At 71.5% G+C, this 223,247-nt stretch carries 227 protein-coding genes, 6 tRNA genes, 1 other RNA gene, 5 pseudogenes and 2 other annotated features (2 of these 241 only partly in view); of the genes and pseudogenes, 128 read left to right on the forward strand and 111 right to left on the reverse strand.

Annotated elements, in window-relative coordinates:
* The 13 genes from BRM3_RS08950 to BRM3_RS09010 all read right to left on the reverse strand — a co-directional run.
* Positions 1–972: the 5' portion of a head maturation protease, ClpP-related gene (locus BRM3_RS08950; RefSeq protein ID WP_263592986.1), read on the reverse strand. It extends 249 nt beyond the left edge of the window; 972 of the gene's 1,221 nt are visible here — the first part of the coding sequence; it begins with the start codon at positions 970–972; the stop codon falls past the left edge of the window.
* Positions 969–2,282 carry a DUF935 domain-containing protein gene (locus BRM3_RS08955; RefSeq protein WP_263592987.1) on the reverse strand — a complete coding sequence of 438 codons (1,314 nt, stop codon included), beginning with the start codon at positions 2,280–2,282 and terminating at the stop codon, positions 969–971. The genes BRM3_RS08950 and BRM3_RS08955 overlap by 4 nt, the downstream gene beginning before the upstream one ends.
* A gap of 26 nt (positions 2,283–2,308) precedes the next feature.
* On the reverse strand, positions 2,309–4,087 hold the full coding sequence (locus tag BRM3_RS08960) for a hypothetical protein (protein ID WP_263592988.1): 1,779 nt from the start codon (positions 4,085–4,087) through the stop codon (positions 2,309–2,311).
* Positions 4,084–4,686: a P27 family phage terminase small subunit gene (locus BRM3_RS08965; RefSeq protein WP_263592989.1), complete on the reverse strand. Its 603-nt coding sequence runs from the start codon at positions 4,684–4,686 to the stop codon at positions 4,084–4,086. Before BRM3_RS08965 ends, BRM3_RS08960 begins: the two co-directional genes overlap by 4 nt.
* A complete protein-coding gene (locus tag BRM3_RS08970; RefSeq protein ID WP_263592990.1) occupies positions 4,634–4,975 on the reverse strand; it encodes a helix-turn-helix domain-containing protein in 342 nt (113 codons plus the stop codon). Before BRM3_RS08970 ends, BRM3_RS08965 begins: the two co-directional genes overlap by 53 nt.
* A gap of 209 nt (positions 4,976–5,184) precedes the next feature.
* Positions 5,185–5,610 (reverse strand): ATP-binding protein, encoded by a 426-nt coding sequence (locus tag BRM3_RS08975; RefSeq protein ID WP_263592991.1) that lies wholly within the window; start codon positions 5,608–5,610, stop codon positions 5,185–5,187.
* 170 nt (positions 5,611–5,780) lie between these two features.
* Positions 5,781–6,074 (reverse strand): hypothetical protein, encoded by a 294-nt coding sequence (locus BRM3_RS08980; RefSeq protein WP_263592992.1) that lies wholly within the window; start codon positions 6,072–6,074, stop codon positions 5,781–5,783.
* 186 nt (positions 6,075–6,260) lie between these two features.
* Positions 6,261–7,073: a hypothetical protein gene (locus BRM3_RS08985; protein WP_263592993.1), complete on the reverse strand. Its 813-nt coding sequence runs from the start codon at positions 7,071–7,073 to the stop codon at positions 6,261–6,263.
* The gene (locus tag BRM3_RS08990; protein ID WP_263592994.1) at positions 7,070–8,290 is read right to left on the reverse strand and encodes a hypothetical protein; all 1,221 of its coding nucleotides are present in this window, start codon (positions 8,288–8,290) and stop codon (positions 7,070–7,072) included. The genes BRM3_RS08985 and BRM3_RS08990 overlap by 4 nt, the downstream gene beginning before the upstream one ends.
* 126 nt (positions 8,291–8,416) lie before the next feature.
* Positions 8,417–8,719 carry a DUF3263 domain-containing protein gene (locus BRM3_RS08995; RefSeq protein ID WP_263592995.1) on the reverse strand — a complete coding sequence of 101 codons (303 nt, stop codon included), beginning with the start codon at positions 8,717–8,719 and terminating at the stop codon, positions 8,417–8,419.
* A complete protein-coding gene (locus BRM3_RS09000) occupies positions 8,716–9,024 on the reverse strand; it encodes a hypothetical protein (RefSeq protein WP_263592996.1) in 309 nt (102 codons plus the stop codon). Before BRM3_RS09000 ends, BRM3_RS08995 begins: the two co-directional genes overlap by 4 nt.
* Positions 9,021–9,320, reverse strand: coding sequence for a hypothetical protein (locus tag BRM3_RS09005; protein ID WP_263592997.1), 300 nt, complete (start codon positions 9,318–9,320; stop codon positions 9,021–9,023). The genes BRM3_RS09000 and BRM3_RS09005 overlap by 4 nt, the downstream gene beginning before the upstream one ends.
* A complete protein-coding gene (locus BRM3_RS09010; RefSeq protein WP_263592998.1) occupies positions 9,317–9,592 on the reverse strand; it encodes a hypothetical protein in 276 nt (91 codons plus the stop codon). The genes BRM3_RS09005 and BRM3_RS09010 overlap by 4 nt, the downstream gene beginning before the upstream one ends.
* A gap of 83 nt (positions 9,593–9,675) precedes the next feature.
* Between BRM3_RS09010 and BRM3_RS09015 the strand changes: the two genes are divergently transcribed.
* Positions 9,676–10,278: a hypothetical protein gene (locus BRM3_RS09015; protein WP_263592999.1), complete on the forward strand. Its 603-nt coding sequence runs from the start codon at positions 9,676–9,678 to the stop codon at positions 10,276–10,278.
* A gap of 176 nt (positions 10,279–10,454) precedes the next feature.
* Here the strand turns inward: BRM3_RS09015 and BRM3_RS09020 are convergent, their stop codons facing one another.
* From BRM3_RS09020 to BRM3_RS09090, 15 genes are all read right to left on the reverse strand, one after another.
* Complete coding sequence (locus tag BRM3_RS09020) at positions 10,455–10,763, reverse strand: hypothetical protein (protein WP_263593000.1); 309 nt, start codon at positions 10,761–10,763, stop codon at positions 10,455–10,457.
* Complete coding sequence (locus BRM3_RS09025) at positions 10,760–11,104, reverse strand: hypothetical protein (RefSeq protein WP_263593001.1); 345 nt, start codon at positions 11,102–11,104, stop codon at positions 10,760–10,762. The genes BRM3_RS09020 and BRM3_RS09025 overlap by 4 nt, the downstream gene beginning before the upstream one ends.
* Before the next feature lie 2 nt (positions 11,105–11,106).
* Positions 11,107–11,391, reverse strand: a complete 285-nt coding sequence (locus tag BRM3_RS09030; RefSeq protein WP_263593002.1) for a hypothetical protein — start codon at positions 11,389–11,391, stop codon at positions 11,107–11,109.
* Positions 11,392–11,590: 199 nt separating this feature from the next.
* Positions 11,591–12,028 (reverse strand): hypothetical protein, encoded by a 438-nt coding sequence (locus tag BRM3_RS09035; RefSeq protein WP_263593003.1) that lies wholly within the window; start codon positions 12,026–12,028, stop codon positions 11,591–11,593.
* Positions 12,025–12,207 carry a hypothetical protein gene (locus tag BRM3_RS09040; RefSeq protein WP_263593004.1) on the reverse strand — a complete coding sequence of 61 codons (183 nt, stop codon included), beginning with the start codon at positions 12,205–12,207 and terminating at the stop codon, positions 12,025–12,027. The genes BRM3_RS09035 and BRM3_RS09040 overlap by 4 nt, the downstream gene beginning before the upstream one ends.
* A 673-nt stretch (positions 12,208–12,880) precedes the next feature.
* Complete coding sequence (locus tag BRM3_RS09045; RefSeq protein WP_263593005.1) at positions 12,881–13,123, reverse strand: hypothetical protein; 243 nt, start codon at positions 13,121–13,123, stop codon at positions 12,881–12,883.
* Complete coding sequence (locus BRM3_RS09050) at positions 13,120–13,725, reverse strand: hypothetical protein (protein ID WP_263593006.1); 606 nt, start codon at positions 13,723–13,725, stop codon at positions 13,120–13,122. The genes BRM3_RS09045 and BRM3_RS09050 overlap by 4 nt, the downstream gene beginning before the upstream one ends.
* On the reverse strand, positions 13,725–14,462 hold the full coding sequence (locus tag BRM3_RS09055; RefSeq protein ID WP_263593007.1) for a hypothetical protein: 738 nt from the start codon (positions 14,460–14,462) through the stop codon (positions 13,725–13,727). Before BRM3_RS09055 ends, BRM3_RS09050 begins: the two co-directional genes overlap by 1 nt.
* Positions 14,462–15,871: a ParB/RepB/Spo0J family partition protein gene (locus BRM3_RS09060; protein ID WP_263593008.1), complete on the reverse strand. Its 1,410-nt coding sequence runs from the start codon at positions 15,869–15,871 to the stop codon at positions 14,462–14,464. The genes BRM3_RS09055 and BRM3_RS09060 overlap by 1 nt, the downstream gene beginning before the upstream one ends.
* Before the next feature lie 49 nt (positions 15,872–15,920).
* Positions 15,921–16,355: a hypothetical protein gene (locus BRM3_RS09065; RefSeq protein WP_263593009.1), complete on the reverse strand. Its 435-nt coding sequence runs from the start codon at positions 16,353–16,355 to the stop codon at positions 15,921–15,923.
* On the reverse strand, positions 16,355–16,513 hold the full coding sequence (locus BRM3_RS09070) for a hypothetical protein (RefSeq protein ID WP_263593010.1): 159 nt from the start codon (positions 16,511–16,513) through the stop codon (positions 16,355–16,357). Before BRM3_RS09070 ends, BRM3_RS09065 begins: the two co-directional genes overlap by 1 nt.
* Positions 16,510–16,767, reverse strand: a complete 258-nt coding sequence (locus BRM3_RS09075) for a hypothetical protein (protein ID WP_263593011.1) — start codon at positions 16,765–16,767, stop codon at positions 16,510–16,512. The genes BRM3_RS09070 and BRM3_RS09075 overlap by 4 nt, the downstream gene beginning before the upstream one ends.
* A complete protein-coding gene (locus BRM3_RS09080; protein WP_263593012.1) occupies positions 16,764–17,534 on the reverse strand; it encodes a BRO family protein in 771 nt (256 codons plus the stop codon). Before BRM3_RS09080 ends, BRM3_RS09075 begins: the two co-directional genes overlap by 4 nt.
* A gap of 11 nt (positions 17,535–17,545) precedes the next feature.
* Positions 17,546–17,905: a hypothetical protein gene (locus BRM3_RS09085; protein WP_263593013.1), complete on the reverse strand. Its 360-nt coding sequence runs from the start codon at positions 17,903–17,905 to the stop codon at positions 17,546–17,548.
* Positions 17,906–17,933: 28 nt separating this feature from the next.
* Entirely contained in the window at positions 17,934–18,236 is a 303-nt protein-coding gene (locus BRM3_RS09090) for a helix-turn-helix domain-containing protein (RefSeq protein ID WP_263593014.1), read from the reverse strand.
* A gap of 222 nt (positions 18,237–18,458) precedes the next feature.
* Here BRM3_RS09090 and BRM3_RS09095 point away from each other — a divergent pair, with 222 nt between their 5' ends.
* The 17 genes from BRM3_RS09095 (at position 18,459) to smpB (ending at position 32,380) form a co-directional block, all read left to right on the forward strand.
* Positions 18,459–19,043 (forward strand): hypothetical protein, encoded by a 585-nt coding sequence (locus BRM3_RS09095; protein WP_263593015.1) that lies wholly within the window; start codon positions 18,459–18,461, stop codon positions 19,041–19,043.
* Positions 19,040–19,483, forward strand: coding sequence for a hypothetical protein (locus tag BRM3_RS09100; protein ID WP_263593016.1), 444 nt, complete (start codon positions 19,040–19,042; stop codon positions 19,481–19,483). Before BRM3_RS09095 ends, BRM3_RS09100 begins: the two co-directional genes overlap by 4 nt.
* 213 nt (positions 19,484–19,696) lie before the next feature.
* Entirely contained in the window at positions 19,697–21,151 is a 1,455-nt protein-coding gene (locus BRM3_RS09105; protein WP_263593017.1) for a DUF4041 domain-containing protein, read from the forward strand.
* Between the two features lie 199 nt (positions 21,152–21,350).
* Complete coding sequence (locus BRM3_RS09110; protein WP_263593018.1) at positions 21,351–22,352, forward strand: hypothetical protein; 1,002 nt, start codon at positions 21,351–21,353, stop codon at positions 22,350–22,352.
* Positions 22,349–22,873: a hypothetical protein gene (locus BRM3_RS09115; protein WP_263593019.1), complete on the forward strand. Its 525-nt coding sequence runs from the start codon at positions 22,349–22,351 to the stop codon at positions 22,871–22,873. Before BRM3_RS09110 ends, BRM3_RS09115 begins: the two co-directional genes overlap by 4 nt.
* Positions 22,874–22,913: 40 nt before the next feature.
* Positions 22,914–23,294, forward strand: a complete 381-nt coding sequence (locus BRM3_RS09120) for a hypothetical protein (RefSeq protein ID WP_263593020.1) — start codon at positions 22,914–22,916, stop codon at positions 23,292–23,294.
* Positions 23,291–23,449, forward strand: a complete 159-nt coding sequence (locus BRM3_RS09125) for a hypothetical protein (RefSeq protein WP_263593021.1) — start codon at positions 23,291–23,293, stop codon at positions 23,447–23,449. The genes BRM3_RS09120 and BRM3_RS09125 overlap by 4 nt, the downstream gene beginning before the upstream one ends.
* Positions 23,450–23,480: 31 nt before the next feature.
* On the forward strand, positions 23,481–24,923 hold the full coding sequence (locus BRM3_RS09130; RefSeq protein ID WP_263593022.1) for a recombinase family protein: 1,443 nt from the start codon (positions 23,481–23,483) through the stop codon (positions 24,921–24,923).
* A gap of 106 nt (positions 24,924–25,029) precedes the next feature.
* Positions 25,030–25,413 carry a TadE/TadG family type IV pilus assembly protein gene (locus BRM3_RS09135; protein ID WP_263593023.1) on the forward strand — a complete coding sequence of 128 codons (384 nt, stop codon included), beginning with the start codon at positions 25,030–25,032 and terminating at the stop codon, positions 25,411–25,413.
* Between the two features lie 52 nt (positions 25,414–25,465).
* Entirely contained in the window at positions 25,466–25,984 is a 519-nt protein-coding gene (locus BRM3_RS09140; RefSeq protein ID WP_263593024.1) for a hypothetical protein, read from the forward strand.
* Between the two features lie 200 nt (positions 25,985–26,184).
* Positions 26,185–26,598, forward strand: coding sequence for a Tad domain-containing protein (locus BRM3_RS09145; protein ID WP_263593025.1), 414 nt, complete (start codon positions 26,185–26,187; stop codon positions 26,596–26,598).
* Between the two features lie 60 nt (positions 26,599–26,658).
* On the forward strand, positions 26,659–27,780 hold the full coding sequence (prfB, locus tag BRM3_RS09150; protein WP_263593026.1) for a peptide chain release factor 2: 1,122 nt from the start codon (positions 26,659–26,661) through the stop codon (positions 27,778–27,780).
* 190 nt (positions 27,781–27,970) lie between these two features.
* Entirely contained in the window at positions 27,971–28,297 is a 327-nt protein-coding gene (locus BRM3_RS09155) for a hypothetical protein (RefSeq protein WP_263593027.1), read from the forward strand.
* Positions 28,298–28,471: 174 nt separating this feature from the next.
* Positions 28,472–29,449 carry a cell division ATP-binding protein FtsE gene (ftsE, locus tag BRM3_RS09160; RefSeq protein ID WP_263593028.1) on the forward strand — a complete coding sequence of 326 codons (978 nt, stop codon included), beginning with the start codon at positions 28,472–28,474 and terminating at the stop codon, positions 29,447–29,449.
* Positions 29,446–30,363, forward strand: a complete 918-nt coding sequence (ftsX, locus tag BRM3_RS09165) for a permease-like cell division protein FtsX (RefSeq protein ID WP_263593029.1) — start codon at positions 29,446–29,448, stop codon at positions 30,361–30,363. Before ftsE ends, ftsX begins: the two co-directional genes overlap by 4 nt.
* Before the next feature lie 3 nt (positions 30,364–30,366).
* Positions 30,367–31,695 (forward strand): murein hydrolase activator EnvC family protein, encoded by a 1,329-nt coding sequence (locus BRM3_RS09170; protein WP_263593030.1) that lies wholly within the window; start codon positions 30,367–30,369, stop codon positions 31,693–31,695.
* Between the two features lie 175 nt (positions 31,696–31,870).
* Positions 31,871–32,380: an SsrA-binding protein SmpB gene (gene smpB, locus BRM3_RS09175; protein WP_263593031.1), complete on the forward strand. Its 510-nt coding sequence runs from the start codon at positions 31,871–31,873 to the stop codon at positions 32,378–32,380.
* A 76-nt stretch (positions 32,381–32,456) separates the two neighbouring features.
* Here smpB and BRM3_RS09180 read toward each other — a convergent pair whose 3' ends face one another.
* Complete coding sequence (locus BRM3_RS09180) at positions 32,457–33,029, reverse strand: hypothetical protein (RefSeq protein WP_263593032.1); 573 nt, start codon at positions 33,027–33,029, stop codon at positions 32,457–32,459.
* 248 nt (positions 33,030–33,277) lie between these two features.
* On the opposite strand from BRM3_RS09180, the gene ssrA reads away from it, so the two are divergent.
* Positions 33,278–33,650: a transfer-messenger RNA gene (gene ssrA / locus BRM3_RS09185) on the forward strand.
* A 132-nt stretch (positions 33,651–33,782) separates the two neighbouring features.
* On the opposite strand, the gene idi is transcribed toward ssrA, so the two are convergent.
* From idi to BRM3_RS09215, 6 genes are read right to left on the reverse strand one after another with little or no spacing between them, the layout of a single operon-like run.
* Positions 33,783–34,376 carry an isopentenyl-diphosphate Delta-isomerase gene (idi, locus tag BRM3_RS09190; RefSeq protein ID WP_263593033.1) on the reverse strand — a complete coding sequence of 198 codons (594 nt, stop codon included), beginning with the start codon at positions 34,374–34,376 and terminating at the stop codon, positions 33,783–33,785.
* A 37-nt stretch (positions 34,377–34,413) separates the two neighbouring features.
* A complete protein-coding gene (locus BRM3_RS09195) occupies positions 34,414–35,973 on the reverse strand; it encodes an FAD-dependent oxidoreductase (RefSeq protein ID WP_263593034.1) in 1,560 nt (519 codons plus the stop codon).
* Positions 35,970–36,677, reverse strand: coding sequence for a class I SAM-dependent methyltransferase (locus BRM3_RS09200; protein ID WP_263593035.1), 708 nt, complete (start codon positions 36,675–36,677; stop codon positions 35,970–35,972). The genes BRM3_RS09195 and BRM3_RS09200 overlap by 4 nt, the downstream gene beginning before the upstream one ends.
* Entirely contained in the window at positions 36,674–37,006 is a 333-nt protein-coding gene (locus BRM3_RS09205; protein WP_263593036.1) for a lycopene cyclase domain-containing protein, read from the reverse strand. The genes BRM3_RS09200 and BRM3_RS09205 overlap by 4 nt, the downstream gene beginning before the upstream one ends.
* On the reverse strand, positions 36,999–37,370 hold the full coding sequence (locus BRM3_RS09210) for a lycopene cyclase domain-containing protein (RefSeq protein ID WP_263593037.1): 372 nt from the start codon (positions 37,368–37,370) through the stop codon (positions 36,999–37,001). Before BRM3_RS09210 ends, BRM3_RS09205 begins: the two co-directional genes overlap by 8 nt.
* A complete protein-coding gene (locus tag BRM3_RS09215) occupies positions 37,360–37,986 on the reverse strand; it encodes a MarR family winged helix-turn-helix transcriptional regulator (protein WP_263593038.1) in 627 nt (208 codons plus the stop codon). Before BRM3_RS09215 ends, BRM3_RS09210 begins: the two co-directional genes overlap by 11 nt.
* 116 nt (positions 37,987–38,102) lie before the next feature.
* Between BRM3_RS09215 and BRM3_RS09220 the strand changes: the two genes are divergently transcribed.
* The 3 genes from BRM3_RS09220 to BRM3_RS09230 all read left to right on the forward strand — a co-directional run bounded on the left by BRM3_RS09220 (position 38,103) and on the right by BRM3_RS09230 (position 41,578).
* Positions 38,103–39,188: a polyprenyl synthetase family protein gene (locus BRM3_RS09220; protein WP_263593039.1), complete on the forward strand. Its 1,086-nt coding sequence runs from the start codon at positions 38,103–38,105 to the stop codon at positions 39,186–39,188.
* Positions 39,189–39,269: 81 nt separating this feature from the next.
* Complete coding sequence (locus BRM3_RS09225; RefSeq protein WP_263593040.1) at positions 39,270–40,499, forward strand: cytochrome P450; 1,230 nt, start codon at positions 39,270–39,272, stop codon at positions 40,497–40,499.
* Positions 40,500–40,612: 113 nt separating this feature from the next.
* Positions 40,613–41,578 (forward strand): phosphotransferase, encoded by a 966-nt coding sequence (locus BRM3_RS09230; RefSeq protein ID WP_263593041.1) that lies wholly within the window; start codon positions 40,613–40,615, stop codon positions 41,576–41,578.
* Between the two features lie 22 nt (positions 41,579–41,600).
* Here the strand turns inward: BRM3_RS09230 and BRM3_RS09235 are convergent, their stop codons facing one another.
* Together BRM3_RS09235 and tdh are read right to left on the reverse strand one after the other, a co-directional pair.
* Positions 41,601–42,821: a glycine C-acetyltransferase gene (locus BRM3_RS09235; RefSeq protein ID WP_263593042.1), complete on the reverse strand. Its 1,221-nt coding sequence runs from the start codon at positions 42,819–42,821 to the stop codon at positions 41,601–41,603.
* 68 nt (positions 42,822–42,889) lie between these two features.
* Positions 42,890–43,954, reverse strand: a complete 1,065-nt coding sequence (gene tdh / locus BRM3_RS09240; protein WP_263593043.1) for an L-threonine 3-dehydrogenase — start codon at positions 43,952–43,954, stop codon at positions 42,890–42,892.
* A gap of 152 nt (positions 43,955–44,106) precedes the next feature.
* Here tdh and hrpA point away from each other — a divergent pair, with 152 nt between their 5' ends.
* Both hrpA and BRM3_RS09250 read left to right on the forward strand, forming a co-directional pair.
* On the forward strand, positions 44,107–48,054 hold the full coding sequence (gene hrpA, locus BRM3_RS09245) for an ATP-dependent RNA helicase HrpA (protein WP_263593044.1): 3,948 nt from the start codon (positions 44,107–44,109) through the stop codon (positions 48,052–48,054).
* A gap of 147 nt (positions 48,055–48,201) precedes the next feature.
* Complete coding sequence (locus BRM3_RS09250; protein WP_263593045.1) at positions 48,202–48,771, forward strand: hypothetical protein; 570 nt, start codon at positions 48,202–48,204, stop codon at positions 48,769–48,771.
* 18 nt (positions 48,772–48,789) lie between these two features.
* On the opposite strand, the gene BRM3_RS09255 is transcribed toward BRM3_RS09250, so the two are convergent.
* Positions 48,790–49,758 (reverse strand): DNA topoisomerase IB, encoded by a 969-nt coding sequence (locus tag BRM3_RS09255; protein ID WP_263593046.1) that lies wholly within the window; start codon positions 49,756–49,758, stop codon positions 48,790–48,792.
* 122 nt (positions 49,759–49,880) lie between these two features.
* Here BRM3_RS09255 and BRM3_RS09260 point away from each other — a divergent pair, with 122 nt between their 5' ends.
* Positions 49,881–51,341, forward strand: coding sequence for an NAD-dependent malic enzyme (locus tag BRM3_RS09260; protein WP_263593047.1), 1,461 nt, complete (start codon positions 49,881–49,883; stop codon positions 51,339–51,341).
* On the opposite strand, the gene BRM3_RS09265 is transcribed toward BRM3_RS09260, so the two are convergent.
* Both BRM3_RS09265 and BRM3_RS09270 read right to left on the reverse strand, forming a co-directional pair.
* Positions 51,286–51,711, reverse strand: a complete 426-nt coding sequence (locus BRM3_RS09265; protein ID WP_263593048.1) for a VanZ family protein — start codon at positions 51,709–51,711, stop codon at positions 51,286–51,288. The genes BRM3_RS09260 and BRM3_RS09265 overlap by 56 nt on opposite strands.
* On the reverse strand, positions 51,708–52,853 hold the full coding sequence (locus BRM3_RS09270; protein ID WP_263593049.1) for a serine hydrolase domain-containing protein: 1,146 nt from the start codon (positions 52,851–52,853) through the stop codon (positions 51,708–51,710). Before BRM3_RS09270 ends, BRM3_RS09265 begins: the two co-directional genes overlap by 4 nt.
* A gap of 106 nt (positions 52,854–52,959) precedes the next feature.
* Here BRM3_RS09270 and BRM3_RS09275 point away from each other — a divergent pair, with 106 nt between their 5' ends.
* The 8 genes from BRM3_RS09275 (at position 52,960) to rdgB (ending at position 59,736) form a co-directional block, all read left to right on the forward strand.
* Positions 52,960–53,343 (forward strand): DUF3039 domain-containing protein, encoded by a 384-nt coding sequence (locus tag BRM3_RS09275; RefSeq protein WP_263595434.1) that lies wholly within the window; start codon positions 52,960–52,962, stop codon positions 53,341–53,343.
* A 61-nt stretch (positions 53,344–53,404) separates the two neighbouring features.
* Positions 53,405–55,222: a DEAD/DEAH box helicase gene (locus BRM3_RS09280; protein ID WP_396126894.1), complete on the forward strand. Its 1,818-nt coding sequence runs from the start codon at positions 53,405–53,407 to the stop codon at positions 55,220–55,222.
* Positions 55,223–55,314: 92 nt separating this feature from the next.
* On the forward strand, positions 55,315–55,626 hold the full coding sequence (gene clpS / locus BRM3_RS09285; protein WP_263593051.1) for an ATP-dependent Clp protease adapter ClpS: 312 nt from the start codon (positions 55,315–55,317) through the stop codon (positions 55,624–55,626).
* A complete protein-coding gene (locus BRM3_RS09290) occupies positions 55,626–56,324 on the forward strand; it encodes a DUF2017 domain-containing protein (RefSeq protein WP_263593052.1) in 699 nt (232 codons plus the stop codon). The genes clpS and BRM3_RS09290 overlap by 1 nt, the downstream gene beginning before the upstream one ends.
* Before the next feature lie 152 nt (positions 56,325–56,476).
* Positions 56,477–57,343, forward strand: coding sequence for a glutamate racemase (gene murI, locus BRM3_RS09295; RefSeq protein WP_263593053.1), 867 nt, complete (start codon positions 56,477–56,479; stop codon positions 57,341–57,343).
* Positions 57,340–58,188 carry an MBL fold metallo-hydrolase gene (locus BRM3_RS09300; protein WP_263593054.1) on the forward strand — a complete coding sequence of 283 codons (849 nt, stop codon included), beginning with the start codon at positions 57,340–57,342 and terminating at the stop codon, positions 58,186–58,188. The genes murI and BRM3_RS09300 overlap by 4 nt, the downstream gene beginning before the upstream one ends.
* A 145-nt stretch (positions 58,189–58,333) precedes the next feature.
* Positions 58,334–59,107 carry a ribonuclease PH gene (gene rph / locus BRM3_RS09305; protein WP_263593055.1) on the forward strand — a complete coding sequence of 258 codons (774 nt, stop codon included), beginning with the start codon at positions 58,334–58,336 and terminating at the stop codon, positions 59,105–59,107.
* The gene (rdgB, locus tag BRM3_RS09310; RefSeq protein ID WP_263593056.1) at positions 59,104–59,736 is read left to right on the forward strand and encodes an RdgB/HAM1 family non-canonical purine NTP pyrophosphatase; all 633 of its coding nucleotides are present in this window, start codon (positions 59,104–59,106) and stop codon (positions 59,734–59,736) included. Before rph ends, rdgB begins: the two co-directional genes overlap by 4 nt.
* 309 nt (positions 59,737–60,045) lie before the next feature.
* On the opposite strand, the gene BRM3_RS09315 is transcribed toward rdgB, so the two are convergent.
* The 4 genes from BRM3_RS09315 to BRM3_RS09330 form a co-directional block, all read right to left on the reverse strand.
* Entirely contained in the window at positions 60,046–61,092 is a 1,047-nt protein-coding gene (locus BRM3_RS09315) for an aminoglycoside phosphotransferase family protein (protein ID WP_263593057.1), read from the reverse strand.
* A gap of 117 nt (positions 61,093–61,209) precedes the next feature.
* Positions 61,210–61,746, reverse strand: a complete 537-nt coding sequence (locus BRM3_RS09320; protein ID WP_263593058.1) for an NUDIX hydrolase family protein — start codon at positions 61,744–61,746, stop codon at positions 61,210–61,212.
* A complete protein-coding gene (locus tag BRM3_RS09325; RefSeq protein WP_263593059.1) occupies positions 61,743–62,429 on the reverse strand; it encodes a histidine phosphatase family protein in 687 nt (228 codons plus the stop codon). The genes BRM3_RS09320 and BRM3_RS09325 overlap by 4 nt, the downstream gene beginning before the upstream one ends.
* 46 nt (positions 62,430–62,475) lie before the next feature.
* A tRNA-Leu gene (locus tag BRM3_RS09330) sits at positions 62,476–62,557 on the reverse strand.
* A gap of 112 nt (positions 62,558–62,669) precedes the next feature.
* On the opposite strand from BRM3_RS09330, the gene BRM3_RS09335 reads away from it, so the two are divergent.
* Positions 62,670–62,948, forward strand: a complete 279-nt coding sequence (locus BRM3_RS09335) for a hypothetical protein (protein WP_263593060.1) — start codon at positions 62,670–62,672, stop codon at positions 62,946–62,948.
* Between the two features lie 84 nt (positions 62,949–63,032).
* Here BRM3_RS09335 and BRM3_RS09340 read toward each other — a convergent pair whose 3' ends face one another.
* The gene (locus BRM3_RS09340; protein WP_263593061.1) at positions 63,033–63,461 is read right to left on the reverse strand and encodes a YchJ family protein; all 429 of its coding nucleotides are present in this window, start codon (positions 63,459–63,461) and stop codon (positions 63,033–63,035) included.
* Positions 63,462–63,539: 78 nt separating this feature from the next.
* Here BRM3_RS09340 and BRM3_RS09345 point away from each other — a divergent pair, with 78 nt between their 5' ends.
* A complete protein-coding gene (locus BRM3_RS09345; RefSeq protein WP_263593062.1) occupies positions 63,540–64,124 on the forward strand; it encodes a sugar O-acetyltransferase in 585 nt (194 codons plus the stop codon).
* 130 nt (positions 64,125–64,254) lie between these two features.
* A complete protein-coding gene (locus BRM3_RS09350) occupies positions 64,255–65,028 on the forward strand; it encodes an SDR family oxidoreductase (RefSeq protein ID WP_263593063.1) in 774 nt (257 codons plus the stop codon).
* 21 nt (positions 65,029–65,049) lie between these two features.
* Here BRM3_RS09350 and BRM3_RS09355 read toward each other — a convergent pair whose 3' ends face one another.
* The 3 genes from BRM3_RS09355 to BRM3_RS09365 all read right to left on the reverse strand — a co-directional run bounded on the left by BRM3_RS09355 (position 65,050) and on the right by BRM3_RS09365 (position 67,719).
* On the reverse strand, positions 65,050–65,625 hold the full coding sequence (locus BRM3_RS09355) for a DUF421 domain-containing protein (RefSeq protein WP_263595435.1): 576 nt from the start codon (positions 65,623–65,625) through the stop codon (positions 65,050–65,052).
* Positions 65,626–65,703: 78 nt separating this feature from the next.
* Entirely contained in the window at positions 65,704–66,504 is an 801-nt protein-coding gene (locus BRM3_RS09360) for an SDR family NAD(P)-dependent oxidoreductase (protein ID WP_263593064.1), read from the reverse strand.
* 30 nt (positions 66,505–66,534) lie between these two features.
* Positions 66,535–67,719 (reverse strand): NAD(P)/FAD-dependent oxidoreductase, encoded by a 1,185-nt coding sequence (locus BRM3_RS09365; RefSeq protein WP_263593065.1) that lies wholly within the window; start codon positions 67,717–67,719, stop codon positions 66,535–66,537.
* Between the two features lie 142 nt (positions 67,720–67,861).
* On the opposite strand from BRM3_RS09365, the gene BRM3_RS09370 reads away from it, so the two are divergent.
* Complete coding sequence (locus BRM3_RS09370; protein WP_263593066.1) at positions 67,862–68,554, forward strand: phosphatase PAP2 family protein; 693 nt, start codon at positions 67,862–67,864, stop codon at positions 68,552–68,554.
* On the opposite strand, the gene BRM3_RS09375 is transcribed toward BRM3_RS09370, so the two are convergent.
* Together BRM3_RS09375 and BRM3_RS09380 are read right to left on the reverse strand one after the other, a co-directional pair.
* Positions 68,502–69,221: an ABC transporter ATP-binding protein gene (locus tag BRM3_RS09375; protein ID WP_263593067.1), complete on the reverse strand. Its 720-nt coding sequence runs from the start codon at positions 69,219–69,221 to the stop codon at positions 68,502–68,504. The genes BRM3_RS09370 and BRM3_RS09375 overlap by 53 nt on opposite strands.
* Positions 69,218–70,285 (reverse strand): ABC transporter permease, encoded by a 1,068-nt coding sequence (locus BRM3_RS09380; RefSeq protein ID WP_263593068.1) that lies wholly within the window; start codon positions 70,283–70,285, stop codon positions 69,218–69,220. Before BRM3_RS09380 ends, BRM3_RS09375 begins: the two co-directional genes overlap by 4 nt.
* A 234-nt stretch (positions 70,286–70,519) precedes the next feature.
* On the opposite strand from BRM3_RS09380, the gene BRM3_RS09385 reads away from it, so the two are divergent.
* From BRM3_RS09385 to BRM3_RS09395, 3 genes are all read left to right on the forward strand, one after another.
* Entirely contained in the window at positions 70,520–71,695 is a 1,176-nt protein-coding gene (locus BRM3_RS09385; protein ID WP_263595436.1) for a sensor histidine kinase, read from the forward strand.
* On the forward strand, positions 71,692–72,318 hold the full coding sequence (locus BRM3_RS09390) for a response regulator (RefSeq protein ID WP_263593069.1): 627 nt from the start codon (positions 71,692–71,694) through the stop codon (positions 72,316–72,318). The genes BRM3_RS09385 and BRM3_RS09390 overlap by 4 nt, the downstream gene beginning before the upstream one ends.
* Before the next feature lie 78 nt (positions 72,319–72,396).
* Positions 72,397–73,389 carry an acrylyl-CoA reductase family protein gene (locus tag BRM3_RS09395; RefSeq protein WP_263593070.1) on the forward strand — a complete coding sequence of 331 codons (993 nt, stop codon included), beginning with the start codon at positions 72,397–72,399 and terminating at the stop codon, positions 73,387–73,389.
* An 18-nt stretch (positions 73,390–73,407) separates the two neighbouring features.
* Here BRM3_RS09395 and BRM3_RS09400 read toward each other — a convergent pair whose 3' ends face one another.
* From BRM3_RS09400 to BRM3_RS09430, 8 genes are all read right to left on the reverse strand, one after another.
* The gene (locus BRM3_RS09400) at positions 73,408–74,961 is read right to left on the reverse strand and encodes a long-chain-fatty-acid--CoA ligase (RefSeq protein WP_263593071.1); all 1,554 of its coding nucleotides are present in this window, start codon (positions 74,959–74,961) and stop codon (positions 73,408–73,410) included.
* 36 nt (positions 74,962–74,997) lie between these two features.
* Positions 74,998–76,701: a VTT domain-containing protein gene (locus BRM3_RS15190; RefSeq protein ID WP_263593072.1), complete on the reverse strand. Its 1,704-nt coding sequence runs from the start codon at positions 76,699–76,701 to the stop codon at positions 74,998–75,000.
* Positions 76,698–76,910, reverse strand: coding sequence for a winged helix-turn-helix domain-containing protein (locus BRM3_RS15060; RefSeq protein ID WP_318152399.1), 213 nt, complete (start codon positions 76,908–76,910; stop codon positions 76,698–76,700). The genes BRM3_RS15190 and BRM3_RS15060 overlap by 4 nt, the downstream gene beginning before the upstream one ends.
* 81 nt (positions 76,911–76,991) lie before the next feature.
* Positions 76,992–77,369 carry a response regulator gene (locus BRM3_RS15065; RefSeq protein WP_318152400.1) on the reverse strand — a complete coding sequence of 126 codons (378 nt, stop codon included), beginning with the start codon at positions 77,367–77,369 and terminating at the stop codon, positions 76,992–76,994.
* Positions 77,362–78,081, reverse strand: a complete 720-nt coding sequence (locus BRM3_RS09415) for a phosphatase PAP2 family protein (protein WP_263593073.1) — start codon at positions 78,079–78,081, stop codon at positions 77,362–77,364. The genes BRM3_RS15065 and BRM3_RS09415 overlap by 8 nt, the downstream gene beginning before the upstream one ends.
* A gap of 85 nt (positions 78,082–78,166) precedes the next feature.
* Positions 78,167–78,829, reverse strand: coding sequence for an aminoglycoside phosphotransferase family protein (locus tag BRM3_RS09420; RefSeq protein WP_263593074.1), 663 nt, complete (start codon positions 78,827–78,829; stop codon positions 78,167–78,169).
* Positions 78,830–78,943: 114 nt separating this feature from the next.
* Complete coding sequence (locus tag BRM3_RS09425; RefSeq protein ID WP_263593075.1) at positions 78,944–79,165, reverse strand: hypothetical protein; 222 nt, start codon at positions 79,163–79,165, stop codon at positions 78,944–78,946.
* Between the two features lie 176 nt (positions 79,166–79,341).
* A complete protein-coding gene (locus BRM3_RS09430; RefSeq protein ID WP_263593076.1) occupies positions 79,342–79,956 on the reverse strand; it encodes a 2'-5' RNA ligase family protein in 615 nt (204 codons plus the stop codon).
* 157 nt (positions 79,957–80,113) lie between these two features.
* Here BRM3_RS09430 and BRM3_RS09435 point away from each other — a divergent pair, with 157 nt between their 5' ends.
* The 4 genes from BRM3_RS09435 to BRM3_RS09450 all read left to right on the forward strand — a co-directional run bounded on the left by BRM3_RS09435 (position 80,114) and on the right by BRM3_RS09450 (position 83,472).
* A complete protein-coding gene (locus BRM3_RS09435; protein WP_263593077.1) occupies positions 80,114–80,824 on the forward strand; it encodes a DUF4232 domain-containing protein in 711 nt (236 codons plus the stop codon).
* Between the two features lie 174 nt (positions 80,825–80,998).
* Positions 80,999–81,484, forward strand: a complete 486-nt coding sequence (locus BRM3_RS09440; RefSeq protein WP_263593078.1) for a MarR family winged helix-turn-helix transcriptional regulator — start codon at positions 80,999–81,001, stop codon at positions 81,482–81,484.
* Between the two features lie 140 nt (positions 81,485–81,624).
* Positions 81,625–82,836, forward strand: coding sequence for an FUSC family protein (locus tag BRM3_RS09445; protein WP_263593079.1), 1,212 nt, complete (start codon positions 81,625–81,627; stop codon positions 82,834–82,836).
* On the forward strand, positions 82,837–83,472 hold the full coding sequence (locus tag BRM3_RS09450; protein WP_263593080.1) for an FUSC family protein: 636 nt from the start codon (positions 82,837–82,839) through the stop codon (positions 83,470–83,472).
* Positions 83,473–83,512: 40 nt separating this feature from the next.
* On the opposite strand, the gene BRM3_RS09455 is transcribed toward BRM3_RS09450, so the two are convergent.
* Together BRM3_RS09455 and BRM3_RS09460 are read right to left on the reverse strand one after the other, a co-directional pair.
* A complete protein-coding gene (locus BRM3_RS09455) occupies positions 83,513–83,920 on the reverse strand; it encodes a MerR family transcriptional regulator (RefSeq protein WP_263593081.1) in 408 nt (135 codons plus the stop codon).
* Entirely contained in the window at positions 83,901–84,299 is a 399-nt protein-coding gene (locus BRM3_RS09460; protein ID WP_263593082.1) for a hypothetical protein, read from the reverse strand. The genes BRM3_RS09455 and BRM3_RS09460 overlap by 20 nt, the downstream gene beginning before the upstream one ends.
* Before the next feature lie 108 nt (positions 84,300–84,407).
* On the opposite strand from BRM3_RS09460, the gene BRM3_RS09465 reads away from it, so the two are divergent.
* Together BRM3_RS09465 and BRM3_RS09470 are read left to right on the forward strand one after the other, a co-directional pair.
* Positions 84,408–85,259, forward strand: coding sequence for an endo alpha-1,4 polygalactosaminidase (locus tag BRM3_RS09465; protein WP_263593083.1), 852 nt, complete (start codon positions 84,408–84,410; stop codon positions 85,257–85,259).
* A 196-nt stretch (positions 85,260–85,455) separates the two neighbouring features.
* Complete coding sequence (locus tag BRM3_RS09470) at positions 85,456–86,070, forward strand: alpha/beta fold hydrolase (protein WP_396126895.1); 615 nt, start codon at positions 85,456–85,458, stop codon at positions 86,068–86,070.
* Here the strand turns inward: BRM3_RS09470 and BRM3_RS15145 are convergent.
* Positions 86,034–86,159, reverse strand: a pseudogene (locus BRM3_RS15145) (IS3 family transposase); the annotation flags it as partial. The gene BRM3_RS09470 and the pseudogene BRM3_RS15145 overlap by 37 nt on opposite strands.
* A gap of 520 nt (positions 86,160–86,679) precedes the next feature.
* Complete coding sequence (locus tag BRM3_RS09480) at positions 86,680–87,873, reverse strand: alcohol dehydrogenase catalytic domain-containing protein (protein WP_263593086.1); 1,194 nt, start codon at positions 87,871–87,873, stop codon at positions 86,680–86,682.
* A gap of 225 nt (positions 87,874–88,098) precedes the next feature.
* Between BRM3_RS09480 and BRM3_RS09485 the strand changes: the two genes are divergently transcribed.
* The 6 genes and pseudogenes from BRM3_RS09485 (at position 88,099) to BRM3_RS09510 (ending at position 94,226) form a co-directional block, all read left to right on the forward strand.
* Entirely contained in the window at positions 88,099–90,780 is a 2,682-nt protein-coding gene (locus tag BRM3_RS09485; RefSeq protein WP_263593087.1) for an excinuclease ABC subunit UvrA, read from the forward strand.
* A gap of 483 nt (positions 90,781–91,263) precedes the next feature.
* Positions 91,264–91,812 carry a type 1 glutamine amidotransferase domain-containing protein gene (locus tag BRM3_RS09490; protein WP_263593088.1) on the forward strand — a complete coding sequence of 183 codons (549 nt, stop codon included), beginning with the start codon at positions 91,264–91,266 and terminating at the stop codon, positions 91,810–91,812.
* 7 nt (positions 91,813–91,819) lie between these two features.
* Complete coding sequence (locus tag BRM3_RS09495; RefSeq protein ID WP_263593089.1) at positions 91,820–92,131, forward strand: putative quinol monooxygenase; 312 nt, start codon at positions 91,820–91,822, stop codon at positions 92,129–92,131.
* Positions 92,132–92,623: 492 nt separating this feature from the next.
* A pseudogene (locus BRM3_RS09500) lies at positions 92,624–93,775 on the forward strand (IS3 family transposase).
* 36 nt (positions 93,776–93,811) lie between these two features.
* Entirely contained in the window at positions 93,812–94,003 is a 192-nt protein-coding gene (locus BRM3_RS09505) for a pyridoxamine 5'-phosphate oxidase family protein (protein WP_263595437.1), read from the forward strand.
* Between the two features lie 61 nt (positions 94,004–94,064).
* Positions 94,065–94,226, forward strand: coding sequence for a pyridoxamine 5'-phosphate oxidase family protein (locus tag BRM3_RS09510; protein WP_263593090.1), 162 nt, complete (start codon positions 94,065–94,067; stop codon positions 94,224–94,226).
* A gap of 228 nt (positions 94,227–94,454) precedes the next feature.
* Here BRM3_RS09510 and BRM3_RS09515 read toward each other — a convergent pair whose 3' ends face one another.
* Entirely contained in the window at positions 94,455–94,982 is a 528-nt protein-coding gene (locus tag BRM3_RS09515) for a hypothetical protein (RefSeq protein ID WP_263593091.1), read from the reverse strand.
* A gap of 301 nt (positions 94,983–95,283) precedes the next feature.
* On the opposite strand from BRM3_RS09515, the pseudogene BRM3_RS09520 reads away from it, so the two are divergent.
* Positions 95,284–95,502 (forward strand): annotated as a pseudogene (locus tag BRM3_RS09520) (IS3 family transposase); the annotation flags it as partial.
* Here the strand turns inward: BRM3_RS09520 and BRM3_RS09525 are convergent.
* A complete protein-coding gene (locus BRM3_RS09525; RefSeq protein ID WP_263593092.1) occupies positions 95,486–95,968 on the reverse strand; it encodes a hypothetical protein in 483 nt (160 codons plus the stop codon). The pseudogene BRM3_RS09520 and the gene BRM3_RS09525 overlap by 17 nt on opposite strands.
* Before the next feature lie 382 nt (positions 95,969–96,350).
* Between BRM3_RS09525 and BRM3_RS15150 the strand changes: the two are divergent.
* A pseudogene (locus tag BRM3_RS15150) lies at positions 96,351–96,512 on the forward strand (hypothetical protein); the annotation flags it as partial.
* Between the two features lie 128 nt (positions 96,513–96,640).
* Here BRM3_RS15150 and BRM3_RS09530 read toward each other — a convergent pair.
* Positions 96,641–96,714, reverse strand: a tRNA-Lys gene (locus BRM3_RS09530).
* 165 nt (positions 96,715–96,879) lie between these two features.
* Between BRM3_RS09530 and BRM3_RS09535 the strand changes: the two genes are divergently transcribed.
* Positions 96,880–97,779 (forward strand): NAD-dependent epimerase/dehydratase family protein, encoded by a 900-nt coding sequence (locus BRM3_RS09535; protein WP_263593093.1) that lies wholly within the window; start codon positions 96,880–96,882, stop codon positions 97,777–97,779.
* Between the two features lie 95 nt (positions 97,780–97,874).
* Positions 97,875–98,159: an antibiotic biosynthesis monooxygenase family protein gene (locus tag BRM3_RS09540; protein ID WP_263593094.1), complete on the forward strand. Its 285-nt coding sequence runs from the start codon at positions 97,875–97,877 to the stop codon at positions 98,157–98,159.
* Positions 98,160–98,207: 48 nt separating this feature from the next.
* Here BRM3_RS09540 and BRM3_RS09545 read toward each other — a convergent pair whose 3' ends face one another.
* Together BRM3_RS09545 and BRM3_RS09550 are read right to left on the reverse strand one after the other, a co-directional pair.
* The gene (locus tag BRM3_RS09545) at positions 98,208–98,990 is read right to left on the reverse strand and encodes an NAD-dependent epimerase/dehydratase family protein (RefSeq protein WP_263593095.1); all 783 of its coding nucleotides are present in this window, start codon (positions 98,988–98,990) and stop codon (positions 98,208–98,210) included.
* Positions 98,991–99,097: 107 nt separating this feature from the next.
* A complete protein-coding gene (locus BRM3_RS09550; RefSeq protein ID WP_263593096.1) occupies positions 99,098–100,603 on the reverse strand; it encodes a SulP family inorganic anion transporter in 1,506 nt (501 codons plus the stop codon).
* 249 nt (positions 100,604–100,852) lie between these two features.
* Here BRM3_RS09550 and BRM3_RS09555 point away from each other — a divergent pair, with 249 nt between their 5' ends.
* Positions 100,853–101,524 carry a histidine phosphatase family protein gene (locus BRM3_RS09555; protein ID WP_263593097.1) on the forward strand — a complete coding sequence of 224 codons (672 nt, stop codon included), beginning with the start codon at positions 100,853–100,855 and terminating at the stop codon, positions 101,522–101,524.
* 19 nt (positions 101,525–101,543) lie between these two features.
* On the opposite strand, the gene BRM3_RS09560 is transcribed toward BRM3_RS09555, so the two are convergent.
* Entirely contained in the window at positions 101,544–103,664 is a 2,121-nt protein-coding gene (locus BRM3_RS09560; RefSeq protein WP_263593098.1) for an ABC transporter permease, read from the reverse strand.
* Between the two features lie 158 nt (positions 103,665–103,822).
* Between BRM3_RS09560 and BRM3_RS09565 the strand changes: the two genes are divergently transcribed.
* Positions 103,823–104,488, forward strand: coding sequence for a TetR/AcrR family transcriptional regulator (locus BRM3_RS09565; RefSeq protein WP_263593099.1), 666 nt, complete (start codon positions 103,823–103,825; stop codon positions 104,486–104,488).
* Here BRM3_RS09565 and BRM3_RS09570 read toward each other — a convergent pair.
* Positions 104,454–105,443, reverse strand: a complete 990-nt coding sequence (locus BRM3_RS09570) for a bile acid:sodium symporter (protein WP_263593100.1) — start codon at positions 105,441–105,443, stop codon at positions 104,454–104,456. The two genes, BRM3_RS09565 and BRM3_RS09570, sit on opposite strands and share 35 nt — an antisense overlap.
* Positions 105,444–105,479: 36 nt before the next feature.
* Positions 105,480–106,628, reverse strand: a complete 1,149-nt coding sequence (locus BRM3_RS09575) for an FAD-dependent monooxygenase (protein ID WP_263593101.1) — start codon at positions 106,626–106,628, stop codon at positions 105,480–105,482.
* Positions 106,629–106,739: 111 nt separating this feature from the next.
* Here BRM3_RS09575 and BRM3_RS09580 point away from each other — a divergent pair, with 111 nt between their 5' ends.
* Complete coding sequence (locus tag BRM3_RS09580) at positions 106,740–107,234, forward strand: RNA polymerase sigma factor (protein ID WP_263593102.1); 495 nt, start codon at positions 106,740–106,742, stop codon at positions 107,232–107,234.
* A complete protein-coding gene (locus BRM3_RS09585) occupies positions 107,231–107,899 on the forward strand; it encodes a methylated-DNA--[protein]-cysteine S-methyltransferase (RefSeq protein WP_263593103.1) in 669 nt (222 codons plus the stop codon). The genes BRM3_RS09580 and BRM3_RS09585 overlap by 4 nt, the downstream gene beginning before the upstream one ends.
* Here BRM3_RS09585 and BRM3_RS09590 read toward each other — a convergent pair.
* The 4 genes from BRM3_RS09590 to BRM3_RS09605 all read right to left on the reverse strand — a co-directional run bounded on the left by BRM3_RS09590 (position 107,877) and on the right by BRM3_RS09605 (position 111,420).
* Positions 107,877–108,467 carry a DUF4269 domain-containing protein gene (locus BRM3_RS09590; protein WP_263593104.1) on the reverse strand — a complete coding sequence of 197 codons (591 nt, stop codon included), beginning with the start codon at positions 108,465–108,467 and terminating at the stop codon, positions 107,877–107,879. The genes BRM3_RS09585 and BRM3_RS09590 overlap by 23 nt on opposite strands.
* A gap of 53 nt (positions 108,468–108,520) precedes the next feature.
* Positions 108,521–109,423 (reverse strand): HD domain-containing protein, encoded by a 903-nt coding sequence (locus BRM3_RS09595; RefSeq protein ID WP_263593105.1) that lies wholly within the window; start codon positions 109,421–109,423, stop codon positions 108,521–108,523.
* Between the two features lie 63 nt (positions 109,424–109,486).
* Entirely contained in the window at positions 109,487–110,920 is a 1,434-nt protein-coding gene (locus tag BRM3_RS09600) for an MFS transporter (protein WP_263593106.1), read from the reverse strand.
* Complete coding sequence (locus BRM3_RS09605) at positions 110,920–111,420, reverse strand: MarR family winged helix-turn-helix transcriptional regulator (protein WP_263593107.1); 501 nt, start codon at positions 111,418–111,420, stop codon at positions 110,920–110,922. Before BRM3_RS09605 ends, BRM3_RS09600 begins: the two co-directional genes overlap by 1 nt.
* Before the next feature lie 93 nt (positions 111,421–111,513).
* Here BRM3_RS09605 and BRM3_RS09610 point away from each other — a divergent pair, with 93 nt between their 5' ends.
* The 3 genes from BRM3_RS09610 to BRM3_RS09620 all read left to right on the forward strand — a co-directional run bounded on the left by BRM3_RS09610 (position 111,514) and on the right by BRM3_RS09620 (position 115,524).
* Complete coding sequence (locus BRM3_RS09610; protein WP_263593108.1) at positions 111,514–112,065, forward strand: cysteine hydrolase family protein; 552 nt, start codon at positions 111,514–111,516, stop codon at positions 112,063–112,065.
* Between the two features lie 86 nt (positions 112,066–112,151).
* On the forward strand, positions 112,152–112,694 hold the full coding sequence (locus BRM3_RS09615; RefSeq protein ID WP_263593109.1) for a DUF488 domain-containing protein: 543 nt from the start codon (positions 112,152–112,154) through the stop codon (positions 112,692–112,694).
* A gap of 1,078 nt (positions 112,695–113,772) precedes the next feature.
* Positions 113,773–115,524 (forward strand): HNH endonuclease, encoded by a 1,752-nt coding sequence (locus BRM3_RS09620; protein WP_263593110.1) that lies wholly within the window; start codon positions 113,773–113,775, stop codon positions 115,522–115,524.
* Positions 115,525–115,688: 164 nt separating this feature from the next.
* Here the strand turns inward: BRM3_RS09620 and BRM3_RS09625 are convergent, their stop codons facing one another.
* Positions 115,689–116,360 carry a maleylpyruvate isomerase family mycothiol-dependent enzyme gene (locus BRM3_RS09625; protein ID WP_263593111.1) on the reverse strand — a complete coding sequence of 224 codons (672 nt, stop codon included), beginning with the start codon at positions 116,358–116,360 and terminating at the stop codon, positions 115,689–115,691.
* Positions 116,361–116,592: 232 nt separating this feature from the next.
* Between BRM3_RS09625 and BRM3_RS09630 the strand changes: the two genes are divergently transcribed.
* From BRM3_RS09630 to BRM3_RS09640, 3 genes are read left to right on the forward strand one after another with little or no spacing between them, the layout of a single operon-like run.
* On the forward strand, positions 116,593–117,492 hold the full coding sequence (locus BRM3_RS09630; RefSeq protein ID WP_263593112.1) for an ABC transporter ATP-binding protein: 900 nt from the start codon (positions 116,593–116,595) through the stop codon (positions 117,490–117,492).
* Positions 117,489–118,547: an iron-siderophore ABC transporter substrate-binding protein gene (locus tag BRM3_RS09635; protein WP_263593113.1), complete on the forward strand. Its 1,059-nt coding sequence runs from the start codon at positions 117,489–117,491 to the stop codon at positions 118,545–118,547. The genes BRM3_RS09630 and BRM3_RS09635 overlap by 4 nt, the downstream gene beginning before the upstream one ends.
* On the forward strand, positions 118,544–120,643 hold the full coding sequence (locus tag BRM3_RS09640; protein WP_263593114.1) for an iron ABC transporter permease: 2,100 nt from the start codon (positions 118,544–118,546) through the stop codon (positions 120,641–120,643). The genes BRM3_RS09635 and BRM3_RS09640 overlap by 4 nt, the downstream gene beginning before the upstream one ends.
* Here BRM3_RS09640 and BRM3_RS09645 read toward each other — a convergent pair.
* Entirely contained in the window at positions 120,632–121,402 is a 771-nt protein-coding gene (locus BRM3_RS09645; RefSeq protein WP_263593115.1) for an alpha/beta fold hydrolase, read from the reverse strand. The two genes, BRM3_RS09640 and BRM3_RS09645, sit on opposite strands and share 12 nt — an antisense overlap.
* Before the next feature lie 94 nt (positions 121,403–121,496).
* Positions 121,497–121,793: a hypothetical protein gene (locus tag BRM3_RS09650; RefSeq protein WP_263593116.1), complete on the reverse strand. Its 297-nt coding sequence runs from the start codon at positions 121,791–121,793 to the stop codon at positions 121,497–121,499.
* Between the two features lie 180 nt (positions 121,794–121,973).
* On the opposite strand from BRM3_RS09650, the gene BRM3_RS09655 reads away from it, so the two are divergent.
* The gene (locus BRM3_RS09655) at positions 121,974–122,165 is read left to right on the forward strand and encodes a hypothetical protein (RefSeq protein ID WP_263593117.1); all 192 of its coding nucleotides are present in this window, start codon (positions 121,974–121,976) and stop codon (positions 122,163–122,165) included.
* Positions 122,166–122,286: 121 nt separating this feature from the next.
* Positions 122,287–122,676, forward strand: a complete 390-nt coding sequence (locus BRM3_RS09660) for a YrdB family protein (protein WP_263593118.1) — start codon at positions 122,287–122,289, stop codon at positions 122,674–122,676.
* A 56-nt stretch (positions 122,677–122,732) separates the two neighbouring features.
* Here BRM3_RS09660 and BRM3_RS09665 read toward each other — a convergent pair whose 3' ends face one another.
* A complete protein-coding gene (locus tag BRM3_RS09665) occupies positions 122,733–122,894 on the reverse strand; it encodes a hypothetical protein (RefSeq protein WP_263593119.1) in 162 nt (53 codons plus the stop codon).
* Positions 122,895–123,437: 543 nt separating this feature from the next.
* Between BRM3_RS09665 and BRM3_RS09670 the strand changes: the two genes are divergently transcribed.
* The 10 genes and pseudogenes from BRM3_RS09670 to BRM3_RS09715 all read left to right on the forward strand — a co-directional run bounded on the left by BRM3_RS09670 (position 123,438) and on the right by BRM3_RS09715 (position 133,699).
* On the forward strand, positions 123,438–123,722 hold the full coding sequence (locus BRM3_RS09670) for a hypothetical protein (protein ID WP_263593120.1): 285 nt from the start codon (positions 123,438–123,440) through the stop codon (positions 123,720–123,722).
* A 478-nt stretch (positions 123,723–124,200) separates the two neighbouring features.
* Positions 124,201–126,066 carry a molecular chaperone DnaK gene (gene dnaK, locus BRM3_RS09675; RefSeq protein ID WP_263593121.1) on the forward strand — a complete coding sequence of 622 codons (1,866 nt, stop codon included), beginning with the start codon at positions 124,201–124,203 and terminating at the stop codon, positions 126,064–126,066.
* Positions 126,067–126,084: 18 nt separating this feature from the next.
* Positions 126,085–126,636: a nucleotide exchange factor GrpE gene (locus BRM3_RS09680; RefSeq protein ID WP_263593122.1), complete on the forward strand. Its 552-nt coding sequence runs from the start codon at positions 126,085–126,087 to the stop codon at positions 126,634–126,636.
* A 3-nt stretch (positions 126,637–126,639) separates the two neighbouring features.
* Complete coding sequence (locus BRM3_RS09685; RefSeq protein ID WP_263593123.1) at positions 126,640–127,512, forward strand: DnaJ C-terminal domain-containing protein; 873 nt, start codon at positions 126,640–126,642, stop codon at positions 127,510–127,512.
* On the forward strand, positions 127,509–127,820 hold the full coding sequence (locus tag BRM3_RS09690; RefSeq protein ID WP_263593124.1) for a chaperone modulator CbpM: 312 nt from the start codon (positions 127,509–127,511) through the stop codon (positions 127,818–127,820). The genes BRM3_RS09685 and BRM3_RS09690 overlap by 4 nt, the downstream gene beginning before the upstream one ends.
* Positions 127,811–130,438, forward strand: coding sequence for an ATP-dependent chaperone ClpB (clpB, locus tag BRM3_RS09695; RefSeq protein ID WP_263593125.1), 2,628 nt, complete (start codon positions 127,811–127,813; stop codon positions 130,436–130,438). The genes BRM3_RS09690 and clpB overlap by 10 nt, the downstream gene beginning before the upstream one ends.
* Positions 130,435–130,887 (forward strand): annotated as a pseudogene (trxA, locus tag BRM3_RS09700) (thioredoxin). Before clpB ends, trxA begins: the two are co-directional and overlap by 4 nt.
* A 104-nt stretch (positions 130,888–130,991) precedes the next feature.
* A complete protein-coding gene (locus BRM3_RS09705; protein ID WP_229778846.1) occupies positions 130,992–131,144 on the forward strand; it encodes a UBP-type zinc finger domain-containing protein in 153 nt (50 codons plus the stop codon).
* The gene (locus BRM3_RS09710; protein ID WP_263593126.1) at positions 131,141–132,403 is read left to right on the forward strand and encodes an FAD-dependent oxidoreductase; all 1,263 of its coding nucleotides are present in this window, start codon (positions 131,141–131,143) and stop codon (positions 132,401–132,403) included. Before BRM3_RS09705 ends, BRM3_RS09710 begins: the two co-directional genes overlap by 4 nt.
* 49 nt (positions 132,404–132,452) lie before the next feature.
* A protein-coding gene (locus BRM3_RS09715) for an IS3 family transposase (RefSeq protein WP_263593127.1) occupies positions 132,453–133,699 on the forward strand; the annotation gives its coding sequence in 2 pieces (ribosomal slippage) (positions 132,453–132,738 and positions 132,738–133,699; 1,248 coding nt in all).
* Positions 132,731–132,859 (forward strand) — a sequence feature (AL1L pseudoknot). It overlaps the preceding gene by 129 nt.
* Before the next feature lie 162 nt (positions 133,700–133,861).
* Here BRM3_RS09715 and BRM3_RS09720 read toward each other — a convergent pair.
* On the reverse strand, positions 133,862–134,341 hold the full coding sequence (locus BRM3_RS09720) for a general stress protein (RefSeq protein ID WP_094393349.1): 480 nt from the start codon (positions 134,339–134,341) through the stop codon (positions 133,862–133,864).
* A 755-nt stretch (positions 134,342–135,096) separates the two neighbouring features.
* Between BRM3_RS09720 and BRM3_RS09725 the strand changes: the two genes are divergently transcribed.
* Positions 135,097–136,167, forward strand: coding sequence for a hypothetical protein (locus BRM3_RS09725; RefSeq protein WP_263593128.1), 1,071 nt, complete (start codon positions 135,097–135,099; stop codon positions 136,165–136,167).
* Between the two features lie 50 nt (positions 136,168–136,217).
* Here BRM3_RS09725 and BRM3_RS15155 read toward each other — a convergent pair whose 3' ends face one another.
* Positions 136,218–136,559, reverse strand: coding sequence for an integrase core domain-containing protein (locus BRM3_RS15155; RefSeq protein ID WP_161971385.1), 342 nt, complete (start codon positions 136,557–136,559; stop codon positions 136,218–136,220).
* 143 nt (positions 136,560–136,702) lie between these two features.
* Positions 136,703–137,928, reverse strand: a protein-coding gene (locus BRM3_RS09730) for an IS3 family transposase (RefSeq protein WP_263593129.1) whose coding sequence is annotated in 2 segments (ribosomal slippage) — positions 136,703–137,655 and positions 137,655–137,928 — 1,227 coding nt in all. Because the reading frame shifts where the segments join, the coding sequence is not laid out codon by codon here.
* Positions 137,560–137,656 (reverse strand) — a sequence feature (AL1L pseudoknot). It overlaps the preceding gene by 97 nt.
* Before the next feature lie 145 nt (positions 137,929–138,073).
* On the opposite strand from BRM3_RS09730, the gene BRM3_RS09735 reads away from it, so the two are divergent.
* Positions 138,074–138,874 carry a zinc ribbon domain-containing protein gene (locus tag BRM3_RS09735; protein ID WP_263593130.1) on the forward strand — a complete coding sequence of 267 codons (801 nt, stop codon included), beginning with the start codon at positions 138,074–138,076 and terminating at the stop codon, positions 138,872–138,874.
* Here the strand turns inward: BRM3_RS09735 and BRM3_RS09740 are convergent.
* A tRNA-His gene (locus BRM3_RS09740) sits at positions 138,867–138,942 on the reverse strand. The two genes, BRM3_RS09735 and BRM3_RS09740, sit on opposite strands and share 8 nt — an antisense overlap.
* A 173-nt stretch (positions 138,943–139,115) precedes the next feature.
* On the opposite strand from BRM3_RS09740, the gene BRM3_RS09745 reads away from it, so the two are divergent.
* Entirely contained in the window at positions 139,116–139,289 is a 174-nt protein-coding gene (locus BRM3_RS09745) for a hypothetical protein (RefSeq protein ID WP_263593131.1), read from the forward strand.
* Positions 139,290–139,351: 62 nt separating this feature from the next.
* The gene (locus tag BRM3_RS09750; RefSeq protein WP_263593132.1) at positions 139,352–139,690 is read left to right on the forward strand and encodes a thiamine-binding protein; all 339 of its coding nucleotides are present in this window, start codon (positions 139,352–139,354) and stop codon (positions 139,688–139,690) included.
* Positions 139,691–139,795: 105 nt separating this feature from the next.
* On the opposite strand, the gene orn is transcribed toward BRM3_RS09750, so the two are convergent.
* On the reverse strand, positions 139,796–141,703 hold the full coding sequence (orn, locus tag BRM3_RS09755; protein ID WP_263593133.1) for an oligoribonuclease: 1,908 nt from the start codon (positions 141,701–141,703) through the stop codon (positions 139,796–139,798).
* A 114-nt stretch (positions 141,704–141,817) separates the two neighbouring features.
* Here orn and BRM3_RS09760 point away from each other — a divergent pair, with 114 nt between their 5' ends.
* From BRM3_RS09760 to BRM3_RS09770, 3 genes are read left to right on the forward strand one after another with little or no spacing between them, the layout of a single operon-like run.
* Positions 141,818–143,095, forward strand: coding sequence for a nicotinate phosphoribosyltransferase (locus tag BRM3_RS09760; RefSeq protein WP_263593134.1), 1,278 nt, complete (start codon positions 141,818–141,820; stop codon positions 143,093–143,095).
* Entirely contained in the window at positions 143,092–143,745 is a 654-nt protein-coding gene (locus BRM3_RS09765) for an isochorismatase family protein (protein WP_263593135.1), read from the forward strand. Before BRM3_RS09760 ends, BRM3_RS09765 begins: the two co-directional genes overlap by 4 nt.
* 2 nt (positions 143,746–143,747) lie before the next feature.
* Positions 143,748–144,524, forward strand: coding sequence for an NUDIX hydrolase (locus BRM3_RS09770; RefSeq protein ID WP_263593136.1), 777 nt, complete (start codon positions 143,748–143,750; stop codon positions 144,522–144,524).
* Between the two features lie 45 nt (positions 144,525–144,569).
* Here the strand turns inward: BRM3_RS09770 and BRM3_RS09775 are convergent, their stop codons facing one another.
* On the reverse strand, positions 144,570–145,016 hold the full coding sequence (locus BRM3_RS09775; protein ID WP_263593137.1) for an MmyB family transcriptional regulator: 447 nt from the start codon (positions 145,014–145,016) through the stop codon (positions 144,570–144,572).
* A 116-nt stretch (positions 145,017–145,132) separates the two neighbouring features.
* Between BRM3_RS09775 and BRM3_RS09780 the strand changes: the two genes are divergently transcribed.
* On the forward strand, positions 145,133–146,176 hold the full coding sequence (locus tag BRM3_RS09780) for an SDR family oxidoreductase (RefSeq protein ID WP_263593138.1): 1,044 nt from the start codon (positions 145,133–145,135) through the stop codon (positions 146,174–146,176).
* Between the two features lie 63 nt (positions 146,177–146,239).
* Here the strand turns inward: BRM3_RS09780 and BRM3_RS09785 are convergent, their stop codons facing one another.
* Positions 146,240–147,940 carry a glycoside hydrolase family 13 protein gene (locus tag BRM3_RS09785; protein ID WP_263593139.1) on the reverse strand — a complete coding sequence of 567 codons (1,701 nt, stop codon included), beginning with the start codon at positions 147,938–147,940 and terminating at the stop codon, positions 146,240–146,242.
* A 140-nt stretch (positions 147,941–148,080) separates the two neighbouring features.
* Between BRM3_RS09785 and BRM3_RS09790 the strand changes: the two genes are divergently transcribed.
* Complete coding sequence (locus tag BRM3_RS09790; protein WP_263593140.1) at positions 148,081–148,665, forward strand: dihydrofolate reductase family protein; 585 nt, start codon at positions 148,081–148,083, stop codon at positions 148,663–148,665.
* Between the two features lie 11 nt (positions 148,666–148,676).
* Here the strand turns inward: BRM3_RS09790 and BRM3_RS09795 are convergent, their stop codons facing one another.
* Positions 148,677–148,946, reverse strand: a complete 270-nt coding sequence (locus BRM3_RS09795) for a hypothetical protein (protein ID WP_263593141.1) — start codon at positions 148,944–148,946, stop codon at positions 148,677–148,679.
* Positions 148,947–149,264: 318 nt separating this feature from the next.
* Between BRM3_RS09795 and BRM3_RS09800 the strand changes: the two genes are divergently transcribed.
* Complete coding sequence (locus BRM3_RS09800) at positions 149,265–151,112, forward strand: hypothetical protein (RefSeq protein WP_263593142.1); 1,848 nt, start codon at positions 149,265–149,267, stop codon at positions 151,110–151,112.
* Positions 151,113–151,173: 61 nt separating this feature from the next.
* Here BRM3_RS09800 and BRM3_RS09805 read toward each other — a convergent pair whose 3' ends face one another.
* On the reverse strand, positions 151,174–151,572 hold the full coding sequence (locus BRM3_RS09805) for a winged helix-turn-helix transcriptional regulator (RefSeq protein ID WP_263593143.1): 399 nt from the start codon (positions 151,570–151,572) through the stop codon (positions 151,174–151,176).
* Between the two features lie 80 nt (positions 151,573–151,652).
* On the opposite strand from BRM3_RS09805, the gene BRM3_RS09810 reads away from it, so the two are divergent.
* Positions 151,653–152,063 (forward strand): RidA family protein, encoded by a 411-nt coding sequence (locus BRM3_RS09810; protein WP_263593144.1) that lies wholly within the window; start codon positions 151,653–151,655, stop codon positions 152,061–152,063.
* 113 nt (positions 152,064–152,176) lie between these two features.
* Here BRM3_RS09810 and BRM3_RS09815 read toward each other — a convergent pair.
* The 3 genes from BRM3_RS09815 to BRM3_RS09825 form a co-directional block, all read right to left on the reverse strand.
* Positions 152,177–152,249 (reverse strand) — tRNA-Arg (locus BRM3_RS09815).
* Between the two features lie 40 nt (positions 152,250–152,289).
* A complete protein-coding gene (locus tag BRM3_RS09820; protein ID WP_263593145.1) occupies positions 152,290–153,150 on the reverse strand; it encodes a DNA-formamidopyrimidine glycosylase family protein in 861 nt (286 codons plus the stop codon).
* A complete protein-coding gene (locus BRM3_RS09825) occupies positions 153,150–157,850 on the reverse strand; it encodes an ATP-dependent helicase (RefSeq protein ID WP_263593146.1) in 4,701 nt (1,566 codons plus the stop codon). The genes BRM3_RS09820 and BRM3_RS09825 overlap by 1 nt, the downstream gene beginning before the upstream one ends.
* A gap of 251 nt (positions 157,851–158,101) precedes the next feature.
* On the opposite strand from BRM3_RS09825, the gene BRM3_RS09830 reads away from it, so the two are divergent.
* Both BRM3_RS09830 and BRM3_RS09835 read left to right on the forward strand, forming a co-directional pair.
* On the forward strand, positions 158,102–158,740 hold the full coding sequence (locus BRM3_RS09830) for a superoxide dismutase (RefSeq protein ID WP_263593147.1): 639 nt from the start codon (positions 158,102–158,104) through the stop codon (positions 158,738–158,740).
* A gap of 312 nt (positions 158,741–159,052) precedes the next feature.
* Positions 159,053–159,574 carry a single-stranded DNA-binding protein gene (locus BRM3_RS09835; protein ID WP_263593148.1) on the forward strand — a complete coding sequence of 174 codons (522 nt, stop codon included), beginning with the start codon at positions 159,053–159,055 and terminating at the stop codon, positions 159,572–159,574.
* A 16-nt stretch (positions 159,575–159,590) separates the two neighbouring features.
* Here BRM3_RS09835 and BRM3_RS09840 read toward each other — a convergent pair whose 3' ends face one another.
* Positions 159,591–160,151 carry a PPA1309 family protein gene (locus BRM3_RS09840; RefSeq protein ID WP_263593149.1) on the reverse strand — a complete coding sequence of 187 codons (561 nt, stop codon included), beginning with the start codon at positions 160,149–160,151 and terminating at the stop codon, positions 159,591–159,593.
* Positions 160,152–160,386: 235 nt separating this feature from the next.
* On the opposite strand from BRM3_RS09840, the gene BRM3_RS09845 reads away from it, so the two are divergent.
* The 3 genes from BRM3_RS09845 (at position 160,387) to BRM3_RS09855 (ending at position 164,294) form a co-directional block, all read left to right on the forward strand.
* Entirely contained in the window at positions 160,387–163,356 is a 2,970-nt protein-coding gene (locus tag BRM3_RS09845) for a UPF0182 family membrane protein (protein WP_263593150.1), read from the forward strand.
* Positions 163,357–163,490: 134 nt separating this feature from the next.
* A tRNA-Met gene (locus BRM3_RS09850) sits at positions 163,491–163,564 on the forward strand.
* Between the two features lie 73 nt (positions 163,565–163,637).
* Complete coding sequence (locus BRM3_RS09855; protein ID WP_263593151.1) at positions 163,638–164,294, forward strand: SGNH/GDSL hydrolase family protein; 657 nt, start codon at positions 163,638–163,640, stop codon at positions 164,292–164,294.
* Positions 164,295–164,319: 25 nt separating this feature from the next.
* On the opposite strand, the gene BRM3_RS09860 is transcribed toward BRM3_RS09855, so the two are convergent.
* The 6 genes from BRM3_RS09860 to BRM3_RS09885 form a co-directional block, all read right to left on the reverse strand.
* Positions 164,320–165,045: a C2 family cysteine protease gene (locus BRM3_RS09860; protein ID WP_263593152.1), complete on the reverse strand. Its 726-nt coding sequence runs from the start codon at positions 165,043–165,045 to the stop codon at positions 164,320–164,322.
* A 56-nt stretch (positions 165,046–165,101) separates the two neighbouring features.
* Positions 165,102–166,322, reverse strand: coding sequence for a pyrophosphate--fructose-6-phosphate 1-phosphotransferase (locus BRM3_RS09865; protein ID WP_263593153.1), 1,221 nt, complete (start codon positions 166,320–166,322; stop codon positions 165,102–165,104).
* A gap of 181 nt (positions 166,323–166,503) precedes the next feature.
* A complete protein-coding gene (gene hisN, locus BRM3_RS09870) occupies positions 166,504–167,298 on the reverse strand; it encodes a histidinol-phosphatase (RefSeq protein ID WP_263593154.1) in 795 nt (264 codons plus the stop codon).
* Between the two features lie 65 nt (positions 167,299–167,363).
* Positions 167,364–168,407 (reverse strand): ribosome small subunit-dependent GTPase A, encoded by a 1,044-nt coding sequence (gene rsgA / locus BRM3_RS09875; RefSeq protein ID WP_263593155.1) that lies wholly within the window; start codon positions 168,405–168,407, stop codon positions 167,364–167,366.
* 7 nt (positions 168,408–168,414) lie between these two features.
* Positions 168,415–169,737: a 3-phosphoshikimate 1-carboxyvinyltransferase gene (gene aroA / locus BRM3_RS09880; RefSeq protein ID WP_263593156.1), complete on the reverse strand. Its 1,323-nt coding sequence runs from the start codon at positions 169,735–169,737 to the stop codon at positions 168,415–168,417.
* A 4-nt stretch (positions 169,738–169,741) separates the two neighbouring features.
* Positions 169,742–170,422: a hypothetical protein gene (locus BRM3_RS09885; protein ID WP_263593157.1), complete on the reverse strand. Its 681-nt coding sequence runs from the start codon at positions 170,420–170,422 to the stop codon at positions 169,742–169,744.
* A gap of 327 nt (positions 170,423–170,749) precedes the next feature.
* Between BRM3_RS09885 and BRM3_RS09890 the strand changes: the two genes are divergently transcribed.
* Both BRM3_RS09890 and rsrA read left to right on the forward strand, forming a co-directional pair.
* The gene (locus BRM3_RS09890; RefSeq protein WP_263593158.1) at positions 170,750–171,448 is read left to right on the forward strand and encodes a sigma-70 family RNA polymerase sigma factor; all 699 of its coding nucleotides are present in this window, start codon (positions 170,750–170,752) and stop codon (positions 171,446–171,448) included.
* A complete protein-coding gene (gene rsrA / locus BRM3_RS09895; protein WP_263593159.1) occupies positions 171,445–171,753 on the forward strand; it encodes a mycothiol system anti-sigma-R factor in 309 nt (102 codons plus the stop codon). The genes BRM3_RS09890 and rsrA overlap by 4 nt, the downstream gene beginning before the upstream one ends.
* 82 nt (positions 171,754–171,835) lie before the next feature.
* On the opposite strand, the gene BRM3_RS15160 is transcribed toward rsrA, so the two are convergent.
* The 5 genes from BRM3_RS15160 to BRM3_RS09915 all read right to left on the reverse strand — a co-directional run bounded on the left by BRM3_RS15160 (position 171,836) and on the right by BRM3_RS09915 (position 178,848).
* Complete coding sequence (locus tag BRM3_RS15160; protein ID WP_396121923.1) at positions 171,836–171,910, reverse strand: 50S ribosomal protein bL37; 75 nt, start codon at positions 171,908–171,910, stop codon at positions 171,836–171,838.
* 292 nt (positions 171,911–172,202) lie between these two features.
* Complete coding sequence (locus BRM3_RS09900; RefSeq protein ID WP_263595438.1) at positions 172,203–172,820, reverse strand: GDSL-type esterase/lipase family protein; 618 nt, start codon at positions 172,818–172,820, stop codon at positions 172,203–172,205.
* Positions 172,821–172,910: 90 nt separating this feature from the next.
* On the reverse strand, positions 172,911–176,888 hold the full coding sequence (locus BRM3_RS09905) for a multifunctional oxoglutarate decarboxylase/oxoglutarate dehydrogenase thiamine pyrophosphate-binding subunit/dihydrolipoyllysine-residue succinyltransferase subunit (RefSeq protein WP_263593160.1): 3,978 nt from the start codon (positions 176,886–176,888) through the stop codon (positions 172,911–172,913).
* A gap of 95 nt (positions 176,889–176,983) precedes the next feature.
* Positions 176,984–178,069, reverse strand: a complete 1,086-nt coding sequence (locus BRM3_RS09910; protein ID WP_263593161.1) for a sensor histidine kinase — start codon at positions 178,067–178,069, stop codon at positions 176,984–176,986.
* Complete coding sequence (locus tag BRM3_RS09915) at positions 178,066–178,848, reverse strand: response regulator transcription factor (protein WP_263593162.1); 783 nt, start codon at positions 178,846–178,848, stop codon at positions 178,066–178,068. The genes BRM3_RS09910 and BRM3_RS09915 overlap by 4 nt, the downstream gene beginning before the upstream one ends.
* Before the next feature lie 260 nt (positions 178,849–179,108).
* Here BRM3_RS09915 and BRM3_RS09920 point away from each other — a divergent pair, with 260 nt between their 5' ends.
* The 7 genes from BRM3_RS09920 to BRM3_RS09950 all read left to right on the forward strand — a co-directional run bounded on the left by BRM3_RS09920 (position 179,109) and on the right by BRM3_RS09950 (position 186,495).
* Positions 179,109–180,446, forward strand: coding sequence for a hemolysin family protein (locus tag BRM3_RS09920; protein ID WP_263593163.1), 1,338 nt, complete (start codon positions 179,109–179,111; stop codon positions 180,444–180,446).
* Entirely contained in the window at positions 180,439–181,491 is a 1,053-nt protein-coding gene (locus BRM3_RS09925; protein ID WP_263593164.1) for a hemolysin family protein, read from the forward strand. The genes BRM3_RS09920 and BRM3_RS09925 overlap by 8 nt, the downstream gene beginning before the upstream one ends.
* A 284-nt stretch (positions 181,492–181,775) precedes the next feature.
* On the forward strand, positions 181,776–182,561 hold the full coding sequence (locus BRM3_RS09930; RefSeq protein ID WP_263593165.1) for a M23 family metallopeptidase: 786 nt from the start codon (positions 181,776–181,778) through the stop codon (positions 182,559–182,561).
* The gene (tsaD, locus tag BRM3_RS09935) at positions 182,558–183,637 is read left to right on the forward strand and encodes a tRNA (adenosine(37)-N6)-threonylcarbamoyltransferase complex transferase subunit TsaD (protein WP_263593166.1); all 1,080 of its coding nucleotides are present in this window, start codon (positions 182,558–182,560) and stop codon (positions 183,635–183,637) included. The genes BRM3_RS09930 and tsaD overlap by 4 nt, the downstream gene beginning before the upstream one ends.
* 128 nt (positions 183,638–183,765) lie before the next feature.
* Positions 183,766–183,841, forward strand: a tRNA-Arg gene (locus BRM3_RS09940).
* 293 nt (positions 183,842–184,134) lie between these two features.
* Complete coding sequence (locus BRM3_RS09945) at positions 184,135–185,145, forward strand: TerC family protein (RefSeq protein ID WP_263593167.1); 1,011 nt, start codon at positions 184,135–184,137, stop codon at positions 185,143–185,145.
* A gap of 63 nt (positions 185,146–185,208) precedes the next feature.
* Complete coding sequence (locus tag BRM3_RS09950) at positions 185,209–186,495, forward strand: hemolysin family protein (RefSeq protein WP_263593168.1); 1,287 nt, start codon at positions 185,209–185,211, stop codon at positions 186,493–186,495.
* Between the two features lie 27 nt (positions 186,496–186,522).
* Here BRM3_RS09950 and BRM3_RS09955 read toward each other — a convergent pair whose 3' ends face one another.
* Together BRM3_RS09955 and BRM3_RS09960 are read right to left on the reverse strand one after the other, a co-directional pair.
* Positions 186,523–187,146 (reverse strand): hypothetical protein, encoded by a 624-nt coding sequence (locus tag BRM3_RS09955; RefSeq protein ID WP_263593169.1) that lies wholly within the window; start codon positions 187,144–187,146, stop codon positions 186,523–186,525.
* Between the two features lie 15 nt (positions 187,147–187,161).
* Positions 187,162–187,461, reverse strand: a complete 300-nt coding sequence (locus BRM3_RS09960; RefSeq protein ID WP_263593170.1) for a hypothetical protein — start codon at positions 187,459–187,461, stop codon at positions 187,162–187,164.
* A 123-nt stretch (positions 187,462–187,584) separates the two neighbouring features.
* On the opposite strand from BRM3_RS09960, the gene BRM3_RS09965 reads away from it, so the two are divergent.
* Positions 187,585–188,910, forward strand: a complete 1,326-nt coding sequence (locus BRM3_RS09965; RefSeq protein ID WP_263595400.1) for an ISL3 family transposase — start codon at positions 187,585–187,587, stop codon at positions 188,908–188,910.
* On the opposite strand, the gene BRM3_RS09970 is transcribed toward BRM3_RS09965, so the two are convergent.
* Positions 188,901–189,386, reverse strand: a complete 486-nt coding sequence (locus BRM3_RS09970; protein WP_263593171.1) for a glycosyltransferase — start codon at positions 189,384–189,386, stop codon at positions 188,901–188,903. The two genes, BRM3_RS09965 and BRM3_RS09970, sit on opposite strands and share 10 nt — an antisense overlap.
* A 186-nt stretch (positions 189,387–189,572) precedes the next feature.
* Positions 189,573–191,822: a bifunctional alpha,alpha-trehalose-phosphate synthase (UDP-forming)/trehalose-phosphatase gene (locus tag BRM3_RS09975; protein WP_263593172.1), complete on the reverse strand. Its 2,250-nt coding sequence runs from the start codon at positions 191,820–191,822 to the stop codon at positions 189,573–189,575.
* 216 nt (positions 191,823–192,038) lie between these two features.
* On the opposite strand from BRM3_RS09975, the gene lysA reads away from it, so the two are divergent.
* The 21 genes from lysA (at position 192,039) to BRM3_RS10080 (ending at position 212,004) form a co-directional block, all read left to right on the forward strand.
* Positions 192,039–193,454: a diaminopimelate decarboxylase gene (gene lysA / locus BRM3_RS09980; RefSeq protein ID WP_263593173.1), complete on the forward strand. Its 1,416-nt coding sequence runs from the start codon at positions 192,039–192,041 to the stop codon at positions 193,452–193,454.
* A 127-nt stretch (positions 193,455–193,581) separates the two neighbouring features.
* A complete protein-coding gene (locus tag BRM3_RS09985; protein ID WP_263593174.1) occupies positions 193,582–194,931 on the forward strand; it encodes a homoserine dehydrogenase in 1,350 nt (449 codons plus the stop codon).
* A gap of 4 nt (positions 194,932–194,935) precedes the next feature.
* Entirely contained in the window at positions 194,936–195,997 is a 1,062-nt protein-coding gene (gene thrC / locus BRM3_RS09990; RefSeq protein WP_263593175.1) for a threonine synthase, read from the forward strand.
* A gap of 2 nt (positions 195,998–195,999) precedes the next feature.
* Positions 196,000–196,911: a homoserine kinase gene (thrB, locus tag BRM3_RS09995; RefSeq protein WP_263593176.1), complete on the forward strand. Its 912-nt coding sequence runs from the start codon at positions 196,000–196,002 to the stop codon at positions 196,909–196,911.
* Between the two features lies 1 nt (position 196,912).
* Complete coding sequence (locus tag BRM3_RS10000; RefSeq protein ID WP_263593177.1) at positions 196,913–197,083, forward strand: hypothetical protein; 171 nt, start codon at positions 196,913–196,915, stop codon at positions 197,081–197,083.
* Positions 197,084–197,379: 296 nt separating this feature from the next.
* On the forward strand, positions 197,380–199,236 hold the full coding sequence (rho, locus tag BRM3_RS10005) for a transcription termination factor Rho (RefSeq protein WP_449495109.1): 1,857 nt from the start codon (positions 197,380–197,382) through the stop codon (positions 199,234–199,236).
* A gap of 149 nt (positions 199,237–199,385) precedes the next feature.
* Complete coding sequence (rpmE, locus tag BRM3_RS10010; RefSeq protein ID WP_263593179.1) at positions 199,386–199,604, forward strand: 50S ribosomal protein L31; 219 nt, start codon at positions 199,386–199,388, stop codon at positions 199,602–199,604.
* 84 nt (positions 199,605–199,688) lie between these two features.
* Positions 199,689–200,783, forward strand: a complete 1,095-nt coding sequence (gene prfA, locus BRM3_RS10015) for a peptide chain release factor 1 (RefSeq protein WP_263593180.1) — start codon at positions 199,689–199,691, stop codon at positions 200,781–200,783.
* A complete protein-coding gene (gene prmC / locus BRM3_RS10020; protein WP_263593181.1) occupies positions 200,780–201,703 on the forward strand; it encodes a peptide chain release factor N(5)-glutamine methyltransferase in 924 nt (307 codons plus the stop codon). The genes prfA and prmC overlap by 4 nt, the downstream gene beginning before the upstream one ends.
* 4 nt (positions 201,704–201,707) lie before the next feature.
* Positions 201,708–202,589 (forward strand): L-threonylcarbamoyladenylate synthase, encoded by an 882-nt coding sequence (locus BRM3_RS10025; RefSeq protein ID WP_263593182.1) that lies wholly within the window; start codon positions 201,708–201,710, stop codon positions 202,587–202,589.
* Positions 202,586–203,719 (forward strand): MraY family glycosyltransferase, encoded by a 1,134-nt coding sequence (locus BRM3_RS10030; RefSeq protein ID WP_263593183.1) that lies wholly within the window; start codon positions 202,586–202,588, stop codon positions 203,717–203,719. The genes BRM3_RS10025 and BRM3_RS10030 overlap by 4 nt, the downstream gene beginning before the upstream one ends.
* Positions 203,700–204,209, forward strand: coding sequence for a hypothetical protein (locus BRM3_RS10035; RefSeq protein WP_263593184.1), 510 nt, complete (start codon positions 203,700–203,702; stop codon positions 204,207–204,209). Before BRM3_RS10030 ends, BRM3_RS10035 begins: the two co-directional genes overlap by 20 nt.
* Positions 204,210–204,674: 465 nt before the next feature.
* Positions 204,675–205,358: a F0F1 ATP synthase subunit A gene (atpB, locus tag BRM3_RS10040; protein WP_263593185.1), complete on the forward strand. Its 684-nt coding sequence runs from the start codon at positions 204,675–204,677 to the stop codon at positions 205,356–205,358.
* A gap of 63 nt (positions 205,359–205,421) precedes the next feature.
* Complete coding sequence (gene atpE, locus BRM3_RS10045; protein WP_263593186.1) at positions 205,422–205,649, forward strand: F0F1 ATP synthase subunit C; 228 nt, start codon at positions 205,422–205,424, stop codon at positions 205,647–205,649.
* A 10-nt stretch (positions 205,650–205,659) separates the two neighbouring features.
* Complete coding sequence (locus tag BRM3_RS10050; RefSeq protein ID WP_263593187.1) at positions 205,660–206,199, forward strand: F0F1 ATP synthase subunit B; 540 nt, start codon at positions 205,660–205,662, stop codon at positions 206,197–206,199.
* Positions 206,200–206,228: 29 nt separating this feature from the next.
* The gene (locus BRM3_RS10055) at positions 206,229–207,044 is read left to right on the forward strand and encodes a F0F1 ATP synthase subunit delta (protein ID WP_263593188.1); all 816 of its coding nucleotides are present in this window, start codon (positions 206,229–206,231) and stop codon (positions 207,042–207,044) included.
* 81 nt (positions 207,045–207,125) lie between these two features.
* A complete protein-coding gene (gene atpA / locus BRM3_RS10060; RefSeq protein ID WP_263593189.1) occupies positions 207,126–208,751 on the forward strand; it encodes a F0F1 ATP synthase subunit alpha in 1,626 nt (541 codons plus the stop codon).
* A 63-nt stretch (positions 208,752–208,814) separates the two neighbouring features.
* Entirely contained in the window at positions 208,815–209,726 is a 912-nt protein-coding gene (locus tag BRM3_RS10065) for a F0F1 ATP synthase subunit gamma (RefSeq protein WP_263593190.1), read from the forward strand.
* Between the two features lie 62 nt (positions 209,727–209,788).
* Positions 209,789–211,270 carry a F0F1 ATP synthase subunit beta gene (gene atpD / locus BRM3_RS10070; RefSeq protein WP_263593191.1) on the forward strand — a complete coding sequence of 494 codons (1,482 nt, stop codon included), beginning with the start codon at positions 209,789–209,791 and terminating at the stop codon, positions 211,268–211,270.
* Positions 211,267–211,542 (forward strand): F0F1 ATP synthase subunit epsilon, encoded by a 276-nt coding sequence (locus tag BRM3_RS10075; RefSeq protein ID WP_263593192.1) that lies wholly within the window; start codon positions 211,267–211,269, stop codon positions 211,540–211,542. Before atpD ends, BRM3_RS10075 begins: the two co-directional genes overlap by 4 nt.
* Positions 211,543–211,566: 24 nt before the next feature.
* Positions 211,567–212,004, forward strand: a complete 438-nt coding sequence (locus BRM3_RS10080) for a DUF2550 domain-containing protein (RefSeq protein ID WP_263593193.1) — start codon at positions 211,567–211,569, stop codon at positions 212,002–212,004.
* Between the two features lie 16 nt (positions 212,005–212,020).
* Here BRM3_RS10080 and BRM3_RS10085 read toward each other — a convergent pair whose 3' ends face one another.
* Positions 212,021–213,214 carry an N-acetylglucosamine-6-phosphate deacetylase gene (locus tag BRM3_RS10085; protein ID WP_263593194.1) on the reverse strand — a complete coding sequence of 398 codons (1,194 nt, stop codon included), beginning with the start codon at positions 213,212–213,214 and terminating at the stop codon, positions 212,021–212,023.
* A 52-nt stretch (positions 213,215–213,266) separates the two neighbouring features.
* Positions 213,267–213,974, reverse strand: coding sequence for an endonuclease NucS (gene nucS / locus BRM3_RS10090; RefSeq protein WP_263593195.1), 708 nt, complete (start codon positions 213,972–213,974; stop codon positions 213,267–213,269).
* Positions 213,975–214,082: 108 nt separating this feature from the next.
* On the opposite strand from nucS, the gene BRM3_RS10095 reads away from it, so the two are divergent.
* Genes BRM3_RS10095 through BRM3_RS10105 form a run of 3 tightly spaced genes read left to right on the forward strand, consistent with a single transcriptional unit; the run spans position 214,083 to position 217,114 of the window.
* Positions 214,083–215,147, forward strand: coding sequence for a hypothetical protein (locus tag BRM3_RS10095; RefSeq protein ID WP_263593196.1), 1,065 nt, complete (start codon positions 214,083–214,085; stop codon positions 215,145–215,147).
* Entirely contained in the window at positions 215,144–216,199 is a 1,056-nt protein-coding gene (locus BRM3_RS10100) for a hypothetical protein (RefSeq protein WP_263593197.1), read from the forward strand. The genes BRM3_RS10095 and BRM3_RS10100 overlap by 4 nt, the downstream gene beginning before the upstream one ends.
* Before the next feature lie 30 nt (positions 216,200–216,229).
* Positions 216,230–217,114, forward strand: coding sequence for a co-chaperone YbbN (locus BRM3_RS10105; RefSeq protein WP_263593198.1), 885 nt, complete (start codon positions 216,230–216,232; stop codon positions 217,112–217,114).
* 69 nt (positions 217,115–217,183) lie between these two features.
* Here the strand turns inward: BRM3_RS10105 and glgB are convergent, their stop codons facing one another.
* The 3 genes in view from glgB to glgX are tightly spaced (at most 35 nt apart) and all read right to left on the reverse strand, a layout consistent with a single transcriptional unit that may run on beyond the window.
* A complete protein-coding gene (gene glgB, locus BRM3_RS10110; RefSeq protein WP_263593199.1) occupies positions 217,184–219,862 on the reverse strand; it encodes a 1,4-alpha-glucan branching protein GlgB in 2,679 nt (892 codons plus the stop codon).
* Positions 219,855–221,936 (reverse strand): alpha-1,4-glucan--maltose-1-phosphate maltosyltransferase, encoded by a 2,082-nt coding sequence (locus BRM3_RS10115; RefSeq protein WP_396126901.1) that lies wholly within the window; start codon positions 221,934–221,936, stop codon positions 219,855–219,857. Before BRM3_RS10115 ends, glgB begins: the two co-directional genes overlap by 8 nt.
* A 35-nt stretch (positions 221,937–221,971) precedes the next feature.
* Positions 221,972–223,247: the 3' portion of a glycogen debranching protein GlgX gene (gene glgX, locus BRM3_RS10120; protein ID WP_263593200.1), read on the reverse strand. 974 nt of this gene lie beyond the right edge of the window; the window shows 1,276 of its 2,250 coding nt (coding positions 975–2,250); the start codon falls outside the window, past its right edge — the gene reads right to left on this strand; it ends in the stop codon at positions 221,972–221,974.

Genomic DNA, 223,247 nt, shown 5'->3' on the forward strand with positions numbered 1-223,247 from the left:
GTTCCGCGCCTCGACGCCCTGCGCGGCCTGCGAGCGGAGCTCGTCGAGCTGGTCGGCGTCCATGAGCACGGTGCCCGCGGGCGGTGCGAACTCGGCGTTGGTGGGCTGGGCCTCGGCACGCTCGGCGAGCGCCTCGTCGACGGCCGCGAGGATGTCCTCGTCGGTCACCTCGGCGTCGCTGATGCCGAGCCGGTCGATCAGCCCCTTCTTGATGTCCGGCATGATGTCCGGTCCTTCCTTCTGGGTGTGGGTGGGGTCCGCCGGCTCGGCCGGAGGTCTGTGGGCGCCGACGGCGAGCACTGCCGCGGCGCGGTGGTGCTCGTGGAGGGCGGGTGCGGGGGCGTCGGCGCGGCCGGCATGGTTGAAGATCGAGAGGTCGATGCGGTTCTTCACCTCGGCCTCGTCCCGGTCGCGGTCGACACGGTCGGCGAGGCCGGCGGTGACCGCTTCGTCGGCGGAGTACCAGGTCTCGGCGAGCATCGCGGTCCGCCACTCGTCGACCGTGCCGCCGGTCTTCTCCGCGTAGATCGAGGCGATGTTGCCGCTGATCCGCCCGAGGTCGTCGGCCATCTTCTGCATGTCCTCGGCGCGGCCCCAGCAGAGACCAGAGGCGTCGTGGATCATGAGCTCAGAGTTGCGGCCCATCACGACCTCGTCGGCGCCCATCGCGATGAAGGACGCGGCGGACGCGGCGATCCCGTCGACGTGCGCCACGACCTTCGCGTCGGACCGGCGGATCACGTTGAGGATCGCGAGGGCGTCGAAGACGTCACCGCCGGGGGAGTTGATGAACAGGTCGACGTGGTCGACGTCGAGCTCGTTCCAGGCGCGCGCGAAGTCCTTGGCGGACACGCCCCACCAGGGGTCGATCGCGTCGTAGAGGTAGACCTGTGCGACGCGCTGGTCCTCGTCAGCGTCCATGCGGAACCACTCGCGCGAGCGGGCCCGGGGCGGCATACGGGTGTCGGTCATGAGCCCTCCTCGGGATCTGGTGCTGTGGTGGCCCCGCCGGCGGCCGTGGGCGGTGTGCGCGCGGTGCCCTGGTCGGCGGCCGGCAGGGAGTACATGGTCCGGAGGTGCTGCTCTAGCGGATCGTCCGGCGTGAGCGCCCCGCACTCGACGAGCGCGCGGATCCCCTCGGCCGTCGCGGGGTGTCGGGACCCGATCTCGTCGAACACGAGCCGCGGTGCCGGCTCGGCCTGGCCCCAGTTCAGGTCGACCAGGTCCTCGATCACGTGCTGCGTGGTCGTCGAGGCGATGTCCTCGGCGACGGTCTGCAGCGACAGCGTGAAGAAGTCCGCGAAGGTCTCACCGAGCGCGTACGAGCCCTTGGAGTTGTCACCGCCGAGGTTCAGGAAGTTCGCGAGGACCGCGCGGGCGATCTGCTCGTCGTAGTAACGGATGGGCACGTCAGCGTCGGGCAACTCGCCCTGGACGCCCTGCATCGTGAGCTTCGCGCCATGGGGGATCGAGGCGCCCGCGTTGTTGCCCGAGCGCATGCTCCGGGCAATCTCGAGGCCCCGCTTGATGTCCTCCTGAGCGCGCTTCTCTCGCTCCTCGGCCTGGCCGTACTCGGGCTGCTCGGCGCCCTCGTACACGGGGACGCCCATGCCGTTGCGATCGACCGTCTGTGCCTGGACCCGCAGGAGACGGTCCTTGAGCACCCAGAACTTGTATGCGGGGCGGAGCAGAGACTGGCCGAGCCAGTTCCCACCCTCCCGCTCGTTCACGTACACGACGAGGCGGTCCACGTCGATCTTCACGGCCCGGCTGGCGCCGATCGGCCCCGCCTGTTCGATGGACTGCAAGCCGCCGTCGGACGCGACGTTGACCGCCGAGATCGTCCGCGGGGGCCGCCAACCGAGCTTCCTGAGCCGCGCGTGGCCGTGCTCGTCGATCCGGTACACCTGCTCGAACGGGGAGTGGCCGAAGATCAAGGACAGCAGAGCGAGGTGCAGGTGGCTGTTCCACGAGAAGCGGTCGCGAGTGCGGATGACTGGCCGCTCGGGCTGACCTGCGATCGACAGGCCGAGGTCGTCGGCGACGAGCTGCACGACCTCATCCCGGGCGCCGTTGGGGTCGATACGCCATCCCGTGCGGCGGATCGGGAGGGTCACCGCGCGGAGCACCGAGATCACCTGAGCGTCCTGCCGGCGCATCTGGTCGTAGATCTCGATGTTCTTCGGCCAGATCAGCTCCGGTGTCGACTCGATGTCTTCCGTGCCGCCCCACCAGGAGCTCGGCCCGGACGCGTAGCCCTTCTCCGACTCGGGGACCGCCATGCACGCACCCCCCTAGCTCGTGATCGTCAGAATCCGATGTCGCCCAGGTCGGCGGTCAGGGACTCGGTGGGCATGGACTCGGACGACTGGCCCGGCTCGTCTTCGAGGACGGCCGGGATCGGCGGTGGGAGCTTCACGACTGGGCGCTGCCGCATCAGCCACAGCGCGGCGATCCAGGCGATCAGCGGTGCGACGTCCGACGGCGAGCGCTTGCGGTCGATCGCCCAGCCGTCACCGATGTCCTTGCGCTCGGCGGTGCCGGCGGCGGTGTCGAGAGGTGGCTGCTTGTGGTGGCGGACCTTGTGGTCGCGGACGGCCTCGAAGGCCTGGCCGAAGGCGCCGAGGAAGTCACCGCCCGACCAGGGAGTGATTGGGATGTCGAACTCGGGGTCCTCGTCGAGGTCCTTGAGGAGCGACGAAATGGGCGCGCCCTTCGACTGGCCCGCGAGCGCCTGGAACTCGGAGCGGTACTTGTGCTCGAGCAGCCACTGCTTGACCCACTCGTCACCGTGGCGGACCATCTGGACCTCGACCTGTGGGACACCGTCGGCACGGTGCCCGGCAAACGTGATCCATGTGCGCGACCGGTCAGCCGACTTGTCGATGCCGACCCATCGTGGGCCGACGATGCGGTCCGCCTCGGCGACGCGCTCGGTGCCATCGGCGAGGATCTCGGGCTCGTTGGTCGTCTCCTCCCACGAGCCGGGCGGGAAGACCCCGTCGATCGACCCATCGGGCCACTGGCACAGCACCTCGGTCCGGAATACCCACTCGGGGTCGGTCCGGCAGTCCGAGGCGAGCTTCTTCTCGCGGATCAGGTAGCCCAGCAGCGGATTCGCCTGAGCCCAGCCGTCCCGGTCGCGCCGGTCGATGCCGGGGGCCGCCGAGTACTCGGCTATGAACAGCGTGTCCTCGTCCTGCTCCCAGTCCTCGGGCACGTCGTCTTCGTAGAGCTCGTCGTCCTCCTCGAGGGAGGCTTCGATGTCAAGCTCGGTGGGGCCGGCAGCAGGCAGGTCCTTGTTGATGCCGTCCGGGTCCCCCACCGCGGCGTGCGCCATCTTCCGCAGATACGAGAGGACGACCGACAGCGCGTCACCGGCGTTCGACAGGCCGAGCACCAGCGAGAAATCCTGCGCCTGCGTGGTCTTCGTGATCGCGCCCCACGCGCCCCAGTTCTTCTGCTCGCGCAGCTCGTCCAGCATGATCAGGTTGCCGGAGAGACCACGGCCGGCCGCACGGTTCGCGGCCTTCACCTTGTACCGGGTGCCGTTGGTCAGGTGGAGGGTCTTCTTGCCGTTGACCCGGACGACCTTCTCGATGAAGTCCGCGAGGTCGTCCTCGTCATCTGTCTCCTCCTCGAGGAGGGACACGACGTCGTCCCAGATCTCCTCGGCGGTCTCGAGGTCCTGGGCGGTCCCGAGGACGAGCGGCCAGCCCGCCTCGAGCATGAACCACAGCGCCAGGACCTTCGAGATCGTCGACTTGCCGTTCTGACGACCGACGAGCAGCAACGCGGTCTGGAAGCGGAGCGTGCCGTCCGGATTCATCTCGAGCAGGCGGATCACGAACGACCGCTGCCACGGGTACAGCCGGACCCGCAGCACCTCGGTGGCGAACTCGATGACCCGGAAGCCGTACGACGTCTCCGGCGTCAGCAGCCGCAGCGGCGGCGTGACGATCCTCGGCTCGGTGCACCCGAACCGCTTCCCGTCATTCGGTGGGCCGCCGACCGCGCGCCGGTACTCCTCGCCGACGTTGACCTCGTGGAGCGCCACCGGCCGGTCGGCGAGCGCTACGGCGCTCACGCTCCGACCTTGACCACGCGCATCTGCGAGGCCCGGCCACTGCGCTTGCCACGGTCACCCTTCGTCGACTTCTCTGCCACCGGGGCGTCCGCCGGGGTGATCTGCAGCGCCGAGCAGGCCTTGAGGTAGGACGGGATCGTGCCGTACGCCGCGGCCTGCAGAGCGTGCAGACCGGACCTCTGCGCCTCGTCGATCAGCCAGGCGAGCGTCTTCACGGCCTCGATCGCGCCCGCGTACTCGTCGTGGCCCTTGAGGTGCTCGGCGGCGGCGACAGCCTTCGCCGTCGCGTCGTACATGGTGCCGCGGCGCCGCTTCGGCATGGACGACGGCGGCGCGAACTCCCCGCCCCAGGTGTTGAGCTGCTTCGTCATGTCACTGAGGGTGGTCACCGAGGGGTTGCGGACCGTCCGCCCTGTGGCGTCCTCGATGCGGACGCCGTTCGCGGCAACGTCCTCGGCGGCACGCCGGAACGCGCTGATCTGCTGGCAGTAGACCTCGAGGCGGTGCGGGTCGATCTTCTTGTCCGACGGCAGCCGATCGACTACCTCAACCCAGATCGTCGCCTGCTCCTCGGTGAACGACTCGGGAGGCGTCAGCATCGAGCACCTCCCGGCGGATCTGGTTCACGAACGGCGTGAAGTGGGAGTGGGCGCCGCGGTAGTGCAGGCGCCGAGCGACGCCGGCGGCCGACATATACGGGTAGGCGGCGAGCACGGTGCGCACATCAGCGCCGAGCGCGTCGAGGCGGGACGCGCGCACGTAGTGGTCGGGGCGCTCGGGGTCGAGCGCGCGTCGCACCGTGTTCCGAGAGATCCCGAGATCCCGAGCGATCGCCCGGATCGGCACGCCACGGGCGGCGAGCGCGCGGATCGGGGCGCGGTCGTGCACCGCTACACCCCCTCGGTGGGTCCACTTTCAGTGCATAAATGCAGATCAGAGGGCATACCCCCTCGGTTCGCCCGGGGGAGGGAGGTCGGAGACGGCCGGGCCAGACCGGGGAAGGGGGCGATGGATTTTCTGGCACCCCCACCCTGGCGTGCCGCATACCTATGCAGGTTCTGGCCGGGCAGATGATCAGCGAGCAGCGGCCTCGACGGTCAGTCGGTCATGAGGCCGAGCGAGGTGTCGAACGCCGATGTCCACGAGACGAACGGTCGTACGTCGTCCCGGTCATCGAAGGTGGACCACCAGCGCTTGATGCCAGCGAGCGTCCGCACCATGTCGTCCCTGCCTCGAGCGCGGACACGAGCGGCGCTCACGTCAGGCGGTTCGGTCACGAGGAAGGTGTGCGTCGCGCGGATGCGGTCAGCCCATCGCGCTCGAGCGCTCGACGTCGCACCAGAGCGGATGACCACGGCTCGCGCATCGAGCTGGTCGCCGAGCACGTCGAGGGCCGCGAGGAACTGCGCCTCGGTGACCCACTCGGGATCGTCCCTGTCGTAGACGTCCATGCCCGACGCCCGGGCGATGGTGGTCTTGCCCGCACCGGGCGGGCCGCACAGCAGCACGACTGTCCGCACCATGCACCTCCAACACCAGACCTGGCGACGAGCACGGTGGGCTCGGCGGCGGCAGCGGATGGAGGGTCGCCGCGCCGCCGAGCCCTCCGGCCAGAGGAGCACAGTCCGAGGAAGTTCGCCCCGCCCCGACGTGCTCAACCCTGGACCCGAGGCCATCGGCGGCCCCGGGGGTCTCACTCGGTCATCAGCCCGAGGGCTTCACCCCCGCCGACCCCGGCCGACTGGTTGCACTCCAGGTGCGCCGGCTGCCATAGCGAGCTCTCCCACGTGAGGTGAGGGAACAGCTTCCGCGACTTCGTGTGCTGCACCGAGCACGACGCAGGATCCGGGTAGGACAGCGAGTAGTCGATCCGCTGATGGCAGATGCAGCACGGCGTTCCCGCCGCGCGCCCCTTGGCCTTCACGTACCGCAGGGCATCGGCACGACGCCGACCCTCCCACGGCGGGATCGACAGACCCTCGGACATCGCGCTCACCTCACAACGGCACGCGATGGACGGGGCCGCCGGCGGCTCGGGTCCGAGCAGGGGGTCCACAGGGGGTGATGTGGCTGGCCCGGCCGCCGGCAGACATGCGAGAACCCCGGGAGCCGGGAGGCTCGACCGGGGTTCTCGAACTGGATCAGGGCATGCTGAGCACGCGGTTGCAGGTTACTACACCTCGGACCCGTCCGCCACGCGCGTCGATCCCACGCGGCGTGTCCTCACGTGCCCCCGCTCCCGATCGAACCGAGCGAGGTCGTCTGCCCCATACCGGCCGGCCGCATCCGGCACCGCGAAGAAGGCCGGCTCGACATCGACACGCTGCCCTGCCTCCTCGCTCGCCATCCTCGAGTCCGCTCGAGCGCGAGCCCTCGCCCTCGACCGGTGCGCCTTGATGCGATCCGCGATGCCGGGCCAGAAAATCTCCGCCTCGCTCGGCGTCATCCGGTACGCGGCAGGGTCCTCCCGGAGCCTCGACTCCATGTGCCCGCGGATCTCCTCCGGCTCGATAGTCCTCGGCTCCGGCCGGTCGACGTCCCCGACCAGCGACCGCAACAGACCGAGCACCTCGCCGACGCGGTGCTCGACCCAGGACGCCAGCTCCTCGTGCGCCACGACCCATCGAGCCGACTCCCGCAGGAACGCCAACTCCGACTCCAACGACGCGCCCGGCACCGACGGACGACCCATCCACACACGCACGCCGTCGGCCACCTCCCTCACCACCGTCACCGGGTGCGGCAGGTCATCCAGCTCGCTCGCATGCTCCGACACAGGCCCGAGCACCACGAGCGCACGACCACCAGGTAACGCCGCCGATCGAGATCTGCCTCGCGGAGTCATGCTCATCGCGGAACAGCCAGGGGTCAGCATCGCCTCCGACACCTCTCCCAACAGACGCGGCACCTCGTCGAGCTCCACCCGAAGGCGCACCACCCGGTTCTCGAACTCCCAGCTCTCATGCCCTGAATCCATGCCCGTCACCGCTTGCCCCTCCTGCGTCCACGCTTCCTCCTACGACTCGATCCACCAGGGCCAGGGGGCGCCGCGCCCTGCGGGCGGCCCCCGTCCTGGCCCTGCCCGTCCCGTGCAGGCCCTGCCCGTCCCGACCCGTCCCGACCAGGAATATCCAGCTCCTGGAGCCTGGTGATCTGCCGGGATCTGCATGTCGCGTTTTCCCTGGTCAGAGGGGGTGAGTCGGGCGGCGGGCTTGCAGGTCGAAACTCGGGGTGACGCTGATCCGCGGTCACCGATGGCGCGCTGGTCCGCTCGGGCCGCGGCCCCTGGCTGGCGTGCCAGGTCGCTGATCCCGGGTCCTCATGCGCACCCTCGGGTCGCTGTAACTCTGCGTCCCTGGGAGCCGAGGCGGGCATGCGCTCCTCGCGCGATGCGGCGTCCACGTCCCCGAGGGGACCGGGCTCGGGTCGCTGGCTTGCGCTGGTGTGCGCAGCCGCGGTCCCCGACACCTGAGACGTGCCCGTCTTCCTCAACTGCTCGAGCTCGACCTTCCTGAGTTCTGTCCCCGCACGGCGATCCCTCACGCTGGCCGCGATCGCGGCCGGCGGCCGCATCCCCAGGTCCTCGAGCACACGCTTGTGCTCGGGCTCGCGAAGCCATGACACAGTCGACTTGTGCCAGTACGGCTTCTCCGGGGGCGGCAGCAGGGGGAACAGCTCGTCGCGACGCCCCTCGGCGTCACGGCGGCCACCGTTGCAGCCACGGCACAGCACGACCATGTCCTCGGGTGAGCGGCAGGGCTCACCAGGGATCCGGTGGTCGTAGGTTCCCGCGAGCTTCGACCGGTGGTCCCGGTTGCCGAAGCGCACGATCCTCGAGCAGCTCCTACACGCATCACCGTCACGTAACCGGACCGGCAGGACGAGATGCACGTTCGAGTTGTCGGCCTTGCGCTGCTTCTCCCACTGGAGCTCAGCGGCCGTGCGGATGTGGATGAACTCGGGGTCGTCGAGCAGGCGCAGCACTGACCGCCCCTGCTCGTCCTCCCCACGATGGAGGTACCCCGCACGCTCGGCCATATCGATCAGCTCGGTGGTGCGGGCACCTCCCATCAGCGACGCGACTCCGAGGCTGACCACGTACTCGGCCTGCTGCTGGGCCGCCTGCAGGTACAGGCGGCCGACGAACCCGAACACCTCGTTGACCGACCGCTCATCAGCAGCCGGATCGGATACCACGGCCATGACGACGTCGCTCGTCGCCGCCGTGTCGGTGAACCTTGCCCAGGCCATCTACGCCCTCATCCTCATCGTCGTGTCGCCCATCAGTCGCTGCACCGGCACTCACCGGTCGTCGGATTGATCAGCCCGTCACAGGACGGGCACCGCTCGGCTTCCATCGCCACCACCTCCCTCCTCGTGCTCGTCGCCGCGCGCCGACGTCCGGCGCGCTCGAAGACGGTTCACCACGGCCGGCGCATGACGGAGCGCTGCCGGTTGGTCGATCAGACCGTTGAGGTGCACGAAGTAGGCGAATGGCGAGAGGCCGGTCCGCTCGCGGATCACGCGCTCCTTGAAGCCACGGTGGCGGAACGTTCGGCCCTCTATCGCGAGCACCTCGCGGTTTAGGTCGCTCAGCTCGTCCGCGAGCGCGGCGCGGTCGGCGGTGGTCATGCGACGGGCTCCCAGGGGGTGACGAGGCGGCGCATGCCGCCGAGCCCTTCGGCATGTCGCCCGTGCTCCTCGTCGGTTTCGATGGGCACGAGGGCGGTCCAGCCGATCATGTCCGCGTTCGAGCCGGTGCTCATGGCGTTGATCAGCCACGGGATGCCGTCGGCGACGTCGGGCGCGACCTTTACCGCGGCGCCGTTTTCGAACGCCTCCGGCTCGTCCGGTCCGTCGAGGGCGATGGTCCCGACAGGCAGCGCTTCGGCCTGCGCCGCGCTCTCGATCAGGGTCGGGATGTACATGGTGGTCACAGTCGGCTCCAGTCGATCTCGCGAGTGTGGATGAGGATGGGTACGCCGAGGAGGCGGCCGTGGAGGATGTTGTCGTCGGTGATGGGGAGGCCGAGCTGCGTTGCGCGATGGGCGTACACGGTCACCGCGATCGACTTCTGGAGCCGCCACGGCTTGCCGTAGACCCGGTCGGCCCAGTCGGTCACGCGGAACATCGCGGCAGGGCCGGTGTCCCCGACACGCGAGTCCTTCGAGAGCAGGGGCACGGTTTCGCCGGCGTACGGGTGAGGCTCGGCGTGGACGATGCCGCGGTTCATCGGTGGCGCCTGGTGAGGACGGGCCGCGGGTGGCGGTACGTCGGGGGTGACGGGGGAGTGGTCTCCCAGGTGATGACCCGGCGGCGCGGGCTGATCACGCTGCGGACGGCCGTGCGTGCCGTGTTGCGGATGCGGCCCCAGGCGTCGCGGACGGCCTGCACGACGCGGGCCCATTCGAGGGCCGCGAGGGTGGCCCGCTTCGTCATCCCGGCGCGGCGCGCACGGCGGATGGCGCGGCCACGACGGCGGCGCTCGGTCTGGCGAGTCGTCACGCGCACCCACCCCGCTTCGTGCGAGACGGGGCCTGGCTCGGGGGCTCGGGACGGCTGACTCGGAGCAGGGATAATCTGCCCCGATGGAAAGCACCTTGTCTCTTTGGATCGCTGTGGGTTCGTTCGCCCTGGCGTTCGCGGCCTTGTTGGCGGTTCTCTGGCAGATCGCTCGGGAGAACGCGACACGCCCCACGGACGGCATGATCGTCGCTCGATACGAGATCGCGTCGACCGAGACGCACACTGACATGGGGGTCGCGATCAGCCTCTTGGGTCCCGCGATTGCTTACGAAGCACAGCTGGTCGTCTGGGGCGGTGCAACGCTCGGTGACGTGCCCGCCGCGGTTCGTCGGTTCACGGCGGACTCCGAACCTCTCACGGCTATCGTTCGCGTCCCGCATGGGGTCACGGTGCGTGTCGGACTGGCCTACTTGGACAACGGGCTGCTTTCGCGCCGTGGGGTGGTGCGTTGTTCTCGGCGTGACGTCATGGGTGGGCCTGACAGCTATCAGGTGTGGCATTGGTCTTGGTGGCAGGGCCTCCCGAGGAAGGGGGCAGTTGCCACTCGCGGACGCTGGAAAGGGATAGACGGAAGTTACGTCCCGAGCAGGATGGCCTTGCCTACGACTGAGAGGCCGGCAACGACTGTCGTGGCGCTGCCTCCCGAGTACGAGGCAGGTGAGTGACGCGAGCGGATTCGCGGGCGCGCCGGCGTACTTCTCCCGCACGTGGGGTTCGATGACAGCCAGCACTGCGTTGGCGTAGTCCATGAACATCGCGCCCGTGACGGGATACCGGTCAGGATTGAAGTTCTCGTCCAGCGCCCGCACGATCTGCTCGCGCAGGTTGCTCGTGTCGACGCTCATCGGGACCTCACCTCCCGGGCAGCATGCAGGGCGTCCATGACGGCCCGCTCCACCTCGATCAGTGGCGCGTCCACTGTCGCGACAGGATCACCCTCGGGATCGACAGACGATCGGACGAGCCCCGCGTCGTAGAGACGGTCCTCGACGGCGTCCTCGATAGCCACGTCGGTCGGCTCCTGCGATGCCGCCCACGCGGCACCGGCCACGAACTCGCCCCGTTGCATCGCGGATCCCCCCGTCGTGAGAAAGTCCGACGGGTAGCGCCGCTCAGCCTCGGCCCGGGCACGGTCGATGAAGTCGCTCATCGGGCACCCCACAGGGTCGTCACGGGGACTGCGCCCTCATCGGTAGGGGCGGCCCGGACGTACATCCATTGCCCGTGCTCGTCCTCGGTCATGAAGACCCAGCGGTAGCCGACCTGCTCGGCGCGGTGGGCGTAGAGGTTGGGGTCACCGGCGTTGTCCCGGTCGTAGGCGGTGACGAGCGCGGCGAACGCGGCACGGTCCTGGTGACCGGGACCAGTGATGTCGCAGTCATCCGTCTCGATGAACGGGAGCCACAGCGTGTCGGTCCACCACATCGTGAGGGCGTGCGCCGCCTCGTCTCGGCTCATGATCCGGCCTGTCGGGTTGGTCTTGGTGGTCATGGTCAGTTCTCCTCGTTCGCGTCGTCGGCGTCGACCTCGATGGGGCCACGCAGCGCCAGGGACTCCGGCACCGTGACCACCGCGGTCGGTGTCACAGGGTTGAAGGACGAGGCGGGGATGGCGAGCTGGATCTTCACGGCGATCTGGTCGCGCTCGAGCTTGGCCGGGCGGCCGGCGCGGGAACCCACGACCCGGACGGAGGAGACCGGGCGCAGGCCCGTCTCCGGGTCGCGGGCGCCGTAGTCGCGCTTGGCTTCGACGATCAGGTAGGTGGCGGTGGTGCTCATCGTGTGCTCCTTGGTGTGTGGTGGCGGGTGTACGGGGAGTGAAAAGGCGCGTCGTAACGGCGGTGACCGCAACCGTCGAAGGTCATGCGGACACCACTGGGGGAAGCCTCGACCTGCGCGGGACGGTGGATGCCGCAGGTGCGGCACAGCTCCCGGGCCACGAACGACTCGACCGGCGCGGAGGGAGCGGGCATAGCGGTCACCGGTCATCACCACCCGGGACAGCGGTCATCCGGTACGCCGTGTGCGCGACTCCGTCCCGCTCGTACACCGAGCCGCCGACCACGATCCGGTCCGGCACGCCAGGAAGGCCGCCACCACAACCACACGGGCACGACAGCGGGATCTCCGCGCCGTCCAGCGGGCCACCGACCATTACCAGCGACGTCTCGCCGGGGTCCACGGGTGCCGCGGCCGCGCGGAGCCGGCTGACCTCGATCTCGCAGAGGAGGGCGAGGCCGGCGTACAGGGCGGCCAGGCCGTAACCGGTGGCGGCCGCGGTGTTGCCCCGGACGACGCTCACGACCATCAGGGTGACCATGGTGGGGATCGCGGCCACCACGGCCACGATCACCAGGCGATCCGGAGTCGCGCCCGCGGCGAGGCGACGGCGGACGGCGCGGACCCGGGCGATCACAGGACCGGCCCATCAGTGATGTTCGCCCCGGACGCGACGATCGTGCGGCCCAACCGCTCGAAGCTGTCGAGGGCGCCGGAGAGCACGACGACAGCGACGTCGGTGTTCAGCTCGACGCCCTCAGCAGTGCAGGCGAGGTCGGCGTCGTCGAGATTGATGTAGACAGTGCGGCGGTCCATCGGTGGGGTGTCCTCTCGGGATCAGGGGCAGGGAACTCCAGTGAGCTGGCACGGACAGTGCCGACGAGCTCGACGGGGCGACCACGAGGACCGGGGACCACGCGCCACGACCAGTCGCCGCGGAAACGCAGACCCTCGACCTCAGGCAGCCGAGCGACCTGCTCGACCACCCGGCGGCGCTGCCGCGCCTCCGACATGCCCCGCTCCCACGGGGCGGTCACCACGAACAGATCCGGCTGCGGCGGAGGCGAGGGAGGTGGTGGTGGCGGGTTCAGCAGCTCACGCTCGGCACGAGCACGGGCACGCTCCACACGGCGAGCAGCGTTCAACGCCGCCCGGTAGTGGCCCTGGCACAAACCCTTCGCGTAGAAAGCCCGATCGCAGCCCTCGACCTCGCACGGCGGGTGCGCGGCCTTGGACCCGATCGCCCTGACCTCGATGTCACCGTGACGGACCGCCGACACGTAGTGCCGGTGGCACAGCCCGCGTGACCTCGCGTCCTGCTCACAACCCTCCACCGAGCACTCCGGAGCAGGCGTCCCCGTCAGCCGCCTCGACCGCGGCATCACCTCGCCCCGCCGGCGCGCTCCCTCGTAGTGCGTGCGGCAGAAGCCGCGTGCACTACGCGGCCGGGCGCAGCCCTCCACCGAGCACGTCGCCGCCGGCGCCGCGCTCACAGCGCACACCCCCGCAGGGCACGCAGCTGAGCCGCCAGGGGCTTGAGGCCCGCGCGGTGTGCCGCACGCTCCGCGGCCACGACGGAGGTGAAGCCCGTGCGCTCGACCGCCACTTCCGCGGGCGTCCGCCACGACAGCAGCCACGCCAGATCCTCGAGCTGCCCGGCACGCCGCGCGCGACGCTCCTCACGCATCCGCTCATAGCCGGCCCGGCACTGCTCCGACATCGCGGCGGTCACTGGACGACCCCCGTCATCAGCTGGTCCCACCACGACCGCACCCACAGGGCATCCCCAAGCGCCGTGTGCCGAACCGACTCGGACGGCGGCGCCGCGTTGACCATCTCCGACAGCTCGTAGGAGGACATCGGCATCTGCGCGCGCTCGAGGATCGACGACGCGAACGTCGCGTACGTCCAGGTGACCAGGTCGTGCGTGTGGTAATCCCACTGCGGCTCCCGGCCATGACGCCGCAGCAACGCCGCGAGCACCTGCGCGTCGTAGGCCGGGTTCGAGCCCACGAGCGCGACCTTCCGGCCGTCGACGGGCCGCGTCAGCGAGGTGATAACCGCGGCCGCCTGCTCCTCCGTCACCCACGTCGCCGTCGACGACGGCCCATACCGCTCATGGAACCCGCCCTTGTCGAGCGACTCGGGATCCGCGGCGGCGAGCGCGTCGGCGCCGAACCCGGCGACCATGAGATGGGTCGTCTCGTCGCGGGAGTCGTCGACCGCGTCGAAGGGGCGGCAGATCAGTGCGATCTCCCACGCGCGGGCGATCGCCACGTCCAGGTGCGTGGTCTCCGTGTCCACGAAGACCAGGGGCTGTTCGACGGTGAGCATCAGAGCACCGCCTGGTCCACGAGCTCGTCGAGACGGCCGCGCCAGGAGCGCAGGGCCTGCTCGTCGATGAAGATCCGGGGCTTCTCGGGGTCCCGGTCGTGGCGTTGCGCGACGGTCATGGCCACGAAGTCGTCGGCGAGCGCGGCGACGAGGAAGCGGCCTGCGGGTCGGAGGTGCAGTTCGAGGGTGAGGAGCTTCGCGGCTCGGGCCATGCGGGCGATCTCGTCGTGGGAGAAGTAGACGCCGTCGGCGAGGTCGAACGGGTCGGTGGCGCGTAACGCGCTCATGGCGGTCGCGGCGGCGCCCATGGCGCGCTCGGCGTCGGACTGCTCGCGGGCCTCGAGGTCCTCGGTGGCTGTGATGGCCATGAGGTACTCGTCGCGTTCGAACAGATCGGAGACGTCGTGGATCCTCACCTGCCGGTCGGTGACCGTGACCTCGAGGACGTACTCCATCGACGACGCGTCCTTCGGGAGGTGCCGGTTGAAGATCGCGAGGATCGCCTTGACCTGGGCGGCTGGGATCGAGAACACGGCGGGCTCGTCGATGTCTTCGGCCTCCACGTGGCCCACGGCGATCGACGCGCCGTTGATCGCGATCAGGGACAGGCCGTCGTAGCGGGCGAAGCATCGGACCGCGGCGAGCGACTCGAACGCTCGAGGCGATGCCTGGAACAGGGCGATGGCGCCGAGGACGCGGCAGAACTCGGTGCCGTAGACGCGGAACGTGGTGGTCATCACTCGTCACCGCCCTCGGCATGCTCGTCGGTGTCGGTGGTTCCGTCCCAGGCCCAGGGGTGCCCGGTGGCGAGTTCGCACGCCCGTTCCTCGACTGGCGACGGCACGTAGTCGGTGAGTGTGAGGAGGGCGCGCAGGGGCGATTTGGGCAGCCAGTACGTGGAGCCGTTGCGGCCTTCGGTCTGGAACCGCTGATGCGACTTGATGTCGTACCGGTGGTAGCTCAGGTACACGAGGACGGGGAGGGGCCACGTCGCGAGGACCTTCTTCACCCCGGCCCTGCTCTGCGCACCGGTGATCCCCTTCAGGAACGCGATGCCGTGCTCGTCCTCGCTGTAGACGCCCCACCCCATCTCGAGGACGGCGGCGACCGCGATCGCCTGCGCAGTGGCTGCGACGTCGAGACGGGGGAGCGCGCGGGCAAGGTGGTCGAGGCGGTTGATCGCTGCCGCCGCGAAGTCCTCGGCCGAAAGCTCGTCCCATGGGTCCGCGGGGCGCGCGGCAGCCGGTTCGCCCTGACCGTCCTCGCGGTCCGCGGCCTCCGGGTGGCGTTCGTCGGACTGGTCGCAGCAGGGCATCGGTCCATCGGTCGTCGCGGCCCAGCAGTGGCCCGGGCAGTCGGCGTGCGCGGCCGCGAGAGCGGCCTGGGTCTCGTCGCTGTACTCCGCATCGTCGGTGACGTTGTCGGGCACGAAACGGTCTTCGCCCCAGAGGTCCAGAAGCGACTCCGCGGTGTCGCTGTCGGCGAGGCGCAGGCCGCGCTTCTTGATCTCCCGCTTGGCGGCCTCGATGTCCTTGCGGATCTCGCGGCGCGCCTTCGCCCTGGACGTGGCCCAGTCGAAGCTGTACGTGCCCGCGTGCTGCTCGAGCTCGGCGACCGTGTCGGGATCGTCGGAGAACTCGGCGATCACGAGGGCCTGGTCGATGCTGATCTGGCCCCGGTGGACCTTCTCGCCCGTGGCCTCGGCGAGCTTGCCGAGGCTCACGCGGTCACGCACGTCGGCCCGCTTGACCGCGGTGGCCTTGGCGATCTGTGCCTGCGACCAGCCGAGGTCCAGCATGTCCTGGAACAGCCGCGACTCCTCGATCGCGGACAGCTGGTCGCGGTGGATGTTCTCCGTGGCCATGAACGCCAGCTGATCGCGCGCGTCGACCAGGTCGGGGCGGACGTCGACGGGCACCGTGGCCAGGCCCAGCTCGTGGCAGGCCGTCAGGCGCCGGTGCCCCGCGAGGACCACCAAGGTGTCCCTGCCCATCTGCGGAGCCGCGACGAGGGGGACCTCGACGCCGTGCTCCCGGATCGACTCGACGAGGTCCGCGACCTGCGCCGCGTCGATCCGCGGATTCTTCTCGTGAGGGACGAGGTCACCGATCGGGACCTCGGCCACCTCGTGCTTGACGTGCTCCATCTCCATCTCCATCTCTCAGGGGTCCAGCAGGTACAGGGGGACGCGGGTACTACGCGTCCGTGTGGGGGAGGGCGCGGCCGCGGATCTCCGCGGAGATCCGGGCGCCGAGGTCTCGAAGGGCACCGCCGAGCGCCAGCAGCTCGTCCTCGGTCAGCACGGGCAGCACCGCCCGGGCCTCCGCGACGAGCGCGGCCGCGGTGTCGCGCGCCCAGGTGCCGCACGAGGCGTTGTGGTGGACGCCGCGCCACGACCCCTCCTGGTCGCCTCGGGCGCCATGCTCGAGGTAGGCGGCGAGGAGCCCGCCGTGGGCGTCGCGCCACACCTCGTACGTGCCGTACTGGCCCTCGAGCGGGTAGCGCCGCGGGGCGAGAGCGATCCAGCACTTGCCGTACAGGGACCACGCCTGCCAGACCTCGGCGCCGCAGTCGGGGCACTCCGGGGCCGGCCTCGCGGGCCGCACCGCCGCGCCGCGCCGCGCCATCATCACGAGCCCCCCGCTCGGCGCCGAGCAGCCGCCACCTGCGCAGACTCCCCGACCCAGCAGTCCTCGATCAGCAGAACCAGGAGCCGGAGCGCGGGCCAGCAGGCGAGGACGATCGCCACGTGCGCGAGGAACGCGAGCGCGGCGAGCAGCGCGGTCATGCCGCACGCCCCTCGGCGCCGGCGACGCCGTCACGCCCGGCCGGCAGTCCGCGACGGAACGCGATCCGCGCCCGGATGACCTCCCGCGACGGGCCCGTCGGCGTGTACGCCCGCTCCACGGCGTCATCGAGGGACGTCCCGTCGAGGCCGAGCATCGTCGCGTAGCCGATCGACAGGGCCGCCGCCGCGTTCAGGATCGGCTCCGAGGTCCGGGCGTCGATCCCGCCCTGGACCTTCTTGGTGATCGCGCTCATGACAGGGCTCCTTCGGTGAGTTGGACAGCCAGCTCGGGTTGGTGGGGGCCGTGGTCGCGCATCAGCTGCGCGAGACCCTTCGGGGTGACACGGACCTGCGGGGGATCGAGGACCAGCTCGCCCGTCCGCGGGTGGTAGTGCGACGACGGCAGGACCGACAGGCGGCCCGCCTCGATGTGATGGGCGTACGGGCGCCACGCCCCATCCGGGCCGCGGAACGTCCAGCCGATGTCGCGCAGGAGGCTGAACAGCCGGGTCCGGCCGATCCGGAACCCCGCGCGAGTGAGCGCGTTCGCGGCGTCCTGCACCGACAGGTCAGTGGTCGCATCGAGCAGACGCTCGGCGACCTCGACCTTCGGACGTGCCGCCTCGAGCTCCGCCGCCTGCTGCTTGATCGTCACGTCCGCCTCGATCAGCGCCCGCGCCATCAGCTCCGGACCAGTCAGCTCGCGCGCGGCGCCGTACTGGCCGGTGCGGCGGATCGCCGGGATCACCTCGTGGGCAATCCACCGGCGGAACGGCTTCGCCTCCGGCTTCCGGGAACGCATCACCAGCTGGTACAAGCCGGGTTCGGACACGATCGTCGTCAGCTGCTCGCCGCCGGGGGTACGGATACTCTCCGCACCCTTCTCGTCATCATCGAGACCACGTACCGCGTCATGCGTGCGGCCCAGGTCGAGGACCCGCGCGACGTCGCTCGCGACGAACCACACCTCGCCGTCGACATCGACCGTGCGGACCGGCATCCCCTCGTACGTGAAGGGCATGACGCTCGTGCTCACGACGCCACCGACTTCCCGGCCGCCGCCGTCGTCTCGTCGATGAGGGCGGGTAGGCACAGGCAGTCCTCGGTCTCGTCATGGTGATGACCGGTGCACCGTTCGTCAGTGCATCCGCACGCGTCTCCTCGCCACACGCCGTCAGGCCAGGCCGACCTGACGTAGTCGGCGATGGTGAGCCCGCTCCACCGGATCGCGTCTCGAGCGGACACGCTGAGGCGGTGGTAGTTGACGCGTGCAGGTCGCCCGGCGCGGCGCGTGAGCACGCCATTCGCGCCGGGGTGGCGCGGGACGTCGTAGTCGTAGGCGTGCGCGCCGGTGTCGGCGCCGGCGCCGGTGCTGCTCGTCTTGGTCGTCATGGTCTCCATCTCCATCTCGGTGGTGCGGTCAGGCCGCTTTCGTTGCGCCACGGCGAGCGCTGGCGGCTTGGGCAGTGCCGGGTCCGACTCGTTCCATGTGTGTGGTGCCTGCCTGGGTAGTAGTCACCTCGGGCACGAAAAGAGACTCCGGGAGCACCTGCAGCGCGAAGGCGATCTTGCGTGCGGTTGCGGGGCGGCAGCTGTTTCGTGCTCCGGAGCGAAGGTGTCCCACGGTCGCCTGGGAGATCCCGGCCTTCTTGGCGAGTGAACGGTTCGTCTCGCCGCGGAACTCCATGTACTGGTCCAGGACCTGGTAACTGATCAGACGCATCCAGAGCCTCCCTGTGGTTGTTGCCGCCTTCCGGATGGGGCGGTGTGTAGAGCGTAGCTGAGTGGTAGTCATGGCGTCAATGTATCCGCCCCTGACTACATCCGCAAGGGGCGCAACCTTCCCGCCACCTCGGCTTTCGCGAACTACACCGATGTGGTTTGCAGTCACCCTGCCTACACTGGGCACTGTCCTACCGATCCGTCATGCCCGAAGGTGGCCTTCATGACCGCGCTCTCCGAACTGCTCGCCCGGGCGAATGTGCAGGGGTGGAGCTCCCGCGAGATCGCGCGTCGTGCAGAGAAGAACGGGCACAAGCTCAGCTACGCCTCGGCATCCGTCTACATGGGCGGCCGCCACGGCGCTCCTACCGAGGCTGTGCTCACCGCCTTCTCGGACGTGCTCAATGTCCCGATCGATCAGCTCCGTAAAGCCGCGGGCGTACCAACCGGCACAGGCACCCCCTGGGCGCCACCAGTTGAGGCGAACCGGCTAGATCTCCGTCAGCGCCGGGCGCTCGAAGAGCTGATCCGCTCGATGGTCATGTCCGAGGACAACGGACAGGACGACGACCATGATCGACACCACTCGACTCCACAGGACCGCGACGACGCCGGCAGCGTGCCGGTGGCGGGTGATGCTCAGCCAGATGGCGTTACCCCTGAGAGCCGCGACCACGCGGCCGCCGGCGAGCGCGAGCTGTACCCGTGGGAGACGGGGGAGTTCACCCTCGCGGCCAAGCGGGGCCGGAACCGTGGCCGGGAGATGCGCGAGCGGCAGGACCGTGACGCCGAGGACGGTGGCGCATGACGCGCAGGGTCGCTTTCGAGGGGCCGGCATGGCAGCTCGTTCTGGTCGGCGTCGTCGCGGTCGGCTGCGCGGCACTGGTCGGGCTTGGCGCCGCGTGGGGCGGATACGAGTACGGGCGGCAGGCATCGAGCCAAGATGTGGAGGCCTCGCCCACGAGTCGCTCGTATTCGGCGGAAGATCTTCGGCACGCACTCGATGACTGCACCCTGAACGACGTGGTGATCGACAACAGTTCGGCGACGATCTTGGCCGCGAAGTCTGGGGGTGTGCGTGGGTGCGTAGTGACGTGGTTCGATCCGCCAGGACCAGTGCGGGCGCGAATGCAAGCCGACTCACTGGAAGTTGGCGAGTCGAAGACAGAGAAGTGGGACAACGTGACGGTGGAGTGGCTTCAACATGGGGAGGGTCCCGACCTCACGATCACGATCGAGCCGACGTGACGCGCCGGCTGACGCTCGAGGGACCTGCGTCGCAGCTCGATTTGGCGTTGCCACCGACAGCCGGGACGACGCGGCTGACGGCGAGCGCGAGACGTACCCGTGGGAGAAGGGCGACTTCGACCTCGCTGCGAAGCGCGGCAGGAACCGCGGGCGCGAAGTCCGTGATCAGCAAGACCGTGACGCAGAAGCAACTCAAATCCCCCCAGAGGACTCATGATGGCCGAACAGCCAATTAACAGTGGCCCGAAGCTTGGTATTTTCGAGCGACTTAGCAAGGGGCAGAAGCTGATCGATCAGCAACACGCCGAGCTGCTCAATCGTCAGGCCGAGGCACACCGACTCAACATGTTGATCGATGAGTTGCGCGGTGAAGTTCAGGAGCTGCGGTCACGTAATGAAGCGGGTAGCGCCGCTTGGCGTGAGCTTCGATCGTTCGTGGACAGCCACGGCGGCGACGAGATTTTGGCGAATGAGACCGCCTTGAAGAAAAGCGAGGATGATCTGGCAATAGCCCGGAATGCGGCCATTGTCACAATTCAAAGTCTAGCTGAGAAGCGTTCCGAGATTAGTTCTGAACTCGCGCACCTCCAGCGGGATCTCAGAGTTGAGGAGATAGGGGGCCTCCGGGATGAACACCCGGCCGGTGATTCTGTCGTTCTCCAGGGCGAGCTCCGTTCTCTGAAGGCGAGTATTAGCGAGGCGGTGAAAGGCGGGCAAGCCGTTAAGTCTGTCGACGCGATCAGTATCGAAGGTCGCACGGTCACGCAGCGAAGGAAGATTGCCAAGGATATTCGCTCCCTTATGCTCCGCTCATTCAATGCGGAGGCCGACGCCGTCATCTCCGCTGCAACCGCACGCAATGAGGACGCCAGTACCGAGAAGCTCTACCGAGTCGCGGACCAGCTGCAGCGTCTCGCTGGCGCCGTCGACGGCAAGGTCGCCGAGGACTACATCGGGCTCAAGGTGCGCGAGCTCCGGCTAGCTGTGGCACATGAGAAGGCCAAGGCCCTCGAGCGCGAGCTCGAGAAGGAACGACGCGCCGAGCTTCGCGAGCAGGCCAAGGCGGAGCGTGAGCTCGAGGCCGAGCGGGGCCGCCTCGCGAAGGAGATGAGTCACTACGAAAATGTGCGAGGGGCACTCGAGGCGAAGGGGGATGTCGAAGCCGTCGCTCGGATGGATGAGAAGATAGCGGAGATTCAGCACGGCATTGAGGATGTCGAGCAGCGGGCCGCGAACATCCGCGCCGGCTATGTCTACGTCATTTCCAACCTAGGCGCCTTCGGTCCGGACGTGGTCAAGATCGGCCTCACCCGACGCTTGGACCCTATGGACCGTGTTCGCGAACTAGGCGACGCCTCAGTGCCGTTCGGTTTCGATGTGCACGCGTTGTTCTTCTCCGACGACGCGGTCGCCGTCGAAGCCGAGCTCCACCGTCGCTTCGCCGCGGCACGTGTGAACCGCGTGAACCTTCGTCGGGAGTTCTTCAGAGCCACCCCGGCCCAGGTTCGCGAGCAGTTGCGCGATATCACTGGTGCGCTCATCGAGTTCCGCGAGAACCCAGATGCGGCTCAGTTCTTCGAAAGCCAGCGCCTCGCATCTGTGGGGACTACGAGCGCGGCCCGTCTCGACTACGAGCCAGTCGGCGACGGGCTCGGAGATGACGAATGACACTCGTCGCGCGAACGACCCGGCCCGCCTCAAGCTCCGATAGTGGCATCGGCACCATCATCGATCAGTACCAGCAGAACCTATCTGGTGGGGCCGCCCGTGCCCGACAAGTTCTTTGCGATGTAAGTCCCTCCGAACGGTGCCTTCGGGACAACCGAAGCCGTCCCTGTAACGAAGCCTTGACATGCGGAGGCAACCGATGAAGAGCATTATTCGCGAGCTGAGCTTCCATCGCATCGCCACGGTCGACACCTCCGCCAAGAAGTCTGGCCGTAGGCGCCTGCGGGAGCTCGCGCACGACTACGGAGTTGAGTGGTTCGAGCTGCTCTCGCGCGTGGAGCCACCCAATGGTTTCCTTCAGGCAAGTGAAGGCGAAGTTCGGTGGGAACTCGCGTATCTCGTTCGCCTCGATCTCCCTGTGCCTGCTCTGACAATCTTCCGAAGGGTCAATCCGGGATTCGCGGTCCACATGGAAGAGGACGAAGCGCAAGGCAACATCACCGTCAAGGACGTCGATGACTGGGAGGGCTTCGACCTCGCCAACGCTACGGCCTATTTCTTCCTGCCACAGCCTGCAGGGATCGTTGTGATGATGCAGGGCGACCCATCTGGGGCTTCCCCTCCTGCTAGCGCACTGCTGAAGGTACTGTCTCGCGTTGCACCGCAAGATGCGCCGCGAGAGTGGGAGGTCAAGGCGCTCAGTGCCCCTAGCCAGCTCGATGCACTCCGGGCAGCCGACGGCGCCCGAGGCGCGCGATGGAGCCCATCTCGCGGAGACGACCTCTTCAGCAGTCAAGACCTTCCAGAGCTCGGGGCACTTGGTGACGCCGGTGCGGCAACGCTGGGCCGCGCGCTCCAGGGGCGGCTCGGGTTCCCCGTCGAGCTGAAGGTGGATCTGAAGATTCCCCAGGAGTACAGGACTCCTGCCAATGAGAGGCAACTGCGCAACCTGTTCGTCGAAGAGGCCGACGGTCACATGTTCAGTGGAGAGGCGCCGAGGATCACTGTCGTGAGGGCCACCTCTTCCGATCTCGCGGACGACGTACTTACACTTGGTGAGCACAAGCTGACCACCCGAGTCGTCTTTGAGCAGGCTGAGTCCGAAGGGCTGCGCTTCTCACGGCTCGTAGCGGAGGCCGCGGCTACCCTCTCCCAGGGGGCTGAAGGCTTCATCCGGAGGTCGATGGGAGATGCGCTGTGAAGAAGCGCCTGGTCGAAGACTTCTACGCGGCTTCGCCATGGCTTGACTGGGGCACCGCGCTGGTACTTGCGGTCAGTCTCACTGCCACGCTCCCTGACGCCGCGGTAGGCGCAGCTGCGAAGAACGGCTTCGAAGCGAGTGCGGCGGTTGCCGGTCTGGCGGGATTGTTGCTCACGGCCGCCACGTTCGCGTGCACCATGGCCTACTCCGCCCGATCCACCACCATGATCTTCCTCCGCGCTCTTCGCCCGCGTGAGCAGGCGCGCAACTGGATGTCAGTCATCGCAGCGCTTCTCTTCGCCGCTGTAGTGGCGATCGTGGCCATCCCTCTGTGGGGAAGCTCGAATCGAGTTGCGCTCGGACTCACTGCTGGTGGCCTGTTGCTAGGCGTCGCGGTGGCGGGCCGCGTCTTGTGGTGGCTGGCGTACATGATGTCGAGCGAAGCAGCCGATGCAGAGGTCCGCGCTTCTGGCCGGACGAAGCTCCCAACTGGTCAAGGAACCGGTCAACGACCTCAGTAGTCCAATCTCGATCGTCGGTGCGGCCCCTTACTCTCGAGGCATGTCCGAACCCGAGATCATCGATGAGTCATTACCTAAGGGCGTACTGGGGTACACGGACGGCGTCTCGACCATCTGGCTCGACGACCAGATGCTCGAAGTGGATCGCGCGATTGTTCTCGAGCATGAGCTCATCCACTACCACCGCGGCCACACCGGGCACTGCCTGACCGTCGTCGAGTACGGCATCGACCGCGAGATCGCATGCCGTCGCGTCGACGCCGAAGCGCTCGGCGAGGCCGCAGCATGGTCGCCGCACCCGTGGGTCATCGCCGACGAGCTCGACGTCATGCCCGAGACCGTCGAGACGCGGCTGCACATGCTCACGCCGGCCGAGCGGCAGGCCCTCGACGAGCGTCTCGTCGACGCCCACTGGGCATGACCGGCGGCGAATGCGGCACCGGCGGTGCGGGGGAGCAGCTTCACCTCGACCTCGGCGTGACCGGGCGCGCGCCGACGCCGGCCGAAGCATGGTGGGTCGCCGCGATCGAGCACGAGACCGAGGGCAACCAGGACACAGGCTGGTGGGACGCGTAGACGCTGCCCGCGATGGAGATGGAGCAGGGAGATGGGAAGCAGGAAGCCGGCGCGGCAGCGCGACCGCGCGGTGATCTACATGCGTCAGTCGACCTACCGCGAGGAGTCGATCAGCCTCGAGCTGCAGGAGACCGCGTGCCGCGCCTACGCCAAGCAGCAGGGCTATCAGGTCGTCGCCGTCGAGGCGGACCCCGGAATCTCGGGGCGCACGTTCGACCGGCCCGCAGTGAAACGCGTCATGGGGATGATCGACCGGGGCGAGGCGTCCACGATCCTGCTATGGAAGTGGTCGCGACTCTCCCGCTCGAGGAAAGACTGGGCCGTCGCAGCCGACACCGTGGAGACCCTCGGCGGGCGCATCGAGTCCGCGACCGAGGCCATCGACACCAGCACCTCCACCGGCCGGCTCGCGCGCGGCGTCATGGTCGAGTTCGCGGCCTTCGAGTCCGAGCGCATCGGAGACGTATGGCGCGAAGCCCACGCCCGACGCGTCGCCGCCGGCCGCCCCGCCAACGGCAAGGCCCGCTTCGGCTACCAGTACGACCGCGAGCAGAAGCTCCACGTCCCCGACACCATCACCGGCCCCGTCCTCGCCCAGGCCTACCGCCGGTACCTCGCTGGCGAGTCCTTCTACCGCCTCACGATCTGGCTCCGCGACAGCGGCACCGAGCCCGTCGCCGGCTACGGCGGGCACACGGGGGAGTGGTCCACCCGCACCGTCCAGCGCGTCCTCGACTCCGGCTTCGCCGCCGGCATGATCCGATCCGGCGGCGAGCTTCTACCCGGCGCCCACGAGCCCCTCATCAGCGAGCACGAGTGGGCTAGATACCAGCGGCGCCGCGGCGAGCGCTCCACGCGTCGTCGCGGCGAGGTCTCCCAGTACCTGCTGTCGGGGATGACCCGGTGCGGTGTCTGCGGTGGCGCCATGCAGATCGGCAACCACCGAGCCACGGGGCCCCGGCTCCGCTGCCGGCAGGCGATCGAGTACCACACCCACCGTGGCGGGTACATCCAGCTCCACTACGTCGAGGGCGCTGTGCGGACCTGGCTCGCGGACGCCGCGGCCGAGATCGCCGAGCACACGGACCTGCGTCCCCAGCGGCCCGCCGGGCAGAGCGCGACTCGGAAGCTCGAGCAGGAGCGCGAGCGCATCACCGGCGCGCTCACGCGTCTGGCGATGCAGCTGGCCGAGGAGACCATCACGCCCGAGGTCCACGCCCGCGCCGCGGCCGCGTACGACCAGCGGCTCACGGCCATCTCCGTGGAGCTCGAGCGCACCCGCGTCGAGCTCGCCGAGCCCCAGCCCACCGAGCGCGACATCGCCGACCTCGACCGCGACTGGGACATCCTGCCCGTCGAGCAGCGACGCGAGGCCCTCCGGTCCCTGATCGCGAGTATCGTCGTCACCCCAGGCCAGGCCAGAGAAATCCGCATCCAGCCGCGCAACGGAGACGCACGGGTCTTTCGGCCCTAGTCACGCTCATGACCGCGGCGATCGTCGTCGCCCTGTGGGCCGTCGCCTCCGATCAGATCGTCCAGATCTTCGAGAGCGCGATGGAGCCGTTCCTGCAGGGCATCTGATGGCCGCGCGGCGCCTGCGCTCCGAGCGGGGCTCCGCTGTCGTTGAGTTCCCTCTCATCGCCGTCCTGATCCTGCTGATCGCGCTCGCGATCATCCAGGCCGCCCTCATCATGTATGCGCGCAACGCGCTGACCGACGCGGCCGTCCAGGGCGCCCACCACGCCTCGCTCGTGGGCAACTCGCCTGCCGACGGCGCGGCCCGGACGCGACAGCTCGTCGACGAACGCTTCGGCTCGGCGTACGACGTCACGGCGACCGCGCGGGAGGACGAGACAGGGCGGATCACCGTCGAGGTGACCGCCGCGATCCCGCTGGTCGGGCTGCTCGGTCCCTCGGGCACGCTCGTGGTCGACGGCCACGCGGTCGACGAGGAGGCCACCTGACATGGCAGAGCCTTCTGTGCCTTCTGTGCCTTCTGTGCCGCCTGTGTCGCCCGTGCCCTCCGTGCCGTCCGTCGAGCCGGAGATGCCCCGCTCGACGCCGCCGGGACCGCGCTGGGCCGACGAGCGCGGCAACGCGGTCGTCGAGTTCGTCGTGCTCGCGGTCGTCCTGCTCATCCCGTGCCTGTACCTCGTGCTGACCCTCGGCGCCGTGCAGAGCGCGGTGTTCGCGGCCGACGTGCTCGCCCGCGACACCGCCCGCATCCATGCGACCGAGCCGGACCCCGACGTCGCCGCCCAGCGCTCCCGCCAGCTCGCCGTCGACGTCCTGGCCGACTACGGCATCGACGCGGACCCCGACGCCGTCGTCACCCTCCGCTGCAGCGCGAACCCCTGCGCCACGCCCGGCCAGGACGTCCAGGCCGAGGCCAGCATCCCCGTGCAGATCCCGGGCCTCGGCCCGATGCTCGGCGGCGCGGGGCCCGTGCGGGTCGGCGCTTCCCACCTCGCCCAGGTCGACCAGTACCGCGACGTGAGCGCCGGGAGTGCGACCGTCACCGGTGACCGCCCATGAGGCCGGCCACGGCCGGCCGACTCCCGGCACGCCGGCCTCGAGGCGTCGGCCATGCCCGCCCCGCGGAGACCGGAACCGCCTCGGACCCGGCGACCGCGGCATCCGACGTCCCCGAGCACCCCGGCACGAGGACCGAGCTCCCAGGCACGAGGACCGAGCACGCCGGTCCATCTCGGCGGCTGCGCGACGACGCCGGCACCATGACGATCCTGACCACGGGGATCCTCGTGGTGATCCTCATGGTGATCGGAGTGGGCGTCGCGATCACCGGCGTGCAGCTCGAGCGCAACGAGCTGCAGTCCATGGCCGACGGCGCGGCGCTCGCCGCCTCCCAGGGCTTCTCCGAGGCCGACCTCTACACCGGCGCCTCGGACCAGGCGCCCGTCGTGCGGCGAGCCGACGCCGAGCGCATCGCCCGCGACTATCTGCGCGCCTATCCGACGAGCTCGACCCGCACGCACGACGTCGCGCTCGCCGACCTCGTCGTGGGCGAGGACGGGACCGTGCGCGTCGTGCTCGCCGCCCGCACCGACCCGCCGCTCCTCGGCTGGGTGACCCGCCACGGGGACCTGTCCATCACCCTGCACGCGGCCGGCGACGCCCGCGCGCGATGACGGGGAGGTCACCCCGAGCCCACCGCGGGCCCGAGCACCGCTCCCGTAGACTCACCTCTCGTGGCTGCCATCGACTTCTCCGAAGAGATCCCTCACCTCCGTGCGACGCTCACGTCGATCGAGAAGGTGACGGACCTCGACGCGCTCACCCGCACGATCGCCGATCTGGAGCAGCAGGCCAGCGCCCCGGACCTGTGGGACGACGTCGAGAACGCCCAGAAGGTGTCCTCGGCCCTCTCCCACGCCCAGGCCGAGCGCCGCCGTGTGGACGACCTCTCCTCCCGCATCGACGACCTCGAGGTCATGGTCCAGCTCGCCGCCGAGGAGGACGACGCCGACACCCGCGCCGAGGCCGAGAAGGAGTTCGCCTCGATCCGCAAGGCCCTCGACGAGCTCGAGGTGCGCACCCTGCTCTCGGGCGAGTACGACGAGCGCAGCGCCGTCGTCACGATCCGCTCCGGAGCGGGCGGCGTCGACGCCGCCGACTTCGCCGAGATGCTCCTGCGCATGTACCTGCGCTGGGCCGAGCGCCACGGCTACACGACCAAGGTCATGGACACCTCCTACGCCGAGGAGGCCGGGCTCAAGTCCGTCACCTTCGAGGTCGACGCCCCGTACGCCTACGGCACCCTCTCGGTCGAGGGCGGCACCCATCGCCTCGTGCGCATCAGCCCCTTCGACAACCAGGGCCGCCGCCAGACCTCGTTCGCCGCGGTCGAGGTGATCCCGCTCATCGAGTCCACCGACTCCATCGAGATCCCCGAGTCCGACCTCAAGATCGACGTGTTCCGCTCCTCGGGCCCCGGCGGCCAGAGCGTCAACACGACCGACTCCGCGGTGCGCATGACCCACCTGCCCACCGGCGTGGTCGTCTCGATGCAGGATGAGAAGTCCCAGATCCAGAACCGCGCCGCGGCGCTGCGCGTCCTGCAGTCCCGCCTGCTGCTGCTCAAGAAGCAGGAGGAGGACGCCAAGCGCAAGGAGCTCGCGGGCGACATCAAGGCCTCGTGGGGCGATCAGATGCGTTCCTACGTGCTCAACCCGTACCAGATGGTCAAGGACCTGCGCACCGAGCACACCGAGGGCAACCCCCAGGCCGTGTTCGACGGCGAGATCGACGATCTGATCGAGGCGGGCATCCGCTGGCGCGTGGGTCAGCAGCGCCAGAACGCCGAGGACTGAGGCCTCACCGCGACGGGCCGGGCGGGCCAAGGCCGATCTGCTGACACGCGGCCCTGGGCGGTCGGCCGAGCTCCCCTGACGGCCCGTGCGGCCACACGGCGCCGCGTCCTCGCGGCCCGCGCCCGGCTCAGCCCTCCTCGACTACGCTGGCCTCACTCCCTGGCGGGGAGGCCGACGACGGGAGGCCCTCATGCGCGCAGTCCCCGAACCCCGCTCCGCACCGTCGGGCCCCGAGGCCGCGGACGCGAGCCGACCGGTCCCGCGGTGTCGCGCCGCCGCGCGTGCCCTGGGACGGAACGTCAACCTGGGGCTCTTCGCGGTCTCCGTCGCCCTGTGCGCCCTGTCGGTGTTCGCGAGCTCCACCGACTATCTGGTCGTGCCGTTGATCGGTCTCGCGACGATCGTCATCGCGATCGTCCACCGCTCCTGGTGGACGATCCTGCTCGGCCTCGTCGAGATCATCTCCCCGGCCCTGCTCATCTACCTCGTCTACGCGCTGCTCGCCGCCGGGTTCTGACGGCCGGCCCTGCTCACCCCGGCGCCGGATCACCGGCCCGTGGCCGTCTTCGGGCCGAGGGGCGTGCCCCTTGACCAAGGCTTGACCGGACGCGCCCGAGCGCCTCCCGCCCTCGCCTCGGCGCGCGTGCCACGCTGGCCCCGCATCTCTTCCCGCACCACCGGCAGGACCTCCGTGATCCGATTCGACGACGTCACCAAGACGTACCTGCGAGGCACCCGCCCCGCGCTCACGAACCTCGACATCGAGTTCGAGCGCGGGGATTTCGTGTTCCTCGTGGGCGCCTCCGGCAGTGGCAAGTCCACGCTCATGCGCCTCGTGCTCAAGGAGACCGCGCCCACCTCGGGCAGCGTGTACGTGGCCGGCAAGGACCTCTCGCGCGTCCCCTCGTGGAAGGTGCCCTCGCTGCGCCGCGAGATCGGCATGGTCTTCCAGGACTTCCGCCTCCTGCCCACCAAGACCGCCTACCAGAACATCGAGTTCGCGCTCGCCGTGATCGGCACGCCCCGCAAGCAGGTGCGCCGCCTCGTGCCCGAGATGCTCGAGATGGTCGGCCTCGCCGACAAGGGCCGTCGCCTGCCCCACGAGCTCTCCGGCGGCGAGCAGCAGCGCGTCGCGATCGCGCGCGCCTACGTCAACCGCCCCACGATCCTGCTGGCCGACGAGCCCACGGGCAACCTCGACCCCGCGACCTCCGAGGGCATCCTCGAGCTGCTCGCCGAGATCAACGGGCAGGGCGCCACGGTCGTCATGGCCACCCACGACCAGGGCGCCGTGGACCGCATGTCCCGCCGGGTCGTCGAGCTCGTCGACGGGCACGTGGTCCGCGACGAGGAGCACGGCACCTACGAGTCGACCGCCCCCGACTCCGAGATCTCCGGCGCCGCCGAGACGGCCGATGGCGAGACGGACACCTCCGTGCACCCGGAGGAGCGGGAGACCGCGACCGTCGCGCGCGCCCACGGCTCGCGGGCCGCCGCCGCGGTCGACGACGTCGAGGACGAGGAGCTGGTCGACGAGGCCGAGGACGCCCCGAACGATCTGGACGACGCCTTCGACGAGGAGCTCGACGACACCTTCGGCGACGAGGCGCCCGGCGCCGAGGCGCCGGAGGGTCCCGAGGCCGCCGCGCACGAGGAGGAGGCACGATGAGGATCCGGTACATCCGCGGCGAGATCCTCGCCGGCCTGTGGCGCAACGTCACCATGGTGATCTCGGTCGTCATCGTGACCGCCGTCTCCCTCACCTTCGTGGGCGCGGGACTGCTCATGCAGAAGGAGATCGTCGAGCTCAAGCGCACCCTGGTCGAGCAGTCCCAGGTGACCGTGTTCCTGTGCTCGCCGCACTCGACGACGGCCTCGTGCGCCGGGGGAGCGGCGACCGACGCCCAGATCCAATCGGTGCGCGACGCCCTCGACGGCGACACCCTGGCGCCGTACATCGCCTCGTACACCGAGCGCGACCAGGACGAAGCGCTCGCGATCTACCAGCAGCAGTTCGAGGGCGAGGGGTTCTCCTCCGACATGACCGCCGAGGACATGCCCGTCTCCTTCCACATCACGGTCAAGGACGCCGACCGCTCCGACGCCGTCGTCCAGTTCTTCCAGGGGCGCGACGGCGTGGACGAGGTCACCGACCTGCTCAGCGTCTACGCCCCGTTCATCCGCGTGCTCAACCAGTCCACCGTGTTCGCGGTCTCCCTGGCCGTGCTGATGCTGATCGCGGCCGTGCTCCTCGTGTTCACCACGATCCGCATGTCCGTGACGGGGCGCCGCCGCGAGATCGCCATCATGCGCCTCGTGGGCGCCTCGAACCTCTTCATCCGCGCACCCTTCCTGCTCGAGGGCGCGGTCGCCGCGATCCTCGGCGCCCTCGTGGCCTCGGGGCTGCTATGGGTCGCCGTGCGATACGTCGTCCAGGGATGGCTCGCACCGACCCTGGGCGCGCAGGTCGTGCGGGTCTCCGGCGCCGACCTGCTGTGGGCCGGCCCGATCCTCGTCGCCCTGGGCGCGATCCTCGCGATCGCCGCGAGCGTCGTCTCCCTGAACCGCTACCTGAGGGTCTGAGCCATGGCACCCGTCGCCTTCCCGTCCCCCCGCATCCCCCTGGCCCGCCGCGCCCTCGCCGTCCTCGGCACGCTCGTGCTCGTCGCCTCCTCCGGCGTCGTGCTGGGCCCCGCGCCTGCGGCCCACGCCGAGGACAAGGACGACAAGATCAAGCGCAAGCAGGAGATCGATCAGCAGATCGAGGACCTGCGCGGTCAGCTCGCCGACGTCGACCAGGACCTCTCGGACACCTACCTCGCGCTCGCCCGGACGGAGCTCGAGATCCCCGACGCGCAGCAGTCCCTCGACGACGCCCAGACCGAGCTCGACGACGCCCGACTGGCCGACCAGCAGACCGGTGACCGCCTGACCGCCGCCCAGCAGGAGGAGCAGCGGCTCCAGGGCGAGAGCGACGACGGCCAGCAGGAGGTCGACCGCTCCGACGAGGAGATGCGGGAGGTCTCCCTCGACGCCTACAAGGGCGGCGGCGTGCCCAATCCCGCCACGGTCTTCCTCGGCTCGGCCGATCCGCAGGACGCGGTCGACCGCTCCATGAACTACCGCCTCACCCTCGAGTCCCAGGGCACCCGGCTCGACACCCTCCGCACCGATCAGTCGGTCACCGACAACGCGACCGACCGCCTGGGCGCCGTGCGCACCGAGATCGCCGATCTCAAGGTGCAGGCGGAGCAGGCCGTCGAGCGCAAGGAGGAGGCGGAGGAGGCCGCGCGCACCGCCAAGCAGACGCTCGACGACCTCTATTCCCAGCAGACCCAGCAGAAGACGGACCTCGAGGACAAGAAGACCCAGTACGAGGGCCAGGAGACCGACCTGCAGGGCCAGTCCACGACGCTCGACTCCGAGATCCAGGAGCTCACCCGCACCGAGCGCGAGGCCGCCCAGGCAGGCACGCCCACCCGGACCGTGCCGGACAACGGCGGGACCGGTGGGGCGAGCGCCTCGGGCTTCATCCGCCCGGTGCCCGGCACGATGAACTCCACCTTCGGCTGGCGGTACCACCCGATCTACCACACCCGGAAGTTCCACGCGGGCGACGACTTCCCCGTCGCGTGCGGCACCCCCGTGCACGCCGCCCAGGACGGGCAGGTGATCAAGGAGACCACCGGCACGGCCGCCGGCAACAAGGTGATCGTCAGCCACGGCGTCATGAACGGCAAGGTCATGACCACCTCGTACCACCACCTGCAGAAATTCGCGGTGCCCGAGGGCACGAGCGTCAAGCGCGGCGACGTGGTCGGCTACGTCGGCACCACCGGCTCCTCGACCGGGTGCCATCTGCACTTCGAGGTCCACGAGGACGGCACCCCGGTCGACCCCGCCGGCTACGTCTGATCGCACCCGATCGTGCGGTCCGCGTCGTGCGCCCTGAGCGGAGCGGCCCGAAAACCGGTTCCCCGTTCCCGAGGTGCACCGTAGAGTGGAGCGTCCCCGGAACGTCGGGCGCTCCCGCGATGCTCGCGGAGCGCGCCGAGCCGGGGGTCGGCCGGTCGGAGCGAGAGGAGAGACGATGTCCGCGGCGAACAAGGGTGCCAAGAAGTCGTCCAGTGCGAGCGACGGCCCCGACAAGAAGCTCATCGCGTCCAACAAGAAGGCGCGCCACGACTACCACATCGACGACACCTACGAGGCCGGCATCGTCCTGACCGGCACCGAGGTGAAGTCCCTGCGCGACCGCGGGGCCTCCCTCGTCGACGGGTTCTGCTACATCGACGGCGGCGAGGTGTGGATGGAGGCCGTGCACATCGCCCCGTACGTCAAGGGCACCTGGACCAACCATGCGGCCCGTCGCAAGCGCAAGCTGCTGCTGCACAAGACGGAGATCGCCAAGCTCGCGGGCAAGTCCCGCGAGAAGGGCTACACGCTCGTGCCGCTCGAGATGTACTTCCTCGGCTCGCACGCCAAGGTCGTGGTCGGCCTGGCCCGCGGCAAGAAGGAGTACGACAAGCGCCAGACGCTGCGCGAGCAGCAGGACATGCGCGAGGCCCAGCGGGCCATGCGCCGCCGCGAGCTCGTCTGACCCCGGCTCGTCCGACTCGTCCGGCCCTGGCTCGTTCGACGGACGGCCGGGCCCGCAGGCCGGGCGGAGGTCGCTCTCAGGCCGGCTGGGCCACGGCCTGCAGCCGGGAGACGACCTGGCGGGCCGCGGCGAGCTGATCGGCGGACGCGTCGAGCCCCTCCCGGATCGCGAGCGCCCGTCGCGCGTCCTCGAGGGCGGCGTCGGCGAGGCGCTGGGCCCTCACGGGGCGCTCGGCCGCCGCGGCCACCATCGCGTGCTCCGACCTGCTCGTGGCCCGGTGCAGCAGCACGGTCGCGAGCGCCAGGAACGAGCTCGTGGCCATCGGGTCCTCGCCCAGGCCGGTCTCCTCGGCCGCCCGTGCGAACTCCTCGTCGGCCTGCTCGAAGCGCCCCTGCCACTGCAGCACCTGGGCGTAGCGCGCCCGGCGCACGGCCCGGGTGACCGGGTGCAGGCCGGGCTCGGCGAGGCTCTCGTGGCCCGCGCGCTCGGCGTCGTCGAGCCGGTCGACCATGCGCAGGTAGGCGACCGCACGCGGATCCCCGCGGTGCTCATCGCACCAGCGCGAGAGAGCGGCCGGATCGGCCACGCGCTCGCGGAGCGTCACCGGATCGATCTCGATCCGGATCCCCTCGACCTCGAACGCGCTCATGCCCCCCATTGTGGGCGCAGGCGGCACGCTGCGGCGCGTCATGGCGTCGCTGATCACGCCGACCCCTCCGCCAGGGGCGAACGGATAACCCCTTGGGCGTGCCCGCCCCGGGCGCTAGACTGGACGCACGTGGCCGGGGCGTCCACCTCCTCTCGCGAGGAGCGACGGCGATCCGGATTGACAACAGAACATCGAGTGCAGAGGCAGCGTCCGCGCTGCCGCAGTAGTGCCACTGTTTTTCCACGCTCGGGGACGATCGGTTTCGACGGTAGTTGTCCAGCAAGGGGAAGCGGGCCGAGGATCCCAGGTCATCTCGTCAACGCTCCTGGGAAACCAATAAGTGCCGAACCCAAGCGCACTGACTTCGCTCTCGCCGCCTGATAGCCGCGACAGCAGTCTGGAACCCCGGGATTGCTCCTGACCCGGATCGTTCCATCATCTAAGGAGCCACTGCTTCCATCCTTCGTCATCGAGGATGGGTGAACACCTCAGAGTGACTGAGTCCGTCGGCGACGCGTCAGCACGAGCGCCGGGACTGAGAAGACGTCATTGCTGACTGCGCCCGGAGAAGCCCTGGCTTCGCACTATCGGACGCGGGTTCGATTCCCGCCGTCTCCACGATGCACTCGATACGGAAAGGCCCCCTCACCTGCGCTGATGCGCGGGGGAGGGGGCCTTTTCCCGTTCCCGGCGCCCACCGGGTGCGCGCACGGCTCCCGATCCTCATGCGCGGCTCCGGGGCCGCGGCCCCGCTCATCCCGCCCGCAGGTGCTCGACCAGCTCGGGATGCGCGAGTTGGTCCAGCAGCCACGGGCTCAGCAGGAACGGCAGGTCCCGCGCGGTGCGGGCGAGCTCCTCGACCCCGCACCAGGCCGCGTCCGCGACCTCGTCGGGATCGGGCCGCGGCAGACGGTCGGGGTCCCCCGCGTAGTCGACCACGTAGACGGGGCAGACCTCGTTCTCGACGATCCCGCTCGTGTCCACGGCTCGGTACCGGAAGCGCGGCAGCACGAGCCGCGGTGCGGAGACGAGGGCCGGGTCGAGCTGGAGCTCCGCATGCGAGCGCCGTGCGATCGCGGCCGGGAACGACTCCCCGGGCCCGGGGTGCCCGCAGAACGCGTTGGTCCACACGCCGGGCCAGGTGGCCTTGGCCAGAGAGCGGCGGGTCAGCAGCACCCGGCCGTCGCGCGAACGCAGGTGCACGGAGAAGGCCAGGTGCAGCGGGGTGTGCGCGGAGTGCACGGTCGCTTTGGGTGCGGTGCCGATCACCTCGTCCTTCGCGCCCAGCAGGAGCACGACCTCCGATGCGCCGTGCGCACGAGAGGCCCGGGAGTCGGTGCTGGTCATGTCGTCGATCGGGGGTCTCCTCGTCATCGCTGTCGTCTCATCGCTGTCGTCGTCCTCGCCGTGCTCCGTGCGTGCCGCCGCGCCCGCGCAGGACGCCCCGTAGCGGCACGCTCCAGTAGTCCTGGCCCGCGACGCCCCAGCGGGAGAGCAGGGTGTTGGCGGCCTGCACCCCGGTCAGGGCGGCCCGTTCCATGAGGGCGACCGGCTCATCGGTGCGCAGCCAGTCACCGGCGAGCACGACGCGCTCGTCGGGGGACCGCACGGTGGGGCGCTCGGCCCAGGGCGAGGTGCCGATGAGCGGGCAGTCGTCGTGCACGATCCACTCCTCGTGCACGGCCGAGGCGCGGGCGAGCTCGGGGTGCAGGCGCAGCAGCTGGTGCCACAGCTCGCGCCGCAGCGCGGTCGGGTCCTGCGCCTCGGCCTCGTGCAGGGCGTAGGCGTGCAGCTCGAGCACGCTGCCGCCGTGGGCGGCGCTCCAGCGCGCCGCGGTCGCCTCGAACCGTTCGAGCACCGACACGTTGTCGAGGGGGCCGTATCCGCTCGTCCCCAGGAAGGCGGGAGCGGCCGCGGCGACGGGCAGGTCCAGCCACAGCCGCCAGACCGCGAACGGCGGGGCGTTGCGCTGCGACCGGATCCGGCGGCGCCACGCGTCGGAGTCGCGCGTCGGGCCGGGCATGGTGTCCAGCAGGGCGCGGGCGCCGCGCGGATCGGCCGCGATCACGACCGCGTCGACCTCGAAATCGTCCGTCTCGCCGGTCACGTGGACGGCGTCGGCCGCAGGGCGCACCGCGACGACGCGCGTTCCCGTGCGCGCCCGGGCGCCGTGACCGCACAGCGCCGCGATCAGCGGGTCCCACAGCGCCGGGGAGTACGCGTCGACGGGCACGTCGAAGACGAGGCCCTCGGCCGAGCCCATGAAGTACGTGTGGAACATGCCCACCAGCTCGCCCGCGGAGAACTCGGCGGGGTCGGCGAAGAAGGAGCGCGCGAAGACCTCGAGGGCGAGGTGGCGCGCATCGTGCGGGAAGCGCAGCTCGTCGAGCAGCGTCTGGGCGCTCACGCCGTCGTACCGGGAGAAGGTGGCGGGGAAGTCGGCGCGCAGGAGCGCGAGCGCGGCGGGCACGTCGACCCGGGCGAGCTGGCGCACGGGGAAGCTGCGGCTGCGCAGCGCGAACGCTGCGACGCTCAGCGGCGGGGTGCGGGGGATGCCGCGGAATGAGTCGCGGGGCCCTCCGGCGAGCTGGAGCGGATAGTCGCCGATGCCGGTGAGTGCGGACCCCGAGGGATCGCCGCGCCGCAGCAGCGCGCGCAGCGTGTAGTACTGGCGGAAGAAGGCGTGGAAGCCGCGGCTCATGGAGCGGCCGTCGCCGAGGTCCCATGAGCGGGCCCGGCCGCCCCACGTGTGCTCGCGTTCGACGAGGTCGACGTCGACGCCGCGCTCGGCGAGCACGGTCGCCGCGGCGATCCCGGCGATGCCGCCGCCGATCACGACGACCCGTCGCCCCTCGGCCCGCTCCGCGCCCGCCGGGGCGCGGTGCAGGACGGCGCGCCGGTCGCGGCCGGGGCGCGGCACGCTCGTCATGGTCCTGCGGCTCATGTCTGCTCCGGTCGTCGCGCGATCACGGTGTGCAGGATCCCGCGCTGCCACGAGGATCCGTGGTGCACCTCGAGCACCTCGAGACCGGCCGCGTCCATCCGCGCGCACCAGACCTCGACGCCCTCCATGTCCCGCACGCTGCGCCACAGGTAGCGGAACAGCCGGGTGTCGCGCAGCACGAGCGCGGCGAGCGGCACGATCACGAGCCAGCACACGGCGTCCCAGACGCGCGCGCTCCGCCAGGAGCCGGCGACGGTGTAGTCCTGGACGGCGAGCACACCGCCGGGGACCAGCTGATCCCGGATCGAGCGGAGCACGCGGTCGCGCTCGGCGGCGGGCACGTTGCGCAGCAGGTAGGCGGCCAGGCACACGTCGAACGGCGCCGACGGCGCGGTGACGGTCTCGTCGCCGGCCAGGCCGACGGCGAACTCGACGCGCCCGGCGGGCCACTGCTTGGCCCGCGCCTGCTCGATCATGCCGTGAGCTGCGTCGACGCCGAGGATCCGGGCCTCCGGGGCCGCCCCGAGCAGGGCACGGGTCGACGCGCCCGTGCCGCAGCCGAGGTCCAGCGCACGACGCGGCCGGCGGTGGCGCACCAGGCGCTCGGCCGCGAGGCGGAGGTGACGGTGGTACCCGGGGTCGGCGCCCACGAGCAGGTCGTAGCGTCGCGCGCCCGCGGTGAACAGGTCGCTGAGCGTCGTCATCGCCCCTCCTCCGTGCGGCGGCCGCGCGGGGTGCGCGTCACCCGCAGCCACAGCGCGATCGTCAGCGTGACCATCGCGAAGCCGAAGCCGAAGTCCTCCACGGGGATGTCCCACGGGAAGCGCACGCCGAGCGTCATCGCGGGGTCGTACAGCACGATCGGGGCGTCGAGCTTGGTCAGCCAGCCGTCCACGAGCACCTGGAAGCCGAGCACGATGACCATGCTCACCCAGTACGCGAGCATCCGGAACAGGCCCGTGCGCAGCACGAACAGCTCGAGCGCGACGACGGCGACCAGGGCGACCGCCGTGAGGACCGTGTACTCAGGCATCGCCGCGTCCCCCGTCCCGCGCCCTGTCGTCGGCGCGCGCCGTGCGCAGGGCGGACCATCGCGCGAGCAGGGTCCGCACCGCCTCGAAGGTGAGCAGACCGCACAACGGGATCACGACGAAGAAGGCGAGCTCCTCGAGCGGCAGGGAGCCGGGCAGCTCGATCCCGCTGATCCGAGCCGGCTCGTACCACCAGTGCCCGCGATGGATGCCCAGCAGGTCCCACGCGCCGAACACGAGCACGACGGGTCCGATCGCCAGGAGCGCGGCGAGCGGGCGGCGATAGACGCGGGCTCCGAGCACGAACTCGAGCGGCAGCGTGATCAGCACGCAAGCCCCGAGCAACAGCAGGTACTCACCGTGCATCCGCGGCGCCCCCGTCCGACCCGGGCTCGGGGCTCGCGATCTGCTCGGGCTCGCGCGCCCCGTGCTCGTCGCCGAGCGACATCTCGTGCGCGGTGTCCTCGAGGAAGCGGATCACCGTCTCGCGCTCGGCGGCGCTCAGACGCCGCGCGGCCCGGAAGCGTCCGGCGTGCCGACGCCCCACCGTCTCCATGGCGACCTCGCGCGTGGCCGGGGTGCAGCGGATCGCGAGCGCGCGCCGATCGGTGGGGTGGCGGTGGCGGGTGATGTGCCCCGCGCGCTCGAGACGGTCCAGCAGCTTGGTCGTCGAGGCGGTCGAGATGCCGAGGTGGGACGCCATCGCGCCCGCGGTGACGATCTCCCCCCGGTGCTCGGCGGCGATCAGGTAGTGCAGGGCGCGCATGTCGGTGCGCTTGAGCTTCATGTACCGCTCGGAGGCGCGCGCCACCTCGTCCTCCACGCGGCGCAGCGCGGCGAAGGCGGCCATCAGGTCCTCGATCCTGCGCGTGTCCGCCTCGGAGAGACCCGACCGGTCGGTCAGCACCGAGTCCGGATCCGTCGAGGCCAGGTCATAGAGGCGCCACGACGGGGATGCGCTCCGTGCCGCCTGTGCGTCCATGCCGCAACCCTACTGAACAACTGCGCCATTCCGTATAGAATATAGCCAAGCTAAGTAATTTGGTCCCGGATCGCGCTCGCGCCGGCCGGGACGCCGACGGACGAGGAGGCACGGGCATGCAGGCCGTCCCCGATCTCGCCGAGACCACGGCGCCGGCCCTCGACGAGAGCCTCTCGGCCGAGATCGCCCAGCTCATGCAGCCCGGTGCCGCGCGCATGCGGACCCACGGCCCCGAGGCCGCCGAGCTGTGGGACGAGGCCGTCGCCGCGCTCGCCGGCGGCAAGCGGATCCGCCCGCGCCTGCTCGTGGAGACCTACGACGCGCTCGCCCCCGAGGGTGCGGCGCCCGCCCCCCGAGCACTCGCGCTCCGCGTCGCGGCGACCCTCGAGATCCTGCACGTCGCCCTCCTGCTCCACGACGACGTGATCGACGGGGACCTCACCCGGCGCGGCCGGGACAACCTGATCGGCTCCCTCCACCGTCGCACCGCGGCCCGCGACGACGAGCACAGCCTGCACCGTGCCCGCAGCGCGGCGATCCTGGTGGGCGACCTCCTGCTCGCCCTGACCCATCAGAGCCTCGCGCGCCTCCCGCTCGCGACCGCGCGTCGCACGAGCCTGCTCGACCTGCTCGACGACGCCCTGTGCGAGACCGTGGCCGGGGAGTTCCTCGACGTGTCCCTCGCCGACGGGGCGCTCGACCCCGACGTCTCGACCGTCCTGGAGATGACGCGCTCGAAGACCGCCGCCTACTCCGTCGAGCTGCCGCTGCGCTGGGCCGCGGTCCTCGCGGACGCCGATCCCGCGACCGGGTGGGCGCTCGCGCGCGTGGGCCGCCATGTCGGCCTGGCCTACCAGCTCCAGGACGACGCCCTCTCGGTCTTCGGCGACGCGGCGTGCCACGGCAAGGACCCCTTCTCCGACCTGCGCGAGGGCAAGGAGACCGCGATCATCGCCTATGCCCGCACGACCGGGGCATGGGAGGGGATCCGTCGGCACCTGGGCGCCCCCGACCTCACCGAGGAGCAGGCGCTGACCCTGCAGCGACTGCTCGTCGACTGCGGGGCCCGGCGCCATGTCGAGGCGCTCACGGCGATCGAGATGCGGGCCGCCCGAGCACTCCTGGCCGACGGCGCGCTCCCCGTCCGCGCCCGTCCCGTGCTCGACCGCCTCCTGGACCGCCTCGAGGACCGAGCGGCCTGAGCATGCGGCGCGTACCGTGAGAAGACGTCCGCGCACCGTGGGCCCCGACGGCCGCGCACCCCGTCGTCCCCAGGAGGCCGTATGAGCGGCGTCGACCGTCGTCGGTCGCATCGGCCCGGCGAGGCGACCGGGCCCCGTCTCGAGCACGACGGACGGCGCTGGCGGATCCGCTCGCTCGCCGCGGCCCGCCAGGTGCTGCGGGCCCGCGGCGCCACCACCCAGGCGGGCTTCACCGCCGAGGCGATCCCCACCGCCTTCCTGCGCCACCATCCGATCCTGCTGTCCGACGGCCCCGGGCACGACGACCAGCGTCGCGCCGTGGGCCGCTTCCTCGCGCCCGCCGTGGTCGAGGAGCGGTGGGCGCCGGTCATGGCCGCGAGCGCGGACGAGCTCGTCGGCGCGACCCTCGAGGCAGGGACCTGCCGCCTGGACCAGCTCGCCCTGCACTTCAGCGTCGACGTCGCCCGCCGCATCGTCGGGCTCACCGAGGCGCCGCTCGAGGCGATGTCGGCCCGCCTCGTCACCTTCATGCGCCAGCCGCCCTTCGACCTCGCCGCGCCGCACTGGGGCCGCACCCGGCGGCAATGGGCCTCGGCCGGGCTCAACGCCCTCGTCCCCCTCGTCCGCTTCCACGTGCGCGACGTGCGGCCCGCCCTGCGGGCCCGACGCCGCGCCCGGCGCGACGACATCATCAGCCATCTTCTCGACAGCGGCTACGGCGAGGCCGACATCCTCGTCGAGTGCGTGACCTATGCCACCGCCGGCATGATCACGACCCGCGAGTTCATCGCCATGGCGTGCTGGCACCTGCTGGCCGACGACGCCCTGCGCGAGCGCTACCGCACCGCCGGGAGGACCGAGCGCCTCGCGATCCTCGCCGAGATCATCCGGCTCGAGCCCGTCGTCGGCCATCTCCACCGTCGCGTGCGCGAGGACCTCGAGGTCGACGACAGGGAGGCGAGGGCCGCGATGCGCCCCGGGGAGCTGGCCGACCTGTGCATCCGCGACGCTAACGCCGACCCCGAGGCCGTCGGCCCGGACCCCCTCGACCTGTGCCCCGGGCGGCCGATGCCGCCCGGCGTCGGCGCGACCGGGCTCAGCTTCGGCGCGGGCGCCCACCGCTGCCCGGGCGAGCACCTCGCCCTCGCCGAGACCGACGTGCTGCTCACGCGGCTGCTCGCGTGCGACGTGCGCCTCGACGGCGAGCCGCGCCTGGGCTGGGTGGACCTCGTGGAGGGGTACACGGTGCGCGACATGCGTCTCGTGCTCGGCCCCCGTCCGACCCGCGACGGCGCCGTCGAGCGGCCCTGAACCGCGCCCGCGCCGGCGACACGCATCGATCGATGCGTCGGGGCGCCCGATGAGACGCAGTCGACGCGGTCGAGCCGTCGCGATCGGCGCGCGGTCGTCGCTAGCGTGGACGCGTGCCTCTCCCCGTCTTCCCGGACCCTCCCCGCCTGTTCGCGCCGACCCTCCCCGGTGCGGACCGCATCGTCGGCGCCGACGACATCGAGACCCTGCTCGCGAGGCTCGACCCCGAGCCCGGCGTGCACCTCTCGAGCATCGCCTGGACCCCGGCGCCGCTGCGCATCGGCGAGGGGTGGGACAACACGATCTGGGACGTCGGCTCGCTGTACGACGGCACCCCGCTGGCCCTGCGCGTCGCCCGCCGCGCGAGCGCGGTCGCGCTGCTGTCCCGCGAGATCGTCGTGCTGCGCCTGCTCGCGCCGCGGGCCGCGCAGCTGCCCATGGCGATCCCCGCGATCCTCGCGACCGGCCACGCCGCCGCCCTGCACCCCTGGTTCCCCGGCCGCGATGCCTCCCTCGGCACCGCCGCCGAGCTCACCTGGGCGGGCGAGCTGCTCGCGCGCACCCTCGCCGGACTGCACACCCCCGCCCCCGGCGGCCTCGACCGCAACCCCGTGCGCGGGGTGCCGCTGCGCGAGCGGGACGAGGCCTTCCACCTCGACCTCGTGCGCGTGGGCCTGCCCGCGGAGCTCGCCGCCCGCGCCCGCGAGGCGTGGCGGGCGGGCGTGGCCGCCCCGGACTGGACGGGAGGCGACCTCCTGCTGCACGGCGATCCGCATCCGGCCAACGTCGTGCTGCCCGACGGCGCCGGGCCGGCCGCCCTGATCGACTTCGGCGACACCACGCCCGGCGACCCCGCGGGCGACCTCGGCGGCCTGCTCGAGTTCGGCCAGGCCGAGCCGCTGCTCGCGGCCTACCGTGCCGCCGCCACCTGGACGGGCGTCGACGACGACGCCGTCTGGGGCGCCGCCGTCGCGCGGGCCCGCGGCTGGGCCGCGCGCTACGCCGTCGCGAAGCTCACCGCGTACCCCGCCGACAGCCCCCTGGGGCGCGTCGCCCTCGGCACCCTCGCCCGGCTCTGAGACGCGCCGCGCCGGCGCGGGGTCACGCGCCCGCGCCGACCTCCTCGCGGGCCGCCACGAAGGCGCGCACCGCCGTCTCGACGTCCTCGGCCGAGTGCGCGGCCGACAGCTGGACCCGGATCCGGGCCCGGCCCTGCGGCACCACCGGGTAGGAGAACGCCGTCACGTACACGCCGTGCTCGAGCATCGCGTCGGCCATGCGCCCGGCGAGCGCCGCGTCGCCGAGCATGACCGGGACGATCGCGTGCTCGCCCTCGAGCAGCTCGAAGCCCTCCTCGCCCATGCGGCGCCGGAACAGCGCGGCGTTGTCGAACAGCCGGGCGCGCAGCTCGCCGCTCGTGGCCACGAGCTCGAGCGCCGTGAGGGTCGCCGCGACGATCGAGGGGGCCAGCGAGTTGGAGAACAGGTAGGGCCGTGCCTTCTGCCGCAGCATGTCCACGATCTCCTGGCGTCCCGAGACGTAGCCGCCGCTCGCCCCGCCGAGGGCCTTGCCGAACGTGCCCGTGTAGATGTCCACGCGGTCGGACACCCCGAAGTGCTCGGGGGTGCCCGCACCGGTCCGGCCCATGAAGCCGACCGCGTGGGAGTCGTCGACGAGCACGAGCGCGCCGTACTCGTCGGCGAGGTCGCAGATCCCCGGCAGGGGCGCGAGATACCCGTCCATCGAGAACACGCCGTCGGTCACGATGATCGTGCGGCGCGGACCGGCGCCGTCGCGCATCGCCCCGGCGGCCTCGAGCTGGGTGCGCAGGTCCTCGAGGTCGGCGTTGCGGTAGCGCAGCCGCGCCGCCTTGCACAGGCGGATCCCGTCGATCAGCGAGGCGTGGTTGAGCTCGTCCGAGATGATCGCGTCCTCGGGGCCGAAGAGCGACTCGAACACGCCGCCGTTGGCGTCGAAGCACGAGGAGAACAGGATGGTCGCCTCGGTGCCCAGGAAGGCGCTCACGGCCTGCTCGAGCCGGAGGTGCAGGTCCTGGGTGCCACAGATGAAGCGCACCGAGGCCATGCCGAAGCCGCGGTCGTCGAGGGCCCGCTTCGCGGCGGCCACGATCTCGGGGTGGTCGGCCAGCCCCAGATAGTTGTTCGCGCAGAAGTTCAGCACCTCGACGCCCGCGCGCCCGGCGGCGGCCGCCTCGATGTGGGCCGACTGCGGGCTCGAGATCGTGCGCTCGTGCTTGTACGTGCCGGCGTCGCGGATCGCGTCGAGCTCGGATGCCAGCTGGTCCTTCAGATCGGAGTACATGGGGTCCTTCCGGGTCGGGGGCGCCGCAGGGGCGAGGTGGGGAGGGCGGTCGCGCGCGGGCGGCCGGGTCAGTCGAGCCGTTCGAGGTCGAGCAGCACCTTGCCGCCGCTGCCCGAGCGGGCGATCTCGTAGCCCTCCTCCCAGCGCCGCAGCGGCAGCACGTCGGTCACGGTCGCGAGCACCCGGTCGCGCAGGACGGGGCTCGTGGTGGTCATGGCGCTCATCGCGAACCAGGTCTCGAACATCTCGCGGCCGTAGACGCCCTGGAGCGTGAGCATGTGGGTGATGACGGTGGTCCAGTCGATCTCGAACTCGCGCGAGGGCAGCCCCAGCAGCGCGATCTTGCCGCCGTGGTTCATGTTGGTGATCATCTCCTGCAGCGCCGAGGCCTGACCGGAGATCTCGAGCCCGACGTCGAAGCCCTCGCGCATGTCGAGCTCGCGCTGGGTCTGGCGGATCGAGGTCGCCGAGACGTCGACGGCGACGTCGACCCCGGCCGCGCGCGCCATCTGGAGCCGGTGCGCGGCGACGTCGGTCACCGCGACGTGGCGTGCGCCGGCGAAGCGCGCGACGGCCGCGCACATGAGCCCGATCGGGCCGGCACCTGTGATGAGCACGTCCTCGCCCACGACCGGGAAGGTCAGCGTCGTGTGCACGGCGTTGCCGAGCGGGTCGAACAGGGCACCCAGCTCCGGGGAGATGACGTCGGTGCGGCCGTCGTGCTCGTGGACCCACACGTTCGAGCGCGGGATCACGAGGTACTCGGCGAACGCGCCGTCGCGCTGCACGCCCACGCTGCGCACGTGGATGCACATCTGGCGCCGCCCGGCCCGGCAGTTGCGGCAGATCCCGCACACGACGTGGCCCTCGCCCGAGACCCGGTCGCCGCACCGCACGTCGGGCACCTCGTCGCCGACCTCGACCACCTCGCCGTAGAACTCGTGGCCCGGGGTGAAGGGCACCGTGTCGCACATCGAACGGCCCGAGGCGTCCCAGGCCAGGATGTGCAGGTCCGTGCCGCAGATGCCCGCGCGCATCACCCGGATCTTCACGTCATGGGGCCCGCACGTCGGCTCGGGCAGGTCGACCAGCTCGAGGCCGGGTCCGGCATGGGTCTTGCGCAATGCACGCATCGGCGTCTCCTCGTGGGGCGTCCTCGGCGAAGGGGAGAGGGGCTGACCGGATCGCGGTGCAGGCCCCAGGCCGCCAGCCTAGATCCTGCGCGTGTTCGCGGACGACGAATCGACGAGGCGCCGCCGCGCCGCGCGCCCTAGAGTGGAGCCCCATGAGCCGACGTCAGCGGGGGGCACCCGGCACCGATGCGCCGGGCCCCGACCAGGCGGCCCCGCTCGCGATCACCTTCCCTCCCGATCTGCCCGTGTCCCAGGCGCGCGAGGAGATCGAGGGCGCGATCCGGGACCACCAGGTCGTCGTCATCGCCGGCGAGACCGGTTCCGGCAAGACCACCCAGCTGCCCAAGATGCTGCTCGAGATGGGCTACGGCGCCCGGGGCGCCCTGATCGGCCACACCCAGCCGCGCCGCATCGCCGCCCGCAGCGTCGCCCAGCGCATCGCCGCCGAGCTCGGCCAGCGCCTCGGCGAGGGCGTCGTCGGCTACCAGGTGCGCTTCACGCGCGAGACGGGGCGCGGCACCCGCCTCAAGCTCATGACCGACGGCATCCTGCTCGCCGAGATCCAGCACGATCGGCTCCTGCGACGCTACGACGCGATCATCATCGACGAGGCCCACGAGCGCTCCCTGACCATCGACGTGCTGCTCGGCTATCTCAGGCAGATCCTGCCCGAACGGCCCGACCTCAAGGTCATCATCACCTCGGCCACGATCGACCCCGAGCGCTTCGCCGAGCACTTCGCGACGCGCGACGCCGACGGCACCGTGCACCCCGCGCCGGTGCTCGAGGTCTCCGGCCGCACCTATCCCGTCGAGATCCGCTACCGGCCCCTCGTGCTCGAGCCCGAGGTCGACGAGGACGACGAGCTCGAGGACATCCACTCGGTCGAGCGGGACCTCACGGGCGCCATCACCGACGCCGTCGACGAGCTCGCCGCCGAGGGCCCCGGCGACATCCTCGTGTTCCTCCCCGGCGAGCGGGAGATCCGCGAGATCTCCGACGCCCTCACGGCACACCTGAACACGGGGCGCGGCGGCAGCCTGCCCACCGAGGTGCTGCCGCTGTTCGGACGGCTCTCGGCCGCCGACCAGCAGAAGATCTTCTCCCCGCGGACCCAGGGCACGGTGCGCCGCATCATCCTGGCCACCAACGTCGCCGAGACCTCCCTGACGGTGCCGGGCATCTCCTTCGTGATCGACTCGGGCCTCGCCCGCATCTCGCGCTACTCCCAGCGCACCCGCGTGCAGCGCCTCCCGATCGAGCCCATCAGCCAGGCGAGCGCGAACCAGCGCTCCGGCCGCTCCGGGCGCACCCACCCCGGCGTCGCGATCCGCCTGTACTCCGAGGAGGACTTCGCCTCCCGCCCCGAGTTCACCGAGCCCGAGATCCTGCGCACCTCGCTCGCCGCGGTGGTCCTGCAGATGACCGCGCTCGGGCTCGGCGACGTCGAGTCCTTCCCCTTCGTCGAGCCGCCCGCGACCCGCGCCATCACCGACGGCGTGCGCCTGCTCGAGGAGCTGCGCGCGATCACCGCGGACCCCGCCGCCCCCGGCGGCCGCCGCCTCACCGAGATCGGGCGCACCCTCGCCCGCTTCCCGCTCGACCCCCGCATGGCCCGCATGCTCATCGAGGCCGACCGGCTCGGCGCGCTGCGCGAGGTGCTCGTGATCGTCGCGGGCATGTCGATCCAGGACCCGCGCGAGCGCCCGCTGGGCCAGGAGCAGCAGGCCAAGGAGAAGCACCGCCGCTTCGAGGACCCGACGAGCGACTTCCTGGCCTACCTGAACCTGTGGAACCACCTGCGCGAGCGCCGCGACGCGCTGTCCTCCTCCGCCTTCCGCCGCGAGGTGCGCTCGGAGTTCCTGCACTACCTGCGGATCCGCGAATGGCAGGACCTCCACTCCCAGCTCAAGGACATGGCCAAGGACGCCGGGCTGCACGCCTCGGACACCCCCGCCTCCCCGGTCGCGATCCACCAGTCGCTGCTCGCCGGGCTGCTCAGCCACGTCGGCCTCTACGAGGACCGCACGCGCGAGTACTCCGGGGCCCGCGGCGCCCGCTTCGCGCTGTGGCCGGGATCGGCGCTCGCCCGCAAGCGCCCCGACTACGTGATGGTCGCCGAGCTCGTCGAGACCTCCCGGCTGTGGGGCCGCACCGCGGCCCGCATCGACCCCGCCTGGGTCGAGGAGGTCGGCGCGCACGTCCTGCGACACTCCTACTCCGAGCCGTTCTGGTCCTCCAAGCGCGCGAGCGCCATGGCCCACGAGAAGGTGACGCTGTACGGCGTGCCGATCGTCGCCGACCGCGTCACCGGGTACGGTCGCATCGACCCCGCGACGAGCCGCGAGATCTTCCTCCAGAAGGCCCTCATCGAAGGGGACTGGCGCACCCGCCACCACTTCTTCCGCGACAACGCCGCGCTCATCGAGGAGCTCTCCGAGCTCGAGGCCAAGTCCCGTCGCCGCGACCTGCTCGTGGGCGACGAGGCCCTGTTCCGCTTCTACGACGAGCGGATCCCCGCGACCGTCGTCTCCGGGCGCCACTTCGACTCGTGGTGGAAGAAGCAGCGGCACGTGACCCCCGACCTGCTCACCCTCACCGAGGCGGACCTGCTGTCCGAGGAGGCCGCCGACGAGGACCTGCAGGCCGCCATGGCCCGCGACTTCCCCGACACCTGGGTCCAGGGCGACCTCACGCTGCCGCTGACCTACGCCTTCGCCCCCGGCGACGCCCGCGCGCAGGCCGCCGGCCCGGCGCGCGGCGCCGCCCTCGACGGCGTCACCGCGACCATCCCGCTGGCCGTGCTCAACCGCGTGCGGCCCCGCGGCTTCGACTGGCTCGTGCCCGGCCTGCGCACCGAGCTCATCACCGAGCTGATCCGCTCGCTGCCCAAACCGGTGCGCCGCCACCTGGTGCCCGCCCCCGAGCGGGCCAAGGCCGTCGCGCTGGCCCTGCACGACGACGACCCCGACGCGGGCGAGCCGTTCCTCGAGGCCGTCGCCGACGAGCTCGTGGCCCTGCCCGGGGTGCCCGACGACCTCCCGCTGTACGGCGAGGAGTTCGACGTCTCCAAGCTGCCCGCCCACCTGCGCATGCACTTCTCGGTCGTCGACCCGCACGGCAAGGAGGTCGGTCGCGGCGACGACCTCGCCGCGCTCGCCGCCCGCCTGGCCCAGCGGGTGCGGACCACGGTCCAGACCCAGGGCGACGACCTCGCCCGCACCGACGTCCGCGAGTTCCCGCGCGACGGCGTGCCCGCCGTCCACGAGTCCCGCGCCCACGGGCTCACGGTCACCGGGTACCCCGCGCTCGTGGCCCGCCGACGTGCCGACGGCACCGACGAGCGCGTGGACCTGCGGGTCCTCCCGAGCGCGGACGAGGCGCGCCTGGCCCATCACGGCGGGGTGATCGCCCTGATCGACCGGACGCTCGGCACCGCCGAGCCCTCGGCGCTCGCCGCCGTGCTGAACTCCCTGCCCAACCCCACCAAGCTCGCCGTCGCCTCCTCGCCCTACGCGAGCACCCCGGCGCTCCTGGCCGACGCCTCCCGCGCCGCGACCGAGCACCTCGTCGGCACCGCCGAGCCGCGCACCCGGGAGGCCTTCGACGCCCTGGTCGCGAGCGTCCGCGAGGGCCACCGCGAGCTCGCCGCACGGGCCGTGCGCGAGGCCGCCGGGGCGCTCGCGGTGCACGCCCGGCTGTCGAAGTCCGTGTCCCGCGTGACGTCGCTCGCCGTGCTCGGCCAGCTCACCCAGATCCGCGACCACGCCGCGTCGCTCGTCGGCGACGGCTTCATCTCCCGGGTCGGCGTCGAGCACCTCGGCGACCTCGAGCGCTATCTCAAGGCCGACGAGGTGCGGCTCGACAAGCTCCAGGACAACCCCGCCCGGGACGCGAGGCTCGCGTGGCAGGTCGCGGACGTCGAGCAGCTGTGGGAGCGCGCCCGCTCCCGGCTGGCCCCCGCCCGCCTCGTCGACCCCGACGTGCGGGCGATCCCCTGGATGATCGAGGAGTACCGGGTGAGCCTGTTCGCGCAGACCCTCGGCACCCGCCAGAGCGTGTCGGACACGAGGATCCGCAAGGCCGTCGCCGAGCTGTGACCCCGTGCACCCGGGGGGTTCACAGGAAGAGCGCAGGCCGGTAACGTCGCCGACCCACACGGTGCCTCGCGCACGAACCGATCCGTGACCCTGCGGTCCCTTCCCCCTTCGCAGCCCGTGGGAGGTCACCTCTGGAGTGATTCCCCGATGTCCCTCACCCGCCGCCACCTCCTGCTCGCGGGAGCCCTCGGCTCCCTCTCCCTCGGCGTGGCCGCGCCCGCCATGGCCGACGAGGCCTTCTCCCGGGCGTTCCTGACCGCCCCCGAGGACCGCTCCGGCTGGGACCCCGGCGCCCCCACCGACACCCAGCGGGAGAACGCCCGCCTCATCATCGCCGTCGGCAAGGGCTACGGCGTCCCCGCCTACGGGGCGATGATCGCCCTGTCCACCGCGATCGTCGAGTCCTGGCTCTACAACCGCGACACCGTCACCGACGGCACGTCCGGCGGCATGTTCCAGCAGCAGACCAGCCAGGGCTGGGGGAGCGCGGCGCAGGTCCGCGACAAGCTGGCCGCGACCCGGGCCTTCTACGGGGTCGCCGACCACACGCCCAACCCCGGCCTGCTCGACGTCTCCGGCTGGGAGGACCTCGCGATCGGCGACGCCGCCCAGCGGGTGCAGCGCTCGGCCTACCCCGAGCGCTACGAGGACCATGCGGCCGAGGCGATCGACCTGTACGACGCGCTCGCCGCGGACGTCGCCCCCTTCACGGGCTGACCGGCGCCTGGCCTGCGCTCAGCGCAGCAGGCGCAGGATCGCCTTCTCGCGCGAGCCGCGCAGATCGATCGTCTCGCCCTCCTCGAAGCGCGAGAACACCTCGGGATCGATGTAGCTCGAGCGCGCGACCGCGACCGTGTTGCCGAGCGCCTCGGCGACCTCGGCCACGGCAGCCCGCTCCGCCGCCGCCCGCTCGCGGGCCGAGCCCACGTCCCGCGCCCGCGCGAGGGACGTGGCCGCCAGGATCGTGCCGTGCAGGGTGCGGAAGTCCTTGGCGGTGAACTCGCCGCCCGTCGCGCCGCGCACGGCGTCGTTGAGATCGCGATCGTGCAGGGGATGCACGCCTTTGCCGTCGCGGAACGCGAGCAGTCGCGACGCCCCCGAGCGGTGCGAGCGCAGCTCGGCGAGGCAGCGCGCGAGGTCCCGGTCCTCGAGGGTCACGTCGAAGCGCTGCCCCGACTTCGCGGGGAAGCGCAGACGGATGGCGCCGGAGTCCCCGTCGACCGTCGCATGACGCACGAGCAGCGTCATCAGCCCCCGCGTGCCGCGCTCGTCGGCGTAGGTGTCCCCGCCGGCTCGGATCGCGACGAGGTCGAGCATGCGCAGCGCCGCCGCGAGCACCCGCTCGCGGCCCAGCCCGGGCTCGCCCAGGTCGCGCGTCACCTGGCGGCGCAGGGAGGGCAGCGTCTCGGCCAGGTCGAGGGCGCGCTCGTGCTTGAGGCGCTCGCGGCGCTCGCCCCACTCGTCGTGATAGCGGTACTGCGTGCGCCCCGCGTCGTCGATCCCCGTCGCCTGGATGTGCGCGAGGGGATCGGCGGCGATCCACACGTCGGTCCAGGCGGGCGGCAGGACGAGCGCGAGCGCCCGCTCCCGGTCCTCGGCCGACACCGCGCGGCCGTTGTCGTGCACGAAGGACCAGCCGCGGCCGCGGCGTCGCCGCCGGATGCCGGGATCGGTGCCGGGGTGGGCGGTGCGCAGGCGTGCCATGGCCGGACGCTACACGGCCCCGGCCCGAGCCCGGCGTGCACTGTCCAGGCGGTAGGGAGCGGCGGCGCGCGGGTGGCCCGCGGTCATGTCGCGACGCGATCCCCCTCGTTACGATGTGCAGCATGTCACCTGCGCCATCGGTCAGCTATTCCATCACCGTCCGCCTCGAGTTCGACGCCCACTCCGCCGCGGTCAGCGAGATCACGAGCTGCATCGAGGAGCACGGCGGCTCGGTCACCGCGCTCGACGTCTCGGCCTCGGGCCCCCAGCGCATGCGCGCCGACGTGACCGTCATGACCGCGGGCAACGAGCACGCGATGGAGGTCGTCGAAGCCCTCCGCGACCTCTCGGGCGTCGAGCTCGGCAAGGTCTCCGACCGCACCTTCCTGGCCCACCTGGGCGGCAAGCTCACGGTCGAGTCGAAGGTGCCGATCCGCCACCGCGACGACCTCTCGATGGTCTACACGCCCGGCGTGGCGCGTGTGGTCAAGGCGATCGCGGAGAACCCCGACGACGCCCGCCGCCTGACCATCAAGCGCAACACCGTCGCGGTCGTCTCCGACGGCTCCGCGATCCTGGGCCTGGGCGACCTCGGCCCGCTCGCCGCGATGCCCGTCATGGAGGGCAAGGCCGCGCTGTTCAAGCGCTTCGCCAACATCGACGCGTTCCCCATCTGCCTCGACGCCCACTCGGTCGACGACATCGTCTCGCACGTCAAGGCCATCGCTCCCGTGTTCGCGGGCATCAACCTCGAGGACATCTCCGCCCCCCGCTGCTTCGAGATCGAGGACCGGCTGCGCAAGGAGCTCGACATCCCCGTCTTCCACGACGACCAGCACGGCACCGCCATCGTGGTGGTGGCCGCGCTGCGCAACGCGCTGCGGGTCGTCGGCAAGGAGCTCGAGACCTCGCGCATCGTGCTCTCGGGGGCGGGGGCCGCCGGCACGGCGATCCTGCGCCTGCTCCGCGCCGCGGGGGCGCGCGACATCGTGGTCACCGACATCCACGGGATCGTGCACGAGGACCGCGAGCAGCTCGACGGCCGCCTGCCGTGGATCGCGGAGGTCACCAACCCGCGCGGCCTCACCGGCACGCTGCAGGACGCGATCCGCGGCGCCGACGTGTTCATCGGCGTGTCCGCGGGCAACATCCTGACCGCCGACGACGTCGCCACCATGGCCGACCGCTCCATCGTGTTCGCGATGGCCAACCCGACGCCCGAGATCGACCCGGCCGAGGCCGCGAAGCACGCCGAGGTCGTCGCGACCGGCCGCAGCGACTTCGCCAACCAGATCAACAACGTGCTCGCGTTCCCGGGGGTGTTCCGCGGGCTCCTGGACGCCCACGCGCGAGACGTCAACGACCGGATGCTGCTCGCGGCGGCCGAGGCGCTCGCGGACGTCGTCTCCCCGGACGAGCTGAACCCGACCTACATCGTGCCGAGCGTGTTCAACGAGCGCGTCACCAAGTCCGTCGCGTCCGCGGTCGAGCGTGTGGCGCGCGAGGACGCGGGCACCGTCGACGCGATCACGGGCGCGATGCGGGTCGTGTACGCCGACGAGATCGTGATGCCGACCGACTGACACGACGCTCGACCCACCACACGAGCACGCCGAGGACCACGCCGATCGAGTCGGCGAGCACGTCGGTGCCGTCCATGCTGCGATGCGGGAGCAGGGCGCCCTGGACGACCTCGATGAGCACGGCGTGCACGACACCGGCGATCGCGACCCATCCCATCGGGAAGCGCCGCTCGGGCGCGAGCACCCGGCCGACCGCCCACACCGTGAGGGCGAACACGCCGAGATGGAACACCTTGTCGATGCCCGGGAAGCTCACCCCGCCCACGCCCGATGGCGCCTCGGGCAGGTAGAAGCCGATGTTGAGCACGAGGGCGACCACGAGGACGACGACGCGGTCCGGCCGCAGGTCGAGACCGCGCAGGGCGCTCATGCCCCCGCCCCCGCGATCGCGAGGCGGGCGATCTCCCGGCGCGCCCCGACCACGGTGAAGCGGTCCCGGCGCGGATGCACGCGGTTGGTCGCGAGCACCGCCACGGTCCCGCCGACCGGATCGGCGGCGATCGAGGTGCCCGTGAAGCCGGTGTGGCCGACCACGCGGGGCAGCACCTGCCCGTCCGGCAGCTCCTGGCCGACGCGGAGCCCGAGACCCTGGCGCCAGGGCGCCCCGGTGGGCACGGCGTCGCCGAGCTGATCGGTGCTCAGGAGGCGACGGGTCGCCGCGGTCAGCCGCAGCCGCTCGGCGGTCCCGGCGAGCACGCGCCCCAGCGCGAGCAGATCGTCCACGGTCGCGAACAGCCCGGCGTTCGCGGCCCCCGAGCCCGGCTCGCGCGAGAGGCTCCACGCGGTCTCGTCGTGCACCTCGCCGCGCACGAGCCCGCGCGGCGGGTCGTCCTCGTACTCGGTCGCCGCGCACCGCCCGACGTCGGGCGGCGCCACGTGCCACGTCGCGTCGCGCGCGCCGGCCGGATCGAGCACGCGGCGGCGGGCCAGGGCCGGCAGCTCCTCGCCCCCGAGCGTCTCGAGGACCATGCCCAGCAGCAGGAAGCCGATGCACGAGTACTCATGGGCACGGCCGGGTTCGGACCGCGGCACGGCGTGACGGATCGCCGTGCGGCGTGCCTCGCGCCCGCCGGGGACGCGCCACAGCGGAAGCGTCGCGGGCAGCCCCGCGGTGTGGGTCAGCAGGTGCCGCGCGGTCAGGCGGACGTCGGGCACGGGCGCGCCGAGCACCTCGACGACGGGCGCGTCCGGGTCGAGCAGGCCGTCGTCGACCAGGGTGGCCGCGACGAGCGTGGTGACCACCTTGGTCACCGAGGCGAGGTCGAACAGGGTGTCGCGCGTGACCGGGGCCGCCACGGGATCCTCCGGCGGCAGGAGCTCGCCGTCGGCGGTGAACAGGGCGGTGGTGCCGCGTGCGACCACGTGCGGCGGGCCGTCGGGACGGGCGATGGCCGCGACGACCGCCGAGGCCCCCTCCGCCCGGCCGTCGCGGGCGCCCGCGACGAGGCCGTCGGCGAGGGCCTCGAGGCCGGGGACCGGATCGTCGACGGTAGAGGGAGCGGCGGAGGTCATGGGCTCATCGTCCCAGACCCGGGCCGCCCAGGGCCCAGCGGCTAGGATCGACGCGACCGTACGCCGACCAGAGGGAGGCACGATGGCACACCTCGCCAGGGGCGTCATGTCCTCGACATCAGACCCGTCGCACACCGATCCGTACCGCGAGCAGCCCGGCGCCGCCCCGGGATCGACCGCCGTGCTCGACCGGGAGACCAAGGAGCGCGAGCAGACCGCCGACCCCGGCGACCACGACCGCTTCGCCCACTACGTGCGGCGTGACCGCATCACCCAGGCCACGCTCGACGGCACCCCCGTGATCGCCCTGTGCGGCAAGGTGTGGGTGCCCGGGCGCGACCCGAGCAAGTACCCCGTGTGCCCGGAGTGCAAGGAGATCTACGAGGGCCTGCGCGATCCTCAGGACGGCGGGCCCGGATCCGGCGGCGGCTCGGGCGACGGCAAGAGCGGCCGCGGCGGCTTCCGCGGCTTCTTCGGAGGACGTCGCTGACGGAGTTCTCACATCCGCGCGACCGCGCCCCGGTGCCTCGGCACCGGGGCGCGGCGCTATCGTGGTCGGCGCTGTGAATCCACTCCCTCTGCATCCCGGAAGCGACCCCCAGCGCCCCTCCGAGGCGGCTGCGCAGTCGCTGCCTCCCGCCTACCCCGAGCGCGCCGCGTGGGGCACGGCCCCCAAGCTGCGCGCCTGGCAGGCCGAGGCTCTCGAGCTCTACCGCGATCGCTCCCCGAAGGACTTCCTCGCGGTCGCGACCCCCGGCGCCGGCAAGACCACCTTCGCGCTCCAGGTCGCCGCACGCCTGCTCGCCGAGGGCGTCGTGCGGCGCATCACCGTGGTCGCCCCCACCGAGCACCTCAAGGCGCAGTGGGCGGACTCCGCGGCGCGCGTCGGCATCGCCCTCGACCCGAACTTCACCAACGCCCAGGGCACCCACGGCTCCCACTACCAGGGCGTCGCGATCACCTACGCCCAGGTCGGGGCCAACCCGGCACTGCACCAGGCGCGCACCGAGGCCGAACGGACCCTCGTGATCCTCGACGAGATCCACCACGCCGGCGACGCGCTCACCTGGGGCGACGGCGTGCGCGAGGCCTTCGACCTGGCGACCCGCCGGCTCGCCCTGACGGGCACGCCGTTCCGCTCGGACTCCTCGCAGATCCCCTTCGTCACCTACGAGGAGGACGGCGAGGGCTTCCTGCGCTCGAAGGCCGACTACACCTACGGCTATCGCGAGGCGCTGCGCGACCACGTGGTGCGCCCCGTCCTGTTCATGACGTACTCCGGGCGCATGCACTGGCGCACCAAGACCGGCGACGAGGTCTCCGCGCAGCTCGGCGCCGCCGAGACCAAGGACGTCACCCAGCAGGCGTGGCGCACCGCGCTCGACCCCCGGGGCGAGTGGATCCAGGCCGTGCTCACGGCCGCCGACCGCCGCCTGACCGAGGTGCGGCGCCACGTGCCCGACGCGGGCGGCCTCGTGATCGCGACCGACCAGACCACCGCGCGCGCCTACGCCGCGACGCTCGAGAGCATCACCGGCCGCCCGACCACCGTCGTGCTGTCCGACGACGCCGGCGCCGGGCGCCGGATCGAGGCGTTCTCCGTCTCCCAGGACCGCTGGATGGTCGCCGTGCGCATGGTCTCCGAGGGCGTCGACGTCCCGCGCCTCGCCGTGGGCGTGTACGCGACGTCGACGGCCACCCCCATGTTCTTCGCCCAGGCCGTGGGGCGCTTCGTGCGCTCGCGGACCCGGGGCGAGACGGCGACGGTGTTCCTGCCCTCGGTGCCGATCCTGATGGCCCACGCGGCCGCGATGGAGGCCGAGCGCGACCACGTCCTGGACCGCCGCCCGGAGGCGGGCGACGAGCTGACGGGCCTCGACGAGTCCCTGATCGCCCAGGCCAATCGGGAGGAGAAGGCCTCCGACCAGATGGAGCTGTCCTTCGAGGCCCTCGAGTCCGAGGCCTCGTTCGACCGCGTCATGTTCGACGGCGGCGAGTACGGGGCCGGCGGGGTCGTGGGCAGCGAGGACGAGCAGGAGTTCCTCGGCATCCCGGGGCTGCTCGACGCGGACCAGATGACCACCCTGCTGAAGTCCCGCCAGGCCGACCAGCAGGCGCGGCGGGCCCGCGGCGGCGCCGCCGACGCCGACCGCGAGGTGCCCGTCATGGACCACCGGCGCCTCATGGACCTGCGCAAGGAGCTGTCCTCCCTCGTGTCGGCGTGGGCCAAGAAGTCGGGCGTGCCGCACGGGCAGGTCCACTCGACGCTGCGGTCGCGCTGCGGCGGCCCCGCGGTCCCGCAGGCGAGCGCCGACCAGATCCAGGCACGGATCGACACCGTGCGCGGCTGGTTCGTGGGACGCCGCTGACGCCGCCCCGTTCGTCAGGGGCGCTTCGTAGAATCGAGAGGGACGGCCGGGCCACGGTCGCGCCGACGACAGGATCGAGGAGGAGGCCGACGATGCAGCAGAGCACCCCGCGGCGCTCCACCGCCGAGCGCCCGTCCGTCGACGTGCTCGAGAGCACGGGCGCCGAGGGCCCCTGGGCGACCGTCGTCTGGAACGACCCCGTGAACCTCATGAGCTACGTGGTCCACGTGTTCCGCACTCATTTCGGCTACACGCGCGCCCGCGCCGAGCACCTCATGCTCCAGGTCCACCAGGAGGGCCGTGCGATCGTCTCCGAGGGCTCCCGCGAGGCCGTCGAGGCCGACGTGATGGCGATGCACGGTTACGGCCTGCGGGCCACGATGGAACGGACGTCGGAGAGCTGATGGCCTACGAGTTCGTGCGTCGCGCCGACGGCCTGGTCATGTGCCGCCTCGACCCGCAGGAGAAGGCGGTCGTCGCCCAGGTCGCGCAAGAGGTCTCCGATCTGATCCGGGCGGATCTCGGCATCGGCGCGCAGCCGCCGCGGGTGCAGCAGGCCGCCGCCTCCGACGATCCGCTCGAGCGCCTCGAGGCGGAGTTCGCGGCGAGCGGCCCGCGCGCGCCCTCGGACACGGCCGTGCAGCGCCTGTTCCCCGCGGCCTCGGAGGAGGCCGAGCTCGCCGCCGAGTTCCGTCGTCTCGGCCAGCAGGACCTCGCCGAGTCCAAGCTCCGCGCGCTCGGCATCGTGCAGCGGTCGATCGACGGCGCCGGCCCGATCCGCGCCGAGATCGTGCTGGACCCGGAGTCCTCGGCCGCGTGGCTCACGGCCCTCAACGACATGCGCCTGGTCCTCGCCGATCGTCTGTCGCTGCGCCGCGACGACGACATCGAGACCCTCCGCATGCTCCGGCAGATCGAGAACGACGCCGACCTCTCCGACGTCCCGGGCGCGCCCGGCACGTCCCTCGCCGAGGAGCACGAGGGCGAGGACGAGGAGTCCACCGTGGCCGGCCCGGACCTCGTGCTCGCCGTGTACGACCTGCTGACCTGGCTCCAGGAGTCGCTCGTCGGGGTCCAGGCCCACGACGATCCGGAGCGCTGAGCGCCCGGCGCCCCGGCCGCCGGTCCCGGGGAGCGTCGACGGAGCCGGGCGCGTGAACAGATGTGACGGCTGCGACGCCGTTCCTGTGATTCCGCTTGCAAAGCGCCGTGCATCTCCCGACAACGCCGCCGGCTGTCCGTAGCCTGACCGGGATGAACAACGCTCCCATCGGCATCTTCGACTCTGGCGTCGGAGGCCTCACGGTCGCCCGCGCGATCCTCGATCAGCTGCCCCAGGAGGAGCTGCTCTACATCGGGGACACCGCGCACACGCCGTACGGCCCCCGCCCCATCGCCGAGGTGCGCGCCATCGCCCTCGAGATCATGGACACCCTCGTCGACCGGGGCGTGAAGATGCTGGTCATCGCGTGCAACACGGCGTCGGCCGCGGTGCTCCGCGACGCCCGCGAGCGCTACGACGTGCCCGTCGTCGAGGTCATCCAGCCCGCCGTGCGCCGCGCCGTCGCCGCGACCCGCAACCGCCGCATCGGCGTGATCGGCACCGCCGCGACCGTCGCCTCGCGCGCCTACGAGGACGCGTTCGCCGCGGCCCCCGACCTCGCGATCACGACCGCCGCGTGCCCCCGCTTCGTCGAGTTCGTCGAACGCGGCGAGGTGACCGGCGACGAGGTGGTCGCCGTCGCCGAGCAGTACCTCGCCCCCGTCAAGGAGGCCGGCGTCGACACCCTCGTGCTCGGCTGCACGCACTACCCGATGCTCGCGGGCCCCATCTCCTACGTGATGGGCCCCGAGGTCACCCTCGTCGCGTCCTCCGAGGAGACCGCGCTCGAGGTCTACCGCCTGCTGCGCAGCCACGACATGCTGCGCGCCGAGGCCGCCGCCCCGCGCCACGTGTTCTCCGAGACCGCCGCACGGCCGGGCGAGCCCTCCACCTTCGCGCGGCTGTCGCGCCGCTTCCTCGGGCCCGCGGTCACCATGACCGCGACGCTGCCCGTCATCACCGCCGATGCCGTCGAGGACGCCGGCATCCGCATCCCGGCCGAGGGAGGCCCCCGATGAGAGTCCACGTGATCGGCTGCAACGGCAGCTTCGCCGGCCGCGAGTCGGCTGCCTCCTCCTACCTCGTCGAGCACACCGACGACGACGGCCGCACCTGGCGCGTCCTGTTCGACCTCGGCAGCGGCGCCTTCGGCACCCTGCAGCGCGTGATCGACCCGACCGAGCTCGACGCGGTCGTCATCTCCCACCTGCACCCCGACCACTACCTCGACCTGACCGGTCTCGAGGTGTTCTGGGCCTACAACGAGCGCCAGGACCTGCCCCAGCTGCCGCTGTACGGTCCGGCCGCGCTGCCCGGGCGGATCCGGGCGGTCATGGACCGCGACGACGACGTGCCCGACGGTCTGACCACGGTCCCCTTCGACTACCGGTCGATCACCGATCGCGCCACGATCGAGATCGGCCCGCTCGTGATCGAGGCCCGCGAGGTCCTCCACCCGGTCGAGAGCTACGGCTTCCGCATCATGGCGGGCGACGCACTGCTGGTGTACTCGGGCGACTCCGACGCATGCGAGGCCCTCGACGAGCTCGCCGCCGGTGCGGACCTGTTCCTGTGCGAGGCGGGGTACATCGAGGGTCGCGACGACCGCTTCACGGGCGTGCACCTGACCGGCCGCCGCGCAGGCGAGACCGCCATGCGCGCCGGCGTGCGCCGGGTGGCGCTCACCCACATCCCGTGCTGGACCGACCCCGCGATCCCCGAGCGGGAGGCTCGCGCGGTGTGCGACCTGCCGCTCCAGGTGGTCCAGGCGCTCGACGTGTTCGAGGTCGAGCCGCGCGCCGTCGCCGCCGCCCCGTTCTCCGGGCGCGCCGTCGGCACGACCCCGATCGCCGCCCGCCGCTGAGCCGGGCCGCCCCCGCCGGGCGGCGCACCACGACGTATCGTGGGGAGCCGTGCCCGCCGCAGGCCGCGACGCCTCGCCGTGCACGGCCGAGCCGGCGCGCACGGCGCGAGACCAGGCCGCCCAGACCCCCGTCGGAAGGACCCTCATGACCACCACGCCCTCGACCCCTCAGCCGGAGGCCGCCCGCGGCGACCGCGTCGACGGTCGCACCCCCGACCAGCTGCGCGAGGTGACGATCGAGCGGGGCTGGTCCGCGCACGCCGAGGGCAGCGCCCTCATCTCCTTCGGCCGCACCCGCGTGCTGTGCACCGCGTCGTTCACCCCGGGCGTGCCCCGCTGGAAGAAGGGCTCGGGCAGCGGCTGGGTCACCGCCGAGTACGCGATGCTGCCGCGCGCGACCTCGACGCGTTCCGACCGGGAGAGCGTCAAGGGCAAGATCGGCGGCCGCACCCACGAGATCTCGCGCCTCATCGGCCGCTCGCTGCGCGCGATCATCGATCTCGACGCGCTCGGCGAGAACACGATCCAGATCGACTGCGACGTGCTCCAGGCCGACGGCGGCACCCGGACCGCTGCGATCACGGGCGCCTACGTGGCCCTCGCGGACGCCGTCTCGTGGGGCAAGCGGCACACGGCGATCCCGGCCGCACGGACCGTGCTGACCGACTCCGTCTCGGCCGTCAGCGTCGGCATCATCGACGGTAGGCCGCTGCTGGACCTCGAGTACCGCGAGGACGTGCACGCCGGGACCGACATGAACGTCGTGGTCACGGGCGCCGGCCAGTTCGTCGAGGTGCAGGGCACCGCCGAGGGCGCGCCGTTCGACCGCGCCGAGCTCGACGCCCTGCTCGACCTCGCCGTCGACGGCTGCGGGCGCCTCGCCGCGATCCAGCGCGAGACCCTCGGGACGAGCCGATGAGCGTCGACGCACCCGCCGGCGCGCGCGTCGTGCTCGCGACGCACAACGCCAAGAAGCTGCGCGAGCTGCGGCGCATCCTCGCCGAGGAGATCCCCGGCTTCGACGAGCGCACCGTGGTCTCGGCCGCGCAGATCGAGCTGCCGGACGTCGTCGAGGACGGCACCTCCTTCGCCGCCAACGCTCTGCTCAAGGCGCGCGCCGCCGCGAGCGCGACGGGACTGCTCGCGGTCGCCGACGACTCCGGGCTCGCCGTGGACATCCTCGGCGGCAGCCCCGGCATCTTCTCGGCCCGCTGGTCGGGCCGCCACGGCGACGACGAGGCCAACAACGACCTGCTGCTCGCCCAGCTCTCCGACATCGCCGCCGAGCACCGCGGCGCGCAGTTCGTGTGCGCCGCGGCGCTCGTCGCGCCCGCGGCGGGCGTCGAGGTGGTCGAGGAGGGCATCATGCGCGGTCGCCTCCTCGGCGAGCGCCGCGGCGAGGGCGGATTCGGCTACGACCCGCTGTTCCTGCCCGACGGCGAGGAGCTCACCTCGGCCGAGCTCACCCCCGAGGCCAAGGACGCGATCTCGCACCGGGGCACGGCGTTCCGGGCGCTCGCACCCGCGATCGCGCAGCTGCTGGACTGATCGACCGCGAGGTCGAGGGCCAGCTGGGGGTGCGGAGCCGCCCCGCAGGTCCTGACGCCGGGCGGGCAGGACGCGGGGCATCTGCGCCGGCGTGAGCGCCCCGCCCCGGCATCGACGGCGTGCCTCGGGGTGCTGCGGGTCGGTGCGCTCGTGGTCGGCCTGGTGTCCGCGGGGCATCGAGCTCTGCACAGTGGTCGCCATCCGACGCGATGGCGGCCATGACGCAGAACTCGATGTGCGGTGGCTGTCGTCGTGCATGGCGCAGACGGCAGCGCGGCGGAGAGCGTCACGGCGCCAGTCCGGTCAATGTCAGCTGCTGTTCGCCACCGACATTGCGAATTCTGTCAGCAGGTTTGCGACCGGAATGAGCGGCATGAGAATTGATGTGTCGTCCCCGCATGTTCCATCGAGTAGAAAATCGAGCAGCCATCCCATGCGAACTGCGGATGAGACTTCCGCGGACCTCTCGATGACCTCTTGGTCGATGTCTATGCCAGACATTCGTAACTCGTTGCCGTACTCACCGAGCAACGTCGACCAGAGCTCACGAGGATCGACGTCACCATCGGCGGACCGGTCGACCACGAGATTGCCGACGTCATGCCCAACCGGGCCCCATCCAACAGTCGCCCAGTCGAGGATTGTGATATGAGATCCGCTGGAGCCGATGTTCATCCCGTGAAAATCATGATGCGTCGGCAACTCTGGGAAGCCCCGAATCGCTGCCGCGACGTGCGCGGCATCGACCACTCGGCCCTGAGCCCATATTCGAGCGTCTTTGCTGAGTCCCGCCGCCAACAGGGCAGCCCATCCAGGGTGGGCCAACGTCACCGCGTTGTCGAGCTTCCGGCGGGATACGTGCTGGGCTAGCCAGCCGTGCGAAAGCACCGGGCCGTCATAGTCGAGCTGAGCCGCCTGCCAACGCGCGAGACCCTTTACTGCGGAGCCGTACTCCCCGCTGGTGAGCGGCACTCTTTCGACCCACTCGAGCCAGAGGTCGATCTCATCCTCGCGGGCATCTAGTCCGAAACATTCTGGAGGCGAGCAATCGTCACTCCATCCGCGTCGTGCGAGTCCCGAATCATAGAACGCGGCCTCACGACCCCACCACTGCGGGTCGCGTTGGTCCACACTCAGCATCCAGACGGGATCATCGCCGAGGTATGCGGCGCCGATTCGCTTCACGAACATCACTGCCGGCCCGGACGAGAACTGCCACAGACCGCCATTTGGAAAAGAGCCGGTATTGCCGATCCTGGAGACTTGCCAATCGAGTCTGTGAAAATCGCGACGACAGAAATCACTGGGTGGGCTGGACCGTACAGGTCCAAATCGCTCGCCTTCCTTAGCAATCACCACTGCAGGCTACACGTGGGCACGATCGACGTCGTCGCCCCCAAACTCCGCGCCGGCGCCTGCGGCGTCGCTGATCCGTATGGCGACGACTCCTAGTAGGCCCCGCGCCCGCCTGACTCAGACGACGCCCGCGTGGGCGAGAGCCCGGCGCACGATCACGTCGTGGCCGCCCTCCATCTCGTCGAGGACCTCGGAGCCGAGCAGCTCGTCCACCTCGAACCAGGTGAGCTCGAGCGCGTCCTCCTGCGGGGCGCACTCGCCGTCGACCGGGACGATGTAGGCGAGCGAGATCGCATGCTGGCGGGCATCGGTGAACGGCGACTGGCCGGGCGTCGGGAAGTACTCGGCGACCGTGAAGGGGACCGGCGAGACCGGGACGCGCGGCAGCGCCATCGTGCCCAGGTCCTTCTCGACGTGGCGGGTGATGGCCTCGCGGATCGACTCGTGGATGAGCACCCGCCCCGAGACGATGGCCCGCACGATCCGGCCCGCGCCGGAGGCGCGCAGCAGCAGACCGACCGCGACGATCGAGCCGTCGACGTCGGTGCGCACCGGCACGATGTCGACGTAGGGGATCGGCAGGCGGCGGCGCAGCTGCGCCATCTCGTCGGGCTCGAACCAGGAGCCCTCGGCGTCGACGGCGGTGCGGTTCACGGCTTCTCCTCAGGCTGTTCGTCGGGGGTGTGCGGGTCGACCACGGGGCGGTCGGCTCCGGGGACGAGATGGCGGTGCTCCACGACGAAGCGCGGATTCTGCTCGCGCGAGGCGACGCGCAGGATGTTCTGCTCGCGCCGGCCGGCGACCATCTCGACGCCCCACGTGGTGCCCTCGAGCGTCAGGATCGACAGGGTGCCGTTGGGGATCGAGTCGAGAGCCCGCTGGGCGATGCCCGAGACGAGGAACCGGATGATCGTGCCGTGCGCGACGACCAGCACGTTCTTCCCGGAGAACTGCTCCTCGAGCGACTCCAGGGCGTTGTAGCCGCGGTCGGCCACGTCCTGCGGCTCCTCGGCGCCGGGGAAGTCGCGCTCGGGGTACCGGGCCTCCATCTCCTCGACGTCGCGGCCCTCGGCCTCGCCCCAGTCGATCTCCGAGAGCCGCGGGTCGGTCGGGCCGAGCGGGATGTCGTGGTCCTCGGCGATGATCTGAGCGGTCTGTCGGGCCCGCAGCAGCGGCGAGGAGACGACGACGTCCCAGGCGACGTCGGGCACGTGGTCGAGCGCGTGGTGGGCCTGCTCACGGCCCGTCGCGTTGAGCGGGATGTCCGACGACCCCTGGAAGAGATTCTTCAGGTTGTAGTCGGTCTGCCCATGGCGGACCAGTCCGAACAGCGTCACGCGCCACCTCCTGCGGGCCGCGGCCCGCGTCGTGCTCGTACAGGGGTGCGCGAGAAGGGACTCGAACCCTCACGCCCTCGGGCACTGGAACCTAAATCCAGCGCGTCTGCCAGTTCCGCCACTCGCGCGCGGGGACCAGGGTATCGCGCAGACGGGCAGGTCCCGTCCCGTCACCCGAGCGTGCTCGGGTGGGCCTGTACCATCGGTCCCGTACACGCACCTGAAGGACGGAGACGTTTCGTGGCCAAGAAGAAGGACGACAGTCTCGACGGGCTGAGGGACGAGGCCGTCCGTCGCCAGGACAACCTCGCCTCGGACATCGACGAGCTCGTGGACCGGCTGAACCCCAAGAACGCCGTCGTGCGCTGGAAGAACGAGGCCACCCAGGTGGTCAAGGGTTTTTTCGTCGCCGATGACGGGAGCTACGACCTGCCCCACGTGGCCGCGGTGGCAGGCGGCGTCATCGGCACGGTCGGCGTGATCGTCGGACTCGGGGTGCTCGCCTCTCGCCGTCGCTGAGAGCGCGCCCCGCACGAGGGCCCCGCTCCGGGCATCGCCCGGAGCGGGGCCCTCGCCATGCCGGTCGTGCCCGGGGCCGGTCGCTCAGTCGGCGACGTCCCCGTCGACGTAGAGCCAGCGCCCGTGCTCGCGCACGAACCGGCTCGTCTCGTGCAGCCGGACCGCGCTCCCGTCGGTCGCGCGGGCGAGTGCGGTGAACTCGACGATCCCGTCGTCGTCGAAGGGGCCGCCGCGCTCGGTGCGATGCACGACGAGACGCCGCCAGGCGAGCCCCTCGGCGAGGGAGGCCTCGAGCTCCTCCGCGCCCGGGCGGGTCGTCGGATGCCAGGAGCGCAGCAGGTGCGCGGCGTCCCGCACGGCGAAGGCGACGTACCGCGAGCGCATGAGCTGGAGGGCGGCGGGAGCAGGTCGCGCGTCCGCGAGCACGGGGCCGCAGCAGGCGCCGACGGCGTCGCCGCTCCCGCACGGGCACGGCGCGGACGGGTCGGGCAGCAGGGGAGTCGAGGGGGACACGTGCCCCAGTATCGGCGCTGGACGTTCCGGCCGCGGACCGGCACGGGGCGGCAGGGCCCGGCACCGTAGGCTCGGAGCATGAAGAGCTTCGCTGACTACGCCGAGGACGGCCGCACCCCGCACGAGCGCATGGTCGCCGGCGACTGGTACATCGCCCATGACCCCGAGATCCACGAGGCCTCCCGTCGCGCGCTGCAGGAGACCACCCGGTTCAACGACATGTACGGCACGGACCCCGACGGCGCCCAGGACGTCCTGCGCGGCCTGCTCGGCACCTTCGGCGACGGCGTGCACGTGCGGGCGCCGCTGCGCGTGGACTACGGCACGCGCCTGCACATCGGCGAGGGCACGTTCGTCAACTTCGGCCTCGTCGCGCTCGACGTCTGCGACATCCGCATCGGCCGTCACTGCCAGCTGGCCACCAACATCCAGCTGCTCACGCCCATCCACCCGCTCGAGCCGCAGCCGCGCCAGGACAAGTACGAGGCCGCCGTGCCGATCACGATCGGCGACAACGTGTGGATCGGCGGCGGCGTGATCGTGTGCCCGGGCGTGACGATCGGCGACGACTCCGTGATCGGCGCAGGCTCCGTCGTCACCCGCGACATCCCGCCGCGCTCGCTCGCGGTCGGCAACCCGGCCCGCGTCATCCGCGAGCTGTGACCTGCCGGGCGCGCACCCGTCGCCCGTCACGGCGGGACGACCCGCCCGTCGCCGACGTACCCTCGTAGGCACGATCCCGGTGCGTGAGCGCCGGCCGCCCGACCACCACCGATCATCACCGAGGAGCACCATGACCGCGACCACCCCCGACCAGCCCCTCGCCGGGAAGACCGCCGTCGTCACCGGCTCGAGCCGCGGTGTCGGCGCCGACACCGCCAAGCTCCTGGCCGCCCAGGGCGCGAACGTCGTGGTCAACTACCGGCAGAAGGCGCCGCGCGCCAACAAGGTGGTGGCCGAGATCGAGGCAGTCGGCGGCCACGCCGTCGCCGTCGGCGCCGACCTCACCGACCCCGAGGACGTGCGCGCGATGATGCGCACCGCCGTCGACACCTTCGGCTCGCTCGACGTGCTCGTCCTCAACGCCTCCGGCGGCATGGAGACCACCCTGGGCGAGGACTACGCCCTGCGCCTGAACCGCGACGCGCAGCTCGACGCCCTCACGGCCGGCACCGAGCTGATGGGCGAGGGCGGCCGCGTCGTGTTCGTGACGAGCCACCAGGCGCACTTCATCCACGAGGTCGAGACCATGCCCGAGTACGAGCAGGTCGCCCTGTCCAAGCGTGCGGGCGAGGACGCCCTGACCGCGCAGATCCCCGCCCTGAGCGCCAAGGGCATCACGTTCGTCGTGGTCTCGGGCGACATGATCGAGGGCACCGTCACCGCGACGCTGCTCAACCGCGCCCGCCCGGGTGCGCTCGAGGAGCGTCGCGAGTCCGCCGGCCGCTTGTACTCGGTGGCCGAGTTCGCCGCCGAGGTCGCCGCGATGGCGACGGCCGACGTCGAGACCGGCCACGTCGAGCTCGTGGGCGGCGCCGAGGACTTCCTGGCGCAGTCCGGCCGCTGAGCGGGCCGTCCCGGCGCTCGCTCAGCGCCGGGACGTCTCGACCGCGTCGAGCCGGGCGTCGAGGTGCTCGCGCAGCGCCGTGACCGCCGCCGCCAGATCGTCGCGGGACACGCTGCGGTCGCCGTCGTTGAGCTCGATGAGCACCGCCCCGCCGGGGCCGATCGTCGCGCGCTGGACCTCGGCGACCGCGTCGGCGCCCTGCTCGTGCAGGGTCACGTCGAGCTCGTGGGACGTGATCGAGAGCCGTCGCAGCGCCTCGGTGTCCGGCGCGCCGTCCGTGATGAGCGCGGTGGGCGTGCCGTTGACGAGACGGTCGAACCAGCCCACCCTGCCCGACACCTCGTCCAGCGCCCAGTTCGCCGCGACCAGCACGACGGCGCCGATCACGCCGCCGAGCAGCGAGTTGTCGTTGCCGATGATCGCGTTCTGCACGACGTTGGACAGCAGCAGCACGACCACGAGGTCCTGGCTGTTCATCTGCGCCATGAGGCGCTTGCCGAACACGCGGATCAGGATCAGCAGCGCGAGATAGACGCCCACGGTGCGCAGGGCCTTCTCCCACACGCTCATGTCGAGCGCGAACATGTCGGTGAGCATCTGATGCACGGCGGACCTCCGGGGCGCGGCAGCGGGATGCCCTGAGTATCCCGCGCCGGCCCCGGTCGCCGGGCACCGTCAGAGGGTCGCGACGGACCCCGAGTCGACCCGGTAGTTCGCGCCGTTGACGAACGAGGCGCGGTCCGAGCACAGGAACGCGATCACCGAGGCGACCTCCTCGGGCTCGCCGCGGCGCCCCAGCTCCATGAACGGCCGCTTGTCGCTCAGGAACGAGGCGATGGCCTCGTCCTTCGAGACGCCCAGCTCCGTGGAGCGCTTGTCCATCATGGCGTCCGTCATGGGGGTGTGGATGAAGGCGGGGGAGACCGCGTTGACGAGCAGGCCCTCGCTCGCATAGGTGCGGGACAGGCCCTTGGCGAGCGCGAGGATGCCGGCCTTGGCCGCGCAGTAGGGCAGCTCGTCGTCGTAGGGCTGGACCGCGTCCTCCGAGGCCAGCAGCACCAGACGGCCCCAGCCGCCGGCCCGCAGGTCGTCGAGGAACTGGCGGATCACGCGCACGGCGCCGAAGAGGTCGACCTCGATCGTGCTCGTCCAGCCCTCGTCGTCGATCTCGTGGAAAAGCCCCTGCGCGCCCGTGATGCCGGCGCAGTGGACGAGGATGTCGATGCGACCGACCTCGTCGGCGACGGCGGCGGCGAGCTCGGCGAGCGAGTCCCGGCTCGTGACGTCGGCCGCGCGGCGGTGGATGCGGGAGGACGGGCCGTCGAGCGCGGTCGCGGCCTGCTCGAGCTTCTCGGGGTCCTGATCGGTGAGGAACACGGTCGCGCCCTCGTCCAGGAGCTGCTGCGCGGTGTGCCAGCCGATCCCGGAGTCCGCTCCGGTGATGAGTGCGGTCCTGCCGGTGATGCCCAGGTCCATGGGGATCCTTCCTTCGGTGGTGGGGGAGTGTCAGCGGATGCGGGAGCGCAGCTCGTCGTGATCCGTGGGGGCGTCCTTGAGCACCTGGCGGGCGGCGTCGCGGGCCTCCTCGACGTTCCACAGCAGCACCCCGACGGGGGCGCCGTCCTGGAGGTAGTAGACGACGGTGCGGTCCTCGTCGAGGTCCACCTCGAGCGTCTCGAGCGACGGGTCGAGCGTGCCGACGGCCTCCCAGCGGTTGCCGAACACCTGCGAGTAGAAGTACGGCGTGTGGTCGTAGGGGTCCTCGGAGCCGGCCATCGAGGCGCCCGCCGCGGCGCCCATCTCCTGGGCGTTGTCGACGTGCTCGACGCGGGTGCGCCCCAGGATCGCGTCGGGATACTCGGCGATGTCGCCGGCGGCCCAGATCGCGGGGTCCGAGGTGACGAGGCGCTCGTCGACGATCACGCCCTCGGAGACCGAGAGCCCGGCGTCGCGGGCGAGGTCGAGGGCCGGGGCGGCGCCGAGGCCCTCGACGACGACGCTCGCCTCGACCTCGGTGCCGTCGTCGAGCAGCACGGCGAAGGCCCCGCCGGAGTACGTCACGGACTCGGCGTGATGGCCGCCGAGGAGCTCGACGCCCCCGTCGGCGAAGAGCTTCTGGTAGCGCTCGGCGAGGGCGGGCGGGAACTTCGAGCCGAGCAGCACGTCGTCGGGCGAGATGAGGGTGGTGCGGACGCCGTTGGTGGCGAGCGCCGCGGCGATCTCGTTGCCGATGTAGCCGCCGCCGATGACGACGAAGCGGGCGTCCTCCCCCTCGGAGCGGGACAGGTCGCGCAGGCGGCGGTAGTCGGCGAAGGAGCGGAACGGGATCACGCGGTCGTCGTCGGGGCCGTCGAGCTCGCCGGGCGTCGAGCCGGTCGCGAGCAGGAGCTTGCCGTAGCCGTAGGTGGCGCCGTCGGCGGTGGTCACGGTCCGCGCCTCGCGGTCGATCGAGGTGACCTCGGTGTGCAGGTGGAGCTCCGCGCCCGTGTCCTCGACGGTGTTCAGCGGCACCTGGCCCTCGTCGAAGTCGGGATCGGTCCACAGCTTCTTGGACAGGGCGGGGCGCGTGTAGGGGGCGTCCTGGTCGGCGCTCAGGATCCCGATGGAGCCGTCGGCGTCGGCGTCGCGGATCGCACGCGAGGCGTCGTCGGCGACCTGCCCGCCGCCGATGATGAGGTAGTCGTACGTCATGATCGATCACTCCTGGTCAGAGGGTTGTCCCAGCCACCGTAGGCACGAGCCGTGCACGGTGCACCTGGCCTGGACCGGACGGTAGGCGCGAACGGCGCGCCGCCCGGCAGCGTGCGACGGCGGCATCGGCGATGATGGGCCGATGCCCGCCCCGTCCGCCCGGCGCCTCCGGGCGGCACCGCCGCTCGTGGCGCTCGCCGTGCTCGTCGCCGTCGTCGTGGTGGGTCTCGTGCTCGCGGCGCACCCCCGGATCGGCATCTCCGAGCAGGAGGGCATGCGCGCGCTCGCCCGGGTGCACGCGCCCGCGCTCGATGCCCTCGCCCGTGGGGCCGACCGCGTGTTCGACACGATCGGCTCGGCGATCCTGATGCTCGCGCTCGCCGCCGTCGCCGGGCTGCGCGGCCGCTCGGTCGCCGAGGCCGTGCGGATGCTCAGGTGCCTGGGGGCGCCGTGGCTGGTCTACCAGGGCGTCAAGCTGCTCGTGGCACGGCCCCGCCCCGCCGCCGTGGCGGCCGAGCGCGGGCTCGTCGAGCTGCCGGGCACGTTCAGCTTCCCGAGCGGGCACACGATGTGCGCGGCGCTCGTCATGGCCGGCCTGGTGCTGCTCACGGGCCGCGGCGCGCGGCGCATCGTGCTCGTGGTGCTCGGGGCGGCCGTCGTGCTCACGGTGGCGTGGTCACGCGTGTACCTCGGCGTGCACCACCCGAGCGACGTGCTCGCCTCGATGGCGCTCGCGCCCGCCCTGGTCGCGGCCTCGACGGCCCTGGTCGGGCGGCCCCGGGTCAGTGCGAGTCGGCGTGCGCGAGGGGCGCCGCAGGCGTCGCGCCCTCGGTGAGGCGCCCGTCGATCATCGTCACCGTGCGGTGCAGACGCGGCAGATGCACGAGGTCGTGGGTGACGAGCAGCGTCGAGGCGCGGCGCTCGGCGCTCAGGCGCACGATGAGGTCGACGACCGCGGCTCCGCGCTCCTGGTCCAAGGCGCTCGTCGGCTCGTCCACGAGCAGCACCGAGGGCTCGTTCATGAGCGCGCGGGCGATGTTGACCCGCTGGCGCTGTCCGCCCGAGAGCTGGGCGGGCCGCTTGTCGGCGTGGTCGGCGAGGCCGACCTCGGCGAGCAGCTCGCGGGCGTGCTCCGTGACCCGTCCGCGGCGCCCACGGCTGCCGGACGCGCCGAGCTCGTTCATCACCTCGAGCTGCTCGAGCGCCGTGAGCGAGGCGAGCAGGTTGGCCTGCTGGAAGACGATGCCGATGCGCTCGCGGCGCAGCGCGGCCGCCTCGGACGCATCGAGGCGGGTGGCGTCGACGTCGTCGATCAGGACCTGGCCGGCATCGGGCCGGATGAGGGTCGCGGCGACCGCGAGCAGGCTCGACTTGCCGGAGCCGGAGGGCCCCGTGATCGCGGTGACGGTGCCGGGCTGCGCCGTCAGTGAGACCGCGTCCACGGCCGTGAGGCGGCTCGCGCCATCGGGGTAGGTCAGGGTGATGTTCTGCAGGTGGATCATCGGGCGCTCCCGAGGGCGGTGAGGGGGTCGGCGGCGGTCACGGTGCGCAGCGCGACGGCCGCGCCCGCGAGTCCGAGGGCGATCATGATGGCGCCCGGCACGAGGGTGGTCAGCGGGGACAGCAGGAACGGCAGGGCGGTCCCGGCGATGGCTCCGAGGGCGGCGACGAGCCCGATGCCGACGCCGATACCGATCGCGAGCACGAGGAGAGCCTGGCCCAGCGCGTCGCGCACGAGGGAGCGGGTCGAGGCCCCGAGGGCCTTCAGCACTGCGATGTCGCCCGTGCGCTGCATGGTCCAGACGGTGAAGAACGCCCCGATGACGAGAGCCGAGATGCCGAACAGCATCGCGACCATCATCAGCAGGGAGCCGACCTCGGAGCGGAACGCCTCGAGGGCGCCGAGCGCGGCCAGGTGGGTGTCGGCGACCGTGCCGGTGGCCGCGGCGGCGGCATCCCAGTCGACGTCCTTCCCGGTCACGGCGAAGGCGGTCGCGTGGGTGTCCGGGGATCCCGTCGAGGCGGCGAGGTGCTGGAAGTCCGCGAGCGTCATGAGCACGACCGGGGTGTGGCTGTACCAGGACGCGGCGCCGACCGCGCCGACCGTGTAGGAGGTCCCGGCGATCGTGACGGCCGATCCCGCCCGGGCGCCGAGCTGGTCGGCGGCGTCCGCCGAGAGGGTGAGCGTGCCGTCGAGCCGAGGGGCGTCGCCCGCATAGGTCGGCTCGACGCCGAAGGCGGCGATGCCGACCCGGGTCCCCCCGATCTCGGCGCGGGTCTGGGCGATCCCGACGGGCTCGACCGCCGTGACGCCCGCCGTGCGCTCCCATGCTCGCTGCTGGTCGGTCGACAGCGCCGAGTCGGAGAACGAGGCCCCGGAGGCTCCGGAGCTCCCGAGCACGATCCGGTCGCCCGGCATCGCGAGCACGGCCGAGATGTTCTGGTTCGCGAGCCCGCCCGTGAGACCGGCGAGGAACCCGACGAGGACGGTGATGAGCGCGACGACCGCGCCGATCAGCAGGAAGCGACCCTTGGCGTACGCCAGGTCGCGCAGGGCGACGAACATGGGGGACCTTTCATCCGAGGCGTGGTGATGCCTCGATCCTCCGTGCAGGCAGGTCCGCGCCACATCGTCGGGCGGGACGGTTCGCACGGGCCGCGAGGACGAGCCACGGGTCCTCCTTTCGAAGGAGGCGGGAGGGGCCGGACGCCGGTAGCCTCGGGGAGCGTGAGAGCGCCCCTGCCTGTCCCCGGTCCTGTCGCGACCGCCCACGGGTCCGGAGACCTGCCGCCCTCACGGATGCGGCGCCCCCTGTTCGCGGCGCTCCGGATCGCCCTGCACGTGCTGGTCGTGGCGCTCAGCGCCCTGGTGCTCGTGCGTGCCGTGCTCGATCCCGCCGGACCCCGGTGGGGCCAGGTCCTGCTCGTGGCCCTGCTGGTCGGGACCTATCTCGCCGGAGGTGCGACCGTGGCCCCGGCTCGGCGCGGCCGCCGTGCCCCGCTGCTCCTCTGGCTGGCTGCGATCACGCTCCTCTGGGCCGTCCTCGTCCTGCTGCGCCCCGAGGCGGCCTACCTCGTCTTCCCGCTGTTCTTCCTCTACCTGCACCTGCTGCGGCCCGTCGCCGGGGTCCTCGCGGTCCTCGTCACCACGGCTGTCGCGATCCTGGCCCTCGGCCTCGCCGGCACCTGGAGCATCGGCGGCGTCGTGGGCCCGCTCATCGGCGCGGCGGTCGCGCTGCTCATCGGGCTCGGCTATCGCGCCTTCGCGATCGAGTCCGCCGAACGAGACCGCCTGCTCGGCGAGCTGGTGGACACCCGGGACCAGCTCGCCGCGACGGAGCACGAGGCCGGTGTGCTCGCCGAGCGGGCGCGGCTGGCCCGCGAGATCCACGACACCGTGGCCCAGGGGCTCTCGAGCATCCAGATGCTGCTGCACGCCGCCGAGCGGGCCGACCCCGACGGCGCGGGCGTCGAGCACGTGCGACTGGCCCGGGAGACCGCGGCGTCGAGCCTGGCCGACACCCGTCGTTTCATCCGCGAGCTCACCCCGCCCCAGCTCGACGACCAGGGGCTCGGCGGAGCCCTGCGCCGCCTCGCCGCCGAGGACTGGTCCCGGCGCGGTCTCGACGTCACGGTGCGGGTCGCCGACGGCCTCGACCTCCCGATGCACCAGCAGACGGCTCTGCTCCGGATCGCCCAGGGCGCCGTGGCCAACGTGCTCCAGCATGCCCAGGCCGGACGCGCGGGCATCGACCTCCGGGCCGACGGCTCCGCCCTGCACCTCGAGATCTCCGACGACGGCCGGGGCTTCGAGACCGCGGAGACGGCGGTCACGGGGGCCGCGCGCAGCGACTCCTTCGGACTGCGGGCGATCCGTGAGCGCGTCGCCCAGCTGGGAGGGACCATGGACGTGCGCTCCGCCCCCGGAGAGGGCACCGTGCTCACCGTCGACCTGGCCCGGGAGGACCGCCCATGACCCGCCTCGTGATCGCCGACGACCATCCCATCGTGCGCGCAGGCCTGCGCGCCCTGCTCGCCGCCGAGGCGGACCTCGAGATCGTCGGCGAGGCCGCGAGCCCGTCGGAGGCGCTTGCGCTCGCCGCCTCGGCGGTCCCCGACGTGGTGCTCATGGACCTGCAGTTCGGGTCGGACAGCGCACAGACCGGGGCCGATGCCACGCGAGAGATCCGCGCGCTCGAGGCACCCCCGTACGTGCTCGTGCTGACCAACTACGACTCCGACGCCGACATCCTCGGGGCGGTCGAGGCGGGGGCGAGCGGCTACCTGCTCAAGGACGCGCCGCCCGAGGAGCTGATCGCCGCGATCCGCGCAGCCGCCGCCGGCGAGAGCGCGCTCGCGCCCGGGATCGCCTCACGTCTGCTCGAGCGGATGCGCTCACCGCAGGCGAGCCTGTCCTCGCGCGAGCTCGACGTGCTCGAGGCGGTCGCGGCGGGACTCTCGAACCAGCAGGTGGCCGAGCGTCTTTTCGTCTCGGAGACCACGGTCAAGTCGCACCTCGCACACGTCTTCTCCAAGCTCGACGTGTCCTCGCGCACCGCTGCGGTCTCTGCGGCGCGGTCACGCGGACTGCTCCGGTAGGACCCGTGCCCGACGTCCCGGCCGCGGATGCGGCGGCGGTGACACGATGGAGTCCCGATCCGACGACCAGGAGACGCCATGACCACCTTTCCCGCCTGGGTGATCCGTGAGGGCGAGCGCACGAACGTCGCGGCCCTCGAGGACATCGAGCTCAGCGCCCTCGACGACCTGCCCGTCACGCTCCGCGTCGGCTACTCGGGCCTGAACTACAAGGACGCCCTCGCCCTCGGCGGCCGCCCCGGCGTGATCCGCCGCTTCCCGCTCATCGCGGGCATCGACCTCGTCGGCGAGGTCGTCGAGTCCCGCGACGAGCGGTGGCAGGCGGGCGACGTCGTGACCCTCGACGGTGCCGGGCTGGGGGAGGACCGCCACGGCGGCCTCGCCGGCATGGCGCGCGTCGGCGGCGACGACCTGATCGCCGTGCCCGACGCCTTCACCCCGGCCCAGGCCGCGGCGATCGGCACCGCCGGGTTCACAGCGGCGCTCTCGGCGCTCGCCCTCGAACGCCACGGCCTGCGTCCCGGCGACGGCCCGGTGCTCGTGACGGGCGCGAGCGGCGGGGTGGGCTCGATCGCGATCTCCCTGCTGTCGCGCGCCGGCCACGAGGTGGTCGCCGCCACCGGACGGGTCGAGCAGATGCGGGAGCGGCTCACCGAGCTGGGCGCGAGCGACCTCGTCGACCGCGCCGACCTCGAGGACAAGGGACGCCCGCTGGGCCGGCAGCGCTGGGCGGCGGTCGTCGACGGCGCGGGCGGGCAGATCCTCGCGAGCGCCCTGTCCACCCTGCGGGCCGACGGCGCCGCCGCGGCCTACGGGCTCGCGGCGAGCACCGACCTGCCCACGAGCGTGCTGCCCTTCATCCTCCGCGGCGTCTCCCTGCTCGGCATCAACTCGGTGCACGTGACGCCCGAGCGGCGACGCCAGGCCTGGGAGCTGCTCGCGCGTGACCTCGACCCGGCCGTGCTCGACTCCCTCACCCGCACGGTCGACCTGGCCGATGCGCGCGACGCGGCCGCCGAGCTGCTCGCGGGCCGGGGCACAGGCCGCACCGTCGTGCGGATCCCGAGCTGAGCCGATCGGCCGTGCCCGTCAGGACAGCTCCCGCTTGAGGATCTTGCCCGTCGAGGTCATCGGCAGCTCGTCGACGAGGACGATCTCGCGCGGGTACTTGTACGCCGCCATCTGCTCCTTCGCCCACTCCCGGAGCTCCTGGGCGGTCACGGCCGCGCCGTCGCGCAGGATCACGTGCGCCTTGACGTCCTCGCCGATGCCCTCGGCGGGCACGCCGATCACGGCGGCGAGCGACACGTCGGGATGCGTCATGAGCACCTCCTCGACCTCGCGCGGATACACGTTGTAGCCGCCGCGCACGATCATGTCCTTGCTGCGGTCGACGATGAAGTAGAAGCCCTCCTCGTCCCGGCGGGCCAGATCCCCGGTGCGGAACCAGCCGTCGTGCACGACGGCCGCCGTCTCCTCGGGACGGTTCAGATACCCGGTCATGATGTTGTGCCCGCGCACCGCGAGCTCGCCCACCTCGCCGACCTCGCGCACCGCCTCCCAGTCGGGGGAGGCGGGGTCGACGAGCATGCACTCGATGCCCCACACGGGCAGCCCGATCGAGCCGGGCCGGGGCCGTTCGCGCAGGGAGAAGCACGCCACCGGAGACGTCTCGGACAGGCCGTAGCCCTCCATGATCGTGACCCCGAGCTTCTCCTGGACCGCTCGCAGGATCTCGACGGGCATCGCCGCACCGCCCGAGACGCCCATCCGCAGGTTCTCGGCGATCGGGGCCACGTCGACCCCGTCGTGCAGGGCCCCGAGCAGCCCCCACCACATCGTCGGCACCCCCGCGAAGAACGTGACGTGCTCACGGACCAGGAGGTCGAGCGCGGCCGCGGGGTCGAAGCGCGGCATGAGCACGAGCGTCGAGGCCATCGAGAAGCTCGCGTTGAGGTCGACCGTGGCGCCGAAGGTGTGGAACAGCGGCAGCGCCACGAGGTGCACGTCCTCGCCCGGACGCGACGCGAACAGGCGATTGCACACGAGGGCGTTCATGAGCTGGTTGGAGTGGCTGAGCTCGGCGCCCTTGGGCCGGCCCGTCGTGCCCGAGGTGTAGAGGACGACGGCGGTGTCGGTCTCGGCGCGCTGGACCGTCGCGAAGGTCGGGGGCCGGGAGCCGATCGCCTGGGAGAGCGTCGTGACGCCGTCGATCGGGCTCGGCGCGGCGGGGTCGGCGGTGATGAGCACGAACGTCGGGCTCGACGCCGCGCCCCGAGCGCCCTCATAGCCCTCGCGCCCCATCGGCAGCTCCGCGGTCCCCTCGAAGCAGAAGTAGGCGCTGACCTGGGCGTCGTCGAGGTAGTAGGTGACCTCCCGGGCCTTGTTCAGCACGTTGAGCGGCACCACCACCGCACCGGTCTTGAGGATCCCGTAGTACACGATCGGGAAGAAGGGCAAGTTCGGGCACGTCAGGGCGACCCGGTCGCCGGGCTCGATGCCGATCGAGACGAGGTAGCCGGCCACCTGGTTCGCGCTCGCCTCGACCTGCGCGTAGGTGAGGCGCCGATCGCCCAGCACGAGGGCCGGATGGTCCGGGTGGGTGCGGGCGCTGTCCTCCAGGACGACGGACAGGTTGTACATGCGGGACTCCTCACGACGGCGTTGTCGGGTGCCCGCTCAATCTACGCGGCCGGCCCTGCGCGCGGACCGGCGTCGACGCAGGGCGGCGAGCAGCATCGGGAGCACCGAGACCAGGACGAGCAGGAGCACCGCCGCCTCGAGGTTGTCGCGGATGACCGGGACCCCGCCGAGGGCGTAGCCGAGCCCCGTGATCAGCAGCACCCACAGGCAGGCGCCGACCGCCGACCAGGTCAGGAACGTGCGACGCGGCATCCGCCCCACCCCGGCGACGACCGTCACGAAGGTCCGCACGATCGGCACGAAGCGACCGAGCACGAGCGCCCGCCGCCCGTAGCGGTCGAAGAACTCGATCGTGCGGTCGAAGTGCCGGCGTCGCAGCAGGCGGCCGTCGCGCTCGTACGGGCGCGCCCCGATCGCGCGCCCGATCTCGTAGCCGATCACGTTGCCCGCGAACGCGGCGACGGTCAGCGTGACGAGCGAGAGCCGGAGGGGAACGGCCAGGGCCCCTTCGTGGCTGAACATCCCGATCGCGAACAGCAGGGAGTCGCCCGGCAGGATCGGGAAGAACAGGCCGCACTCCACGAGCACGATCAGATGGGCGAGCCACCGGAACGCGTCGCCGAACTGCGCGAGCAGGCTCGCCGGGTCCATGAGCAGGTGCAGAAGGGTCATCGGGGGCCTTGTCCGGTCGGGGTCGGGTGGGCGGACGCCTGCGGGAGGGCGATCTCGAAGGTCGTGCCGTCGGGCCCGGTCGAGGCGACGCGCACGCGTCCTCCCGCCCGGACGACGGCCTCTCGGACCAGCGACAGACCGATGCCGAAGCCGCTCCGGGCGTCGCCGCCGCCGTCGACCGCGTCCGAGGAGCGGGCGAACCGGTCGAAGACCCGTCGACGTCGATGCCGCGGATGCCGGGCCCGCGATCGCGCACGGCGATGAGGACCTCGCGCGGCGCCTGCCGGACGTCGACCTCGATCGCGGTGCCGGGGCCGACTGCTTGATCGCGTTGTCGACGAGCGCGGTCAGGACGCGGGCCAGGCGCACGGTCCCCATCGGGACCGGGACGGGAGCCGGGGGTGCCTCGCACCGGATGTCGACGCCGCGGTCCTCGGCGACCGAGCGCAGGTCCCCGCACACGCCGCGCACGGTCGCGACCGCATCGGCATCCTCCTCGTCGCGGCCTCGCAGCTCCTCGTCGACGGAGGCGAGCATGTCGGAGATGACGTCGCCGAGGCGCCGGGAGCCCCGCCGCAGCGCATCGACCACCTCGCGCCGCGGATCTTCGGGCGGGATCGAGCGCTGCAGCAGCTGGACGCGCACGTCGAGCACGGTCGCAGGCGTGCGCAGCTCGTGGGAGGCGTCGGCGACGAAGCGCCGCTGGCGTGCGAGCGCAGCCGCCATCGGCGCCAGGGCGCGGCGCGCGGCGAGGAGCCCGATCACGCCCGAGACGACGATCGCGAGCACGCCCAGGAGCACCCCGGCCTGGATCAGGCCGCCCGCCCCGAGCGCGATGTGCGCCTCACGGTCGCCCGCGAGCAGGTCGGTCAGCGGCACCCGGTGCAGGACCACGGCCACGACCGCGCCGACCAGGAGGACTACGGCGACCGCGCACGCGAGCGCGATCCGGACCCCGACCTGCAGCGCCTCGCGCCGCACCAGCATCGAGTCGGGGTCCGCGGGGTCGCCGAGCACGAGGGCGCGCACGCGTGCGAGCGCAGCGGGCCGACGGCCGGGCGCGCTCACGGCTGCCCCAGCCGGTAGCCGCGGCCGCGCACCGTCTGCACGATCGCGGGCTCTGCCTTGCGGCGCAGGTAGTGGACGTAGGTGTCGACCGTGCCCGGCGCGTCCTGGGCGTCCAACACCTCCGCGAGGATGTCACGGCGGCTGAACGTGCGCCGCGGATGGGTCGCGAGCAGGCGCAGCAGGGCGCACTCGCGGTCGGAGAGGATCACCCGGTCGCCGTAGGGGGAGTAGAGCGCGCGCGACTCGGGGTAGAGATCCCACGTGCCGATCGCGACGCGGTGGCCCTCGTCCTAGGCCATGGCTGCGGTGCGGCGCAGGGCGCGCAGGCGGGCCAGCAGCTCGTGGGCGTCGAAGGGCTTGGGAAGGTAGTCGTCGGCCCCCGCGTCGAGCCCTTCGACGTGATCGCGCACCGAGCCGAGCGCTGTCAGCAGCAGCACCGGGATCCGGTCGCCCTCGGACCGCAGGGCGCGCAGGACGGACAGCCCGTCGCGGGTGGGCAGGCGGCGGTCGAGCACGATCAGGTCGTACAGACCGGAGCGCGCGGCATGAAGGCCGTCCGCGCCGTCGGTCACCAGATCGACCGTGTACGCCTCCTCGAGGATCGCGCCGAGCAGCGGTCCCAGCTCCGGGTCGTCCTCGACCAGCAGCAGTCGCGGGGTCTCAGCCATGACGGGCCACCTCCTCTCGGTTCCGGAGGCGGTCGCCTCCGGCGCCATCGTGTCGCACCGGCAGCACCAGATCGAGCGGACCGGACAGCAGCACGCACACGAACGGCACCAGCACGGCCGAGGCCAGCACGTCGGTCGGATGGTGCACCCCGAGCGCCACCCGGGACCATGCGGTCACCGCGACCACGATCACCGCCGGCACGGTGCCGAGGCGGCGCGCGGCCCCCGGGCGCAGGGTCAGCAGCACGGCGCAGCAGATCGCCGCGGCGAACGCCGTGTGCCCGCTGGGGAAGCTGAACGACGAGGGGATGGGCACCAGCTGGTGCACGAGCAGGCCGGGCTCCGGGCGAGGACGCTGCACCATGAGCTTGAGCACTGCGACGAGCCCCCAGGGCACGGCGATCAGGAGGCCGGCACGCAGCCCGGCCCACGCGCCGCCGCCGAGCACGACGCACACGAGCACCACGAGCAGTGCGACGGCGGCGGCCATGGGCGGCCCGAACACGGTGTCGATGCGCAGTGCGAGCTCCGAGGTGAACGGCCCGAGCGCCCGGTTCGCCGCGGCGACGAGCCGCAGGTCGAGGTGTTCGATCCACGGCACGGCCGGGATCACGCGGCCGAGGACGGCGACGACGAGCAGCGCGAGCACGGTGCCGCGCAGGCAGCGGCGTATCGCGCGGCGCATGGTCTCCGAGGTCGGCGGGGTCTGCATGCCGATCAGCCTGCACGGGCCCCTCCAAGAAACCTCTAAGAGGAGTGCGCGCAGGTCACCGGGGAGTCCCGCGCAAGGGCGACCGTCACCTCGGGAAGGTGCGCCGGCCGGCCGAGCGCATGGCCGCGAGACGCGAGCGCCAGCGCTCCGGCCAGCCCTCGTCGACCCAGGCCGCATGCGGTTCGTGCCCCCGCTCACCGAGCCACTGGACCTCGTCGACCGCAAGGGCGTGGCGGGCGACCGCCGCCTCGACGACGTCGAGCGGGGAGGACCAGCCGTATCCGTCGAGAAGCGCGGCGGCCCGGGCCCGGCGCAGCGCGGTCTCCCGAGCGGTCAGGGGAGCTCCGCTCGGGTCGGTCTCGATCGGGACGGTCCAGAGCAGCGCGTAGGCGATGTCGTCGGAAGCGGGCCCGGGCCGCGCCGCGTCCCAGTCGAAGAGCCCGACGACCATCCCGTCCCTCCAGGTCATGTTGGCGGGCTTGGGGTCGCCGTGGCAGATCGTGGCTGCCGGCTCCCACGGGACGGACCAGTGTGCGTCCGCCGGGAGAACGACGTCCCGGGTCGCGTCCTGGACCCTCCGCAGCAGCGCCCCCATGGAGCGGGCGCCCTCGACCGAGACGCCGTCGGGCCACGCCGTGTCGCCGTCATCGCCGGCGACCAGGCCCACGTATTCGTACCGGTCGTCGAGCCCGAGCGGTCTGGGCACGGGGAGGTCGTGCTCCCCGAGGTGGTGGAGCAGGTGATGCACGGTCTCGCTCCACGGCTTGCGGGGGCGCCGGACCACATCGCCCTGGATCGTGATGCGTCGTGCGTCGGTCAGGAGGGCCTCCAGATGGTACGGGCGCGATCGGACGGAGCCGCGTCATCGTCCCCGGTTGCGGGGGTGCTGCCGGGCCAGGCGCTCGTTGCCGTGACGGTAGGCGCCCGTCACGCGGGCCATGAGCTGCTGCGGATCCTCGGTCTCGACGTCCTCGAGGAACGCGGCCGCGCGGGGTCCGCGGAGCGTGGCCGCGGTACGCCCGTGATGGGTGATGATCACCTCGGCGCCGCGCACGAGGTAGGCGAAACCGTGAGGAGGTGGCATGCGGTCGACCGTAACGGCCGCATCCCGGGCGCGCACGGACTTTTCGGCAGGTCGTCGTCGTGCGGCACGGCACGAGGGGCCGGGCGGCTGGGACTCCCCGCACATGCCTGACTCCCAGAGCCGCAGCCCTCCGTTCTCGCAGGGCCACGGCCCTCACAGACAGGGAAGTGCGGGGGTCACCGGCCGTCGAGCGGCTTCTGGGCGAGGGCGCGCCACGTGTAGACCCGATCGTCGCGCCCCAGCTCGATCAGGGAATGCCTCGGGGCCGCGACCTCGACCTCCCGGGCGTCGCGCACCGCCTCGCGGACCGCCGCGACATCGACCTCGCCGCTGAAGTACGCGAGACTCACGTGCGGATAAAACCGCTGCCCCGACGGGGGACCGTCGATGCGCCCCACGGCCGCCTCCTGCCGCGCCTTGAGCGCGTCGATCCACGGGCTGCGGCGGGCGGACAGGAAGAGCGCCTCCGGGGACAGCACGAGCTCGTCGAACACGAGGGGGCGCACGGCGAGGTCCTCGTCGAGCGCCCGCACGAGCTCGGCGACCTGCTCCTCACCGAGATCCGTGCTGAATCCGGCGCCCGTCATGGTCAGGTGCAGCCAGGAGACCGGGACCACGTCGACGTGGTCGAGGGCGCCTAGGCGAGGAGCCAGCCGCTCCGCCTCGGCATGCAGGGCGGGGGCGTCCTCGAACGTCAGGTGATACGTGAGGTAGCGCGTGCCGGGACCCCAGCCGGGGCGCCACCACCAGTGGTCCTGCGTCCTGTCGAACTCCAGCTCCCGAAGATCCATGCCTGCGACCCTACGACCCGACCCGACACGTGGACCGGTATGCCCGGTTTCGCCTCGGCAGGCCTCTCACCAGCCCTGTCACGCGCGCCGGACAGGAGTAAGGTCGCTGGCCGAGCGGAACCGATCGAATCGAGGTATCGAGATGAACGTCCGCACGATGGCACGCAGCACCGCCGCGCTCTGCGCGGTGGGAGTCCTCGGCCTGGGGGCCGCCGCATGCGGCTCCAGCACTGACACCGGCGAGACCGCCGCGACCACGACCGCGGCCGCCTCCGACAGCGGAGGCGCCGCGCTCCCGAGCGACGGAGGAGGCGGCTCCGTCGCGAGCGACAGCGGGGGAGGGGCGACCGGCGCCTCGTCCGCCTCGAGCAATCCGAGCTCCTCGCCGTCCGCCACCGCGTCGAGCTCCTCGAGCGGCGGCTCGTCGGACGACGAGGTCGCGACGTGCGACGTCGGCGACCTGCAGGCCGCCGCGACCCAGGGCGACTCGAGTGCCGGACACGTGCACTACGACCTGACGTTCACGAACACCTCCGACGACCCCTGCCGCCTGAGCGGCTTCCCGGGCGTGTCCGTCGTCGCCGGCGGCGACGGCAAGCAGGTCGGCGCCGCGGCCGAGCATGCCGACGACAAGGGCGAGCCGACCGTGCTGATCCCCCACGCCACCGCGCACGCGACGATCGAGGCCGTCAACATCGGCGACGACGGCGGACCGCTCGGCGACTCGTGCAAGCCCGTGGACGCCGACGGCTGGCGCATCTACCCGCCCGACTCCACGAAGGCGCTGTTCATCCGCGCCGAGGGCATGAAGGCCTGCTCGGCCGATGCCGACTGGCTCACGGTCACCGGGGTGCACCCCGCGAGCTGACCGCGCCGCCGCCCGCGGCACCCGCACGGCCTGCCGGTCCTCCTGCGCGGAGAGCCGGCAGGCCGTCCTCCTGCCGCCGCACCTCTCAGCCGCCTGCTGCGGCGCCCTTCTGCGTGACCGACCGCACGGGGCTCACGCCGGCCATGTAGTTAGCCGCCTGATAGTATGTCGGCTATGGAAACGGTCATCGGCACCCAGCAGGGCCTCTTGCTGCAGCGTCTCGACGACGAGCCTGAGGCGACGTTCATCCTGGGCCTGCTCGCGACGGGACGGCGCATCGACCGGGCCTACAACGCCCTCCTCGCCGAGCACGAGCTGTCCGGGGGGCGCTTCGCGACCCTGCTGGCCGTGAACGAGACGCCGGGCATCACCCCGGCGCGCCTCGCCGAGCAGCTCGACGTCACGCGCGCGACCGTCACCGGACTGGTCGAGCGCCTCGTCGCCCGCGACCTGCTCGTGCGCGGGACGGACCCGACCGACCGCCGTCTGCAGACGCTGACGGTCACGGAGGCCGGGGCCCAGCTGATCGAGGAGGTCGTGCCCCTGCTGAGCCGCCAGCTCAGCAGGCTCGCCGCGGGCGTCCCCCAGGACGGCCGTGACGCGACCCTGCACCTGCTCGCCCTCGTGCGACGCAACCTGGACGACGGCCCCGCCGCCTGAGCGGCCCCCTTCCACCCAGACCGACAAGGAGAGTTCTGCGACGATGGATTCACGTGCACTGCGCGAGGCGGCACGACGCGGGCTGAAGCCCGGAAGACCCCTGCAGTCCGCGCCCGCGCTCCTGCGCGTGGGCCGTCGGCATGCTCGTCGCCTCCGTCGTGGGATACCTCCTGCACGACCCCGTGGACCAGATGCTGGTCACCGTGGGCGCCTTCCTCGGCACCATTTCCGCGATCATGCCGCACAACCGGTCGCGCCTGCTCGCGACCGCCGTGACGAGCCTCGCGCAGATCGTCGCCGCCGCCCTCGGCGCGCTGTGCTCCGGGCACTGGGCGATCGTCTTCCCTGTCATCTTCGTGATGTTCCTGATCTCGGGCCTGCTGCGGGCCGCCGCGATGGGCATCAGCATCCGCACCACCGTCGTGACGATCGTCTTCCTGGCCTTCGCCGAGATCTCCTCGACCCTGAGAGTGAGCACGCTGCGGATGATCGGGTTCTTCACCCTCGGCTTCGTGATCCTCAACCTCGCCCAGCCGCTGCCGCCGTACGGATCGCGGCACTCGGCGCAGCGCCGCGCGGTCTCGGCCCTCTACCGGACGATCGCCGCCGGCGCTCCCGCCGACCCCGCCCTGCTGGCCGCCGATCGCAGCGTCGCCCTGCTGCGGCGCCATCGTCACCGCGAGCTCGACCGTCTGGCCCAGCTCGTCTCGCACGGCGAGGAGATCGCCCAGCTGCTCACCGCCTTCGACGAGGACGACCACGAGCAGCGCATATGGCGCGACGTGACGCTGCACCAGCTCCAGGCGATCGCCCCGGAGATCGCACGCGCCCGGCCGAGCGGCCACCTCGCCCCGGCCGCGTGGCCGACCGAGCCCGGCAACGATCTCGAGCGCGCCCTGGTGCGGGCCGTCGACGACACGACCCGCCTCGCCGCGGGCGGCGACGTCCCGCCCGTCTCGGACGAGCGGAGCACCCCGACCTCGTTCGAGCTCGTCCGCGACGAGCTGCGGTGGGGCTCCCCGGTCCTGCACCACGCGCTGCGCCTGGCCATCGCGTCCGTCCTCGGCCAGGTGATCGGCATGGGGGTCGGCGCCCTGCTGGGGGCCGACGCGTTCCTCGCCGGCCACGGCTTCTGGGTCGTCGTGGCGGCGGCCCTCATCGTCTTCCCCGACTACGGGATGACCTTCTCCCGCGGCATCGGCCGCAGCGCCGGCACCATCGCAGGGGCGATCCTCGGCGTGCTGATCGCCCTGCTGCCGCTGTCGCCGCTCCTGCACACGATCGTGCTGTTCGTGCTGTTCTGCGGCTACCTCGTGTTCCGCAGCAGCGGCCAGCCGTGCACGATGTTCTGAGTGGTGGCGTGGATCGGCTCCCTCACGGCGGGGCCGCTCGGTGCGACCACGCGCGGCCTGGACACGATCATCGGCTGCGTGCTCGCCTTCGCCGCCTATCTCATCGCCCCCACCTGGCAGCGGCGCCTGCTCACCGAGCGCCTGACCGAGTGGGCGCGGGCCGCCGCCGAGCACCTCGACGCCCTCGTGCTGCTGTGGAACGACGATGACGAGGAGCACCGGCTGGCCGTCTCCCATTCCGTGCTGCGCGCCCGCGTGACGCGCGTCGAGTTCGCGACCTCGGCCCAGAGCGCACGCGTCGAGCCGCGGGACCGCCACGGCCGATGGGAGGACGACGCCCTGGAGGCCGCGAACGCCGGCGTCACCGCCGTCACGCGGCACATCGCGGCCCTGTCCGCTCTGGTCCCGCTCACCTCGGCCGAGGATCGCGCCCTGATCGGGGTCGAGGTCGAGCGGGCCTCGCACGAGCTGCGCGCGATCGCGGGCGCCGAGGCGCTGCCCGCCGCCGAGGAGGGGAGCCGGGCGATCGCCTCGCGCCGTGCCGTCCGGGTGCTCGAACGTCTGCGCGGCGAGGTCGACGCCCTGGTCGACGCCGCGGCGACGGCCGAGAGCCCGCACGAGCAGGTCTCCGCCTGAGCACGGCGCCCGGTCGGCCGACCGGGCCGCGTCGTGCGCCTCAGCTGTGCGCCTCCGCGGATCCCACCGGCGCGTCCAGCGGTCCCCGGTACGAGTCGAGCTCCTCCCGCCAGGCGCGCAGCTGCGCGCGAGCATCGCGCAGGGCGTCCTCCTTGGCGTCCAGCGCCTCTTCGAGCTCGTCCATCGCCGAGCGCATCGCGTCGATGCGCTCCCCGGCGGTGACGGTCCCCTCCTTCACCCGGAGCACGCTGCGCACCTGGGCGATGGAGAAGCCGGTCGACCTCAGCGCGGTGACCACCGCGAGCTGGTCCAGCGCGGCCTCGTCGTAGAGCCGGTGGCCCGACGCGGTGCGACCCGACGGCGTGACCAGACCCCTGCGCCCGTAGTAGCGCAGCGCGTCGTGGCTGAGCCCGGAGCGCCGGGCGATCTCACCGATGGACAGCGACATAGCGCCAGTAGAGCACGAGCACGACGATCAGGAGCAGGCCCCGCACGAGGTGGTGGACCAGGTGGAACTCGCCGACGGCGCGCCCCCAGGCGAGCGGACCGGCGACCACGGCGGCAACGGTCACCAGCGACAGGCCGAGGAGCACGGGCGGGGCGGTGACGTCGAGGTGCAGCGCGCGGTCCGCGGAGGGGCGGGGCACGAGGGCGAGCGCGACGCATGCGGCAGCGCCCACCGCCCCGATCGCGGAGAGCGCCCACGGCAGCGCCCACCGGGCCAGGGCGAGGTCTCGGAGATGAGCCTCGCCGGGCATAACGACCAGGGCGAGGATCTGCGTGATCACCACGGTCACGAGGGGCACGAGCAGCAGGAGTGCGGTCATGACAGCGACTCTGGGACCTGGTGCGCGCACCAGGTCAAGGATCCCGCTGCGCATCGGCTCGCTGTCCCCGGCCCCGGGGGTGCGCGAGGGCACGATTATGCTGACCGGATGCGCAGAGTCCGGCGATGGAGGGCCTCCCTCGCTGTCGCGGTCCCTCTCGCCGTCGTCTCGATGACGGGCTGCGGCACCGATGCCGCGCCGACGGCCCGTCCGGAAGGCACGCAGACCGCCGGCCGGGCGTCCTTCGGGCCGGTGACGGCGTTCGACTATCAGCTCGGCGGCCCTTACACGCCTCCGGCGGGGACGGAGCTGGTGGTGCGGGACCGGACCGAGCCCCCGGTCGAGGGCGTGTTCTCGGTCTGCTACGTCAACGGCTTCCAGACCCAGCCCGGCGAGCACGACGTGTGGCCCGAGGACGCTCTGCTCAGCGCGGACGGACAGCCCGTCGTCGATCCTGACTGGCCCGACGAAGTCCTCCTGGACACCTCGACGAGCGGCAGGCGCGACGCGATCGTGAAGGTCGTCTCGCCCTGGATCCAGGGATGCGCGGACGCCGGCTTCCAGGCCGTCGAAGTGGACAACCTCGACAGCTTCACCCGCTCGCACGGCGCCCTCACCCTCGAGGACAATCTCGCTCTCGCCGCGTCCTTGGCCGACGTGGCGCACGGGGCCGGCCTCGCGGTGGGCCAGAAGAACGCCGCCGAGTACACGCCGCGCCTGAGGGACGAGGCCGGGTTCGACTTCGCCGTCGGCGAGGAGTGCGCGGCCTACGACGAATGCTCGGCGTACACGGACGTCTACGGCGAGGCGGTCATCGACGTCGAGTACTCGGACGACCTGCCTCGGAGCTTCGACGAGATGTGCGAGGATCCTGCGTCGCCGCGCTCGATGATCCTCCGCGACCGCGACCTCGTCACCCCCGAGGATGACGGCTACGTCTTCGAGGACTGCACGCCCTGAGATGTGGGGGCGAGGCTGGACGGGGCGTGGCGGTCGAGGCAGTGGGTCGAGCAGCTCGGACACGAACCGCCCCGCGATAGGCTTCCCGTCGTATGTCATGGAGCGAACCGAATGCCTCCCTCTGCGACGAACACGACTGGTCGAGAGCGACGGGGACGATGGACGAGATGTCGGTCCGACATGGCCGCAGCCGCCGATGCCGCGAGGTCGAGGCGCCGTGAGGGGCGCCCGACGCCCTGAGGATCTCCTCGCGGGGGCCGACGTGAGCCCGCCCCTGCACGGTCGCCGTGATGAGGTCGCCGGAGTGAGCACCTTCGCCGTGGAGGGCGGGACCTCCGCCGGTTCGAGAGCACCGGTCGTCGTCGTGCATGGGCTGGCGCTGTCGAGCCGGTACCTGCGCCCCACTCTCGCCCGTCTCGGCGCCATGCGACGCGTCTTCGCCCCCGACCTCCCCGGCGTGGGCCGCAGCCAGGATGCCAAGGAGCCGGCGACCATGGCCGATCTCGCTGACGGACTCGCACAGTGGATGAGGCAGGTCGGCCTCCACCGGGCCGACGTCGTCGGTCATTCGTTGGGATGCCACGTGGTCGGCGAACTCGCGGTACGGCATCCGGGCCTCGTCCGTCGGGTCGTCCTCGCGTCTCCGTCGCGTGACCCCGCTCATCCTGCGGTCTGGCAGAGCGCATGGCGGCTGGCCGTCGACGCGCCGCGGGAGCGGCTCGGCATCCTGCCTCTTGCGGTCGTCGACTACGTGCGTGCAGGGCCGATCACGATGCTCAAGGTGCTGGCCTCGGCACGCCGTACCCCCTGAAGGCCAGCTCCTCGCATGAGCCGGGCGACCTGGTCACGGCCCACATCCCAGCCAGCGCGCCGCATCGCGTGATGCATCTTCCGCACCCCGCGGCGCAAGCGCCGGTTCTCCTCCTCGAGTGACTCGCCGCTGCCGGTGACTGGTTCGGTGGGGCCGTAGCGGTTGCACCAGATCCGCAGGGTCTCCAGGCCGACACCGAGTTGGGGTGCGATGGCCCGGATCGACTCTGCGCGCGGGCCTCCCTCGCGGGCCTGGCGCTCGTAGACCATCCGCACAGCGCGGTCACGCAGCTCGGGACTGAACTTCTTGGGCATACTCCGATTCTCCTTGCTGAGACTCGGAACGAAACCCAGGGCGCTTCAACCTCGTCGCCCCGTGGGGCGTTCCGAGTCGAGAAGGACGTTAGGCGCGGCAGCGAGGTGCTCTCCTGTCCCATGATCACGCCCCTGCTCGCTGGTCCGTGCTGGTGTGCTCTTGCATACCGGTCTGGACTACCGGAGTACGACGCCGGCCCTCGCCCGGATCGGCATCGAGAACCGATCCGTGCAGAGAGCCGGCCCGCGACCGCCGCTGAGGCGATGGTCGGGGGCCGGGGACGACGGCGCGAAATCAGGCGGGGATCATGCCATGCGGGTCGATGATGAACTTCTCCGAGGCACCGGTGTCGAACGTCGCGTAGGCGTCGGGGGCCTCGTCGAGGCTGATGACCTTGGTGTTGAGCATGTCGCTGAGGTAGGGCATGCGGTCCCACAGGATCGACATCATCAGCTCACGGTTGTAGTGCATGATCGGGGCCTGGCCGCCGGAGATCCGAGGCGACTTGATCCACGCCTTGCCGAAGTCGAGCGAGAAGGTTCCCTCCTGCTCGGCCTTGGAGGAGGCCAGCGGGTCGGGGCCGTAGACGCCGACGATGCCGGTGGCACCGCCTGCGCGGGTGGCGTCCATGACCTGGTTGATGGCGTGGGCCGGGTTCATGTCCTCGGCCTCGCGGCCGATCCCGTGGGCTTCGCTGCCGACGTAGTCGACGGCGCAGTCCACCATGGGTTCGCCGAGGATGGCCTCGATCTGATCGGTCAGCGGCACGTCCTGGTTGAGATCGATGGTCTCGCAGCCGTTGTTCTTCACCAGGTCCAGCCGGTCCTGATGGTAGTCACCGACGATGATGCAGGAAGCGCCCAGGAGACGGGCCGCCGCGGCGCCGCAGCGTCCCACAGGTCCGGCGCCGGCGATGTAGACGGTCGAGCCGGGCTTCGCCCCGGCCTCCATGAGGCCGTGGAACGCGGTGGGCAGGATGTCCGAGAGAAGGGCGAGGTCACGGATCTTCTCCATGGCCTGGTCCTTGTCCGGGAAGCGGAGCAGCTGGAAGTCGGCGTAGGGGACGAACAGGTACTCCGCCTGCCCGCCCTGGAAATCACCCAGGTTGAACCCGTAGGCGCCGCAGGACGCGTCGGGGTTCACGGTCTCGCACACCTCGGTGTGGCGGGCGCGGCAGTTGCGGCATCGGCCGCAGGCGACGTTGAAGGGGACCGAGACCAGGTCGCCTTCGGAGAGGAACTCGACGTCGGAGCCGACCTCGACGACCTCGCCGGTCATCTCGTGCCCCATCACCATGCCCTGGGGCACGGGGAAGGAACCGCGGTAGATGTGCAGGTCGGAGCCGCAGATATTGGTGGCGACGATCTTGAGGATGACGCCGTGCGGGGCGCTCTTGCCGTTCGGCATCTCGAGCTTCGGGAAGTCGAGGGTTTCGACGCGCATGTCCTTGACGTTCTGGAACACGACGGCGCGGTTGCTGCTTGCCATGACGATCTCCTCCAGTTGTGGATGGCCCGGTCGCGGAAGTGCCACGGTCATTTGGATGCCCGTCGCCCGCGACCTCGGCTCTCGTCGAGCTTAGGCGAGGAGGAATTTCGCCGTCCACCGAGGTGCCCGCCCTGGCTGCGGCGATAGGCACCACGGGCAGGTGGACCGTGGAGGACCGGGCCATGCTCCGACCGATCGGTGGAACGTATTGCTAGTCTCGCCGGCATGGTCGAAGCACGCAGGCCCTCATCGTCGGACTCCTCACCCGTCCAGCCTGACGTGCGTGTTCTCGGCGCTCGCGAGCACAACCTCCAGGACATCGACCTGGCGGTCCCCCGCGACGCTCTGGTGGTGTTCACCGGCGTCTCTGGCTCGGGAAAGTCCTCCCTGGCCTTCGGAACCCTGTTCGCGGAGTCCCAGCGCCGTTACCTCGAGTCCGTCGCTCCCTACGCTCGTCGCCTGATCGACCAGGCAGGCGTCCCGGACGTCGACTCCATCACGGGTATGCCGCCGGCCGTCGCTCTTCAGCAGCAGCGCGGGGGCCGCAGCGCGCGGTCCTCGGTGGGCAGCATCACCACGCTCTCCTCGCTGGTGCGCATGCTCTACTCCCGGGCCGGACACTACCCCGATGATCAGCCGATGCTCTACGCCGAGGACTTCTCCGCCAACACCGTGCAGGGCGCATGCCCGGAGTGCCACGGCATCGGCCGGGTGTACGAGGTCACCGAGGACATGATGGTGCCGGACCCTTCATTGACGATCCGCGAGCGGGCCATCGCCTCCTGGCCGACGGCCTGGCACGGTCATCAGCTGCGCGATGTCCTCGTCGCGCTCGGCTACGACGTCGATGTGCCCTGGAAGGATCTGCCGAAGGAGGATCGGGACTGGATCCTCTACACGGACGAGACGCCGTACGTCCCGGTCCACTCGCGCCTGACGCTCGCCGAGGCCAGGGCCGCGATCGCGGCTGGCGTCGAGCCGAGCTACTCGGGCACCTTCGTCGGTGCGCGCCGGTACGTGCTCGACACGTTCGCGAACACCAAGAGCGGGTCGATGAAGCGGCGCGTGGCACAGTTCCTCACGGCCGCGCCCTGCCCTGCCTGCCACGGCAAGCGGCTGAAGCCGGAGGCTCTGTCGGTGACCTTCGAGGGCCTCGATGTCGCTGATCTCTCCGATCTGCCCCTCGCGGAGCTCTCGACGTTGATCGAGGAGGCAGTCGCGCGGGCCAGCGGCGATCTCGACGGGACCGAGACTGCCGGTCAGGCACTGGACGAGGCAGCCCGACGCGACGCTGTGCAGCAGCGCGTCGACGCTGGCGGATCAGCCCATGAGGCAGCCCCCGACGTGCGCAGGACGCCGAACCACTCGGTGGAGAAGCTGGCCGCGACAGCGCGCCTGGGCGCAGAACTCGTCAACAGGCTGCGGCCCATCATCGACCTCGGTCTGGGGTATCTCTCCCTGGGCCGCACCACACCCACCCTCTCCGGCGGCGAGCTGCAGCGGCTGAGGCTCGCGACCCAGCTGACCTCCGAACTGTTCGGTGTGGTCTACGTGCTCGATGAGCCTTCCGCAGGGCTTCATCCGCAGGACGTCAGCGCGCTGCTCGGCATCCTCGACGGGCTCAAGCGCCGAGGCAACAGCCTGTTCGTCGTAGAGCATTCGGTGGACGTGATGCGGCACGCGGACTGGCTGGTCGACATCGGTCCCGGCGCGGGCGAGCGCGGCGGCCGCGTCGTCTACAGCGGTCCCACCGAGGGACTCGCCGCGGTGGAGGAGTCCGTGACTCGCGGGTATGTCTTCGGGGGCAGTGGCCTGCCTCACCGACCCCCGCGGGAGCCAGAGGGATGGCTGCAGCTCGAGCACGTCACGCGCAACAACCTGCGCGACGTGTCGATCCCCCTTCCGCTCGGGGCATTCACCGCCGTTACCGGAGTCTCCGGATCGGGCAAGTCGAGCCTGGTCAGCCAGGCACTGCCTGCGCTGCTCGGGGAGCGATTGGGGCGGGCTGTCCAGGCGGACGACGCTGCGGCCGCCGAGGGGGACGAGCTGTTGCTGTCGGACGAGCCCGAGGAGCTCGAGGGAACGGTCCAGGGAGACCTCTCTGGGGTGCGCCGCGTCGTGAGCATTGATCAGAAGCCCATCGGCCGCACCCCGCGCTCGAACGTCGCCACCTACACCGGCCTGTTCGACCACGTGAGGCGGAGGTTCGCCGAGACGCCCGAGGCTCGCGCGCGAGGTTATAAGCCGGGCCGATTCTCCTTCAACGTCACCGGCGGCCGCTGCCCCACCTGCGAGGGCGAGGGGTCGGTCATGGTGGAACTGCTCTTCCTCCCCTCGGTCTACACCGAGTGCCCCGACTGCCACGGAACCCGCTACCAGTCCAGCACTTTGGAGATCCTCTGGCGTGGCCGGAACATCGCGGAGATCCTCGCCATGAGCGTCGAGGAGGCGCACGAGTTCTTCGACGGCGAGTTCGACATCATGCGCTCGCTCACGGCACTGATCGACGTGGGCCTGGGCTACTTGCGTCTCGGGCAGCCGGCGACCGAGCTCTCTGGTGGTGAGGCGCAGCGCGTCAAGCTCGCAACCGAGCTCCAGCGATCCCAGCGCGGGGACACTCTCTACGTACTCGACGAGCCGACCTCGGGACTGCACTGCGCCGACTCCGACCGGCTCGTGGCTCATCTACAGACCCTCGTAGAAGCAGGCAACACCGTCGTCGCGGTCGAGCTCGACATGCGCGTGGTCGCCGCAGCCGACCACGTCGTCGACCTCGGACCCGGCGCGGGAGACGACGGCGGCACTGTGGTCGCCTCAGGCACCCCCGCGCAGGTCGCCTCGTCCGGAGCCGGTGCATCGGCACCGTACCTTGAGGCCGCGCTCCGGGAGGCCGCCTCGCGGACGTGAGCGTCGGACGGCTGCGACGGGGTCGATGACCTCGTCGCAGGGAGCGCATCGGACGAACAGGCTGCGTCGCCTGATCGGCGACCCTCGAACGACGCTGACCGGACGTCCTGCGGCGTCGTCGACGTCTTCGTGCTCCGGCGTCCCGGCGTCCCGGCGTCCCGGATGAGGTGGCCACGGGCGCCCCGTCGCTGACGTACGAGGTCTACACTGGCTGACGGGCCAGACGCCCACATTCGGCCAGGCCCCGGTGAAGAAGCCCCACCGTCGATGGCGGAACCTCAGCGACGACCTCGGGGCCGAAGCTTCTTCTCCGCCCCCCACCACCCGGCCCGAGAATCGGCAGCCACCACCTGCCGGTACCTCGATGAGCGCAACGACGACTGCACCCGAGTCGTCCTGCACCCGAACCACGCCGCCCGGTACGGACGGCGTGCGGCTCGCCCCCACGGGCGAGCCGTCATCTCTCGCAGAACGGAGCAGAACATGGCAGACGAATTGCATGGCAAGCGGATCGCGATCCTGGCCGCGGACGGCGTCGAGCGCGTGGAGCTCGAGCAGCCGCGACAGGCGCTTCAGGACGCCGGGGCCACGACCGTGCTGCTCTCGCTGCACGATGGCGAGATCAAGGCCCGCGAGAACGACCTGGACGAGGCCGGAACGTTCTCGGTCGACGCCCTGGTGAAGTCCGCCTCGACCGACGAGTACGACGCCCTGCTGCTTCCCGGCGGCACGGTCAACCCCGATCAGCTGCGCATGGACGCCGACGCCGTCGGATTCGTGCGCGACATCATGGTCGCCGACAAGCCGGTCGCCGCGATCTGCCACGGACCGTGGACGCTGGTCGAGGCCGGTGTCGCGAAGGGTCGGACGCTGACCTCGTACCCGAGCATCCGCACCGACCTGCGCAATGCCGGAGCGAACGTCGTCGACGAAGAGGTGGCGCGCGACGGGAACCTGATCACCAGCCGCTCGCCCGAGGATCTCCCGGCCTTCAACGCCGCGATGGTCGAGCTGTTCAGCCAGGAGAAGTGAGGAAAACATGGTCAACGTTGCATTGTTGGTCGTCGTTCACGCCAAGCCGGGGAAGGAGCAGGACGTCGCGGACTTCCTCCGCAGCGCCCGTCCCATCGTCGAGCAGGAGGAGGGGACGCAGGCCTGGTTCGCCCTGCAGTTCGACGCATCGACCTTCGGGATCTTCGACGTGTTCCCCGACGACGAGGCCCGCCAGACCCACCTCTCGGGTGGTGTCGGTCAGGCACTTGCTGCGCATGGAGCAGATCTGTTCAGCACCGAACCGAGCATCCAGAACGTCGACGTGATCGCGTATAAGCTGCCCGGCGAGACCTCCTAGAGCATCAGCGTCGATTGACATCGGGGTGCGGCCCCGATCGGCTCCACAGCCGTGGCCGCGGCTGTGGAGCCGATTCACCGCACGTGCCAATCCAGAACGGAGCTGCTGATCCCGTCCTGAACGAGGCTCGGCGTCGTCCTCTAGGACATGTCTCTTGAGTCGCTTTCATCGACAAGCACAAGGATCGGCACGGCATCAAGCCGATCTGCACGGTGCTGAAGGGCACCGACGCGCAGATCGCCCCGTCCACCTACTACGCGACGACCGATGACGCCGCACGTATTCCTGAGCTGGAGAAAGAGATTTCGTAGCGGGTGGCCAGTCCTCGCCACTGCTCCACGAGGGCGAAGGAGCACTCGCGATCGCGTCTGGCGTCGAGCCGACCTACTCGGGCACCTTCGTCGGTGCGCGCCGGTACGTGCTCGACATGTTCGCGAATGAACCGGCCCAGGTTTGATGCCGCTGCTGTTTGAGTCCGGAAGGATGGACAGCATGCCGAAGAAGATCGATCCCCAGCTGCGCGCGAGGTGCGTGCGGCTCGTGCGAGAGCACCAGCAGGAGTACCCCTCCCAGTTCGCCGCAGTGGTCGCGGTCGCCCGACAAGAAGGCGTCTCGAAGGAGTCCGTGCGACGTTGGCTGGCGCAGGCCGATGTCGACGACGGGACTCGTCCGGGTGTCACGAGCGAAGAGTCTGCCGAGGGCTACGCAGTCGAGCCGATCCTTCGCGTCCTGCGCCAGCAGGGCTTGAGGATCGCTGCGCGGACCTATCGGGCCTGGAAGCGTCCAGCCCACATCGCTGAGCGCACCCTCACAGATGACCTGGTAGAGGACAAAATCCGCGACTTCGCCTGGACGGTCAATCAGGTCACCGGGCAGATCCAGATGACGCCGGAGGGCCTGTATGGGCGGCGGAAGTGGGTCGCCCTGCTCCGACGTCAGGAAGGCCTCGCCGGCACCTCTCGCGGGGCGGTGGACCGGGCCATGCGGAGCTTAGGCCTGGAGGGTGTGCGGCGGGCGAAGAAGCTGCGCACCACCGTCCCTGATCCCGACGGGAAACGCGCTGACGATCTGCTGAACCGCGACTTCACCGCCCCCGCGCCGAACCGGGTGTGGGTCACCGACTTCACCTACGTCCGCACCTGGGCGGGGTTCGTCTACGTCGCGTTCGTCGTGGACGTCTTCGCCCAGCGTATCGTGGGCTGGCACGCCTCAACGTCGAAGAAGGTCGACCTGGTCATGACGCCGCTGCGGATCGCGCTCTGGCAACGAGAACGCGACGGCAACCCCGTCTCATGAGGGGATTTGATCCACCACAGCGACGCCGGATCTCAATACACAGCGATTCGGCCGACCGAGCATCTCGCGCTCGAGGGCATCGTGCCCTCGATCGGCACCGTCGGCGACGCCCACGATAACGCGCTCATGGAGACGGTGGACGGCCTGTTCAAGACCGAATGCATCCGCACGACCGTCTTCAATCCTGGAGCGTTCCGGACCCTCTCGGACGTCGAGTTCGCGACGGCCGGCTGGGTCGACTGGTATAACAACAGGCGCCTCCACGGGACGCTGGGGATGCTCACCCCGATAGAGTTCGAGACGCTCCACTACGAGGCCCTCACCCGCGAGCCCGAACCCGCAAAGTAGCGGCAGCGAACCTGGACCGATTCAGTCGTGGAGATCATGCGTTCCGGGCGCATCGTCATGCTCACCACGAACACGGCCGCCGGCAAGCTCGTTGCCCACCCAATGACGATCCAGGAGGTCTCCGATGACGCTGACGTGTGGTTGTTCGTTGACCTCGAGAGCGACCATGCCGACGCATTGAGGGCGAACCCCGCGGTGAACTTGGCCTTCTCCGGATCGGGGTCGTGACTCTCTGTCTCCGGGACAATCGAGTTCATCAATGACCGCGCGAAGACGGAGGAGTTGTGGGATGGCACCGTCGACGCCTAGGCTGGGTCTAATCCGGGTCAACAGTGACTCCGCGCAATTCTTGGGCGTGCCGGGAGGCACGCCTGCGGTGCTAGCCGCGATGGTCAAGGCGAAGGTTACCGAGAACAAGCCGGGCGGCGAGAGCGGCACCACCGAGCTGTGATCTCCGTGTAAGGCGGGGGCCCGCAAGCAACCGGATGACAAGGGCGTTCTTGATATCCGAGTAAGCCAGCGAATACGAAATAACCGCAAGCCGAGGGCGCGGAACCTTCTCCATCGCGTTAACTCGCCAAGACGCTGACCGATTTCTGATGGTGGTGGGACGATTCAGCGATGGCCTCTGCCGCCAGCCTTCACCGGTGAGGATCGCTCGCAGGGATGAATAGATCGTTCACGGTCTGGCGCCGTCGCGTCGGCGCCACAGCAGCGCCGCCGCGACAGTGCCGGCCAAAGCCGCTACGAGGTCGAGGGCGGTGTCCGACGGTGCAACGTCCACCGAGGAGTCGACCCACCGCCCGCCGGCCAGTTCCATGAGCTCCCAGACAACTGCCAGCACGATCCCGGTGACGACCACCTCTGCCCCCGAGGGCGAGGTCGAGCAGGCCACGCGAGTTACCAGCACGGCCAACAGGCCGGTGAGGGCGAAGTGCATCGGGACGTCCCACCAGGGGATCCGCTCGTAGAGCAACAGAAACGAACTGATCGCGGCGATCATGCAGACCGTTGAAGTGGCTACCTCCCACGGCTGCGGCAACCGCCAGCGCCAGCCCACCACCTGAGCTAGCGCCACCAGCATCGCCACCGCAGACTCCACCCACATCCCGTGCGCCGCGAGACCTGCGGCGAGGGCCAGCCCCGACCAGCGCACCGGTATCAGAACTAGCTCCCGGGCCCGGTGGGAGCCGTCACGACCGCTCATCACTCCCCCTTCGGTGCGGTATCAACTGGCGGTGGCACGCGCGGGAACGTCAGTCGCGACGCCCATCGCTCCCAAGGTTTCTGTGGACGCCAGTTGCGGCGCAGTGTGCGCACTGCACGGGCCCAGCGCAGCAGTCCGCCACGACCGGGTCGTATCGCCCGTGGCGACATCGCCACCCCCACCGACCACTCCAGGCGCACATATTCACCTGGGCGCACCTGGAACGACAGATCCATGTCGTCGTGCACTCCGTCGCTTCGCGAGACCTGGTCACGAACTTCGTGCCACCAGTGCGTGCTGGGCCGCGGGTGATAACGCAGCGATGGAGTCCTTCTTCGCGCTGCTGCAGAAGAACGTCCTGGACCGCCGCCGCTGGCGAACCCGCGATGAGCTGCGCATCGCGGTCATCACCTGGATCGAACGGACCTACCACCGGCGCCGGCGGCAGGCCCGCCTGGGCCGGTTGACCCCCATCGAATACGAGACCATCATGAACCCGACCGTCACCCTGGCGGCCTAACCGCAACTGACACCTCTCCGTGCAGCAGTCCACCCTCAGCCTCGGCCGATGCCCACGGGGAGCGGAGGTCCGATCGTGCAGCCATGCTCTCGCCGTCGGGTTTCAGCTCTCCGAAACGCTTGACCGGCCGCGACCCGGAGGAGATCTGGCGCGAGTCCACGCCCATCCGCTCCGACAGCACCGAGCGCGACAGGTTCAAGGAGACGGCACTGATGACGTACCCGAGAGGGTTGTCCATGTCGAGGATCCGCGCGATGTTCTGCGCCAGCGGCACGTCCGGCGGTCCATCGACCACCAGCACCGCCTCCGAGGTCACGTCCTCGGGAGCGACCATGACCGCGCACGTTCCGACCTCGGTACCGAGCCACTGCGCCTTGCGTTCTAAGACCCTGCTCATGAGATCCACGAACGCGCTACCGGCTTCGCTGTCCCAGCCCTCCGGTGATGTGCCTAGACCCTCGAGCACCTCATGGAATCGGATGCGATCGGCCGAGCGTGAGTTGCCGGATCCGGCCGTCATTGGTCTGCCCGTGCGGTGCGCTCCAGCTCAGCAGAGATCAGCCACTTCCGGAGCATGTCGCCCTTGACGCGCACGGCTCCATCAGTCACTTCACCGAGGCGGGAGGCGAGTTCGTCCCAGTTGGGAGGCCCGACTGAACGTCGCTGGTCCATCGCCCAGTGCCATAGGCCTGCGTGGCCGTGGGCGCGCAATCATGCCTCGGCGTCGGGTCGCTTGGATCTCATGCGGCAGACTCTAGTCCAGAAAGCTGGACGTTACAAGGCCTGAAGCGATTTGGGTCTGGCACTCTGAGTCTCGGTGTAAGTAGACTTGACCCATGACCGAGAACATGGACTATGCAGTCGAGCAGGGTGTGTCGGCGGACGAACGTATTTCCGCTGCGGTTCGGGCGTTGGCGGCCGGCAGGGGAGTGCGAAACGCTGACTTGGCGCCAGTCGTCGGCACAAGTCGCGCGACGATCTTCGCCAAGATCAAGGGCGACGCCGCGTGGAAGGCCAGCGAGGTGGAGGCCGTAGCGGACTACTTCGAGGTGTCGGTTGGCGACCTGTTCTGCGGTCTCGGGTTGTTCGGTGACGCGAAGAAGCCCCACCGGAGCACCGGTGGGGCTTCTGCATCGGGTGCGCCATCAGGGACTCGAACCCCGGACCCGCTGATTAAGAGTCAGCTGCTCTAACCAACTGAGCTAATGGCGCCAACGGGTAAGGACTATACACCTGACCTGGACCAGCGTGAAATCCGTCCGGCCACCTGTGAGACACCTGACAGCCAGGCCGGATCGCCTAGACTCGGACACCGGACATCCGCCGCGCGATCATCCCGGTTCCTGGCGCGTCGGAGCCGCTGCGGACAGGAGGACGATGGTGAGGATCGCGGTCACGGGCGCCACCGGTGTGCTGGGACAGGAGGCTGTCGCCGCTCTCGTGGGCGCCGGCCATGAGGTCACGGGAGTCACGCGCCGAGACCGCGGGATTCCGATCATCGAGGGACGCGGGGCCCGCGCCGTCGTGGCCGACGTGTTCGACGCCGACGACCTCGCCCGCACCTTCCGCGCCCACGACGTCGTGATCAACACCCTCGCCCACGTCCCGGTCGACATGACGGCCATGCGCCCGCTCGCCTGGCGCGAGGACGACAAGTTGCACCTCGAGGCCTCCGCCGCGATCGCGCAGGCCGCCGCCCGGGCCGGCGTGCGCCGCCTGATCCAGGAGTCCACCGTCTTCCTCTACCCGGACAACGGCTCGGAGTGGATCGGCGAGGACGAGCCGCTCGCCGTGCGCGACCGCGCCTTCCGCCCGCGTGTGCGGGAGATGCGCGCGGCCGTCGACTTCGCGACCGAGGGGCGCAGCGCGGTGATCCTGCGGCTCGGCCAGCTCTTCGGCCGCGACCCGCAGACGACCCACACGCTCCAGGCCACCCGCGACCGCAAGGCCGTCCTGCTCGGCAAGCCGGAGAACTACATCACCCTGCTCCACCACCGCGACGCCGGGCGCGCCTTCGTGTCGGCGCTGCGCGCGGGCTCGGGGTTCTACAACGTCGGCGGCGAGCCCATCACCCGCGAGCGCTGGGCCAAGGACCTCGGCCGCGAGGCCAAGGCCAAGGGGCCCGCCAAGTTCATCCCCGAGATCACCCAGGCGATCGTCGGGACCCGCCTCGAGGTGCAGCGGCGTAGCCTGCGCGTCTCCTCGGTGCGCTTCATGTCCGAGACCGGCTGGCGGCCCACGATCGGCCCGTCCACGCCGGGCTGGTCGCGCATGTGACCTGACGGCCAGGACTTCCGGCCCCGGAGCGGTGCGGACGCCCGCCTAGGGTGGTCGCGTCCGCACCGTCCGCCGCGTCGCAGGAGGGGCCGTCGATGGCCGTCGTCAAGATCAACCGTCTCGCCATCAAGGGCGACAACGCCGCCGAGCTCGAGCGGCGCTTCGCCGAGCGCCGGCACTCGGTGGACTCCGAACCGGGGTTCGAGGGCTTCGAGCTGCTGCGCCCGGTGGCGGGGGCGGACCACTACTTCGTCATCACCCGCTGGGCCGACGAGGCGAGCTTCGAGGCGTGGCGCGCCAAGCGCCGGCCGCGCGACCCTGAGCAGACGGTCTCGCGCGCCGAGGGCATGCTCGAGTTCGAGGTCGTCCCGCTCGAATGAGCCCTGTTCGAGTGAGCGCTGTTGTTCCGAGCCCTGTCGGGCCCGGCCTCAGGACCCCTCGGGCCACGTGTCCGGGACGTCCTCGCCGCCCTCGACGACGTGCTCGGTCGCGCCGGGCTCGTCCGTCCACGCGTCCTGCGGGCGGTATCCGAGCTCGAGCATCGTGTTGGTGAGGTCCCAGCGCCGGTTGGGGTTGTCCGAGATCGCGTAGTACAGGCCGAACGTCACCTCGGCCTCGATCGCGGCCCGCACCACCCGCACGGTGTCGCCCTTCGACAGCCACATCGCATGGAGCAGCTCGGCGTCCGCTTCCAGGGGATCGCCGGACATCCACCCGATGCGCAGCGCGATGAAGTCGATCCCGTACTGCTCGTGGTAGTAGCGTCCGAGCGCCTCCCCGAAGATCTTCGAGACCCCGTACAGCGAGTCCCCGCTGGGGATCTGATGCGGGTAGACGGGCCACTGCTCATGGCGGTCGTACATGCCCATCGCGTGGTTCGAGGACGCGTAGACGAAGCGCCGGACCCCGGCCTCGCGCGCCGCCTCGAGCACGTTGCGCAGCCCGATGATGTTGGCGCTCAGCACCGAGTCCCACTCTGATTCGGGCGAGGCGGCGCCGGCCAGATGCACGACGGTGTCCACGCCGTCCATGAGCGGCAGGATCGAGTCGTACTCGGTCAGGTCCGCCTTGCGCAGCACCTTCTCCTGCTCGGGCGTCCTGGCCGTGCGCCCATGCTGGATGATCTCGTACTCGTCCTGGAGGCCCTCGACGAGCGTGGCGCCCACGCCGCCCGTGGCACCGGTGATGAGGATGCGCCGTGTGGAGTTCATGGCCCCAGTCTCACGCGCGCACACCGGGGTGCGTCAACGGCGCGGACCGGGCAGTCGGTGGCGGGACCGCCGATCGCACGATCCCGGGATACCGTGAGGCCCGGTGCCTACTGCGCCGCGGTCGACAGCCGCGCGTGCAGCGACGTGGTGGGCTCGTTCATGCCGACCAGCTCGACGACGGTGCCGTGCCGCTCGTACCGGGTGACGATCGCGTCGAGCGCGGCCACCGTCGAGGCGTCCCAGACGTGCGCCGCCGCCATGTCGATCACGACCCGATCGGGGTCCGTCGCGTACTCGAACTGCGTGGTCAGGTCGTTGCTCGAGGCGAAGAACAGCTCGCCGGTGACCGTGTACCGGGCCACGCGGCGCGCGTCGTCGACCGTGCGCTCGACCCGGACCACGTGGGCGACGCGGCGCACGAACAGGACGCACGCGACGAGCACGCCCACGACCACGCCGATCGCGAGGTTGTGGGTCGCGACGACCACGACCACGGTCGCGACCATCACGGTGGTCTCGCTCCGGGGCATGCGCCGCAGGGTCGAGGGGCGGATCGAGTGCCAGTCGAAGGTGCCGACGCACACCATCACCATCACGGCGACCAGGACCGCCATCGGGATCGTGCCGACGACATCGCCCAGGACCACCACGAGCACGAGCAGGAAGAGGCCCGCGAGGAACGTGGAGATGCGGGTCCGGGCGCCGGAGACGCGCACGTTGATCATGGTCTGACCGATCATCGCGCAGCCGCCCATGCCGCCGAACAGGCCCGAGACCAGGTTGGCGATCCCCTGTCCCCAGGACTCGCGGGTCTTGTCCGAGCGGGTGTCGGTGACCTCGTCGACGAGCTTGGCCGTCATCAGGGTCTCCATGAGGCCGACGAGCGCCATCGCGAGCGCGTACGGCGCGATGATCCGCAGGGTCTCGACGGTCAGGGGCACATGGGGCACGACCAGGCTCGGCAGGCTGTGCGAGAGCTCCCCCTGGTCGCCCACGGTGGGCACGTCGATCGACAGGGCGGCCACGGCGACGGTGAGCACGACGATCGCCACGAGCGGCGCCGGGACCGCCGTCGTGATCCGGGGGAGGAGCACGAGGATCGCGAGGGCGACCGCCACGGGCGGGTAGACCGCCCACGGCACGTCGAGGAGCTGGGCGAGCTGCGCGGTGAGGATGAGGATCGCGAGGGCGTTGACGAAGCCGACCATGACGCTGCGCGGGATGAAGCGCATCAGCCTGGCCACGCCGCACAGCGCGAGCACGATCTGGAAGAGGCCCGCGAGCAGGACCGTCGCGAGGAAGTAGTCCATCCCGTGCTCGCGCGCGACGGGCGCGATGACGAGCGCGACCGCGCCCGTCGCCGCCGAGATCATGGCGGGTCGGCCGCCCACGATCGCGATCGTCACGGCCATGAGGAACGAGGAGAACAGGCCGACCGCCGGGTCGACGCCGGCGATGATCGAGAAGGAGATCGCCTCCGGGATCAGGGCGACGGCGACCACGAGACCCGCGAGCACCTCCCGGACCAGGAGGCGAGGTGTCCGCAGGGCGGTCAGCACCGAGGGCTCGGCGCGGTGACGGACGCGGTCGGCGGAGGCGGGCGCCACGGGCATGCGGAGACTCCTGGGGCAGGGGAGAGGGAGAGGAGGGGCGCCGCCGTGGGGGAGCAGACCGAGGCCGTCGGCCCCCGGGGCACGTCGCACGGCGCTAGCGCACGCGGGCACGGGGCCAGGAGCGGAGGCCGGGTGCGCTCGACCACACGCCGCCCCGGCGCCGCCCCGTCGGCGACCGACGCAGGGCGATAGGTTGAGGCGCGGCATCGACCCCGGTGCCGGCATCGACCTCGGGAAGGCGGCCCCTGCATGCCACGCGAGCTCGTCCTCGTCCGCCACGGCGAGGCGTACAACACGGTCCCGCCGGACGGCGCACGAGAGGTCGCCGACCCCTCGAACCCGCCGCTCACCCCGCGCGGAGAGGCGCAGGCGGCCGCCGCCGCGCGCCGCGTCCTCGACGTCGCGCCGCAGGTGGTCGTCACGAGCCCGTTCCTGCGCGCCGCCCAGACCGCGGCCGCCTACCTCGAGCTCGCCGACGCGACGGGCACCGCCGACGCCCGGCTGTCCGAGCACTTCCTCTTCGAGCCCCTCGCCGCCTTCAGCGGGATCGATCTGGCCGACTACCGGGCCCGTTTCGGCGAGCGCGTGCGCATCGACCCCGCCCTCGCGACGCTCGCCCCCTTCCCGTCCTTCCCGGAGACCCAGGAGTCCGTCCTGGAACGGACCTCCGCCGCCCTGGAGGACTGGCTGGCCCGGGACTGGACGCGCGCCGCGTTCTACGGCCACGGCGCGACCGTCGGGGCCGTCCTGCGACTCCTCGCCCCCGACGCCGCCGAGGTCGCGCCGCTGCACGGTTCGATCACCCGCCTCGTCGAGGAGGAGCGCGGCACCTGGCGCACCCACGAGGTCAACGCCGTCGACCATCTGCCCGAGGCGCCCGCCGCGCCCTCCTACGGGAAGCTGCCCGACACCGCCGAGTGAGCATGCGCCGAGCGTGCCCTCACGCGGCGTGCCGGCCGCGGATGGTCACGACGTGACGCTCCGTCACGGTGCGCACGGGCTTGAAGCGGTCGATGATCGCCACCACCACGAGCGAGACGGCGCCCCAGGCGGCGGAGGTGAGGATGCACGGTCCGAGCGTGTCCGAGCCGAAGTAGAGGATCGAGCGCACCGCCTCCACGCCTGCCGCCATGGGCAGCACCTCGTGCAGACCGCGGAAGAGCACCGGCTCCATGTAGATCGAGAGCGCACCCCCGGACGAGGGGATCCCGAGGAACATGAGGATGCCGACGATGGGCAGGATCGCCAGCATGCCGAGCAGGCGTTCGAGCACGGTCGCGAACATCGCCACGCAGAAGATCGCGATCGCGCCGGTGCCGAAGAGCTGCCAGCCGTGGCCCTCGACCGCGCCGGTGATCGGGCCGGCGATCAGCCAGATGACGGCGGACATGAAGACCGCGTAGCCGTCGACGATCGGCAGCAGCTTGGGCAGGGGGCGGCTGGCCGGCGCGGCATTGGCGCCGACCACGATGATCATGAAGCCGGCCATGAGCCAGCCCATCTCGACGTACATGCTGACGGTGCCCATCGTGTCGTGCGAGGGCAGCGGTGCGACGTCGTCGGTGGCCACGTCGAGCTGCTGGGCCTGGGCGATCTGGGTGAAGGCGCGGTCGATCGTCTGCGCGGTGCTGGTCCCCGCGGCCTGGTTGGTGATGACCGTCGCCTGCGGATGCTCCGCGGACGGCAGCACGAACGCGCCCGCGATGTCGCGATCGGCCACCCGGTCGCGTGCCTCGACCTCGGTCACCGAGACGCTCAGGTCGAACATGCCGGGCATGGCCTTCTCGAGCGAGGCCGCGGTCTGCCGCGCCTGCTCCTGGTTCGCGCCGACCACGGTCACGGGCATGTCACGCGGCGTGGGGGAGTGCATCGCGCCGAGCATCGCCGAGATCATCAGCGTGACCATCGCGAGCGGGAAGAACAGCAGCGTGGCGTAGCGCCAGAACCGGCTCGCGGGCCGCGGGCCCCCGTGCAGCGACGGCATGGTCAGGACGACCGACGTGGGATGCGTGCCCCGGTGGCGCTTGACCGCGTCGTACACGAACGTGAGCGCGAGACCTGCCACGGCGCCGATCACGAGCACCAGCAGGTGCGGCCCCGCTCCCTTGCCGTCGAAGTACAGCACCGAGCGCAGCGACTCGCCGATGGCCGGGGTCGGCAGGAAGGAGTGCAGGACCGTGTAGAAGCGCGGTGCCGTGTAGATGGAGATGCTCATGTTGGACGAGGGCACCCCGAGCACCATGAGCAGGAGCATCGCGGCGAGCACGGCCATCGGCCCGAAGACACGGGTGAAGAACAGCTGCACCGAGCCGATCGCGAATACGCCCAGCCACGCGATGCCCAGCACCGCCCACGCGTGCTCGGACGTCACCACGCCCAGGATCGGCCCGGTGACGATCCAGACCAGCAGCGCGATCAGGGCCGCCCAGCCGACCAGGAGCGGGATGGCGCGCTGCTTGCGCAGGAGCAGCTGGGGCGCGTTGGACAGGGTGATGCTGAGGGGCAGGTAGCCGGCCATTACGAGCGCGGTGGCCATGAACATCGCGCCCAGGCCGGCGGGGTCGTTGGCCGGGAGCGGCGCGAGGTCCTGGGCGTCCACGGTCATGCCGGAGCCGGCCGCGAACGGCTCGACGAGCTGGGCCACGACGGTGGCCTGGGAGGCGCCCGCCGAGCTCGCCGTGTAGAGGGTCGCGTCGGTGCCGTCGACGACGAGGGCGCCGGCGACGTCACGGTCGAGGACGCGCTGCCGTGCGTCGTCCGCGCTGCCCACGACCTCGGCGTCGACGGCGTCCCCGTCGGCGGACCCGAGGGCGGCGGCGACGTCCGAGGCACTCTGCCCGGCCACCGCGATCGGCATGTGATGCGGGGTGGGCGCGTGCATCGCGTACAGGTAGCCCCAGATCATCATGCCGATCATGAGCAGCGGCATCACGAACATCGCGACGTAGCGGCCGATCGTCTCGGCCCGGGCGCGCTTGGCCGCCTCGTCGTCGGGGACGTCCGGTCCGGGAGCGGCGCCGTCCGCCGGCGCCTCCGTCTGCTGAGGGGCTGTCTGGGTCACGGTGGGGCTTCTGCTTCCGTCTCGGTCTCGTCGACCCGGCGAGCTTACGCCACGTGACTTACTTTCCGATCGTGAGTGATCCCACGTGCTCACGGGCGATAGGGTCGTGGCGCCGCACGGACGGGCCCGCCGCGCCGCGCGCACGGACAGGGGAGACGATGGGACAGCACGGCGACCGCGCCCGCGAGGCGCTGCTGGACTCCGCCGAGGAGCTGTTCGCCCGTCACGGCATCGACGTCGTGTCGAACCGGAGCATCGCCGAGCATGCCGGGAGCGCGAACCACTCGGCCGTCGCGTACCACTTCGGCGGGCGCGAGGGGCTCCTGCAGGCGCTCCTCGCCCGCGGGCGCGACGACATGAACCGGCGTCGCGCCGAGCTCGTGGAGGCGCTGCCGGAGAGGCCAGGGCTGGGCGACGTCGTCGCCGCCCACATCCTTCCGTGGACCGAGCATCTCGAGTCCCTGCCCGTCCCGAGCTGGCGGGCGCGCTTCCTCTTCCAGGTCTCGTCCATCCCCTCGGGCGCCGAGTCCCTCGAGGCGAGCACGGTGCGCTCGGATCAGCTCGAGGAGGTGCTGACCGCGTCGCTCGACGAGCTGCGGGACATCCCGGACAGCGTGCTGCGGGGCCGGGCGCGCCTCCTCGGCGGCATGGTGCTGGGCATCTGCGCGAACTTCGAGGCCCAGGTCGAGGACGGCACCGCCCGGGGCTCGTGGCTCACTGTCGGATACTTCCTGATCGATGCGGCCACCGGGCTGCTCTCGGCCCCGGTCACGCACCCGACCGACTTCATCACGCTCGACCCGCCCTCGGCCTTCGCTCTCTGAGCGGGATCATCCACGGCACGAGACGGACGGCGGCGACCATCACGAGCAGCTCGACGAGGGTCTGGGTGACGACCACGAGCGGCGCGAGGTCGAGGTGCGCGGGGAGCGCGAGGGCCAGCGGCAGCACGACGAGGGAGTTGCGCGTCATCCCGCTCAGGGCGAGCGCGCGCCGCGCCGGGACGTCGAGCCGGGCCACGCGCCCGGCGGCCACGCCGAGCACCAGCATGATCGCGGCGAACAGGGCGCAGGCCCCGATCACTGGCAGCAGCGATCCGAGCCGCCGCTCCACGCCCGCGATCTGGGAGGCGACCACCGCGGCGAGGGTGAGCATCATGAGCGGCACCATCGTCGCCGGCATCCCGTCCCGCACGAGCCGTCCCGCGCGGGTGCGGCGGGCGAGCGCCCGGGTCAGAGCGGCCGCGACCAGCGGCACGACCAGGAGCAGGAGGAACGCCCGGGCGAAGGGGGCGAGGTCGACGTCGGCGACGACGCCCGGCCCGACGATCAGCCGGAGGCCGACCGGCACGGACACGAGCTGGACGAGCATGAGCACGGGCGCCGCGGCCAGCAGCCGGTCCTGGGCCCCGCCCGCGAGGCCGGTGAACACGATGACGTAGTCGACGCACGGCGCGAGCAGCACGAGGAGCAGCCCGACCTCGAGCGCCGGATCATGGGCGACGAGCCGCGACAGCGCGAACGCCACGAGCGGCACGACGCCGACGTTCACCACGAGCAGGGTCAGGAGGAACCGCCCGTCCCGCACGGCCCGCCTGAGGCGGTCGAGCGGCACGCCGAGGAAGGTGACGTAGAGCAGCAGCCCGAGCACCGGGGTGATGGCGAGCTCGGCCGGGCGGGCCACGCCGGGCATCAGGACGCCGACGACGGCGCCGAGCACGAGCGCGGCGAGGTACAGCGGCACCTGGCGCCGCTCCCACCGCTCGACGTTCGCCCGCATGGCCGCATTGTCCCAGCTCGTGCGCGGCCTCCCGCCTCACCGCCGCGGCGGATGCCAGGCGCTCCCGCGGGTCACTGCGCGCGAGAACAGGGCGGCGGGCACGGCACGCAGCGCGAGGTCGCGCATGGGGACGCTCACGGGGCCGGAGGCCTGCGCGACGTGGCCGGCGAGGTGGGACGCGCGCCACAGGGCCCGGGCGCGCGGCCGCCGGATCGCGTCGTAGCGACGCAGCACGGCGTCGAGGTCCGCGAGACCCGCGCCCCGCAGCAGGATCGTGAGCGTCGCGGCATCCTCGATCGCCTGTCCTGCTCCCTGCCCCAGGTCGGGCGTCATGGCGTGCGCCGCATCGCCGAGCAGCACACCCCGGTGGCGCACGAAGGAGCGGGGGAGAGCGGCGAGATCCTCGATGTCATGGCGCAGGACGACGTCCGCGGGAGTCGCCTCGACGAGCTCGCGGATCGGCGCGTGCCACGTGCCGACCTGCTCCAGCACGGCCGTGCGCGGGTCGGCGTCCGCCTCCCGTCGCCCCGCGGCGACCGGGCGGGTCGAGCGGGTCGCGAACCAGTACACGCGGTCGTCGGGCAGCGGCACGATCCCGAAGCGGACTCCCGCTCCCCAGGTCTCACCGGCCTCGTCGGCGAGGTGTCCGCGCGAGGCCGTCACGCCGCGCCACGCGGTGTAGCCGGCCGCGCGCAGACCGCGGTCCAGCCCCCAGCGGGCGCGAGCCCGGCTGCGCAGGCCGTCGGCCGCGATGACCAGGTCGTGGCGCTCCTCGTGGCCGTCGACCTCGAGCACGGGGCGCCCGTCCCGGGTGACCTCGGCGCCCGCCTCTGCGCGCACCACGCCCGGGCCGAGCCGGTCGAGCAGGGCCCGGTGCAGGTCCGAGCGGAACAGGCTGCGGATCGAGGGCGTGTCCGACGGCGGGAGGGAGAGGAGCCAGCGGCCCGAGGGGCGGCGCTGCCCCGAGCTGAGCCGGCCCACGGCGTCGCTGCTGACGGCGCGCACGGTCTCTCCGAGCCCGACCGCGTCGAGCGCGGCGAAGGCGTTGGCGAAGAGGGTGAGCCCGGCGCCCACGGCGGCGGGCTCCTCGCGCCGTTCGTAGACCGTGACCCGGTGTCCGTCGGCCTCGAGCCCCGCCGCGGCCACGAGGCCGCCGATGCCCGCTCCGACGATCCCGATCCGCATGGGGTCTCCTCTCCCGCGGGCCCGCTGCCGGTCGGCCCGTGCCCCGCACAGACACGCTATGCCCGGACGACCTCACAGACCGCCGTGCTCGCGCGTCTACCGTGTGTGACGATGAGACACCCCTTCGACCAGGCCGTGACGACGCATGGCGCGACCGTGCTGCGCGTGTGCCGCGCCGTCCTCGGACCGGGGCCCGACGCCGACGACGCCTGGTCCGAGACCTTCCTGGCCGCCCTCCGCGCATGGCCCGATCTGCCCGAAGAGACCAACCTCGAGGCCTGGCTCGTGCGGGTCGCGCACCGCAAGGCGATCGACGTGACCCGCGCCCGCGACCGCCGCGCCCTGCCGACCGAGGAGCTGCCCGACCGGCCCTCCTCCCTCGGCGTGCCCGGGGACGACCAGGGGCTCTGGCGCGCGGTCGCCGCGCTCCCGACCCGGCAGCGTCTCGCCGTCGCCTACCACTATCTCGGCGGCCTCCCGCACACCGAGACCGCGGCCCTGATCGGCGGGAGCGCCGCCTCCGTGCGCCGCGCGGCCGCCGACGGCGTCGCGAGGTTGCGCACGACCTACGACACGAGCGAGCACACGAAGGGGACACAGCGATGAACGACATCACGAACCACGACCACACCCGCGCCGGGCACACCACGACGCCCGGATCCCCGACCCCCGTCGGCGCCGTCGGCGCGCGGGACCTGTTCCCGGTCGGCGAGGACGAGCTCGACTCCCTGCGCTCGCGACTCGCCGCGGCGGCCGAGCAGGACGCCGTGCTCGACGTCGCCTACCGCACCGTCGACACGCCGCTGGGGCCCCTGCTGCTCGCGGCCACCGAGAAGGGCCTCGTGCGGATCGCCTTCGAGCGCGAGGGCTTCGACGCCGTGCTCGAGGCGCTCGCCGCGCGGGTCAGCCCTCGCGTGCTCGCCGCGCCGCGCCGGTTGGACGCCGCCGCCGCGGAGCTCGACGAGTACTTCGCAGGAGACCGACGGGAGTTCGACCTGCCGCTCGACCACGCGCTCTCGGCGGGCTTCCGGCGGACCGTCCACCTGTACCTGCCTCGCATCGGCTACGGCCGCACGCAGACGTATAAGGACGTCGCCGGGCTCGTCGGCAACCCCGCCGCGGTGAGGGCGGTGGGCACGGCGTGCGCCACCAACCCGCTCCCCGTCGTGGTCCCGTGCCATCGCGTGCTGCGGACGGACGGGGGCCTGGGCGGCTACATCGGCGGCCTCGACGCCAAGACGGCGCTGCTCACGCTGGAGAGCGCGGCGTGAGCTCGTCCGGCCGGCGCGAGGCGGACGTGCGCGCGCGCAGATCCGCATCGGCGAGGCCCTCGAGCTCGAGCAGTGCCCGATAGGGGTCGTCGGTCTCCAGACCGAGGGCTCGTGCGAAGGCGGCCTCGGTGCCGAGGCCCTCGGCCTTGAGCCGGGCGACCTGCGCGCACAGGGGAGCGCCGTGGACCTGCAGCAGCTGCCCCTCGACCAGGAGATGACGGAACGCGTGCTGCTCGAGGACCGGGCGGCCCTGGGCGAAGACCTCGACCACCTGGCCCGACACGCACAGCTGGGCGACGCTCGCCGCCACCCCCTCCTCGCGCCGCCACCGGGACACGACGACAGGGCCGGCGCATGCGGCCAGATGGGCGTCGAAGGCGTCGAGGTCCTCGGCTTCGCACGCGATGTCGAGGTCGCTGTCGGGGCGCTGCACGCCCAGGGGGAGAGAGCCGACGACGGTGGGGCGATAGGGAGCGAGGGCCCGCAGCAGTCCGGCCAGGTCGCCGACCTGCCCCGCGGCGCCGCTCGGCATGTCCTCGACCGGGCTCACCCAGAAGCGGGCGGGCATGCTCGGCAGGCCGTGCGCCTCCGGGACGAGCGGCGGCCCGGGAGTGCCGTCCGTCAGCGGACGGTCGAGATAGAGCCGGCAGACCTTGAGGGGGATCGTGCCGGGCGGCGGCGTCGCGTCGGGGCTCTCGGGGATCGTGAGCGTCCAGCGATCCGGCCGGGCGCGCAGTCGCGAGGCCCCCCGCGCGTGGAGGGGCAGGCGAGCAGACGGCCCCACAGGTCGTGATCGGTCATCTCCGCCAGCTTGGCGGGAGGGGTCGCGGCGGTCTCGTCGCGCAGGAGCCGGTCGACCAGGTCCCGCATCACCGCCGTCGTGACGAGGTTGACGCGCGAGGTCTGGGATCTGGCCTCCGCGAGGACCAGCTCGGTCAGGGCCGCGGCCGTGTCGGCGTCGGTGTCGACCGCCCCGTCCCGCAGACGGAGCCGGGCGAGCGTGGCCGGAGGCGGCTCCGTCGTGCGGCCGTGTGACCGCCCGCTGCGCACGAACGATTCGAGGTGGTCGAGCCGCATCCCGGGGCCCGGCCCGTGCAGCGGCGACGGGAGACGCCCGTCCACGACATCGATGACCGTCTCGGCGTCGAGGCCGTGGCGTGCGAGCACCGGGGAGAGCGAGCGGATGCGACGGGCGCCGAGGTCGTGGTGGTCGAGCCCCGCGATGCCCCCGAGGGTGTGGCTAAAGGGAAGGTGGCCGACGTCGTGCAGGAGCGCCGCGACCCGTGCCGTGCGGTCGCCGGGGGCGACGTGCACGACGAGTGCGAGCAGCCCCAGCGAGTGCTCGAGACGCGTGGAGCTCTGCTCCGTGGCGATCGAGCTCGCCCCGGCATGGGCGATGAAGCCGAGCCGGCGCACGGGCCAGGTCGCGAGCAGCTCGCGCTCGACGTCCGTGAGGCGCACCTGCACCCGCCACAGCGGCTCGACGAGCACGTCGGCGTCCCCGAGCGTCGTGATCTCGTCCATGGGCGGCCTCCTCCGCGGCGCGCTCGCCGTCGAGCTCGGCCGCCCGCCCACTGTAGTGCGACCTCAGGCGCGCTCGGCGGGCGTCCGCTCGCGCGTCGCCTCGACGTCGGCCGGCGCCGCGCGCCCCACTGCGCGCAGGCTCCTGTCGAACGCGGTGAGCAAGAAGAAGACGATCGAGATGCCGATGACCACGCAGCCCAGCACGTGCAGCCCGCCCGTCGTGGCGCGCGCCCCGTAGACGTTGCCGTAGACGATCGACGCGACGATCGCGCCGAGGTACATGAACGTGCGCAGGAGCCCCGCGGAGGAGGCGATGCGGTCCGGATCGGCCTGGAAGTAGAGGGAGTTCTGGATCGCGAGGTTGTTGAGGCCCTGCGGGATGCCGAGCACGAGCATCGCGACCACGAGGAACCAGATCGGCGAGGCGCCGGTCATGAACAGCACGAGGACGCCGGCCAGGAGCTGGGCGACGGAGCCGATCATGAGCTTCCACGTCACCTCCGGCCGGCGCCCGAAGCTGATCGCCACCGCGATGCCCGCCGCGAACACCGGCAGCAGCACGAGCCCTGCGGTGGTCGCGTCGAGCCCCCGCCCGTCCTCGAGCCACTGGGTGAACCCGTAGACGAAGGTGTACGAGATGGTCATCGTCAGCAGCGAGCGCAGATACGTGCGCAGCAGCGGGCCGTTGCCGGCGAGCACGCGCACGTCGATGAACGGCTGGGGCGTGCGCAGCTCCCACCACACGAGCACGGCGCCGGCGACGAGGGCGATCGCGAGCACCCCGAGCAGGCCGACGGAGATGTCGAGCAGGAACACGAGCAGGCCCAGCATCGCGATCGCGAACAGGAGGATGCCGCGCCCGTCGATGCGCGGCCGGTCCTCGGGCGCCGGCTCGAGACCCGTCGTGCGCGGGAACACGATCCAGCCCAGGACGAGGTTCGCGAGGCCCAGCGGGAGGTTCACCGCGAACGTCGCCCTCCATCCCCATGCGCCGATGAGCAGACCGCCCAGCGTCGGGCCGATCACGGACACGGTCTGCGTGGTGACGGACAGGGCGGTGAGGATGCCGGCGGGCGAGGACAGCCCCGTGCGCTGCGCCTCCGCCCGGATCATGTGCATCGCCGCGGGATAGCCCGCGCACGTGCCCAGTCCGAGCAGCACGCGCGCCCCGACGAGCCACCAGACGCTCTCGTGCGAGTGCGGCGCGAGCAGCCCGATCAGACCGGCGATCGCGACGAGGCCGCCGCCGGCCAGGAAGATCCGCTTGACGCCGTAGATGTCCACGAGACGCCCGACGAGGGGCTGGCCGATCGCGGTGGCGAGATAGAGACCCGAGACGAGCCACACCGTCTCCGAGGCGGGCGCGCCGAGGGCGATGCCGATGGGCGTGAGCGCGATGGCGATGATCGCGGTGTTGATGGGGTTCAGGACGGCGCCCAGCATCATCGGCGCGAGCAGCCGTCGGTCGAAGCGGTCGGCCGGTGCCGGCGCGAGCATCAGGCCAGCACCCGTTCGAGGATGGCGGTCGCGGCCGCGACGGTCCGCAGCTCCTCGGCGCTCACGTGCGAGGCGAGGGTCTCCTCGAGCCAGGCGGCGCCGGCCTCCTTCTGGCCCTCAAGGCGCGCCCATCCGGCGTCGGTGAGGTCCACGATCTGGCGTCGGCCGTCGTTCGGGTCCTGGCTGCGTGTGACGAAGCCGGCCGACTCGAGCGCCTCGACGGTAGCGGCCATCGACTGCGGGCGGACCTTCTCGGCGGCGGCGAGGGCGCTCACGGTCGAGACGCCCCCCTTGCCGAGTCGGCTCAGCGCGGAGGCCTGGGAAGGGGTGATCGCGGAGTCGGCCCCCGCCTCGCGGAACTGCCTCAGGAGCCGCGCGACGACGGCGCGCAGGTCGATCGCGACCTGGAGCGCTGAATCGGCGCGGGGGTCGGTGGTTTCGGTGGTGGTGCCAGGAGCGGGAGCGGTGCTGGGGGTGGCATCGGCGGGGTTGTCAGCCATATCTACAGCCTAGGCTGTACAGGTTCGCCTGGCTAAATGTCGGCCATGCGTCGACCGAGGATTGGCCTCGTGCCGACCGATGAAAGGACCCCGATGACGACCGCCCTGCTCCTCATGGACTTCCAGAACGGCATCGCCGGACGCCCCGGCTTCGAGACCGCGGTCGCGGCGGCCGGGCGCGCCCTCGAGGCGGCGCGCGCCCAGGGGCTGCCGGTGATCTTCGTGCGCGTCGCGTTCCGGCCCGGCTACCCCGAGATCCCTGCCCACAGCTCCTTCGCGGCGCGGGCCGCGCAGGCCGGCGAGGCCATGCGGCTCGACCACGCGGGCACCCAGATCCTCGATCGCCTGGCGCCCCGGGAGGGCGAGCACGTCGTGGTCAAGAAGCGCATCTCCGCCTTCGCCGGCAGCGATCTCGAGCTGCTGCTCCGGGGGCTCGGCGTCGACCGCCTCGTGCTGGGCGGCATCTCGACGAGCGGGGTCGTGCTGTCGACCGTGCGCCAGGCCGCCGATCTGGACTTCCCGCTGACCGTGCTCGCCGACGCGTGCGCGGACGCCGACTCCGAGACCCAGCGCGTGCTCCTCGAGAACGTGTTCCCGCGCCAGGCGGACGTCGTGTCCGTGGAGGAGTGGGCCGGCGCGCTCTGATCTGTCAGAGTGGTCGCGTGACGTCGGATGGAGGAGGGATGTCCGTGGACGGGGACGCTGCTTCGCAGGGTCGGGGCGGAGCGCGTGTGTACGCGACCGTCGGCCACTCGAACCGCACGACCGAGGAGTTCCTCGACGTGCTGCGGGAGGCGGGCGTCGGAGGCGTCGCCGACGTGCGCAGGCTGCCAGGGTCGAGGGCGCAGCCGCAGTTCGACGAGGAGGCTCTGGCCTCGGCGCTCGAGCGCGAGGGGATCGCGTACCGGTGGTTCCGCGGTCTCACCGGGCGGCGCCCCGTGAGCACGGAGGTGCCGTTCGAGCGCAACGAGTGGTGGCAGAACCGCAGCTTCCACAACTACGCCGACCATGCGCTGTCGGCGGAGTTCGCCGATGCCCTCGACGACCTGCGCGCGTGGTCGCTCCCGCATCCCGTGGCGATCATGTGCTCGGAGGCGGTGTGGTGGCGATGCCACCGCAGGATCATCGCCGACCACCTGCTCGCACGCGGCGAGACCGTCCGCCACCTCCTCGGGCCCGGCCGGGTGGAGGACGCCCGACTGAGCGCCGGTGCGGTGACGGAGGTCGGCGGAGTGGTCGTGTATCCGGGGGAGCCGGGCGTGCCGGGGGAGTGACGGGTGGTGGCGAGGAGCCGTGCGCGTGAGCGTGCTCGGCCGCCGGGCCGCGGTCGCAGGCGAGGCTGGGGGCGCTGCGCGATGGGTGGCGCCGGTGTGATCGCGCTCGGGCCGGGGTGTCGGAGTTGGCGCCAGGTTGGCGTCATCGAGATCGCCTTTTCGGGTGGAATTCTCGGCGAATTCCGCCCGAAAAGGCGATCTCGATGCATCTGGGGCGCAGGGTTCCGCCGGATACAGCGATCTCGACGCGCTGGGTGAGCGAGTCCTGCGGCGGAGTGTCGATGATCCCCGTCCGACTCCGTGTCTTCTCCACGCTCACGCTCGGACGGCGACCTGAGTTTCGGGGCTTGGGTCGCACTGGCCGTTCTCACGCGAAGCGCGGACGCTGGTCGCTCCGTGATGGAGCGCTTGTCCTCCTGAGGGTGACGCCTCCTGGTCGCCCAGGATGCTTCCTCCGGTGGGCGATGTGTCGCCTACGTCGAGGGGTACGCCCCCTGTCGCAGGGGTCATCCGTTCGTGGGGTCGTCCGTTGCGGCGCAGAAGCTGACCCTCTCGAGGAATCGGTCCGCTACGGAATCTGCTCGGGTCTCTGGGGCAGCCCCTCTGCCTCAGGACCTGGTCGCATGGAATATCTCAGCAGTCACACCGTTCGTCTCTTCGCGTCCTCCTCGCCGTTTCCTCCCCATGCAGAGTTGTCCACATTCTCGAAATGGGGTCCGGACGGCGGTCTCGTTTGTCAGACCCCTTCGGAAGAATAGGGGGCATGACGACAAGACCGGGACGTTCGAGGGCCGAGGGTCCGGGGCGCGATGACCGCGCCCGGGCACGGGGTGTGGATGGTCCTGCGCTGTCGCGGTCGGGAGGGGGTGACCTTCCGTTGGGTGGCAAAGGCGCGGGGTCGATGCCCGCCAAGGGAACGGCATCGACGCGCGGTGACGGGTCGTTGCCCTCGGGAACCCGCGTGCCTTCGGTTGCTGCCGCGACTGACGGCGACTGCACGGTCCCAGCTGGTGATGCCCTAACTCAGGTCCTCGCTCAGGCGGAGGCTCTCAGCCGTGACGGGGCGGCGCGTGAGGTCGTGGCGTCGATCCTCGCGGGGGTGCTGGCAGCGGTGGAGGCCCCGGTGGCGATGCGTGATGGATTGGTCGACACCGAGCCCGGCTCTGCAGCCGAGGCCCTCGGTGTGGTGGGGGTGATCGATCAGCTTCGCTCCACCCTCGCGGCCCTGGATGCGACGTGGCAGGTCATGGCCGCGACCCGGATCGCCGACGCCGACGCCATACGTGGCGTCCCGACGGCGGAGCAGGGACGCGCCGCCGCGCAGGAGCTGAGCCTGGCACGCCGAGTCTCGCCATCGGCGTCGTCGATGTCCCTGGCCGCGTCACAGCGTCTGGTCACCCAGCTCCCCAGCACGTTCAGCCTGCTCGCCTCGGGGCGGGTCACCGAGCAGCAGGCCCGGGCGATCGCGGTCGCGCTCGATGACGTTGACCCTGATGTCGCCGAGTCCATCGATGAGGCCCTGACCGCCGACCCTGCACGCCTGAACGGTGTGGGGACACGGCGTCTGGGTGCCGAAGTCCGTGCTCTACGGGATGCGAAGGACCCGGATGATGCCCGGCACCGTGCCGCACGGGCAGCCCGCGGGCGGTGTGTGCGGACGCGCCTGCTGGATGACCACATGGTCGCCGTGACCGCCACGGTGCGAGCCGTGGATGCCAGCGCGGTGATGAAAGCCCTTCGCCTTGAGGCCGAGGCACGCCGTGCCCAGGGCTCGATCGACGGGGTCCGGGCGCTCGAGGCTGACGCCCTGGTCGACGCGATCACCGGCGGTGATCGGGCATGGGACCCGTTTGTCTCGGGCGAGTCGCTGCCTGATGCTCAGTTCGAAGGCGTCCCGCTGCCCGGTGGAGCGACCCTGCCCGACACAGACGGGTTCGGCGTGATGCTGGATGAGACGTGCGATCTGGATATCCCGGCCGCGGACCAGGGATGCGAGCCCGACACTTCAGACGGCAGCCGCCGGTCCACAGATCGCTACCGTCACCGTCGCATCACCATCGGCGTGGTCATCACCGACCGTGCACTCTTGGCCCCGGACGGGGGCGGAGAGCTCGCCCATTTGGAGGGCTACGGTCCCATCCCCGCCCACATCATCACCGACACTCTTCGTGGGAGCCCGCCGGGGTACAAGAACAACCCGGGGTGGGACGAGCACCCCGACGCCACCACCAGCGCCGTCATGAGACGGCTCTACACACACCCCAGAACGGGTGAGCTGGTGGCCATGGACTCCCGCGCCCGGGCATTCCCCGCGCCGCTGGAACAGATGATCCGGTGGCGGGAGTCGACGTGCGCCAGCCCGTGGTGCAACGCCACCGTCCGCCACATCGACCACATCACCCCACACGCTGAAGGCGGAGCCACGTCCTACAAGAACGCGCAGGGACTCTGCGTCCGCTGCAATCTGCTCAAGGACCACGCGGGCTGGATCGTCACCCCCACCCGCGATAGTGGCGGCACACCCGCCGTCACGTGGACGAGCCCTGGCGGCGCGACCACCACCTGCCACCTCACACCCCTCGGACCCGTTGGGCCCCGCGAGAACACCGACGACCCCTCAGATGTCGAGGCCAGGAGCCCTGAAACCTACGCGACCAGCACCACGGGTGGCGCCGCCGACCGTCCACCAGACTCCACCGCCACGGGCCCTGTAGCTCGCACCAACGACGACCCTGACACCAAGGACCACTCGGCCGGCCCCTCCACTCCGGACACCGACACCGACACCGAAATCCCCGGCACCGAGTCCATTCCGCTCCCCGACCCGTAGGGTCTGCGCGCTCCGGCGCAGCGGCTCCCGCCGCGTTCACGGGCGCCAGTCTCTCCCGACGACGCCTCCCCACCGGAGCCGCGATGACCTGCCGACGAACCCCGGACGAACGCCTCCACCAGTGCCCCCCGCCCGCTCGAACTCGAGCGTCAGCCCTCACGCCATCACGGCGTGAGCGCAGCGGTGAGGACCCGCCGTGCGGCGTCGGCATCGCCCGAGATTCGTATCGCATCGATGTCCACTCGCCCCCACAGCAGCAGCGCGAGTCTCTCCGCGCTGCCATCCAGCACCGCCGCCGGCCGCTCGCCCCGGCCGAGCGTCCACGTCCTGCCCGCATCGACCGCGACCAGGCGCAGCGTCTCCCTCGGAGCTGCAGCACGGCCGAGCCTCATTTGGCGCGGGTGCAGCACGGTCACGACCTCGTCGACGGTATCCGCCCACACCACCGGTGCGACCCCGTCCGCGTGGCCGAGCAGATAGTGCAGGTGCACGAGCGTCTCGTGCACCTGCCGTCGGTGCCAGAACGACACCGGCCCACGGCCGTCGAAGGTGCGCGCCACAGCATCCGGAGGCAAGGCGGCAAGGGTCTCCCGCAGCTCGTCGGCGCATGCGCGGTAGTGGTCGGCGAGGTCGGAAGGATGCGGATCCAGCGGTGCAGCCTCCTCATCCCGCGCCATCGCCGCCGCCCAGTGATGCACGCCTGCCAGGTGCTCGACCAGGTCACGCACGGACCAGTCGCCGCCATCGAGCACAGGGGCATCCGCGGGAACTGCGGTGATCCCGTCGTGGAACCGCTGCTGGAGGGAGGCGAGCAGCGGCAGGTAGTCGATCGACACGGCACGGAGACTACCGACCGCCCGGACCTCCTCACGCCGATGTCCGGCCGCCCCACGTCCGCCGCGCAGCACCGGGCCTCCGCCCCTCGGCACCGAATTGCCGCCCACATTAGGTTCGCCTATCCTCAGTATCGGTCGCCCCGTCGGCCACGTGCGAGCCGGTCGACGAACCGGCCCGAGCCGCCCGGAGCGATCACCGCGCCTCCCACCTCTTTCCACCAGGGACCCCTCGATGCACACGCCACCTCACCACCGCGACGCGTCGCGCCCGGCCGCCCTCAGCGGAGAGCACCTCGTGCTGCGCTACGGCCGGTCGACCGTCGTCGACGGCGTCTCCATCGCGCTGGAGCCCGGCCGCGTCACGGCCCTCGTCGGCCCCAACGGAAGCGGAAAGTCCACCCTGCTGCGCTCCCTCGCCCGTCTGCACCGGATCGACGAGGGCCACCTCCGTCTGGGCGCCCACGACGAAGACCCGGGCCGGTCGGCTTCAGCCCTGAGCGCGCGCGAGTTCGCCCGCGAGGTCACCCTCTTCTCGCAGTCCCGTGCCGCCCCGCAGGGCGTGACCGTCGCCGAGGCCGTCACGTTCGGACGCCACCCCTACCGGCGCGGCCTCGCAGGGCTGTCCGCCGACGACCGGCGAGCGATCGACGACGCGATGGCCGTGACCGGCGTCGCCGCCATGGCGAACCGGCCGGCAGGCGAGCTCTCGGGCGGCGAGATGCAGCGCGTGTGGCTCGCCGCCTGCCTGGCCCAGGACACCGGCGTCGTCCTGCTCGACGAACCGACCAACCACCTCGACCTGCGCTACCAGATCGAGACCCTCGACCTCGTCCGCGACCTCGCCGACCAGCGCGGAGCCGCCGTCGGCATCGTGCTGCACGACCTCGACCACGCCGCGCTCATCGCCGACACCCTCGTCCTGATGGGCTCCGGCCGGATCCACGCCGCCGGCGCCCCGCTCGACGTCCTCACCGCCCAGAACATCAGCGACGTCTACGAGATCCCCGTCGAGGTGAGCCTCGATGCGCACACGGGCCGGCTCCGCATCGACCCCCAGGGCCGTCACACCGCCCGTCTGCCGGCCGCCGCCGTCCCCTCTCCCCACCACCCCACCAGGAAGGACCACCCATGATCCGAGCCCGTCGTCTCACCGCGACCGCCGCAGCCCTCGTCGGCCTCGCCCTCTCCCTCGCCGCGTGCGGCACCACCGATGTCGAGGAAGCAGGCGGCGACACCGCCTCCCCGGCCTCCGAGAGCTGCGCGGACGACACCACGACGACCTCGACCGGACCGGTCTCGATGACCGACGGCGTCGGCCGCACCGTCGAGCTCGACAAGCCCGCCTCCCGCATCGCCGTGCTCGAGTGGCAGCAGGTCGAGGACGCCCTCACCCTGTGCGTCACCCCCGTCGCCGTCTCGGACGCCGAGGGCTACAGCACGTGGGTGAGCGCCGAGAAGCTCCCGGACGGCGTGACCGACATCGGCACCCGCGAGGAGCCCGACCTCGACGCCCTGTACGCGACCGACCCGGATCTGATCGTCGTCGAGGCCTACAGCGCCGACGACGAGATCATCGGCCAGCTCGAGGCGCGAGGCGTGCCGGTGCTCGCCACGCTCGGCGCCGACCCCGAGGACCCGATCGGGAACATGAAGGGCGTGTTCGAGATGATCGGCGAGGCCACGGGACGCTCGGAGCGCGCCGACCAGGTGGTCCAGGAGTTCGACGACCACCTCGCCGAGGCGAAGCAGAAGGTCCAGGACGTCGATCTCACCACCACGGACTTCGTGTTCTTCGACGGGTGGCTCGAGGGCGGCAACCTCACCATCCGCCCGTACGGCCAGGGCGCCCTATTCACCGCGCTGGGCGAGGAGCTGGGCCTGACCGGCGCCTGGACGAAGGACGTCAACGACGCCTACGGCGACGGCGGGGTCGACCCCGCGTACGGCCTCGCGCAGACCGACGTCGAGGGCCTGACGGCCGTCGGCGACGCGAATCTGTTCTACGCGAACGACGCGGCCGCCGGCGGGTACGTCGAGGAGCTCGAGAAGAACTCGATCTGGACCTCGCTGCCCGCCGTCAAGGAGGGACGCGCCCACGCCTTCCCCGCCTCGGTGTGGGGTGCCGGCGGCCCGCGCTCGAACGAGCAGGCGATCGACGCGTACGTCGACATCCTGACCCAGGAGTGAGCCTCCGCGAGACGGTCGACGCCGCGCCCGCGCGTCCGAGCGCGGGCGCGCGCGGGAACCTCACCGGAGCGGCGGTGCTCGTGGCCCTCGCCGCCGCCGTCGTCCTGGTGGGCCTATGGCACCTCACCCAGGGCACCTCCGGCGTGGGCCTCGTGGACCTCGTGGGCGCGCTCGGCGGAGGCTCCGGCGAGGTCGGTGGCGTACCCGTGAGCGAGATCCTGACGGGCTCGCGACTGCCGCGCCTGTGCGCCGGCGTCGCCGTGGGGCTCGCACTCGGCGCGGCCGGCGCGCTGCTGCAGTCGGTCACCCGCAACACCCTCGCCTCCCCGGACACGCTCGCGGTCACGGCCGGCTCGTACTTCTCGCTCACCCTGGTCGCCGCGTTCGAGCTCGCCGTCCCCTTCTGGGCCTCGGGTCTGGTCGCCTTCGTCGGCGGCCTGCTCGCGGCGGCCGTCGTGCTCGCGCTCGCGGGAGGCGGCGCCGCCACGGCGACGACCCGTCTGATCCTGGCCGGCTCGGCGCTCGCGATGGCGCTCGACGCGGCGACCGCGATGCTGCTGATCCTGTTCAAGAAGAACACGACGGGGCTGTTCGCCTGGGGGAGCGGGTCGCTCACCCAGCTCAACATCGACGCCTCCCTGCGCGCGATCCCCGTGATCCTGGTGGTGCTGGTCGCGGCCCTGCTGCTGTCGCGGCGTCTGGACGTCCTGCGTCTGGGCGACGACACGGCGGCCTCGCTCGGCGTCCCCCTCCGCTCGACGCGCCTGATCGCCGTGGTCTGCGCCGTGCTGCTGACGAGCACCGCCGTGACGGTGGCCGGCCCGATCGCGTTCGTCGGGCTCGGCGCTCCCGTGCTGGCCCGCCTGCTCGCCGTGCGTCTGCACCCGCTGAACCGCCACCGCTTCCTGGTGCCGGTCTCCGGCCTGCTCGGCGCGCTGGTCATCCTGCTCGCCGACGTGGTGCTGCGTGCGCTCCTCGGCGCCGAGGGGGCGGCCGCCATCCCGACCGGTGTGCCCACGGCGCTGCTCGGGGCCGTCGTCATGGTCGTGCTCGCGCTGCGGATGCGCGATGCGGGAACGGTGCGCCAGCCGCCCCAGGCGCGGATCGGGGTGCGATCGCGACGGTGGTTCCTCGGGGTCGTGATCACGGTGGCGGTGCTGCTCGTCGCGATGATCGTCGTCGGCGTGCTCGCCGGGAGCCTGTGGCTGCGGCTCGGGGACGTCGCGCTCTGGCTCCAGGGCGCCGCGCCCGACCTCGTGGCCCGCGCGCTCGACGACAGGTCCCCGCGGGTCGCGGCCGCCGTGCTCGCGGGCGCCGCGCTCGCGCTCGCGGGCTCCGTCGTCCAGAGCAGCGTGCGCAACCCGCTCGCCGAGCCCGGGATCCTGGGGATCACGGCCGGGGCGGGCCTGGGCGCCGTCATCGTCGTGACCACGGGCCTTCCCGGCGGACGTCTCACGCTGCTGACGATGGCGATCGCGATGGGTCTTCTCACCTTCGGTCTGATCGCCGTGCTGTCGTGGCGAGGTGGCTTCCTGCCGGACCGCTTCGTGCTGGTCGGGATCGGCTTCGGCTACGGGCTCAGCGCGCTCACGACCTTCCTGCTGCTGCGCGCGAACCCGTGGGACACGCCGCGGATCTTCACCTGGCTGTCCGGCACCACGTACGGACGCACCCTGCCCGACGTGCTTCCCGTCGCCGTGGCGCTCGTGCTCGCGGTGCCGCTGCTGCTCGCGATGCGCCGCCATCTCGACCTGCTCGCGATCGACGAGGACACGCCGCGCATCCTCGGGGTGCGCGTCGAGCAGACCCGCCTGGCGGTGCTGTCGATCGCGGCCGTGCTCGCCGCCGTGAGCGTCGTCGCGATCGGCGTGGTCGGATTCGTCGGGCTCGTCGCCCCGCACCTCGCCCGCGCACTGGTGGGGGCGCGGCACAGCCGGATCATCCCGGTGGCGATGCTGCTCGGCGGTCTGCTGGTGTGCGCCGCGGATGCGCTGGGCCGCTCCCTCATCGCGCCCGCGCAGATCCCGGCCGGCCTCATGATCGCGATCATCGGCGCGCCGTACTTCGTGTGGCTGCTGCGGCGCTCACGCCCGTGAGGCGGTGACCTCGTCCAGGAAGTCGCCGATCAGCACGGTGAGCAGGGCGGGACGCTCGGCGACCAGCGCGTGCGTCGTGCCCGGCACGATGCACAGCTGGGCACCGGGGATCGACGAGGCGATCAGGAGGCTGTGATCGGGCCGGATCGTGTCGCGGTCCGCCGACATGATGAGCGTCGGGGCGCCGATGCGGGCGAGGTCCCCGGGCGCGATGTCCGGCTCGGTGGTCCACAGGCGCATGAGCTTGGCCAGCACGACGTCGGCATGGGCGGGGCCGTCGGGGGAGAAGCGGGCGTAGGCCTCGCGCTCGGCGTCGGGCTCGTCGGCGGCACCGGCCGGTGAGGGCAGCGGAGCCAGCACGGGGAGCCCGGCAGCGGAGTCGGTGAAGGCGGACGGGTCCAGGTTCGCGCTGATAGCCACGACGGAGCGGACTCGCTCGGGGTGATCCATCGCGAGCAGCAGGGCCAGGACGGCGCCGTCGCTGTAGCCGACGACGTGCACCGACTCCAGGTCGTGGGCGTCGAGATAGGCGACGGCCTCGATCAGGCTGCGGGCGTAGCCGTACTCGCCGTCGACGTCGGGTGAGCGGCCGTGGCCCGGGCGCTCGTACGCGAAGACCTCGTGGTCGCGGGCGAGGGCGTCGAACTGCGCCTGCAGGGACTCGAGCGAGCAGAAGCCTCCGTGCAGGAGCAGGACGGGCTCACCCGAGCCCGCGCTCTCGGAATGCATCCGGGCGCCGGCGATTTGCAGGGTGGTCATGCGGGGAAGCCTCCTTCGGCCGGCTCAGGGTCCTGGCTCATGGGGGACTGTAGCGCGGAGGGCGGCGACGATTCCCGACGCCGGTGCACACCCCCTATCGCGACCATCGTTGCCACCAGCGCCGACGCGAACGGCGCTCGGCTCGACGCCGGACGCGGTCCAGATAGGCATCGTGGGCGGGGTCGAAGATCGACGCGGGCAGCGTCAACGGAGCGCGGGTCAGCTCGCGGCCCGTGAGGTCGTCCCGCAGCGCGCCCGGCACCTCACGCATGCCGCGGCCTGCCCCGGCGGCACGGCAGATCCGGCCGCCCTGCGCGGTGAGCCGCAGCGACCATCCCTCGTCCAGCTGTGCCAGCCCGGAGCCGACGAGCACGGATGCGGCGTTCTCCACCCGCTCCCGCTAGGGCACGTCGACCTGGAGCATGTCCCAGCCCGACAGCACGTGGCCCACCGCGACCGGACGCTTGTCGTTCAACAGGGCCATCAGGGTGCAGGCGTCGTCGAGGTCCACCGGGGAAGTATGCCCCGCGGCAGGAGTGTGTGGCGAGAGGGCCCGATCTACTGTGTGGGCGTGCGCTCCGATGCCCTGTCCGAGGTGTTCCCGCCGTTCGGCCTCATGCTCCACCTGGGGGAGCTGACGATGCGCCCGCTGTCGGTCGGCGGCTCCAGCAGGGCGTCGGTCGGGGCGACGCGGCGGTGTGCTCCGTCAGCAGTGGCCTTCGTCGACGGCGAATGGGACCAGCCGCGCGCCGTCGGCCCGTGACCTGGAGTTCTCCGCTGTCGGTCTCTCCGTGCAGCTCCGGCGCGGTGCCCGGTGCCGCCGGCATCCGGAAGGGGGATCGCTGCTCCGAGCCGTGGCGCCGCAAGCCGTTACGCTGACCGCCATGGAGGCTCCGCGCCGAGTCGGCGCCGCGCGTGATGCCGGGTCGCTCGAGGGGGCGTCGCCGGCGCTCGCGGTGGCATTGATCATCCGATTCCTGGTCGAGCTCGCGCTGCTCGCCGGGGCCGGCATCGTCGCAGCACACGCGGCCGACGGTGCCTGGCGCTGGGTCGCCGTGGGGGCGTCGGTCATCGTGGTCGCGGTCCTGTGGGGGCTCTTCCTCTCGCCCAAGGCGGCGATCCCGGTCCCCGCCGTCGTGGCCCTCGCGATGGAGGCGGTGCTGTTTCTCGGAGTCGGCGCCGCGCTGTTTCTGCTCGGGTGGGGTGCTCCTGCTGTGCTCGGCGTCGTGATCTGGGCCGTCGATCGTGCTGCCGTCGCCGTGCTCCGGCGTTGACGTGGCTGCCGACGTGCGCCGCGATCGGCGTGGGGTCCGACCGCGGGCGCCCTGACCTAGTTCCCGGCCTCGTCCAGGCGCCTCAGCACGGTCAGGTACTGGGCGGAGTCGTCCCGATGTTCCGCCTCGGCGCCCGGGGCGGGCGTCGGCGAGCCACCGACGGGCGCCCCGCCGTCATCTGCGGGGGTGTGGGGCCCGTGGTCCTCGTGGGTGTTCATCCGTGGTCCTCTCAGAGGAAGTGGTCAGAGCAGGTGTACGACGTAAGCCTGACACGTGGGGCCGACACACGGGCGCCGATCCGGGTACGGGATCCACGGTGAGGGCGCGACGACGTCATTCCTGCTGGACCACGGACTCGCGCACGCGGACCGCACTGGCATCTGCACTGGTGCCTGGATCGGATGGAGCCGGGGGAGCCGATGGACGTGGGCTCGGCCCGCGTCGTTCGTGGCACGTCTGAAGGGGAGAGGGCCGAGCGTGGTCCGATGCAGGACGCGGCTTGGGTCGTGGGCCGCGGACTCCTCGGCGGGATCTCTGCACGAAACAGACCGGCCCCAGCATCTCGATGCTGGGGCCGGTCTTCGGGGTGCCTGAGTAGTACGTTCGGCAACTCCGCCCCCAAGACAAAAACCCTGGTCAACCGCCTAGAGCGTGGGGTCTACGAGGTCTCTCGACGTCCCCAGGATACCGCTCCGAAGGATGATCGTGGCCCTGTTGCGAGCACTGTCGAGACGGCTCAAACTTTTCTGACCGACTCCGAGGTGGACGCCCTCGTCGGCGACTACGTGGCCGGGATGAGCGTCAAGGCGCTCGCTGAGAGGTACGGCATTCACCGCGCCACCGTGTTCTCCCATCTGCGTCGCCGCAACGTGCCGAGCCGCCGACCAAGGCTGGGGATCGACGAGAAGGCCGAGGCCGTGCGGCTCACCCGAGCGGGCGTCTCGATGCGGGCCATCGGTCGCCGGATGGGCGTGGACCGTAAGGCCGTGCGGGCTGCACTGGTCGAGGCTGGACTCATCGTGGACGAGGCGAGCGATGACTCGTAGCTGCGGTTCCGACTTGCTGATCCGTCGGTAGCTCTCGGCGCACCTCGTCGGTAACGAGCGCCGAGAGGAACCGATGATGACCAGCTTGAGTGAGGTCGCGAATGACGAGCACACCGCGAGGATGGTGCTGTCCATGCTCATCGAACCCAATGACCCGGTGACAGGACGCATCTTGTCCAGGCTCGGAGCAGTCGAGACGCATTGGCTCGCTGAGCGCGACGACGCGGTGGTGGGGCTGAGCCCTGTGGACGCGCAGGTCTGGAAAGCGGATCAGGCTCCGTTCGTCAGGCGAATCACTTGCGAAACGCCTACGTGGGGTCCAGTCTGGTACCAGAACGACGCAGCTCTACCGGAAAGATCCCCCTGAAGCAGCCTGCTTCCTGAATCTGGGCACTCAGCCCTGCGCCTGCGCCGATCCTGGCGCGCTCTTTGACGACCCCTGAAACGTGTCTCACGCTACAAGAAAGGAACAATCATCATGGCCAAGGCAGTAGGAATCGATCTGGGAACCACGAACTCCGTTATCGCCGTCTGGGAGGCCGGCGAGGGGAAGGTCATCCCGAACGCGGAGGGAGCCCGCACTACCCCGTCGGTGGTCGCTTTCACCGAGGACGGTGAACGGCTAGTGGGGCAGCTTGCCCGCCGGCAGAGCATCCTCAACCCGAAGGGCACCATCTCGTCCGCCAAGCGTTTCATCGGCCGGTCCTTCGACGAGATCAAGGAGGAAGCCAACGCCGTCGGCTTCGACGTCGTGGAAGGCCCCAACGGCGAAGCACGGTTCAACATCCGCGGCAAGCAGTACGCGCCGGAGGAGATCAGCGCCCAGGTGCTGCGCAAGCTCGTCGACGACGCCAGCAAGTTCCTCGGTGAGAAGGTGACCGAGGCCGTCATCACCGTTCCCGCCTACTTCAACGACGCCCAACGCACCGCGACCAAGGACGCCGGACGCATCGCCGGGCTCGAGGTGCTGCGCATCATCAACGAGCCCACCGCCGCCGCACTGGCGTACGGAATGGACAAGAAGAACCACGAGACCATCCTGGTGTTCGACCTCGGTGGCGGCACGTTCGATGTCAGCCTCCTCGACGTGGGCGACGGGGTCGTCGAAGTGCGATCCACCGCCGGTGACACCCACCTGGGCGGCGACGACTTCGACCGCCGGCTGGTGGACTACTTTGCCGACGAGTTCAAGAACGAGAACGGCATCGACCTGCGCAACGACCCGCAGGCGCTGCAGCGACTGTTCGAGGCGGCCGAGAAGGCGAAAATCGAGCTCAGCTCGGTGTCCCAGACCCAGGTGAGCCTGCCCTTCATCACCGCCGACGCCAGTGGGCCCAAGCACCTGACCATGACCGTGAAGCGGTCCAAGTTCGAAGACCTCACCGCTGACCTCGTTGAGCGGTGCCTCGGTCCGGTGCGTCAGGCGATGACCGACGCGAAGATCAGCGAGAACGATATCGACGAGGTCATCCTCGTGGGCGGTTCCACCCGCATCCCCGCTGTCCAATCGCTCGTCAAGCGGCTCACCGGCGGCAAGGAGCCGAACATGACGGTGAACCCCGATGAGGTGGTCGCTGTGGGCGCCGCCATCCAGGCGGGCGTCCTCAAGGGCGACGTCGACGACGTGCTGCTGCTGGATGTCACCCCGCTGTCGCTGGGTGTGGAGACCCGCGGTGGCGTGATGACGAAGATCATCGAGCGCAACACCACCATCCCCGCCCGACGCAGCGAGGTGTTCTCCACGGCCGAAGACAACCAGCCGTCGGTGGAGATCGTCGTCCTGCAGGGCGAGCGGGAGATCGCCGCGGACAACCGGGTGCTGGGCCGGTTCGAGCTCACCGGCATCCGCCCCGCTCCTCGCGGTGAAGCGCAGGTCGAGGTCACCTTCGACATCGACGCGAACGGCATCCTGAACGTGACGGCGAAGGACAAGGACACCGGCACCGAGCAGGGCATCACCATCAGTGACACCTCGAATCTGGACCAGGGCGAGATCGAACGGATGATTAAGGAAGCCGAGCAGCACCGGGCTGACGACCAGGCGCTGCGCCAGGCCGTGGACGCCCGCAACGAGCTGGACTCCGCCGCCTACCAGGTCGAGCGGGTACTGCGTGAGCTCGGCGACGCTGCACCGGAGCACGAGCGTGCCCGCGCGGAGCTGCTCATCACGCAGGCCCGCGAGGCAGTGCAGAACAACGTCGGCGAGCAGGAAGCGAAAGAGCGCACCGGCGAGCTGCTGCAGGTTGCGCAGTCCCTTGCTGCGGCCCGCGCGAACGCCAGCCACGCTGAGCAGCCCGCTCAGGACGACGAAGACGACGTCGTCGACGCCGAGTTCGACAAGTAGCACGGAGGGAGGATCGCGATGGTCGAGGGGCAGAACGAGGAGCAGAACGAGGACACGCGGGCCGTGGACCTGCTGAACGACGACCTCACCGACGTGTCCCCGGAGGAGATCCGCGCCGCGCAAGCAGCGGTCGCCTCCCAGTTGGAGACGGCCGAGGACCGGTGGCGCCGGGCGGCGGCGGACTACGACAACCTCCGCAAACGAACGGCGCGCGAGATCCAGACCGTCCGCGAGCAGGAGCGGCGGCACACCGCCAAGGCCTTCTTGCCTGTCGTCGACGGGCTGGACCGGGCGCTCAGCTCCGGGATGGACCTTGACGAGGGCGTTCTGGGTGGCATGAAGGCCGTCCGGGCGCAGGCCGCTGATGCGTTGCGCGCACTCGGGTACCCCGAGATTGTCACCGACGGTGCGGAGTTCGACCCGCAGCTGCACGAGGCGGTCTCGGTCGTCGAGGATGCCAGCGTCCCGCCGCGCAGCATCCTCGCCGTCACTCGCTCCGGGTTCGGAACGCCTGAGCGGATGCTGCGACCGGTTGCGGTCGTGGTCACCCGCAGGCCGGAGGAGGAGTAGGAGATGGCGGAGGATCTCTACAGCGTGCTGGGGGTCTCCCGGTCGGCGGATCAGAAGGAGATCCGCCGCGCCTACCGGGAGAAGGCCCGCAAGTTCCACCCGGACGTCAACAAGGCCCCGGGGGCGGAGGAGACCTTCAAACGGATCAGTGAAGCCCACGATGTGCTGTCGGACCCGGAAACCCGCTCACAGTACGACCGGTTCGGTGAGAACTTCCGGCAGTACGCCGCCGCGGACGCGGCTCGCTCCTCCGAGCAGCCGCGCCGCAGCGGCGGCACCCGATACACGTGGAGCGGGGGCGGCGCGCAGAGCGTGAGCTGGGAGGACCTCTTCGGGGGCGGCTTCGGTGGTTTCGGTCGCGGCGCCGACCAGACCGCGGAGCTGGAGATCACCGTCGAGGAGGCCTACCGGGGCGGGCGGCGCACGGTGCAGGTCGCGTCCCCGTACGGCGGCGCGCAGGAGTACACCATCGACATCCCAGCGGGCGCTGTCGACGGGCAGCGGCTGCGGATCGCGGGCGCCGACGGACAGGACGGGGACCTGCTGGTCACGCTGCGCGTGAAGGACAGTAAGCGGTACCGGCTCAGCGGCGCGGACATCGAAACGGACCTCCCCATCTCACCGTGGGAGGCGGCGCTGGGCGCGGATGTCAGCATGCCCACCCCCGGCGGCCCGGTCACCGTGCACGTTCCGCCCGGCTCGTCCACTGACAGGCGGCTCCGCCTGCGCGGGCAGGGGATGCCGCGCAGGGGACAGCCGGGAGACCTGTATGCGCGGGTGAAGGTCGTCGTTCCCCGCACTCTCAGCAAGAAGGAGAGGGAGCTGTTCGAACAGCTCCGCGACGAATCGTCGTTTGATGCCAGGAGAGGATCATGACCTCACATCACCTGCCCGTCCGTGTCGCCCGGGCCGACCTGGCCGCGACCGCCCTGGCCGCAGGTATCCACCCGGATACGCTGCGGAAGTTCGTCGAGCTGGGGCTGGTCACCGCCCACGTCGACACCAGCGGCCGGCTGTGGTTCGCCCGTACCGTCCCCGCCCGCGTGCACACCATCGTGCGTCTGCACTCCGATCTTGCCGTGAACTACGCCGGCGTCGCACTCGTGCTCGACCTGCTCGCCCGCATCGAGCAGCTCGAGCAGCACCGGACCATCCGACTCGAAGGAGACACCCCATGGACATGAACTCACTCACTCAGAAGTCGCAGGAAGCGCTCACCTCGGCCCAGAGCATCGCGGTCCAGGCCGGTCAGATCGAAACGGACGAGGAGCATCTCCTGCTCGCACTGCTGCAGCAGGAGGAGGGGCTGGTTCCCCGACTGCTGCAGACAGCGGGTGCTGACGTGGAAGCGGTACGCGCCGACGTCGAAGCGGAGATCGCCCGCAAGCCCAGCGTCTCCGGGTCCTCCCCGCAGACCGGTCAGGTGTACGTGAGCCGCAGCCTCACCTCCACCCTGGAACGGGCGGAGCGGGAGGCAAAGCGGCTGAAAGACTCCTACATCTCCGTGGAGCATCTCGTTCTGGCCCTCGTCGACGACTCCTCCAACCGTCCCGCGTCCCGCGTGCTGCGCGGGCACGGTGTCACCCGGGAGAGCTTCCTCAGCGCGCTCACCAAGATCCGCGGCAACCAGCATGTCAACTCCGCCACCCCCGAGCAGACGTACGAGGCGTTGGAGAAGTACGGCCGTGACCTGGTCGCTGACGCCCGGTTGGGCAAGCTTGACCCGGTCATCGGGCGTGATGCGGAGATCCGCCGGGTCATCCAGATCCTCTCCCGCAAGACCAAGAACAACCCCGTCCTCATCGGCGAGCCCGGTGTCGGAAAGACCGCCATCGTGGAAGGCCTTGCCCAGCGGATCTTGCGTGAGGACGTGCCCGAGGGCCTTCGTGACAAGACCGTGTTCTCGCTGGACCTGTCTGCCCTGGTCGCCGGCGCGAAGTACCGGGGCGAGTTCGAGGAGCGAATGAAGGCAGTCCTGGCGGAGGTGAAGGCAGGGGAGGGACGCATCCTGCTGTTCATCGACGAGTTGCACACCCTGGTGGGGGCGGGAGCCACCGAAGGGGCGATGGACGCCGGCAACATGCTCAAGCCGATGCTCGCCCGCGGGGAGCTGCACCTCATCGGTGCCACCACCCTCGATGAGTACCGCAAGCACATCGAGAAGGACGCTGCCCTGGAACGCCGGTTCCAGACGGTGATGGTCGAGGAGCCTGACGTGGAGGACGCGATCTCCATCCTCCGCGGCCTGCGCGAACGACTGGAGATCTTCCACGGTGTCCGCATCCAGGACAGCGCACTGGTCGCGGCCGCCGTGCTGTCCCACCGGTACATCTCCGACCGGTTCCTGCCCGACAAGGCCATCGACCTCATCGACGAAGCCTGCGCGCGATTGCGAACCGAGATCGACTCAATGCCCGCTGAGCTCGACGAGCTGACCCGGCGGGTGACCCGCCTGGAGATCGAGGAAGCGGCGCTGTCGAAGGAAACGGACACTGCCAGCAAGAAACGGCTGAAGGAGCTGCGCCGGGAACTGACCGACCTGAAGGCGGAGGCGGACTCCAAGCGCGCCCAGTGGGAGGCGGAGCGTCAAGCGATCCGCAAGGTCCAGGAGCTGCGCGGTGAGCTGGAGCGGCTGCGGCGGGAGGCGGAGGAAGCTGAGCGCTCCTACGACCTCAACCGTGCCGCTGAACTGCGGTACGGGGCTATCGCTGACGCGGAACGACGCCTGCACGCCGAGGAGGAGCGTCTGGCCACCAAACAAGGCCGGCAGAGGCTGCTGCGGGAGGTGGTCACCGAGGACGAGATCGCCGAGATCGTCGCAGCGTGGACGGGTATCCCCGTGGCCCGGCTGCAGGAAGGTGAACGCAACAAGATCCTCACCCTGGACGCCACCCTCAAGGAGCGGGTGGTCGGTCAGGATGAGGCCATCACGCTCGTCAGCGACGCGATTATCCGTGCCCGCTCCGGCATCCGCGACCCGCGCCGACCCATCGGCTCGTTCATCTTCCTCGGCCCCACCGGAGTGGGAAAGACCGAACTGGCCAAAGCGCTCGCGCAAGCACTGTTCGACAGCGAGTCGGCAATGGTCCGGCTGGACATGAGCGAATACCAGGAACGTCACACCGTCAGCCGGCTCGTCGGTGCACCTCCCGGGTATGTCGGGTACGACGAGGGAGGGCAGCTGACCGAGGCGGTGCGCCGCCACCCGTACAGCGTGGTCCTTTTCGACGAGATCGAGAAAGCGCACCCGGACGTTTTCAACACGCTGCTGCAGGTCCTCGACGACGGCCGCATCACCGACAGCCAGGGACGCACCGTCGACTTCCGCAACACCATCGTCATCATGACCTCCAACATCGGTGCCCATCACCTGTTGGGCTCCGATGGCGGCGCGATCCCCGACGACGTGCGAAACAAGGTGCTCGGTGAGTTGCGCGCCCACTTCCGTCCCGAGTTCCTCAACCGGGTGGACGACATCGTGGTGTTCTCGCCGCTGGGTCGTGAACAGATCCAGGACATTGTGGAGCTGCAGTTCACCGAGCTGCGCTCCCGGCTGGCCGAGCGTCAGATCCGCATCGAGCTGACGCCCGCGGCACGCCAGCTCATCGCTGACCGCGGCTACGACCCCGTGTACGGTGCGCGTCCGCTGCGACGCTACATCAGCCATGAGATCGAGACCCGACTGGGTCGTGCGCTGCTGAGCGGGGAGGTGATGGACGGGTCGACGGTCACGCTGGACGTGCAGGACGGCGACCTCGTCTTCAACATCGCAGCGCCCGTCGAAGAGGAGGACACGGCGTGAGCGCGATTGTGACCTGCCCCAACTGCGGGAAGAAGAACCGTGTCCCCGCCGCCGCGTCGGGGTACCCGCGCTGCGGCGTCTGCAAGAGCGCCGTGCCGTGGATCGTCGATGCGGGTGATGCGGACTTCGCCGAGGTGGTCGAGAAGGCCCCGCAAGTGGTGCTCGTGGACTTGTGGGCGACCTGGTGCGGACCGTGCCGGATGGTCAGCCCTGCCCTCGAGAAGGTCGCCACGGAACGTGCCGGCAAGCTCAAGCTGGTGAAAGTGGACGTGGACGCCGCGCCGGAGACGGCCCGCAAGTTCTCCGTCTAGGCGGTGCCGACTCTGCTCATCCTCAACCAAGGGAACGTGCTCTCCCGCCAATCCGGAGCCGCCCCGCCGGACGTGCTGCTGCGCTGGGTGGACGAGGCGCTGCAGAAGAAGGCTGACTCGGCCGGTGCTGCTCGATGAGATATGTCGACCCGCACGTCCCGCTCATCCGCCCGGTCCGTTCCCGGACACCCGGGTCATGTGAGGACTGCGTGGCGGCCGGCACGCCCTGGCTGCACCTGCGGATGTGCCGCACCTGCGGGAAGGTCGGGTGCTGCGACTCCTCCCCGATGCGGCACGCCCGCACGCATGCGCTCACGGCGGGGCACCCCATCGTGCGGTCGCTGGAGCTGGGGGAGAACTGGAGCTGGTGCTACGTGGACGAAGCGTACCTATGAGTGACACGCCCGCCGCCAACCGCCGCCAGGTCGCTCAGGCCGAGACGCCTGACACCATCGGCGCCTTCCCACGGCTCAGCGACGAGCAGATCGCGGTGCTGCTCGTACGAGGGCAGCGCCGCACACTCACCGACGGGGAGGTTCTCATCCAGCCCGGCGAGCACCCGTCCTCCCTCTATGTCGTCCTGGAAGGGCACCTGCTGACGGCGGACACCGAGCTTGCGGCGGATCCGCGTCACTCCGATGAGTCGTTGGCGGTCGAGGTGCACGGCCGCGGCCGGTTCGTGGGGGATGTCGGGCTGCTGGAAGGACAACCGTCTTTCGTGTTCGTCTCCGCCATCGGCGCCGCCGAGGTGGTGGAGGTGCCCGTCGATGAGCTGGAGGCCATCGTCACCTCGGATCTGCTGTTGGGTGAGATCATCCTGCGGGCCTACCTCATCCGCCGCTCCCTGGCCATCGGGGCGGGAGCGGGCCTGCGGATCGTCGGCTCCTGCTTCTCCCCGCGGACCCGGGATCTGCTGGACTTCATCGCACGAAACCGGCTGCCCCACCGGCTGGTGGACCTGGATGAGGACGAGAAAGCGGAGCGGCTGGTCCGCCAGCTCGGCGCCACCGTCGCCGACTTCCCGCTGGTGATCCTCGGCGGCTCGCGCACCGTCCTGGGTGCCACCCCGGCACGGCTTGCCGAAGAGTTGGGGATGCGCCCGCCCGCCCCACCGGCCACCTGCGATGTGGTGGTCGTCGGCGCTGGGCCGGCTGGTCTTGCCGCGGCGGTGTACGCAGCCTCCGATGGGTTGTCGGTCTACCTGTGCGACGCGGTCGCCACCGGCGGGCAGGCGGGAACGTCAGCGAAGATCGAAAACTATCTGGGGTTTCCCGCCGGAATCTCCGGCACTGAGCTCGCCGACCGCAGCCTCCTGCAAGTGCGCAAGTTCGGTGCCACGTTGGACATCCCGACCACGGTCCAGGAGGTCGTGGAAGATGAGGACCGCTTCCGGGTGATCTTCGAAGATGGCAGTGAGGTCACCTCAGATGTGGTGGTCCTTGCCACCGGGGTGCGATACCGCTCGCTTCCCGCCGCGGGGCTGGACCGGTTCCAGACCTCGAACTTGTTCTACGCGGCAACAGCGCAGGAAGCGCGGATGTGCGTAGACACACCTGTCGCTGTTGTCGGCGGCGGCAACTCCGCCGGACAGGCCGCACTATTTTTTGCCCGCACGTCCTCCCGTGTGCACCTTGTGGTGCGCGCCGCGGACTGAATCGCCCCGGGTCTGGTGGAGGCTCTGAATCCACGGGAGGATGAGGAGCATGGCAGCACCGAGGAAGTACCCCGACGAGCTTCGGGAGAGAGCCACGAGGATGGCAGTTCAGTCACGGCGCGATCCATCGACGAGGTCGGGAACGTTTCGCCGTGTGGGCGAGCAGCTCGGGATCAATCCTGAGACTCTGAGGAACTGGGTCGTGCAGGCCGAGGTTGACGAGGGGCACCGTCCCGGGACCACGACCAGCGAGTCCCAGCGCCTGGTCGAGCTGGAGAAGGAAGTGCGTGAGCTGCGCAGGGCGAACTCGATCCTGAGGTCAGCCTCGGCTTTTTTCGCGGCGGAGCTCGACCGCCCACAGCGTTGATCGTGGAGTACATCGACCAGTACAGGCATGAGTTCGGCGTCGAGCCGATCTGTCGAACGCTGACCGCAGCGGGCACGCAGATCGCGCCGAGCACGTACTACGCGTTCAAGACCCGCCCACCCTCGAAGCGAGCACTACGCGACGAGGAACTGCTGGTCGAGATCCACCGCGTCCATGCGGCGAACTTCGGCGTCTACGGGGCGAAGAAGGTCCACGCCCAGCTGCGCCGCGAGGGCGTCGTCATCGCGCGTTGCACGGTCGAGCGGCTCATGCGCGGCGCGGGGTTGCGAGGGGTCAGCCGGGCCAAGGGCCCGCGCACCACGATCTCCGGTCGTGGCCCGGATAATCGTCCTGACCTGGTCGAACGTGACTTCACCGCGACCGCTCCGAACCAGTTGTGGGTCGCGGACATCACCTACTGCCGCACCTTCGCCGGCTGGGTGTATGCCGCGTTCGTCATCGATGTGTTCTCCCGCCGCGTGGTCGGCTGGCAGCTGTCGAAGTCGCTGCGGACGGACCTCGCGTTGGACGCGCTCGAGATGGGCATCTGGACCCGCGATCACGCAGGCCAGGCCGTCTCCGGGCTCACGCACCACAGCGATAAGGGCGTTCAGTACGTCGCCATCCGCTACACCGAGCGTCTTGCTGAGGCCGGCGCGGCCGACTCGGTCGGCTCCACCGGCGACTCGTATGACAATGCCCTGGCCGAGGCCTTCAACTCGCTGTTCAAGGCTGAACTGGTCCGCAACCGCGGGCCCTGGAAGAACATCGACGACCTCGAGATCGCGACCGCGGAATACATCGACTGGTTCAATCACCGGCGACTTCACGGCGAGATCGGCATGATCCCGCCCGTCGAGCTCGAGGACACCTACCATCACAACCACCCCGCACCGGCACCCGCCGACGCGGCACTTGCGAGCCTCTAACAAACCCGGGGCGATTCAGGCACGCCGACGTCCCTGCTTCCCGGCGAGATCCGCTCCTGAATCCGCCCCAGCGGTGAGTGTCGGGGGAGCGCAGAGGGCCACGGCCCTCAGCACTTACTCGGGCGTGGGCCAGCACCCGGTCCGGGCCCGGGCCTTTGGCGGTCAAGTCGTGGGACGGCTGGCGTCGAGCTTGGCCGTGGCCGCCTCGACGTACTCGGCCTCCACGAGGATCTCGTAGGAGGACGCCTCCAGGCCCTGGACGCTACTGAAGTCCCGGCGCCCGCCGGTGGCCGCGTGGCCCAGCAACCCGAAGATCAGCCCCCACACCGCGCCCAGGAGCACCGCCCACAGGATTACCGACAGCCACCCCACGACCGTGAAAAGACCCAACAGCAAGCCAATGAGCAATCCCAGCCAGGCCCCGGAGGCGGCCCCGTACAGGGCGGCCTTGCCGTAGGTCATCCGCCCGGTGACCTGTTCAACCAGGCGCAGATCGGTGCCGACCAAGCGCACGTGCTCAACCGGGAACCCGGCGTCGGAGAGTCGATCGACAAGGCGCTGAGCCTGGTCATAGGAGGGCACTGTGCGCAGGACCTGGTAATGAGCCGAAGCAGTGGGTGGAAGAGGGGAGGGATGGGACATGCTCATCGTTTCCTTTCGTGGTGACGATCCGACCTTGCGCGCGGACCAGGCCCGCAGTCACAGAGTGTAGTTGGCCCCGGTCTCCAGCAGACAACAGAAAGACCCGAACGCATCAAGGTCCTTGCGCATCAGCTCGGCCACGGCCGTGGCTCCTCTCCGGGTCCTCAGCCCCGTCCCCGAGCCCGTCGGTCCGTGGTGAACCAGCGACGGGCCCGCTCTCAGGGCCTTACAGAATGTCGCGGACCTTACCAGGATAAGCATATTTATCTCTGCAGTCAACACCCGGCCCGTCTTCGGCGCCTCGTGCCACACATGCCTTCCCGCTCGGGTTGCGGCGGGCCATAATTCGCCTTTCACGTGCCCGGCTTGCCGTCTTCGGAGCTGGGCCTTGACACCCCTGCACCGGGTACCCCCGCATCAGTACCGCACCTGCCGCTGGGCAGTCGATGCATCACCTGTCCGAACGGAATCGACCGGCCCACGCTGATCACTGCTCCCACACCGCCGAAGCACTTCAACCGATCCGTCACTGCAGCATCATCGAGAAGCCGTCCTCGACACCGGCAGGTCCCGGGCCCGCTGGCTGTGATGTCTTCGCGCTGGCGGCGTCGGCGGGGAGAGGATTTCGCAGTGAGCAGCACCGCTCTTTCCGGGATCGAGGCGACCACCGAATCCGGCCCGCGGTGCTGCACGAAACCTTGGGGGCCCCATCGAGCCAGTGGCAGTCCGGCCCGTGGTTGCCTCACCATGGAGCGGTGACTGCTAATCCTGCCGAACCCCTTTCCGATGCCGAGCTGCTCATCGGCCTGGTGGTCTCACCATCCCTGAGTGCGGTGCTCGGCCCCGAGGTCACCACCTCGGTGCGCGAGATTTTGGTGCAGCGGTATCCGGGAGTGCGCTGGCAACTGAAGATGGCCGAAGACCGGCTGGTCGATCCACCCACCGAGACCTTGGACCTGCTGGAGGCGGCCCGAAACCGCGTGCTGGAGGAGAACTGGGATTTGGCCGTGGTGCTCACCGAGATCCCCCTGAAGACCGGCCGACGTCCGGTGCTCACCCAGCTCAGCCCCGTGCACGGGGTGGGACTGGTCTCCGTCCCAGCCCTGGGAGCCGTGCACGTGCGGCAGAAGGTGCAAGAGACCACCGTGCACGTGGTCGGGCAGCTCCTGGGCTACGACGCCGAAGACCTCAACGCCCAGCGGGATCTTGCTCGAAGAGCCCACCAGCTGTCCACCGATCTCGACGAACGCCCGGATGACAACGTCGTGCAGTTCACGGCCCGAGTGCTGAGCAGCAACGTGCGGTTGCTGCTGGGCATGATCCGCGCCAACCAGCCTTGGGCCTTCGTGGCCCGGCTCTCCCGGGCGCTGGTCGTGGCAACGGCCACCGGCATGCTGACATTGGTGGCCTCGGACCTATGGGTACTGGCCATGGCCTACGGGCCGGTGCGCCTGGTCCTGCTGGCGGTGATGGCGATCGGGGCGGTGAGTGCCACCCTGATCCTGGGAGCCGACTTGTGGGAGCGCCCACGGCGGCGAGCCCAACGTGAGCAGGTGATCCTGTTCAATTTGGCCACCACCGCGACCGTGGCCATCGGGGTTGTGGTGTTCTACCTCGTCTTATTCATCCTGTCCTGGGTCGGCGCGCTGCTGCTCATCGACGAGCAGGTACTGGCCGGTGTCGCCGGTCACCCAGTGAACGCTTTGGACTACGCGAAGATCAGCTGGCTCACCGCCAGCCTGGCCACCGTGGGCGGAGCACTAGGAGCTGGACTGGAGGACGAAGATGTGGTGCGCGCCGCTGCCTACACCCGGTCCAGCACCTGACACAGCCCCAGCACAGAAGAAACTGAAACATCTACGCGTTGATGCCACGTCTATGCAGGTGTCATTGCCGGTCGCGATGACTTGGTAGGCTCAGCGCAGTGCGCTGCCTCGTACTCGGCGGGTGGGGCGTTGCCGAGGCGGGTGTGCGGGCGGGCGCTGTTGTACCTGTCGATCCAGGCCAGGGTGAAGCACTCGACGTCGTCGACGGATCGCGGCGGTCCGGGCTGAAACCGGGAATGATCCCGGACCGCTTCGTTTGACGAACGCAGGAGGTGTCTAAAAGTGCGCTGTCCGCCGTGGGAAGCGACGATCTTCTCGCGACTGGTTACCGGCGCCTGGTCATTGCCAACATGCGGCAAAGCCTTGTGGTATCCGTGTAGGGCGATGACCACCTGCGCCTAGCCGTGGAGGATGAGTAAGAGGTTCCGCTATTAGGTCATGGTCGTCGGGTCGGGCGGGTGGCCTAGCGGTGGGTGGTCCAGGCCTCGCGGAGGAGCCTGCGAGTGATTGAAGCGCCCTGGGCTTTGTTCCGTGGTTAGACGGTCGCGGGCGCGGTCGTCGTGGGGTGAGTGTAGGACGCTTCGACTTCCGCGGGGGTGCGGTAGCCGAGCGCTTCGTGCAGACGCTCGGTGTTCCACCAGTGGACCCAGCCCATGGTGGCGATCTCGACCGCCTGGGTGGACTCCCAGATCCGCTGGGAGTGGATCAGCTCGGCCTTGAACAGGCCGTTCACGGTCTCGGCCAGGGCGTTGTCGTAGGAGTCTCCGACGGAGCCGACTGAGGCGGTGACCCCGGCGGTGATCAGCGCATCGGAGTAGGCCAACGAAACATAGTGGGCCCCGCGGTCGCTGTGATGGATCAGTCCGCTCTGGCAGCGCACGGCACCACTGGTCAGCAGTGCGTGCTCCAGCGCCAGCAGGGGCAGGCCGTCGGTATGGAGGGTCGCAGCGACCGCCCATCCGACGATCTTGCGAGTGCATACGTCGGTGATGAACGCGACGTAGCAGAATCCGGCGAGGATCCGCACGTAGGTGATGTCAGCGACCCACAGGCGGTTCGGCTGCTCTGCAGTAAAGCACCGCTCGACCAGATCCGGGCGGGCATCGGGCACGTGAGTGGGGTATGTGGTGACCGGCTTCCGGCCACGCCGTACCCCCTGAAGGCCAGCTCCTCGCATGAGCCGGGCGACCTGGTCACGGCCCACATCCCAGCCAGCGCGCCGCATCGCGTGATGCATCTTCCGCACCCCGTAGACGCTGTAGTTCTCGGCATGGATGCGCCGGATCTCCGGCAGGAGAACCTCATCCCGCAGCGCCCTGGCCGAGGCTGGGCGCGTCTTGGCGGCCCGGTAGCCGCGGGAGGTGATGAACCCACACTCTGTCGCGCTGAGCGCGCGGCAGATGGCCTCGACCCCGAACTGATCACGGTGCTCATCGATGAACCGGATCATCTCGTCGTGGGGCGGTCGAGTTCCGCGGCGAAAAAAGCCGAGGCCGCTTTGAGGATCTCGTTGGCACGGCGGGATTCAGCCAGTTCACGGCGCAAACGCCGGTTCTCCTCCTCGAGTGACTCGCCGCTGCCGGTGACTGGTTCGGTGGGGCCGTAGCGGTTGCACCAGATCCGCAGGGTCTCCAGGCCGACACCGAGTTGGGGTGCGATGGCCCGGATCGACTCTGCGCGCGGGCCTCCCTCGCGGGCCTGGCGCTCGTAGACCATCCGCACGGCGCGGTCACGCAGCTCGGGACTGAACTTCTTGGGCATACTACGATTCTCCTTGCTGAGACTCGGAACAGAACCCAGGACGCTTCACCCGTACTACAAGGGCAGCGTGCGCTACCAAGGCGTCACCTACGCCGGAGCACACGAGGCCATCGTCCCCAACGAAGTGTGGGACCAGGTTTAGACCGTGCTCGGCACACACCGCTCGGCCGCGGACGCAACGCAGGTGCACGAGCACTACTTGAAGGGGACGGTGTTCTGCGGGCAGTGCGGCTCGCGACTGATCGTGTGTAACGCGAAGAGCAGCCAAGGCACGATCTACCCGTACTTCGTGTGCGCGAGCCGGCACGGCGGCAGGGGCGACTGCACCCGACAGGCGATGCTGATCGAGCAGGTGGAACGACTCATCGAACGCTTCTACGCCAAGGTGCAGATCGACCCAGAAACGATCGAGGCGGTCTCGGCGATGATTCACGCCCGGTTCGACGAAATGATGGCCGAAGGAGCCGCCGAACTCGCCGACCTCGCATCCCGGAGGGCACAGCTCGGAGGCGAGCAACAGAAGCTGCTCCAGGCTCACTACGCAGGGGCGATCCCGCTCGACCTGCTCAAGCGAGAGCAGGACCGGATCACCGCTTCATTGGAGACCATCGAGTACCGGATCACCGCGCACCACGGCCACTACGCCGACGCGAGAGAGAACCTCGAGGACTCACTGTCATTGCTGTCGAACGCCGCCGACATCTACGAACGCGCCGACGATCCGAATCGTCGCCTCCTCAACCAGGCGCTGTTCAAAACGATCTACATCGACGAGGACAACGACGTGCGGGTCGGCTACCACAACCCGTACGACGGGCTGAGCATCCCCGGCCTCCATGCCGACGCCCTGAGCTGGGCCGCCAAGGCAAAGAAAATGGGCCAGACTGACCCCGCGACCAAGGGCGGACCCTTGGTCGCGAGTTCACACCTGACCCGTTTGGGGTGATCGACGGGATTTGAACCCGCGACCGCCTGGACCACAACCAGGAGCTCTACCAACTGAGCTACGACCACCATGTGCGGCGCAGGCCGCAACGAGTGACCAGCATACCGGCTGGACCGGGTGCTCCACGACGAGCACGGCGCGCGGGGGCTGTGAATCGTGTCGCACGGGCCGTCGTCATCGATAGGGTGATCCGACCGGCTGCTCGCTGCGGCCGCAGCGGAGACCACGCGGAGGTCAGCACATGGGTATGGGATCGGCAGAGGTCATCGGTGTCGTCGTCGGCCTGCTGGGCTGGCTGATAGGTCTGATCATCTTTCTGATGGTCCTGTACCGCGTCGTGCGGGCAGCGGTACGCCGGGAGCTCGAGGACTTCCGTGCCTCCTCCACCCCCGGAGCGCCGACGCCCGAACCCTGAACGCCCGAACCCTGACCACCTGCGCCCTTGCGGCGCTCCCGTCGGCGGACCAGGCTGGAGACATGATCGTCGCCTTCTCCCTCCAGCCCACCGGCACTCCGTCCGACCCGTCCGTCCAGCGCGACCTCGCGCCGGGATCCGACGCCGCGAGCGTGCACGACGCCGTCGCCGCCGCGGTCCGCGTCGTGCGCGAGTCCGGCCTCCCCAACCGCACGAGCAGCATGTTCACGGAGATCGAGGGGGAGTGGGACGAGGTGATGGACGTCGTCAAGCGCGCCACCGCCGCCGTCGCCCCCTACGGCACCCGGGTGTCCCTCGTGCTCAAGGCCGACATCCGCTCCGGCTACGAGGGCCAGCTGGACGCGAAGGTCGAGCGCCTCGAGACCGCCCTCGGCGACTGACGTCCGGGCCAGCGCGTCGCACCACAACCCCCGTCCATACAGACGACGCGGCCGACCGGGGAGTCCTCTCCCCAGTCGGCCGCGTCGTTCCTGCGGCGCCTGACCTCAGCGCAGGTCGGCGTCGAGCTTCCCGTCGCGCAGCGCCGCTGCGAACGTGGGCGTCACGGGCAGGCGGGGCAGGAGCGTGGCCTGCAGGGCGTGGTAGATGTCGGGCTTGCCGGGCCACGTGTTGCCCTGCACGACGTTGTCGGCATCGAGCTCGTGGAACCACGAGCCCTGCTCTGCATCGAGCAGGTAGGTGGAGATGTACTCCCACCAATGCTCGTAGCGTTCGGCCCAGATCCGCTCGCCGGTCACGCGGTACATCGTCGACGCGGCGCCGACGGCCTCCGCCGCAACCCAGTGCATGCGCTCGTGGGCGACGGGCTCGCCGTCCCAGTCCACCGTGTAGACGAAGCCGGGCTCGCCGTCGATGCCCCACGTCGCCGCGGCCTTGTCCAGGAGCGCGGTCGAGGCCTCGAGCATCCACTCCGGCGCGCTCCCGTCGAGGCCGATCAGCGCGGCACGGGCCTGCAGAGCCAGGCGCGCCCACTCGATCCAGTGCCCGACGGTCGCGCCGTAGGGCCGGAACGGGTGGTTGGGCTCGGACCGGTTGTACTCCAACAGCGGCGTCCACTCGACATCGAAATGCTCGGGCAGCGCCCAGTCGTTGCCGCGCGCGAACTCGTCGATCGCGCGGGTCAGGATCCCGACCGCGCGATCGAGCCACTTCCGCTCGCCCGTCACGTCGGCCGCCGCGAGCAGCGCCTCGACGGTGTGCATGTTGGCATTGATCCCGCGGTACTCCTCGAGCTCGGAGAAGTCGCGGTTGTACACGTCCACGCTCATGCCGGCCTTCTCGTCGAAGAACCTCTCGTCGAGCACGGCGAGCGCCTCGTCGAGCAGCGCCTGCGCCCCGGGACGCCCCGCGGCCGTCGCCGACGACGCGGCCAGCACCACGAAGGCGTGCGCGTAGGCCTGCTTGGAGTCGTCCACGGGCTTGCCGTCGGCCACCGCGGCGTACCAGCCGCCGTTGACCTCGTCGCGGAACACGCCGCGCAGCGACGCGATCCCGTGGTCGGCGAAGCGCCCGAAGTCGGGCCGGCCCATGAGGTGGCCGAGCGCGAAGCAGTGGGTCATGCGGCACGTGATCCACAGCTCCGACGGACGCGACAGATCCGGCGCGCCGGTCTCGTCGAGCCACGCGAAGCCGCCGTCGTCGCGCACGGCCTCGGAGCCGAACACGAGCAGCTCGTCGGCCTCGCCCTCGAGCCACGTGCGGTGGGCGGGCAGATCCAGCCACGGCACGGCAGGATGCGGCGCCGGGAGCGAGCCGGCCTGCACCGGCTCGCCGTCAGGGGTGATCTCGAAGCGGCGCGCGGCGGTGCGCACCTGCTCCGACGTGGGACCGGGTTCGGGGACCATGAGAACCTCTCGATAGAACTTGAGCTCCTGGATGGACTCGCGGATGTCCGCGAGAGCGCGGTGGCCGCCGTGCTTGGCGGGCGTGTTGTAGAAGACGCGGGGGAACCAGCGCTTGGCGAGCTCCTTGAGGCTCGACACGTCGATGGTGCGGTAGGACAGCCAGTCGGCGAACTCGGGCACCTCCTTGTCGAGGAACACGCGGTCGGTGCCGACGCTGTTGCCCGCGAGCGGCGCCTTGCCGGGCTCGGGGCAGTACTGGCGCACGTAGCCCAGGCACTCGGCCTGGGCGTCCTCGAGGCTCATGCCGCCGTCGAGCTCGTCGATGAGCCCCGAGTCGGTGTGCATGGCCCGGACGAAGTCGTTCATCTGCGCGAGGGCCTCGGCCGGCGGCTTGATGACGACGTCGACGCCGGGGCCGAGGATGGTCAGATCGCCGTCGGTGACGAGGACCGCGATCTCGACGAGCGCGTCGCGCTGCTTGTCGAGTCCGGTCATCTCGCAGTCCACCCAGATGATCCGGTCTGCCGTGCTGGAAGTCGTTGTGCTCACTGCCTCAGCCTACGTGCCCAGGCCGCGCCGCCGAGTCGGATCGGCGAAGGCGTGGACGGCCGTGCGCACCGCTGTTAGTGTCACGGTGACACGGACCCCGCCTGGGAGGCGCCCATGACCACCGCGCTGCTGACCGACATGTACGAGCTGACGATGCTCGACGCGGCGATCGCCGACGGGACCGTCTCCCGCCGCGCGGTCTTCGAGACCTTCTCGCGCCGGCTGCCCGCCGGACGGCGCTTCGGCATGGTCGGCGGCACCGGCCGCCTCCTCGACCTGCTGCGCGACTTCCGCTTCGACGAGGCCGACCTGCGCTTCCTGCGCGACCACCGCATCGTCTCCGAGGCCACCGCGGCCCACCTCGCGGACTTCCGCTTCACCGGCACCATCACCGCCCTGCCCGAGGGCGAGGTGTACTGGCCCCACACGCCCGTGCTCACCGTGCACGGCACCTTCGGGGAGGCGCTCATCCTCGAGACCGTCGTGCTGTCGGTCCTCAACCACGACTCGGCCGTCGCGAGCGCCGCGGCGCGCATGGTGATCGCCGCCCAGGGCCGTCCGCTCATCGAGATGGGGTCGCGGCGCGTGCACGAGCGGGCGGCGGTGGCCGCGGCCCGCGCGGCGTACGTCGCCGGCTTCGCGACCACGTCCAACCTCGAGGCCGGTCGCAGCTTCGGCGTGCCGGTCGCGGGCACCGCCGCCCACGCCTCGGTGCTCGCCCGGCCCAGCGAGCGCGAGGCCTTCGCGGCGCAGGTCGCCCAGTCCGGTCCCGACACCACGATCCTCGTGGACACCTACGACATCGCCGAGGGCATCCGCACCGCGATCGACGTCGCCGGGACGGGCCTGCGAGCCATCCGCCTCGACTCGGGCGACCTGCTCGTCGAGTCGCGCAAGGCCCGCGACCTGCTCGACTCCCTCGGTGCCCCGGACACGAAGGTCTCGGTGACGAGCGACCTCGACGAGTACCTCATCGAGGAGCTGCAGGGCGCCCCCATCGACATCTACGGCGTGGGCACGCGCGTGGCCACCGGCTCCGGCGCCGCGACCGCCGGCATGGTCTACAAGCTCGTCGCGATCGAGGGCGCCGACGGCTCCATGCGATCGGTCGCCAAGAAGTCCACCTCCAAGACCTCCACCGGCGGCGACAAGACCGTGTCGCGCTTCGAGGACGGCCGTGAGGTGTGGACCCTCGACGGCACCGTGCCCGACGGCGCGACCGGGGTGCACGAGACCCTCGTGGACCACGGCGACTTCCTCGCCCAGGACCGCGCGGGCACCGAGCGTGCCCGGCAGCGGGCCGCCGCGGCCATCGCGGCCCTCCCGCCGCGCGCCGCGAAGATCGCCCACGGCGAGGCCTTCCGCACGAGCGAGGAGTGGGAGCAGGCATGAGCACCACGACCCCGACGCCGGCGGCCCCGCGGCTGCTCGTGATCGTCGACGTCCAGAACGACTTCTGCGAGGGCGGCGCCCTCGGCGTCGACGGCGGCTTCGCGGTGGCCGACAGCATCGCCGCGTACGCCCGGCGCGAGGCCGGCGCCTATGCGGCGCTCGCCGTCTCCCAGGACCATCACCGCGGCGACATCGACAACGGCGGCCACTTCTCCGCGACCCCGGACTTCGTCGACTCGTGGCCGCCGCACTGCGTCGCCGGCACGCCGGGGGAGGAGCTCGCTCCCGCCATCGGCGCCCTGCTCGAGGAGCTCGGCCCCCGCACCTCCTCCGCCGCCCCGCTCGTGCTGCGCGTGCGCAAGGGCTACGGCATGCCCGCCTACAGCGCCCTCGAGGGAGGCGTCGGCGACGGCGACCGGGCACGCCCCTTCACGGACGTCGTGCGCGAGGGCGGCTTCGCGAGCGCCGACGTGGTCGGGCTCGCCCTGGGCTACTGCGTCGCGGCGACCGCACGCGACCTCGCCTCCCAGGGCCTGGCCGTGCGCATCCTGCGGGACCTCACCGCTCCGGTGCACGCCGACGGGGCCGACGCCCTGTGCGAGGAGCTCGCCGAGGCAGGCATCACGATCACGACCAGCGAGAAGGAGTGACCATGGCAGGCAAGAGCGCGCCCGAGGGCTACGAGGCCTCGAGCTACCCGCCGTTCGCGGTGACCACCGACATCGTGATCATGACGATCCGCGACGGGGCCCTGCGGGTGCTGCTCGTCGAGCGCAAGAAGGATCCCTACGCCGGGTCGTGGGCCATCCCGGGCGGATTCGTCGAGATCGACGAGGACACCCATACCGCCGCGCTGCGCGAGCTCGCCGAGGAGACGGGCGTGGACGCCGAGGACTTCCACCTCGAGCAGCTCGCGACCTACTCCGCGCCCGACCGCGACCCGCGCATGCGCGTCGTCTCGGTCGCCCATCTCGCCTTCGCCCCGAACCTGCCCGACGCCACCGCCGGCTCCGACGCCGCCTCGACCCGCTGGTGGAGCGTCGACGACCTGCTGTCGGACCCCGACGCGCCGACCCTCGCGTTCGACCACGAGGAGATCCTGCGCGACGCCCTCGAGCGGGTGCGCGCCAAGCTCGAGTACACGACGCTCGCCGCGCGCTTCGTCGCCGAGCCGTTCACGATCGCGGAGCTGCGTGCCGTGTACGGCGCCGTGTGGGGCGTCATGCCCGAGCGCGCGAACTTCACCCGCAAGGTGCTCGCGACCGACGGCTTCGTCGTGCCCGACGGCGCGACCGGCGAGGCCTCGCGCTCGGGAGGGCCCCGGCCCACGCTGTACCGGCGCGGCGAGGCGACCGCTCTGCAGCCGGCGCTCCTGCGCCCCCGCAGCCGGGCCGAGGTCGAGCCGGAGCGCGACGCGCTCGACAACTGAGCCGCGAGCGCCGACACCAGAGAGCGCACCCGGCGGCCGGCGCGATCAGGGAGCCGGGGGCTCCGGGCGAGTTGGCCGTCGGGCCTCCGACGCGGGCCGCACGGGCAGCGTCGCCGAGGCGAGCAGGCCGAGCTTCTCGGCATCGGCGCTGCCGGCGTCCGGGTGGTAGATCACGAGCATCATGCCGTCGGTGTCCGTGATGAGGAGCTTCTCGCGGTGCAGCACGAGACGGCCCACCTGCGGATGCTCGAAGCGCATGAGCGCGCCGCGGCGGGGCATGATGTCGTGCCGCGCCCACAGCTCCCGGAAGCGGGGGCTGGCCAGGGACAGCTCGCCGACCAGCTCGATGGCCCGCGGCGCGTCGATGTCGCTGCCCACGGACTCGCGGAACCCGGCGACGAGCCCCTGGGTGGCGAGCTCCCAGTCGGGGAAGAGCGCCTGCTCGGCCGGGTTCAGGAAGAGATCGCGCAAGCGGTTCGCGCCCGCGGTCAAGCGCGGGGAGAGTGCGGCAACGGTAGCCCGTGGCGGCCTGGGGGTGACTGGTCCTGGCACTCCCAGGAGCACGGGGGAGCTGGCTGTCGTGCGCGCCCGCGCCGAGCATGGGTGCCATGACTCAGCAGCGTGTTCTCGTCACCGGCGGCTCCGGCTTCATCGCGGGCCATCTCCTCCTCCAGCTCCTCGAGCGGGGCGTGCCCGTGCGGGCGACCGTGCGCTCCCTGCGACGCGAGCCGGTGGTGCGGGCGACCCTCGAGGACGCCGGCGCGACGAACCTCGACGCGCTCGAGCTCGTCGAGGCCGACCTCACCGACGACGCCGGGTGGGCGCAGGCCATGGAGGGTGTCGACACCGTCGCCCATGTCGCCTCGCCCGTCCTGCCCGGCCACGTCGAGGACGAGGCCGAGGTGATCGTCCCGGCGCGCGAGGGCACCCTCCGCGTGCTGCGGGCCGCGCGCGACGCCGGCGTGCGCCGCGTCGTGCTCACCTCGGCGTTCCACGCCGTCGGCTGGGGGCATGCCCACGACGACCACGTCTTCACCGAGCACGATTGGACCGTGCTCGACGGTCCCGGCGTCGACGCCTACGCGAAGGCCAAGACCCTCGCCGAGCGCGCCGCCTGGGAGTTCGTGGGATCCGAGGGCGGCGGGATGGAGCTCGTGACGATGCTCCCCGTCGCGGTGATGGGGCCGCTCATGGGCGCCGAGGCGTCCGGCGCCAACCGCATCGTGCAGAGGATGCTGCGCGGCGAGATGCCCGGCCTGCCCGACGTGCGCATCCCGGTCGTCGACGTGCGTGACGTGGCCCGCGCGCACGTGCTCGCGACCGAGACGCCCGAGGCGGCGGGCACGCGCTTCCTGCTCTCCGACGGACCGGCGCTGTCGATGCGCGAGATCGCCGCCGTCATCCGCGCCCACCTGGGCGAGAGGGCCCGCCGGGTGCCGACACGCAGGATCCCGAGCGTCGCGGTGCGCCTCGGCGCGCTGTTCTCGCCCGAGCCGCGCTCGGTCGCGCCGGACCTCGGCTACTCCCGGCGCACCTCGAACGAGCAGGCCCGTCGGGTGCTGGGATGGGAGCCGCACGAGGCGCGAACCGCCGTGATCGCCGCCGCCGAGAGCCTCGTGGCGCGGGAGCGGGCGGAGGCGCCGGTCGGGTGAGACGGGCCGCCGGGGCGGGGTCGCTCACGAGCACCCCGTGCCGACCCCGCCCGCCCCATGGGCTCATGGGCGCTCGAGCGTCCAGACCGTCGTGTTCGGCGGGACCATGCGCTCCTCGTGCGCGAGCGGCGCGCTGCTCAGCAGAACCCGGCCCGGCGGGAGCTCGGCCGTCGCCTCGAAGGTGGTGAGGCAGTGCCACCCTCCCGCGCGTTCGATGTGCAGCACCTCGTCCCGTGCAGCTCGCCATCGCAGGTCCTCGCCCGCGCGCACATTCCGGCGTGTGGAGAGGGCGCGCCGGTACAGCGCGAGCGTCGAATCGTCATCGCCTTCCTGTGATTCGACGGAGGACGCGCCGAACCACGAGGGCTGCGGGAGGTGCGCCCCTCCGTCGCTGAAGCCGAAGGCAGGACCGGAGGCGGTCCAGGGCAGAGGCACCCGGCAGCCGTCGCGACCGGGGTCGGCTCCTCCTGTGCGCAGGTAGGTCGGATCCTGCCGCGCGTCCTCAGGCAGGTCGGGCACCTCGTGCAGGCCGAGCTCCTCGCCTTGATAGAGATAGGTCGAACCGGGCAGAGCGAGGAGCAGGAGGGTGGCGGCGCGAGCGCGGCGCACTCCGAGCTCACGGTCGAGGACGGGCGATGCGCCGTGTGTGCGCAGCCACTCCTTGCCCTCCTGTGAGCACCCGGGCGTCCCCTGGGGCAGCCCGTAGCGGGTTGCGTGACGGACCACGTCGTGATTGGACAGGACCCACGTCGAGCTGCTGCCGGTCTCGGCGGCCTGCCGGAGATTGCGATCGATGACCTCTCGGAACTCGGGGGCGCTCCAGTTCGCGGTGAGGAGGTCGAAGTTGAACGCCTGCCCCAGCCCTGTCCGGCTCGCGTAGCGGGATCTGCGCTCCGGCTCGACCCATGCCTCGCCGACCGCGGTGAGAGGCGGGTCGTACTCGTCGAAGACGGTGCGCCATCGGGCGTAGATCTCGTGGACCTCGTCGCGGTCGATGAGCGGATGCACGCCCGGCGGCATCCGGGCCATCTCCGCGTCGCTCGGCAGCGGGTCGCTCAGATCCTTGGCGAGCAGATGCGCGACATCGATGCGAAAGCCGGCGACCCCGCGATCGGCCCAGAAGCGCAAGGTGGACACGAAATCGTCGTGCACCTCCGGATTGTCCCAGTTCAGATCCGGCTGCTCCGCGGCATGACAGTGCAGGTACCACTGCCCGTCCGGGACGCGCTCCCACATCAGACCGCCGAAGCCCGATGCCCAGTCGGCCGGGGGCTCCGCGCCGTCGACGCCCTTCCCGTCGCGGAAGATGTACCGATCGCGAGCGGCCGACCCCGGCGGTGACGCGAGCGCCTCCTGGAACCAGACGTGCCGGTTCGAACTGTGGTTGGGCACGATGTCGATGACCAGGCGGATGCCGTGCTCGCCCAGCGCCGCGACGAGGGCGTCCACGTCGTCGAGGGTGCCCAGGCGCGGATCGACGTTCCGATGGTCGTCGACGTCGTACCCGCCGTCGGCCAGCGCCGACGGGTAGAAGGGGCTCAGCCACACGGCGTCGACGCCGAGGTCGGCGAGGTAGGGCACGCGCGAGAGGATCCCGGGCAGATCGCCGATCCCGTCGCCGTCGGAATCGGCGAAGCTACGGGGGTAGATCTGGTAGACGACGGCATGGCGCCACCACTCGCGATCGGTGCCCGGCGAGGGGAAAGGCCCCTGGGCGGCGGGAGCAGGGGCGGCGTCCGGCTCATGTGAGGGGAGTTGATCCACGACCGGGATCTTAGGTCTTCTCTGCGAGCCCCGCCGTGCGGACCAGGTGCCCGGCTGGGCGCTCAGGCAGGTCCTATGCTGACGCCAGTGTGCACGACGCGCCGATCGGCATCGTCTCGGTCGCGCCGAGGAGGCCGGCCATGAGCAGGATCTACGTCGCCAACCACGTGACGCTCGACGGCGTCATGCAGGGCCCGGGACGAGTCGACGAGGACACCCGCGGCGGCTTCACCCGCGGCGGATGGGCGGTGCCCCGCTCGACCGAGGAGGTGGGTGCGGCGCTGCAGGACCGGGTGAGGCGGGCCGGGGGCATGCGCCTCCTGCTCGGACACCGCAGCTACGCCGACATGCTCGGCCACTGGAACGCCGCAGGCGGCCCCTTCAAGGACGGGCTCAACGGCGCGCAGAAGCACGTCGTGAGCCGATCGAGGACCACCGCGCTGCCGTGGCCGAACTCCACCCTCATCAGCGGAGATGTTGCCGGACAGATCGCTGCCCTCAAGGCCTCCGGCGGCCCCGATCTGTGCATCATGGGCAGCGGCGAGCTCGTGCAGACCCTGCTGCGTCACCGCCTGCTGGACGAGGTCCTGCTGTTCGTCCACCCGATCGTGCTCGGATCGGGTCGGCGGCTCTTTCCCGACGGCGGGGTCCCGGTCGACCTCGAGCTGCTCACGGCGAGCGCAGCCGAGAACGGGGTGGTGGTCGCGCAGTACCGGGTGGGGTGAGGACTCGGGCCTCACAGGTACATCTGGTCGGCGTAGACCAGCCGGGACTGGCGCTCCGGAGCGGCCCCGGAGGCGTCGGGCGCCCCGTCGGCGGGGTCGCCGGGGAAGGACTCCCACTCCTCGACCAGCACTCGCCAGGAGGCGCCCGTCTCGGTGTCCCGCGGTGCCCGGACCGGGATGTCCCGGTCGGCGCGGAGCTCGGCCTCGCACGTGAAGACCGGCGCCGCGGGATCGAGGTACCGCTGGGGCAGCGCTGTCGCCACAGCCGATGCACGACGCATGCGTGCGTTCTGGTCGCCCGCGCATCGGGACCGATGTGGGGCGCGGTCATCGGGGCCTCGATGGGGCGAGCGTACGCGGGCACTCCCGGCGACAGGTATCCCGGATGTCTGGGGTGTCGGGCCGACGTCCTCTCCGACCACGTGATGTGCGCGGGCGATCGCCTCCCGGTGTTCGGGAACGACCGGGAATCACGCATGCACGGCCGAGGGGCGCCAGGCACGCTAGGCTTCGGGCCGACGGAGTCTGTCCGTTGCGGCCCCTGCCTCTTCCGGACGGAACGAGAGCACGCCGGGGCCGGTGAGCACTGAGGAGCCGCCATGACCCGTGGAGCCATCGGCAGCGAGGCGACCAGGAAGCTCGCCTCGGCACGGGTGGCCCTGGCGTTTCTGCTCGGGCTGGTCCTCGTGGCCTGCCATGGGCCAGCCCTGACGGCACCGGGCTCGCAGAGCTCGACGACGGGAAGTGCCTCGGCCACCTCGCCAGACGCTTCGTCGGATGCGACGGCGAGCGTGACCTCGAGTGGCTTCTCCCTCGATGTCGGCCCGGTGACCGTGTCCGCTCCCGGCGGCGTCGCGTCCGAGGGCGCGACGGTGCGAGTCCGCGAGATCAGCGCACCCTCCGAACTGGGCGAGGCCGACATCGAGGTCGTCGGAGGCGTCTATGACATCTCGCTCGACGATGGGTCGCAGCCGCAGGTTCCCGTCACGATCGAGTACACCGACGAGGTGGATCCTTCGGCGTCCCCGCTCGCCTTCCTCACCAAGCCCTCCGGGGGAGAGGAGTGGGAGGGGATCCCGGTCGCCCATGAGGGGTCGGGCGCCTCTGTGGAGCTGGACCACTTCAGCACCTTCGGCTTCTTCCGCTCCGACTCCATCTGGTCGGGCCTGCTGATGAAGGGCTACGCGCTTACAGACCCGCCTGATTGCTACGGAAAGTCGGCGACCGTGCACGGAGTGGTGTATTCCGCCTCCACATCGTCCTCCTTCGTGTTCCCCTGCGTGGTGGAGGTGGACGGGGAGGCTCAGCTGCGGATCTACAACGGGAGCCCCTACGTCTGGCGCTACAACGCCGTCGACGGTATGGGACCGCTCAGCGTGCCACGCCTGGTACCTCCGACCATCGTCTCTGTCGACGATGTCAAGGCCGCGCTCTTCATCGGCCTGGTGACCGGCCCGAAGAAGACGGGGCTCGACAGCGCGCCCCTCACGCCCGGCTCATACCTTCCCGTGGAGCTTGCGCTGACCAGTGGAAGCGCGACCATTCAGGGCTCGATGGATGCTGGACTCTCGACCTTTGTCATCGTGACGGGTGCACTGGCCGAAGTGGTGATAGGCAAGCTGGCGAAGAACGTGAGCGTCACTGCCGAGAAGCTCTACGAGCACGGGCGATGCGTCGCGGACATCGTCGCTCAGAACCCAGCCGTCGACGCATACACCCTCGGCAAGACGATCGGTACGATCCTCACCTCGTGCATCGTGCCCCTCGCGACATCTCTTGGCATGAGCGTGACCCAGACGGCCAGCGCGGCGATCGGAATCATCACGTCGCTCGGCCCTGCGGCGATGCAGCTGAGCATGGGAATCCCCGCCTCCCTCGAGAACGGAGGCTCCGCGTCGGTCGAGGTGACGGCACAGCCCCTCGCCGAGCAGGTGGAGCGGGCCGAGTTCACTCTCCCCTCGAATCCCGCCGTCCACTGCGTTCTCAGCCCGGGAGGCGCGCAGTGCACCACCCGACATGCCGTCTACAGCGATCCGGACGCATCGTGCGGCACGGGGTACCCGGACGGCCCTCCGGACGGGGAGCTCCAGAACAGCGCGGTGCTCGAGGAGAAGGTCTCCCTCGGCTGCGACTCGGATGGGCTCTCCGAGGCGAGCTCGCCCTCGGACCAGAGCTGGTGGGACGAGACCGACGGCTCCTCCACCTGGGTCCCCTACGTGACCGACCCACAAGTTCCCAATGAGCTGGCGAACCTGCCCTCCGGCACAGCGTTGCGAGCTGGCGACTACCTCTGCACGAGCGACGGCGATCAGGTGGACTGCTCGAACGTGGCGACCGGAGCAGGATTCCGGATGGACGACGAGACCATCACGTTCCGCGGCGCGATGGAGGGCGTCTCGGAGAATCCCGCCGAGCCTGACTACAGCGATTGGGACTACACGGACTGAGCGGAGGCCGGAGGGCTGACGGGGCGGACCGCTCGGCCGGAGGCGCGCTTCCCAGCGGTGCTCAGATCGTGGCGTCGGCGGCGTCATCGAACGCTGCACGTGCGCGTTCGATGGCGGGGAGGTGCTCATCCGCCCACGCCAGAAGGGTGTCCACAGGCGGGCGCAGCGTCTTGCCGAGCAGTGTGATCCGGTACTCCACCGCGAGGGGACGCGTGCTGATGACCACGCGTTCGACGACGCCGTTGCGCTCGAGCCGGCGCAGCGTGGCGGTCAACGACTTCTGCGTGACCTGGGGGATCGCGCGGCGAAGGTCGTTGAACCGGCACGGTCGCTCGCACAGCTCGTTCAAGATGCTCAGCGTCCACTTGTCCAGGACCTGGTCGAGCAGCTCGCGATGAGGGGCGTCGATGCGCAGGGCGTCCACTGCTCCAGGGCTGGGGTTGTGGGCGGTATCGGGCACGAAACCAGGTCTCCTTGAAGTGTCCTGAGGGTACTAGGTATCAATGGTATCTCTAGTTCTCGACAGAGAAGGAGAGGTTCATGTCCGTCCACCGTTTCAGTCCCGCAGGTCTGCAGCCCGAGACGCCCTACGAGCATGTGGCGGTCGCCACGGGCCCTCGCCACATCCACATCAGCGGCCAGATCGCCCGTGACACCGGCGGCCGGCCGGTGGGAGGTGAGGCGCTCGGTACTCAAGTGGAGCAGGTCCTGCGCAACACCGCTCGTGCGCTCGCCGGAGCAGATGCGTCCTTCGCGGATGCCGTGCGGCTGACGTTCTTCGTCACCCAGTGGTCGCCCGACCAGATCGAGGAGTTCATGGCGGGAGTCGAGCGCGTCGCCGAGGAGGTGGGTCTGCCGATGCCGATGCCTCCCGCCTCGCTCATCGGGGTGGACCACCTGTTCGAGCCCGATGTGCGCGTCGAGCTGGAGACCACCGCCGTCGCCGCGTGACGCAGGCCCAAGGCCCGGTGGGCCGAGCGGTCCACCGGGGCGGGCGTCGCCCGGCCGCGCCCTCGTCGGCGCGGCCTGTGGCGGCGCTCGCCATGGAGGCGCGCCCGGCCGGGCGCCCCCAGCAGGACTCGAACCTGCAACCTACGGATTAGAAGGCCGTTGCTCTATCCATTGAGCTATGGGGGCGAGCATCCTGCCTGGTGTGCGGCGGGACGCGTCGGCGATTCTAGCGGTCGGTCATCGCCTGGCAGCGCGGGCAGACGTAGATCGAGCGGGTCTGCTGCTCGGGAGCGCGCGGGTCGCCGAGCTCCTCTCGCACGATCCGGGTGCGGCAGCGCCGACAGGGCTCGCGGGCGCGGCCGTACACCCACAGGTCCGCGCGCGGTCCCATCATGCCGCCCGTCGTGACGCGCACGGAACGGTCGCGGTTGACCAGGAGGAGGCGATGCGCCAGATCGACGAGGCCGGGCAGGTCCGTGCAGGCCGAGACGGGTGCGGCGGGATGCAGGCGCCGCAGGAAGCAGACCTCGCTGCGGTAGATGTTGCCGATCCCCGCGAGGTTGCGCTGATCCAGGAGCGCCGCGCCGAGCGTCCGCTCGGGCGCGGCCGCCAGGCGTCGCACGGCCTCGTCGCGGTCGGTCTCGGACCAGTCCGGGCACAGCAGGTCCGGCCCCAGATGCCCCACCAGGGAGTCCTCCTCCGCGGTGCGGACGAGCTCGACGTCCTGCACCTCGAAGGCGATCGCCCGTGCACGGCGCCCGTCCGGCCGCCGCGCCTCGAGCACGATGCGCGCCTGATGCGCGGGATCGCGCCAGCGCGGGGCGGCCGTGCCCTCGTCCCACGTGTCGATCTGCCAGCGCCCCTCCATCTTGAGGTGGCTGTGGAGCGTCAGGGCCTCCCGCGCATCTGACGTGGACAGACGGATCAGCAGATGCTTGCCGCGCGGGCGGACCTCGGAGACCGTCCAGCCCACGAGGTCGCGCGTGGCCAGCCGCGGCACGCGCAGATCGGCCACGTCGAGCCGACCGCCCGCGAGCGCCGCGTCGAGGCGACGGCACTGCCGGTACACCGAATCGCCCTCGGGCATCAGCGACCTCCCGCCCGCGCGCGGATCGATCGCGGGGAGCGGTAGCAGCCGGCCTCGCCGAGCGCGTCGACGATGTGCGCGACCTCCCCGTCGCCGATCGATCGTCCGTCGATCCGTTCGATGGACAGCAGCTCGACCACGGCGTCCGTGGTCACGGCCTCGACGAGGGTGCGCGCCACCGCCGGCGTCCGGTCGGCGTCGGCCCACCACAGCAGCGACTTGCCGCCCTTGTCGACGAACGCGGCGACGTGCCCGTCCCGCAGCACGACGAGGGCCCCGGCCCGACGCGCGGGCCGGACGGTCGTGCCCTCGAGCGGCTCGAGGGGCAGCGGCGGCCAGGGCAGGGCCGCGCCGTAGGGGTTCGCCGGGTCGGTCGCGGCGAGCACCGTGCTGCGCGACTCGACGATCCCCGTCTCCGACTCCCGCTGGCGGTCGCGCAGCAGATCCACGGCCTCGCTCGGCGCGAACTGGGAGGCGCCGAGACCGTCGACGAAGTACCCGCGACGGCACTGCCCGCCCTCCTCGAGGGCGGAGAGCACGCGGTAGACGGCCGCGAACGACCCCGGCACGTCCTCGACGCTCATCGCCCCTCGCGTGACCACGCCGTGCCGGTCCAGCAGCAGGGTCGCGACCGCGGCGGAGCGCGCAGCCGGCTCGACCGGGTCGACCCGCACCGCCGACCAACGCCCAGTCCCGGCGGGCCCCGCCGGCAGCTCGGCGACGGAGGTCGTCCCCGCGCGCATCATCGCGGCCGAGAGGCGGGCCGCTCCGCGCCGCGTGAGCGGGCGGGAGCGGCCCGTCGACCGCGAGGCGCGCTGCGGTGCGGGCCCGAGCGCATGGGCGCGCAGCGACTGGAAGGAGTCGTTGGTGAGGAGCGAGGAGAACGCGAGGTCCCACAGCGCCTCGGTCAGGCGCGGCGGGTCCACCGCCTCGCCCGCGTCGGCGAGGGCACGCAGGATCTCGCCGTGGCGCAGCGCGCCGGGGGATCGGCGCAGGAGCGCGAGCACGCGCCCGGCCACGGTGTCCTCCCCGACCGCCGCCGCAGCGTCCTCCACGGCGGCCGCGTCGAGCCCGAGGGGCAGGGCGTCGGTCAGGTGCAGGCGCACCCAGCCATCGGCGGCGCCGAGGCGGCCGTGACCCGTCCAGGTGACGTCCCCCGCGGCGAAGAGGGCGTCCAACGTGCCGGGCGCGTAGTCCGGGAGCCGCGCGGGCAGCACCTGGCTCTCCCACGCCGACAGGGGCAGCCCGATGCCCGTGAGCTGGTCGATCACGGAGAGCACGCCGTCGCCGCCGCGCCAGGCGGCCCGGTCGCGCCCGTGCCCATCGTCGCGGCGCAAGGCGAGGTGCTGCCAGGTGCCCAGGAACCGGGCGTAGACGTCGTGGGCCACCGGCTCGATCTCCCGGCGCGAGGCCGCGAGGCTCGCCCGCCGGATGCGCCGCAGCACCTCGGTGTCCACCCATTCGCCACCCTCGCGGCCGGGCGTGAACTCTCCGTGCGACAGCGCCCGGTCGGCGGTCAGCGCCTCGAGCGCCGCGCGGGCCACGCCGGGTGCGAGACCGAAGGCGCCCGTCGCCTCCTCGAGCGTGAAGGGACCCCGGGCCCGCGCCCACCGCGACAGCAGCTGCTCGACGGGCCGGGCGACGGGCTCGAGGTTCGCGCCGGCGAGGCCGGGCGGTAGGGCCACCCCGAGGGCGTCCCGGAGCAGCCCCGCGTCCTCGACCGCGGCCAGATGCCCGGTCCCGGCGATCCGCAGCTCGACGGCGCGGCGCTGATCGAGCAGCACGGTCGCGGCCGCCTCGATGTCGACCCCGTCCGCGGCCCGCTCGGCGCGCTCGGCGGCGGTCAGCGGACCCAGGCGGCGCAGCGCGTCGGCGAGGTCCTCCGGTCCTCGCAGGGCCCGCTCGGGGGTGAGCCCCGCCAGACGCTCGGCGACCTGGGCGATGACGTCGGCATCGAGCAGCTCGCGCAGGCTGACCGAGCCCAGCAGCTCCGCGAGCAGGGTCTGATCGAGCGCGAGGGCGGCGGTGCGCCGTTCGGCCAGCGGCGCGTCCGCGTCGTAGATGAACTGCGAGATGTACCCGAACAGCAGGGAGCGGGCGAAGGGCGAGGGCGCGGTGGTCTCGACCTCCCGCACCTGGACGCGACGGGCGGAGACCTGGCGCATGAGATCGACGAGCGCGGGCAGGTCGTAGACGTCCTGGAGGCACTCGCGCGCCGCCTCGAGCATGATCGGGAACTGCGGATAGGGGCGGGCGACGTCGAGCAGGCTCGCGGAACGCTGGCGCTGCTGCCACAGCGGGGCACGCGAGCCCGGGTCGCGGCGGGGCAGCAGGAGGGCCCGCGCCGCGCACTCGCGGAAGCGCGAGGCGAACAGGGCGGAGGAGCCGACGAGCCGGCGCACCTCGTCGTCGATCTCCTCGGGGGAGAACACGAACAGCTCGGCCGAGGGCGGCTCCTCACCATGGGGGATGCGCAGCACGATCCCGTCGTCGGCCGCCATCACCTGACCGTCCAGCCCGTAGCGCTCCTCGACCCGCGCGCCGACCGCGAGCGCCCACGGACCGGTGATGCGCTGTCCGAGCGCGCAGTGCAGCACGACCCGCCAGTCGCCGAGCTCGTCGAGGAACCGCTCGATCACCAGATGGTCGGGGCCCGGCACGACGCCGAGCGCCTCCTCCTGCTCGCGCAGATAGGAGACGACCGCGCCCGCGGCGTTCTCGTCGAGCCCGAGGGCCGCGAGCTCACGGTGCGCGGACTCCTGGTCGAGCTGGGCGACCTCGGCCTGGAACGCCGCGAGGGCGCGCCCCAGCACGGGCGGGCGGCCCACGCCGTCGCCGTGCCAGAACGGGATCCGCCCGGCCAGCCCGAAGGCGGGGGAGACCGTCACCCGGTCGTGCGTGATCTCCTCGATCCGCCAGCTCGAGGTCCCGAGCGTGATCACGTCGCCGCGCCGCGACTCGTAGACCATCTCCTCGTCGAGCTCTCCCACCCGACGGGCCTGGGTGTCCTCGTCGCCCGCCACGATGAAGACCGGGAACAGGCCCCGGTCGGGGATCGTGCCGCCGCTCGTGACCGCGAGGCGCTGGGCCCCGGGACGCCCCACGAGGGTCCCCGCCTCGCGGTCGTGGACCAGGCGCGGGCGCAGCTCGCTGAAGGCGGTCGACGGGTAGCGGCCCGCGAGCAGGTCGATCGTCTGGTCGAAGGCGGACCGGGGGAGCGCCGCGTACGGCGCGGCCGAGCGCACCAGGTCGAACCACTGCTCGACGTCGAGGTCGTCCATGGCCGCGGCCGACACGGTGTGCTGGGCCAGCACGTCCAGGGCGTTGCGGGGCACGGCGAGCGGCTCGATGCGCCCCGCGAGGGACTCGCGCACGGTCACGGCGGCTCGGACGACGTCCGCGGCGTGCAGCGGGTGGACCACGCCGCGGGAGACGGCGCCGACATCGTGCCCGGCGCGGCCGATCCGCTGCAGCGCGGAGGACACCGAGAAGGGGGACTCGACCTGGATCACCAGATCGACCGCCCCCATGTCGATCCCCAGCTCGAGCGAGGAGGTCGCGACCACGCAGCGCAGCCGCCCCGCCTTGAGCTCCTCCTCGATGCTCGCCCGGTGCTCCTTGGACATCGAGCCGTGGTGCGCGCGGGCGATCTCCTCCGCCTCCGGGTCCGCGCTCTCGGGCAGGTCGGGGTCGGTCGCGGCGAGACGGCGGGCATGCAGACGGTTGAGCTTGCCGGTGAGACGCTCGGCCTGGCGTCGGGAGTTGGTGAACACGATCGTCGAGCGGTGGGCGACCACCTCGGCGTACACGGCGCGCTCGACGTGGGGCCAGATGGTGCCCGACACGTCGTCCTCGTCGACCGCGTCGGGCGGCGGCTCGATCGTCGCGAGGTCGGCGACGGGCAGCGTCACGCGCACGTCCCACCGCTTGGCCGACGGCGGCCGCACGACGCCGAGGCCGCGCCCGCGCCCGCTGCCGGTGAGGAACGCGGCGACCTCCTCGACGGGCTCGACCGTGGCCGACAGCCCGATCCGCTGAGCGGACCGCTCGGTGAGCGCGTCGAGACGGGCGAGCGAGAGCGCCAGGTGCACGCCGCGCTTGGTGCCGGCGACCGCGTGGATCTCGTCGATGATCACCGTGTCGACGGTCGCGAGGGTCTCGCGCGCCGCCGAGGACAGCAGCAGGAACAGCGACTCGGGGGTCGTGATGAGGATGTCCGGCGGGTGGGTCGCGAGCCGGCGGCGCTCGGCGGGCGGCGTGTCGCCCGTGCGGACGCCGACGCTCACCGGGCGGTGGTCCAACCCGAGCCGCTCGGCGGCCCGGAGCGTGCCCACGAGCGGGGAGGTCAGGTTCCGCTCGACGTCGACGCCGAGGGCTTTGAGCGGGGACACGTAGAGCACCCGGGTGCCGCGCCGCTCCGGCTCGGCGGCAGGGCCCTGGGCGAACTGCAGGCGATCGATCGCGCTCAGGAAGGCGGCGAGGGTCTTGCCGGACCCGGTGGGGGCGACGACGAGGGTGTCGTCCCCGGCCGCGACGGAGCGCCAGGCTCCGTCCTGGGCCGGGGTGGGCTCGCCGAACGCCTCGGCGAACCAGGTGGCCGTGGCGCGGGAGAACAGCTCCGCCGCAGGGCGCTCCGAGTGCGCGCCCGGCGACGAGGGCGCGGCTGCCCGCGCGGTCGAGGTCTCGTCGCGGCGGGGCATGAGGACATTGTGGGCGAGACCCCTGACGAACGGCGGCACGGTTCCTCCCTCGGCGTAGCCGAAGCCGCGGGGCAGCGGTGCGCTCGGGTCCGCCGCAGCTGGGTCCGGCGCGGTGACCAACGGCTCCGGGGTCGCCCGACGACCACCTGGACGGTCCCCCCGAGACATCCCCGGGTGATCGTGGCAGGATGGACAAGGCCCGGGGCCCGTCGATCCGGCCCTGGAAGAGTCAACAGAAAAGGATGGATGACATGGCGGGTAACACCGAGTACACGCTCCCCGATCTCCCCTACGACTACAGCGCTCTCGAGCCTGCGATCTCCGGCAAGATCATGGAGCTCCACCACGACAAGCACCACGCGACGTACGTCAAGGGCGCCAACACCGCGCTCGAGAAGCTCGCCGCCGCCCGCGAGTCCGGGGACTTCGGCACCATCAACCAGCTGTCGAAGGACCTCGCGTTCAACCTCGGCGGCCACGTGAACCACTCGATCTTCTGGACGAACCTCTCGCCCGAGGGCGGCGACAAGCCCGAGGGCGAGCTCGCCGCCGCGATCGACGACCAGTTCGGCTCGTTCGACAAGTTCCGCGATCAGTTCTCCGCCGCCGCGCTGGGTATCCAGGGCTCCGGCTGGGCGATCCTCGCCTTCGACTCGATCGCCAAGAACCTCGTCATCGAGCAGTTCTACGACCAGCAGAACGGCATCCCGGTCGCGACCGTGCCGCTGTTCCAGCTGGACATGTGGGAGCACGCCTTCTACCTCGACTACCAGAACGTCAAGGCGGACTACGTCAAGGCGATCTGGAACATCGTGAACTGGAAGAACGTGGCGGAGCGCTTCGAGAACGCTCGCACCAACACGCAGGGCCTGGTGACCCCGGGCGCCTGAGCCCGTGTCGCCTCGGCGCGCGCGCCGCGCCTGAATCCTGCCGTCGACGGCCGGTCCCTCCACGGGGCCGGCCGTCGCGCATGTCCGGACCCGACGGGAGGCCGCGAGCCCCCGAACCCCGACCGGGACGACGACGGCCCTTTCCGCGCCGTCCCTCCCCACGTCGCACTCGTCCCCATCGCGCCGCGCGCCCTGTGCCGTCGCGCCGCGCGCCGCCAGGGTGGGTGCATCCGGTGCGGACCGGAGGCCCGGGTGGTCCGGGCGAGGCCGCGGCGCGCGAGGGCGCCGCGGCACGGACGAAAGGGAACGGCCATGCGCGAACTGCGGACGACGGCGATGGGCAACGTCGCCAAGGACATCACGATCCATGAGTACCCTGACGGCGGGGTGACGGCGATCATCCGGCTCGCTGTCACCTCCCGCTACTACGACCAGGGCTCCAAGGACTTCACCGACCGCAAGACGGAGTTCATCACCGTGTACGCGCGCCGTGCCCTCGCCCGCCACGTCGGGGCGTGCGTGCACAAGGGAGATCCGCTCATCGTGACGGGCCGGCTGTCGACGAACGAGTGGGAGCGCGAGGACGGCAAGCCCGGGCACTCCCTCGTCATCAACGCCGAGGCGATCGGGCACGATCTCACCTTCGGCGCCTCGGAGTACACGCGCAGCCCGCGCCGCCGGGACGAGCCGGACATCGACGAGAACACCGGCGAGATCATCTCGACGACGACGGGCTCGCTCGTCGGGACGGCCGCCGGGGGCGAGGACGGGGGAGCGGGGCTGGTCGATCCGGAGCGCGATCCCGCCCTCGCGGACGCCGGCGCCCCCTTCTGAGCAGGCCGGGGCTCGGCTACCGGAGGGTGCTCTCGCCCTCGCCGAGGCTCTCGGCGAGGGCGTCGGCGAGGTCGGGCACCAGATGACTGCCGAGCGCGTAGTCACGGCGGCCGCGACCGCGCACGGCGCACCAGGTGCCGGCGTCCCTGTCCGTCCGGGCGGCGACGACCGCGCGCACGGCGCCGTCGCCGAGCCGCTCACGGGCCTGCTCCGACGAGCCCTCGGTGACGCGGACGGCGTCCAGATCGCACGCCACGACACCGCCGACGGCGATGTCCGGCCACACGACCTCGGCGAGGGCGTGCAGCGGATCGTGCACGGCGGGCACGTCATCGATCTCGATCGGCGTCAGGTGGTGCGGATCGGCCTCGGCCGCCTCCCGCGAGGCGTCGTCCAGGAGCGCACCGAAGGAGGGCTGGCTGCGGATCAGCGCCCCCGTGTCGACGAGGGCGAACCACCGCGGGGCGGCCAGCGGGGCATCGCCGACGTGGCGGGCGACCTCGAGGACCGCGGCGGCCAGGGCGGCGGTGGGGGCGTCGAGCGCGTCGCCCGGGGCGGAAGCTGAGTTCTCGGCCATGGGTGTGTCCTGTCACAATGGAGGAGCCGGCGCGGATGCGGCGGCATCACTGTACCCGGACCGGTCGTGCCCGACGGGCACGCTCCTCGGGTCGGCGACGACGTCGGCCCAGGGTCCGGTCCGCCCCGGCAGCGCAAGGATCCCCGTGAGCTTCTCCATCCCCATCGGTGACGCACCTCAGCCCGCTCCGCGGCGCCCCGCGACGGGAGGGCGGCGTCGCCGTCTCTCTCCCGCGGTGATCACAGCGGTCGTGATCGGCGCGCTGCTCGTGGTCCTGCTGCTCATGTCCGAGCTCGTGACCCGGTTCCTGTGGTTCGACCAGCTCGGCTACGACCGGGTGCTCATGACCTCCTGGATCGCGCAGGGCGTCCTCTTCCTCATCGGCGCGATCGCCTTCGCCATCCCGCTGTACGTGAGCCTGCGCATCGCCTACACGCGCCGGCCCGTCTACCCGCCGGTCACGCGCGAGCAGGAGGCGCTCGAGCAGTTCCGCAGCGCGGTGGACCCGCTGCGCCGCGGCGTCACGATCATCGCCCCCATCGTCGTCGGCCTCTTCGGCGGCCTCGCCGCCTCGCGGTCCTGGCAGGAGGCGCTGCTGTTCATGCATCCGCAGAGCTTCGGGACCGCCGACCCGATCTTCGGCAACGACGTCTCGTTCTACGTGTTCACGCTCCCGATGATCGACCTCGCGCTCGCCTTCGCGCGCTTCGTGTGCCTGGTCGCCCTGATCGGCGCGATCATCGGCCACTTCGTCTACGGCGGCGTCTCGTGGGACCAGTCCGAAGGGCTCGGCGTGACCCGCGCCGCCCGCCGCCACCTGGGCGTGCTCGCGGCGCTGTACGTGCTGCTGCTCGGCGTCTCCCACTGGTTCGAGCGCTACGGCCTGCTCACCGGGAGCCACTCGCGCTTCGACGGCGCCTCGTACACCGACGTGCACGCGATCCTGCCCGCCAAGACGATCCTGGCGATCGCGGCGGTCATCGTCGCGGCCCTGTTCGTGCTCTGGATCTTCCGCGGCGACTGGCGGATCCCCGCGATCGGGGCGGGCCTCATGATCCTCGCGACCCTCGCGGTCGGCACCGCCTATCCGTGGCTCATCCAGCGCTTCCAGGTCACCCCGAACGAGCGCTCCCTCGAGCAGCAGTACATCCAGCACAACATCGACGCCACCCGCACCGCCTACGGCCTCGACGACGTCAACGAGATCGGCTACGAGGCCGCGACCGACGCCACGCCGGGCGCGCTGCGCACGGATGCGGACACGGCCGCGCAGATCCGTCTGCTCGACCCGTCGGTCGTCTCGCCGACCTTCGGCCAGCGCGAGGCGAACCGTCGCTACTGGGGCTTCGACGACGTGCTGTCCGTCGACCGGTACAAGATCGACGGCGGCCTGCAGGACACCGTGATCGGCGTGCGCGAGCTGCGGCCCGACAAGCTCGACCTGTCGGAGCAGTCCTGGGTCAACCAGCACATCACCTACACCCACGGTTTCGGCGTCGCAGCGGCCTACGGCAACCATCGCAGCGCCGACGGCGAGCCCGACTTCCTCGAGTCCGGGGTGCCCGGCCAGGGAGCGCTCGGGAAGTTCGAGGAGCGTGTCTACTTCGGCAAGCACTCGCCGGACTACTCGATCGTCGGCGCGCCCAAGGGCTCCGACCCGCAGGAGTTCGACTATCAGGCGGGCACGGGCGACACGACCGCCGGCACCCAGATATCCAACACCTTCGCCGGTGACGGCGGCCCGTCGCTCAGCAACTGGTTCGTGCGCCTGCTGTACGCGATCAAGTTCCGCGACCCCAACGTCGTGATCTCCTCGTACGTCAACAGCGACTCGCAGGTGCTGTACGACCGCAACCCCGAGCAGCGTGTGCACGCGGTCGCGCCGTTCCTGTCGCTCGACTCGGGCATGTACCCCGCGGTGGTCGACGGCCGCCTGGTGTGGGTGGTCGACGGCTACACCACCACCACGCAGTACCCGTACTCCCAGAGCATCGGGCTGGACGACACGATCCGCGACTCCCAGACGGACCCCTCCGAGACCAGCTCGCTGCGCAGCTCCGAGGCCAACTATCTGCGCAACGGCGTCAAGGCCACGGTCGACGCCTACGACGGCTCGGTCACCCTGTACGCGTGGGACACCGACGACCCGATCCTGAAGGCGTGGCAGCAGGTGTTCCCCGGTGAGATGAAGAGCATCGACACCGTCAGCGGGGACCTCATGCAGCATCTGCGCTACCCCGAGGACCTGTTCAAGACCCAGCGCACCGTGCTCGCGCGCTACCACGTGACGAGCGCCAACGAGTTCTACGGGCAGCAGGACTTCTGGCAGATCCCGCCGGATCCGACCAAGGGGGCGACGACCGCGGCGGACGGCACCACCCAGCAGCGCGAGGCGCAGCCCCCGCACTACCTGACGCTCCAGATGCCCGACGAGGACTCGCCGCGCTTCACGATGTCCTCGAGCTATGTGCCGGCGGAGGGCCAGCAGGTGCTCTCGGGCTTCCTCGCGGTCGACTCCGAGACCGGCGACGCGGCGGGCAAGCCGGCGGACTCCTACGGCAAGCTCACGCTGCTGACGCTGCCCGCCTCCAACCCGGTCAACGGGCCCGGTCAGGTGCAGGCCACGTTCAACTCCGACCCGGCGGTCTCGCAGGCGCTGAACCTGCTGAAGTCCGGCAACTCGGAGGTCATCAACGGCAACCTGCTCACCCTGCCGATCGGCGGCGGCCTGCTGTACGTGCAGCCGGTCTACCTGCAGTCCTCGACGGCCGGCGGCGGCACCCAGTACCCGCTGCTGCAGATGGTCCTGGTCTCCTTCGGCGAGAAGATCGGCTTCGCGCCCACGCTCGACCAGGCCCTCGACGAGGTCTTCGGCGGAGACTCCGGCGCCAACGCCGGTGACGCCGGCGTGAGCGCCGAGGGACAGGCGGGCGCCAAGGACACGTCCACGGGCGAGACGACGACGGATGAGGACCAGGGCGCACCGTCGCAGGACGCCGGGGACGCCCAGACCCGCCTGGACCAGGCGCTGGCTGACATGCGGACCGCCGAGGACGACGCCGCGGCGGCGATGCAGGCCGGGGACTGGACCAAGTACGGAGATGCCCAGACCCGCCTCGGCGACGCCCTGGACCGCGCCGTGGCCGCCAACCAGGAGCTCACCGGGAGCGGCGCCGGGCAGGCCAGCGACGGGGGAGGGAACTGACGCCGCACACGGTGCGCGAGCGGTGCCGTGAGGTTCGCGGGCGCCGACGTCGCAGGTCAGACCGCGCGTAACGCAGTTCACGTCGCCCCCGATTGGACATCGGGGGCGACGTGGGCCTACTGTGGAGAAGTCGCCGCGGGGTGGAGCAGTTCGGTAGCTCGCCGGGCTCATAACCCGGAGGTCGTAGGTTCAAATCCTGCCCCCGCTACGAGATGAAGGCCCTCGATCAGGAAACTGGTCGGGGGCCTTCGCCTATGCTCACCCGATGGCACAATTCCCGCATGAGCGAGCACGCCCCCCGATCCCGCACCTTCCTGTTCATCGGCGACTCCGTCACCGCCGGTCGCCGTGAGGAGGACCCCGAGGACCTCGGCTTCGGCTACGTGCGCCTCATCGCCGAGCACGTCGCCGCGCACGAGCCCGCCTCCCGCGTCGTCAACCGCGGCCGCGGCGGCGACCGGGTGCGTGACCTCGCCGCGCGCTTCACGGCCGACTGCCTGGACCTCGACCCCGACGTCGTGACCATCGCCGTCGGTGTCAACGACACCTGGCGGCGCTTCGACCAGGACGACCCGACGGACGACGACGACTTCGAGGCCGACTACCGCTTCCTGCTCGACCAGCTCTCGGCCACCCGTCCCGCCGCCCCGGTGCTGCTCGTCGTACCCTTCGTGACCGACGTCGATGCCGAGCGGGCGGCCTTCCACGCGGACCTCGATCCCAAGGTCCATCGTCTGCGCTCCCTCGCGCACGAGTTCGGGGCGACGCTCGTCGACGCCGAGAAGACCATGCACGACGCCCTCGCGGACGGCCACACGCCGCAGACCCTGGCCCCCGACGGCATCCATCCCACGGTCGCCGGGCACCGCCTGATAGCCGACGCCTGGCTCGACGCGTTCCGCGACGAGGAGCACCACCAGCATCACCACCGGGAGTGACCCGTCCGGCCCCGCGAGCCGAGGCTCAGCGCCGCACGGTCGCGACGGTCCGGTCGAGCGAGAGAAACCCGCGGCGGAAGGTGCGCGCGTCCACGGTCAGCACGTCCTCGGGCCGCCACGGGTTCCTCAGACGCACGTGCCCCGTCACGGGATCCGCACCGACGACGGCCATCACGTGGTCCCGGGGGAGCGGGCCGTGCTCGGTGCGCACGAGCGGGCTCGCGGGATGGGTCGAGGCGACGATCGCGTGCCCGGCCCGCAGCCACTCGTCGATCGACGACGCCGGGGGCAGGCGCAGGTGGGTGCGCACCGGGAGGCCCGTCAGCACGGCCAGTCCGGACCGGCCGAAGCCCCGGGCGAGAACGCGGTACGAGCCCGCCACGTGCAGCGCGGCCGCCTTCTCCACGATCCCCACCCACCCGGGCGCGGCACCGGCCTCGCGAGCGTAGGCCCACCGGCCCTGCGCCGTGACGGGCATCGTGCGGTCCACGAGCACCCGCACCGGGCGTCGGCGCTCGTACAGGGTCACGGCCCAGGTGTCTCCGGGGCCGGGAGCCAGCAGGTGCCGGCCCGCGGCGGGGTCGGCCTCGTGCACGGCCAGCAGCGCGGCCACCACCCAGCAGTCACCGAGCACTCCTTGGCGCGGGCGGCGCGTGCGGTCCAGGGCCGAACGGTCCTCGCGCCACCCGGCCGCGCCGGGACCCAGCGCAGGGCTCTCGACGCCCTGTGACGCGCGAAGGCGCCGGCCCACGCCTCGCCTCGCGAGGACGTGGAGCCGGCGCCTCCACATGACGGGCCCTGCGGCGCTCAGTGCTGGGCGGCGGGCTCGATCTTCTGGCCCACGCGCTCCATGACCTTCTGGAACCACGGCTGGGAGATGTCGAAGGCCTTGTGGCCGGCGATCCGGTCGAACTCCACGGCGCGCAGCACGTCGCCGCGCTCCTCGTCGTGCCCGATCACGCCGGTGCCGCCCTCGAGGGCGACCTGCACGGCCAGGTCCGTCATCGACTGGATGAGCCGCAGATCCGCCTGGTTGGCCTTGGCCGAGCGGGCGAAGTAGCCCGACTTCTGCACCATGACCTTCTCGGCGCCGAGCTTCTCGGCGAACTGCTTGGCGAACCACTGGCCGGGGTTGATGGTGTCGAGCTTGACGTGCCCGAACGGGTCCATCTCCGGCTCCTCGCCGCGGGACTGCATCTCGGCCACGATCTCCGGGATGCCGGCGCCCTCGGACAGGAAGATGTTGACGCAGTCATGGGTGTCCATGATCGACTTCAGGCGCTCGGCCTCGGCGTCGATGTCGAGCGCCATCTCGGGCAGGAACACCGCGTGCACGTCCCACTTCTCGCCCGACAGCCCGATCTCGGGCAGCCACTCCTGGCGGTCGTGCCACTGCTGGTAGTACTCGGCGGCCTGCGCGGTGAGGTAGCCGCACGCACGACCCATGATCTCGTGCACGATCAGCATGCGCGGGTTCGAGCCGTGCTCGGCGATCACGTTCTGGGCGAAGATCGAGGTCTGCTCGGCCGCGGTCATGGCGCCGAGCGACTGGCGGATCGGCACGATGTCGTTGTCGATCGTCTTGGGCAGGCCCACGACCTGCAGCTCGTAGCCGTTGTCGTGGAGGTACTGGGCGAGGTCGGCCGCGGTGGTGTTGGTGTCGTCGCCGCCGATCGTGTGGAGCACGTCGACGCCGTCCTCCTTGAGCTTGTCGGCTGCCACCTCGAGGGCGTCCTCGCCCTCCTGGATCAGGCCGCGCTTGACGAGGTCGGCCGTGTTGGTGAGCTTGACGCGCGAGTTGCCGATCGGCGAGCCGCCGAAGTCGTGCAGCAGATGCGCCTTCTCCCGGACCACGTCGTCGACGACGATCTTCTCGCCCGACAGCAGCCCCCAGTAGCCATGGCGGTAGGCGATGATCTCGACGTCCGGCACCAGCGCCGTGTAGCGCTCGACCAGGCCGCCCACGGCGGAGGACAGGCAGGGGGCGTAGCCACCGGCGGTGAGCAGAGCGACGCGCTTGACGGTCATGGAGTGCAGCCCTTTCGGATCGGTGCACGGGACGCGGCGCGCACGGGCGCGCCGATCCCGAGGGGAACGGCCCGAGTCTAGCGGCGGCGCCGGGGCGATGCCCGGGCGGTTCGTCCGCGACGGGGTGCTCGGCGCTCGCGGGCCTGGGCGCGGGGCTGCTCAGGGCCCGCGCAGGGGCTGCTCAGCGCTCGCGCGGGGCGAGCGCGGCGAGCGCCTCCTCGTGCAGGAGCGAGTTGGAGGCCATCGCGTTGCCGCCGAAGGGCCCGTTCTCGCCGTCGAGGGAGGTGAAACGCCCGCCGGCCTCGGTGACGATCGGCGCGAGGGCCACCATGTCGTGGAGGTTCAGCTCGGGCTCGGTGGCCATGTCGACCGCTCCCTCCGCGACGAGCATGTACGACCAGAAGTCCCCGAAGGCGCGCGTGCGCCAGCAGCGCTGCATGAAGTTGAGCATCTGCGGCAGGCGGTCGGTCTCGGCCCAGGCGTGCAGCGAGGAATAGGACAGGAAGGCGTGGTCGAGCTCGGCCACGTCCGAGACGTGGATCTGCGTGGCCGAGGAGAGCCGCGACCCGGTCCAGGCGCCCGAGCCCTGGCCGGCCCACCAGCGGCGGGACAGGGCCGGTGCGGAGACGAGCCCGACGACCACCTCGCCGTCCTCGATGAGCCCGATCAGGGTGGCCCACACGGGCACGCCGCGCACGAAGTTCGCCGTCCCGTCGATGGGGTCGATCACCCACTGCCGCGGGGAGTGCCCCGTCGAGCCGAACTCCTCGCCGATCACCTGGTCGCGCGAGCGGGCGCGGGCGAGCTGCGCACGGACCAGCTGCTCGGCGGCGCGATCCGCGTCGGTCACCTCGGTCAGGTCGGGCTTGGTCTCGACGCGCAGGTCCTGCGCCTTGAAGCGCGACATGGTGAGCTGGTCGACCGCGTCGGCGAGGACGTGGGCCAGGCGGAGATCATCGGCATAGGCGCTGGACATGGGCATCACTGTACGGGCCCGCGGGCGCCGGGGCGCACAGCGCCACAGCTCGCAGACGCCGCGCCTCACGCCTCCCAGGGATCGTTGCGGCGCAGGGCCTCGGCCAGGCGCCGGTAGGACGCCAGGCGCGAGGGGCCGGCCGTGCCCGCCCGGCCCTCGGCGACGGCCTCGTCGAGCGCGCAGTCCGGGGCGTCGGCCAGATGCGTGCAGCCGCGGGGGCACTCCTCGGCGAGCGGCGCGAGGTCCTCGAAGGCGTCCATCAGCTCGTCGGGGTCGACGTGGCCGAGGCCGAAGGAGCGCACGCCGGGCGTGTCGATCACCCAGCCGCTGCGGTCGGGCAGGCGCAGCGCGAGCGCCGAGCTCGACGTGTGGCGCCCGCGCCCGGTCACGTCGTTGACGGCTCCCGTGGCGCGGTCGGTGCCCGGCACGAGGGCGTTCAGGAGGGTGGACTTGCCCACCCCGCTGTGGCCGATGAGCACGCTGATGCGGCCTTCGAGCCGCGCCCTCAGCTCGTCGAGGCCGGCGATCGTGCCGTCGGGGTCGACGTGGGTGACGACGTGGTCGACGCCGAGCGGCGCGTAGTCGCGCAGGAACTCGTCAGGCTCGCGGAGGTCCGCCTTGGTCAGCGCCAGCAGGGTGTCGATGCCGGCCACGTACGCGGCCACGAGGCAGCGGTCGACCATGCCCGGTCGCGGCTCGGGGTCCGCGAGCGCGGTGACGATCACGACGAGGTCGACGTTGGCCACGAGGGGCCGCTCGGTCGAGTCGTCGTCGTCGGCGCTGCGGCGCAGGAAGGAGCTGCGTTCCTCGATGCGCACGATCCGGGCCAGGGTGTCCTTGGCGCCGCTCGTGTCCCCCGTCAGGGCCACGACGTCGCCCGGGACCACGGGGGAGCGCCCCAGCTCCCGGGCGCGCATCGCGGTGACCTCGCGCTCGTCGGCACCGCCCGCGTCGACGACGGTGCGCCAGCGTCCCCGGTCCACGGCGACGACCCGGGCGGGCACGGCGTCCTTGTGGGCGGGGCGCTCCTTCGTGCGGGGCCGCGAGCCGCGAGGGTTGGGGCGGATCCGCACGTCGGACTCGTCGAGGTCACGGCCGCGGCGGATCACGGGCGCGTCACCACGTCAGGCCGGCCGGCGCATTCGTGTGGAGCATCGACAGCCACATCCCCACGAAGTCCGGGAGCGTCTTCTGCGTGGTCTGCACGTTGACGACGCGGACGTCCGGGACCCGCAGGCCGATGATCGCGCCCGCGGTCGCGAGGCGGTGGTCCTCGTAGGTCTCGAACACCGCCCCGTGCAGCGGCCTGGGATGGATCTCGAGGGATCCCGGGTGCTCGACGGTGCGTGCGCCGAGCCGTTCGAGCTCGACGGCGAGCGCGTGGACCCGGTCGGTCTCGTGGCCGCGCAGATGCGCGATGCCTCGCAGGTGGCTGGGGGAGTCGGCGAGGACCGCGAGGGCGGCGACGGTGGGGGTGAGCTCCCCGACCGCGGAGAGGTCGGCGTCGATCCCGTGGATCGCACCGATGCCGGTCACGCACAGGTCCGCGTCCTCCCGCTCGACCTGGCCGCCCATGCGGGCCAGCAGCTCGCGGTAGGCGTCGCCCGGCTGGGTGGTGCGCTCGGGCCAGTCGGCGATCGCGATGGTGCCGCCCGCGACGAGGGCCGCGGCCAGGAAGGGACCGGCGTTGGAGAGGTCGGGCTCGACGACCACCTCGCCGATCTCGACGGGTCCCGGGGTGACGCTCCACTCGTGGGCGCCCGTCTCCGTCACGTGATGGGACGCCCGGACGCCCGCCCGCTCCAGCACGGCGAGCGTCATCTCGACGTGCGGCAGCGACGGGAGCGAGGAGCCCGTGTGGCGGACGACGAGCTCGGTGTCCGCGCGGGCGCCGGCCAGCAGCAGGTTCGAGACGAACTGGCTCGAGGCCGAGGCGTCGATCTCGATGACGCCGCCCGGCAGGTGCCCGCGGCCGTGCACCGTGAACGGCAGACGCTCGGGCGCACCGTGCTCGGTGACCTCGACGCCCAGGGCGCGCAGGGCGGCGATCACGGGGCCCATCGGGCGCACGAGCGCCGCGTCGTCGCCCGTGAAGCGGACGTCGCCGTCGTGCAGCGCGGCGATCAGCGGCACGAAGCGCATGACCGTCCCGGCGAGCCCGGTGTGGACCTCGACGGGCCCTGCCGGCGCGCTCTCGTCGATGCCCTCGACGTGCAGGGCCCCGGGCTCGGCGATGAAGCGGGCGCCGAGACGCTCGAGCGCGTCGCGCATGATGCGGGTGTCCCGCGAGTTGAGCGGCTCGCGCAGCGTCGTCGGCGACGACGCGAGCGCGGCCAGCAGCATCCATCGGGCTGTCAGCGACTTCGACCCCGGGACGCGCACGAGAGCGTCCACGGGGCCCGTCGCCACCGGGGCGGTCCAGGTGACCTCGGCCGACACCTCGTCAGCCGAGCTGGTCGTGGACGGACTTGGCGGCGTGGTCGAACGCCTTGGAGGCGCTCTTCTGCAGCTCGTCGGCCTTCTTGCCGGCCTGCTTCTGGAACTCGCCCGCCTTCTTGCCGGCCTGCTTCTGCAGCTTCTCGGCCTTCTTGCGCACATCGGACTTCTTGACCTTGCGGCCCAGCTTGTCGGCGGACTTCTCGAGCTCGCGCTGCTTCTTGGCGGCGCTCTTCTGGCCGCGCTCGACGAGGCGGTTGACCCGGTACCCCACGGAGGGGCTGCCGTCGGTGTCGGCGACCGCGAGCAGCACGCCGCCGAGCAGGCCGGCGTCGGTGAGGATCGACTGGATCTCCTGGATCCGCTCCTCGCCGCGCAGCTCCCAGACCTTCTTGCGGTTGGCGATGCCCACGGAGGTGGTGGCCAGCAGCAGGGCCGCCGACAGGCGGGGCGCGCGGTTGGTGGCGTACATGATGCCGGCGCCCGCGGCGACGACGCCTGCGCCGCGCACGATCGCGCGCGCGTCGACGGCCTTGGGCACCGAGGTGTTGGCGAGCGCCTTGTCGACCTGCCCGAAGGCGGCGGGCGCGACGTCGATCTCACGCTCGGGGTGCAGAGCCGTGCGCACCCCCTCGAGGATGAAGGGGGCGGCGATCAGCGGGCGGGCGATGCGTCGGATCAGCGACATGGTGTCCTCACGTTCATGGTCGGAAGGCGGGGTGACCCCGGACACGGCCAGGTTATCGCCTCCCTCCCGGAGCCGCGACGGCGTCCCGCCGCCGACGGCATCGGGAACACCGCAGAGGCATCGTGCGTTGCACCGGGCGGAGCCGAGGAGGCCGTGACCGACCGAGCGGTCGCCGTCGGCTCCACGACGACGGACGACACCGGGAGCCGAGGAGGCAGGCACGTGACGGCAGTGCTCGAGACGCCCGTGGCCGCGCGCTCCGCACGCCGGCCGCGCTCGCACCCCTTCCCGGGGCGGCCCGAGCGCGGTGGCGTATCGTCGGGCCCGATGAGCACCACCGACCACTCCGCCGGTCCCGCGGCGCCCGACGACGCCGCGACGTCCGCCTCGGGCGAGCCCGCAGCGGACGACCTCGGGCGCGCCCCGGAGGCCCGGCCCGACGCCGCCGACTTCGACTTCGAGGCCGAGGCGCTCGCCCACCTCGACTCCCTCTACGGCGGCGCGCTGCGCATGACGCGCAACCCGCAGGATGCCGAGGACCTGGTCCAGGAGACCTTCCTCAAGGCGTTCCGCGCGCGCGACCGCTTCACGCCCGGCACCAACCTGCGCGCGTGGCTCTACCGGATCATGACGAACACGTACATCTCGTCGTACCGGTCCAAGCAGCGCCGGCCCCAGGAGTCCTGGAGCGAGGACGTCACCGACTACCAGCTCGCCGAGGCCGGCTCCCATTCGAGCGAGGGCCTGCGATCGGCCGAGGCCGAGGCGCTCGACCGTCTCCCGGACTCCGCCGTCAAGGAGGCGCTCGCCTCCCTGCGCGAGGACTACCGGATGGCGGTCTACCTCGCCGACGTCGAGGGCTTCGCGTACAAGGAGATCGCCGAGATCATGGAGACCCCGATCGGGACCGTGATGTCCCGGCTGCACCGCGGGCGGCGCCAGCTGCGCGAGCTGCTGGCCGACCACGCCCGCGAGATCGGGATGGTGCGGGACGAGAGCCGGTCCCGTCGGGAGGAGACCGCATGAACGACCGTGAGCAGCGCCCGCGGGCCGCAGAGGACGAGGCCGCGGGCCTCTACGCGCTCGAGGAGGCGCTCGACGGCGAGCTGTCGCCCGAGCTCGCCGAGCGCCTGCAGCGTCACCTCGAGACGTGCCCCGAGTGCGCCGAGGAGGTCGAGCGGGTGCGCCGCATGAAGGCGCTCGTGCGCCGCTGCTGCGCGGCCGACGCCGCGCCGCCGGCTCTGCGTGAGCGCATCGCGATCGAGTACCGACGCGTGACCGTGACCACCTACCGCACCCGGAGCCGCGAGGGCGGCGCCCCCGCCTCCTGAGGCCCCGCCGCAGCGGTCACCGGACGACCAGAAAGGCCCCTCCCGTGCGGGAGGGGCCTTTCTTCGGCTCATGGGCCACGGCTCAGGCGTTGGGGCGCTTGCCGTGGTTGGCGCCGTTCTTGCGACGGGCCTTGCGCTTGCGACCGCGCTTGCTCATGTCGGCTCTCCTTCCTTCGCCGCAGCGGACAACCCCGCTATTGTGCCACAGCCCCCGGGTCTCCCGGTCGCGGCGACGGGGCTCGGACACGTGCCGTGCCCCACGCCCGGGGCGTGCCCGGGCACGAAGGTCGTCGGTGCCGATGCGGCAGATGCCCGCTGGCGGACCGAGATCGGACGCCGACGGTCCGCCACCGGACTCATCGAGGCCGGTCGTGGGACCGGAGGGCCCGGGTGGGACAGGAGACACGGGTGGCACGGGCTGGACGGGCGCGCCCGGGCACTGGCGGTGCTCAGTCCTCGACGCCGAGCCAGCGCCCGAAGCCGCCGTGCAGCACGAGCCAGGCCATGAGGCCGTAGCCCGTCTGGGCGGGATGCTGGGCGCCCGTGCGGGCGAGGTCGGTGACCCACTGGTCGTGGCCGTCGAGCGCGTCGACCGTGTCGACGTACGGGACGCGGCGCCGTGCGCACACGTCCTCGAAGGCGCCCGACAGCTCACGGATCGCGGCGGTGCGGCCGCGATCGCTGCTGGGCGGGGGACCGACCACGAAGGCGGCGATGCGCTGGCGCTCGAGGCCGTCGAGCACCTTGGCGAGGTTCAGGCGCGACCGGGCCAGCGAGATCCCGCTCGTCACGTCGCCCGAGCCGAGGCCGATCACGACGCGGTGGTCGAGCGCCCCGGTCGCCATCCCCTCGGAGTCGATGCGCGGCGCCACGTCCCGGTCCCAGCGCTCGGCGAGCGACGCGGAGGTGTCGCCCGGCAGGGCGACGGGGAACATCTCGATCCGCGCGTCGGGCCCCTGCACCCGGGCGACCGCCCGCCCGAACCAGCCCAGGGCGCGCGCGTCGCCGATGCCGGCGAGCAGCTCGTCGCCCAGGGCGATCAGGCGGATGCGGGGAAAGACGTGCATCGTCTCGGACACGGGGCCTCCTCGGACTACGTGCTCGTGGGCAGGGGACGGGGCCGCCACTGTACCCAGCGGCGGCCTGCGTCCGGATGATCAGTTCGCGAAGGCGCGTTCGACGATGTCGGCCTGCTCCGCCTTGTGGACGCGTGCGCTGCCCGCGGCCGGGGAGGCCGAGGCCGGACGCGCCACGTGGCGGATCGGCCGTCCCACCTGCTCGGTGAAGTTGACGGCCATGAAGCCCCAGGCGCCCTGGTTGGACGGCTCCTCCTGCACCCAGCGCAGCTCGGCGTCGGGGTAGGCGGACAGGGCCTGGGTGAGCTCCTCGGCCGGGAGCGGGTAGAGCTGCTCGACGCGCACGAGAGCGGTGTCCTGGATGTCCTCCGACGCGCGATGCGCGGCGAGGTCCCAGTGCAGCTTGCCGCTCGTGAGCAGCACCTTGGTCACGGATGCCGGATCGGCCTGGGTGTCGGGGATCACGGCGCGGAAGCCGCCCGACGTGAACTCCTCGACCGGGCTGACCGCCGCCTTGTTGCGCAGCATCGACTTGGGTGTGAAGACGATCAGGGGGCGGCGCGGCTCCGACTTCGCCTGCCGGCGCAGCAGGTGGAAGTAGTTGGCCGGGCTCGACGGGTTGGCCACCCGCATGTTGTTCTCCGCGCACAGCTGCAGGAAGCGCTCGATGCGGGCCGACGAATGGTCGGGCCCCTGGCCGTCGTAGCCGTGGGGCAGGAGCAAGACGACCGCCGAGTTCTGGCCCCACTTCTGCTCGGAGGAGGAGATGAACTCGTCGATGATGGTCTGGGCGCCGTCGACGAAGTCGCCGAACTGGGCCTCCCACAGCACGAGCGAGTCGGGGCTCTCGACCGAGTAGCCGTACTCGAAGCCGAGCGCCGCGAACTCGCTCAGCGACGAGTCGTACACGTTGAAGCGGGCCTGGTCGTCCGAGAGGTGCAGGAGCGGGGTCCAGGTGTCCTGGTCCCGGTGGTCGATCAGCACGCTGTGGCGCTGGGTGAACGTGCCGCGGCGCGAGTCCTGGCCGGCCAGGCGTACGCGCGTGCCCTCCATGAGCAGCGAGCCGAAGCCCAGCAGCTCCGCGAACGCCCAGTCGATGCCGCCCTCGTGCGCCATCTTCTGGCGCTTGCGGATGAGCGGCTCGAGCTTCGGGTGGACCGTGAAGGAGTCGGGCATCGCGACGTGGGCGTCGCCGATGCGCTCGAGCACGCTCGCGTCGACGGCCGTGTCGACGGGCTCGGACGCGTGGTGCTTGCGCTGGGCCGCGGGCAGGTCGAGCCCGGCCACCGAGTTCTTCGACGACGAGCCGGACTCCGAGCGGGACGCCGAGAACGCCTCGTCGAGGTGGTGCTGGAAGTTGCGCACCACGTCCGCGGTCTCGTCCTCGGTGAGGTCGCCGCGCTCGATCAGGGCCTGCGTGAACAGCTTGCGCACGCTCGGCTTCTCCTCGATGAGGGAGTACATGAGCGGCTGCGTCATCGACGGGTCGTCGCCCTCGTTGTGGCCGCGGCGGCGGTAGCACACCATGTCGATGACGACGTCGCGACGGAACTTCTGGCGGTACTGGAAGGCGATCTCGGCGACCCGCACGCAGGCCTCGGCGTCGTCCCCGTTGACGTGGAAGATCGGCAGCTGGGTCGCCTTGGCGACGTCCGTCGAGTAGTACGACGAGCGCGACGAGCTGGGCTCGGTCGTGAAGCCGATCTGGTTGTTGATGACCACGTGGACCGTGCCGCCCGTGCGGTAGCCGCGCAGCTCCGAGAGGTTGAGGGTCTCGGTGACGACGCCCTGGCCGGCCATCGCGGCGTCGCCGTGGATGAGGATCGGCAGCACCGGGAACTCGCTGCCGGCCCGGTTCAGGCGGTCCTGCTTGGCGCGCGTGATGCCCTCGAGCACGGGGTTGACCGCCTCGAGGTGTGAGGGGTTCGCGGCCAGGTACACCTTGGTGGTCACGCCGTCGCGCGAGGTGTACGTGCCCTCGGTGCCCAGGTGGTACTTGACGTCACCCGAGCCGAGGCTCGAGCTCGTGCCCTCGAACTCCTGGAAGATCTGGCCGTAGCTCTTGCCCGCGAGGTTGGACAGCACGCTCAGCCGGCCGCGGTGGGCCATGCCGATCGTGACCTCGTCGATGTCGTGGTGGGCCGCGTCGTGCAGGAGGGAGTCGAGCAGCGGGATGAGCGACTCGCCGCCCTCGAGCGAGAAACGCTTCTGGCCGACGAACTTGGTCTGCAGGAACGTCTCGAACGCCTCGGCGGCGTTGAGGCGGTCCATGATCCGGGTGAGGATCTCCTTGGACATGGGCGGGCGCGGCGTCTCGAACTGGTCCTGGAGCCACTGGCGCTCCTCGGGGTCCGTGATGTGCATGTACTCCACGCCGACGGTGCGGCAGTACGCGTCGCGCAGCACGCCCAGGATGTCGCGCAGCGTCATCGTGGAGGTGCCGCCCAGCCCGCGCGTGGGGAAGGTGCGGTCGAGGTCCCACAGGGTGAGGCCGTAGGTCTGGACGTCGAGATCCGGATGGGTGCGCTGACGGTAGCGCAGCGGATCGATGTCGGCCATCAGGTGCCCGCGCACGCGGAAGCTGTGGATCAGGTCCACGACGTGTGCGAACTTCTCCTCCGGCGAGTCGTGCAGGGGGTTGTCGGGCACCCAGCGCACGGGCTCGTAGGGGATGCGCAGCGACTCGAACACCCGGTCGTAGAACCCGTCCTGGCCCAGCAGCTTGTCGGCCACGATCTTGAGGAACTCGCCCGAGGCGGCGCCCTGGATGATCCGGTGGTCGTAGGTCGAGGTGAGCGTCATGACCTTGGAGATCGCGAGGTCCGCGAGGGTCTCGGCGCTCGCGCCCTGGAAGGGCGCCGGGTAGGTCATCGCGCCGACGCCGACGATCGTGCCCTGGCCCTTCATCAGGCGGGGGATCGAGTGCACGGTCCCGATGCCGCCGGGGTTGGTGAGCGAGACCGTGGTGCCGGTGAAGTCGTCCATCGTCAGCTTGTTGCCGCGGGCACGGCGCACGACGTCCTCGTAGGCCTTCCAGAAGCCGCGGAAGTCGAGGTGCTGGGCCCCCTTGATGCTCGGCACCACGAGGGAGCGCGAGCCGTCGGGGCGGGGCATGTCGATCGCGAGGCCGAAGTTGATGTCGGCCCGGCGCAGCATGACGGGCTTGCCCTTGTCGTCCACGTCGAAGCCGTTGTTCATGTCCGGCATCTCGGTGATCGCCTCGATCATCGCGTAGCCGATGAGGTGGGTGAAGGAGACCTTGCCCTGGCGGGCCCGCTTGAGCTGGTTGTTGATGACCGTGCGGTTGTCGAACAGGAGCTTGACGGGCACGTCGCGCACGCTCGTCGCGGTCGGCACGCTGAGCGACTCGTCCATGTTGCGCACGACGGCCGCGGCGGGGCCGCGGAGCTTGACGACCTCGGGCTCGATCGGATCGGGGCGGGGCGGGGCCTCTTGCGGGGCACGGGACCGCATGGGGCGGTCGGACGTGCTGGAGACCGTGGGCGCGGGGGAGTCGCTGGCAGTCATGGGAGCGGTGTGGTCCTTGGAGGGCGTCGCGGCGGGGGCGGAGGTGCGGGGCGTGGGGGCGGAGGTGGAGGTGGTGCTGCGGGACGTCGAGGCGCTCGGCTTCTCGGCGGTGGTCCTTCCCGCGGCGGACGCCTCCGCGGCAGGGGCGGACGGAGCCGCGGGGGCGCTCGCGGCGATCGTCGAGGGGGCGGCGTCCGGGTTCGTCTGTCGCGCCTCGGCCCTCTCGGCGGGGGCCGAGGGCACGTCCGCGGCGGGAGCCGGCGGCGCGGTGTCGGCCGGACGCTCGTCCCGCGCGGTCGTGCCTCCCTGATCGACGGGCTCGGGGGACTGCGGGGCGGGGTCGGGACCGGGGGTCGCGTCGTCCGGGCGGGGCTCCTGCGCGGCGCGGCCGCGGAAGAACTCGGCCCACGACGGGTCGACGCTCGAGGGGTCCTCGGCCCACTGCCGGTGCAGGTCGTCCACGAGCCACTGATTGGGGCCGAACTCGGGGTCGGAACCGGAGAGATCCTGATCGTGTGTCTGCTGTGACACGCTCTGATCGCCAGCCTTCTGGTGTTCTCGAAAGTGGGTGCGCTCCACCCTAACCGCTCCGGGGGCGCCCGGCCCCTGCGCCCGTGTCCCGCGCCTCACGGTTTCGTCGGGAGCGTCACGCGGATCACGGACGAGCGCCCCGACTCGCGGTGGGCGGGAAGGTCGTCGTCGAGCACCTCGATGCGTCCGCCGTGGAGCGCGACGGCCCAGCGGGCGATCGCCAGGCCGAGCCCGGTCCCGCCCGAGGAGTCGGCGCTGCCTCCCCGCTGGAAGCGCTCGAACACCAGCTCACGGTCCTCGAAGGCGATCCCGGGGCCGTCGTCGCGGACCTCGAGCCACACGCCGTCCCCGTGCTCGCCCGGGGCCGCGGTCACCCGGATCCGGCCGCCCGCCGGGGAGTGCCGCGAGGCGTTGTCGAGGAGGTTGGCGATCACCTGGTGGATGCGCTCGGGATCCGCGTCGACCGTCAGGTCGGCCGGGCGCACGTCGATGGTCCAGTGCACGTCGCGTCCGCGCGCCCGCGCCACGAGCGAGGCGTGGTCGACGGCCTCGTGCAGGAAAGGGGTGATCTCGATCGTCTGCGGGTCCAGCTGGATCACGCCGGCGTCGAGCCGGGACAGGTCCAGCAGATGGTCGACCAGCCGGGACAGACGCTCGGTCTCGGTGAGCGCGACCTGGAGCGAGGCGGGGTCGGCCTGGGTGACGCCGTCGACGAGGTTCTCGAGCTGGCCCCGCAGGGCCGCGACGGGCGTGCGCAGCTCATGGGAGACGTTGGCCACGAGGTCGCGCCGCATGCGGTCGGTCTCCTCGAGGTCGCGCGCCATCACTGTGAAGGCCTCGGCGAGCTGGCCCACCTCGTCGCGCGAGGTCGCCGTGATCGGCTGGGAGTAGTCCCCGCGCGCCATCGCCTGGGCCGCGCGGGTCATCTGCCGCAGCGGCGAGGTCATGCCGCGCGCGAGGATCTGCGTGATGACGAGCGCGATGATTACGATCACCGGGATCGTGATGAGCGGATGCAGACCCGCGCGGACGCCGAGCCACGCGAGCGCGGCGGCCACGGTGACCGAGACGGCGACCAGGACCCCGAGCTTGACCTTGAAGGAGGGCAGGAGCCGCAGCGGGCGCAGCCCCGGCGCGCTCTCGCGCGGATCGGGCGCCGACATGCTCACGGCGGGCCTCATGCCTCGGTCTCGTCCTCGTCCTCGGGCACCTCGAGGGCGTAGCCGACGCCGTGCACGGTGCGCACGAGATCCGGGCCGAGCTTGCGGCGCAGCGCCTTGACGTGGGAGTCGACGGTGCGCGTGCCCGTCGCGTCGACCCAGTCCCACACGTCCGCGAGCAGCTGCTCGCGGGTGAGCACGGTGCCGGGCGTCTGGGCCAGGCACAGCAGCAGGTCGTACTCGGTGGGGGTGAGGTGGGCCGGCTCGCCCGCGCGCGTCACGCGCCGGCTCGCGCGGTCGACCACGAGGTCGCCGATCTGCAGGATCCCGGTCGCCTGCGTCTCCGCGACGGCGGGCGCGGGAGAGCGCTGCACCCGGCGCAGCAGGGCCTTCAGCCGCGCCACGAGCTCGCGCATCGAGAAGGGCTTGGTCATGTAGTCGTCGGCGCCGACGCCGAGGCCCACCAGCATGTCGGTCTCGTCGTCCCGCGCCGTGAGCATGAGCACGGGGACGGGCGCGTCGGACTGGATGCGCCGGCACACCTCGAGGCCGTCGAAGCCCGGCAGCATGACGTCCAAAACCACGAGGTCCGGCTCGGTGCGACGGACCGCCTCGACCCCCGAGGGGCCGTCGCCCGCGACGGTCACGGCCCAGCCCTCGGCGACGAGACGGTCCGCGATCGCCCGGGCGATCGTGGGCTCGTCCTCGACCACGACGACGCGCGTGCTCGCCGCCGGGGAGGCCTCGGGCGCGCCGGGGGAGGGGTGCGCACGCTTCTCGGGGGGTCTCGGGCTCGACATGGCGTCACTGTAACGGCGCGGTGTGTGCGCGTCCGGCGAACGGCGGGGACTGCCCTGGACGTTCACTGGATGGGCACACGCGCCTCCCGTAGAATCCTCGCCATCATGAGCGATTCGCCCGTGCCGAGTACCGGCGCGCGCACCCTGAGCGGCCTGTGCCCCGCGGTGCGCGCCGACGCCCCCGGGCGTCGTCCCCTGTCCGTCCCGTCGTCCCGACCCCCGAGGCCAGCCCGGTCCCGCCGACCGATCGGGATCGTGCGATGACCTTCGTCCTCCTCGGCGTCGGCGTCCTGCTGACGCTCGGCACCGCGATCTTCGTGGCCTCGGAGTTCTCCCTCGTGGCCCTCGACCGGCACACGGTCGAGAAGGCCCAGGCGAACGGCGACCGGCGCGCCGCCGGCGTGCTGTCGGCGCTCACGCACCTGTCGACCAACCTCTCCGGCGCCCAGCTCGGCATCACCATCACCACCCTGCTGTTCGGCTTCGCCGTCCAGGACCCGCTGGCCACCCTGCTCACGCCGCTCGCCGACGCCGTCGGCGTGCCCGAGAGCGCGGTGACGCCCGTGGCCGTGGTCGCCGCGATGGCGATCGCCTACGCCTTCTCGATGATCTTCGGCGAGCTCGTCCCCAAGAACCTCGCGATCGCCGACCCGCTGCGCACCGCACGCATCGCCGCGCCGCTCCAGCACGCGTTCACGACCGTCTTCCGGCCGCTCATCGCCGTGTTCAACTCGACGGCCAACGCGATCCTGCGCCTGGTCAACGTCGAGCCCCAGGAGGAGCTGTCGGCCGCCCGCTCGCCAGCCGAGCTCGAGTACCTCGTGCGCCACTCGGCACGCGCCGGCACCCTCGACCGCGGCACGGCCGTGCTGCTCAGCCGCACCCTCCAGCTCGCCGAGCGCGAGGCGGGCGACGTCATGACCCACCGCGGCGCCATGATCGCGGTGGACGCGGGCGCGAGCGCCCAGGACGTGCTCGAGCTGTCCCGCACGAGCGGCCACTCGCGCTTCCCGGTCATCGAGGGCTCGGAGGACGATGTGATCGGCGTGGTCCAGGCGCGCCAGGCGATCTCGGTGCCCCGCGCGGACCGCGCGTCGACATCGGTGCGCGCCCTCATGGGGGACATCCCGCGCATCCCCGAGACCGTGGGCCTCGACGCGCTCCTGCTCGATCTGCGCGACGTGGGCGCCCAGCTCGCCGTCGTCGTCGACGAGTACGGCGGCACCGCCGGCCTGGTCACCCTCGAGGACGTGATCGAGGAGATCGTGGGCGAGGTGAGCGACGAGCACGACGAGGACGAGCCCGAGCGGTTCGTCGAGGGCGCCGACGGCTGGACCGTGTCCGGCCTCATGCGGCCCGACGAGATCCGCCGGGAGCTCGGGGTGCTCGTGCCCGAGTCCTCCGACTACGACACCCTGGGTGGCTACGTGATGGACGTGCTGCGCCGCATCCCCGTGGCCGGCGACGTGATCGAGCGCGACGGCCTGCGCCTCGAGGTGCTGCACATGGACGGACGGCGCGTGGACCTCGTGCGCCTCGTCGTCGTGGATGCCGCCGCCCGGGTCCCCGCCCCCGAGGAGAGTGACGACGATGAGTGACGCCGCCGCCCTGATCCTCGGCCTCGCGATGCTCGCGGGCAACGCCTTCTTCGTCGGCGCCGAGTTCGCCGTGATGACGGCGCGCCGCAGCCAGCTCGAGCCGCTCGTGGCCGAGGGCCGCGCCGGCGCCAAGACCGCGCTGTGGGCCATCGAGCACGTCTCCGTGATGCTCGCCGCCGCCCAGTTCGGGGTGACCGTCTGCTCGGTCACCCTGGGCGCGGTCGCCGAGCCCGCGATCGCCCACTACGTCGAGCCGCTGCTCGAGGCGGTCGGCGCCCCCGAGGCCCTCGTGCATCCGATCGCCTTCGCGATCGCCCTGCTCATCGCCTCCTACCTGCACGTCGTGCTCGGCGAGATGGTGCCCAAGAACCTGTCGATCGCGATGCCCGTGGGCGCCGTGATCGCGCTCGCGACGCCGCTCGCGGCCGTGGCCCGCGTGTTCACGCCCATCATCTGGATGCTCAACGCGACCGCCAACGCGATCCTGCGCATGCTGGGCGTGCAGCCGCGCGACGAGGTGGAGGCCGACTTCACCGCCGAGGAGATCGCGGTCATCGTCGACGAGTCCCGGCGCGAGGGCCTGCTGGCCGACGACCAGGGGCTGCTGCGCGGCGCGATCCAGTTCTCCGAGCACACCGCGCGCGACGTGATGGTGCCCATGGACGACGTCGTGACCGTCACCTACGAGGTGTCCCCGGCGGGCATCGAGGAGCTCGTGGCCCGCACCGGCTACAGCCGCATCGGCGTGCGCAACGACGCGGGAGACCTCGTCGGCTACGTGCACCTCAAGGACGTCATCCTGCCGCCCGACGCGCCCGCCTCGGCGTACGACGAGCCCATCCACCCCGGGATCGTGCGCGCCGTCGTGTCGGTGGCCGACGACGACGACGTCGAGGAGGCCCTGCGCGCCATGCAGTACAACGGCGCGCACATGGCCCGTGTGGACTCGCCGAGCGCGCGCAGCGTCGGCGCGGTCTTCCTCGAGGACGTGCTCGAGGAGCTCGTGGGCGAGGTCAAGGACGTCATGCAGCGCCACGGCGTCTGAGCAGCGGACCGCCCCTCGGTGTGCGGGACGCACGTCACGTGACGTGCGTCCCAGGCGCCCGGGCCGCCGCGTGGTCGGCATCACCCGGAATCCGCGTGAACGTCAAGAGACGCCCCCGTGACGGGGAGGCGCGGCAAAGAGTCGGTAATCATCGCCGCGGCCCCCTCCGGCGGCCCACGTCGCCGTCACTAGCCTGATCGACGTCAGTATCGGCGACGCGCCCTTCCCCGTCCGGCGTCGCGACCGGACTGGATCCTTGACGTCGAACGGAAGCAGGCAACCACGTGGCGAACCATCGCGCGACCGGCCGGGCCCACATGCGGCCGCTGGCCACCTCGGCCCGGGCCTCCCATCGCGACTCCGCGGTGGTCTCGGCCGGCATCGTCAAGGTCGGCGTGCTCGGCGCGCTCGCCACCGCGACCATCGCCGTGCCGCTCGCCTCGGCCACCGCCGATCAGCCGGCTCCCGGCGCCTCCGCCCTGCCCGCCTCGCTCTCCGCCGACGCCCAGCCCGTCGCCCACACCCAGAGCGTCGCGGCCGCCGCGCCCGTCGCGCTGCCCGTGTCGGCCGTCGACGGCGCCGCGACCACCTCGTACGCCGACTCGGCCGTGACCTCCAACCTCTCGGCGGCGGCCGCCGTCGGCGCCGACGAGACGACGCTCGAGGACATCGTCGCCTCGGGCGACGGCTACATGAAGCCCGTCGACGCCCCCATCTCCTCCGGGTACGGCTGGCGCGTGCACCCCACGCTCGGCACCCGCAAGCTCCACGACGGCGTCGACTTCGCCGCCGCGTGCGGCACCCCGGCGCGCGCCGCCCAGGCGGGCACCGTGATCGCCGTCGAGTACAACTCGTCCTCCGGCAACCGGGTCAAGGTCGACCACGGCAACGGCGTCGTGACCGGCTACTACCACCTCTCGGAGTTCTCGACGACGGTCGGCGAGCACGTGGACAAGGGCCAGACCGTGGGCCTCGTGGGCTCCACGGGCCGCTCGACCGGCTGCCACCTGCACTTCGCGAAGATGGACACCGCGGGCGCCTACTCCGACCCCATGTCGCTGTTCCGATGAGCGCGCCGACCACCCGCACCCCGGTCGTCCTGGGCGTCGAGTCCTCGTGCGACGAGACCGGCTTCGGGATCGTCAGCGACGGCGTGCTGCTCGGGCAGGGGCTCGCCTCGAGCGCCGCCCAGCACGCCGAGTTCGGCGGCGTCGTCCCCGAGATCGCGGCCCGCGCCCACCTCGAGGCAGCCGTGCCGACCCTGCGGATCGCGCTCGCCGACGCGGGCGTCGGCCTGCGCGACATCACCCACGTCGCCGCGACGAGCGGCCCCGGCCTGGCGACCGCCGTGCACGTGGGCCTCGCCGCCGCGAAGTCGATCGCCTGGGCGCTCGACGTCCCCCTGTACGGGGTGCACCACCTCGCCGGCCACGCGGCCGCCGACACCCTCGCCCACGGCGCCCTGCCCCCCGAGAGCATCATCCTCATCGTCTCGGGCGGCCACACCTCGATCCTCCACGTGCGCGACCTCGTGCGCGATCCCATCGAGCACCTCGGCGACACCCTCGACGACGCCGCCGGGGAGGCCTTCGACAAGGTCTCGCGCCTGCTGGGCCTCGGCTACCCGGGCGGCCCCGCGATCTCGCGCGCCGCTGTCGACGGCGACCCCGAGGCGTTCAGGTTCCCCCGGGCGCTGCTGCGGGCCGGCGACGCGCCCTACACGTTCTCCTTCTCGGGGCTGAAGACCGCGGTCGCGCGCACCGTCGAGACCATCGAGCGGCGCGGCGACGCGGTGCCCGTGGCGGACATCGCAGCGTCCTTCGAGCAGGCCGTCGTGGACGTGCTCGTCACCAAGTCGCTGCGCGCCGTGCGCGAGAAGGGCCTGGACACCCTCGTCATCGTCGGCGGGGTGGCCGCGAACGCGCGGCTGCGCGCCGTCGCCCAGGAGCGGTGCGACGCGGCCGGCGTCGAGCTGCGGATCCCTCCCATGTCGCTGTGCACCGACAACGGCGCGATGATCGCCGCCGTCGGGGACCTGCTCGTGCGCTCGGGCGCCGATCCGAGCCCGCTCGGCATCGCCGCGGACCCGTCGGCCATCCTCCACGGCGCCCAGCTGCCGCTGCCCGCGGACATCGCGGCCGCCTGAGCGGAGGCACGGCGCGCCGCGGACCGCCGCCGACCGGCCGCGCCGCACGGTGACCTGCGCCTCACTCGCAGCCCAGGCCCTCCCGAGGGTCGGCACGGGGCCAGCACGTTGCTAGACTCGTGCGGTACGCCCGCGTAGCTCAGTGGATAGAGCGTCTGCCTCCGGAGCAGAAGGTCGTAGGTTCGAATCCTGTCGCGGGCACCACAGAGGTCATGGTCGAGGCCCCGAGACGAACAGGTCTCGGGGCCTCGCCCGTTCCTGCGTGCGCCGCCGGACCCGCCCGTGGTCGCAGCGAGGGGTCACGGCCGACCGCGTGTGCGGCGAGTTCCCAGGGACGTCCAGGCGGACCCCGTACGGTGGGCGCTCCCAGGGGGAGTACTCCGACACGGCCGACTCGTCACTCCGGATGCACGCGCATCCCGGGTCGCCGGTCCCGCAGCGCGGGATGGAAGAGACTCTGGCGTCCTTCGCTCGCGCCATCTCCAGGAGACCCCCCGGTGAGTCCCACACCCCTCGTCTGGGCGATCACGTTCGCCGTCACGATCGCCTTCTTCGTCTACGAGTTCTTCGCCCACGTCCGCAGGGCCCATGAGCCCACCCTCGGCGAGTCCGCCCGATGGTCGGTGTTCTACATCGTGCTCGCGCTGCTCTTCGGGGTCGGCCTCGGCGTCGTCGTCGACTGGCGGCACGGCGGCGAGTACTTCGCCGGCTACCTCACCGAGAAGGCGCTGTCGATCGACAACCTCTTCGTGTTCCTCGTCCTCATGACCGGCTTCGCCGTGCCGAAGATCTACCAGCAGAAGGTGCTGATGATCGGCATCGTCATCGCCCTGGTCCTGCGCGGCGGGTTCATCGCGGTCGGGGCGGCGCTCATCGAGAACTTCTCGTGGGTCTTCTACGTCTTCGGGGCGCTCCTGCTGGTCCTCGCCTACCGCCAGGCGTTCACGCACGGCGAGAACGACCCCTCCCAGGGGCGCTTCATGCGCTTCGTGCGCCGTCATCTCCCGGTCACCGACGAGTATGCCGAGGACAGGCTCACCGTGCGCCGGGACGGCCGCCGCTTCGTCACCCCGATGCTGCTGACGATCATCGCGATCGGCTTCGTCGACCTGATCTTCGCCGTCGACTCGATCCCGGCCATCTACGGCCTGACCGAGGAGGCCTACATCGTCTTCACGGCCAACGCCTTCGCGCTCATGGGCCTGCGCCAGCTGTACTTCCTGATCGGCGGCCTGCTCGAGCGCCTCGTCTACCTCGCGCAGGGCCTCGCCGTCATCCTCGCCTTCATCGGCGTCAAGCTGGTGCTGCACGCCATGCACGTCAACGAGCTCCCCTTCATCAACGGCGGCGAGCCGATGCTGTGGGCGCCGGAGATCCCGATCTGGTTCTCCCTGGCCTTCATCGGGACCACCGTCGCCGTCGCCACCGTGGCCAGCCTCCTCTCGACCCGGGGCGAGAGCACCGCGAACGAGCGCGAGCCGGCGACACCGGCCGAGCAGGACCGATGACGCCGGCCGCGACGCCCTCCCGATACGCCCTCCGAGCCCCCACCCGCCCAAGGAGCGCCTGCGATGAGCGGTGACCTCATCTGGAACCTCGCCCTCGTGGTCCTGTTCGTCCTGATCGGCGGCGTGTTCGCCGCGACCGAGATGGCCCTCGTGACGCTGCGCGAGAGCCAGCTCAGCGCGATCGCCGCCCGCGGACGGCGCGGGGAGAAGGTCGCCGCGCTTGCCCGAAACCCGAACACGTTCCTGTCCGCCGTCCAGATCGGCGTGACGGTCGCGGGCTTCGCGTCGGCGGCCTATGGGGCCACCTCGCTCGCGCCGTCGGTCGCACCGCTGTTCGAGGCGGCGGGAGCGGACGCCGCGCTCGCGCTCACCCTCTCGACCGTCCTGCTGACGCTGCTCATCGCCTACCTGTCGCTCGTGCTCGGTGAGCTCGTGCCCAAACGCCTCGCCATCCAGCGCAACGCGCAGTTCGCCTACGCCGTCGCGCCGGTGCTGAGCAGTTTCGCGACCCTCATGCGTCCGATCATCTGGCTGCTCTCGGTGTCGACCAACGCCCTCGTGCGTCTGCTGGGCGGCGATCCGCACAAGACCGGCGAGGAGCTGACCGACGAGGAGGTGCGCGACATCGTCGCGAGCCACGAGGGCCTTCCCGACGACGAGCGGAAGATCCTCGACGACGTGCTCTCCCTGCGGGGCCGACAGGTCAGCGAGGTGATGCGGCCCCGTCCGGACGTGACGGCCCTGGCCGTCGCCTCGACCATCTCGCAGGCGGTCGCCTCCGTGCGCGATCTGCCGTTCTCGCGCTACCCGGTCTCCGAGGGCTCCATCGACGACCTCGTCGGCTTCGTGCACGTCCGCGACCTGTTCGAGGCGGTCGGGGCTGACCCCGAGGGGCCCGTGGAGCGACTCGTGCGGCCCGTGCCCTACGTGCCCTCCACCGCACGGGTGCTGCCGACCCTCACCCGGATGCGAGCCGACGGGCACCACATCGCCGTCGTCGTGGACGAGTACGGCGGCACCGACGGCATCGTCACCCTCGAGGACCTCGTCGAGGAGGTCGTCGGCGAGATCGTCGACGAGTACGACCCCGCCGCCCTGCCGGCCTCCGGCGACGACGTCGTCGACGGCCGGCTCAACCTGCTCGAGGTCGAGGAGGCCACCGGGGTGCACCTGCCCCGAGGCGCCTCCGACACCGTCGCCGGGGTCGTCATCGAGCACCTCGGCCGGCTCGCCTGGGTGGGAGATGCGGTCGACGTGGACGGGGCGACGCTCCAGGTTACGGCGATGGATCGCCGACGCATCGCCGAGGTGCGCGTGACGAGGCGCTCCGAGGCCGAGCCGGGCGACTGAGGCCGGGCGGGGCCGAGACCGGCGGGCTCATGGTGTGTCGGTGTCGGTGTCGATGTCGTCCTGCGGCCCGGCTCGGGTCGAGAGCAGGACCACGAGCGCGATCGCGAGGATCCACGGAAGGTAGGCGACGTAGCGGAACGGCAGGGCGATCGGGGCGGCCGCCATGAGCGTGGCCCACAGCAGCAGCGCCGGGGCGACGAGGGCGATCACCTCGGCGCGACGGCGATACCAGAAGGCGAGGGTGACCAGCACGAGGGCCCACACCCACGTGCCCGTGCCCGGCGTGCGGTCGAGCACGGCCCGGTACGCCTGCTCCATGCGGGCGCCCACGGTCCCGCCGATCAGCGGGTCCTTGACGACCCCCTGCCGGGCGAGATCGCGCTGGATCTCCTCGCGATCGGCGGGGAAGTTCGAGACCGGCTCGAGGAAGAACGACTGCGAGGTGCTGCCCACGGGCACGGTGTCCCACCGCCACAGCTGCGCGGTCTGGTCGCGATATCCCGCCATCATCGGCCCCGGGCATCGCGCCAGCGTGCGGGCGAAGGCCCCCAGGAACTCCCCCCCCCCGGCGAGGATCACCCCGGCCATCGCCATGAGGCACGCGATCACCATGAGGCTCGCGGCGAGGAACGCGGTGGGGAAGCGCTGCACGAGGCCGGTCTGCAGCTAGTCCGTGATGACCGGGACGCCGCACACGAGACCGGCCAGGAGCGCGAGGAGGCAGGCCACGCCCCAGAACGTGAGGGGCTTCTCCATGGCGAAGAGCTTGCAGATGGCGACGATGATCCGCCGCCCGTCGCCGATCGTGCTGAGCTTCGAGAGGCTGCCGTCGGGCCGGGACCGGAACCCCACGGGCATCTCGATCTGGGGTGCGCGCGTGGTGAGGGAATGGATGGTCAGCTCGGTCTCGATCTCGAAACGCTGCGACAGCGCGGGGAACGACTTCACGAAACGTCGGGAGAACACGCGATAACCGGCTCTTCAGAGTTGAGTGTGGGTGCGCCGGTGGTGCGGGGTAGCTGGTGGTAGGCGTCGAGGTCCCGGATGATGAGCGGACTTCTACCTCTGCTCGCACCAAGGACCTCGACGATGCACAACCATAGTTGCGTATGCCCTGACGCGCTCGATCGCTGTGGGAGATGCGATCTTCTCCTGGACTTCCCCGGCCTTCACCTGATCGCGGTCTCGCAGGCTCCCTCAGGCCTGATGCTCGAGGTGGAGTCCTGCGATCCGGTCACGGGCTGCCCTGGCTGTGGAGTCATCGCGACTGGTCACGGCCGTGTGATGGTCGAGATGATCGATGCGCCCTGGGCCGGCAGGCCGGTGCGGATCCGGTGGCGGAAGCGCCGCTGGATCTGCCTCGAGGACATCTGTCCCGTGGCGACGTTCCTCGAACAGGATCCCGAGGTCTGCGCACCGCGGGGACTGTTGAGCATCCGTGCGGTTCGGTGGGCGATCAGCCAGCTCCGCCGTGAAGGAGCGACGATCCAGGGCCTGGCCCGGCAGCTCGGCACCACCTGGAACACGCTCTGGTCCCAGGTCCAGCCCGTCCTGACCCTGGCCGCCGAGGACCCGTCCAGGTTCGAAGGAGTGCATGTCCTGGGCGTGGACGAGCATGTCTGGCATCACCGTGATCCTCGCCGGCGTGGTCCGAAGGAACTCACCGGGATGGTCGATCTGACGCGCGGCCCCCACCCGACCGCGAGGCTTCTCGATCTCGTCCCGGGCCGATCCGGGACGGTCTATCGCAACTGGCTCGACGAGCGGGGCGAGGAGTTCCGGCAAAGTATCGACATCGCGACGCTGGATCCGTTCCAGGGATACAAGAACGCGATCGATGACCGCCTCGAGGATGCCACCTGCGTACTGGATGCGTTCCACATCGTGAAGCTCGGCGGGGCTGCGATCGACGGCGTCCGCCGCCGGATCCAGCAGGAGACCCTCGGCCACCGCGGCCGCAAGGGTGATCCTCTCTACGGGATCCGCAACGTCCTTCGCGCCGGCCGAGAACGCTTGACGAGCAGGCAACAGGTGCGTCTGGCCAGCGCTTTCGACGCCCATCCCGCTCACATCGAGGTCGAGGTCGCCTACCACTGCGTCCAGGACCTCCGAGACGTGTTCCACCAGCCCACACCCGCCCGGGGTCGTCGACTGGCCGAGCAGCTTATCGAGAAGCTGCCATCGTGCCCGATCCCCGAGATCGCGCGGCTCGGGAAGACGCTACGCCGCTGGAAGACCGCGTTCCTGGCCTACTTCGACACCGACGGCGCGAGCAACGGCGGGACAGAGGCCGTCAACGGGATCATCGAACTCGGCCGCCGCATCGCCAGAGGGTTCCGCAACTTCGAGCACTACCGACTCCGCATGCTCCTCATCACCGGCGGTCTCGACGCCTCACCCCACACTCAACTCTGAAGAGCCCGATAACCCGAGAGAATGTCGTTGACCCTCTGGCCGAAGAGCAGGGAGACGATGCGGTTGAAGACCCGGTTTCCCTGTGCGTGGCCGTTGCGATAGGCCGTGCGTTCGGGATCATCGACACGACAGCCGAGCACGTGGTCGTAGGGCCCGTCCAGCAGCGCGGCCACCATCGCGGGCGCGGAGGCCACGTCGTAGGTGTCGTCGCCGTCGATCAGGATGTACACATCCGCCTCGACGTCGGCGAAGGCACGGCGCACCACGTTCCCCTTGCCCTGGAGGACCTCCGTGCGCACGATCGCCCCGGCGGCCCGGGCCCGTTCCCGGGTGGCATCGGTCGAGTTGTTGTCGTACACGTACACCGCGATGGAGTCGAAGGCGCCCTTGAGGTCGGTCACGACCTTCGCCACCGTCGCTTCTTCGTTGAAGCAGGGAACAATGGCGGCGATATCGAGCCGCGAGATGGCTGTCACCGGTGCAGAGCAGCAAGCGGATTGCCGGCCGGCGCTTTTCCGACGGGTCGCGATGGCGGCCGGTTCTCCGTTCCCGGGGTGGTTGCGGACCGCCGCTGCACAGATGTGACGGAGAGAGCCGCACCCCTCGAAAATCGCAGGGCTGCGGCTCTCACCGTCACATCTGTGCGGGCCGTCCCCGCCGCCTCAGCCGCGGCGCAGGGCGAGCAGCTCCTCGAGCACGCCGGCGACGTCCTCGGGGCCGCCGATGCGGAAGGTCGCCGCGGTATCGCCTGTGCCGACCTTGATGCCGAGATCGTTGTCGCCGATCTCCTCGAACACCGACTCGTCCGTGACGTCGTCGCCCAGGTACACCCACGCGTCGGCCGCGCAGGCGCGGGCGAGGGTCTGGATGGCCGAGCCCTTCGAGGAGTCGACCACCGAGAACTCGACGACCTCCTTGCCGGGCGTGATCTTCACATCGGGCAGGGTGCGCGCGTACTCGAGCGCCACCTCGGTCGCGTTGGCCGCATAGCGCCCCTTGGCCTTGCGGGTGTGCAGCACCGCGGCCGAGGGCTTGACCTCGACCTCGGCGCCGGGGTGCTGGGTCGCGATGCGCCGCAGCGTCGCGGTGATCGACTCGAGCAGGCGCTCGCGCTCGTCGTCCATCTGCGTGCCCGCCCCGTCGAGCGTGCCCGCGTCCATGTCCGGCGGGAGCGCGCCCACCTGCGCGCCGTGACTGCCCACGAGCACCACCGAGCTGGGCATCTGGGTGTGGTGGTCGAGGTCGGTGAGCGTGCGGCCCGAGACGAGGGCGACGTTCACGCCCGGCAGCTCGGCGAGCTCGCGCAGGGCGCCGAGCGCGGTCGGGTCGGGCTGGACCGCGTCGCGGTCGGCCACGATCGGGGCGAGCACCCCGTCGAAGTCGCTCGCCACGAGGATGCGCGGGGTCCGCGCGAACTCGGAGAGGGCCGAGGTGAGCTCCTCGCGGGACGGCCCCGCGTCCCCCGTCAGGCGCACGGTCGGACCCGTGGGCACGTCCTGGGCGCGTCCAGCGGACTCGAGCTCGCCGAGGAAGGCGTGCGCCCACCCCTGGACGTCGTTGTCGAGGACCTGGCGGCGCAGCGACTGCATCGCCGCCCGCTGCTCCTCCTCGGGCATCGCGAGGGCGCGCAGGATCGCGGTCTTGAGCTCGTCGATGTCGTGCGGGTTGACGAGGATCGCGGCCCGCAGCTCGTCGGCGGCCCCGGCGAACTCCGAGAGCACGAGCACGCCCAGCTCGTCGGGCCGCGAGGCCACGTACTCCTTGGCGACGAGGTTCATGCCGTCGCGCAGGGCTGTCACGAGCACCACGTCGGCCGCCTGGTAGAGCGCCGTCATCGCGCGCCGGTCGAGGGAGCGGTGCAGGTAGGAGATGGCCGGCCGCCCGATCGACGCGAAGTCGCCGTTGATGCGCCCGACGGTCAGCTCGACCTCGTCGCGCAGCTGCCGGTAGGCGTCGACCCGCTCGCGCGACGGCGTCGCGACCTGCACCATGAGCACCTCGTCGGGGTCGATGGCGCCGTCGTTGAGCAGCTCGCCCCACGCCTTGAGCCGGTGCCGGATGCCCTTGGTGTAGTCCAGGCGGTCGACGCCGACGACGACCTTGCGGGGGTCGCCCAGCTCGTGGCGCAGGGTGCGGGCGGCCTCCTGGATCTCCGGGTCCTCGGCCATCTCGCCCACCGCGTGCGAGTCGATCGAGATGGGGAAGGCCTTGGCGGTGACCACGCGGGCCGGTGCCGAGCCGATGCCGGGGACCGTGATCTCGTGCTGGTGGTGGGTGTACCCGAGCAGCTGGCGCACGCTCGTGAGGAAGTTCAGGGCGTCGCGCTCGCGCTGGAAGCCGATCAGGTCGGCCCCCAGCAGGCCCCGCAGCACCTGGTTGCGCTTGGGGAGCTGGGCGAACAGCTCGAAGGGCGGGAACGGGATGTGGTCGAAAAAGCCGATCCGCAGGTCGGGGCGCGCGTCGCGCAGGAGCGAGGGCACGAGCTGGAGCTGGTAGTCGTGGACCCACACGGTCGCGCCCGGTGCGGCGACCGCGGCGGCCGCCTTCGCGAACCGCTCGTTGACCTCGCGGTAGGCGTCCCACCACGTGCGGTGGAACTCCGGGTCGGCGATCACGTCGTGGTAGAGCGGCCACAGCGTCGCGTTGGAGAAGCCCTCGTAGTAGCGGGCCACGTCCTCGGCCGAGAGCATCACCGGGTACAGCTGCATGCCGTCGGCCTCGAACGGATCGGGCGCCTCGCCGGGGGAGCCGGCCCATCCGACCCACGCGCCGGAGTCGACGTTGCGCATGACCGACTCCATCGCGGTCACGAGGCCGCCGGGGCTCGGCTCCCACTCCACGGAGCCGTCCTCGCGCAGGTGCGCGTCGACGGGGAGACGGTTGGCGACGACGACCAGATCATGAGCAGGCATGGGGGCTTCCTTCCTCGGCGGGCGCGGGCGCTTCGAGGCTATCAAGCGGCACTGGTCACATCCGCGCCGCCGACCGCCCGGTTGCTGGACGTCGACGGGCCGCCGCGCGACGCGCCGCATAGGCTTGCCCGGGCCCTTCGACCTGTGCGCGGGGCCCCTCCGCGGCCCGTCCGGCGCCGTCCCCGAGTCGTCCTCACCACCGCAAGGAGCACCCCGATGCGCGCCCACGAGGCCGGAGCACTCCACGGCAACGACGCGAGCCCGAGCTGGCTCCCGTACCCCGCCGACGTCAACGCCCTGCTGCCCGGCCTGTGGTCCGCGACGACGCAGCGCGCCGGCGACGGCGCGCTCGAGGTCGGCGGTGTCGACGTGCACCGGATCGCCGAGGAGGTCGGCACGCCCGCCCTCATCGTCGACGAGGAGGACTTCCGGGCCCGCGCCCGCCGCTTCCGCGACGCCTTCTGCGGCGCCTTCGCCCCCTTCGCGGGGGCCGACGTCTACTACGCCGGCAAGTCCTTCCTGTGCACGGGCGTGGCCCGCTGGGTCGAGGAGGACGGCCTCGGCATGGACGTGTGCACCGGGGGAGAGCTCGCCGTGGCCCTGCGGGCCGGCTTCCCGCCCGAGCGCCTGGCCCTGCACGGCAACAACAAGTCCGACGCCGAGATCCGCCGCGCCCTCGAGGTCGGCGTGGGGCGTCTCGTGATCGACTCGCTGCCCGAGATCGAGCAGGTCGCCGCCCACGCGCGAGAGCTCGGCGTGCGCGCCCCCGTCATGCTGCGCATCACGACGGGCGTCGAGGCCCACACCCACGAGTTCATCGCGACCGCGCACGAGGACCAGAAGTTCGGCATCTCGCTCAGCGCGGGCGACGCCCTCGAGTCGGTGCGTCGCGTGCTCGCCGCCTCCGACGCGCTCGAGCTCGTGGGCCTGCATTCCCACATCGGCTCCCAGATCTTCGACGTGGGCGGCTTCGAGGTCGCGGCCCGCCGCGTGCTCGAGCTGGTCGCCCAGGTGCGCGACGAGCTCGGCCACACGATCGCCCACCTCGACCTCGGCGGCGGCTTCGGCGTCATGTACAACAGCCAGCACACGCCCTCGACGCCCGAGGCGCTCGCGGCCGGCATCGCGACGATCGTGGAGAAGGAGTGCCACGAGCTCGACCTCGAGGTGCCGCGCCTGGCCTTCGAGCCCGGCCGTGCGATCGCGGGCCCGTCCACGCAGACCCTGTACGCGGTCGGCACCGTCAAGGACGTGCGCCTGGGCGGTCCCCACCACCGTCTGTACGTCTCGGTCGACGGCGGCATGAGCGACAACATCCGCACCGCGCTGTACGACGCCGACTACTCGTGCCTGCTGTCCGGCCGCGTCTCGGACGCCGAGCCCGCGGTGGTGCGCGTCGTCGGCAAACACTGCGAGAGCGGCGACATCGTGGTCAAGGACGAGTACCTGCCCGCCGACGTGCACCGCGGCGACCTCGTGTCGGTCCCGGTGACGGGCGCGTACTGCTACTCGCTCGCCTCGAACTACAACCACGTGCCGCGCCCGGCCGTCGTCGCTGTGCGGGACGGACGCATCCTGCCGCTCGTCCGCCGCGAGACCGAGGACGACCTGCTCGCCCTCGACGTCGGCTGACCCGGACGGCGGCCGGCCGTCGCGTCATCTGCCGTCGTCCCGCGCGCGCCGAGCCCGGCCCCTCCGATAGATTCGCCGCAGCGTGCACGACCTCGGCACCCCTTCGATCTAAGGAACACCTGAGCACATGAGCCCTCTCGACGATCCCGCCGTGACCCCGCTGCGCGTCGCGGTGCTCGGCGCCGGCACGGTCGGCACCGAGGTGCTGCGTCTGCTCGAGCAGCAGCGCGACGACCTGGCCCACCGCGTCGGCGCCCGGCTGCAGGTGATCGGCATCAGCGTGCGCGACCGCACCAAGGACCGCGGCGACCACGTCGACCCCGCCCTGCTGACCGAGGATCCGCACGCCCTCGTGCGCGAGGCCGATCTCGTGGTCGAGCTGATGGGCGGCATCGAGCCCGCCCGCACCCTCCTGCTCGAGGCGATGGCCGGCGGGGCGAGCGTCGTGACCGCCAACAAGGCGCTCCTGGCGCAGGACGGCGCCGAGCTGTACGAGGCGGCCGACGCCGCGGGCGTCGACCTGCACTTCGAGGCCGCCGTCGCCGGCGCGATCCCGCTCGTGCGCCCGATCCGCGAGTCCCTCGCGGGCGACCGCATCCAGCGGGTGCTCGGGATCGTCAACGGCACCACCAACTACATCCTCGACGCGATGACCCGCACGGGCGCCGAGTTCGACGAGGCGCTCGCGAGCGCCCAGCGGCTCGGCTACGCCGAGGCCGACCCCACGGCCGACGTCGAGGGCCTCGACGCCGCCGCGAAGGCCTCGATCCTGGCCTCGCTCGCCTTCCACACCCGGGTGGGCCTGCAGGACGTGCACTGCGAGGGCATCACCTCGATCACCGCCGACGACATCGCGGCCGCCCGGCGCCTGGGCAGCGTCATCAAGCTGCTCTCGATCGTCGAGCGGATCGACGACGAGGACCTGGGCGAGCGGATCTCGGCCCGCGTGTACCCCGCCATGATCCCGGCCACGCACCCGCTGGCCTCCGTCTCCGAGGCCTACAACGCCGTGTTCGTGCAGGCCGACGCCGCGGGCTCGCTCATGTTCTACGGGCAGGGCGCGGGCGGCTCGCCGACCGCCTCGGCCGTGCTCGGCGACCTCGTCTCGGTCGCACGCCAGCGCGTGCACGGCGGCAAGGGCCCGGGGGAGTCGAACTACGCGAGCCTGCCCATCGCCCCGATCGACGAGCTGCGCAACGGCTTCTACGTCGCCCTGACCGTCGACGACCAGCCGGGCGTGCTCGCCGCCGTCGCGGGCATCCTGTCCTCGCACGGCATCTCGATCGCGACGATCCATCAGGAGCCGATCGGCGCCTCCCCGGAGGCGGGGGGCGTCGCGGGGCGCGACGTGCGCGCCCGCATCGGGATCGTCACCCACACCGCCGCGGAGTCGGCGATGTCGACGGCTCTCGACGACCTGTCCACCACCGCCGCCGTGGTCGCGATCGACTCCGTGCTGCGCGTCGAAGGAGAATGACCCCATGGCACACCAGTGGCGCGGCGTGATCGCCGAGTACCGCGAGTTCCTCCCGTTCGAGGACTCGGACACCCTGCTCACCCTCGGCGAGGGCGGCACGCCGCTCGTGCATGCCCCCGCGCTCGGCGAGCGGGTGGGCGCCGACGTCCACATCAAGGTCGAGGGCATGAACCCGACCGGCTCGTTCAAGGACCGCGGCATGGTCAGCGCCATGTCCCGCGCGGTGAGCGACGGCGCGCAGACCGTCGTGTGCGCGTCGACCGGCAATACGAGCGCCTCGGCCGCCGCGTACGCGACGCGCGCCGGGATCGGGTGCGCGGTGCTCCTGCCGCAGGGCAAGATCGCCTCCGGCAAGCTCGCACAGGCGATCGTGCACGGCGCCCAGCTGATCGCGGTCGACGGCAACTTCGACGACTGCCTCGAGATCGCCCGCAAGCTCGACGCCGCCTTCCCCGTCGAGCTCGTCAACTCCGTCAACCCGTACCGCCTGCACGGCCAGAAGACGGCGGCCTTCGAGGTGTGCGACGCGCTCGGCGCGGCACCCGACATCCACATCCTCCCCGTCGGCAACGCGGGCAACATCTCCGCGTACTGGATGGGCTACCGCGAGTACGCCGAGCGCGGCATCACCTCCTCGCGCCCGGCCATGTGGGGCTTCCAGGCGGCGGGCGCCGCCCCGTTCGTGCTCGGGCGCCCGATCCCCGACCCCGAGACGGTCGCGACCGCCATCCGCATCGGCGCGCCCGCCTCGTGGGATCTGGCCGTCGCCGCACGCGACGACTCGGGCGGCCTGATCGACGCCGTGAGCGACCAGCAGATCCTCGACGCGCAGGCGCTGCTGGCCTCCGAGGTCGGCATCTTCGTCGAGCCCGCGTCGGCCGCGGGCGTCGCCGGGCTGCTCCAGCAGGCCGAGCGGGGCCGCGTGCCCGCCGGCGCGACCATCGCGATCACCGTCACCGGCAACGGGCTCAAGGACATCGACACCGCGCTCTCCCAGCGCGACGTGACCCCCACCCTGATCGACGCCGACGTCAACGCCGCCGCCGAGGCGCTCGGTCTGGCCTGACCGTGAGGATCGTCCGCACCGCCGTGCGCGTCGAGGTCCCCGCCACGAGCGCCAACCTCGGCCCGGGCTTCGACGCGATGGGCATGGCCCTCGGCCTCGCCGACACCGTCGAGCTCGAGGCCGTCGCCGGGTCCTCGGAGGTCGAGGTGACGGGGGAGGGCGCCGGGAGCGTGCCGACCGACGAGTCCCATCTCGTGCTGCGCGCCCTGCGCGTGGGCCTCGACCACGCCGGCGCCCCGCAGCCGGGGGTGCGCATGCGCTGCACGAACCGGATCCCCCACGGCCGCGGCCTCGGCTCGAGCGCCGCCGCGACGGTCGCGGGGTTGCTGCTGGCCCGCGGTCTCGTCGCCGCGCCCGAGGCCCTCGACGACCGCGCCGTGCTCGACCTGGCGACCGCGATGGAGGGCCATCCCGACAACGCGGCCCCGGCGCTGCTGGGCGGTGTCACGGTCTCCTGGACCGAGGACGGCCGCGCCCGTTCGGCCACCCTCGACGTGCCCGAGGACACCGTGCTCGACCCGGTCGTCCTGCTGCCCGCGCGCGAGCTGTCCACCCGCACCGCGCGGGGCCTGCTGCCCGAGACCGTGCCTCATGCCGACGCCGCCTTCACGGCGGGGCGCGCCGCGCTCCTCGTGCACGCCCTCACGCGCGACCCCTCGCTCCTGATGGAGGCGACGGAGGAGCGCCTGCACCAGACCCAGCGCGCCCCCGGCATGCCCGAGAGCGTCGAGCTCATGCGCGTGCTGCGCCAGGAGGGCTACCCGGCGACCATCTCGGGCGCGGGGCCGTCGGTGCTCGTGATGGCGGGGGGCGACGCCGAGCTCGCGCCGCTCGTGCGCCGCGTGGTCTCCGATCCCTCCGCGTGGCGTTCGGCCCGTGTCGGCCTGGACCGGCGCGGCGCTCGCCTGTGCTAAGGTGAGCCCGCGCTCCGGCGCATCCCAGCACCACCACGATCACGATCTGGTCGTCCTCGCCCGCGGTCCTGCCCCGCAGCCCGCCGAGGAGGCGCCCGTCGAGGTGCTCACCATCCTCCGTGATCGCCAGGAGGCCGCCCACCGGGGATCCGGTTCGGCCACGGTGCGGTGACACGGCCCGCTCCGCGCCGCGACCACCACGGGCAGCGCCGGGCACCTCCACGATCATCTCGCCGCCCGGCTCCCGGCCCCGATGCGCATGCGCCCCGGACCGTCCGGACGATCCCGAACATGACTGTGCACGTTCCTGCCGCTCCCCGCCGCCATGCCGCGTCGCGGCCGCAGGGCACGCATTCTTCTGCCACCTCAGGGCCGTCCGGCCCGACAGGAAGGACACCGGTGACCGACACCACCACCGCGAGCGACACCGCCTCGCTCTCCTCCAAGAAGCTTCCCGAGCTGCAGGCCATGGCGGCCCAGCTCGGCATCAAGGGCGCTCGCCGACTGCGCAAGGGCGAGCTCGTCGAGGCGATCCGCACCGGCGGCGCCTCCGTGCCCGCGGCGATCCGCGAGGACGCGACCGCCGCCCCCCGCGCCGACGAGCCCCGCCGCGAGGTGGGCGAGCAGCGCCGCCAGGGCGCGCTCGACGTGCGCGCCGAGGACGCGGGCTCCGCCTCGCGTCCCGCGGACGCCGAGCAGCACGCGACCTCGACCGAGGACCGTCGCCCCGAGCGCTCCGACCGTCAGCATCGCGAGAACCGCGCCGACCGCCAGGACCGCGCCGACCGCCAGGACCGCGACGAGCGCCGCGATCGCCCCCGCCGCGTCGAGGACATCGCCCTGCCCGACCGCTCCCGCGAGGACCACGAGGACGGCGCGCGCTCGGGCGGCGACCGTTCCTCCCGCGAGGACCGCCAGGACCGCGGCGACCGCCAGCAGGACCGGGGCGACCGCTCCGAGAACCGCCGCGACGACCGCGACGGCGAGGACGGCGACGATCGCCGCAACCGCCGCAGCCGCAACCGCTCGCGCGACCGCAAGCGCCGCAACCGCAACGGCGGCCAGGGCGGACAGGGTGGCCAGGACAACGCCGGCCAGCGTCCCGACACCGAGCCGGAGACCGAGGCCCGCGACGGCGAGGAGCTGGTCGCGGTCGCCGGCATCCTCGACATCCGCGACAACAACGCCTACGTGCGCACGACCGGCTACCTGCCCGCCCCGAGCGACGTGTTCGTGAGCGTCAACCAGGTGCGCAAGTACGGGCTGCGCAAGGGCGACGCGATCACCGGCCAGGCCAAGGCGCCCAAGGGCGGCGAGGACCAGGTGCTCGAGCCGCAGAACATGTCGGCCCGCCAGCGGCGCAACAACCGCAACAACGCCTCGAAGTTCGCGCCGCTCGTCGCGGTCGACACCGTCAACGGCATGACCCCCGAGCGGGCCCGCAACCGCGTGGACTTCACCAAGCTCACGCCGCTGTTCCCGGACGAGCGTCTGCGTCTGGAGACCGCCCCCACCGCGATCACCCCGCGCGTCATCGACCTGGTCTCGCCGATCGGCAAGGGACAGCGCGGCCTCATCGTCGCGCCGCCCAAGGCCGGCAAGACGATCATCATGCAGCAGATCGCCAACGCGATCACCACCAACAACCCCGAGGTCCACCTCATGGTCGTGCTCGTCGACGAGCGCCCCGAGGAGGTCACGGACATGCAGCGGACCGTCAAGGGCGAGGTCATCGCCTCGACCTTCGACCGTCCCGCCTCGGACCACACGATCGTTGCCGAGCTCGCGATCGAGCGCGCCAAGCGCCTCGTCGAGATGGGCAAGGACGTGGTCGTGCTGCTCGACTCGATCACCCGCCTCGCGCGCGCCTACAACCTGGCCACGCCCGCCTCGGGCCGCATCCTGTCCGGCGGCGTCGACGCCTCCGCGCTCTACCCGCCCAAGCGGTTCTTCGGCGCCGCCCGCAACATCGAGCACGGCGGCTCGCTCACGATCCTCGCGACGGCCCTCATCGAGACCGGCTCGACGATGGACGAGGTGATCTTCCAGGAGTTCAAGGGCACCGGCAACATGGAGCTGCGCCTGTCGCGCACGCTGTCCGAGCGCCGCATCTTCCCGGCCGTCGACGTCAACGCGTCGAGCACCCGCCGCGAGGAGCAGCTCATGGCCCCCGACGAGGTCCAGGTCATGTGGAAGCTGCGCCGCGTGCTCGGCACCCTCGAGCAGCAGCAGGCGATCGAGCTCCTGCTCGAGCGGATCAAGAAGACGCAGTCCAACACCGAGTTCCTGCTGTCGGTCCAGAAGAACACCCCCGGCCCCAGCTGACGCGCGGGAATACCGTCGCGGGGCAGGACGTTGGTCACTTTGCCCGAGTCGTGGGCGCCCCGCATCGGGCCCCGTGGCACACTTGACGCCGGTTCTGGTTCACGACGCCCGCCGGGCGCCGACCCAGCGACTGTGAGAAGGAGAGAGACATGAAGAGCGGCATCCATCCGGAGTACGTGGAGACCACGGTCACCTGCACCTGTGGCAACACCTTCACGACCCGCAGCACGAAGTCCGACGGCAAGATCAGCACCGAGGTCTGCTCGGCCTGCCACCCGTTCTACACGGGCAAGCAGAAGATCCTCGACACCGGTGGCCGCGTCGCCCGCTTCGAGGCGCGCTACGGCAAGAAGAACGCCGCCAAGTAAGCATTCGCCACGACGCCGGCGGTCCCGCCCAGGGGCCGCCGGCGTCGTCGCATCCGGCCACCGAGGACAGAGGAGCTGCGGGCCATGGAGGGTCTCGACGCGCTCGTGCGCGAGCACGCCGAGCTCGAACGGCGGATGGCCGATCCGGCCCTGCACGCCGACGCCGCGGCCGCACGCCGGGTGGGACGCCGCTACGCCGAGCTCGCGCCGATCGTGCGTCTCGTCCGCGAGCTCGACGCCGCGCAGCAGGACCTGGGCGCGGCGCGCGAGCTGGGTGCCGAGGATCCCGAGCTGGCCGGGGAGGCCGAGGCGCTCGAGGCCCGCTGCGCCGAGCTCACCGAGGAGCTCGAGGAGCTGCTCGCCCCGCGCGACGCCGACGACGCCCGGGATGTGATCCTCGAGGTCAAGGCCGGCGCGGGCGGCGAGGAGTCGGCCCTGTTCGCCGCCGACCTCGTGCGCATGTACCGGCAGTACGCGACCGCCCAGGGCTGGACCACCGAGGTCATCACGTCCTCGGACAGCGATCTGGGGGGCTTCAAGGACGCGACCGTCTCGATCCGTGCCGCGGGCAGCCCCGCTCCCGCCGACGGGGTCTGGGCGCACCTGAAGTACGAGGGCGGGGTGCACCGCGTGCAGCGGGTCCCGGTCACCGAGTCCCAAGGCCGGATCCACACCTCCGCGGTGGGAGTGCTCGTCATGCCCGAGGCCGACGAGACCGACGAGGCCGAGCTGCTCGCCGACCAGATGGCCCCCGCCAACCTCCGCATCGACGTGTTCCGCTCCTCGGGGCCCGGCGGGCAGAGCGTCAACACGACCGACTCGGCCGTGCGCATCACCCACCTGCCCACCGGCATCGTGGTGTCGTGCCAGAACGAGAAGAGCCAGCTGCAGAACAAGGAGTCCGCCCTGCGGATCCTGCGCTCGCGCCTGCTCGAGGCGCTGCACGCCGCCCAGGACGCCGAGGCCTCCGCCGCCCGGCGCTCCCAGGTGCGCACCGTCGACCGCTCCGAGCGCATCCGCACCTACAACTTCCCCGAGAACCGGATCGCCGACCACCGCACGGGCTACAAGGCCAACAACCTCGACCAGGTGCTCGCCGGCGACCTCGGCCCCGTGATCCGCAGCGCCCAGGACGCCGATCGCGCCGCGATGCTCGCGAGCGCGCAGGAGCGCGGATGACCGCCACGGGCGAGGGCGCCGTTCGTCTCCGCCTGCGCACGGCCCTCGCGACCACGACCGGGCGTCTCGCGGGCGCCGGGATCGTCTCGGCGAGCGTCGACGCGCGCGCCCTGCTCTCCCGCGCCGCGCGCACGAGCGGCCCGCTCGTCCTGCTCGACGAGCTGCCCGAGGACTTCGAGGCCGAGCTCGAGGCGCTCACCGCGCGTCGCGAACGGCGCGAGCCCCTCCAGCTCATCCTCGGCACCGCGCCCTTCCGCCACCGGGAGCTGCGCGTGCGCCCGGGCGTGTTCATCCCGCGCCCCGAGACCGAGGTCGCCATCGACGTGCTCCTGGCCCATGCCGCCCGCTGCCGCGTGCGGCGCGTGGTCGACCTGTGCACGGGAAGCGGCGCCCTCGCGGTGGCGGTCGTCGACGAGCTGCCCCGCGTCGACGTGGTCGCCGTCGAGCTCGACGGGGCCGCCGCGGAGCTCGCGGCCGAGAACCTGGCGGCCGCCGCCCGTCCGGGAGCGCCCGGGAAGGCGACCGTGCGCCGCGCCGACGTGACCGATCCGGCCGCCCTCGCCGATCTGCGCGACATCGACGCCGTGCTCTCGAACCCGCCCTACATCCCGCCCGACGCCGTGCCCCGCGAGATCGAGGTCACGGCGTGGGACCCGGCCGCGGCCCTCTACGGCGGGGGAGCGGACGGCCTCGAGGTGCCGCGCGCGGTGATCGCGCGCGCCGCCGAGATGCTCGCCTCGGGGGGCCTGTTCGTCATGGAGCACGCCGACTCCCAGGGCGCCGCCGCGCGCGCCCTCGCCGAGGGTCACGGCGCCTTCGAGGACGTGCGCACGGTGCGCGACCTGGCCGGGCGTGACCGGTTCCTCGTGGCCCGCCGACGGCCCGTGCCGCGAAGCACGGCCGCGGAAGTGAGAAACTGAGCCGGTGAGCGTCCATGACACGAAGAACGACGAGACCCGCGACGCGGCCCTGACGGCCGCCCTCGACGCGGTCCGCGCCGGCAAGCTGATCGTCCTGCCCACCGACACCGTCTACGGGATCGGCGCCGATGCTTTCCAGCCCGAGGCCGTGCAGGCCCTGCTCGACGCCAAGGGGCGCGGGCGCGACGTGCCGCCGCCCGTGCTCGTGGGCGACCCGGCCGTGCTGATGGCGCTCGCCGTCGACGTGCCCGAGTACGCCGAGCGCCTCGCCGAGGAGTTCTGGCCCGGCGCCCTCACCCTGATCCTCACGGCCCAGCCCACGCTGGGCTGGGACCTGGGGGAGACCCGCGGCACCGTCGCCCTGCGCATGCCGGACGAGGAGGTCGCGCTCGAGCTGCTGCGCCGCACCGGCCCGCTCGCCGTCTCGAGCGCCAACCGTCACGGCAAGGACGCGGCCCTCACGGTGCTCGACGCCGCGACCCAGCTCGGCGACAGCGTCGAGGTCTACCTCGACGGCGGCACCGCCCGCATCGGCACCTCCTCGACGATCATCGACACGACCGTCGAGCCCGCCGAGATCGTGCGCGAGGGAGCCCTCACGCGCGAGGAGATCGTCGCCGCCGTCGGCGACATCTTCACCGCCGCGCAGCCCGAGGAGCCCGACGCCGCCGAGGGCGCCGCCGACGCCGCCGAGAGCGCCGCCGAGGGCGCCGCCACGGCGGAGACCGGCCAGGACGTGGCCGCCGACGCCCCCGACGCGACTCCCGCCGAGGCCGCGTCCCCGGACGAGCCGGCGGAGGCCGAGCCCGCGGACGCCCCGCCCGCACCCGTGCTGGACCTGCCCCGGGAGACCGATGCCGAGGGCACCGAGGGCCGCGCCGGGTGAGGATCTACCTCTTCGTCCTGCTGATCGCGGCCGCGGTGACCTTCCTGTGCACCCCGGCGGCGCGGCTCCTCGCACGCCGCGCCGGAGCCATGACAGCAGTGCGTTCGAGGGACGTGCACGACACCGTGACCCCGCGCCTGGGCGGCGTGGCCATGCTCGCGGGCGTGCTCGCGGCCATGCTGATCGCCCGCCGCATCCCCTTCCTCGCGGGCCTGTTCGACGAGAGCGACCAGGCCTGGGCCATCGTCGTCTCCGCGACGCTCGTGTGCCTCGTGGGCGCGGCCGACGACAAGTGGGACCTCGACTGGGTCACCAAGCTCGCCGGCCAGGCGCTCGCCGCCTTCGTCCTGGCGTGGCAGGGCGTGCAGTTCACGTCGCTCCCGATCGGCGGGCGCACGCTGCTCTCGCCGACCACCCTGCTCATCCTGACCGTGCTCGTGGTGCTGGTCTCGATGAACGCCGTCAACTTCGTGGACGGGCTCGACGGCCTCGCCGCGGGCGTGATGGCGATCGGGGGGAGCGCCTTCTTCGTGTACGCCTACATGCTCACGCGCACCGTGAGCACGACCGACTACTCCTCCCTCGCGGCGCTCATCACGGCGATCCTGATCGGCATCTGCCTCGGCTTCCTCCCGCACAACCTCACCCGGGCCCGCATCTTCATGGGGGACAGCGGCTCGATGCTGCTGGGCCTGCTGCTGGCCGCGTCCTCGATCACGGTGACCGGGCAGATCGACACGGCCCGCATGAGCGGCGCCGACCTGTTCGCGCAGTTCCTGCCGATCCTGCTGCCGATCGGGGTCATGTTCATCCCCTTCCTCGACTTCGCGCTCGCGGTCATCCGCCGCGTCGGCTCGGGCCGCAGCCCCTTCCAGGCCGACGCGATGCACCTGCACCACCGCCTGCTGGGGCTCGGCCACACCAAGGCCGGCGCCGTCTGGATCATGTACACGTGGTCCGTCGTCGTGTGCGCGGGGCTCATCCTGCCGGTGATCGCCCCCGCCCGCGCCGTGATCGCGTTCTGGGTCCTCGGCATCCTGATCGCGCTCGTCCTGACCTTCGACCCCCTGAACCTGCGCCGCGGCCGGCGCGACCGACACGAGGAGACCGATGAGCTCACGCATTCCTGAGAGCCCCCGCGACGGCGCCGAGGAGGACCTCGGCGCCGTGCGGGCGCACAGCGAGCAGGTGGCCGCGGCGAACGACCGGCATCTGCTGCGCGCGCTGCGCGGCGCCGTGCTCGCCGGGATCGTGCTGGACCTGCTGCTCCTGCTCGCCGCGCTCCTGCTCGGCGGCGACGGCGCGCTGGCCGGCGCCCTCATCGGCAGCGCGCTCGCGCTCGTGATCACCCTGCCCACCCTCGTGAGCGCCCGGGTGGGCGTGCGGCAGGGCCCCGCGGCGATGGCCGGGATCGTGCTGGGCGCGTGGCTGGTCAAGATGATCGTGCTGATCGTGGTGCTCCTGGCCATCCAGGACGTCGCCGGCATCGCGCGTCCGTGGCTGGGGGTCGCGCTGCTCATCGGGGCGGTCGCCCCGGCCGTGATCGAGGCCGTCATGATGACCCGGACGCGGCCCCGTCTCGAGGTCCGCGATCCGGGCGATCCGGGCGGCCGGCGCTGAGCGCCGCGACGGCGGGGAAGCCATGCTCTCTGCTATGCTGAACGCGCACGTAGCACGCTGGCAGCCTCGTTCCAGGACAGGTCGGACGACACGTCGTCAGGCGGGTTCTCGGGGTCGCGCCCGTGCCGTACCCCTCAGCTCCTCCTTCCGGTTCCCCCTGCTCCATGACGGGAACCGCACGCGGAGGCCGGATCCCCATCCGGCGCCGCGGCCGGTGGAGCCGGAGTCGGCGGCCACGGCCGCCGGTGCTGCGGGATCCGCTGTTCGCGGGTCCACCGGAGACCACCTGCCGGAGCCGCGCCCCGAGCGCGAGACCGACGACCATGGGAGATCGAGCTGAACACCGCCGACGACGCGACCGTCCTCCTCGCTGAAGGGAACTCCTTCCTCGACCACACGCCCACGCTCAAGGAGTTCTTCCCGGACCCGTTCCTGTTCGCGGGGACCCCGTTCGAGTTCAACCGCGTGCAGCTGGTCCGCCTCATCATCGTGGCCGTCGTGCTCATCGTGATGTGCATCATCGCCTCGCGCGCCCGCCTCGTGCCGGGCAAGGCGCAGTCGGTGGTCGAGCTCCTCATGGACTTCGTCGACAACACGATCATCAAGAACACGCTCGGCCTGCGCGAGGGACGCCGCTACGCGCCCATGCTGATCACGATGTTCTTCCTCATCCTCGCGATGAACCTCGCGGGCGTGATCCCCGGGCTCAACCTCGCGGGCACCTCGGTGATCGGGATGCCGCTCATGCTGGCCCTGTGGACCTTCGTGACCTACGTGTACTTCGGGGTCAAGAAGCACGGCTTCGGCGGCTACCTCAAGCACGAGACGATGCCCCCCGGCGTGCCGTGGCCCATCTACATCCTGCTCGTGCCGATCGAGTTCCTGCAGGTCGTGCTGATCCGCTGGGGATCGCTCACGATCCGACTGCTGGCCAACATGGTCGCGGGCCACATCATGATGCTCGTCTTCATCGGCATGACCCAGGCCCTGCTCTTCTCGGGCTCCTGGCTGATCGCGATCTCGCCCCTGTCGGGCGCCCTGGCCATCGGGATCTACGGCTTCGAGATCTTCGTGGCGGCCCTGCAGGCCTTCATCTTCACGATGCTCTCGGCGGTCTACATCCAGATGGCCACCGCGGACGAGCACTGATCTCCCTCCCCACCACGCACCACCCCTGTCGCCCACAAGGTCGGCACAACGAAAGGAAACCCTGTGGACAGCACGATTCTCGCTGAGCTCTCCGGCAACGTCGCATCGATCGGCTACGGCCTCGCCGCGATCGGCCCCGGCATCGGCATCGGCATCATCGTCGGCAAGACCGCCGAGTCGATGGCGCGTCAGCCCGAGCTGCGCAGCCAGCTGCAGACCACCATGTTCATCGGCATCGCCTTCACCGAGATCCTGACGCTGCTGGCGATCGTCACCGGCTTCCTCTTCTGAGGCATCCCCCATGTATCTGGCTGAAGAAACAGTGCCGGGGTATCAGCTGCTGATCCCCCAGGTCCCGGACATCGTCTGGACCCTGATCTTCCTGGTCATCTTCGCCGTCGTCTTCATGAAGTTCGTCCTCCCGCGGCTCAACGCCGTGCTCGAGGAGCGGGCCGAGAAGATCGAGGGCGGCCTGGCCAAGGCCGAGCAGGTCCAGGAGGAGGCCGACCGGATGCGCGCGGACCAGGAGCAGGAGCTCGCCGCCGCCCGTCAGGAGGCCGCCGGGATCCGCGAGAAGGCCCGCCAGGACGGCGCCCGCATCGTCGAGGAGGCCAAGGCGCGCGCCGAGGCCGAGTCCGAGCGCGTGCTCGCCTCGGGTCGCCAGCAGCTCGCGGCCGAGCGCCAGACCGCGTCCACGCAGCTGCGCGGCGAGGTCGGCTCCCTGGCGAGCGACCTGGCCTCGAAGATCGTGGGCGAGTCCCTCACCGACGACGAGCGATCCTCCCGCGTGATCGACCGCTTCCTGGCCGACCTCGAGTCGTCCGCGACCGCGACCCGCTGACCGAGAACTGCACGAAGGAGCACTGACCGATGCGAGGAACCTCAGCAGCCTCTCTGCGCGAGGTCGTCGACGGCGCGGAGACGAGCTTCCGTTCCCCCGACGTCCCCCTGGAGCAGACGGCCGATGAGCTGTTCTCCGCTGCCCGGGTGATCGACTCCAGCAATCAGCTGGTGCGTCTGCTCAGCGACGGCGGGCGACCCGCCGAGGTCAAGCAGGCCGCGGCCCGCGACCTCTTCACGGGGCAGGTCGGCCGGACCGCCCTCGCCGTCGTGCTCGACGTCGTCGCGCACCGCTGGTCCGAGCAGGAGGACATCCTCGACGCGCTCGAGCGCGTGGGCGTGACCGCCCTGCTCACCCGGGCCGATCAGGAGGGTCGCCTCGGCGCCGTCGAGGAGGAGCTGTTCCAGGTCTCGCGCCTGATCGACCAGTCCCCGGCGCTCTCGGAGGCCTTCGACGACGCCCGTGATCGCTCCGGCGAGCGCGAGGCGATCGTGCATCGGGTGCTCGACGGTCGGGTCGACGCGCTCACCGTCCAGCTCGTGGCCCAGGCCGTGGGGCGTCGCAGCGAGGCCAAGCCCGCTCGCCGCGTGCTCGAGCTGGCCCAGTACGCCTCCGAGCGCCGGCGCCGCCTGCTCGCGATCGTCTCGAGCGCCCGCGCGCTCACCGACGTCCAGCAGCAGCGTCTCGGCACGATCCTCGACCGGATCTACGGGCGCAGCGTCCAGATGAACTTCGAGATCACGCCGGACGTGGTCGGCGGCCTGCGGATCCAGGTCGGCGACGACCTCTACGACGCGACCGTGCTCGCACGGCTCGGTCAGGCGCGCGAGCGCCTGGCCTCGTGACGGCGCCGCCGCGGCGCCCCCTCAGCACCCACACCCCTCCCCGGCAGCGCCGGGCCCACCGATAGGAAGCGAAGCAGCGCGATGGCCGAGCTCACCATTTCCCCGGACGACATCCGGCACGCCCTGGACACCGCGGTGTCCACCTACCAGGCCGGCACCCCGGACCGCGAGGAGGTCGGACGCGTCTCCGAGGCGGCCGACGGCATCGCCCGCGTCGAGGGCCTGCCCAACATCATGGCCAACGAGCTGGTCCGCTTCGAGGACGGCACCCTGGGTCTCGCCCTGAACCTGGACCTGCGCGAGGTCGGCGTCGTCGTCCTCGGCGAGTTCTCCGGGATCGAGGAGGGCCAGGAGGTCCGTCGCACGGGCGAGGTCCTCTCCGTGCCCGTCGGCGAGGGCTACCTCGGCCGCGTGGTCGACCCGACCGGCGCCCCGATCGACGGCCTCGGCGAGATCGAGACCACCGGGCGCCGCGCTCTCGAGCTGCAGGCCCCGACGGTCATGCAGCGCAAGAGCGTCAAGGAGCCGCTGCAGACCGGCCTCAAGGCGATCGACGCGATGATCCCGATCGGCCGCGGCCAGCGCCAGCTCATCATCGGCGACCGCCAGACCGGCAAGACCACGATCGCGCTCGACGCGATCCTGAACCAGAAGGCCAACTGGGACAGCGGCGACCCCGCGAAGCAGGTCCGCTGCATCTACGTGGCCGTCGGCCAGAAGGGCTCGACGATCGCCTCGGTGCGCGCGACCCTCGAGGCCTCGGGCGCGCTCGAGTACACGACCATCGTCGCGGCCCCGGCCTCCGACCCGGCCGGCTTCAAGTACATCGCCCCCTACACCGGCTCGGCCATCGGCCAGCACTGGATGTACGAGGGCAAGCACGTCCTGATCGTGTTCGACGACCTGTCCAAGCAGGCCGAGGCGTACCGCGCCGTGTCCCTCCTGCTGCGCCGCCCGCCGGGCCGCGAGGCCTACCCGGGCGACGTCTTCTACCTGCACTCCCGCCTGCTCGAGCGCTGCGCGAAGCTGTCGGACGCGATGGGCGGCGGCTCGATGACGGGCCTGCCGATCATCGAGACCAAGGCCAACGACATCTCGGCCTACATCCCGACCAACGTCATCTCGATCACCGACGGTCAGTGCTTCCTGCAGTCGGACCTCTTCAACGCCGACCAGCGCCCCGCCGTCGACGTGGGCGTGTCGGTCTCGCGCGTGGGCGGTAGCGCCCAGATCAAGGCCATGAAGTCGGTCTCGGGCACGCTCAAGATCTCGCTGGCCCAGTACCGCGACCTCGAGTCTTTCGCGATGTTCGCCTCGGACCTCGACGCGGCCTCGCGCCAGCAGCTGTCCCGCGGCGCGCGCCTCATGGAACTGCTCAAGCAGTCGCAGTCCACGCCGTACCCCGTCGAGGAGCAGGTCGTCTCGATCTGGGCCGGCACCACCGGCAAGCTCGACGACGTCGAGGTCGAGGACGTGCGCGACTTCGAGTCCGTGCTGCTCGAGCACCTGCGCCACAACGGCAGCGTGCTCGCGACGATCCGCGAGACCGGCAAGTTCGAGACGGAGACCGAGGAGGAGCTCAGCCGCATCCTCGCCGACGTCAAGCGCGACTACCTCGCCGGCAAGGGCCAGGGCGCCGCCGTCAACGACGAGAACGGCCGGATCGAGTCGGCGAACATCGACCAGGAGAACATCGTCCGCGGCTGATCGGAGCCGGGCGGCCCCGACAGGTCGCCCCCGACCACCGATCGTCACGAACGAGGGAGAGACATGGGAGCGCAGCAGAGGGAGTACAAGAAGCGGATCCGCTCCGCCCAGGGCATGCAGAAGATCTTCAAGGCCCAGGAGATGATCGCCGCCGCGCGCATCGCCAAGGCCCATGCCCGGGTGCAGGCGACCACGCCGTACGCCGACGCCATCACCCGCGCCATCGGCGCGGTGGCCACGCACAGCCGCGACGCGGAGCACCCCTACCTGGACGCCGAGCGCGTCCACGGGGCCGGCCGCGCGGGCATCCTGCTCATCACGGCCGACCGCGGCATGGCCGGCTCGTACTCGCCCAACGCGATCCGCGAGGCCGAGCGCCTGGCCAACACGCTGCGGGACGAGGGCAAGACCCCGGAGCTCTACGTGGTCGGCCGCAAGGGCGACTCGTACTTCCGCTTCCGCAACCGGTCGGCCGCGCAGTCGTGGACGCCCTACCGCGAGGAGGACATCCCGGAGCTGGGGCGGGAGATCGCGGACGTGCTCAACGCCAAGCTGCTGTCCGAGGGCGACGACCGGCTCGACGAGCTGTTCGTCGTGGGCACCCGCTTCCTGAGCCGGTTCCAGCAGCAGGCCCGCGTGGCCCGCCTGGTGCCGCTCGCCGTCGTGGACGCCGAGGACACGTCGGGTCTGACGTACCCGCTGTACGACTTCATCCCGGACGCCGAGTCGGTGCTCGACGAGCTCGTGCCGCGGTACATCGAGGCGCGCATCATCAACATCCTGCTGCAGTCGATGGCCTCGGAGCACGCCGCCCGCCAGCGCGCCATGAAGACCGCCACGGACAACGCCGACTCCCAGATCACCAAGTTCACCCGCCTCGCCAACGCCGCACGACAGGCCGAGATCACCCAGGAGATCACGGAGATCGTGGGCGGCGCCGACGCGCTGGCCGGTTCGGGCCGCAAAGACCGCTGAGACCTCCCGGACGCGATCGGGCACAGACCGCGACCGGCACGACCCTTGAAGGAAGAGCACCCATGAGCATCACCGCCATCGCCCCCGGGGAGACCACCTCTCCCGACGCCGCGACCGGCCGCGTCGCCCGCGTGACCGGCGCCGTCGTCGACGTCGAGTTCCCCCCGGGACGGATCCCGGCCCTCAACAACGCGCTGACCGCCCGCATCGACCTCTCGGGCGAGAGCGAGGGCGAGGAGCCCTTCACCCTGTACCTCGAGGTCGCCCAGCACCTCGGCGACGGCATGATCCGCGCGATCGCGCTCAAGCCGACCGACGGCCTCGTGCGCGGCCAGGCCGTGACCGACCTCGGCGAGGCCATCTCCGTGCCCGTCGGCGACGCGACCCTGGGCCACGTGTTCGACACCGTCGGCAACGTGCTCAACCTCGCCGAGGGCGAGACCCTGCAGGTGTCCGAGCGCTGGCCGATCCACCGCAAGGCCCCCAACTTCGACCAGCTCGAGTCGAAGACCCAGATGTTCGAGACCGGCATCAAGTCGATCGACCTGCTGACCCCGTACGTCCAGGGCGGCAAGATCGGCCTGTTCGGCGGCGCCGGCGTGGGCAAGACGGTGCTCATCCAGGAGATGATCTACCGCGTGGCCAACAACCACGACGGCGTCTCCGTGTTCGCCGGCGTGGGCGAGCGCACCCGTGAGGGCTGGGACCTGATCGAGGAGATGACCGAATCGGGCGTCATCGAGAAGACGGCCCTCGTCTTCGGCCAGATGGACGAGCCGCCGGGCACCCGCCTGCGCGTCGCGCTCTCGGCCCTCACCATGGCCGAGTACTTCCGCGACGTCCAGAACCAGGACGTGCTGCTGTTCATCGACAACATCTTCCGCTTCACCCAGGCGGGCTCCGAGGTGTCGACGCTGCTGGGCCGCATGCCCTCGGCCGTGGGCTACCAGCCCAACCTCGCCGACGAGATGGGCGTGCTCCAGGAGCGCATCACCTCGACCCGCGGCCACTCGATCACCTCGATGCAGGCGATCTACGTGCCCGCCGACGACTACACCGATCCGGCGCCGGCCACGACGTTCGCCCACCTCGACGCGACGACCGAGCTCTCCCGCGAGATCGCCTCGCGCGGCCTGTACCCCGCGATCGATCCGCTCGCCTCGTCCTCGCGCATCCTCGACCCGACCTACGTCGGCCAGGAGCACTACGACGTCGCGGTCCGCGTCAAGCAGATCCTCCAGCGCAACAAGGAGCTGCAGGACATCATCGCGATGCTCGGCGTCGACGAGCTGTCCGAGGAGGACAAGGTCATCGTCGCCCGCGCCCGTCGCCTGCAGCAGTTCCTGTCGCAGAACACCCACATGGCCAAGCAGTTCACGGGCGTCGACGGCTCGGACGTCGCGCTGCGCGACACCATCGAGGGCTTCAAGGGCATCTGCGACGGCGAGTTCGACCACATCGCCGAGCAGGCGTTCTTCAACGTCGGCGGGATTGACATGGTGCTCGCCAACTGGGACCGCATCCAGAAGGGCCTGGAGAAGTGAGCACCCTCGAGGTCACCTTCGTGACGCCGGACCGCACGATCTGGAGCGGGCGGGCCGCCCAGGTCGTGGTGCCGGCGTCCGACGGCTCGCTCGGCATCCTGCCCCGCATGCAGCCCACGCTCGCGACGCTCGGCAGCGGGGACATCCGCGTCATCGGCGAGGACGGCAGCGTCGACGTCTTCCCGGTCGCGGGAGGATTCATGTCGATGGACGAGGACATCGTCACGATCGGCGTCGACGAGGTGCTGGCCTCCGAGCCGGCCGGACGCTGAGCGACCCGGACCGAGGCGACGCAGATGCACCTGAACGTCCCGATCACCCTGGTGGTGGTCGGGACGTTCGTCGTCCTGCTCGCCCTCGTCTACCTCGCCCGGCAGTTCCTCGTCTCCCGCCGCCAGGGCTCCTTCGAGTGCACGCTGTGGCGTCGGGCGATCACGGGCCGTGAAGGCTGGCAGCTCGGCCTCATGCGCTACCGCACCGACCGGCTGCGCTGGTACCGGGCCTTCTCGCTCGGCCTGCGGCCCGAGGTGACGATCCGGCGCGACGAGATCGCCGACATCGACCGCGGCCCCGTCGTGCCGGGCGCCGGGGGAGCGGACGCCTACGTCGTGCTCGACCTGCTCCTGACCGACGGCCGGACCCGCAGGATGCTCATGGCCCGGTCCTCCTCGGCCGGCCTGCTGGCCTGGCTCGAGGCGGCACCCGCGGGCTACGTCATCACGGGCGCCGACTGAGGCGGGGCCTCGCCCCTCAGGCGACCTCGACGCCCCCACGCAGCACGCGGCCCGCGTGCAGGTCGGACGTCGCGAGCAGGACGTCGGCGCGCCGGCCGGCCGCGAGCGCCCCGATCCGGTCGGACAGGCCCAGCACGCGGGCGGGCACCGCGGAGGCGGCCCGCACCGCGACGGCGAGATCGATCCCGGCCTGCTCGACGCACAGCCGCACGACGTCGAGCAGGTGCGCGGTGCCGCCCGCGATCGCGCCGCCCTCGGTGAGGGTCGCGACGGCCCCCTCGACGGTCACGTCGAGCGCGCCGAGCGTGTAGCGCCCATCGGGCATGCCGGCGGCGGCCATCGCGTCGGTCACGAGCACGACGTGGTCGGTGCCCGCGATGTCCATGACGTAGCGCACGGTGTCGGGGGCCAGGTGCACGCCGTCGCCGATCAGCTCGACGACCATCTCGCCGCGCGCCGCGGCGTCGAGGCACGCGAGGGCGGGGCCCGGGTCGCGGTGATGGATCGGGCGCATGCCGTTGAACAGGTGGGTCGCGGTCGGCAGGGCCGAGCGCGAGCCGCTCGTGCGCAGCGCCGCGAGCGCGCGGGCGATCCCGTGCTCCATCTGCTCCGCGGTCGCGTCGGTGTGCCCGAGCGACGGCACGGCGCCGCCGCGGGCGAGCGCGTCGATCACCGCGTCCGCGCCCTCCGCCTCGGGCGCGACGGTCATGGTCGCGAGCGCGCCGCCGGCGATCGTGCACAGCTCGGTCACCAGGTCGGCGTCCCCCGCGGCGATGTGCGCGGGGTTCTGGGCGCCCTTGCGGGCGGGGGAGATGAACGGTCCCTCGAGGTGGATCGCGGCGAGGTCCCCCGAGCGCACGAGCTCGGCGAGCACCGTGGTGCGCGCGCGCAGCTCCTCGGGGGAGGCGGTCACGAGGGAGGCGACCAGGGAGGTCGTGCCGTGCAGGAGATGCTCGCGGGCCCCGCGGCGCGCCTCGTCGACGTCGGCGCAGTCGGGGAAGGACACCCCGCCGCCGCCGTGGCAGTGGAGGTCGACGAGCCCCGGCAGGATCACCCCGTCCCATCGCTCGGCGCGCGCGGCCTCGTGGCCCGGGGCGAGGGCGGTGGGACCCGCCCAGACGATCTCGGCGTCGGCGACGAGCACGGTCGCATCGGGCACGACGCCCGTCTCGAGCACCGCGGTGCCCCTCAGGGCGAGATCGACGTTCACGGAGGTCCTCCTGGAGAGCGGGGGCCGCTCGGCCCCGGATTCGAAACGGGGGTCAGAACAGGCGGGACTCGGCGTCGTCGATGCCGCGCAACGCATCGTAGTCGAGCGTCACGCACGTGATGCCGCGATCGACGGCGAGCACCTTGGCCTGGGGCTTGATGGCCTGGGCGGCGAAGATGCCGCGGACGGGCGCGAGCAGCGGATCGCGGTTGAGCAGCTCGAGGTAGCGGGTGAGCTGCTCGACCCCGTCGATCTCGCCGCGCCGCTTGATCTCGATCGCGACGGCCGCGCCGTCGGGGTCGCGGGCCAGGATGTCGACGGGGCCGATCGCGGTGCCGTACTCGCGACGCACGAGCGACCAGCCCGCCCCCAGGGTCTCGATGTTCTCGGCGAGCAGCGCCTGCAGGTGGGCCTCGACGCCGTCCTTCTGCAGGCCGGGGTCGATGCCGAGCTCGTGCGAGGAGTCCTCGAGGATCTCGTGGAGGCGCACGCGCAGCCGGTCGCCGGACTTGGCGTGCACGACGTCCCACTCCTCGACCCACGCGTCGTCGGGGTCGAGGGCCGCCTCCTCCGGGCTGCGGGCCTGCGTGCGCAGGGTGCACGGCGGGCTCATCCAGTTCAGCGGCTTGTAGCTGCCGCCGTCGGAGTGGACGAGCACGCTGCCGTCGGCCTTGACAATCAGCAGACGGGGGGCGAGGGGGAGATGCGCGGTCAGTCGACCGGTGTAGTCGACGGCGCAGCGGGCAACGACGAGACGCACCCGGACAGGCTACGACACCTCCGGGCCGTCCACCCACGCGCCGCGCACGGGTGGAAGTCGTCACGTGCGCTGGAGGCGACCCGAGGGGCCCCCGGTAGTCTGAACCGGATGCCGAAACCTGAGGGAGGGACCACCGTGCGCAGACTGCTCGCCGTCGCACTTGTCGTGCTCGGCCTGGGGGGCCTGCTCCTGGGCCGACTGGGGGAGACCGTGTGGGCTCCGGAGACCGAGCGCACCGCCGCCGTGCAGCTCGACGACTCCGGGCCGGCCGTCGTGATCGATCCGGGCGTCGTGTACGTCGGGGGCCACGAGGGCACGCTGACCGTGACCGGGCCGGCCGACGTCTCGGTCATCAGCGCGCCGAAGGACGACGTGGCCGCCTACCTCGGCGACACCCGCCACACCGAGATCACGGGCGTGCCCGACTGGGCGACGCTCACCGCCAAGGACGTGAGCGCCGACGGCGACGCGACCCTCCCTGATCCCGCGGGCGCCGATCTGTGGCGCACGGTGCGGACCTCCGCGAGCCCCGCGGAGATCTCGCTGGCCGAGCTGTGGAAGGCCGACGGCGGGGCGAAGCCCGCGCAGCCCTACCAGGCGATCCTCATCGTCACCGACGGCACCCAGCCCGCCGCGACCGAGGTGTCCGTGACGTGGCCCGTCGAGGCCGCGAACGCGTGGGTGCCCTACGCCTACGTGATCGGCGCCGTGCTGGCCGTGCTCGGGCTGGTGCTGTTCGTGATCGACTTCTCGGCCGCGCGGACGCGCCGCCAGGCCGCCGAGGACGAGCTCGACGCCGAGGCCGCCGACACTGCTGCTGTCGAGACCGAGGCTGTCGAGACCTCGGCCGAGGCTGTCGACGCACCTGCCGAGGACGACGACGCGCCTGCCGAGGGCGCCGTCGCCGCACCGGCCGAGGCCGCTGCGTCCGAGGACGACGCTGCCGATGCCTCCCGCGTCGAGGAGACGACGGAGGCCGACCCGGCGTCGGCCGAGGAGGAGCACCGCACCCGCGTCGTGCCCGCCCGGACGGGGCGCCACCGTGCGCTGTCCGCGGAGGAGACCGACCTGCTGACCCCGCTCGACGCGGACGGCCAGCCCCAGGACGCCGCCGAGCACAGCTCGGACCCCGCCGAGACCGACACCGCTCCCGAGGAGGGCGAGAACCGATGAGCCCCACCGCCCGTCCCGAGCGCACCGGCGGCATCGCCCGTCGCCGCCTGATCGTCGGCTCCGGCGCCGCCGCCGTGGGCCTCGCCCTCGCCGCCTGCTCGCAGGAGGAGACGCCGCCTGTTGTGCAGACCGGGGAGGCGTCCGCGACGCCGACGCCGGTCGCCGACGCCGACCAGTTCACCCAGATCATGAAGGAGACCTCGGCCGCGCTCACGGCGGCGGACGAGGCCAAGGACCCGGCCAAGCTGGCCCCGCGCATCGTCGGCTCGGCCGCCGAGTTCCGCACCCGGGCCTACGAGATCATCGCCAAGATCCCCGATCACGCCGAGTCCCTCGCGACCCCGTCGGCGGCGATCCTGGTGCCCGCGACCTCGGTCTCCGGCGACTTCCCGCGCACCGCGATCCTGCTGGTCGCCGACGCCGTCGAGGGCGGCAACCCCTTCTTCATCCCCTTCCAGCAGGCCGACGCCCGCTCGGACTACGCGACGTGGGGCTGGGCCCGCCAGCTCGGCGGGGTCGACATGCCCTCGGTCGAGGACTCGAGCGTCGGGGCGACGGCCGTCGCGGCCGATGCCGACGGCCTCCTCGTGACCCCGGCCGACGCCCTCGCGCTCTATGCGGCCGTGCTGAGCAACGGCGACGGCTCCGACCCCGACGACAAGCTCGCCTCGGACCCCTTCGCGGAGTCGGTGCACCAGGGCATCCAGGACGAGCGCGCCAAGCTCAACGCGAACGTGCCGGCGAACTCCCTGGCCACGATCCACGAGTCCTACTCGGTGCACGAGGGCGAGTTCGCGGCGCTGCGCAGCGACGACGGCGGGGCGATCGTGATCGGGACCCTGCGCTCCTCGCGCACCATCACGGTCGTCAACGGCGCGACGCTGCGCTACGCGGATCCCGAGTCGGAGCTCGTGGGCAAGACCAGCTTCACCAAGGAGTTCGTGCGCGACTACGGCGAGGTCGTGGCGCTGCACGTGCCGACCGCCGACTCCGGCGCGCAGGTCCAGCCCATCGGCGCCTCGAAGATGCTGCTGGGCGCCCACGGCGAGTAAGACCCGCATTCGAGAGAGAGGACAAGAACCATGAGCGACCCCTACGGCATGATCGACCTGTCGACCCTGCGCCACGACGCCCCCGCCGCGGACGCCGGGGAGCCGGGCGTCTACGAGATCGCCGTGACGGAGCAGGGGCTCGAGCAGGTCATCGCCGACTCCGACACCGTCGCGACCCTCCTCGTCGTCACCAGCTCCCGGGTGCCGCGGGGGGCCGAGTTCCTCGCGGTGCTGCGCCGGCTCGTCGACGCCCAGCGCGGCGTGCTGCGCCTGGCCACCGTCGACGCCGACACCCAGCCGCGCGTGGCCGGGGCGCTGCGCGTCCAGAACCTGCCGACCGCGCTGCTGCTCCTGCGCGGTCAGATCCAGCCGCTCTTCGAGGGCGCCGTCGCCGAGGCCGAGCTCGCGCCCGTGCTCGACCAGGTGGCCCAGCTCGCCGCGTCGCAGGGCCTGCCCGGTCTCGCAGCCGGGGACGAGGCGCCCGCCGAGGAGGACGAGCCGCTGTCGCCGCTCGAGCAGGCCGCCTACGACGCGATCCAGAGCGGCGACCTCGACGCCGCCGTGGCCGCGTACCAGTCGCTCCTGAACGAGAATCCGGCCGATGCCGAGGCGAAGGCCGGCCTGGCGACCGTGCACCTCATGCAGCGCACCCAGGGCGCCGACCTCGACGCCGCCCGCACGACGGGCGCCGAGCGGCCCGGCGACCTCGAGGCGCAGCTGCTCGTGGCCGACCTGGACGTGCTCGGCGGCCACGTCGACGACGCGTTCGCGCGCCTGCTCGACCAGCTCCGCGGGGCCGACGAGGAGACCCGCGACGCGGTGCGCACGCGCCTGCTCGAGCTGTTCGAGGTGGTGGGCGCGGAGGACCCGCGCGTCGCGGCGGCCCGTCGCCGCATGGCGAACCTACTCTACTGAGGCCCCCGCCTCCGACGCACGCGGCCCGCCCCGGATGCTCCGGGGCGGGCCGCGTGCGTGAGGGACCGGTCAGCGCGCGGTCAGCCGCTCCGGCACGAGGATCACGGCGCCGAGCGGGGGCACCGAGAGGCGCACCGAGTGCTCGCGTCCGTGCATCGGCACCTGCTCGGCATCGACCCGTCCCAGGTTGCCCACGCCGCTGCCGCCGTACACGGGGGCATCGGAGTTGAGCACCTCGGACCAGCCGCCGCCCTCGGGCAGCGGAACCCGGTAGCCCTCCCACGGCACGCTCGAGAAGTTCACGACCACGACCACGGGGTCGCCGTTGCGGGCGCGCCGCGCGAAGGCGATCGTGTCGTGACCGGCGTCGTCGCCGACCAGCCACTCGAAGCCCGCCGGATCCTGGTCGAGCTCGGACAGCGCGGGGTAGCGGTGCTGGAGGCCGTTGAGGTCGCGCACGAGCTGCTGGACCCCGCGGTGCAGCGGGTACTCCAGGAGCCACCACGGCAGCCCGGTCTCCTCGGACCACTCGGTGCCCTGGGCGAACTCGGTGCCCATGAAGATGAGCTGCTTGCCGGGGTGGGCCCACTGGAACGCCAGGTAGGCGCGCGTCGTCGCCGCCTGCTGCCAGTCGTCGCCGGGGGTCTTGCGCAGCAGCGAGCCCTTGCCGTGCACGACCTCGTCATGGCTGATCGGCAGCACGAAGTTCTCGGAGTACTGGTAGACCATCGAGAAGGTGAGCTCGCCGTGGTGGTACTGGCGATGGATCGGCTCCTCCGAGAGGTACTCGAGGGTGTCGTGCATCCAGCCCATGTTCCACTTGAAGCCGAAGCCCAGCCCGCCCTGGTCGGTGGGCCGCGTGACGCCCGGGAAGGACGTCGACTCCTCGGCGATCATCGTGATGCCGGGAGCGCGCTTGTAGGCGGTCGCGTTGACCTCCTGCAGGAACTGGATCGACTCGAGGTTCTCGCGGCCCCCGTACTCGTTGGGGACCCACTGCCCGTCCTCGCGGGAGTAGTCGAGGTAGAGCATCGAGGCGACGGCGTCGACCCGCAGGCCGTCGACGTGGAACTCCTCGAGCCAGTAGCACGCGTTGGCGACGAGGAAGTTCTTCACCTCACGGCGGCCCAGGTCGAAGATGTACGTGCCCCAGTCCGGGTGCTCGCCCTTGCGGGGGTCGGCGTGCTCGTACAGCGGGGTGCCGTCGAAGCGGGCGAGCGCGAACTCGTCCTTGGGGAAGTGGGCCGGGACCCAGTCCATGATCACGCCGATGCCGGCCCGATGCAGGGTGTCGATGAGGTGGCGCAGGTCGTCGGGCGAGCCCAGACGCGAGGTCGGCGCGTAGTAGCCGGTCACCTGGTAGCCCCACGAACCGCCGAAGGGGTGCTCGGCGACCGGCATGAACTCGACGTGCGTGAAGCCCATCTCGCGCACGTAGGCGACGAGCTCGTCGGCCAGCTCGCGGTAGCCCAGGCCCGGGCGCCAGCTCGCGAGGTGCACCTCGTAGATGGACATGGGCGAGGCGATCGCCTGGGTCTGCGCCCGCTCGGCGAGCCATGCGTCGTCGTCCCACTCGTACGAGGAGGCGGTCACGATCGAGCCCGTCGCGGGCGGCACCTCGGTGCGCCGCGCGAGCGGGTCGGCCTTGTCGCGCCACACGCCGTCGGCGCCGAGGATCCGGTACTTGTAGACCGCTCCGTCGCCGACGCCCGGCAGGAACAGCTCCCAGATGCCCGAGCCGCCGAGGCTGCGCAGCGAGCACGTGCGCCCGTCCCACGCGTCGAAGTCGCCGACCACCTGCACGGCCCGGGCGTTGGGCGCCCAGACCGAGAAGCTCGTGCCCGCGACGCCGTCGACCTCGCGCACGTGGGCGCCGAGGGCCTTCCACAGCTCCTCGTGGCGTCCCTCCTGCAGGAGGTAGAGGTCGAGCTCGCCCAGGGTGGGCAGGAAGCGGTAGGGGTCCTCGACGTCGACGGGCGCGGCGCCGTCGGTCCACTGCACCCGCAGGGTGTAGCGGGGGAGGTCCTCGCGCGCGACGACGGCGCGCCAGATGCCGTTGTACTCGTGCTCCATCTCGACGGTCGTGCCGTCGGGCAGCACGACCGCGACGGCCTGGGCGAGCGGCTTGAGGGTGCGCACGGTGACCGCGCCGTCGTACGGATGCGCGCCGAGCACCGAGTGCGGATCGTGGTAGCTGCCGGTCGCGGCGGCGCCGAGCTCGTGCTCGGAGGCCGGCAGCGGTCGCGGCGCCGCGGCGGGCTCGGCCGCCGGCGCGGCGGCCTTCGTGGTCTTCGCGGTCGCCCGGGTGCGGCGCGGCGCGGCCGGGGTCTCCGCGGCCTCGGCGGTCTTGGCCGTGGCGGTGCGGGTGCGCTTGGCGGGTGCGGCGGGGGTCTCCGCGGCCTCGACAGGTTTGGCCTTGGTCGCCCGCGTGCGCTTGGCCGGCGCCGCCGGGGTGCTCGCGGCGGCCTCCGCGGTCTCGGCGGCCTTGGCCTTGGTGGTGCGGGTGCGCTTGGCCGGTGCGGGGGTCGTCCCGGTGGTCTCGGCGGCCTCCGCGGTCTCGGCAGGCTTGGCCTTGGTGGTCCGCGTGCGCCTGGCCGGTGCCGCCGTGGGCTCGGCGCCCTCGGCTCCCGTGGCGGCCTTGGCCCTCGTGGCCCGCGTGCGCTTCGGCGCGTTCGGGGTGCCGGCGGCGTCCGCGGAGGCGGCGGGGTCGGCCGGCGTGGTGCGGCGGGGGGCGTCTCGATCAGGCATGGTGAGTCTCCTCGGGGTGGATGATGCGCAGGATGTGGGCGGGGCGGCTGTCGGGGTCCAGCCCCACGTAGGGGTGCTCGCCCCACGTGAAGCGCTCCCCGGTCAGGAGGTCCTCCACCTCGAACTCGCCCGAGACGCCGAGGGCACCGAGGTCGAGATGGACGGTGCCCCACGAGCCGCGGTCGTGCGCCGTCAGCGAGGCGACGATCACGGTGTCGGGGGCGCCGGTGCCGGTCGCGTCCGCGGCCAGGTGCTTGGAGAACACCAGGAGCTGGTCGTCGTCGGCCGTGTGGAACGCGATGTCGGTCAGCTGCTGGAGCGCCGGATGGTCGCGACGGATCGTGTTCAGGCGCGTCAGCAGCGGCTCGAGGGAGCGGCCCTCGCGCAGGGCGCCGGCCCAGTCACGCGGGCGGAACTCGTACTTCTCGTTGTCGATCTGCTCCTCGGCGCCCGGGCGCGGCACGTCCTCGACGAGCTCGTAGCCGGAGTAGACGCCCCACGTCGGCACGAGCGTGGCCGCGAGGATCGCGCGCAGCGTGAAGGCGCGGCGCCCGCCGCCGCTCATGAACGGCGTCAGGATGTCGTGCGTCGTGGGCCAGAAGCTCGGGCGCATGTACGGCGAGGACTCGACGAGCTCCTCGAGGTACTCGCGCAGCTCCTCGGGGGTGTGGCGCCACGTGTAGTACGTGTACGACTGGTGGAAGCCCACCTTGCCGAGCGTGTGCATCATCGTGGGCCGCGTGAACGCCTCGGCCAGGAAGATCACCTCGGGATGCTTCTCGGCGAACTCGGCGAGCAGCTCCTCCCAGAAGCGGACCGGCTTGGTGTGCGGGTTGTCGACGCGGAACAGCGTGACCCCGTGCTCGACCCAGTGCTCGAGCACGTCGCGGATGGCCGCGTACAGACCCTCGTAGTCGGCGTCGAAGCTCAGAGGATAGATGTCCTGGTACTTCTTGGGCGGGTTCTCCGCGTAGGCGATCGTGCCGTCGGCGCGCACCGAGAACCACTCGGGGTGCTCGGCGACCCACGGGTGGTCGGGGGAGCACTGCAGGGCGATGTCGAGGGCCACCTCGAGGCCGAGCTCGCGGGCGCGCCCGACGAACGCGTCGAAGTCCTCGAGCGTGCCCAGATCCGGGTGGATCGCGTCGTGCCCGCCGTCGGCCGAGCCGATCGCGTACGGCGAGCCCGGGTCCCCGGGATGCACCTCGAGGGTGTTGTTGCGGCCCTTGCGGAACGTCGTGCCGATCGGGTGGATCGGCGTCAGGTAGGCGACGTCGAAGCCCATCGCGGCGATCCGGTCGAGAGCCCCGGCCGCGGTGCGCAGGGTGCCGGAGATCCAGCCGCCGTGCTGGGCGTCGAAGCGGGCTCCCTCGGAGCGCGGGAAGAACTCGTACCACGAGCCGTACAGGGCGCGCGGGCGCTGGACCACGAGCGCGTGGGGGCCGCTCACCGTGACGCCGTCGCGAAGGGGGCGCTGATGCAGCACCTCGCGCAGATCGGCGGCGATGGCCGGCGCGAGGCGGGACTCGGGCGACAGCGCGTGATTGCGCAGGGAGTCGATCGCCGCCCGGGCGAGGGTCGCATCCGCGGCAGGCCGGGCGCCGGCCTCCGCCTCCTCGACGACGCGCGTGAGCACGTGCACGCCCTCGGTGAGCATGAGATCGGTGTCGATGCCGGCCGGGACCTTGATCTCGGCGTTGTGCACCCAGGTGTCGTACGGCGCGGAGAAGGCCTCGATCGAGAAGGTCCAGGGGCCCTCGGCGTCCGGCCGCACCGAGCCGGCCCACAGGTCCAGGCCCGGGTTGGTCGACGTGAGCGGCGAGCGGGAGTGCTCGCTCCCGTCCGGGGCCGTGAGCACGACCTGCACGCCCATCGCGTCGTGCCCCTCGCGGAAGGCGTTGGCCCCCACGGGCACGGTCTCGCCGACCGTGGCGCGAGCCGGGAACCGGCCCCCGTCGACCACGGGGGAGACCCCCATGATCGGGACGCGTCCCACCCCGGCGGACCAGGGGGACGGGCGCTGTCCGGCTGCCTGGGAGGCGGCGGAGCGCGGCGGATCGGTGGGCTGGGACATGGCGTCTCCCCCCTCGTCGGAAGCTTCGGCGAGATTCACCCTAGAGGATCGAGCGCCTCCGCGTCCCCGCCGATCAGCAGGACGACCACGGTGCCCGCCGGGACCTCGAGGAGCGAGCTGTCCGCGCCCGTGCAGACATAGGGCTCCTGGGCCGTCTCGTCCGCCGAGCTGAAGAGCACCGAGACCTCGCCGCCCGACCACGGGGCCCCCGGCAGGCGCACCTGCTTGGTCATGCGGGCGCCGTTGACGACGACCACGAGATGCCCTTCGCCCGGGGCGCCGGGGCGCAGCATCTGGAGCGTGTCGCGATGGGCGTCGAACCAGTCCTCGTGCCGCAGCGGCTCGCCGTCCGGCCCGAACCAGGCGATCTGGTTCTTGGCGGGGCTCTCGGGGTCGGCGTCGCGCAGGAACTCGACCGGGCGCAGGCGCTGGAAGCGCCGGCGCAGACCCAGCAGGGCCCGCGTCACCTCGACCATCGCGAGCTCGTGCTCGTCGCGGTCCCACGAGACCCACGAGATCCGGGTGTCCTGGCAGTAGGCGTTGTTGTTGCCGCCCTGCGTGCGCAGGGCCTCGTCGCCGGCCGTGATCATCGGGGTGCCCGAGGCCAGCAGGAGGGTCGCCATCACCGAGCGGGCGCTGCGCCGCCGCCGTGCCGCGATCCGGTCGGCGTCGGGCACGCTCGCGTCGAGCGGCCCCTCGTGACCGTGGTTGTACGACCGGTTGTCGCTCGTGCCGTCGCGGTTGTCCTCGCCGTTGGCGAGGTTGTGCTTGGTCTCGTACTCGGTGAGGTCGCGCAGCGTGAAGCCGTCGTGCGCGGTCACGTAGTTCACGGACGCCCACGGGGCGCGCAGGTGGCGGTCCGGCGCCAGGCCCGGCGGGTCGTGACGGGCGAAGACGTCCTCGCTCCCCGCGAGCCGGGTCGCGATGTCGCGCACCCCGCCGATCTGGGTGGTCCCGGTGCGCTCGCGCCGGCCCGGATCCTCGAGCCAGAACGACCGCACGTCGTTGCGGAACGCGTCGTTCCACTCGGCGAACGGGGGCGGGAAGCCGCCCGTGCGCCAGCCGTAGCCGCCCACGTCCCACGGCTCGGCGATGAGCTTGACGTCGCGCAGCACGGGATCGGTCGTGATCGCGCGCAGCAGCGGATGGTCGGCGCGGAAGCCGCGGTCGTCGCGGCCCAGCGTGGCCGCGAGGTCGAAGCGGAAGCCGTCGATCCCGAAGTCCTGGACCCAGTGGCGCATCGAGGCCAGGATCAGGTCCACCACGTGGCCCGATCGCATGTTCAGGCTGTTGCCGGTGCCCGTGAAGTCC

Origin of the sequence: Brachybacterium huguangmaarense, from assembly GCF_025725725.1 — a bacterium.
Lineage (GTDB): Bacteria > Actinomycetota > Actinomycetes > Actinomycetales > Dermabacteraceae > Brachybacterium > Brachybacterium huguangmaarense.

Coding starts and splice junctions, on each gene's coding strand:
- BRM3_RS09490 (WP_263593088.1), top strand. CDS start 91,264: ATGGCAGACGAATTGCATGGCAAGCGGATCGCGATCCTGGCCGCGGAC.
- BRM3_RS09260 (WP_263593047.1), top strand. CDS start 49,881: ATGTCACCTGCGCCATCGGTCAGCTATTCCATCACCGTCCGCCTCGAG.
- BRM3_RS09220 (WP_263593039.1), top strand. CDS start 38,103: ATGCAGGCCGTCCCCGATCTCGCCGAGACCACGGCGCCGGCCCTCGAC.
- BRM3_RS09370 (WP_263593066.1), top strand. CDS start 67,862: ATGCCCGCCCCGTCCGCCCGGCGCCTCCGGGCGGCACCGCCGCTCGTG.
- BRM3_RS08990 (WP_263592994.1), bottom strand. CDS start 8,290: ATGGCCGTGGTATCCGATCCGGCTGCTGATGAGCGGTCGGTCAACGAG.
- BRM3_RS09825 (WP_263593146.1), bottom strand. CDS start 157,850: ATGCCCCGCCGCGACGAGACCTCGACCGCGCGGGCAGCCGCGCCCTCG.
- BRM3_RS09445 (WP_263593079.1), top strand. CDS start 81,625: ATGCTCGTCGCCTCCGTCGTGGGATACCTCCTGCACGACCCCGTGGAC.
- BRM3_RS09720 (WP_094393349.1), bottom strand. CDS start 134,341: ATGTCCCATCCCTCCCCTCTTCCACCCACTGCTTCGGCTCATTACCAG.
- BRM3_RS09790 (WP_263593140.1), top strand. CDS start 148,081: ATGAGCAGGATCTACGTCGCCAACCACGTGACGCTCGACGGCGTCATG.
- BRM3_RS09705 (WP_229778846.1), top strand. CDS start 130,992: ATGTGCCGCACCTGCGGGAAGGTCGGGTGCTGCGACTCCTCCCCGATG.
- BRM3_RS09770 (WP_263593136.1), top strand. CDS start 143,748: ATGGCAGGCAAGAGCGCGCCCGAGGGCTACGAGGCCTCGAGCTACCCG.
- BRM3_RS09030 (WP_263593002.1), bottom strand. CDS start 11,391: ATGAGCACCACCGCCACCTACCTGATCGTCGAAGCCAAGCGCGACTAC.
- BRM3_RS09300 (WP_263593054.1), top strand. CDS start 57,340: ATGAGAGTCCACGTGATCGGCTGCAACGGCAGCTTCGCCGGCCGCGAG.
- BRM3_RS09055 (WP_263593007.1), bottom strand. CDS start 14,462: ATGACCACCACGTTCCGCGTCTACGGCACCGAGTTCTGCCGCGTCCTC.
- BRM3_RS09830 (WP_263593147.1), top strand. CDS start 158,102: ATGGCGGGTAACACCGAGTACACGCTCCCCGATCTCCCCTACGACTAC.
- BRM3_RS09885 (WP_263593157.1), bottom strand. CDS start 170,422: ATGTCGCTGATCCGACGCATCGCCCGCCCGCTGATCGCCGCCCCCTTC.
- BRM3_RS09155 (WP_263593027.1), top strand. CDS start 27,971: ATGCGCGCAGTCCCCGAACCCCGCTCCGCACCGTCGGGCCCCGAGGCC.
- BRM3_RS09900 (WP_263595438.1), bottom strand. CDS start 172,820: ATGCACGTCTTTCCCCGCATCCGCCTGATCGCCCTGGGCGACGAGCTG.
- BRM3_RS10100 (WP_263593197.1), top strand. CDS start 215,144: ATGAGCCCCACCGCCCGTCCCGAGCGCACCGGCGGCATCGCCCGTCGC.
- BRM3_RS09890 (WP_263593158.1), top strand. CDS start 170,750: ATGAGCACCACCGACCACTCCGCCGGTCCCGCGGCGCCCGACGACGCC.
- BRM3_RS09385 (WP_263595436.1), top strand. CDS start 70,520: ATGCGGCGCCCCCTGTTCGCGGCGCTCCGGATCGCCCTGCACGTGCTG.
- BRM3_RS09865 (WP_263593153.1), bottom strand. CDS start 166,322: ATGACCGTCAAGCGCGTCGCTCTGCTCACCGCCGGTGGCTACGCCCCC.
- BRM3_RS09135 (WP_263593023.1), top strand. CDS start 25,030: ATGGCCGCGCGGCGCCTGCGCTCCGAGCGGGGCTCCGCTGTCGTTGAG.
- BRM3_RS09075 (WP_263593011.1), bottom strand. CDS start 16,767: ATGAGCGCGATCACCAAGAAGGTCCAGGGCGGGATCGACGCCCGGACC.
- BRM3_RS09215 (WP_263593038.1), bottom strand. CDS start 37,986: ATGGACGCACAGGCGGCACGGAGCGCATCCCCGTCGTGGCGCCTCTAT.
- rpmE (WP_263593179.1), top strand. CDS start 199,386: ATGAAGAGCGGCATCCATCCGGAGTACGTGGAGACCACGGTCACCTGC.
- BRM3_RS09040 (WP_263593004.1), bottom strand. CDS start 12,207: ATGGACCGCCGCACTGTCTACATCAATCTCGACGACGCCGACCTCGCC.
- BRM3_RS09610 (WP_263593108.1), top strand. CDS start 111,514: ATGACGACCGCCCTGCTCCTCATGGACTTCCAGAACGGCATCGCCGGA.
- murI (WP_263593053.1), top strand. CDS start 56,477: ATGAACAACGCTCCCATCGGCATCTTCGACTCTGGCGTCGGAGGCCTC.
- BRM3_RS09820 (WP_263593145.1), bottom strand. CDS start 153,150: ATGCCCGAGGGCGATTCGGTGTACCGGCAGTGCCGTCGCCTCGACGCG.
- BRM3_RS09690 (WP_263593124.1), top strand. CDS start 127,509: ATGACCTCACATCACCTGCCCGTCCGTGTCGCCCGGGCCGACCTGGCC.
- BRM3_RS09750 (WP_263593132.1), top strand. CDS start 139,352: ATGATCGTCGCCTTCTCCCTCCAGCCCACCGGCACTCCGTCCGACCCG.
- prfA (WP_263593180.1), top strand. CDS start 199,689: ATGGAGGGTCTCGACGCGCTCGTGCGCGAGCACGCCGAGCTCGAACGG.
- clpB (WP_263593125.1), top strand. CDS start 127,811: ATGGACATGAACTCACTCACTCAGAAGTCGCAGGAAGCGCTCACCTCG.
- BRM3_RS09660 (WP_263593118.1), top strand. CDS start 122,287: ATGGAGGCTCCGCGCCGAGTCGGCGCCGCGCGTGATGCCGGGTCGCTC.
- BRM3_RS09600 (WP_263593106.1), bottom strand. CDS start 110,920: ATGCTCGCGCCGGCACCGGCCGACCGCTTCGACCGACGGCTGCTCGCG.
- prmC (WP_263593181.1), top strand. CDS start 200,780: ATGACCGCCACGGGCGAGGGCGCCGTTCGTCTCCGCCTGCGCACGGCC.
- BRM3_RS09395 (WP_263593070.1), top strand. CDS start 72,397: ATGACCACCTTTCCCGCCTGGGTGATCCGTGAGGGCGAGCGCACGAAC.
- BRM3_RS09565 (WP_263593099.1), top strand. CDS start 103,823: ATGGGACAGCACGGCGACCGCGCCCGCGAGGCGCTGCTGGACTCCGCC.
- BRM3_RS10065 (WP_263593190.1), top strand. CDS start 208,815: ATGGGAGCGCAGCAGAGGGAGTACAAGAAGCGGATCCGCTCCGCCCAG.
- rdgB (WP_263593056.1), top strand. CDS start 59,104: ATGAGCGTCGACGCACCCGCCGGCGCGCGCGTCGTGCTCGCGACGCAC.
- BRM3_RS09025 (WP_263593001.1), bottom strand. CDS start 11,104: ATGACCACCAAGACCAACCCGACAGGCCGGATCATGAGCCGAGACGAG.
- BRM3_RS09110 (WP_263593018.1), top strand. CDS start 21,351: ATGAAGAGCATTATTCGCGAGCTGAGCTTCCATCGCATCGCCACGGTC.
- BRM3_RS09130 (WP_263593022.1), top strand. CDS start 23,481: ATGGGAAGCAGGAAGCCGGCGCGGCAGCGCGACCGCGCGGTGATCTAC.
- ftsX (WP_263593029.1), top strand. CDS start 29,446: ATGAGGATCCGGTACATCCGCGGCGAGATCCTCGCCGGCCTGTGGCGC.
- BRM3_RS09345 (WP_263593062.1), top strand. CDS start 63,540: ATGAAGAGCTTCGCTGACTACGCCGAGGACGGCCGCACCCCGCACGAG.
- BRM3_RS09645 (WP_263593115.1), bottom strand. CDS start 121,402: ATGACCACCCTGCAAATCGCCGGCGCCCGGATGCATTCCGAGAGCGCG.
- BRM3_RS09365 (WP_263593065.1), bottom strand. CDS start 67,719: ATGACGTACGACTACCTCATCATCGGCGGCGGGCAGGTCGCCGACGAC.
- BRM3_RS09460 (WP_263593082.1), bottom strand. CDS start 84,299: ATGACCGCACTCCTGCTGCTCGTGCCCCTCGTGACCGTGGTGATCACG.
- BRM3_RS09200 (WP_263593035.1), bottom strand. CDS start 36,677: ATGACGACGCTCAGCGACCTGTTCACCGCGGGCGCGCGACGCTACGAC.
- BRM3_RS09685 (WP_263593123.1), top strand. CDS start 126,640: ATGGCGGAGGATCTCTACAGCGTGCTGGGGGTCTCCCGGTCGGCGGAT.
- BRM3_RS09430 (WP_263593076.1), bottom strand. CDS start 79,956: ATGGATCTTCGGGAGCTGGAGTTCGACAGGACGCAGGACCACTGGTGG.
- BRM3_RS09910 (WP_263593161.1), bottom strand. CDS start 178,069: ATGAGGCCCGCCGTGAGCATGTCGGCGCCCGATCCGCGCGAGAGCGCG.
- BRM3_RS09050 (WP_263593006.1), bottom strand. CDS start 13,725: ATGCTCACCGTCGAACAGCCCCTGGTCTTCGTGGACACGGAGACCACG.
- rsrA (WP_263593159.1), top strand. CDS start 171,445: ATGAACGACCGTGAGCAGCGCCCGCGGGCCGCAGAGGACGAGGCCGCG.
- BRM3_RS09915 (WP_263593162.1), bottom strand. CDS start 178,848: ATGTCGAGCCCGAGACCCCCCGAGAAGCGTGCGCACCCCTCCCCCGGC.
- BRM3_RS08980 (WP_263592992.1), bottom strand. CDS start 6,074: ATGTCCGAGGGTCTGTCGATCCCGCCGTGGGAGGGTCGGCGTCGTGCC.
- BRM3_RS09535 (WP_263593093.1), top strand. CDS start 96,880: ATGGTGAGGATCGCGGTCACGGGCGCCACCGGTGTGCTGGGACAGGAG.
- BRM3_RS09265 (WP_263593048.1), bottom strand. CDS start 51,711: ATGAGCGCCCTGCGCGGTCTCGACCTGCGGCCGGACCGCGTCGTCGTC.
- BRM3_RS08975 (WP_263592991.1), bottom strand. CDS start 5,610: ATGGTGCGGACAGTCGTGCTGCTGTGCGGCCCGCCCGGTGCGGGCAAG.
- BRM3_RS09065 (WP_263593009.1), bottom strand. CDS start 16,355: ATGATGGCGCGGCGCGGCGCGGCGGTGCGGCCCGCGAGGCCGGCCCCG.
- BRM3_RS09125 (WP_263593021.1), top strand. CDS start 23,291: ATGACCGGCGGCGAATGCGGCACCGGCGGTGCGGGGGAGCAGCTTCAC.
- BRM3_RS09630 (WP_263593112.1), top strand. CDS start 116,593: ATGCACACGCCACCTCACCACCGCGACGCGTCGCGCCCGGCCGCCCTC.
- BRM3_RS09090 (WP_263593014.1), bottom strand. CDS start 18,236: ATGCGTCTGATCAGTTACCAGGTCCTGGACCAGTACATGGAGTTCCGC.
- BRM3_RS09095 (WP_263593015.1), top strand. CDS start 18,459: ATGACCGCGCTCTCCGAACTGCTCGCCCGGGCGAATGTGCAGGGGTGG.
- BRM3_RS10095 (WP_263593196.1), top strand. CDS start 214,083: ATGCCGAAACCTGAGGGAGGGACCACCGTGCGCAGACTGCTCGCCGTC.
- BRM3_RS09210 (WP_263593037.1), bottom strand. CDS start 37,370: ATGCACGGTGAGTACCTGCTGTTGCTCGGGGCTTGCGTGCTGATCACG.
- lysA (WP_263593173.1), top strand. CDS start 192,039: ATGCGCGCCCACGAGGCCGGAGCACTCCACGGCAACGACGCGAGCCCG.
- rph (WP_263593055.1), top strand. CDS start 58,334: ATGACCACCACGCCCTCGACCCCTCAGCCGGAGGCCGCCCGCGGCGAC.
- atpD (WP_263593191.1), top strand. CDS start 209,789: ATGAGCATCACCGCCATCGCCCCCGGGGAGACCACCTCTCCCGACGCC.
- BRM3_RS09515 (WP_263593091.1), bottom strand. CDS start 94,982: ATGAGCGGTCGTGACGGCTCCCACCGGGCCCGGGAGCTAGTTCTGATA.
- BRM3_RS09270 (WP_263593049.1), bottom strand. CDS start 52,853: ATGACCTCCGCCGCTCCCTCTACCGTCGACGATCCGGTCCCCGGCCTC.
- BRM3_RS09485 (WP_263593087.1), top strand. CDS start 88,099: ATGGTCGAAGCACGCAGGCCCTCATCGTCGGACTCCTCACCCGTCCAG.
- BRM3_RS09100 (WP_263593016.1), top strand. CDS start 19,040: ATGACGCGCAGGGTCGCTTTCGAGGGGCCGGCATGGCAGCTCGTTCTG.
- BRM3_RS10105 (WP_263593198.1), top strand. CDS start 216,230: ATGAGCGACCCCTACGGCATGATCGACCTGTCGACCCTGCGCCACGAC.
- BRM3_RS09375 (WP_263593067.1), bottom strand. CDS start 69,221: ATGATCCACCTGCAGAACATCACCCTGACCTACCCCGATGGCGCGAGC.
- BRM3_RS09015 (WP_263592999.1), top strand. CDS start 9,676: ATGGAAAGCACCTTGTCTCTTTGGATCGCTGTGGGTTCGTTCGCCCTG.
- BRM3_RS09205 (WP_263593036.1), bottom strand. CDS start 37,006: ATGCCTGAGTACACGGTCCTCACGGCGGTCGCCCTGGTCGCCGTCGTC.
- BRM3_RS09480 (WP_263593086.1), bottom strand. CDS start 87,873: ATGGCAAGCAGCAACCGCGCCGTCGTGTTCCAGAACGTCAAGGACATG.
- BRM3_RS09965 (WP_263595400.1), top strand. CDS start 187,585: ATGCACAACCATAGTTGCGTATGCCCTGACGCGCTCGATCGCTGTGGG.
- BRM3_RS09975 (WP_263593172.1), bottom strand. CDS start 191,822: ATGCCTGCTCATGATCTGGTCGTCGTCGCCAACCGTCTCCCCGTCGAC.
- BRM3_RS09225 (WP_263593040.1), top strand. CDS start 39,270: ATGAGCGGCGTCGACCGTCGTCGGTCGCATCGGCCCGGCGAGGCGACC.
- BRM3_RS09605 (WP_263593107.1), bottom strand. CDS start 111,420: ATGGCTGACAACCCCGCCGATGCCACCCCCAGCACCGCTCCCGCTCCT.
- BRM3_RS09765 (WP_263593135.1), top strand. CDS start 143,092: ATGAGCACCACGACCCCGACGCCGGCGGCCCCGCGGCTGCTCGTGATC.
- BRM3_RS09665 (WP_263593119.1), bottom strand. CDS start 122,894: ATGAACACCCACGAGGACCACGGGCCCCACACCCCCGCAGATGACGGC.
- BRM3_RS09835 (WP_263593148.1), top strand. CDS start 159,053: ATGCGCGAACTGCGGACGACGGCGATGGGCAACGTCGCCAAGGACATC.
- tsaD (WP_263593166.1), top strand. CDS start 182,558: ATGAGCGCGCCGACCACCCGCACCCCGGTCGTCCTGGGCGTCGAGTCC.
- glgB (WP_263593199.1), bottom strand. CDS start 219,862: ATGCCTGATCGAGACGCCCCCCGCCGCACCACGCCGGCCGACCCCGCC.
- BRM3_RS10115 (WP_396126901.1), bottom strand. CDS start 221,936: ATGTCCCAGCCCACCGATCCGCCGCGCTCCGCCGCCTCCCAGGCAGCC.
- BRM3_RS09425 (WP_263593075.1), bottom strand. CDS start 79,165: ATGCCACCTCCTCACGGTTTCGCCTACCTCGTGCGCGGCGCCGAGGTG.
- clpS (WP_263593051.1), top strand. CDS start 55,315: ATGCAGCAGAGCACCCCGCGGCGCTCCACCGCCGAGCGCCCGTCCGTC.
- BRM3_RS09745 (WP_263593131.1), top strand. CDS start 139,116: ATGGGTATGGGATCGGCAGAGGTCATCGGTGTCGTCGTCGGCCTGCTG.
- BRM3_RS09105 (WP_263593017.1), top strand. CDS start 19,697: ATGATGGCCGAACAGCCAATTAACAGTGGCCCGAAGCTTGGTATTTTC.
- BRM3_RS09005 (WP_263592997.1), bottom strand. CDS start 9,320: ATGAACCGCGGCATCGTCCACGCCGAGCCTCACCCGTACGCCGGCGAA.
- BRM3_RS09435 (WP_263593077.1), top strand. CDS start 80,114: ATGGCACGCAGCACCGCCGCGCTCTGCGCGGTGGGAGTCCTCGGCCTG.
- BRM3_RS09495 (WP_263593089.1), top strand. CDS start 91,820: ATGGTCAACGTTGCATTGTTGGTCGTCGTTCACGCCAAGCCGGGGAAG.
- BRM3_RS09400 (WP_263593071.1), bottom strand. CDS start 74,961: ATGTACAACCTGTCCGTCGTCCTGGAGGACAGCGCCCGCACCCACCCG.
- BRM3_RS09455 (WP_263593081.1), bottom strand. CDS start 83,920: ATGTCGCTGTCCATCGGTGAGATCGCCCGGCGCTCCGGGCTCAGCCAC.
- BRM3_RS09555 (WP_263593097.1), top strand. CDS start 100,853: ATGCCACGCGAGCTCGTCCTCGTCCGCCACGGCGAGGCGTACAACACG.
- rho (WP_449495109.1), top strand. CDS start 197,380: ATGGCGGCCCAGCTCGGCATCAAGGGCGCTCGCCGACTGCGCAAGGGC.
- BRM3_RS09950 (WP_263593168.1), top strand. CDS start 185,209: ATGAGCGGTGACCTCATCTGGAACCTCGCCCTCGTGGTCCTGTTCGTC.
- BRM3_RS09760 (WP_263593134.1), top strand. CDS start 141,818: ATGACCACCGCGCTGCTGACCGACATGTACGAGCTGACGATGCTCGAC.
- BRM3_RS09925 (WP_263593164.1), top strand. CDS start 180,439: ATGAGTGACGCCGCCGCCCTGATCCTCGGCCTCGCGATGCTCGCGGGC.
- BRM3_RS08995 (WP_263592995.1), bottom strand. CDS start 8,719: ATGACCACCGCCGACCGCGCCGCGCTCGCGGACGAGCTGAGCGACCTA.
- hisN (WP_263593154.1), bottom strand. CDS start 167,298: ATGTCCAGCGCCTATGCCGATGATCTCCGCCTGGCCCACGTCCTCGCC.
- BRM3_RS09985 (WP_263593174.1), top strand. CDS start 193,582: ATGAGCCCTCTCGACGATCCCGCCGTGACCCCGCTGCGCGTCGCGGTG.
- BRM3_RS09795 (WP_263593141.1), bottom strand. CDS start 148,946: ATGCGTCGTGCATCGGCTGTGGCGACAGCGCTGCCCCAGCGGTACCTC.
- BRM3_RS09590 (WP_263593104.1), bottom strand. CDS start 108,467: ATGCCCGCCCGCTTCTGGGTGAGCCCGGTCGAGGACATGCCGAGCGGC.
- BRM3_RS09250 (WP_263593045.1), top strand. CDS start 48,202: ATGTCCCTCACCCGCCGCCACCTCCTGCTCGCGGGAGCCCTCGGCTCC.
- BRM3_RS09255 (WP_263593046.1), bottom strand. CDS start 49,758: ATGGCACGCCTGCGCACCGCCCACCCCGGCACCGATCCCGGCATCCGG.
- dnaK (WP_263593121.1), top strand. CDS start 124,201: ATGGCCAAGGCAGTAGGAATCGATCTGGGAACCACGAACTCCGTTATC.
- BRM3_RS09510 (WP_263593090.1), top strand. CDS start 94,065: ATGGCACCGTCGACGCCTAGGCTGGGTCTAATCCGGGTCAACAGTGAC.
- smpB (WP_263593031.1), top strand. CDS start 31,871: ATGTCCGCGGCGAACAAGGGTGCCAAGAAGTCGTCCAGTGCGAGCGAC.
- BRM3_RS09060 (WP_263593008.1), bottom strand. CDS start 15,871: ATGGAGCACGTCAAGCACGAGGTGGCCGAGGTCCCGATCGGTGACCTC.
- BRM3_RS09080 (WP_263593012.1), bottom strand. CDS start 17,534: ATGCCCTTCACGTACGAGGGGATGCCGGTCCGCACGGTCGATGTCGAC.
- BRM3_RS09680 (WP_263593122.1), top strand. CDS start 126,085: ATGGTCGAGGGGCAGAACGAGGAGCAGAACGAGGACACGCGGGCCGTG.
- thrC (WP_263593175.1), top strand. CDS start 194,936: ATGGCACACCAGTGGCGCGGCGTGATCGCCGAGTACCGCGAGTTCCTC.
- BRM3_RS09120 (WP_263593020.1), top strand. CDS start 22,914: ATGTCCGAACCCGAGATCATCGATGAGTCATTACCTAAGGGCGTACTG.
- BRM3_RS09505 (WP_263595437.1), top strand. CDS start 93,812: ATGCGTTCCGGGCGCATCGTCATGCTCACCACGAACACGGCCGCCGGC.
- BRM3_RS09470 (WP_396126895.1), top strand. CDS start 85,456: ATGCCGCGAGGTCGAGGCGCCGTGAGGGGCGCCCGACGCCCTGAGGAT.
- BRM3_RS09290 (WP_263593052.1), top strand. CDS start 55,626: ATGGCCTACGAGTTCGTGCGTCGCGCCGACGGCCTGGTCATGTGCCGC.
- BRM3_RS09920 (WP_263593163.1), top strand. CDS start 179,109: ATGACCTTCGTCCTCCTCGGCGTCGGCGTCCTGCTGACGCTCGGCACC.
- BRM3_RS15065 (WP_318152400.1), bottom strand. CDS start 77,369: ATGGCTGAGACCCCGCGACTGCTGCTGGTCGAGGACGACCCGGAGCTG.
- BRM3_RS09465 (WP_263593083.1), top strand. CDS start 84,408: ATGCGCAGAGTCCGGCGATGGAGGGCCTCCCTCGCTGTCGCGGTCCCT.
- BRM3_RS09020 (WP_263593000.1), bottom strand. CDS start 10,763: ATGAGCGACTTCATCGACCGTGCCCGGGCCGAGGCTGAGCGGCGCTAC.
- BRM3_RS09235 (WP_263593042.1), bottom strand. CDS start 42,821: ATGTACTCCGATCTGAAGGACCAGCTGGCATCCGAGCTCGACGCGATC.
- BRM3_RS09540 (WP_263593094.1), top strand. CDS start 97,875: ATGGCCGTCGTCAAGATCAACCGTCTCGCCATCAAGGGCGACAACGCC.
- BRM3_RS09145 (WP_263593025.1), top strand. CDS start 26,185: ATGACGATCCTGACCACGGGGATCCTCGTGGTGATCCTCATGGTGATC.
- BRM3_RS09180 (WP_263593032.1), bottom strand. CDS start 33,029: ATGAGCGCGTTCGAGGTCGAGGGGATCCGGATCGAGATCGATCCGGTG.
- BRM3_RS09415 (WP_263593073.1), bottom strand. CDS start 78,081: ATGCAGACCCCGCCGACCTCGGAGACCATGCGCCGCGCGATACGCCGC.
- atpA (WP_263593189.1), top strand. CDS start 207,126: ATGGCCGAGCTCACCATTTCCCCGGACGACATCCGGCACGCCCTGGAC.
- BRM3_RS09635 (WP_263593113.1), top strand. CDS start 117,489: ATGATCCGAGCCCGTCGTCTCACCGCGACCGCCGCAGCCCTCGTCGGC.
- BRM3_RS09575 (WP_263593101.1), bottom strand. CDS start 106,628: ATGCGGATCGGGATCGTCGGAGCGGGCATCGGCGGCCTCGTGGCCGCG.
- BRM3_RS09440 (WP_263593078.1), top strand. CDS start 80,999: ATGGAAACGGTCATCGGCACCCAGCAGGGCCTCTTGCTGCAGCGTCTC.
- BRM3_RS09350 (WP_263593063.1), top strand. CDS start 64,255: ATGACCGCGACCACCCCCGACCAGCCCCTCGCCGGGAAGACCGCCGTC.
- BRM3_RS10035 (WP_263593184.1), top strand. CDS start 203,700: ATGAGCTCACGCATTCCTGAGAGCCCCCGCGACGGCGCCGAGGAGGAC.
- BRM3_RS09595 (WP_263593105.1), bottom strand. CDS start 109,423: ATGGACGAGATCACGACGCTCGGGGACGCCGACGTGCTCGTCGAGCCG.
- BRM3_RS08965 (WP_263592989.1), bottom strand. CDS start 4,686: ATGCTGACGCCTCCCGAGTCGTTCACCGAGGAGCAGGCGACGATCTGG.
- BRM3_RS09380 (WP_263593068.1), bottom strand. CDS start 70,285: ATGTTCGTCGCCCTGCGCGACCTGGCGTACGCCAAGGGTCGCTTCCTG.
- BRM3_RS09195 (WP_263593034.1), bottom strand. CDS start 35,973: ATGAGCCGCAGGACCATGACGAGCGTGCCGCGCCCCGGCCGCGACCGG.
- BRM3_RS10050 (WP_263593187.1), top strand. CDS start 205,660: ATGTATCTGGCTGAAGAAACAGTGCCGGGGTATCAGCTGCTGATCCCC.
- idi (WP_263593033.1), bottom strand. CDS start 34,376: ATGACCAGCACCGACTCCCGGGCCTCTCGTGCGCACGGCGCATCGGAG.
- BRM3_RS09355 (WP_263595435.1), bottom strand. CDS start 65,625: ATGCTCACCGACATGTTCGCGCTCGACATGAGCGTGTGGGAGAAGGCC.
- BRM3_RS09070 (WP_263593010.1), bottom strand. CDS start 16,513: ATGACCGCGCTGCTCGCCGCGCTCGCGTTCCTCGCGCACGTGGCGATC.
- BRM3_RS08955 (WP_263592987.1), bottom strand. CDS start 2,282: ATGGCGGTCCCCGAGTCGGAGAAGGGCTACGCGTCCGGGCCGAGCTCC.
- BRM3_RS09360 (WP_263593064.1), bottom strand. CDS start 66,504: ATGGACCTGGGCATCACCGGCAGGACCGCACTCATCACCGGAGCGGAC.
- BRM3_RS09390 (WP_263593069.1), top strand. CDS start 71,692: ATGACCCGCCTCGTGATCGCCGACGACCATCCCATCGTGCGCGCAGGC.
- BRM3_RS09800 (WP_263593142.1), top strand. CDS start 149,265: ATGACCCGTGGAGCCATCGGCAGCGAGGCGACCAGGAAGCTCGCCTCG.
- BRM3_RS09580 (WP_263593102.1), top strand. CDS start 106,740: ATGAGACACCCCTTCGACCAGGCCGTGACGACGCATGGCGCGACCGTG.
- BRM3_RS09085 (WP_263593013.1), bottom strand. CDS start 17,905: ATGACGACCAAGACGAGCAGCACCGGCGCCGGCGCCGACACCGGCGCG.
- BRM3_RS09570 (WP_263593100.1), bottom strand. CDS start 105,443: ATGCGGGCGAACGTCGAGCGGTGGGAGCGGCGCCAGGTGCCGCTGTAC.
- BRM3_RS09275 (WP_263595434.1), top strand. CDS start 52,960: ATGTCCTCGACATCAGACCCGTCGCACACCGATCCGTACCGCGAGCAG.
- BRM3_RS09550 (WP_263593096.1), bottom strand. CDS start 100,603: ATGCCCGTGGCGCCCGCCTCCGCCGACCGCGTCCGTCACCGCGCCGAG.
- hrpA (WP_263593044.1), top strand. CDS start 44,107: ATGAGCCGACGTCAGCGGGGGGCACCCGGCACCGATGCGCCGGGCCCC.
- BRM3_RS09780 (WP_263593138.1), top strand. CDS start 145,133: ATGACTCAGCAGCGTGTTCTCGTCACCGGCGGCTCCGGCTTCATCGCG.
- BRM3_RS09170 (WP_263593030.1), top strand. CDS start 30,367: ATGGCACCCGTCGCCTTCCCGTCCCCCCGCATCCCCCTGGCCCGCCGC.
- BRM3_RS09585 (WP_263593103.1), top strand. CDS start 107,231: ATGAACGACATCACGAACCACGACCACACCCGCGCCGGGCACACCACG.
- tdh (WP_263593043.1), bottom strand. CDS start 43,954: ATGCGTGCATTGCGCAAGACCCATGCCGGACCCGGCCTCGAGCTGGTC.
- BRM3_RS09545 (WP_263593095.1), bottom strand. CDS start 98,990: ATGAACTCCACACGGCGCATCCTCATCACCGGTGCCACGGGCGGCGTG.
- BRM3_RS10055 (WP_263593188.1), top strand. CDS start 206,229: ATGCGAGGAACCTCAGCAGCCTCTCTGCGCGAGGTCGTCGACGGCGCG.
- BRM3_RS09855 (WP_263593151.1), top strand. CDS start 163,638: ATGAGCGAGCACGCCCCCCGATCCCGCACCTTCCTGTTCATCGGCGAC.
- BRM3_RS09810 (WP_263593144.1), top strand. CDS start 151,653: ATGTCCGTCCACCGTTTCAGTCCCGCAGGTCTGCAGCCCGAGACGCCC.
- BRM3_RS09710 (WP_263593126.1), top strand. CDS start 131,141: ATGAGTGACACGCCCGCCGCCAACCGCCGCCAGGTCGCTCAGGCCGAG.
- BRM3_RS10080 (WP_263593193.1), top strand. CDS start 211,567: ATGCACCTGAACGTCCCGATCACCCTGGTGGTGGTCGGGACGTTCGTC.
- BRM3_RS09840 (WP_263593149.1), bottom strand. CDS start 160,151: ATGGCCGAGAACTCAGCTTCCGCCCCGGGCGACGCGCTCGACGCCCCC.